Source organism: Kiloniella sp., from assembly GCF_965205715.1.
Classification (GTDB): Bacteria; Pseudomonadota; Alphaproteobacteria; order Kiloniellales; family Kiloniellaceae; genus Kiloniella.
This window is the reverse complement of the sequence record NZ_CBDBHW010000014.1, coordinates 168,981-399,666: the sequence shown is the minus strand read 5'-3', so window position 1 is coordinate 399,666 and position 230,686 is coordinate 168,981. Positions and strand designations below refer to the sequence as shown.

The window sequence follows — 230,686 nt, the reverse complement described above, 5'->3', positions numbered from 1 at the left end:
AGAGACGTCTTCATCCATACAAATTCCTACGCCTGCGATCGTTTCAAACCAAAGGGCCTGTGTGAGAGCTTTCGTATCTATTAGCGATCCTTGAGAGAGGTTGATCAAGTACGCATCTGATTTCATAAGATTGAGACGATGGGCATCTATTAAATATTGGTTGTTAAAATTGGTAGCAGAATTTTCGATTGCGTCATGGGGGGCGCTTAACAATACATAATCCGCTTGGGGTAACAACTCATCTATGGAAGTCGTTGTTTTAATATCATTTGAATTGTTGATTTCGTTGAGGACGGGGGAAATACCATAGGCAAGTATGTGCATACCAAGCTCTTTAGAAGCTTTACAAGCAACGTCTTGACCAACGCTTCCAAAGCCGATTATTCCGAGCGTTTTTCCTTTTAGCTCATCCTCATATGCACGACAAGGAAGGCATTCTGACCATATGTCAAAAGTACTATCGGACTGGATTACTCTGGATCCTTTTTGTGAGCGCTGGGCCACCATACATATAAGTGAAATAGCCAGATCTGACAGTTCATCACTCTGTTCTTGAAAATCATCTGGTGTACGGGTGACTGTAAAGCCATATCGTTCAGCAGTGTTAACATCAATGTGGCTGTGATTAGAGCCCAACTGGGCGATAATTTTGGTCCGGGGCTGTGGGATATCAATAATGTTGAGATCTATTGTATCGGTACCTGACAGCATCACAGCGTCAGCATTTTGAAGAGCTGTGGACATATCTAAAGAAGTCATGGCGCGATCACTGCGGTTCAATATCACGTTGAACTTTTCACACAGAGCATTTTCAACAGTTTCGGGCCAACGTTGGGCAACCCAAATTGTCGGTTTTTCTGTGTGAAGTTGTTTGCCTGTGGAATTGTTGTTAAGCATGATCACTTCCTTATGAAGCCTGGACTTAATAAAAGCCCAGGCTTCTTATATATGTATCCGTCTTTACGAAGCCTTGGCTAAGGATTGAGCGACAGTTTCACCGATCATGGATGGATCAGGAGCAATAGATGCACCCACTTCTCGTAAGATCCCAACCTTTTCATCGGCACTTTCACCAAAGGCTGTAATAATCGCGCCAGCGTGTCCCATTGTCCGTCCTTTTGGAGCACTCAACCCGGCAACATAAGCCACGACAGGTTTGGTCATGTGATCACGAATGAAATCAGCAGCTTCAGATTCCTGTGGTCCACCGATTTCACCAATCATAACAACAGCGTCTGTTTTAGGATCTTCTTCGAACAATTCAAGAATATCCTTAAACGAACTTCCGTTGATAGGGTCTCCGCCGATACCAACTGATGTGGATACACCAATACCCAGTGCTTTCATTTGCGAAGCCGCTTCGTACCCAAGTGTTCCAGAGCGACCAACAATGCCAACGTTACCAGGTAAATAGATATGTCCTGGCATAATACCTAGAAGTGCTTCACCTGGCGTAATAGTTCCCGCACAGTTTGGTCCCGTCAGGCGCATCCGCTCGGCTTTTGGGTATCTGCGCATGTAACGTTTAACGCTCATCATATCCTGAGCAGGAATTCCGTCGGTTACGGATACACAAAATTTGATACCTGCATCAGCGGCTTCCATAATAGAATCTGCTGCGAAGGGAGGAGGGACAAAAACAATACTGGCTGAAGCGCCAGTTTGCTCCACAGCTTCCTTAACGGTGTCAAATACGGGAACGCCATTGACGATTTCGCCACCTTTACCAGGAACAACTCCGCCAACAATGTTGGTACCGTATTCACTCATTTCCTGACTATGGAAACGGGCGATCTTTCCACTGATACCGTGTACTAAAACTCTGGTGTCGCGATCTAACAAAATGCTCATGATGCCATTTCCTGTAAAGTCTTTGGCTTAGTTTCTGTTTTGGTACTGTTTTTCCATGCCTCAACCGAACGCTCAGCTGCTTCGGCCAGAGTGCTTGCACGAATAATCGGAAGTCCGCTACTGGCCAAAATCTTCCGGCCTTCTTCGACCTTTGTGCCCGCAAGACGTACAATGACAGGAACATCGACAGGGTTATTTTCAAGTGCCTGAACGATACCTTCGGCTACCCAGTCACAGCGATTGATGCCTGCAAAAATGTTAACCAGAATAGCTTTGACGTTTTTGTCAGCCATGACGAGGTTAAAGGCTTTTGCCACGCGTTCTGGAGATGCACCGCCACCAATATCGAGGAAGTTTGCAGGCTGTCCACCGGCAACTTCAATGATATCCATCGTTGCCATGGCTAGGCCTGCACCATTAACGATACAGCCAATTTCACCATCGAGAGCAACATAACTAAGGCCGCGATCTGCTGCATTAGACTCTCTCTGATCTTCTTGTGACTTGTCACGAAGCTCAGAAATGTCGGGATGGCGGAACAGGGCGTTATCGTCAAACGTCATCTTTGCATCAAGTGCGATAATGGCACCTTCGCCCGTTACGACGAGTGGGTTGATTTCAACCATTGTTGCATCAAGTTCGCGGAACGCGTTGTAACAACCTTTGATCGTTTCAACGGTTTCTGGGATCTGCGCAGCCTCGATATTCAACTGAAAAGCAATTTCACGAGCCTGGAAATCAAGCATACCGGCTGCAGGCTCCACGATTGAGCGAACGATACTTTCCGGGTGGCTTTCAGAAATCTCCTCGATTTCCATACCACCAGAAGCTGATGCAACAACCATGATGCGTTCTGTTTTGCGATCTAGTACGAAAGCAAGATAGATTTCGCGCTCGATGTTTACCGCTCCTTCGACATAAACCCGGTAGATAAACTTGCCATCCGGGCCAGTCTGTTCAGTCACCAAGCGCTTACCAAACATTTGGTTTGCGGCTTCAAACACCTGTTCTTCATTTTCGCAAACCTTGACGCCACCAGCTTTACCGCGGCCACCAGTGTGTACTTGGGCTTTTACCACCCATTTGCTGCCACCAATTTCTCTTGCCCGGTAAGCTGCCTGTTCAGGACCGTAGGCTAATCCGCCGCGGGGAACAGCGACACCGAAGTTCGCTAGGATACTTTTAGCCTGATACTCATGGATATCCATGAAGATTCCTTCTCCGAAAAATCTTAAACTCTGTTCAACTTGCCTGTGTTCTACGTGGCTGGTGTTTTTTAAATCGGCCTAATGTTCTAAGCTTGGGGCATTGTTTGCCCTGGAACTTGAAACCCTCGATCCGTTATTTTTTACTATGAGACGACGAAAGTGATTTTGATACAACACCCCTAATTACTGCTTTTGAGTAACCTGATGGGTAGGTAAAAACCCATTCCTAAAGGTTGCTTATTGAGTTAGGTAAGCGTATCATACTGCTCATAGGGGTAGGTATTTGCTTTTTGAGAAGATATTATGGCGGTTTTGAATAAGGCGTCGTCGGTCGCGGGACAACCGATAAATGTGGCGCTAGCGGATAGTAATCCCTTGATGCTTTCTGCATTGTCTGAGTTTTTTGATCGGGATCCTCGTTTCAGCCTCGTAGCATCGGTGGGGTCTGCTGAAAGCTTTCTTGAAATCACTTTGCTATCCACTTTTACCGTTGGGGTTGTTGATTGGACATTGCCAATGTTGGGCGGAGAACGTTTGATTGAAATCATACGTACTCAAGAAGCTCCGCCCCGGATTGTTGTTTATGCCCAAGGGGATAACCTGGATGTTCCCCGCCAGGCCATGGCTGCTGGCGCTGCTGGTTATTGCTCGCGAAGTGAACCTCCGGAGTATTTGCTTGATACCGTCGCAAGGGTTGCCAAAGGGGGGATGGTGTTCCCATTTGTTGATGTGCGAGATTTACGTCAGGATCCGATGCATTCTCTCACCAAGCGTGAACGCGCCTTGCTGATTTCTCTGGCTCAAGGCCGCACAAACAAAGAACTTTCCCGCGATCACGGCATATCGCTTAACACAGTCAAATTTCATCTTCGAAACCTGTTTGGCAAGCTATCTGTCAGCAACCGGGCGCAAGCAATAGCCTATTATTATTCGACCCAATCGGGTCAACGTTTGTCGTTTTCAAGCGATGACGAAGAAGCATAATTCTTCGTAAATTTGTCAAAACTCATATCCGAATTTTCAATCCGTATTCATCCGATTCGAGAGTGAAAAAAATATTCACTACGTGAAATAAATCCACTTGACAGACATCCTGTTTTTAATTGCTAATGCCTTTCCTATACGAACCCTCTCGGAATAGGATGTCCCAAAAAATGAGTTTTCAAACAATTGAACAAGCCCCAGCACGGCTGAACAGAAGCGAACTGGCTGTTCCCGGAAGTCAGCCTCAACTATTTGAAAAAGCTGCACAATCATCAGCAGATGTGATCTTTCTCGATCTGGAAGATGCCGTAGCACCTGATGAAAAAGAGCAAGCCCGGAAAAATATTATTCAAGCTCTGAATGATATCGATTGGGGAAATAAATCCATGTCCGTTCGTATCAACGGACTTGATACCCACTACATGTATCGTGACGTGGTTGACGTGGTTGAACAGGCTGGCCAACGCCTTGATTTGATCATGATTCCAAAAGTAGGAACAGCTGCTGACGTCTATGCAATCGACATGTTGGTCACGCAAATTGAAGATGCAAAAGGTTTGAAAAAACGGATCGGTTTTGAACATATCATCGAGACAGCCTTGGGAATGCAAAACGTGACTGAAATCGCGGCGGCAAGTCGAAGAAACGAATCGTTGCACTTTGGTGTTGCTGATTACGCGGCATCGACGAGAGCACGCACCACTATGATAGGTGGAGTTAATCGTGATTACGCTGTTCTGACAGACGCCGATGGTGATGGTAACCGTGATGTCCATTGGGGTGATATGTGGCACTACGCAATCAGTCGTATGGTTGTTGCTGCTCGGGCCAATGGCCTCCGCCCTGTAGATGGTCCTTTTGGTGATTTTTCTGATGCTGCTGGCTTCAGTGCAGCTGCCAAACGCGCTGCCGTTTTGGGTTGTGAAGGTAAATGGGCAATCCATCCATCACAAGTTGATTTGGCAAATGAAGTAATGAGCCCAAGCGAAGAAGAAGTCTCACGTGCACGGAGAATCTTGGAAGCTATGGCCGAAGCTGAAAAAGCCGGAAAAGGCGCTGTTTCTTTGGATGGTCGTTTGATTGATTACGCTTCAATTCGACAAGCTGAAGTTCTGGTTGGGAAAGCGGAACAAATCTCCCAAGGATAGATAGTTATATGCTGAGGCGGTGTTCACGACGGTTTATTTGTGGGCATCGTCTTTTCACAAAAACAATTAAATATGTCAAAACAAGCAATACACCCTTAGGTAGTTGTTCTGGATTTCTTTGTTTTCGATAATATCCACTTTCTAAAAGTTTCTACTTTTTTTGTATTTGATTTTGTATTTGGTGAAATCAGGTGATAGCCGCTCGACGGGCGTGCTATGTGAGGGGGTGCCAGTGTTAATCTTCCACTTGCGAGTTCCCGTTGAATTAAAATTATCGGCAGCATTGAAATACCATGGCCGGCAATAGTTGCTTCAATAATCATTTCGAACTGTGAAAAAAATAATCCGCTCTGCATTTCTGGCTTTTTTATCCCAGCACTTTCAAACCAGATATCCCAACTCAGCGGGCGAGTTGTGTGCTGAAGAAGACGATGGGAAGCCAACATGTCTTCTTTGGGAGACGAATTTGTAATGAGTTCAGGTGAAATTATTGGGGCAAGCTCTTCAGGCATCAAATAGTCATGATGACACCCTGACCACGGAGGATCCCCCTGGACTATTCCAATATCGACAGTATTTAAATCTAACTGGTTATTGTCCTGGTAAGTAATTGTATTGGTGTTGATATCTGGAAACTCAGTTGCAAAAGACATGAGGTATTCGAGGAGCCATCTCGACCCCAGAGTAGGGTATGTGCCAATGTTCAATCCACCACTAATGTCTTCAAATGATGGCATCCTTATGGTCTCGACTTCCAACGTTTCCAGCAGAGGTTGGATTTGTAACAAGTAGTGCTGACCGGCAGTCGTTAATTTTACTCTTTGCCGGATCCGTTCAAACAGTTTTTGCTGGAGAAGTTCTTCTAAAATATGAATCTGTCGACTGACCGCACTTTGGGTCAGATTAACGTCGATAGCCGCTTGAGTGAAATTCTCATGTCTTGCAGCAGATTCAAAACAAATCAAAGACATTGTTGAGGGAAGAGTACGGCGCATTGCTCTCTACTTATAATCTAATAATCAACTTAACAGTGTTTAGATTATTTCAAAATTCTCTTGTTAGCTAGGGAGTTAATCAAATTTATTCATCAACTAATGAAAAAAAGGCGTTGTACTTCATAATCAGCTCTGTGCCATGGTTATATCTGATGATAATTCTATGTATAGGGTTTTGGGTATGTCTTTAGACCAAATAAATAACGATCCTGATGTTATCAGTATGAAATCCTGGATGGCCGAGGATCGGATAACAGACAGTGTTGCTTCTTTTGTTCCTGGAAATGGAATTGAAAAATTATCTCTAAACTTTGATATTCAACTCTTGGATGAAGCTTTGGACCAAGTCCTGGAGATCACTAATTTTCAAGGTGATATGCAGGACCAGGGCTTTGCAGCTATTCCATTAAACCGTCGTCCTGGCGAAGATGTTACAGCGGCGAATGATTTGTCTGGGCGTTATTGGTTAAGGGCAGATGATCGCTACATAGAAGAACCCCGCGAAGATATCGTTGATGAAATCGCTTTCTCAGAATTTAATCCGATGTTCAAGGGTACCTACTTTGAAAAGGTTCATGAGGAATTGTCAAAACGCTTTCCAATCGGTCGTATGCGTATTCTTTCCAAAGGGTTATATAACTGTAATTCTTGGCATAGAGATCCAGAACCCCGATTGCATATTCCCTTGGTGACGAACCCAGGTGCTTTGTTTATTGTCAATCACCATGTCACACATTTACCCGCTGATGGGTCAGTTTATTTCACAGATACCCGTGGGTATCACACGGCCTTAAATGGCGGTGAACATAATCGAATACATCTGGTTGCAGCCTTGGCCTATTAATGGTCTTAATTAACTAAAGTATTAAAAAATAAGAGTATTGGGAGTTTACACTAAATGTACGCAGGAATGACTGGAAAAGCCCGCAAGGGAAAACAAAGCACTGACCCTTTTTTGGATTTTCGTAGTGATACAGTGACCCTGCCATCGACCGAAATGCGTGCTGCTATGGCTGAAGCTGCTGTTGGTGATGATGTTTATGATGATGATCCTACCGTTAAAGCCCTAGAAGAAAAACTGGCAAAACTAGCCGGCATGGAAGCTGCTTTGTTCTTTTCCACCGGGACCCAGAGTAATCTTGCTGCGCTTTTGTGCTATTGTGGTCGCGGAGATGAATATATAGCAGGAGATGAATACCATATTTTTCGGGATGAAGCCGGAGGAGCCGCAGTCCTCGGAGGTATTTCTCCTTTTCCTTTACCGACAAATGAGACTGGTGGCATAACTGTCGGACAAGTTGCAGGGGCCGTTAAACCGGATGATCCCCATTGCCCTATAAGCAAATTGCTCTGTTTGGAAAACACCGTCTCTGGTCGCGTTCAAGACCAGGATTTAATTAAATCTCTCTCAAAGACAGCTAAAAGTAATGGTTTGTCCGTACACCTGGATGGGGCACGTATATTCAATGCCGCTGTAAAAACAGGCCTGTCACTGGAAGAGCTATGTGAACCCGTTGATAGTGTTTCGATTTGCTTGTCTAAGGGGCTCGGTGCCCCAGTTGGATCAGTTCTTTGTGGTAGTAAGGATTTGATCCGCCGGGCAAAAAGAATGCGTAAAATTCTTGGAGGAGGGATGCGGCAGGTCGGTGTTCTGGCCGCATGTGGTCTCTATGCCTTGGAACATAACATCTCACGCTTGTCCGATGACCATGATAACGCCGTGCGACTTGGCGAAGGATTAAGCGAGATCCCAGGGGTAGCCGTTAATCTATCTGCTGTAGAAACCAATATGGTTTTCCTAAACCCTGGTGAAGGTCACCATGAAGCATTAAGCGAATATCTGGCTGAAAATGGCATCCTGATTGGCATCCAAATCCCAGAGATCAGACTTGTTACACATTTGAATGTTAATCGTGAAGCCATCGATTATTTCATTCAAAAAACCAAGGATTATTTCGCATCTCGTTAAAAATGTTCCAACTTAATTGATTTTAGTAGGTCAAATACGGTTTTTGAGATAGAGGTCTGTTAATAGGTTTAACAGGCCTCTTTTTATGTGAAGCCCAAATTTTCGGGAAAGCGTATGAAATTATCTCCCTTACCTCCCTTAAAAAGTCTCGTTGCATTTGAAGCAGCAGCACGACATCTCAGCTTCACGGCTGCCGGGCTAGAACTAAACGTGACCCAAGGAGCGGTTAGCCGGCAAATCAGGCAACTGGAGAGGTATTTGGGTAAGACTTTATTCGCCCGAGTTAATCCGAATATCCACCTTACCCCAACAGGTGCCCAATACTATCAAACAGTGCGAAGTTCGTTGGAAGATGTTGCCTCAGCTACGGGTGAAATCATCCAATGGCAAGGTGGTCGCCAATTAACCGTTGCAACCACTTACGCGATGGCCTCACTGTGGCTACTTCCCAGAATATCCCGTTTTAAGAAAAGGTATGAAGATCTGGACATTCGTATTCTTGCGTCTGATGCCCAGCAGGATTTTAAATACCCTGAATTTGATGTCGGGTTGTTCTATGCACGCAGCTTTCCACCAAATCTCAAAATAACTCCTTTGTTTGATGAAGAGGTTTTCCCGGTATGTAGCCCGGATTATCTCGAGAGAAATCAGAGCATTAATAAAACGACAGAACTTTCAAAAAGCTCGCTCTTGTATCTGGATAATTTACCAAACGAATGGATCAACTGGCCAGAATGGTTTAGGCGCGTAGGCGTATCCCCTTCAGATCCGAAAACACGGATTAATATCAACAACTACCCTATGCTTATTCAAGCAGCCATTGGCGGGCAGGGGGTTGCACTTGCCTGGCGTCATCTCGTTGATGATTACATCGAAAGTGGCGAACTTGTGAGGCCAGTAGATACAGTCTTAAAAACGGAAGCTAAGTTTTGTTTGCTGGAACCCGAAGAAGGGCGACACACCAAAGGTAATGTCGCATTATTTCGCAGTTGGATTATGGAAGAGCTTAGCCAGAATCGAATAGGTGAGTGAGGTAAGGGGGCGAATTTAAGAAATTTTCGAACTTTCTTCATCTCATCATAATTCCTAACGGTTACGAGGCCGAAATATAAACACTAGAGATTTCCACGTTTTTCGCCAAACCTACTCGTACCTATGAGAAAACATCATGAGGTAAGAGCATTAAAATGATTTGGTGAAATCTCTAAAAACACTTCAAAATTCTCTCTAAAGAATAAAAAGGACGCCGTATTTTAAGGATGTCCCATTACGTTTTGGAGAATGAACATGGAACAGAATCCTCTGGTTTCACAAGAAAGCCTGAAGTCCGTCCTAAGGCCAATCGAGCAAGCACATGGCATGCCAAATGCGAGTTACACGGATAAGGACTTTTTCCCCATTGAACGGGATACAGTGTTTGGAAAAACCTGGGCCTGTATAGGCTTTGCAAGTGATCTCCCAGCTAAAGGTTATGCAAAACCTATCGACTTTATGGGGTTACCATTGGTCGTGCTTCGCAACCGTAAAGATGAGCTAAATGTTTATCACAACGTTTGCAGTCACCGTGGCCGTAAACTTGTCCAAGAAGAAGCGCCAATTAAAGGGATGATCCGGTGCCCTTACCATTCATGGACCTATGATTTAAATGGAGGGTTACGTAGTACGCCTCACATCGGTGGTGTCGGCGAACACACCGCTGAAGGTTTTTCATGTGAGGGTAATGGCCTGCGTGAAGTGCGTTCGGCCATTTGGATGGATATGATTTTTGTCAATCTATCAGGTGATGCGCCATCATTCGAAGAGCACATTGCGCCACTGGAACAGCGCTGGAAACCTTTTTGGGGAGAGAGCGGCCTCAGTGAACTTCGTCGGGTCCCCTCTGAAAGTGGCTTGGAAATAGAAGTAAAGTGCAATTGGAAACTTGCTGTCGAGAATTATTGCGAAAGTTACCATCTGCCCTTTGTGCACCCTGCCTTAAATACCTATTCTCGCCTGGAGGATCACTATAATATCGAGCAGGACGACCGGTTTGGAGGGCAGGGCAGCTTGGCCTATAATCTGGCAGATACAGCAGGTACAAAACTGCCAATTTTATCACAATGGCCCGAAGATAAGCTTAGGCATGCTGAATATATCGCCGTTTATCCAAATGTTTTACTCGGTATTCAAGCTGATCATGCCTTTGCAATGTTATTAGAGCCAGTAGCTCACGATAAAACAATTGAACACTTGCGGGTTTATTTTGTTGGGGATGATGCCACAGGGGATGACTGTGCAATCAGCCGATCAGCGATATTGGAATCTTGGCGCGTGGTGTTTGACGAAGACATTGCAGCTGTTGAAGGAATGCAACTCGGACGCAGCTCACCCGCCTTCCAGGGGGGTGTTTTTTCACCCGTAATGGATGGACCAACTCACCATTTTAACAAATGGGTCGCTCAATCCCTTTTTGAGGCACAAAAATAACTACAAGAAAGGGGAGCCAGATATTCATCTCCGGCTCCCCTTGTATAATAGGATCAATGAACTTGAGGGTTTCTATTAGAGAAACCGATCCCAAAATCCTTCAGGCTGCATCTCATGCTTTGGCATTAAGACATTAAAATGTTTGCGTAAATCATTATCTAATTCGTCTGATAATATCTTGGGCCAATGGTTTGTTAAATGTTCCTTTGCCTGCTCAATGGCCATTGCTCGCAGGTCATGTTCTCCAGAAGCTTCCCAGTCGTCTCTGGATGCTCGATCCATTAATTGCGGGTAGAGATATTCGCTATTCATGAGCTTTAGGGTTTGAGCATGACCAAGGAAATGATTGGGGCCCGTACAAACATCGTGAATGACATCGATAGAGAGGGTTTCCTCTGTCACCTCTATCCCACGCACCATACGCATAATGGCCCCGTTGATATCATTGTCGATGACATATTGCTCGTAGGCGACAGTCAACAAGCTTTCTAAGAAGCCTGCAGAGTGGTGAATATAGTTTGATCCTGCCAAGGCAGCAGCAAGACCAGTCAAACTTTTCTCTGCACCAGCCTGGGCGTCCGGTATTTTAGAATCAGATATTCCTGAAGAGTTATAAATAGGTATCCGAAGGTGCTGTGATATCTGAGCACAAGCCGCATTCAGCAGTGAAAATTCACCAGATCCTCCTGTGAAAGAGCCTGTTCGTAAATCTGCCTGAGCAGGAACACAGCCCATAATGAGAGGAAAGCCTGGTTTGATCAGGTTTACATAAACGATCCCGGAAAGCTGTTCTGCAAGCAACTGTACCAAAGTACCTGCCAGAGCAGCAGGGGAGGTTGCGCCTGCTTGCGGAGCAGAAGAGATAACGACAGGAATATTATGCTCAATCGCCTCATCCAGGATTTCTACCGTTTCCATGGCATAACGAAGAGGGCTAACCGTCCAGCAGGCGGTAAAGGAGATGATCGGTCTTTTATCAAAAGCCTCGGCACCCCCGGAAATCATGTTTGCCATCATCCGAAGATCCTTAACCTTTTCAGGTAGATAGGAATTGGCCATGACATGTTTGTTTGTCGCCGCAAGGCAGGTATAGAATTGGTTTACGTCAATATCTTCATTTTCAAGGTCACGGCAAACAACGGGACGCATGTAAAAGTGAATGTTATCAAGTTTATCGACCAGGCGACCAATGTGATAGTTATCACTGGTTATGGTCTCCCTCATTCTCCCGTTAAGATCGAGCAGCTTAACCGCCTGGCCTCCTGTACCCATGTAAACCCTGGCACTACCGAGATGTAGGTCATGTTCAGGAGTTCTGCCCGCCAGTAAAACTTCATTGGCCATGGTTTTCATGGCTTTTTCGACAAGACTGCGTGGTATAAAAACGCGGTTGATACTTGGATCAACACGGCATCCCGCATTTTCGAATGTCGTCCGACATGGACTTTCGGCAACCTCAATACCTGTACGTTCCAGAACGGTTATTGCGGCTTCAAAAATTCGTTCGACTTCACTTTCAAGAAGGGGTTTGTATCGCCCTCCCATTGCTCCGGAAGGTGCTACAGGAGCACTTATTTCTGTTTCTTTATGTCCGTCGCGGCCCCGGCGTCCAGGTCTTCGTGCCATTATCTCATCCTACGTGATCTCAATTGGTGAAAGTGACTGTTTTTCACTGTTCTCTTCATTGAGCCTAGGCCAAGTCTTTCTCACGAAAATGTCTGAGGCGACGTGGATTTGTCTTTTAACGACCAGAGGGTAACTCTATATTTTGATATGATTTTAACTGATATTATCAGCTCGGTTTGTTCTCAACTCTTTCGTGCTCCGGCGTTCTCTCTTCACTTGGAGAACGGCCAAATTGCTTACGATAACTTCTGGAGAAGTGCGAGAAGGAAATAAAACCACAAGCGACGGCGACTTCTGATACAGGCATTGCAGTTTGACGTAAAAAATAACTCGCCCGCTCCAGCCGGAGCTGAAGGTAAAATAGAGATGGTGAATTTTGCAGATGTTTGCCAAATAACCTTTCCAACTGTCTTACAGATACCTTTGCTGCATCTGCGAGCTCTTGGCGCGACATTGGCTCCTCCAGGTTATCCTCCATTAACTTGATAACATCCAGAAGCTTCGGATTGTGAATGCTATAACGCTCGACCCAGTCGTTTCTTTGCGGTTCTTCTGGGGACCGCCCCGTTCCATGTAAAAACTGATCTGCAACAGCCGTTTTAGCACTGTTTCCAAACTTTTTTGCAATCCAAACAAGGGCAAGATCAAAAGCTGCTGTACCGCCCGCACAGCTAAAGTGTTTATCGCTGACTTCATAAAGCCGGTTGGTTACTTCCAAAGTTGGGAATAACTCTCGAAAACTTTCTTGGTTTTCCCAATGCAGGGTACAAGGCGTGCCCTCTAACAGTCCTGCCTTTGCAAGGAAATATGTTCCTGTAGAAATAGCTCCCATCATACGCCCCTTGCGGGCTTCTTGCCTGAGCCAGGCTATGATGGCATCACTGGCATGGTAACTAACATCTATTCCGGTACAAACACATATAGCATCGCAATTAGTAAGCTGGTCTATAGATTGATCGACAATTATAGAAGCCCCATTGCTGGCCTGAACAGGTTTGCCACTTTCGGATAAAAATATCCATTTAAAGTATTCATGACCGACCAGCCTGTTCAAAGCACGTAACGGCTCTATCAAACTGGAAAAACACATCATGGAGAAGTCAGGAACAAGCAAGAAGGCGATAGTCATCTCATGCTCTTCAGCTTCTTCAAAACGTATTTGATTGTGGGACTCAGTCATTTCTTATCCGATGACGGTACTGTTAAGTATACTGGTAAATCAACAATGCCAAAAAATCACTCTACAGCAAGTAAAACTATCGTGGTGATTTTTATATTTTCCCGGGCCGAAAAATAACAAAATTAGGTCGTTCTGGGTCACTTGAACATCCGTCGTTCAATAAGAATATATTAGTTTGCGTTGAATTTTTAAGTATCAAAATGCCAAATAAAGTTGATCCTTTCGTCGGTACATTCGTTACTCCCCAGCCTTCGAGATCTATTCCGCATCATTTGGTTCGTGATTTCACACGTTAAATCTGAACTAATATCTGTACCCAAAAGGAACTGGCCACATGTCAGCCGACAACAACATTTTATCCTTTATTCATAACACTAAGTTTGAAGATTTACCCCAGGCTGTTGTCGCAATGGCTGAGCGCTGTTGTCTGGATCTAATAGGTGTCACGGTTGCTGGTCGACACACGGATTTGGCACAAATTATTACAGAACATGCATCATCTTTTTTTGCGGCGGGCAAAGAAATCTCTACGATCGCGTTTACAGGACAAACGGCTAGTCCTGTTGGGGCAGCACTTGCGACAGGAATGACCATAGATGCTTTTGATGCTCACGATGGTCACCGCCTTACAAAAGGTCATGCCGGTGCTGCTATATTGCCTGCGCTTCTTGCCTACTCCTATAGTCTGGACGAAGAGGGATATAGTATTGATGGGCGTGAATTTCTCACCGCTCTAACCATTGGTTACGAGGTCAGCTTACGCGCAGGTATTGCTTTACATGCCACCGCTTGTGATTACCACACGTCAGGGGCTTGGAATGCGATCGGGGCTGCTGCAATGGGGGCACGACTACTCAAGTTGAATGAAGAGAAAACCCGTCATGCCTTAGGTATCGCTGAATATCACGGTCCCCGTAGTCAAATGATGCGTTGTATCGATCATCCGACGATGTTGAAAGATGGTTCGGGGTGGGGCGCAATGGCAGGCGTAAGTGCAGCCTATCTCGCACGCTCTGGCTTTACGGGAGCCCCAGCGATAACCCTGGAAGGCGACGATATCGCGCCTTATTGGGAAGGACTTACCCAGGATTGGGAGATACTGGCGCAATATTTTAAACCCTACCCCGTTTGCAGATGGGCTCAACCCGCAATACAGGCGATGTCGGATTTGATGGAAAAGAAATCCTTGGACCATCGTTCAATTGAAAAAATTGAAATTAGAACTTTCCATGAAGGACTTTGTCTCGCTGGACACAATCCAAAGACCACTGAAGAAGCCCAATATGCAATTGCTTTTCCTGTCGCGGCTCTCATTGTTCGAGGTAAAATTGGTGCAGAGGAAATCGCTTCCGAAGCTTTGAAAGATCCAGATATTTTGAAACTCAGCAACAAAATACACCTAAGCGAAACTGATGAGTATAATGCTCGTTTTCCTGGGGAACGTTGGGCGGATGTCACCATTTCATTTAGTTCGGGAGATGAAATTACAACCCCAGCAGCCTGTCCAGTCGGAGATCCAGAAAATCCATTAACGGATGAGCAAATCCTGACGAAATTCCATGCCTTGTGTCATGGTTCACTCCACCAAAAAACAGCGAATGATATCGTCTCCTCGGTTACACATCTTAAAGATGATCCAAGGGCTTTATCAAACCTGCTGGCATTACTAAAGCATCCGGTAACATCAGATGGTTGTTCTCATAAAAAAGAAAAGTAACAGTTCATAATTCACGTCTGGCCCGCCACTCTTTCCAGCACAAAATAGTATTTGACCAAATATTCCTTAAGGGTGCTGGAGGAAGATTTTTCGGTGTAATTTTTTCGGCGTAATTAAGGATATGAATAGTTAGGACAAATTTAAACCCCGTTCTACTTCTATATTCAGCGGTTGAAGAGAGATGCTTACTACGTTCAATCTGGAAACTGCAAACTAACGGATCTGTGTTTCCATTGGGAGATAGAAAAGACGGCTCTTCTCCGCTTTGTTGAGTAGAAAAAGATGCCGACCGCCAAGTAACCTGTTGATATGTATGGTTTCTGATAACTTTACATAGAGCAGGTATATGACAATCAACATCTCGCAGCATATTTTAGGCCTCAAAGGGCAACGTGTAAATGAAATTAAACTGGATGACGGCGGTGTTAAGATTGTCATTCACTGCAGCCGAGACGCGCGTAGGAGGGCTATAGACCCTGCTACAGGCCAGAAGGGAAGCATCAACCAGCATGTCCGCCGACAAGTAAACGACATCCCCCTTTTTGGGTATCCTTGTGTGGTCGAGATTGAGCTGGCGCAGGTTTATATTAACAAGGGCGAACGCCGCATTGAGGGGTGTGATTTTGTTGATAAAGGGTGCCGTTTCACTCACCGATTTTGCCGACTGATCAGTGGATTATGTCGGCATATGTCTATTCAAGCGGTTTCCAGACATTTGGATATACGATGGGAAACGGTCAAGAATATCGACAGGGCATACCTTATTGAAACTCTCCCTACGCTTGATCCTGCAGAGCTAACTGGCTTGGAATATATTGGTGTAGATGAAGTTGCCCGGGCGAAAGGTCATGACTACATGACGGTGGTCTACGATATGGTTGGCGGTCATCTGATCTGGGTTGAAGCAGGCCGAACTGCCGAGGTTTTTTCAAGGTTTTTGAAACAACTGCAACCAGATACAGCCTGCAAAATAAAGGCCGTAGCGATGGATATGGGGCCTGCCTACCAAAAGGCTGTCAGAGAGTCCTTGCCGTTGGCCGACATAGTATTTGACCGTTTCCACGTCATGAAAAACTACAGCAAATCTATCCATAATCAGCGTCGACTTGAGTTCAGAAAGGCCGATCCAAGTGGTAAAGAGTTGATGAAAGGGACACATTATCTGTTGCTCAAAAATGCGGATAAGTTGAGTGAAAAACAAAGTGACAAGCTGCAAAGGTTGCTGGAGAGCAATAGCAACCTGAATGCACTTTACGTCTTGAAAGAACAGCTTCAGCTGCTGTGGAGTGCCGCTTCATTTGAGGCGATGGCGGAGCAACTGGAACGTTGGTGCCTGATAGCAGATCAGTCACAGATGCTCTATCTAAAAAAGTTCGCGAAATCCCTACGGAAACATTGTGTGGGCATCTGCAACTACGCCAAACACAAGCTCACAAGCGCCAGGATAGAGGCTGGTAATGTCAGTATAGGAATGATCCGTAAGCGAGCCAGAGGCATCAAGGATACCGAATACTTCAAACTCAAAATTAGACAATCATCCATTCCAGATAATCAATCTATGCTCTATTTGAAATCCTAAATCTACTCAACAAAGCGGAGAAGTGCCGAAAAGACATTCTAATTTGTTAACCAAATAATGTTATGATGAAAAAGTTATAGGCAGCAACAAGGCGATATTGGTCATGATAAACCTAGTGAAATCACCATTGTCTATTTTCTTTATATTAATCTGTATGACGAGCATAACGCGGGCCCAAGAAAACGTGTTGACAATACATGCAGTAAACTACCCACCCTATGAAATTGAAAATCCAGATGTCGACAGCCTGCTCGGTTTTGATGTCGAGGTGGCTGTTGAAGCCTTTAAAAGGGTCGGGCGACGAGCCAGAGTCGAATTTCGACCTTGGAAGCGTATCGTGGCCATGGCCAAAGCTGGTACAACAATGGCGATACTGTCATGCGGGAAATCAGCTGGTCGCGAAGAATATATTTATTATTCAGAGCCCATTAGTACCGCAACAAGAACCTATGCCGCATCGATCGATTATTCTAAGGATGTTCCCAGTTCAATAGAAGAAGCTCAAGGCCAGAAAATTTTAGTTGTAAGTGGATATGTTTCAGAGAAAGAGTTAGCGGCTGCGGGTGTAGATTTTGAACCCATCATTGATGACGACTCAGCTTTGCGTGTTTTAATAAATCGTGATTTTGATCTCTTTTTTACCACAAAAGAATTCATCCAATATGTTGCAGGCGGGCTTGGTCTTTCAAAAAAACTTCAATATTTTGATACTGGAAAACAGATTCCTTATCATCTTTGTTTTAGTAAAGGATGGCCCGGTTCCAATACCTTGCGGGATATATTTAACAAAGGGCTAGCTGAAATTCGGGCCGACGGCACCTATGATGCCATCCACGCCAGATATCAATAGCAGAGACAAATAAGTACGGTTATGTAAATCTCATTTTATCCATGAGTTACTCTAGCCTGTAAGGGCTAACCTTTCTGGAAAAATTCAAAGACGAGATAGTCTCTACAATTTCTATGGTAATATGAAATATTCGTATTTGGTTGAGCAGTGGTAAGGCAGTATCACTCATGAGAAACTTTATATTATCAATATCATCGATCTTTTTCGCCTTTGCCTGCATAGCGAAATTATCGCAGGCCCAAGAGCCTATTCTTACCATACATGCTGTTGATTTTCCACCATATGAGATTGAAAACCCTGGTATAGACAGTCTGCTTGGTTTCGATGTTGAGGTCGTAGTTGAGGCTTTTAGCAGGGTAGGGCGACAAGCAGTTGTCGATTATCGGCCTTGGAAGCGTATCGTTGCGATGGCAAAATCTGGCACGACAGTTGCCATGTTGTCTTGTGAAAAATCCCCTGGCCGGGGTGAATATATTAATTTTTCAGATCCAATTAGCAAAGCGACCAGAACCTATGTTGCATCCGCTGATTTTGAGGGCAAAGTACCTCGCACAATGGAAGATGCCAAAGGTATGAAAATCCTGGTCATTAGTGGATACGCAGCCGAGAAAGAGCTTAAGGCAGCAAATATAAATTATGATCCTATTATCGATGACACATCAGCATTACGCATTCTTTTAAATCGTGACTACGATTTATTTTATACAGCGCGAGAGTTTGTTGAGTATATTGCTGATGGGTTGAAGATATCAGATAAAATTCAATATTTTGATACTGGAAAGCAGGTATATTTTCACCTTTGTTTTAGTCGAAAGTGGGTAAATTCTTTAGCTTTACGGGATTTATTTAACCAGGGATTAGCAGAAATCAGGGCGGATGGTACTTATGATGCTATCCATGCCAAATATAAATAAGAAATGAAAACCAAATAAGAAAAGGGAGCCTAACGTAGCTCCCCCTTCCTGTATTTATCTCACAAACTCTAGATTAGCTCCATGGGAAGGGGCTATTGCTTACGGGGTGTAGCTTGCCTTCGGTATAACGGCTTAAGCGGAATGGCTCGAGAAGAGCGGATTTTTCACCCAGAACTTCCTGAGCAATAAGGGCGCCAACACCGATCATCTTATAGCCATGGTTAGAGTCTGCGATGATTGTAACGTTTTCACGAAAATGATCGAAGACCGGGAAACTGTCGGGCGTGAAGCAGCCAAGGCCACCTGAAGGTTCGTTCCGGTATTTGACAACCTGTCCCTCAAAACGTTTTTGGCAAAATGCCAGAGCAGACGTCCACATATGGGCAAAATTATCGTCTACGATAAACTCTGGAGACTTTGGTCCATAAGGATCGATGTTCACGTCGCTAGCATCTTTATCAATTTTGTACGGCATAGCACCGCCTTGAACACCATTGAAATGGAAATCAGGTTTATAATAGATCCCCCACATTTCATCCGTAATCAAGGAGCCGTCAACATCTGAATAAAGAGGTTCGTCAGTATCGACATGGATCACCGGGGGCATATTGCCGTTGTTATCCATCAAGAAGTCAGGTTCTACACCCAATACGCCTTCTTCCAGGGCCCAATAACGCCACATTGGGATGTCTTTGTGGGTTTGGCCATCACGACCTTTTATATCCACGGTATTTGGAAGTTCGAGCATATCCCAAATGGTTTTAACCCAAGGGCCGACACCAACGATCACGTGGTCGCACTCTACTTTACCTTTATTCGTCTCAACACCAGTTACTGCCGAAGACCAATTGCAAAAAGTAAAGCCTTTAACTTCAACACCGGACAAAATACGAACACCAAGATCCTCAGCTTTTTTGGCCAGACCGTAGATTGCTTTGGTGTTGTTGGCATAGCCCCCACGCTTTTCATGGAGGATGTTTGTTATACCCTTAGCCTGCCAATCATGGAAAATGTTTTTCATATAAGACATGCACTTATCGCTGCCTTCTATGAAATCAGATGAATATCCAATCTCTGCCTGCTGGCGATGAATTTCAGCACAATCTTCATGCATGGATTCAGGACTGATTTGCAAATACCCAACCGGATTATAACTGAAAGCTTCTTTATCACTTTCCCAAACATCAACCGAATGAGCCATAAGTTCGCGCATTGCAGGTTGGAAGTAGTTGTTGCGAACAACACCGCAAGCGATGCCACTTGCTCCTGAAGCAATACCATCCTTGTCGATGACAAGAATGTCCTTTCCGCCACCCTGGCCTTTAGCTTCTAATTTTTCTGCTAAATTCCATGCGGTGGATAGGCCGTGAATACCAGCCCCGATGATGATGTATTTCGCTTTCGTTGGAAAAGCCATTTGTCCTAAACCTTTAGCTACAGAGACATGTTGTTATTTAAATTCTCAAGCAGTTTAGGTTTATGTGCATTCTTAAAAACACAACAATTAAGACTCTATAGAGCACAATATGACAAAAGGTAATTTAATATGCTGGAATAGGTAAAGTTAGTTGCCCGGGATTAAAGTGTTCGATATTGCCGGGGAGACATTCTCCAGACCCTATGGAAATGTTTTGATAGATGGGATGTTGACGCAAATCCACAAGCAACGGCAATCTCACTAATTGATAAACTTGTCTGCCGTAAAAGATAAGCCGCTCTTCTTACTCGAAGGCCCACATAAAAACGACTTGGACTTTCCCCTACATACTGTTGAAAGAGACGATCCATTTGTCTTGGAGTGATACCTACATGTTCTGCCAGTTTGGGGAGAGGGAGAGGTTCTTCAAGGTTTTGTTCCATATATTCAATGATGCCGCTTAACCGAGGGCTTGATGCGGCGAATTTGAATGAAGGATTAAGCCGTTGTGGGCTGACCTGTGGACGAATATCACTATGCACAAAGTTCTCAGCGATTGCCAAGCTCAAGTGCCTTCCATAATCACGTTCGACCAATTGCAAGAACAGGTCAAAAGCTGCAGCCCCACCCGCACAGGAAAAACGATCTCTATCTATTTCATAAATCTGCCGCGTTATATCCAGGTCAGGGTTTTGCTCGACATAGCCATCGTGACATTGCCAATGGATTGTTGATCGGTAACCGTCAAAAATACCAGCACGAGCAGCCAAATACGATCCATCAGAGATCGCTCCTGATAATTGGGCTCGGCGCGCTTGTTCTCTGACAAAAGAAAGAGTTCTGGGATCCGTAAGATTATCAGAACCATCACCGCCACAGATCACAAGATGTGTAATCTCTTTGTTGGCGGCTTCAAGAGGGGCAGTCGGAAGGGCAAGCCCGCCCGAAGATGGATAAAGTCCACTATCAGCTGATACGAGTTGCCACGAATAGATTTCGGATCTCGACAAACGGTTTGCAGCTCGTAAAACCTCAACTGCTGAGCTAAGGGCGAGTAAGGAGTAGTTCGGAAGTAACAGGAATACAAAGTGACCTGTTATTGGAGTTTCCTGACTTTCGATTATCTTCTGCATGTGGTGCTTCTAATCAATTCAACTTTTCTCATAAATAGAATTGTTGACGGTAATTTTAAAAAAAGTCTAGGACACTTCTTGCTGGAGCGTCTTAAAGTTCCCCTCCATAGACGTCTCAATTTCTGTAACTCTATTTTTTATAAGATTTATCAGAGCGATAGCCGCCGGGGATAAGGTGTTATTTTTCAGTTTAACAAGCCCCACCTGTCGCATCTGCGGTGTATCTAAGGGAATGAATTGTAGAAAAGGATCTGCGCTTGGCACCGATAGACGAGGTAAAATAGTAACCCCTGTTCCTGCTTTAACGAGAGCGAGCACTGAAGTCACATTATGGACCGTAATACTACTTGTTCCCATATTCGAGATGAGATCTTGGGCCTTTAAAGACTGTGTAATGCTGTTGGCGAGCAGTTTCTTCTTCTTAAGTAATTTTGTTGAGAGGGTTTTATTTTTTTTTGCAGATAGATCTTCGTTCGAACATACCACCCCCAGGCTATCTTCAAAAAGAGGAATAAACTCCATACCGGGCAATGACTTGGCCAAACTAGAGATACCGAACTGAACCCTTCCGCTGTGGACTGCGTTGATAACACTTCTTGAATCGGCATCCCGAATTTCAATTTCCACTTTCGGAGATTGTTTGTGAAATTCTTTAATAACGGATGGCAGGATTTGCTCAGCCACAGATGGAACGCACGAAAGAGACAGATAGCCTATTTCGTTCCTGGCAAAGGAAGTGATTGAAGAGAAAATCTCATCACAATGGTCGATAAGGTTTCGGGTCTGCTCGAGTGCGAACAACCCCGTAGGGGTAAGGTTTCCTTTGCGTTCTCCCTGGAACAATGGCGTACCGATTTCTATTTCCAACTGCTTTAATGCCATGGATACGGCTGAAGGTGTCCTTCCCAGTTGTTCAGCTGCCAACATGATAGAACCATTCTCTGCGACAGATACAAATGTTCGGACCATAGCGAGAGTTACAGACAAGGCAAAAATCCAAATTACAATAAAATTGAAGTATACGTAAAAAATTTGAATTTGACGATAATTGAAATATCTGCGGAAATAAACATCAAATATTCCTGCGCTTATATAACAGGCGTAATCTACTATGATCATGAGAAGGTTGGTATGCAGAATTTTTCAAACTATATCGCGGGCGAATGGGTCTCATCGGATAAATTTACAGAGAACCTGAACCCTTCTGATCTTTCAGATATCATCGGTAATTATGCCCAGGCTGATAAGGCGCAGCTAGATCGTGCTATTGATGCTGCCAGACAGGCTCAAAAAATATGGGCCGCAACAGGTTTGGAAAAACGCTACACAGTTTTGATGGCTATCGGCGAAGAAATGAAAGCGCGTTCGGCTGAACTCGGCGAGCTTCTTTCACGTGAAGAAGGCAAACCATTGGCTGAAGGTAAGGGAGAAATCTTCCGTGCAGGACAGTTCTTTACCTATTACGCCGCCGAAGTCCTTCGTCAGATGGGAGATACTGCAGATTCAGTGCGCGATGGCATAGAAATTGATGTTCGCCGTGAAGCGGTTGGTGTTGTCGCGATTATTTCGCCGTGGAATTTCCCAACAGCTACCGCTACTTGGAAAATCGCTCCTGCCTTGGCTTATGGTAACGCTGTGGTATGGAAGCCCGCGAACCTCACACCCGCAAGTGCCTGGGCGCTTGCAGAAATTTTCTCTCGTCATGATCTTCCCAAAGGTCTCTTCAACCTCGTTATGGGTGGTGGCTCTACCATCGGGCAACAGTTGGTAGAGAGCTCAGGTATTGATGCGATATCTTTCACAGGCTCTGTCGATGTCGGTCGGGGTATCGCGGCTTCTGCAATCGCGAACATGACCAAAATACAGATGGAAATGGGTTCTAAAAATCCTTTGGTTGTCATGGATGATGCAGATCTGGATTTAGCTGTGGCTTGTGCTGTTGGTGGCGCTTATGGCGGAACAGGACAGAAATGTACGGCATCTTCTCGCCTAATCGTTCATGAAAAAATCCACGATGCATTTGTTGAAAAGGCTGCCGCTGCCGTTAAGGCGATGAAAGTAGGGCATGCCCTGACGGAAGGGACACAACTTGGTCCTGTGGTGAGTGAAACACAGCTCAATTCCAATCTGGAGTACATGAAACTGGCAAAAGATGAAGGTTGTGAACTCGTTTGTGGGGGTGACCGTTTGGATATGCCGACCGAAGGCTATTACATGTCACCAGCTTTATTCATTAACGGCAACAATGCTATGCGGGTTAACCGCGAAGAACTTTTTGCGCCAATCGCCTGTGTGATCAAGGTTGGTACTTACGACGAAGCCTTGTCGATCTCTAATGATACTGGTTTTGGTCTGACATCTGGTATCATGACAGGCTCTCTGGCACGCGCTAACCACTATCGCCGCAATAGCCGTACAGGTTGCGTGATGATTAACCTGCCAACTGCAGGTACCGATTACCATGTTCCATTTGGTGGTCGTGGTAATTCAAGCTACGGCGCACGCGAGCAGGGGAGTTACGCAGCTGAATTCTATACCCAGGTGAAAACCTCTTATATCAGTTCCGGATCTCCAGAGTAGGAACCAACAATGACTGCTCAGAAAAACTACGTTATCGATTGTCTCCAGTATTGTAACTGGTCAGAGGAAATCTTTCGTCAGATGCGTGAAGGTGGGGTGGACGCAGTCCACGTCACCATCTGTTACCACGAGATGTTTCGTGAGACCGTAGGTAATATTGAACATTGGAACAGGCTGTTTGAAAAGCACAGTGATCTGATCCTTCATGGGCGTACTGCTGATGATATTCGTAGAGCGCATGAAAGTGGTCGCACGGCTATATTTTTCGGATTTCAAAATTGCGCGCCAATCGAAGATGATATCGGTTTGGTCGAAATCTGCCACACACTTGGTGCGCGCTTTATGCAGCTTTCCTATAACAATCAGTCACTTCTCGCGACGGGCTGTTATGAAACGGAAGACCCCGGCATCACCCGTATGGGTCGCCAGGTGATCAAGGAAATGAACCGGGTTGGCTTGGTCGTTGACATGTCTCATTCGGCTGAACGCTCAACCCTTGAAGCTATCGAGATATCTGAACGTCCCATAGCTATAACCCATGCAAATCCAAGCTTTTGGCATCCTGCACTTCGCAATAAATCAGATGATGTTCTCAAAGCACTTGCTCAATCAGGTGGCATGGTCGGGTTCTCTCTCTATCCGCACCATTTGAAGGGTAAGAGCGATTGTACCCAGTCTGAATTCTGCGACATGATCGCAAAGACGGCAGACATGATCGGGGTGGATCACATCGGAATAGGTAGTGATCTTTGCCAGGACCAACCCGACACTGTTGTTGACTGGATGCGTGTTGGCCGTTGGACCAAGTCGGTGGATTATGGTGAAGGTTCCGCTGCTAATCCCGGGTTCCCTGATATGCCGAGCTGGTTTCGAGATAACCGAGATTTTCCAAATCTAGCCTCAGGGTTACGTGATGTTGGTTTCTCCAATGAAGAAACTGCAAAAATTATGGGCATGAACTGGCTGTCTTTCTACGAAAGCTCATTCTGTCCGCAATAACAGGACAAAACCTCTGTTCAAATGAAACGCCTGGCAACCTTAATCGATGGAAACAACGTCGAGGGTTGCAGGGTGACTATACAAGTAAGCTATGCGCTTAGGGAGTAATGAAGTTATGAGTAATGTATCAACGGCTGGAAACGGTCTTTTAAGAGGGGTTAATATCCCCCTCTTTGCGCTGACCGGTGGCTTTATTGTCGCCTTTTGCGGGCTGGCTTTGATTGATATCGACCTGCTTAAGGAGTTGGTAAACGCTGGCTTTGGATGGTCTGTTAAGGTTTTTGGAGCCTATTGGCAGGTATTGTTGCTACTGACCTTTATTATTGGTTTGTTCATGGCTTTTTCCTCGAGAGGGTCCGTTGTTCTCGGTAATCTGGAAAAACCTGAGTTTTCCACATTTCAATGGGGCTCCATGATCATGTGTACCCTATTGGCAGGCGGTGGCGTCTTTTGGGCCGCTGGTGAGCCGATGGCACACTTCCTATCGCCACCTCCAATATTCAGTGTAGAAGCAAAAACTGCAGAGGCTGCTTATCCCGCTCTCGCTCAAGCTTTCATGCACTGGGGGTTCCTTGCCTGGGCCATCCTTGGGGCGCTGACGACCGTCGTTTTGATGCATTATCATTACAACAAAGGCCTGCCACTGGCTCCACGTACTTTGCTCTATCCTGTCTTTAAGGAACGGGCCTTAAAAGGACCTATCGGTTTAATCGCGGATGCTTCTTGTATCATAGCAGTTGTTGCAGGCACCGTAGGACCGATTGGCTTTCTTGGGCTTCAGGTGAGCTATGGCTTGCAAGATCTTTTCGGTATTCCCGATACTTTTGCTACTCAAGCCACGGTAATCGCTGTTCTTGTCGGTATCTATACTATTTCGGCGGTTTCAGGGGTTAATAAAGGGATCAAGCTTGTCAGTACCTTTAATGTAATCCTCGCATGCGGCTTGTTGGTTTTCATGTTCTTCTTTGGCCCAACTGCCTTTATCGTTGATAGCTTCGTTCATAGCTTTGGACTTTATATCGATAAATTTATCCCAATGGCGATGTTCCGTGCAGAAAGCGGATGGCTGGGTTGGTGGACAGTTTTCTTCTGGGGATGGTTCCTGGGTTACGGTCCGCTTATGGCAATGTTTATTGCCCGGGTATCCCGTGGTCGTTCTATCCGTGAAATCGTGGTCATGTTGTCTATTGTGGCGCCAATTGTCACCTGCTTCTGGTTTACGATTGTTGGCGGATCAGGGATTGCGTTTGAACTGGAGACACCAGGATCTGTTTCTGCTGCCTTCGAAGGTTTTAATCTTCCTGCTGCTTTATTGGCGATCACGAAACAATTACCTGCCGGTTTTATTGTTTCTGTTCTTTTTCTGATTTTGACAACAGTGTTTGTGGCAACAACGGGTGATTCCATGACCTATTGCATCTCTCGGGTAATGTCTGAAAGTGATGAAACAAGCACTCCAATTCGTGTATTCTGGGGTGTGGCTATGGGTGTTATCGCCATAATATTAGTTTCGTTGGGTTCTGGCGGTGTAAGTGCATTGCAGTCGTTTATCGTGGTTACGGCCGTGCCGGTTTCGCTGGTCCTTTTACCATCCCTGTGGTCAGCACCACAGATCGCCGGAGAATTGGCAAAACGTAACAAGCTAGAAGAAACACCTGCCCCTGTAGAGGCACAGGCCTAGGTGTAAACGAATTAGGGGAGGGAAGTCGTTTCCTTCCCTAAACACTACCCAGGTATAATTGGAGGTTTGTGTGAAACAGAACGTTGATAGCTTGAAGTCCTTTCCACTTCGTCCCGCACATCAGGTAATGAAACTTGATCGTCTGGGGGCATTTCATCAAACACGCCTAAGTTTTATGCGTGCCGTGATGAGACGTCTAAAACGCGATAGTTGGACTTTTGAATGCCCTATATGGCGGATCAATGAAAAAGGCGAAGGCGTTGCTGTCTATCTCGCCAAAGGCCCCGAGCGTACCTATAGCTTGGTTTGTTTTGCCCATGATCTAGATCCTGCGAAACGTTCGGATCGGGTTATTGCCGAGGCCTGGGATACCACCTTTGCTTTACATGATGGAATAATAACAGAAGAAGATATTGAACGACTTTCCAACAATGTTCCCAAGCAAGAAGCAGGACGTTGTTTGGATAGCGAACTCGTTCTCTCAAGAGCCAATAAAAGTGTTCGCCTTTTCGAATACGTCGTAGACCAACTTGCAAAGGGTGAACAACCTGATCAGGACACCCTGGATAAGGTTGGATACCTGATGAGAACGACGGCCGTTTATGGAAACGGCAAACTTGGCATGGCCGACCGTGACCGCATTTCTGATCGCGATGAAATGCTTGGTCCCTTTAGGGCTGAGATGTTGGCTGTTTGGCTGATCAGAACGTTTGTTTCTGATTACGTAGAACAGATGGCAAGTTATCGCTCTCCACAAACTGCGGTTAAATTGGATCCGGAAATTCGCCGAAGTCTTGGTGTGGGCAACTCAACCGGACTTGGAATGGCACCATTTCTGGTAAACCATCCTATTTTGCTTCACAGCTGGATACATGCCAGAGAAACGGCACTAACGAGAGTGCGTGCACTTCCGAACATGAACGCAGCCAGCCGTACTCACTTTGAAGACTACCTTGAGTGCGCTTTCCAATCTTTAGACCGTTGGCATACTGATGATGAAAGACAAGCGCATAAGGTTGAAAAGCTAAAGCAAGATCTTGAAAAGTTACGATCCAAATCCGTTGATGACTTTCAGCAAGACCATTATCCATGGGATGCAATTTATCGATGGGGGGAGGTTGAACTTTCTTTAGAAGGGCAAGAAATTCTCGTGAGTTTCCTTCTTGAGCCTCATGGACAAGAGATCGATGATCTTGCCTCTGTAATGTATGCTGAAGAGAACGATAATTTTCGCATTGATGGTTCTCTCAGTGTGCAAGACATGCTCTTTGCGTTAGAGCAGCACTATGGCTGGGCTCTTGATGTTGACTACGATACACACCCAAATTCTGTATACTTTTGGTATGTCTCAGAAGAAAAGCTCGAACCACGCTTGGGCTCTCGGGCTAACGAGCCCGGTTCTGAACTGGAACAGCCCCTATCAATCGGACGAGATGCCACCCAGTTATACCGTGATCTCGTAAGTTCTGAGCCGGATGAAGTCCTGGGTTCATTTCTTTTACGTCATCCCGAGCACCGACTGCTAGCCCGCCGTGTGCAATTAACACAGCGATATCCTTATGCGGAAATTCACGACAACCTTATTGGTGAAGACCTCCTACCGGTTGATCTCTTACGCTGTAAGCTTTCATTTTTCGGTGCGACACGGTTTGACCCGCGTTCCGATCGCTGGGTACGCATTACCATGTTCCAGAATGCCCCGTATCCACACGAACTGTCGAACATGAACGAAGATGAATGGGCTTATCCACAGGTAATTAAGTCAAAGAACGAGGGAAAAGGCTAATGGCTCATTATTCCTTGAATGAAATAGAAGCCTCTGCGCGTAAAGCTGCGCGTGGTGCTGGCATGACCTGGGGGCTGGCGGAAGAGGCGGGTAAGGCAACCCGTTGGTTAGCTGCACGTGGCTTACCCAATGTAACGACCTTACTCACGTTATTAAAAGAGAACGATGGTAAGGACTACCAAAGCCTGTGCCCCCAGAACATGTCAAATAGTTGGTCAGCTTCGGGTGGTGTCCTATGTCCCATAATCGCAGGTAGCACGTTAAACGATTTGGCTCACAACATCATTTTGGGGCAGGAGATCAATCTGGAATCTGTCCAGTGTCCTGCCTTGATATTACCGATACTCGGACGGGCTTCAAAAGCCCTCGCACAGGGCTTTATCGTTTGTTGGGATGACGTTGTTATCAAGATATTACCGGATATGCTCTATCTGGAAAAAGGTAAGGTCGTGGATGTTGGCATAACATTCGCCGCAAAAGTTATGGTTGCGGGACTATTGTCTGACGACATCAATACTAAAGGCCAAAAAATAGACCGTGTCGTACAGGGGGTTCCCCTCGGTAATCAGGATTGGTCTGATCTTCAAGTCTTAGCCGCGCGTACCTATGTCCCTGCGAGTGAAGAATCTCGGCGACTAGGTGCTGGTGCAGGCCTGACCGACAACGATTAATTTTCATTATAAAACAAATAGTAAGTTAAGAGGAACAGTACATGGTTGAAACTGTAACAATGAGTGTTTCCGAAATTGAGGACCTTGCTCTTAAAGCATTGCTCGCAGCGGGAACCAATGAAAAAAATGCGGCATCTCTGGCCCGTTCCGTGGCTGTAACCGAAAGTGACGGGATTGCTTCACACGGCCTGGCTTATGTTCCAACCTATTGTCTTCATGTTGAATGTGGCAAAGTGGATGGCAATGCTGTACCTGCACTTGATGTCGTTCGACCAGGTCTCGCTATTGCGGATGCAAAAACCGGTTTTGCCCATACAGCAATAGACCTCGGTTTTGATTGGTTAGTTACAACAGCACGTGAACAAGGCATTGCAGCTTTAGGCCTGCGAAATTCTTATAACTGTGGAATTCTGGGATATCATACAGACCGTTTAGCTTCTCATGGGCTTCTCGGAATTGGCTTTACCAATGCGCCAGCTTCTGTGGCACCAGTCGGGGGCAAGAAAGCGGTACTTGGAACAAATCCTTTTTCTGTTGCTGTTCCGGGAGCGAACGGAGAGACACGTATTCTCATTGATCAGAGCGCTTCAGTGATCGCGAAAAGTGAAGTCATGAAGCATGCTCGCGAAGGCAAAGCCATTCCAGAGGGCTGGGCACTCGGCCCAGATGGTCAACCAACGACTGATCCTGATGTGGCTCTGAAAGGGACAATGATCCCGAGCGGTAGTTATAAAGGGTTTGGTTCTGCCTTGATGGTGGAACTGATGGCTGCGGCTTTAACTGGCGCTACACTTGGTATTCACTCCAGCCCATTTTCTGGACCTGTTGGTGGTCCGCCTAAAACGGGACAGTTTTTTATGGCTATAGATCCTGAAATTTCTTCAGGGGGTGCCTTTACGGGGAAAGTCGACCATCTTATCGAAGCAATCGTTGGTCAGGAAGGAACCCATCTTCATGGATCAGAGCGATATGCTGCTCGAGAAAAAGCTGCCGTTGATGGGGTCGCCGTTAATGCTGCAGTCGTCGATAAAGTGAACGAATGGGCATCTAAAATATAATAATTTTAGACATTAAGAAATACTGGTATTAGCTTGATATTAAAGTGTATTTCTATGTGATTTGGAGATTTGTAACACTGAGAATGTGTACAGATCTCCAACTACCCTCGAATCGATGAAGGGGGAGAACTATATTTGTCGTGAAAAGCTTTTGAAAAATGTGCAGAGCTTGAAAAGCCAGTCGCAAATGCAACTTCAGTAATCGAAAGTGTAGTTTGCATCAAAAGGTTATGCGACTTTTCCAACCGTAAATTACGGTACACGGACATGGTACTTTCACCTAATTTATCCACAAATAGCCTGTTGAGTTGGCGAGAACTGACACAAGCGAGAAGTGCAAGTTGGCCAAGATCCAAAGGATCTGCAATGTGATTTTCCATGGCCTCTATAGTTTGAATTATTGCTGGATTATGAGTGCTGTATCGCTCAACTACTCCTGAGCGTTGTGGACCTCCAGAGGGCCTAACATCAGTATGAATAAACCAATCGCTTACTTTTCTGGCAAATTCAGATCCATGAATTTCGCTTTGAACCGCATACATCATATCCAATGGCGCGATCCCACCCGCACAGGTAATACGATCTCGATCCATAACGTACAGACTACGTTCTATCAAAAGTGTAGGGGATATTTCCGATAAAGCCTCTGCATGTTCCCAGTGAACCGTCATGCGACGACCTTCCATTAAACCCGCCGCCGCCAGGATAACCGGCCCACCCGATACCCCACCAAGACGAACACCATAACGTGCGATATGACGTAGCCATTGAAAGATTTGCTCATCTACAAAACCCGTTGGGTCTCCACCAGCAACAACAAGAACAAGGTCATAGTCATTCTCGTCCGTAATTTTGGCTGTCGCTTTAACAATAGCACCGCTTGAGCTGGTTGCCTGATCACCTGTTGCAGTGATGTGCTCAACTTTATTAAGTTCTTCACCAGCCAAAAGGTTGGCCGCCCTTAAGGGCTCGATGACCGATGAGTATGACATGAGGGAAAAACCATCGATCAGCAGAATGCCAATTTTGTAGATACGCGAGTGAAATAATGGTGTGGCCATAATTTATAAATTTCAGTCTTTTTTATGAAATCTCATTCCTTATAACACTGCTGTTGTATGTTCAGGCAACAAATTTGAGAACATATAATGAAATACTCTGGCTTTAAGGTAATAAAAGAAGCGCTTACCGGTCATAAAGGTTGGAAACCAGTCTGGCGGACACCAACCCCTAAAAGTGAATACGATATCATTATCGTTGGTGGAGGAGGGCATGGCTTAGCCACAGCCTACTACCTGGCAAAAGAATTTGGCATGACCAACATTGCAGTACTTGAAAAGGGTTGGATCGGATCAGGTAACGTTGGACGAAATACCACCATTGTGCGTTCAAACTATTTATTACCCGGCAATGAGCCGTTTTATGAGTTTTCCATGAAATTGTGGGAAAACCTGGAACAGGACTTCAACTACAATGCCATGGTTTCTCAACGTGGTATTTTGAACCTTTTCCACAATGATGCTGGGCGCGACGCCTATGCACGTCGTGGTAACTCCATGATGCTCGCTGGTGCTGATGCGGTACTACTGGATCAAGAAGGCGTTCGGAAGATGTATCCTTGTCTGGATTTTGAAAACGCACGCTTTCCAATCAAGGGCGGCTTGTTACAACCGCGCGGTGGAACTGTCCGTCATGACGCCGTGGCCTGGGGTTATGCCCGTGGCGCAGATAGTCGTGGCGTTGATATTATCCAAAACTGTGAAGTCACAGGGATGAATATCGAAAACGGTATTTGTACCGGGGTTGAAACCAGCATGGGGACAATAAAAGCCAAGAAGGTGGCAGTTTGTGTCGCCGGGTCATCTAGCCGGGTTATGTCGATGGCAGGAATGCGTCTGCCTATAGAAAGCCACGTATTACAGGCTTTTGTCTCTGAAGGTTTAAAGCCGATTTTACCTGGTGTTGTCACCTTTGGTGCGGGACATTTTTATGTATCGCAATCTGACAAGGGCGGCCTGGTGTTCGGTGGAGATATCGATGGCTATAACACCTATGCCCAACGCGGTAACCTGCCTGTAGTTGAAGATGTTTGTGAAGGCGGTATGGCATTAATGCCAATGATCGGTCGCGCCCGACTTCTACGCATGTGGGGCGGTGTGATGGATATGTCCATGGATGGCTCCCCCTTTATCGATAAAACCCATATCAATGGCCTCTATTTCAATGGCGGCTGGTGTTATGGAGGCTTCAAGGCAACACCTGCAAGTGGTTGGTGTTATGCACACCTGTTGGCAAAAGATGAACCACATCCTGTTGCTACTGAATATCGTCTCGATCGCTTCCGTCGCGGAGCAATGCTTGATGAAAAGGGCGTTGGCGCCCAACCGAACTTGCATTAAGGAAAACAGAATATGATCATCAATCATCCTCTTCTGGGTCCACGAGATGCAGCTGAGTTCGTTTACAAAGGCGATGCATCCCTCATCAACCGACCTGATTGGCAGGCCGATGACGCGGCTGAACTCTTCCACGAATATTTGTATCTTCGCGACAATCCCGCAGGGGAACATCGTGAGCTCTGGTATCATGAGCAGGGCGATCGGTCCTGGCTTGTAGTTACCAGAAATACACTGACCCATGATATCACCAAAGTTGAACTCGCCAGAGATGTGGCACTAGTAGAGCGACGTAAAAAATGAGCCAGATAAACCGAATTGATGGCGGACTGATTAACCGTAGCAAAAAGCTAAGCTTTAATTTTAATGGTCAATCCCTTGAAGGCTATGAAGGCGATACTCTTGCTTCAGCTCTTCTCGCCAATGGGCATAGAATGGTCGGCCGCTCTTTTAAATATCACCGCCCGCGGGGTATTTTCTCAGCTGGATCAGAAGAGCCTAACGCTTTGGTTCAACTTCGTGCCGGGGCCTATCAGGAACCCAATACCCGGGCGACAGTAACCGAGCTATTTCATGGATTGGAAGCCACCAGTCAAAATCACCGCGGATCTTTGAAATATGATCTCATGGCGGTGAACGATCTCTTTTCATCGTTCTTATCGGCAGGCTTTTACTACAAGACATTTATGTGGCCAAAGGCATTTTGGGAAAAATTCTATGAGCCGGTAATCCGTGCGGCGGCAGGACTTGGCCGTTTATCCGGTGAAGATGATCCTGATCTCTATGACAAGGGTTTCTTGCACTGTGACGTGCTTGTTGTCGGCGCAGGAGCTGCTGGTTTATCCGCAGCTTTGTCTGCTGGCCGGGCAGGGGCACGTGTTATCATTATGGATGAAGACTTCTGCATGGGTGGACGCCTAAATGTGGAAACTCTTTCTGTGGATGATCAAAGCGGTAGCGAATGGACCACGCAGGCCTTAGCCGAACTTTCCGCCATGGATAACGTGCGTTTAATGACGCGAACAACGGCTTATGGAGCTTATGATCACGGTATAATTGGTGCGTTAGAGCGTGTAACAGACCATTTGATTTCCGGGGAAAACAAACCGCGCCAAATACTTTGGCGGGTTTATACCAAACGCACAATCCTTTGCGCTGGTGCAACTGAAAGGCCAATTGCCTTTGGCAATAACGACAGACCAGGAGTAATGTTGGCTGGTGCCGTACGCGCCTATGTCAATCGCTGGGGCGCTCTTCCTGGTAAAAGGGTTGCTGTCTTCACCAATAATGATGATGGCTGGCGCACTGCGACTGATCTTGCTGCTAAGGGTGTTGAAATTACCGCTGTCATTGATAGCCGAGATGGCCAACCTCCCGTTAATGTTCCCAAGGGAGCAGCCATTGTTATGGGCGGGCGTATAGTCGACACCAAAGGCCGTCATGGTATTCGTTCCATCACACTTTCTAACGGCCAGAAAATACCAGCAGATTGCTTGGCTGTTTCTGGCGGTTGGAGCCCTAACGTGCAACTTACCTGCCATCAACGCGGACGCCCGACATGGCGCGAAGATATCGCAGCTTTTGTTCCCGGCGGAGAGTTACCACAGGGAATGGTCGTTGCGGGTGCGGCTAGCGGTAATTTATCTTTGTCCTCTGTGTTACAAGACGGACATGATATCGGTAATTCTGCAGTAAGTGACCTTGGCTTTACAGCGTCAAAGGCAAAAGCTTCAAAATCTGAAGATGAAACTGTTGGAATTTCAGCTTTCTGGCACGTTAAAGAAAGCAAGGCACGTGCCTGGTTGGACCTTCAAAATGACGTTACCGTAAAAGATGTTAAACTGTCCCATCAGGAAGGTTTTCGGTCTGTCGAACACCTCAAACGCTATACAACGCTTGGGATGGCGACAGATCAGGGCAAGACTGCGAATATCCCGGCACTGGCTGTTATGGCCGAATGTACGGGAAAGTCACTTCCAGAAACCGGCACCACTATTTTCCGACCTCCTTATACACCCGTTGCAATTGGTGCCTTGGCAGGCAGAGCAAGAGGTAAAGACTTTAGGCCGTCTCGTCTAAGCCCAAGCCACAACTGGGCAGAAGAGCAGGGCGCAGTCTTTGTCGAAGCCGGTATGTGGTATCGCGCTCAATGGTTCCCAAGAACAGGTGAAACCCACTGGCGTCACTCTGTGGACCGTGAAGTTACTCAAACACGAGAATCAGTTGGTGTCTGTGATGTCACCACGCTTGGGAAAATAGATATCCAGGGCAGGGATGCGGCGGAATTTTTAAATAAAGTTTATGCCAACGCTTTCGCTAAATTACCTGTTGGTAAGGTCCGTTATGGCATCATGTTACGTGAAGATGGCATCATGATGGACGATGGAACTTCTGCCCGGTTCGCAGAAAACCACTTTGTCATGACAACAACGACGGCCAATGCTGTCGGTGTTTTCCGTCATATGGAATTCTGTCGTCAGTGTCTCTGGCCTGAATTGGATGTACACCTGATATCGAGCACAGAACAGTATGCACAGTTTGCTGTTGCCGGACCAAATGCAAGAAAGCTCCTGCAAAAGGTTGTTGATAGTGAATATGACATTTCCAACGAAGCCTTTCCTTTTATGGCTTGCGGTGAAATCACTGTGTGCGGTGGCGTGCCAGCGCGGTTGTTCAGGATCTCATTCTCAGGCGAACTGGCCTACGAAATTGCCGTACCGACAAGATACGGGGACTCTCTTGTACGCACCCTGATGGCTGCTGGTGAAGAATTTGATGTCACGCCTTACGGTACCGAAGCTTTGGGGGTGATGCGAATAGAAAAAGGCCATGCCGCAGGTAATGAATTAAACGGTCAAACCACCGCTCAGGATCTTGGTATGGGACGCATGGTCTCCAAGAAAAAAGACTCTATCGGTAATACCCTGTCTGAACGGGAGGGACTTAATTTGGAAACCGGATTGAGTTTGGTTGGATTCAGACCGGTTAATCGGAGTGAGGAGCTTAAAGCCGGATCCCATTTCATTACCAAAGGAAACACTGCCAATATGGCAAATGACGAAGGCTGGATGTCATCTGTGGCTTTTTCTCCAAACCTTGGCCATTCCATTGGTCTTGGTTTTATAAAACGAGGAAGCGAGCGTATGGGAGAAGTTGTGCGTGCAACTGATCCGCTTCGTGGCGGTGAAATGGATGTCGAAATCGTCTCAGCACACTTTATTGACCCTGAAGGGGAGCGTCTCCGTGGCTAAATATACACTTGAAGCAAATACTCCACTGGATGGTTTTAGTCATGATTTCAATGGCGTATCGGTTACAGAGGTAAACGGGCGATCTATCGTGTCTATCGCCACGCCTTTGGACGGCGAAGAGGCCTTATCTAAAGCGTTGGCTAAGGCTTACAAACTGGATAACCCAAAACCAGGACAGTCAACGGCCTCCACTGTTGATAATGCAGTCTTATTGGGAATGGCGCAGGATCAAACTTTCCTTGTGTTTGACCACATGGAAGACAAGCCTGTTGAAGTCGTATCCCAGCACCTCAAAGACACGGCTTATCTAACAGACCAGTCTGATAGCTATGTGATGCTTCGGGTTTCTGGGGAAAATAGTCGTTCCGTCCTAGAGCGAATTTGCCCTATTGATCTCCATCCCTCAGCTTTTCCTGAAGGGAGCGTTTCTCGAACAATAATGGAGCATCTTGGAACAGTTATTGTTCATGAAAAAGCTGATACTTTTCTTTTGATGTCGGCTCGATCTTCTGCAAAATCGTTTCTCGAAGCCGTTGAAGTATCGGCATTAAATATTGCTTAAAAACAAGATTGTATGTGGATTTAAAACAACGTTTTAGTCACACGTAAATACAGCAAAATCACCTAACTTCGGTGCTGTTTTAAACAGTAGAATAATTTTGAATACGTCCTTCAATTTGGGGGATGTATTCGTGTGTCCTAAAATTGGAAGACATAATGAGCAAATCCCAGCAGGAAATGAACGATTTTGTCACCTCACAAAGGAATACTGAATGTTTTAAAGGCCAACCCCTAGCGGGTAAAAGAGTTCTAGATATCTCCACTGTCGTAGCAGGTCCCTATGCTGCGGCTTTATTAGGCGATGCAGGAGCTGAAGTCATTAAGATCGAAAACCCTGCGGTACCTGATGCCCTGCGAACCTGGGGGACTATTTCTGAAACAGGAATAGAGCCTTATTACGCAGTCGTAGGCAGGAACAAACTACCCGTTTCAATTAATCTAAAGTCGGAAAAAGGAAAAGAGCTTTTCCTGGAACTGGTCAAACAGGCAGATGTCCTGATTGAAAATGTCAGGGTCGGCGTCATGACAAAACTTGGTATTTCTCATGCAACCTTACTCGAGATAAATCCGGGTCTGGTAATTGGTAAAATATCTGGATATGGCATGAACGGTCCTCACGCGAGACAACCCGGGTTTGGCACTCTGGCAGAGGCCTACAGCGGTTATACTTATCTCAATGGCCATCCAAATGGCAGTCCGACAAGCCCCCCGATCGCGCTTGCTGATATGACAGCGGGTGTACATCTTGCCTATGCCGTTGGCTTAGCGCTTCCCCAGGCAGAAAGAGGCGTAAAAGGGGGAACCGTCGTTGATGTTTCTCTCTATGAGCCTCTCTTTGGTTATCATGGTGGCGAGTTTGTAAGTTATCACCAAACCGGAGAAGTTCCTCAGCCCATTGGCAATGAACTTCGCGCTGCAGCCCCACGCAATAACTTCAAAACGAAGGATGGCAAGTGGATTGCACTTTCATGTTCATCACAAAAACCGTGGGAAGCTCTTGCCATACAAATGGACCAGGAGCATTTAATTCAAGAACCCAGGTTTCTGACCAATAACGACCGAATAAAACCTGAAAATAGAATGATCCTTAATGAAATCATTCAAGGGTGGTTATTGGGCAAAACCGAAGAGGAAGCGCTTGAGCTCTTCCGGCGCGAAGGGATCACCGCAGGCCCCATCATGTCGATGCAAGATATCGATGAAGATGAGCACTATAAAGAACGGGGTAGTTTTGTCAGTGTTGAAGACCCTGCAACAGGTATCGACCTAAAGATGCCAAATGTATCCTTTCGAATTGGTGAGGATACAACGAAGGTTCGTTTCCCAGGACTTCCCCATAGCTCTGCCAATGAGGTGATATTCAAGGATATGCTTGGTCTTGACTGTGAAGAAATAAAAGAACTTCACGAACTTAAGGTTGTTTAGTAAGTCTAATTAAGATGCATAAAAGAAAAGAGCTTGTTCAATTTAATATGAACAAGCTCTTTTTGTTTACTTAACACCAGACTACCGCTAGGCAGAGGCAACTTCGTGTAGGAAGTGATCCACCGTTTCACGAAGCTTTTGAGCTCGTTCAGATGCTTCACTTGAAGTGCTCTGTACTTTGTTTGCAGAGTTGCTGGTCTCGGTCACAGATTCTGAAACGGTTGCCATATTTGAAGCCGCGTCTTGTGTTGCATTTGCAGCAAGACTTACATTCTGGGAGATTTCAGCTGTAGCTGCTCCTTGTTCTTCAACTGCTGAAGCAATGGCCGTCGTATAGCTGTTAACCCCATCCATTGTTTCTACAATGTCTTGGATCGCCACAACGGCTTCTTCAGTAGAGCCTTGGATTTCAGAAATTTGACTGGCTATTTCCTCTGTCGCTTTTGCGGTTTGTGTCGCCAAGGATTTAACCTCAGAGGCAACTACAGCAAACCCTTTACCCATTTCGCCAGCCCGTGCGGCTTCAATCGTCGCATTTAGAGCAAGTAAATTGGTTTGTTCTGCAATATCTTGAATTAGAGTGACAACATCACCAATTTTTTGTGCCGCTTCAGCTAAACTTGAGATTTTTTCGTTGGTTTCACGAGTATTTTCCGTCGCATTACTAACGACTTCAGTAGTTTTACTCACTTGCCGCGAAATTTCTGTAATTGAAGCTGATAGCTCTTCAGCAGCTGCTGCAACGGTTTGAACAGACATAGAAGCGTTATCAGTTGCTTTTACTGCTGAGCCGGCTTGTTCAGAAGTATCCGTTGCAATTGTATTCATGTGTTTGGCGGTCACTTGCATTTGTTCCATGTCGTTTGTGACCGCGCTGAGAATACTTTGTGCTGTTGTACGGAACTGTGCAATTAAGTCTTCAATCTGACCAGCACGTGCTATGCGGGATGCCTGTTCGGCTTCTGATTTGGCCGCCAATTCCTGTCGTTCTGTTTCCTTATCCTGAAAAGCCTGAATAGCACGGGCCATTTCACCTATTTCATCATTGCGTTCGGTTTGTCCACTTTCAGCGCTGCTTTCCAAATCACCCTGCGCCAAGCGACGAATACCCCTGGTCAGAGTATGCAACAGTCTTCCTGCATAAAGGAAAAGCAGAACAGAAAATGCCGTCACAGCAATGGTGACAATAAGAATGATATTGGCCGCAGTCGTGCCTGAACTGATAACACTATCGACACGATCTCGTCCTATCGCACTAACCAGTTCAGTTAGCGTTTTTGCTGAAGTTTTCATCTCCACGCGGGCAGCCTGAGCTTTATTTTGCGTTTGTACAAAAGCTGCATGGCTATCACTAAAGCCTGCGACAATTGTATTAACTTTACTGCCTGCCTCTTCTGAAACGCGTTCGGCGTATTTCTGGGCATTTAACTCAAGTGAGTTCAGCTGTTTTGAAATATTTTGACTATTTTCGTTAGTTGGGCTGTTCACATAAACCGAAAAATCATTGAGAAGAGAGAAGGCATTGGCTTGCAAGCTTAGAGCCGTATCAAAAACCCCTTGGAAACGCGTTTTCTCTTTTCGATTAGAAATCACAGTATTCCGTGCTTCTTCCATTTTCTTATTTTGGATTTCCATAACACCGGTTGCAATTTTCACAGCCTTACGCGCTGTAATCTTTGCTTTTATGAGCCCGAGTTTATCCTTTTTTGTTAATTCACCAGCCTCGGCCAATTTTTTAGTAATTTCGTCAGTAGCAGTTTGAATTTTTTCAATGAAGGGCGGGAAAGCAGAAACAACTGAGCGGGTATTGGTGTCGAGCTCTCTTTTGAGAAGAATGTCAACGATGCCTTTTGCCGTTTCAACTGAAGCCAAAAGCTTTTTCTGATTAGATTTACTTTGACGACCATCAAATAAAACCATCGCAAGCTCTACGTTGTTCATGGCTATTATAAGGCGGTGGGCTTCATCAATGATACCTTGTGCGGCATCCAACTCGGTTCTTGCTTTAAAGACGGCTTGATCTGCAGCTGCTAGGGATTTGTTAGATTGGTTGGCAGTCGAAACAGTCTCAGCGATCAGATCTGATATTTTAGACTGAACATCATCATTTTGACTGTTTTTCTGGATAAATGCCCCTGAATAGGATTCAGCAGCAAGGCGAAATTGCTCGACCAGATTTGCCGCTTCTACGCTCTGAGCTTGGTCGGATACCAAAGCTTCAGTATCCGAGCCAACTCTATCCAATAATTCGACAGTCGCCTTAAGGTTATCCTGGTTACCATCACTCAATAAGTCACTTGTTGAAACAGAGAGAGTTTGTAATTCAGAAATTAATACGGTCGCATGATCAGCATCTTCAACATCAGAAACAATTGATGTCGTTGTACTCACACTGAAACCGCCTTCGATCATTACCAAAAGGAGTGTCAAACCAAACCCCGCAAAAATGCGGGCTTTGATTGACAACTCACTGAACTTGAAAGCCATTGTCAGGTTTCCTTTGTCCTTAACGGAACTAACCAGATAAATCCAAAGCCCACATCATCTTTACTAGGCGGCAGTAGGATCTTCTTCTTTTGCCTCAAAGCTAATGACAGGCTCCATTCGGGCCAGAATATCGTCAGCCAAATGACATTTTACTTGGTGACCACCTTCTAAATCCCTAACAGGAGGAACCTCTTTCGAACATTGGTCTCCTGGAACTTCAGATACGTGTGGGCAACGGGTGTGGAAAGGACACCCTGACGGAGGATCCATTGCAGATGGAATATCACCATCAAGAACAATATGTTTCTTCTCAACAGAGGTATCTGCAATAGGAATTGCGGACAGTAGAGCCTCTGTATAAGGGTGATAAGGAGGAGCAAAGATTTGATCCGTTGTTCCTTGTTCAACAATATGGCCGAGATACATAACGATCACACGATCAGCTATATAACGAACGACAGACAAATCATGCGAGATAAACAACATTGTTGTTTTGGCTTCACGTTGAATATCCATCAGCAGTTCGGTTACAGCAGCTTGAACCGATACATCCAATGCAGAAACGGGTTCATCCGCCACAACAATTTTTGGATGGCCAGCAAAACAACGTGCGACACCGATACGCTGTTTCTGACCACCAGAAAGCTGACGAGGCATCCGTGACGCAAAGGCTCTCGGTAATTTCACCAGATCCAAGAGCTCAAGCATACGCTCTTCACGCTCTTTCTGGTTCGCGCCAATGTTGAATTTCTCAAGGGTCCGAACAATTTGCGATCCGATTGAATGACTTGGATTCAATGTATCAAATGGATTTTGGAAAACCATCTGAAGGGATGCAATTGTCTCAGGGGTTCTGTTGTCGACCTCTACACCTTCTATGTTTACACCATCAAGGGAAACGGTACCATCTGTCGCGGTTTCCAAGCCGAGCAATACTTTTGCCAGGGTTGATTTACCACAACCAGACTCTCCAACAATAGCTGTTGTTTCTGATTCTCGTGCGGTAAAGCTCAGTGTTTCATTGGCTTTAACCGTTCTTGTTTCAGCTCCGCCAAATATCGCATTTGCAGCCACATGATAGTGTTTTTTCAAATTATCTACTTTGAGGATTTCCCGGCCTGCTTCAACTGCTTCATGTTGTGTCAAATTTTCAGGCAGTGCAGTCCAATCAACTTCTTGAAAACGTAAACAGCGACTTGTATGGCCTTCTTCGCCTGTCACAGGGATCATGTTTATTTGACCCTTATTACAGATTTCCTCTACGTAATGCTGACAACGCGGTCCAAAGTTACACCCCCGAGGCCTTTGATTTGGAAGAGGAAGTTGCCCAAGAATTGCAATAAGTGGGCGTGTGTTTTTATCTGCACCAGGCAAGGGAATGGATCTGAACAACCCCTGAGTATAAGGATGTTGCATTCTGTCAAAGACGTCATTGACAGTACCACTTTCAACGGCTTCCCCCGAATACATGATGGTTATTCTGTCACAAGTCTCAAGGATCAAGCCAAGATTATGAGAAATGAATAGTATTGAAGTTCCAAATCGTTCACCGAGATCTTTTACCAGATCAATAATTCCGGCTTCAACAGTCACATCAAGAGCAGTTGTCGGTTCATCAAGCAGCAATAACTTTGGCTTGGACAACAAAGCCATGGCAATGACGATACGCTGTTGCTGCCCACCAGAAAGTTGGTGAGGGTAAGAGCGCATCATACGTTCTGGATCAGGTAACTTAACAGCCTCAAGCATTTCTAAAGCCCGCGCATATGCGGCGTCTTTTGAAACTTTTTCATGGATAATAGGAACTTCCATAAGCTGTTTACCGACTTTCATTGCCGGGTTTAAACTAGCCATCGGTTCTTGATAAACCATGGAGATCTTAGAGCCACGAATGTCTTGAAGCTCAGCTTCAGACATCTCACCCATATCTTTGCCCATGAACTTGATCGTGCCTTCAGTGATCTTCCCGATGTTGGATAGATCACGCATGATACCAAGAGCAACTGTGGACTTACCACAACCTGACTCTCCGACAAGTCCCATGGCTTCACCAGGCATAACTTTACAGGAAAAGTCCATGACGGCAGGGATTTCACCTGCACGTACAAAGAAGGAAATGGAAAGGTTTTCTATTTCCAGAATTGGTGTTTGTTCTGATAATTTGTCAGACATCTTTATTCCTCCCTTAGTCCTTCATGGACTCTTCACGTAGTGAGTCAGCCAGCAAGTTTAATCCTAGAACGAAGGACATAAGTGCTGCAGCGGGGAATAGGGCAGGGTGTACATAGAGGCGTAACAACCGTGATCCTTCTTTGATCGCAGTTCCCCAATCAGGGCTCTCCGGTGCCATGCCAAGTCCAAAGTAACCAAGGGTTCCTAAGAGAATTGTTGTGTAACCAATCCGTAAGCAGGCATCTACGATTAGGGGGCCACGGGCATTCGGTAGAATTTCCCAAAGCATGATGTACCAAGGTGTTTCACCACGCGTTTGGGCAGCAGCAATATAATCACGGGTTTTGATATCCATAACCAATCCACGCACAATACGGAATACCGCGGGACTGGTTGCGAAAACAACAGCTACAAAGATGTTGAGTTCATTTGGATCAATAGAGATTATTCCCAACGGATCTGCATCAAAGACAAGACCTGCATAAATCCACCCGCCAATAACGAAGGTTATCAAAAGTTGGACCCAAAGTTTATCAGGGCGCTTTTTGAACCTGGTAAAGAAGAGAGTTGCAAAAAACACGATTGGAAAAAGGAAGAACAATCCTGCCATTGCATAAGGAATTGGTGTTTCTGTAATCCCAGGAGTGACCAAGAGATAGAACAGTAAAATAACCGGGAAAGCGAGGACTAGGTTAGCCAAGAAGGATAAAATCGTATCGGTTTTTCCACCGTAATATCCAGCAGGCAATCCCAAAGAAATACCCACCATCAAGGCAAAGGTTGTCGCCGCAGGGGCAATAATCAACACGATTTGGCTTCCGTATACCACACGACTGAATACGTCTCTGGCAAGTTTATCTCCGCCAAAGAGGAAAGCTTCGCCAGTTCCTGGTTCAATTGCTCCAGGTAGCTTGTTTTTCATAACAACGATTTGAGCAAGAGGATCAAATGGCGCGATGATATCCGCAAAAATTGCCGTAAAGATCCAAAAAGCCACGATTAAGACACCAACGATACCGACACCACTGTCAAAAAGGCGTCCGTAGAGGCCAAGTCGGTCCTGGAAGGTAAAGCTTAATGCAACCAGTATTGCCAGTGCTAACCACGTTGGCCAAAACTGTATAAACGTAGAGGTGATAACCTCAAATGTAGATAAATATTCCATTATCGCCCCCTTATTTCACACGAATTCGTGGGTTGAGGTAGGCATAACCCACATCAGATATGAGCTGGGTGACCAGCACAACCACGACAGAGACGAGAGAACAGGCTAACAACAGGTCGATATCATTGTTGCCTGCGGCTTGTACCAGCGTGTACCCGAAACCTTGGTATCGGAACATTATCTCCACAATGACAACACCTGTTAGCAACCAAGGAAATTGCAGCATGATGACTGTAAAAGGAGCGATAAGGGCATTCCGAAGGGCATGTTTAATAATGACAGCGTAAAAACTCATACCTTTTAATCGGGCAGTACGAATATATTGCGCGGTCATTACTTCGACCATGGATGCCCGTGTCATACGGGCGATATATCCCATGCCATAAAGTGCCATTGTCATGACGGGGAGGGCAAAGTTGTAGAAAGTAATACCTTTAGATGTCGCCGTTGCTGCTGAACCATTAAGCACGCCAAGCCAAGAGGCAAAAATAACCGTAAAGAAAATCCCGGAAACGTATTCTGGAGTGGCCGTAGAAGTAATGGATACAACAGACAAGCCTCTATCCAGTCTCGAACCTTCTCGCATACCAGCAAGAATTCCAATCAATAAGGCTGAGGGGATCATAACGACCATCACCCAAAACATTAGCCAACCGGTAGCTTGCAAAGCGGGAACCAGTTTATCTGAAACCTTTTTCTTGAACTTCGTTGAACATCCAAAATCACCTTGAATAACACCTGTGAAGGTTGGCTCTGTCGGATCGTCGCAATATTTAAATTTAGAGACAGCGAGCCCGGTTTCTTTATCGATGTTGGGTTGCTTCGGCCAAACGCCAAGCCAGGCACCATATCGTTCAATAAAAGGATCGCGATATCCATTAATCACAAGCCATGATTCAATTTGAGCGTCACTGGCTCTCATATTCGTTTGCGAAATAGAGAGTTTGCGTAAGTTTGGATCTAAATTAACAAGAAAAAACACAACGACCGTAAGGCACAACATGGTCAAAGCCATGACGCCTGTACGTCGTAAAATAAAGGTAAACATGATGGCCCCGTCGATCGTTCAGTTTACTTTGTATATAGAATAAGAGGGACCTCGAGCTTCGAGGCCCCTCCATATTATTCAGAAGGCGATCAGGCTTCGTCGAGCCAAACTTTTTCGAAGTGGAATTCGAAAGTTGGATGCATACCGTGATTTTTCACAGACTCAACAGAGTGATTATACAAAGAACGCCAGTAAGGCTGTACCAGATGACCAGAATCTTGAAGGATCTGTTCAATATCCTGCATCATCGCACGACGTTTATCCGTATCAGCAACAGCCAGAGCAGCTGTCAGTTTTTCATCAAACTCAGGGTTTGAATGTGCTGCTTCATTCCAGGCTTCACCTGAACGATATGCCAGCGCAAGTACCTGAACTCCAAGAGGACGCATATTCCAGTTGGTGATGGAATAAGGATATTTCGCCCAATCATTCCAGAAAGTAGATCCAGGAAGAACTGTACGTTTGATCTTAAAGCCAGCTTCACGTAACTGAGCCGCAACTGCATCAGCAGTATTTTTACGATAATCATCGTCAATGGACAGGAGCTCGTGCTCATGATCCATCATGCCAGCTTCCGTCATCAGCTTTTTAGCGCCTTCAATGTCACGCGTTTGCTTGGGAAGAGGGAAGTATTCTGGATGTAGCGGGGCGACGTGATGGTTTTCAGCAACTTTACCTGCACCACCATAGCCCAGTTGGAGCACTGTTGAGTTATCTACTGCAATTTGAAGAGCACGACGAACGCGCTGATCATCGTATGGCTTTGCATTCGCATTTGTACGAACACAGACGGTCGCAGCAGTAACTGCTTCGGATTTAACCAGACCGAGACTATCCATAATTTCAAGGAAATCGGCAGTTGTTTGATAGTTTGTATGGATTTCCTCTGACTCAAATGCTGAGACTTCAGCTGATGGATCAGTGCCATAGTCAACAAAATCGACACCATCGAGATAAACTTCACCATCCCACCATGTGCCATTTGTACGGCGGCGGACTGAAGCCATTGTACCAACTTCAACTGATTCAAGTTCAAATGGACCAGTACCGATTGGATTTTTAGCAAGATCACTACCCATTTTTTCATAATCGCGGTGAACGATCAGAGCAGGGTAATCAGACATACCTGGAATAATTGTAATATCAGCGGTATTTAAGTTGATCGTAACAGTATGATCGTCAACTTTACTGAGTACACCTTCACCAAGCTTTTCTGTTGCAGGGTCAATCAAGCTTGCCATGCGGCCTGCCATTGAATTCCCTTCGACAGCCTTGTCGCACCAACGTGTAATATTGAAAATAACATCGTCAGCGTTGAAATCGTCACCGTTGTTCCACTTTATACCCTTGCGTACTTTCAGAGTATATTGTGTGGCATCATCATTAATTTCCCAGCCTTCGATCAGACGGCCTTCAAATGTGAAATCACGATTATACCTAACCAATGGCTCAAGGAACTGACGAGCAAGGTTACCCATTTCAGACCAGTCAAAAGTACGCGGATCTTTAAGTTCACGAACATTCGTTGATACTTTCAGAATGCCGCCTTTTTTTCCCTCAGCAGCCATAGCATCAGTAGGAGCGACCATACCGATCATACCGTAAGCAGTTGCTGCTGTTGCACCGAACGCACTTGCAATTGCAAGAAACTCGCGACGATCCATTTTTCCAGATTTAGTTTCCTCAGCCATTTCCATGGTGTGAGACGGCATTGGTGAACCGTTGCGTTTAAAGAATTTCATTTAATAGTGCCTCCCGGTTGTGTGTGTTCTTTTTTTTCGTGTTTTTTGTATTATTAAGTGTTTATTGTATCGTTTTTTTTGTCAAACAGTTGATGCAAAAAAAATTAGATAATTAATTTCTTTTTGTGATTATGTGAAAGTGACGCGGACATTTATTTTATTATAGTTATTTAGCGCCCAAGTCTTGTATAAGTATGCATCACAAATATTACTAAGCCACCCCTAAGCATTATTGCTGTTGTTTATTTTTACTATTAACTGCTAGGTGCTTTGGTCTCCCTCTATTTTTCATAAAGGTACAGAAAACGTTGTTCGTGACTTCAGACGACATTTTGTTGCCAGTATGCGACCAAGCGATTTTGTCGTTATTAGGATATACAAACACATTACAATGATTGTATTTCCCAAAAGCAACCTTCCATCCTAACCCATAATTTTCTTAATTACTTTTACAACAGCAGTGTTGCCAGTAATGAGATTTCATAAAGTAGACTAATTGTTATATATTACAGACATTTTCTCATTAAGTTTATGAATTACTGTATATTCGTATTAATTACATAACTTCCATGTGCTGACTGAGGTTACATTATAACTGATTGTTTTAATTAGTATATGGTAAATTTTCTCATGATATATACCAACCCTAGGTATGGTAAAAAAATCACCACAGCCATAGCGATTGTAACAAAGGCTATTCGGAATAGAGAGTTGACGATAATGCGTGTTTAAAAAATACTTACATTATGAATTAGCCTTAGATTATTATTGACCTCAAAATTTGGGTCTATCTTACTTCATCCAAAAATTCTCTAATCTTATATTCGGCCCGATCTGGCCCGACTATAGCCAATCTGATAAGTCGATCAAAATGTTGTGTTAGGGCTTTTATATGATCAACTGAATTGACGAGTAGGTACATGTTTCCTAGGTATACTGCCGCTCGCATAGGTCCAAAAAGAGTGTATGGTGCAGAATAGGCCGCTTGCTGATCAAAGAAAAAAAGGCGGAATGTTGGGTAAAATTCACCAACTAATTTCAACATGTGTTCAAGTTGCTTTTTCCTTACATTCTTTGGAAGTTCTTGCCAGACACCTTCTCCTTTTGAAAAAAGTTCAAGTGTCTGTAGAGGCATACAAACTTCCATATCAGTATCGGGGAGGGCGGTTTTACTAAGCTGTTTTTTTGCCTGTTGATTTTGAGCTTTACGAATAAACAGATGATTGTATTTAAATTCAAATTCGCTGACTTCATCAATTCTCATCATATCCGGAAGCGTATTGGGAACATACCTAATTTTATAACCTATAGCCTCACGGTGCCATTCTTCGATCTTCAGGGTGGCTTCTTCTTCGTTCATACGCATGATTTCAATAGACGGGACGATATCATCGCTGTTCCCATCGTTTGCTATCAAACCCATCAACCAGTCAAGAGAGACACCGCAAGCTCTTGAAATAGCACACAGTGTTTCAGCTCTGGGAAGCCTAGTAGAATCAGGTGCGAGAAACTGACTAAGCGCTGATCGGTCAATCCCTATCGATTTAGAAAACTGGCTAAGGTTACTACCACTTTGAGCTATCAGCATACCCATGCGCTCACGGAATATATACGCCACATCTCTTTTATCAGAGCTATCTGAGGGGAATTGGTGTGAATTCACATCATTATCCAATTAAAGTTACAATTAGAACGATAAGCATCGAATTATTATTATTATGATTGAATTATATGATTGTCGATAGTGTTTTTCTCACGCATCGTAAATAAATATAAAAATGGAGGAACTAAAGTGTGGTTGCGTGATAAAGCAGAATGGCGAACATTAGCTCTCATAATTGTTTGCTATCTATCTCTTGGACTACTACTTGTAGCACCATTAGAATTACCGATACTTCTGCAAATACTTCTCGTGATACCTCTTATTACACTTCATTCTTCTCTACAGCATGAATGTATCCACGGGCATCCCTTTACTTCTCAAAAACTAAATGACGCTATTGTTTTTATGCCGATAGGGGTACTTCTTCCTTATTTTAGGTTTAAAGCCTCGCATATTAAACACCACCAAAATGCCAGTATTAGCGATCCCTACGAAGACCCAGAGAGTGGTTATCAGGATATGAAAATCTGGGAAAAACGCCCCAATTGGGTGCAAAAGATTTTTGAGTTCAACAATACTCTCTCAGGAAGAATGTTGATAGGTCCCGCCCTTAGTTTTGTTGGGTTTTCAATTGCTGAGATGGGCAGCGGAGATCGAAGAGTCATTGGGACTTGGTTAATCCATTTTGTTATCTCTGGATTAGTACTGCTCTCAGTGTTTTACTGGAGCACTATGCCAATTTGGGCCTATCTCATCTGCTGTTACTTTGCCTATTCTCTTTTAATGGTACGCACTTTCCTTGAGCATCAAGCCCATGAAAGCATGCGTGCTAGAACAGTCATAATAGAAGACAAAGGTTTTTTCAGTTTTCTGTTTTTAAACAATAACCTGCATGTCGTACATCATGCTTACCCCACAGTTGCCTGGTACAAATTACCATCAATTTTTTCAAACAATCGGCAACGTTTTCTCGAAATGAACCGGGGATATTGTTTTAAAAATTATGCCGAGATTTTTAGACGCTTTGCGTTTAAGCGCAAAGAGCCTGTTGCTTACCCCTTCATTCCCAAAAAGTACGACACCAATAAGTTTAGCCAGTAATATCTAGTCAGGGTTTATGAAGATGAGTGAATGTGTTGTGTCCTTGCCAATGTATGATTGGCCAGAACTTCAGACTTATAATAATAAGTTTTTTAAAGTACTTAGTCAGAGCTTCTCACATCAAGGCTATAAAGCTCCAAATGCGTTGGATCGCACCAGAGATAGAATGGACGTTTGGTTAGATAAGAACTTATTATTATCTCAGACGTGCGGCCTCCCGTTTAAGACGTTGCTCAAAAATAAAGTCTCTTTGGTTGGCACGCCAGCTTACGGATTAAATTGCGGAGCGGGATCTTATTACAGTGTCATTATTGTCCATCAAGATTCACAGCTAAAAAAACTGGAAGATCTGAAAAACAAGACTTTTGCCTATAACGAAAAAGGATCACAGTCTGGTTATGCGGCACTCCTTTACACTCTGAGTGTAATAAAGGACGCGCCTCAATTTTTCACATCTTCTTTTCAAAGTGGAAGTCACCGCCAATCCATACAGGCCGTAGCCGAAGGTAAAGCCGACTTTGCTGCAATTGATGCACTCAGCTGGGAATTGGCATTACGACACGAACCCACAGCTCAAAAATTACGAATAATTGCTGTAAGTGAACCGACACCAACTCTTCCATTTATAACGGCTCTCCGTTCTCCACGAGAGCTTGATAAACTACATATGGCTGTCGTTGATGCCATGGTGGCTTTGGATGAAGAAACACGTGAAGCCTTACTCTTTATAGGTTTCGCCCCAATGCAAGTAAGTGATTATCAGGTTATCGAAGATCGTTTGTACGCGATCCAAGAAACTTACGGTCTTGATTACTAACAAAAATACGTAGGAGACGCCTTTTATGACACAAAGATCAGGGCGAAGACGGCCGAAAAAATCCCCCACATCAGAAGCACCTTTAAACCAATTACCGTGGTCTCAGGTTGAAAATACCTACAAACCTTTTGAATTGCTCCATGAGGGGCAGATTGATGCCATATGCGATACGGCATACCGTATCCTAGAGGAAGTAGGAATAGACGTCCTGCACGTTGAAGCAAAAGAGATCTTCAAAAAAGCTGGCGCGCAGGTCGACAGTGACAGCGACCGTGTTCGCATTGATCGTGATCTTATCAAGGAAGCAATGTCACACGCTCCATCCACTCTCACGCTTCATGCACGAAATCCTGCCCACAACCTGGATTTATCACCAGGTAAGATTTCTTTTGGTTCCGTCGCTTCTGCCCCAAATGTCAGTGATATCGAACGCGGACGTCGGCCTGGTAATAAAGAAGATTATCAAAACCTTCTGAAACTATGTCAGTCTTTGAATACAATACACTTCATTGCAGGTTATCCTGTGGAACCTATTGATATTCCTCCACGGACCCGCCATCTCGAATGTGTAGCTGACATGGCAGTTCTAACGGATAAAGTCTTCCATGCGTATGCTTTGGGTAAAGAGCGCATTACAGATGCGTTGGAAATCACTCGTATTGCACATGGCTGCAAGAACTGGGATGAATTTAAAGCAAAGACCCGCCTTTTCACCATTATTAATACCTCATCCCCCCTCCGTCTTGATGGCGTGATGATCGATGGTGCTATGGAAATGGCGCGTCATAATCAGCTCTGTATCATTACTCCCTTTACGTTATCAGGTGCGATGGCTCCCATTACGGTGTCTGGTGCTTTGGCACAACAACACGCTGAAGCCCTTGCTGGCATGACCTTATTACAACTTGTATCGCCTGGTTGTCCGGTTGCCTATGGCGGTTTTACCTCCAACGTTGATATGAAATCAGGATCACCTGCTTTTGGGACGCCGGAAAATGCCCAGGCAGCAATGATTGGCGGACAGTTAGCCAGACGGGTCGGGGTTCCTTATCGATCTTCAAATGCAAATGCCTCAAACTGTGTTGACGCACAGGCCACCTATGAAAGCCAGATGTCAATTTGGTCCGCGGTAATGGGACAAGCCAATATGCTCATGCACGGTGCAGGTTGGATCGAAGGAGGGCTATGCGCCTCATTTGAAAAAGTAATCATCGACGCTGAAATGTTGCAGATGATGACAAAATTCCTGCAGCCACCAGAAGTGAGTGAGGCGAGCATGGGACTGGATGCCATTAAAGATGTTGGACCCGGAGGGCATTTCTTTGGAACATCTCACACGCTTGAACGATATGAAACTGCTTTTTATTCGCCAATTCTATCCGACTGGAGCAATTTCGAAAGCTGGGAAGAGAACGGCTCCAAGACAACAACAGAGCGTGCACATCAGATCTATAAAAACCTATTAGATGAATACCAGCAACCAGAGCTTGATAGCTCCAGTAAAGAAGAAATAGACGAGTTTGTTGCACGAAGGACTTTGGAAGGGGGCGCTTCCGGAGAGTTCTAAAGAGAACCCTTTGGGATCAAACTGCAATTTCAATCTATCAAGCAACTGATAAACATAGAACAACTCCATTTATCTCCAAATATCAATGGATGAACAGGGACGAGAAATATGAGTAAATCCTACGATGCAATTATTATTGGTGCAGGTGTAATTGGTGCCTGTACTGCTTTTGAAATGGCCAAAAAGGGATGGAAAACGCTATCCATAGATAAACTTCCTGAATCTGGATACGGCTCAACATCTGGGTCCTGTGCAATCATTCGAACCTATTATTCTGCGCTGGAAACCTGTGCGCTTGCATACGAAGGTTGGCACTATTGGAAAGACTGGGACAATTATATGGGCGTTCAGGACGACCACGGTATGATTGACTACAAAGAAACCGGATGTCTTGTGATCAAAACTCCCCACAATCATTCCCTGACAAAAGTCTGTTCAACCATGGATGAAATCGGCTGTCCTTACGAAGATATCGCCACGTCAGATATAAAAAAGTATCTGCCAATCGTCGATACGCAACAGTTTGAGCCTGCAAAACGTCCAGAAGATCCCGAATTCGGCCTTCCAACAGGACCAGCTGTAGAAGGGGCTGTCTTCTTTCCCCACGGCGGTTATGTGAACGATCCCAAACTATCTGCTCATAACGCACAACGAGCTGCCGAAGCTCATGGTGCGGAATTTATCTTCAATACAGAAGTCAGCGAAATCCTGAAAACGGATGGCAAGGTAAGTGGCGTTAAACTATCCAACGGAACCGAAATTCCTGCTCCCGTTGTTATTAATATCGCAGGGCCTCATTCCTCAAAAATCAATGAAATGGCGGGCGTTGACGGCGAAATGAAAATGAGTACCCGTGCTCTTCGGCACGAAGTTGCCCATGTACCATCACCTGCCGGATTTGATTTTGAAAAAGAAGGTATGGTTTATTCAGATAGCGATATTCACACTTACTGTCGTCCAGAAACCGGGAACAATATCCTCATCGGTTCAGAAGATCCTGCCTGTGATGAAAAAGAATGGGTTGAGGATCCTGATAACTACGATGAGAACTTTTCTGAGCAGTGGAAAGTCTTGGTAATGCGTATGGCACAAAGGTTCCCGGAACTTGGTATTCCGTCAAAAACACGCGGCGTAGTTGCTCTCTATGATGTGACAGAAGACTGGATGCCAATTTACGACAAAAGTAACCTGCCAGGTTTCTATATGGCAGTTGGAACCAGCGGTAATCAGTATAAAAACGCTCCCGTAGCCGGTAAGATGATGACGGCGATTGTTGAGGCCTGTGAAAAAGGCCATGATCACGATGCCGAACCATTGCAGTTCCATCTCGAGAACATCGATAAATCCATTTCTCTCGGCGTGTTCTCACGTAACCGCGAAATCAATCAGAATTCCAGTTTCTCTGTAATCGGATAAGTCATATGAAATCACATACTCGTGTAGCCGTTATTGGTGGCGGCGTTGTTGGTTGCTCAGTTCTCTATCACCTGACCAAACTTGGTTGGAATGATGTGATGTTGATTGAGCGTTCAGAGCTGACTTCCGGCTCGACCTGGCATGCTGCCGGTGGCTTTCATACTTTGAATGCCGACACTAATATGGCGGCTTTACAAGGCTATACCATTCGCCTCTATAAGGAACTCGAAGAGATCACGGGCATGTCCTGTGGTCTCCACCATGTCGGGGGGGTGACGCTTGCATCTACGCCAGAGCGTATGGATTTCCTCAAGGCTGAACGTGCCAAGCACCGTTACATGGGCCTTGATACAGAAATCGTTACCCCTGAAGAAATCAAGAAGCTCTCTCCGATCACAAATGTAGAAGGTGTTCTCGGCGCGCTTTATGATCCTCTGGATGGCCACCTGGATCCATCGGGAACCACACACGCTTATGCCAAAGCAGCTAAGATGGCCGGTGCTGAGATTATCCTTCGCAACCCTGTGCTTGAACTTAATCCCCAGGCGGATGGTTCGTGGGAAATCGTGACTAAGGAAGGCACCGTTATCGCCGAGCATGTGGTTAACGCAGGTGGTCTATGGGCGCGTGAAGTTGGCGAAATGGCTGGTGTTTATATGCCGCTCCACCCTATGGAGCACCAGTATCTTGTAACAGAAGATGCACCAGAGGTTTACGAACTCGATCGTGAACTACCACACGTGATGGACCCAGAGGGTGAAAGTTATCTTCGTCAGGAAGGTCGCGGGCTCTGCATTGGTTTTTACGAGCAGTCCTGTGATGCTTGGGCTGAACGCGGAACGCCAATGGATTTTGGCCACGAACTCCTCAACAACAATCTAGACCGTATTGGTGACTCTCTCGAGTTTGCTTTTAAACGTTTTCCAGTATTGGAAAAGGTTGGTGTTAAGACCGTTATCAATGGGCCGTTTACTTTTGCCCCAGATGGGAACCCGCTCGTTGGCCCTGTACCTGGTTTACGCAATTACTGGTCTGCCTGTGGGGTTATGGCTGGTTTCTCCCAAGGGGGAGGCGTTGGCCTAACCTTGGCTGAGTGGATGATCGAGGGTGAACCTTCTCGCGACGTATTTGCCATGGATGTAGCACGATTTGGTGACTGGATTACACCGGGCTATACCCGTGCAAAGGTACGTGAAAACTATCAACGTCGCTTTTCAGTCTCCTATCCAAACGAAGAACTTCCCGTTGCGCGGCCTCATCAAACCACACCAGCTTATGGCGTGTGGAAAGATCAACGCGCTGTCTTCGGCGCTGCATACGGTATGGAAGCGGTAAATTACTTTGCCCCTGAAGGTGAACCCTTGGAGGAAACGCCCAGTTTCCGTCGTAGTAACGCCTTTGACGCTGTGGGTGCAGAGTGCCGTGCGGTACGCGAAGCCGTTGGCATCAATGAAGTTCATAACTTTGGTAAGTACCTGGTAACAGGTTCAGGCGCCCGCGCTTGGTTGGACGTGATCATGGCGGGTAGTATACCAAAACCTGGTCGCCTCGCGCTAAACCCAATGCTCAGTCACAAAGGCAAGTTAATTGGTGACTTCACCGTTTCCTGTCTCTCTGAGCAGGAATTTATGGTTACGGCCTCTTTCGGGATGCAGGCGGCGCACCTACGCTGGTTCGAAACAAACCTGCCATCAGGTGGTTCTGTTGAAATAGAAAATATTTCAACCAAACGTATCGGTTTCCAAATTGCAGGTCCAAAGGCTCGGGAACTTCTTAGTCGTGTCGCTTTCGAAGATGTCTCAGCTGAAAATTTCAAGTTCCTAGATATTAAGAAAACGGATATTGGAACCTGTCGTGCTTTTATTCAAAGAGTTTCTTATACCGGGGATCTCGGTTATGAGATTTACGTACGGGCTGAAGAACAGGTTGCGCTTTATAATATCCTAGCTGAAGCAGGTAAGGACCTTGGGCTTAAACCGTTTGGTATGCGGGCGATGATGTCATTGCGTCTTGAAAAGTCCTTCGGGTCGTGGGCCAGAGAATTCCGGCCGGATTATATGCCCGTTGAAACTGGTATGGACCGCTTTACTTCCTATAACAAAGCCGCAGACTTTATTGGTAAGGCAGCAGCGCTTAAGGAAAAAGAAGAGGGAGCATCACGCAAGCTCTGTACCTTCGTTGTTGACGCCATTGATGCTGATGTTTGGGGCGACGAGCCAATCTGGCACGAGGGTAAAGTCGTTGGTTTTGTTACATCTGGTGGTTATGCCCACTATACACAAAAATCAGTGGCGAATGGTTTTCTTCCGACCGAAATTGCACTGGATGGTGTCGAAGTCGAAATCGAAGTTCTGGGCGTTATGTTAAAGGCCAGGATGTTTACAGAAACTCTGTTTGATCCAAAAGCAGAAAGAATGCTTGGATAAATCCGTTACACATAGTTTCTAATAAAAATAGTGGCCGCGAATTATAAAAAATTCCCGGCCACTTTTTTTATAAGTACTTTTCTAAATCTACGAGAAAAGAGTTAGATCTTTCCCATCAAGCGCTCATCCAGTGGATAACTAGAAAGCTGTTCATATCCTGTATCGGTGATCAGGATCTGGTCTTCCAATTTAACACCTTCGTGTCCACCGTGACGACCCACGTAGCTTTCCACACAAACGACCATGCCAGGCTCTAGTTCACCTTCATACCCAACAGATTCCCAATCTGAAGGATAACGCACGGCAGGATACTCATCGCAAAGGCCCACGCCATGGAATAGAACAGAATACCTATTCGGTAAATATTCTTCCGGTAGGCTTTTGCCCTGGTGGGAGAGTTCTTTAAAACTCACACCTGGTGCTAACATTTCACGGTTGTGATCAATTTGCTCTAGAGCCATTTGATAAAGTGCCCGCTGCTCATTACTCGGTTTCCCATCTCCGGCAAGCCATGTTCTCGAAATGTCGCAACAAAATCCATAAGAGCCAATGAGATCGGTGTCAAAAGCAACGAGATCCCCAGCTTCAATGACCCGGGCTGAAGATTCCTGGAACCAGGGATTTGTCCTAGGCCCCGATGCCAGTAGACGGGTTTCAATCCATTCTCCCCCACGGCGAATATTCTCAGCGTGTAAGATAGACCAAAGGTCGTTTTCGCTCATACCAGGTCGAAGAGCTTTTTCCATTTCACTCATTGCGGCTTCACAGGCAACAACGGCACGACGCATGCAGAGGATTTCATCCGGAGATTTAATCTTTCGGGCCTCTTCCATGACATCTTCGCCATAGATGACCTCTATGCCTTCACGGTTGAGGTGGGGAATGCCATGGGAATCAACCTGATCAAAGGCCAGACGTTTGTTTCCTCCGCCGTGCTGATGTACCAGATCGGCCGTTATCTTGGCCCATTTGGCAGCCTGTTCTTCAACGCGGTTACCTGCCTCAAAATAGAACCAGGCAATACCAGCATGCACTTCATCTACGACTTCTGAGTGGTCAGAAAGATGTTCACAATTATGAAAATCATAGAGAATAACAGGGCCATCTGTAGCGACAAAACAAGCTCGAACCGGGTTGTGTAGGGTCCAAAGTTGCATATTACTGGCATCAGTCGCATAGCGCACATTCAGGGGATCATAAAGGTATATTCCCGCAAGATCCCTTGCTCGTAGCTGTTCCCGGATGCGCTCAAGTCTGTAACGACGCATCGTGCCGAGGTCAGGTTCTGGAATTTTTGCGGCTTTCCATTCACCTTCTGCTAAGGCGCCGTAGCCAATTACATGTTGGTTAAAGTTTGCAGCTTTGGACCGTGCCCAAGCTTCAAGCTCTGCATGACTGGCATTTGGGCCTGGATGTTCTGGAATTTCGAAGGGGGCGATTTTTCGGCGATGGCGGCCAAACAATTGGCCTGAACCAGAGGGGGTGTTCTTCATGTCCATGACGCACTCCTGACAAGTACAGCTTGTAGCTGTCAAATGTTGTATTGTTGTTCGAATTTTCCTGCTGTATATGAAATTTTAAAGTTATTTTATTGATGACCTATACATTTTAAGCCTAAGCATATCTGTTTATTTTATTTTTAATATACTAAAAATATTCATGGTACATACCAACCTTAGCTTAGGTTAACGGTTAGAAAAATCATGTGTGAAAGTATGAATATCAACAATCATACAATTCAATCATGTAAGTAATAATGCGATACAAATTGTATAATTATTCTATTTATTTTGTTTTTGTTGTGAGTTCACACAGATAAAATTGATGACTTTTGAGTATAAAGCTTTAATAAACGATATAAATTACACTTAATATTAAGCAGTAAGTTCCTGTAATTGTTTTATTAATGACGTCTCAACCAAGAGGCCGCTCTTTTTTGTATCAGATAATTGCTGTTGTCTTTTCTTACCTGGTATACGTGCCCCTTCTTGATCTTCTATTGAAGTGCAAAGGTGTTTAATGCTTTCTGCAAACCCTGGGTTAAATTTACCTGGATCAATCGCAATTATACTTTGCCCGGTTCGAGAAGGTCCTCCCTGATCTCCAAAAAAGGGACTGGCTTCTGAACTGAGTTGGGCACCGGAAAGGGCAGCGGCCAAGACCTCTACAATTAGGGCAATACCGAAACCCTTGTGACCCCCGCTTGGGGTCATACTTCCCGCCAATCCTTTCTCAGGATCAGTTGTTGGCTTCCCTTCTAAATCCAGAGCCCAACCTTCGGGAATGGTTTCCCCTCTATCACGGCGGATAATAAGCTCTGTCATGGCAACAGCACTGGTGCTTTGATCAATTACGATCATAGGAGCTTCTTCGCCAGGGATTGCCATAGCGATTGGATTTGTACCCAGTATTGGTGTTTTCCCGCCTGGTGGAGCCATGACTGCTGGGCAATTGGCAAAACCCAACCCAATTAGGCCTTCATGAGCCAGTGGTAATACAAAATGAGAAAGTGCCAGACAGTTGGTGGAATTTTTTACTGTCATCGCTGCAATGCCGAGATTTTTTGCAGCCTCAACTAAATAGGGTGAACCCAGTTCAATGGCCGGATGGGCTAAGCCATCAGCTGCATCTATAATTATGGAACCCGGTGCCGAGGTTTCAATTTTTGCCTGTGCCTGCCCATCTATTTTGCCAAACTTTAATTGTTCACAAAGCAGGGGGATATAGAGCACACCACAAATTTTATTACCTTCACTCTCTGCCCGAACCACTGCACGTGACACAGATTGCGCAGAACTATCTGATGCGCCTGAAGCAATCAAAGCGGATTGCGCTAACTTTTCCAGATCAGCAATAGAATAAGTTACGAGTGACATATCTTTTCCTAATTATATAGATACTTTAAAACGTATCTTTCTAATTTGTAAAAATGATGGCTCTTCTCCGCTTTGTTGAGTAGAAAAAGATGCCGACCGCCAAGTAACCTGTTGATATGTATGGTTTCTGATAACTTTACATAGAGCAGGTATATGACAATCAACATCTCGCAGCATATTTTAGGCCTCAAAGGGCAACGTGTAAATGAAATTAAACTGGATGACGGCGGTGTTAAGATTGTCATTCACTGCAGCCGAGACGCGCGTAGGAGGGCTATAGACCCTGCTACAGGCCAGAAGGGAAGCATCAACCAGCATGTCCGCCGACAAGTAAACGACATCCCCCTTTTTGGGTATCCTTGTGTGGTCGAGATTGAGCTGGCGCAGGTTTATATTAACAAGGGCGAACGCCGCATTGAGGGGTGTGATTTTGTTGATAAAGGGTGCCGTTTCACTCACCGATTTTGCCGACTGATCAGTGGATTATGTCGGCATATGTCTATTCAAGCGGTTTCCAGACATTTGGATATACGATGGGAAACGGTCAAGAATATCGACAGGGCATACCTTATTGAAACTCTCCCTACGCTTGATCCTGCAGAGCTAACTGGCTTGGAATATATTGGTGTAGATGAAGTTGCCCGGGCGAAAGGTCATGACTACATGACGGTGGTCTACGATATGGTTGGCGGTCATCTGATCTGGGTTGAAGCAGGCCGAACTGCCGAGGTTTTTTCAAGGTTTTTGAAACAACTGCAACCAGATACAGCCTGCAAAATAAAGGCCGTAGCGATGGATATGGGGCCTGCCTACCAAAAGGCTGTCAGAGAGTCCTTGCCGTTGGCCGACATAGTATTTGACCGTTTCCACGTCATGAAAAACTACAGCAAAGCTATCCATAATCAGCGTCGACTTGAGTTCAGAAAGGCCGATCCAAGTGGTAAAGAGTTGATGAAAGGGACGCATTATCTGTTGCTCAAAAATGCGGATAAGTTGAGTGAAAAACAAAGTGACAAGCTGCAAAGGTTGCTGGAGAGCAATAGCAACCTGAATGCACTTTACGTCTTGAAAGAACAGCTTCAGCTGCTGTGGAGTGCCGCTTCATTTGAGGCGATGGCGGAGCAACTGGAACGTTGGTGCCTGATAGCAGATCAGTCACAGATGCTCTATCTAAAAAAGTTCGCGAAATCCCTACGGAAACATTGTGTGGGCATCTGCAACTACGCCAAACACAAGCTCACAAGCGCCAGGATAGAGGCTGGTAATGTCAGTATAGGAATGATCCGTAAGCGAGCCAGAGGCATCAAGGATACCGAATACTTCAAACTCAAAATTAGACAATCATCCATTCCAGATAATCAATCTATGCTCTATTTGAAATCCTAAATCTACTCAACAAAGCGGAGAAGAGCCAACTTTTTGGTTTGTGGCAACAAGTTTTCAGTAAGAATTTTCTTACTTTCGTTTGTTTGGCCCCAACCTGTTGCAGAACATCTGTTAAATACTGGAACACGCATAAGTTCACGCATGGAGGGCAGACCAAGTATACGTAATTCGCCAGCCTGTCCAGAAGACCAAAAGCCATAGTATTCATCCAGTTGACCTGGTTCTACGGCCGCTGGGTTCCCGGCACCAGCTGCGTGTGCTGATGAAACACTTCCCAAACCAGCCATACTTGATGCGGCACCCACACTGGCAATTGTTGCCAATTTTGCAGATCCGCCAAGTAAGTCACGCCGGGACAATCCTTTATCTTTAGACATTTCTATGCTCCTCTTTAAGTACCGGGCCTGTCTCTTGTCTCACCATTAAACAGGAACGGTGTGCTATCACCTTAAGGTGACGGTTTGGCTGCTTTGGGTGTCTCTATACCCAAAGCAGTTCCATCTTTTTTGCTCTTGGCGTTTTTGCCTTTGGCAGTTGGGATGGGATTGTTAATATCATCGCCAATAAAATCGGGTACTTTAGCTGCGGGGCAGCCCGGATTGTTAATGGCTGAACTCTTATTTCGCAGATCGTTTAAACGCTCTTTTCTTTTGCGTTTTTGCACCATGGGTGGGCAGCGGTGATCGTCGTGATATACGACTTGGCAATGCAAGCAATACAGGCACTCATTGGGGTTAATTTCACCTGTAGGATGGATTGCCTGAACCATGCATTCCTTGGCGCAGGTGTTACAGGGATTCCCGCAATCATTTGGGTGACGTTTTAGCCATTCAAACATCCGTATACGACCGGGGATTGCCAAAGCAGCACCGAGCGGGCAGATGTATCTGCAATAAAAACGTTCGATGAAAAGGCCAAGGGATAACAAGGTAACTGCATAAAGCACCCAAGGCCATTCTCTTGCGAACTTGAGAATTATAGAGGTTTTAAAGGGTTCTATCTCTGCCCAGTGCTCAGCATCTTGAAGAGAGTAGAGGGATAACCCAAACAATCCGAGAAAGAGGATATATTTAACAGGCCATAGCCTTTCATGCAGACCCCATGGTAGTTCAACTTGTGGAACCTTAAACTTCTTGGCAATTTGGCTGAGTAATTCTTGTAATGCGCCAAATGGGCAAAGCCATCCGCAATAAGCACCACGTCCCCAGAAGATAAGTGCGCCAGCTACTGATAACCACAACAGGAATATCATTGGCTCCATCAGGAAATAATTCCAACTGAAGTCAGTCAGTAGAGCATTAAAAAATGTCAGGACGTTAACGACTGAAAGTTGGGCCTGGGCATAAAAGCCAACAAATACCAGCGTAAACCCTAGGAATAGATTTCTTGTCCAGATTAAGAGACGGGGCCTTAGTACCAACCATTCCTGGAAGAAGAAAATCACAGTGAGAACGGCAAGGGCGATCGAAAGTATAACTATTTCTACCTTCTTCAGATCCCACATCCGTTTCCAAAGGGCTACCCTGGCGGCATTATCGGCTTCATCTATCTCAGAGACACTTTGTGTTATCAGTTTTGTTACTGATGGTTTAGGAGCGATTTTCTCGATTTTGACGTAGGATTTTGGGAGGTCATAATTGACGTCAAATGCGAGAAATATTTTTTTGATCGCCCCAATTGGCCGATTGGCGAGCAGTTCTATTCTAAAGTTGTCAGCAGGATTAAAATCAATATCAGCCGGGATCCGAAACAGGCCGATTTCTTTGAAGTAAGGAGCCCCCTCTGCGCCAATATCTCCGATACGTTTGTGAAGGTTGTCTCTGAAACGAACACTGTTTTCACCCTGTATCAGGTGAAACCGATCGAATATCCCCCCCCGTACATACCCGGAACCCTTAAAAGAATATCGTCCATTGGCAAATACCATGATGGCTTCTTGCCCAGGCTCTAAGTCATTCAAAAGGTTTTGGTACTCAGCCTCGCCTAATAGACTATGTCCGATTGAAGGTACTGAAACAGGGGCCAAATAAAGATCGATGTAAATGTCTTCTGACTTGCCTTTTTCAGGGCGGGCCGCTGCCTTTTCATTACCTGATTGTAAAAAGGCATCATTGATTTCTTGAACAGTAATGACCCGGTGCCTGACAGCACCATTCCCAAGTAGGGTCTGCCAATCATCAACATTATTGTAAGTGGTATCAACAGAGCGAATTTCAGTCGGTTGGGCTGCAACTTCATTACTCAAGACAGCTAAACCGATATATCTGGCGAACTTAATGGCAGACCGGAGGATGGAATCCTCTATCACCATAATGGTGACAGTGGCTCCGCTTATCATATCAACTTCGCCAGCATCCCTGTCTTGTCCGCTATGCTCAATCGTGTTGATACCGGTATAACCCGACATGAAATTAGTGATTTCTTTTTCTGGAATACCAACTAAGACAATAGGCTCACTGTGTTTAACCAGTTTTGTGCCAGTAATTATGCCGTTGGGATCAATACCTACAATGACGTGAATAGGTTTTCCTGAATAGCCAGTCGCATTGACGAAGTCAGTATTGAGATAGGCATAACCAACAAGATCGCCCTCTTTATGTATTTCAGCGTAAGAGGGCGCGCCCTTTACAATCCGTAAATCCGTCGCACCGTTATAAAGCTCAGTTGCTGTTACTTTCGTAATGTACTTTTCAAAGGCACCATTTGCGGAATAGGCCTGGGTTGAGAGGAAAATGAAATAACTGAGAATTAAAACGGTTACAAAAGAGAGATTTAAGACAAATGAAGTTAGCCTACTTTGGCGTAATGCCAGAGTATTATTGGCTATATTACCAATATTGGTACTTTCTATCGCCCATGCCTTCTGGTTTGGCACGAAGCATCTCCCTTCGTTACAACATAATAAGTCCTAATAGGCCTTATCTTCTGCTAGTTAACGAGGTTTGCCTTTGATTTAGGTCAAAAGATGCACGTAATCTGTATGTTAATTTTTATATACTTCAAATAGTACGAAATCTGGGCACTATAAATGATGTTTTGGTAATAATTCCATCCACACTGTCCAGGTTTCTTCAGGCTCTAGAATACGAATACCTGTTTCTTGTTGTGGTCTTCCTTGAAAGGCAAAGTTGAATGCATCTGTGATATGTGACGTCGGCTCGATACAGAAGAACTCTTCATCACGTGGAGCGTAGACAACAAGGCGATTCAAATCTTCGCTTGAAGTAAGAGTAACGGAGGCACTTTTATCAGGCCAATTAATAAGGGCTGTTCCAGTCCAAGGATCGAATTGGTTATCACAATGAAGTTCATCCACCATGGCGCCAGAAGTTAAATTCCAATTTGGTGGGCAGGAGATCTTTTCTAACGGAAGGCAAGTATCGTCAGTTTTCCATACTTCGCCCACGTCAGCCGTAAGTATTGCGGTTCCGTGACGCGGAAAATAGGGATGCATACCCAACCCAGCCGGCATTGACGTTGTAGACAGATTTGTCAGTTGAATTTCATTATATAAATCTGCACCTGATAATTTTACGGTTTGTGTCGCCTTAAAAGGGAAGGGCCAGACTGTACCATCGTGTGTCAGTTCCAATGTGATACTGTCTTCTTCGTGATTTTTGACTGACCACTCCTCTTGCCACCCAACACCGTGAATAGAGTGAGGATGATCACCAAAATTCAGAGGGAGTTGATACTTTTTCCCCTCAAAAACAAAGCAGCCATTTTTAATGCGATTAGAATAGGGAATAAGGGGGAAAGACGCCTTATTTCTTTGTCCAAAGGACTTCAAAACATCAAAAAATCCATCGTTCGTTTTGAGTCGATAAGACGTTATGCAGCCACCTTTTGTTATTACACCAACTGTAGCTTGCTCGTTATCAATAGTGAGAGATTGGTTCACTTTTAATATTCACCTTCAAATAATTCTGCGACTGGTCCTTGGCGATTGCCCAAAACGGCCTCTGTAACTTCTTGCAAACGAAGTCGCCGAGTTAAAGCCACACCTTATGGCAATATCCAGAATGGAAAAATCAGTTTGTTTAAGTAACCTTTGTGCCACATCCAGGCGAAGGTTTCTGTAATAGGTTGCAGGTGATGTCTTTAGATATTTTTTAAAAAGTCTTTCCAGTTCCCGAACCGTAGACCCGATCTCCTGGGCAAGTTCGGGGATAAGATATGGGGTTTCCACATTCTCTTCCATCGTCTCTATCGCAGTGGTAAGTATTTTATTTTTTCTAATCTGTGGATTGTCCGATGCCAAGCGCTGCGGGTTATTTCCCTCCCGAAACCGTTGGTAAATAAAGACATCAGCAACATCAGTAGATAATTTCAACCCATGCTGAACTCTTATGAGTTGCAACATCATATCCAAACTGGTGGTGCCCCCACCACAGGTAAACCGATTACGATCGACAACGTAGAGATCGAGTTCTGTTTGAATATTGGGATAAGTTTCAGTGAAACCTTCGAAATTCTCCCAATGAACTGTTGCTTTATATCCATCAAGAAGGCCAACTTTTGCCAAGACCTCACTACCTGCATCCATGCCCCCAAACTCTGTCCCTTTAGATCGCAATTTCCTTAGGATGGAAGCGAGTTTTTCGGTGTAACTTTTATCAACATCATAGCTGGCGCAAACGATCAGAGTAGGAATGGTTTCATCATCCCCAAGTTCGGCATCAACGTTGAGTTCCATCTCATTACTGGCTTTAACCGTTTTGCCGGTAATTGAATAGAGCTTCCATTCATATAACTTTTCTCCAACTTTCATATTTGCTGCGCGTAACGGCTCAAGAGCTGAAGAAAAGCAAAGCATTGAAAAGCCTGGAATCAACAGGAATGCTATTTTTTGAGGTTTTTTGTCTGCTGCTGTTCCAAAAAGATACATTTTTAAGTCTCAATTACTACAGATCACTTAGGGGAAAATGTTTCATAACTTGCGCAAAATGTAAAATAAATATCATGAATCGACCTACACTTATTCGAAAGAAACGATGCACTCCAATTAGGTGCGACACCATTTATCGAATGAGTATGAGCCATGAACAACGAAGTTATTATTACCTGCCCAGTCACAGGCGCTGGTGTAAAGAAAGACAAACACACCAACGTTCCTGTAACACCTGAAGAAATTTCGGATGCTGCTATTGAAGCGGCATTAGCTGGTGCAGCAATTGCTCATTTGCACGTTCGTAATCCTGAAACCGGACAAGCCAGCAATGATATTAATCTATATCAAGAAACTGTTGGGTTGCTACGCCAGAAAATGGATCAAAAAGGTGTAGATGTTGTCATCAACATTACTGCGGGTATGGGTGGTGAATTTGTACCGGACGCGACCAATCCTAATAACGGTGGTCCAGGCACAGACATGCTCAACCCTGTTGATCGCCTTAAACACATCGACCTTATCCGTCCAGAGATCTGTACACTAGATTGTGGATCCCTGAATTTTAGTGATTACGCCTATGTTTCTACACCGGATATGCTGCGTGAAATGACTGCAATAATCCAGAAGATGGGTGTAAAGCCAGAAATTGAAGCCTTTGAGCTCGGTCATATCTGGATGGCAAAGCAGCTAATGGCTGAAGGCCTGATCGATGCACCACCATTGTTCCAGCTTTGCCTTGGCATTCCTTTCGCCGCTGAAGCAAACGGAGAAACAATGCTTGCCATGCGTAACATGCTTCCAGAAGGAGCAAACTGGGGCTCATTTGGTGTCGGTCCAGCACAAATGGCCATGGCTGCTCAATCCGTTATCTTTGGCGGACATGTACGTGTGGGCCTTGAAGATAACCTTTATATGGAACGCGGTGTTCTTGCGACCAACGGTATGCTGGTTACGCGCGCAAAAGAAATCGTGGAGCGTATGGGTGCTCGTACGCTTACTGCTGAAGAAGCACGTAAAAAATTCAACGCCAATAAGCAAGTTTAAGTTCTGCGGTAGCTTATAATAAGGTTCAAGAAAATGACGTATGAAATTAAAACGATCGCCATCGTTGGCGCCGGTGTGATTGGTGCAGGTTGGGCGGCGCGCTGTCTCCACCGTGGTATCAATGTTATCGTTACCGATCTATCTGCTGATGCAGAACGCGGGATGCGTGAAGTAGTTGCTAATGCAGAGGTTTCCTTAAATAATCTCAGCCTCGCGCCAAGAAGGGAAAAAGGCACGCTTACCTTTACGACAAACTTGGCTGAAGCTGTTTCCCAGGCCGATTTTGTTCAAGAAAACGCCCCGGAACGCGAAGATTTAAAGCGTAATTTGCTTGCAGAAATCAGTAAGCACGTCGGTCCTGAAGTGATTATTGCTTCTAGCTCCTCAGGTCTACTGCCATCAAGAATTCAAGTTGATTGTATCAATCCAGAGCGTGTTATCATTGGGCACCCTTTTAACCCTGTTTACCTTTTGCCGTTGGTTGAGGTATTGGGTGGTGAGCTAACTGACAACAAATTTGTTGAACAGGCCATGGAGTTCTATACTTCCATCGGCATGCACGCCCTAAAAGTTCGTAAGGAAATCGAAGGCTATATCTCTGACCGCCTTCAAGAAGCACTGTGGCGTGAGTCCCTTCACATGGTTGCCGATGGCGTAGCAACGACTGACGAAATTGATCAGGCCGTTATCTATGGCCCCGGCCTACGTTGGGCCTTTATGGGGACTTGCTTGACCTTCCACCTTGCTGGAGGAGAGCAGGGCATGCGTCATATGCTGGAACAATTCGGTCCGGCACTTGAGCTCCCGTGGACAAAACTGAAAGCACCAGAGCTTACTGATCAACTAATTGACCGCATGGTCGAAGGAACTCAGGAACAAGCCGAGGGTTATTCAATTCGGGATCTTGAAAAGTTACGTGATAATTGTCTGGTTTCCATCATGCAATCTCTGCGGAGCTATGACTACGCATCCGGTAGCACGTTGAAAAAAGATGAAGAGCGTCAATACGCGGATACATCTGGCTCTACGTCCTGGTCTGCGAGCGATGATCTCTCACAACCGCTAGAGCTTCATACAGACAAAGTTCATCCAGAGTGGGTGGATTATAACGGCCACATGACTGAGTCCCGTTACCTTCAGGTCTTTGGCGATGCTTCTGATGCGCTGTACCAATACGTTGGTGTTGACGCTGAGTATCATGCCAATGGTAATTCTTACTATACGGTTGAGACCCATATAAATAATATCTTGGAAATTGGTGCTCACGAGCCTTTGAAGGTGACAACACAACTTCTTGGTTTGGATAACAAACGGTTGCACTTTATCCACAACATGTACAACGCAAAAGATGACAGCCTGCTAGCAACTGCAGAGCAGATGGTTCTCCACGTTGATACAAATGCTGCTAAAGCGTGTTCAGCAAAGCCAGAAGTTTTGGAAATCCTGCAAAAGATTATGGATGCCCACACTTCTTTGCCGAAGCCAGAGCGTCGCAGCCGTGAAATGGCTGTCCCGGCACCCAAGGGTTAGTCGAACATATGAGACCAGAGACACCTATTAAAAGTATAAGGTAAATCTCTGGTCTCAATTATTGGTTTTTAGACTAAGTCAAAATCCTGCGTTTATCTAAGTGCTGGATAAGGTCGTCTATTATTTTATTCAAACTTATGTTCACCAGTAGAGTTCTGGTTTTATAGGAGCATGTTATGGACTTTGGTCTTTCTCAAGAACAGCAAATGGTTGTTGATACCGTACGTGATTTTGTAGAAAAAGAACTCTACCCTCACGAAAACAAAGTCGAAGAACTTGGTTATGTTCCCGCTGAGATAACCAAAGAAATTCGGGACAAGGTCCTTGGTCTCGGTTTTTATGCCGCTAACATTCCCGAAGAGTTTGGCGGCGGCGGTCTCGATCATGTGACAATGTCACTGATGGAACGTGAACTGGGTCGTGCTTCTCAAGCCTTGAGCGTCATCTTTGGCCGTCCATCCAATATTCTTTGTGGTTGCACCGGGGATCAGGTTGAAAAATACCTGTTACCAGCCATTCGTGGTGAAAAGACCGACTGCATCGCCCTAACCGAGCCAGATGCCGGTTCAGACGTAAGATCGATGAAAGCCTCAGCACGTAAAGATGGTGATGATTGGATCCTCAATGGAACCAAACACTTCATTACCCATGCGGACGAGTCAGATTTTGCCATTGTTTTTATCGCAACTGGCGAAGAAGAAACGCCCCGTGGAACCAAGAAAAAAATAACGTGCTTCCTTGTTGATCGCGATACGCCAGGTTTTGAAATAACGGACGGATACAACTGCGTATCTCACCGAGGCTACAACAACTCTATCCTTAACTTTGATAATTGCCGTGTTCCTTCGTCTCAAATCCTGGGGGAAGAGGGTACAGGCTTTGATGAAGCGAACACTTGGCTCGGCGCTACGCGTTTGACCGTGGCTGCCATGTCGGTTGGTCGTGCACAGAGATGTTTCGATATGGGCGTTGAATGGGCCGCGGAAAGAAAACAGTTTGGACAGTCTATCGGCAAGTTCCAGGGTGTATCTTTCAAACTCGCTGATATGGCGACAGAAATCCAAGCTGCAGAATACCTGACCCTGGGTGCTGCCTGGAAACTCGACCAAGGTATTCCAGCTGATCAAGACATCGCAATGGCTAAACTCTTTGCAACTGAAATGTTGGGAAAAGTAACAGACGAGACCTTACAGATTTACGGCGGTATGGGACTTATGACGGAATTGCCAATAGAACGCTTCTGGCGTGATGCCCGAGTTGAGCGTATCTGGGATGGAACAAGCGAAATCCAACGCCACATTATATCTCGGGGTCTGCTCCGGCCGCTCGGGAGTTAAATCAATATGGCACCAATTTCTAATATTAAGCGCCTGTTAAGCCCGAAATCCATCGCCGTTATCGGTGGAAGAGAAGCGGCAGAAGTCATCCGACAGTGCCGGAAAACGGGTTATGAAGGTGATATTTGGCCCGTAAATCCCAAGCGGGACACCGTTGAGGGTTTGGCTTGCTACGCCTCCATACAGGATTTACCATCCGTCCCTGATGCTTCTTTTGTCGCAATCCCAAGAGGCCCAGCCGTCGACGTTATTGGCGAATTGGCACAAATGGGAGCAGGGGGCGCTGTCTGTTATGCCTCCGGATTTTCTGAAACGAAAGATGGTGCGCCGTTTCATGAAGCATTGATATCAAATACTGGTGATCTCGCCGTTGCTGGCCCCAACTGTTATGGCGTGTTGAATTACCTTGACGGTGCCGCACTTTGGCCGGACCAGCACGGTGGAGAAAAAGTCGACAGTGGTGTTGCCATCATCACTCAAAGCGGAAATATTGGTATTAGTTTGAGCATGCAAGAAAGGTCTTTGCCCCTTGCTTACATGATCTCGGTTGGTAATCAGACCATACTCTCTATCCCCGACTACATAGAAGCCCTATGTGAAGATGACCGTATCACTGCCATTGGCCTCCACATGGAGGGAGTTGATGACATACCTGCTTTTTGTCGAGCAGTAGAGAAAGCCCGGAACAAAGGAGTTCCTGTTGTTGCTTTAAAAGCGGGTGGTTCGGAAATAGGGGCTCAGTTGGCGATGAGCCACACCTCTACTTTGGCGGGGTCTGATACTCTTTACAGCGCTTTATTTAATCGCATCGGAGTGGCCAGAGTTCATTCATTATCTGAGCTTATTGAGACATTAAAATTCTTGCACGTAGCAGGACCTCTCTCAGGCAACAACATCTCTTCCCTTAGTTGTTCTGGTGGTGATGCTGCGCTGGTCGCAGATATGGGGAGCAAGCTCGACTTGCAGTTTGGAGCGATACCCGAGCAACAGACCCTCGAATTACAAGAACAAATGGGAGAAAAGGTTACTGTCTCAAACCCGTTTGATTATCACACCTACATCTGGGGAAACCTGGCAGAGAAGACGGCTTGTTTTACCCGGTTAATGCAGGGTGGATACGACGCAACCCTTTTGGTTCTAGATTATCCCAAAGAACAGTTGGGTGACGCCCCAGACTGGGATTTCGCCGTTCAAGCAATGATTTCAGCTCAACAGACTTCACGGCGACAGGCGGTTGTCATTTCAACCTTGCCCGAAAACTTGCCAGCACATGCGCGTAAGAATTTGATTGAACATAATGTAGTGCCTCTTCAGGGCCTTGATAATGGTTTGAAAGCGATCAACTCTGCAGCATGGATTGGAAGGCGCTGGAACGAGATCAAAGAGAGTGGTGTCATTACGGTTTTGAATGAGCGACACGATCTCGTTGGTGATGTTGAAATATTGGATGAGGTCGAAGCTAAGGCTCTCTTGAGCCAATACGGACTGCGCGTTCCGCAAAACAAAACTGTTCCTATAGAGCAAGCCGCTAAAGTAGCTGAGGAAATTGGCTATCCAGTTGTTGTTAAGGCTGTAAGCGCAGAGCTAGCGCACAAAACCGAAGTTGGTGGTGTATCCCTTAATTTACAAAATAAAGATATGGTAGAGAGTGCCGCACAAAGTATGCGCCCTCTAACGGATACGGTTCTCGTCGAAGAAATGATTACTGACGTGGTATCCGAAATCATTATCGGTGTTAGCCGTGATCCTCAATTTGGTTTGTCCGTTGTGGTCGGAAGTGGCGGTGTGTTTGTCGAACTGCTTAAAGATTCCGCTCCCTTACTCCTTCCATCTTCTAAAAAAGACATTCAGTCAGCCTTAAAGAGCTTAAAGCTATACCCAATGATGGACGGCTATAGGGGCTTGGCTAAAGGGGATATTCCTGCGCTTACAGATACCATTGAGAAGCTTATTCATTTTGTTGAAGAAAATGATACCCGGCTTATGGAATTAGATATAAATCCGGTTATGGTATTACCTGAAGGCCGGGGCGTTATAATCGCAGATGCTATGATTAGAATGGTCAAGTAAGGCAGCATTTATCCAGAAAGAAATAATCCAGGAACAAATAATGAGTGATGTAATTAAAGTCGAACAACGTGGCGCTATTCTGGAAGTAACTCTCGATCGCCCCAAGGCTAATGCAATTGATGCCAAAACCAGTTTTGCTTTGGGAGAGGTGTTTTGTCAATTCAGGGATAATCCGGACCTACGTGTTGCCATTTTAACCGGTGCTGGAGAGCGGTTTTTCTCGGCCGGCTGGGATCTCGTAGCCAGTAGTGAAGGGGAAGCTCCTGACACTGATTACGGGCCAGGCGGGTTTGCTGGAATTACGGAACTTCATGATTGTTACAAGCCTATAATCGCCGCCGTTAACGGTATGGCAGTGGGCGGCGGGTTTGAGCTCGCTTTATCTGCGGACCTCATTGTTGCAGCGGATCATGCTCAGTTCTTCCTTCCAGAAGTTAAGGTTGGTTTGATTGCTGATGCAGCTTCTTTCCGTTTACCAAAACTCCTGCCAAAGGCATTGGCTATGGAAATGCTCTTAACTGGCCGTCGGATGTCAGCGGAAGAGGCGTTGAAATGGGGTCTCGTCAATAAAGTTGTTCCTGCTGAAAATCTTTTAGATGCAGCCCGCGAACTTGCGGATCAAATTTTAGAAGCTGCGCCTTTATCTGTAAAAGCCGTTAAAGAAGTTATTCAAATAACTCAAACCCTCGATATCGAAGACTGTTACCGAGATATGCGCAGTGGTGCCTGGGAAAACTACGAACGCCTTCTTGTCAGCGATGATGCGAAGGAAGGATCATTGGCTTTTGTTGAAAAGCGTTCTCCCGTATGGACAGGGAAATAAGATCATAGAGCTTTAACCTACGAACAAAGACTGTGTTCAGGATGATTTAATGCGCTAACGCGGCATCAAAATATAAACTTAGTTATGGAAGCACAGTAAGGCGGTCCATCTGATGTTTATGTAAAATGTTTTGATACGTACCGTCGGCCATTATTTTAGCAAGTCCGGCATTAAATGTTTTGATCATTTCTATGTGATCTGAACGACTTCTGGATGCCATAAAATATAGCTTGTTTGTAACAATGGGTTTCGCGACAAAATCTACCAGCTCTAACCCTTCTGGTAGGTTTTTCTTCATCGTTTCCATGATGTTAATTTCATCATCGCCAAAAAGGTCAACGCGTCCGGAAACCAGCAGTTTAAGTGCTGTTGTTACCGATGGAACTTGATGTTTTTTTAAATAATCTGCTTTTTCGAACTCCTCAGATACGACTGCCTGGTTCACTTGGGCAATGGTATAGGGGCTTAAATCTTCATAAGTATTCCAAGTAATATCCTTATCGCGTCTTTTCAAAAACGAAAGCCGATTTATTAAAAATGGATTGCTAAATAAGAAGTCCTTGTTTCTTTCTTCACTATACCATGCTGTAGCGATGCCGTTTACTTTGCCTTTTCGTGCAAGGAATAGAGCCCTTGCCCAAGGATAGAAGAGCCATTTCACGTCATGTCCTTCACGTAGAAAGGCTGTATTTACGATTTCATAAACCACCCCACCAACTTCTGGCTTTTCAACAAGGTAGGGAGACCACTCGTCACCTGAGAGGGTTATCGTATCGGCTCGCGTTCTTTCTGATAAAAAGTGAGCGTGACGTTAACCGCATCTGTTTGAGCTAATGAATAATGGTTATGCTTCATTTTTCTTTTGAATGGAGCGTTTAATGTCAGCAATTGAGAACGATTTATCGCGAACAGAATTCCATTGGCTTGAGCATGCGCGTTCGTGTGAGTTAAACGGGGTGGGCATGAAAGCTTATGCCGAGGCACACGATCTTGACCTGAAGGATTTTTATCATCAAAAGGGGGAGCTTGTTAAGCGGGGTCTTTTTGTTGTTTCTAGTCGAGATGAAAATTTACACAAGATTGTAAATGGTTCAGCTGATGGCCCAGGCTTATTGTATTGTCAGGTTTGCCTTCGTAACGGGCTAGAAGTCAAATGGCCTGTTTCGGGGAGAACATCGGATTTAACATCTATTGTAGATGCACTTGAAGGTCTGTGATGCGGCGGCCTTCAGATGCTTTGCCCGTCATTTATCTTTGCGCAAATCCCGTTGATTTTCGTCGCGGCATAAATGGTTTGTCGATGCTTGTTGACGACATCCTCAGCCTTGATCCATTCTCTGGCTACCTCTTTGTTTTTTCTAATCGTCTAAGCAACAAGGTCAAGTTACTTTACTGGGAGAAAAACGGATTTTGTTTGTGGCAAAAGAGCCTTGAAAAAGATCGGTTTCATTGGCCACGACACTTGAGCAAAGGAGCCCGTATAGAGCTCAGTGGTCGCCAATTGAACTGGTTGCTGGATGGTGTTGACCTCCGTCATGTGAAAGAGCATAAGCCTGTAAATTATTCGGAGATATATTAAATATTTACAGCACTTTATACTGTTTTGAAGAGTATAAATTTGGTATACTTCGGCTATGTCAAAAGCGCCCATTTCTTTCCCTGAAAGCCTTGAAGAATCACGTATTTTAATAGGTGGTCTTCATGCGCGTATTGATATTCTTGAAGAGCAAAACAGATTATTGCGTCATCAGCAGTTTGCCGCTTCCAGTGAGAAGACATCCCCGCAAGAGCAAGGTCTCTTGTTTGATGAAGCAGAGGAAGCGGCTGAGGACGACACAGGGGCAGAAGACGATGATAAAGAGATCAAAGTTCCAGCTCATACCCGTAAAAGGGGTGGACGCCGCTCTTTGTCAAAAGACTTGCCCCGTGTGCGGATTGAACACGATATCCCCGAAGAAGAAAAGATTTGCGCTTGCGGATGTGGTCTTATGGCCAGAATTGGGGAAGAAGTCACCGAACAATTGGATATAATTCCGGCTAAAATGCAGGTTCTTCAGCATGTGCGTTTCAAATACGCCTGTAAATCATGCGAAGAAGGCGTAACAATCGCGCCCTTGCCACCACAGCCCATCCCCAAAAGCATCGCTTCTGCTGGACTTCTTGCTTATGTGGTAACGGGAAAGTATGTGGATGGCCTGCCTCTCTATCGTATGGTACCTGTTCTGAACCGCTCCGGTGTGGAGTTTAACCGTACATTACTCTCGCGGTGGGTGATCAAATGTGGTGATCTTGTTCAGCCCCTGATTAATCTGTTTACCGACCATCTCCTAAACTACGATATCATTGCCATGGATGAGACTGGCGTTCAGGTCTTGAAAGAACCTGGGAAAAAACCTCAAAGCAAATCCTACATGTGGGGGCAAAAAGGAGGCCCTCCGGACCAGCCAGTGATCCTGTTCCACTACGATCCCTCCAGGGCGGAGGATGTGGCAAGGCGATTGTTGGAAGGTTACACTGGGTATCTTGTTAGTGATGGATATCAGGTCTATCTGAATGTGACATCCGACAGCACAATCATCGGCGTCGGATGCATGGCTCACGCCCGGCGTAAGTTCAATGATGTCATCAAGGCACGGAAGAAGTCCAAAAGGCGAAAACCCGGCCTTGCCGATCATGCCATGGAGGCCATCAGAGCTTTGTACCGCATTGAAAAGCTCGCAAAAAACATGAGCGATAACGAACGTCGGCTATTACGCAAGGAAAAGGCCAAACCAATCCTTAAAGACTTGAGAGAGTGGATTACCAAGGTCAAATCGTCGGTGCCGCCGACATCGTTACTTGGCAAGGCTTTGCACTACATTGATAAGCAGTGGCCTCGGCTCATTCGCTACCTTGATGATGGCCGCTTGCCAATTGATAACAATGAAATGGAGCGCGTAATTAAGCCGTTTGTAATAGGAAGGAAAAATTGGCTGTTCTCAAAATCCCAAAATGGTGCCAAGGCCAGTGCAAATCTTTACTCTATCGTCGAGACCGCCAAGGCTAACGGGATCGAGCCATATTCATATCTTCGACACATTTTTACCCAATTACCTAAAGCAAAAACCGTCGAAGACTTTGAAGCTCTGCTGCCCTGGAACGTCAACAGAAACAACGTAACACCTTACATCATGCAAAAATAGGTGCGGTTAACGTCACGCTCACGATAAAAATAGGGCTCTTCTCCGCTTTGTTGAGTAGATTTAGGATTTCAAATAGAGCATAGATTGATTATCTGGAATGGATGATTGTCTAATTTTGAGTTTGAAGTATTCGGTATCCTTGATGCCTCTGGCTCGCTTACGGATCATTCCTATACTGACATTACCAGCCTCTATCCTGGCGCTTGTGAGCTTGTGTTTGGCGTAGTTGCAGATGCCCACACAATGTTTCCGTAGGGATTTCGCGAACTTTTTTAGATAGAGCATCTGTGACTGATCTGCTATCAGGCACCAACGTTCCAGTTGCTCCGCCATCGCCTCAAATGAAGCGGCACTCCACAGCAGCTGAAGCTGTTCTTTCAAGACGTAAAGTGCATTCAGGTTGCTATTGCTCTCCAGCAACCTTTGCAGCTTGTCACTTTGTTTTTCACTCAACTTATCCGCATTTTTGAGCAACAGATAATGCGTCCCTTTCATCAACTCTTTACCACTTGGATCGGCCTTTCTGAACTCAAGTCGACGCTGATTATGGATAGCTTTGCTGTAGTTTTTCATGACGTGGAAACGGTCAAATACTATGTCGGCCAACGGCAAGGACTCTCTGACAGCCTTTTGGTAGGCAGGCCCCATATCCATCGCTACGGCCTTTATTTTGCAGGCTGTATCTGGTTGCAGTTGTTTCAAAAACCTTGAAAAAACCTCGGCAGTTCGGCCTGCTTCAACCCAGATCAGATGACCGCCAACCATATCGTAGACCACCGTCATGTAGTCATGACCTTTCGCCCGGGCAACTTCATCTACACCAATATATTCCAAGCCAGTTAGCTCTGCAGGATCAAGCGTAGGGAGAGTTTCAATAAGGTATGCCCTGTCGATATTCTTGACCGTTTCCCATCGTATATCCAAATGTCTGGAAACCGCTTGAATAGACATATGCCGACATAATCCACTGATCAGTCGGCAAAATCGGTGAGTGAAACGGCACCCTTTATCAACAAAATCACACCCCTCAATGCGGCGTTCGCCCTTGTTAATATAAACCTGCGCCAGCTCAATCTCGACCACACAAGGATACCCAAAAAGGGGGATGTCGTTTACTTGTCGGCGGACATGCTGGTTGATGCTTCCCTTCTGGCCTGTAGCAGGGTCTATAGCCCTCCTACGCGCGTCTCGGCTGCAGTGAATGACAATCTTAACACCGCCGTCATCCAGTTTAATTTCATTTACACGTTGCCCTTTGAGGCCTAAAATATGCTGCGAGATGTTGATTGTCATATACCTGCTCTATGTAAAGTTATCAGAAACCATACATATCAACAGGTTACTTGGCGGTCGGCATCTTTTTCTACTCAACAAAGCGGAGAAGAGCCAAAAATAGAGCTACAATGACGAGTAAAACTTTACAAAACATATTTGTTTTTACTTGTAGCATTTTTTAACTCAAATTCTGTTTGGGGTCATGACCTTATAGACAACAACAAACTTCGACCCTTTGTTGTTGTCTATAAGGAAATACGTTTAATTTCCCCTTAAACAAGGTGGCTGATGTATTTTAGTTGTGGAAAACGGACACGATACAAAATATACCAGCTCTATCTACAAATGAAACCACCCCTTAATGTAATTAGATTAAATATTGTTTGAAATTGATTGTTTTTTCCAACTATATTTTGCACTAACAATTCACCCTTACGTGAATTCATTTTTTCGGCACTTCTCCGCTTTGTTGAGTAGATTTAGGATTTCAAATAGAGCATAGATTGATTATCTGGAATGGATGATTGTCTAATTTTGAGTTTGAAGTATTCGGTATCCTTGATGCCTCTGGCTCGCTTACGGATCATTCCTATACTGACATTACCAGCCTCTATCCTGGCGCTTGTGAGCTTGTGTTTGGCGTAGTTGCAGATGCCCACACAATGTTTCCGTAGGGATTTCGCGAACTTTTTTAGATAGAGCATCTGTGACTGATCTGCTATCAGGCACCAACGTTCCAGTTGCTCCGCCATCGCCTCAAATGAAGCGGCACTCCACAGCAGCTGAAGCTGTTCTTTCAAGACGTAAAGTGCATTCAGGTTGCTATTGCTCTCCAGCAACCTTTGCAGCTTGTCACTTTGTTTTTCACTCAACTTATCCGCATTTTTGAGCAACAGATAATGCGTCCCTTTCATCAACTCTTTACCACTTGGATCGGCCTTTCTGAACTCAAGTCGACGCTGATTATGGATAGCTTTGCTGTAGTTTTTCATGACGTGGAAACGGTCAAATACTATGTCGGCCAACGGCAAGGACTCTCTGACAGCCTTTTGGTAGGCAGGCCCCATATCCATCGCTACGGCCTTTATTTTGCAGGCTGTATCTGGTTGCAGTTGTTTCAAAAACCTTGAAAAAACCTCGGCAGTTCGGCCTGCTTCAACCCAGATCAGATGACCGCCAACCATATCGTAGACCACCGTCATGTAGTCATGACCTTTCGCCCGGGCAACTTCATCTACACCAATATATTCCAAGCCAGTTAGCTCTGCAGGATCAAGCGTAGGGAGAGTTTCAATAAGGTATGCCCTGTCGATATTCTTGACCGTTTCCCATCGTATATCCAAATGTCTGGAAACCGCTTGAATAGACATATGCCGACATAATCCACTGATCAGTCGGCAAAATCGGTGAGTGAAACGGCACCCTTTATCAACAAAATCACACCCCTCAATGCGGCGTTCGCCCTTGTTAATATAAACCTGCGCCAGCTCAATCTCGACCACACAAGGATACCCAAAAAGGGGGATGTCGTTTACTTGTCGGCGGACATGCTGGTTGATGCTTCCCTTCTGGCCTGTAGCAGGGTCTATAGCCCTCCTACGCGCGTCTCGGCTGCAGTGAATGACAATCTTAACACCGCCGTCATCCAGTTTAATTTCATTTACACGTTGCCCTTTGAGGCCTAAAATATGCTGCGAGATGTTGATTGTCATATACCTGCTCTATGTAAAGTTATCAGAAACCATACATATCAACAGGTTACTTGGCGGTCGGCATCTTTTTCTACTCAACAAAGCGGAGAAGAGCCTCAAAATCTATATTTGAGAAAAAAATTTCAAGTGATCCTGAAGCTTCTTTACACCTTTTAAGCGCACTTATTCAAAGGCAACAGTTTCTCGTTAGTGAAATAAAAATTTTAAAAAGCCTGTCACCCTGCCAACGGGTTGCATCAAAATTACTCGCCTTATTTGAGAGCCAGGAATGGAAGGGACACGGAAACCTGCCCCGATGTAAACAAACAATAGCTAGTAACATTGGTATTGATCCTGCCAGTTTTTCCCGCGTTCTTCGGCGTCTCGATGATGCGGGGATTATTTGCGAGGGACAGGAAGTTATCATTGAGGATCCCGGTAAATTAAGGCGTTACTGTGCAGGTTTTGGTTATGTCTTTGATCAAGACAAGTTGTTGATGTCTGCCTAGGTAGTTCGTTTGCGACGTAAAATGCTGGTCTTAAAAATATTATAGATGTTGAATTTTTAAATATGGAACGGCAAATGCCATCACACAAAATTTCATCTGAAAAAAAACGTGGCTGTTGTGAGTTGAGTGTCGAAACTCTCCTTTCTAGAGGAGAAGTCCCGGTTGATGCTGTAATTGACGCCTTATTTAGTGAAAATTCTTATTCAGAAGTAAAATTGACATCAAATTTTGACCCCATTCCTCTACGCCTTAACTTAAAGAAACTTGGGTGTAAGATCATTCGGGAAAAATCAAAGGAAGGATGGATAATTTTCATTATTCGCGATGATAAATCGAAACCATTACCCGAGCAGGTGATTAGCCCGAATAAGCCAAAGTTCAATTTCGATGGCGAAATGCTAAATATGGATGTGATGGGGTATGAATTCCCGGATAACTTTCTTGAAGTTCTTCGATTTATCGATCGTTCATTAGAAGAGGAAAGGTTTCGGGTGAAAATGAAAAGCTTTCCAAAAAGATTACAGGAGCTTCTTAAGGAGCGAGACTGGTCCTACTTTGTTGAAAGTAACCAAAACGACCATGTCATTCTCCTGTTAGAGAAAAATTAAGTTCGTTGTCGAACTTAATTAAGTGATCTCATCGGTAACAATCCGAAATCCAAGATTATTGGGGGGGGATCCAACTGAACATCCGCCAATTTTTGCATCCCGGATGAGTTCTGACTGGTAAGACCGATGTTCACCCTGCATTATACGTACGCCTCCGCAGGCTGTAATTCTTTCTTCAGAAGTTTCTAAGGTACTGTAATCAGAGTTCCAGCAAGTTTGTGTCCACTCCCAAACATTACCCTTTAGATCTACCAAACCGTGTTTATTAATACCATAGCCACCAATTGGTTTGGTTTTGCTCGTGCTTGGGCGTTCTAAAAAGGTTACATATTCAGCTGCCCAGGCCAATCTTGGGTCATCGAATAGTTTTTTGGGCGGGCTTATGACATCACTGGAAAAGTAGTTCCACTCAGATTCCAGGGGGAGCCTAAAATCCTGCCCCGTTTTTGCTGATATCCAGGTTAAAAATTGTTCAACATCAAAGTAACTAACTTTTGTTACCGGGTGATGTATTGTCTCGTTTGACCGCATTTTTGGGTTGTGATCACAGCCGCCATCTTCGTAACAACTTTGCCATTGGCCTATCGTAACTTCTGAATAGGCGACATAAATGGTCTTGGTTTCATTGCTTTGTTGAGAATTGGTTGGCTCTAACTCAATACTGACAAGTTTGGGATGAAACTGAGGGCTTTCAGATAAGACAGCATTTATACGCGCTGTTTTTTCAGCATTTTGGGATACAACGACTGCACCCGCTCCCAGTACTATTCCAGTTAAAGCTATAAATGATAAATTTATCATTTTGACATCCTGTCTACGTCACAAAATTAGAGCCAAACCATTCAACGAGTTCTTTAAGGAGATGTTTTAGGAAACATCACCTTTTTTAATCTGCTTCATCAAATCATCATTCCATTCACCGTCGACAATAACGTGTGCTACGGCACCTAGTTCTGTGGCTTCGATAAGATTGTGGTTTACATAGGCATAAACACCAGGTTGCTTGAAGGTATAGAGGAATGCGCCAGCTGAACCACCACGGACAAGAGAAGTCTCGTGTCCTCGACCTGGAATGTCATCAAATGATCCAAACTCCCAAGAGTAATTCCAGTGTCCACCAATCAAGTGTGGGCGACAGTCTCTATTGGCCTGAGAGTGCACAAACAGAACTGTTTCTCCGACTTTGGATTTAAGGGCACCTTCACCAGTTAATGCACCAACTTTACCGTTAAAGACTTCGTGTGTTGGTATAAGTTTACGAGCAACTTCCATCACATCGTCAAAATCTTCGCCGGCATCTTCATATTTAATGTAGTTGCCTTCTTTGTCCTTTGGCACATAGAAGTCTTGCTCGCCGATGTAATACATTTTGTCGTATGAAAGAGCGTTACCTCTGCCATCGGTGATACCATCGCGAGGCAGGACAACCACTGCACCATTCATCCCCTTGATGACGTGGTAAGGGATCATGGAACCGCCTGGTGCACAGTGATAAACAAATGTCCCAGGTTTGGTCGCTTTCCAACGCAGAACTGTGGTTTCGCCAGGGAGAACGTGTGTGGCTCTTCTCCGCTTTGTTGAGTAGAAAAAGATGCCGACCGCCAAGTAACCTGTTGATATGTATGGTTTCTGATAACTTTACATAGAGCAGGTATATGACAATCAACATCTCGCAGCATATTTTAGGCCTCAAAGGGCAACGTGTAAATGAAATTAAACTGGATGACGGCGGTGTTAAGATTGTCATTCACTGCAGCCGAGACGCGCGTAGGAGGGCTATAGACCCTGCTACAGGCCAGAAGGGAAGCATCAACCAGCATGTCCGCCGACAAGTAAACGACATCCCCCTTTTTGGGTATCCTTGTGTGGTCGAGATTGAGCTGGCGCAGGTTTATATTAACAAGGGCGAACGCCGCATTGAGGGGTGTGATTTTGTTGATAAAGGGTGCCGTTTCACTCACCGATTTTGCCGACTGATCAGTGGATTATGTCGGCATATGTCTATTCAAGCGGTTTCCAGACATTTGGATATACGATGGGAAACGGTCAAGAATATCGACAGGGCATACCTTATTGAAACTCTCCCTACGCTTGATCCTGCAGAGCTAACTGGCTTGGAATATATTGGTGTAGATGAAGTTGCCCGGGCGAAAGGTCATGACTACATGACGGTGGTCTACGATATGGTTGGCGGTCATCTGATCTGGGTTGAAGCAGGCCGAACTGCCGAGGTTTTTTCAAGGTTTTTGAAACAACTGCAACCAGATACAGCCTGCAAAATAAAGGCCGTAGCGATGGATATGGGGCCTGCCTACCAAAAGGCTGTCAGAGAGTCCTTGCCGTTGGCCGACATAGTATTTGACCGTTTCCACGTCATGAAAAACTACAGCAAAACTATCCATAATCAGCGTCGACTTGAGTTCAGAAAGGCCGATCCAAGTGGTAAAGAGTTGATGAAAGGGACACATTATCTGTTGCTCAAAAATGCGGATAAGTTGAGTGAAAAACAAAGTGACAAGCTGCAAAGGTTGCTGGAGAGCAATAGCAACCTGAATGCACTTTACGTCTTGAAAGAACAGCTTCAGCTGCTGTGGAGTGCCGCTTCATTTGAGGCGATGGCGGAGCAACTGGAACGTTGGTGCCTGATAGCAGATCAGTCACAGATGCTCTATCTAAAAAAGTTCGCGAAATCCCTACGGAAACATTGTGTGGGCATCTGCAACTACGCCAAACACAAGCTCACAAGCGCCAGGATAGAGGCTGGTAATGTCAGTATAGGAATGATCCGTAAGCGAGCCAGAGGCATCAAGGATACCGAATACTTCAAACTCAAAATTAGACAATCATCCATTCCAGATAATCAATCTATGCTCTATTTGAAATCCTAAATCTACTCAACAAAGCGGAGAAGTGCCCTTGTGGCTCTTCTCCGCTTTGTTGAGTAGAAAAAGATGCCGACCGCCAAGTAACCTGTTGATATGTATGGTTTCTGATAACTTTACATAGAGCAGGTATATGACAATCAACATCTCGCAGCATATTTTAGGCCTCAAAGGGCAACGTGTAAATGAAATTAAACTGGATGACGGCGGTGTTAAGATTGTCATTCACTGCAGCCGAGACGCGCGTAGGAGGGCTATAGACCCTGCTACAGGCCAGAAGGGAAGCATCAACCAGCATGTCCGCCGACAAGTAAACGACATCCCCCTTTTTGGGTATCCTTGTGTGGTCGAGATTGAGCTGGCGCAGGTTTATATTAACAAGGGCGAACGCCGCATTGAGGGGTGTGATTTTGTTGATAAAGGGTGCCGTTTCACTCACCGATTTTGCCGACTGATCAGTGGATTATGTCGGCATATGTCTATTCAAGCGGTTTCCAGACATTTGGATATACGATGGGAAACGGTCAAGAATATCGACAGGGCATACCTTATTGAAACTCTCCCTACGCTTGATCCTGCAGAGCTAACTGGCTTGGAATATATTGGTGTAGATGAAGTTGCCCGGGCGAAAGGTCATGACTACATGACGGTGGTCTACGATATGGTTGGCGGTCATCTGATCTGGGTTGAAGCAGGCCGAACTGCCGAGGTTTTTTCAAGGTTTTTGAAACAACTGCAACCAGATACAGCCTGCAAAATAAAGGCCGTAGCGATGGATATGGGGCCTGCCTACCAAAAGGCTGTCAGAGAGTCCTTGCCGTTGGCCGACATAGTATTTGACCGTTTCCACGTCATGAAAAACTACAGCAAAGCTATCCATAATCAGCGTCGACTTGAGTTCAGAAAGGCCGATCCAAGTGGTAAAGAGTTGATGAAAGGGACACATTATCTGTTGCTCAAAAATGCGGATAAGTTGAGTGAAAAACAAAGTGACAAGCTGCAAAGGTTGCTGGAGAGCAATAGCAACCTGAATGCACTTTACGTCTTGAAAGAACAGCTTCAGCTGCTGTGGAGTGCCGCTTCATTTGAGGCGATGGCGGAGCAACTGGAACGTTGGTGCCTGATAGCAGATCAGTCACAGATGCTCTATCTAAAAAAGTTCGCGAAATCCCTACGGAAACATTGTGTGGGCATCTGCAACTACGCCAAACACAAGCTCACAAGCGCCAGGATAGAGGCTGGTAATGTCAGTATAGGAATGATCCGTAAGCGAGCCAGAGGCATCAAGGATACCGAATACTTCAAACTCAAAATTAGACAATCATCCATTCCAGATAATCAATCTATGCTCTATTTGAAATCCTAAATCTACTCAACAAAGCGGAGAAGTGCCATGATTTTCTATATGGTGATGCTGGTGATGACACCTTAGTAGGTGGTCTGGATGATGATATCCTCGAAGGTGGTGCTGGCGTAGATACCTATGTTTGGGCAGTGGGTGACGGTTTTGATACCGTCAAAGCCAACAATGATGATACGGGTGCAGATATCATTCAAATCCAGGGTTCTGGTTTCTATGATCTAAACTGGACCTGGGATGATGATCATCTCTATGTTGGTGTTTCCCTTGATACAAATTATGATTTCAACGATGTTGGCGGTAACGTCAAAATTGATAATTTCCGCCATGGCTCCGACACCGTTGCATACATCGAAGCCAATCTCCAAGCTGACAATACAGAATGGTACACAGGTTCTACAGCCGGCCCTGTTCGTTTCTATACAACTTCTGGGCTAAATGGAATTGATCAAGGAGCTTACACTGAGCTCTTGATCGGTACCTCCGGCAACGATGTAATGACAGGTAATGGTGGTTTCTTTGATTATATCTTTGGTCAAGGAGGAGATGATCATCTGATCGGTAGTGATGTCACACGTGATGAACTTCGCGGTGGATCAGATAATTATCACCTTGAGGGGATGTCTGGAAATGACCGTCTTGCTGGTGAGCAGGGTACGGATATTCTGGACGGTGGTGATGGTATCGATCTGGCGCGATACGACCGCAACTCTGGTGCTAACGGGGCTTATGTAAATCTGTCTTCATCCACACGAGATGGTGTTGCCTCCAACACTGCTACAGATACACATGGTGATACGGATACCTTGATCTCTATTGAGAATATCCGCGGTAGTAACAACAACGACACTTTAATCGGTAGCGATGGCGATAACTATCTTCGCGGTAAAGACGGCGATGATATCCTCGAAGGCGGTCTGGGAGATGACCTTCTGCAAGGGGATGATGGAACTGATACGGCTGTCTTCACGGGTAATTTTGCCGACTATACGATCACTGACGATAATGGCGATGTTATTGTTACAGCCAATAACGGCACTGATGGTACCGACCGCTTGAAAGGGGTCGAACGCCTTCGCTTTGATGATGGCCTTTATGATGCCGTTACACGCGCCCCAATAGCAGATGATCAGATCCTCACAGGTGATGAAACAGCAAACAACCTCATTGGTAGTGCTGGTAATGACACCATCACTGGTAATGGAGGAGACGACACTCTAACTGGTAATGGCGGTGTTGATACTCTCGACGGTGGTACGGGCGCAGACACCTATGTCCACGGTATTGGGGATGGTCACGATATTGTCGTCAGCAGCAATGATGATGGCAGCGTTGATACCGTTCGCTTTAAGGATGGTGCTTACGATCTCGATTGGTGGCGTGATGGCAATGACCTCGTTCTTTCGTCTGCCAGCGACGATACCTATAACTCTTCTGTTGAAGGGACCATCACTCTCAAAGATCATTTTGTAACAGGTAAGGATGCACTCGATTATTTCGAAGCTGACCTTGATGGTACAGATAACGATGGCTTCTATACAGATCAGTCCGTTAACCCAGGCGGTATTGCGCGGGTCTATACAGCCGGCGGATTGAACGGGATTGACCAAGGTGGCTATACCGAACTTGTACTCGGTACTGATGGTAACGATACCATTACAGGCGGTGGTGGTTTCCGCGACTACCTCAATGGTGGTGCTGGTGATGACATCATTACGGCTGGAGGTGGTGATGACCGTCTCTATGGTGGCACAGGCAATGATACGATGTCTGGCGGTGACGGGAACGACCGTTTCCGTGGTCATGACGGAACAGACAGCTTTGATGGTGGTGCCGGGCTTGATGAAGTTGATTACAGGCGCGATGCAGGCCAGGGTGGAACGGCGAATGTTTATGTCGATCTTGAAGCCGGTTTTGCAAAAGACGGATTTAACGACCTTGATACCTTCACAAGTATTGAGGAAGCACGCGGCACCTCACAGGGAGATACTCTAAAAGGATCTTCTGTTGCCAACCGTCTGCGTGGTCATGATGGCGACGATATATTTGAGGGCCGCGGAGGCGATGACCGCCTGGAAGGTGGCTCCGGTAATGATACCGCGATCTATTCAGGCCTCTTCTCGGAATACACGATTACCGATGACAACGGTGATGTGATTGTTGACGGTCCTGATGGCATCGACAGACTGACGGATATAGAGGTTCTTCAATTTGATGATGGTTTGTACGACGCTTTCACTCGTTTGAAACTGGCGGCTGATCAAGTACTTACAGGTGATGAAAATTCAAATTCTCTCACTGGTGATGCTGGAAATGACACTCTCCGCGGTCTGGGTAACACCGACTTCCTTGATGGTGGTCTCGGCAACCACGACGTCGTTGATTATAGCCAGGATGAGGCTGAAGGTGGTGTCTTTGGTGTTCAGGTTAATATGCATCTGGGGACAGCAGTCGACGGTTTTGGTAGTACTGATCAAATCAGGAACATTGAAGATGCTATTGGTACTTCCCATAGTGATACTCTAAATGGCTCTTCTTCGGATAACAATTTAACCGGTCTAGACGGCCACGATACTTTTGCCGGTAATGGTGGAAATGACAATATCGATGGTGGCACAGGTAGAGATACGGCAATTTTCGCTGGAAACTTTGCTGAATACGTATTCGCTGATGACAATGGTGATGTCCTGGTCACAGGGCCTGCTGGAATATTCAGTAGTACAACAAAGTTAACAGACGTCGAGCGCTTACTTTTTGATGACGGCTATTATGACGCCTTCACACGCGCTCCAATCTCTGTCGATGCTGATCAGCTTTTTATTGGTGATGCTAATGCAAACACCCTTGTTGGTGGAACAGGGTATGACACTTTCTTTGGACAAGGTGGTGACGATACTCTCGAAGGTGGCGTTGGGGCAGATACCTATGTTTGGGCCGTAGGCGATGGTTTTGATACAATAAAAGCCAATAATGACGACGCCGGAGAAGATGTAATTCAAATTCAAGGTACAGGGTTTTATGATCTAAACTGGACTTGGGATGATGATCATCTCTACGTTGGGGTATCTAATGATACGAATTATGACTTCAACGATGTAGGCGGTAGTGTCAAAATAGAAAACTTCCGACATGGTTCAGATAGTGTAGCCTATTTGGAAGCTTATCTGCAGGCTGACAATACGGAATGGTACACTGGCTCCACAACCGGTGCTGTGCGTTTCTATACCACTTCGGGCCTGATCGGGATTGATCAAGGTGCTTATACAGAACTGCTTATTGGTACTTCCGGTAACGATGAGATGCGTGGTAATGGTGGTTTCTTCGATTATATCTTTGGACAAGGTGGCGATGATCACCTGATCGGCAGTGATGGCACCCGTGATGAACTTCGCGGTGGATCAGATAATGATCACCTTGAGGGGATGTCTGGAAATGACCGTCTTGCCGGTGAGCAGGGTACGGATATTCTCGATGGCGGTGATGGTGTCGATCTGGCGCGTTATGATCGGAATTCTGGCGGTAACGGGGCTTATGTAAATCTGTCTTCATCTACACGAGATGGTGTTGCCTCCAACACTGCTACAGATACCCATGGTGACACGGATACCTTGATCTCTATTGAGAATGTTCGCGGTAGTAACAACAACGATACTTTGATCGGTAGCGATGGCGATAACTATCTTCGCGGTAAAGACGGCGATGATATCCTCGAAGGCGGTCTCGGAGATGACCTTCTGCAAGGGGATGGTGGAACCGATACGGCTGTCTTCACTGGTAATTTTGCGGACTACACGATCACTGACGATAATGGCGATGTCATTGTTACAGCCAATAACGGTACAGATGGCGAAGATCGCTTGAAGGATGTCGAGCGACTTCAGTTCGATGATGGCCTTTATGATGCCTTCACGCGCCTTCCAATAACTGGCGGTCAGGTCATCGTTGGCGATGCAAACGCGAACAATCTCGTAGGTGGGGCTGAGAACGATACCATTACTGCTAATGGCGGAGATGACATTCTCACAGGTAATGGCGGCGATGATATCCTAATCGGTGGTGCCGGGGCGGATACCTATATCTGGGCTCAGGGTGATGGTTTCGATACTGTCAAAGCAGACGATGATGATACTGGTGCGGATACAATTCTAATCCAGGGTACAGGTTTCTATGACCTGAACTGGACCTGGGATGATGATCATCTTTATGTCGGTGTTGCCGCAGATGATAACTTTGACTTCAACGATGTCGGTGGAAATATCAAACTTGAAAACTTCCGTCATGGTTCTGATAGTGTTGCTTATGTAGAAGCTAACCTTCAGGCCGATAATGCTGAATGGTATACAGGGTCAACCGAAGGGACTGTGCGTCTCTATACGACTTCTGGTTTGAATGGGGTTGATCAAGGTGCTTATACCGAGTTGCTCATTGGTACCTCTGGCAACGACGAGATGCGTGGCAATGGTGGTTTCTTTGACTACATCTTTGGTCAGGGTGGGGATGATCATCTGATCGGAACTGATGGTACCCGTGACGAACTTCGTGGCGGCACTGAAAATGATCACCTGGAAGGTATGTCAGGCAATGACCGTCTTGCCGGTGAGCAGGGTAATGACATCCTGGACGGTGGTGATGGTGTCGATCTGGCTCGTTACGATCGTAACTCTGGTGCTAACGGCGCTTATGTAAACCTATCGTCCGTTACCCGTGATGGCGTTCTTGCGAACACAGCAACAGATACCCACGGGGATACAGATACTCTGATTTCCATTGAAGATGTCCGCGGTAGTAATAACAACGATACCGTAATCGGTAGCGATGGTAATAACTACATACGTGGTAAGAATGGTGATGATATCCTTGAAGGTGGGGCGGGTAATGACCGTCTTCACGGAGAGGGTGACAATGATACTCTTCGCGGTGGCGAAGGGGATGATGAACTCAAAGGTGGCAGCGGTAACGATATCATCTTTACCGGAAATTCAAATTACTATGAGGGTGATACCGTTATTGCTGGTTCGGGTAATGACATCATCGATTTTGAAACCGGCCAAGGTTACTACACACTTTATTATGGTGATCTAGGCGGTCCGGTTATCTTTAATTTGTCGAATTCAGTAAACGCAACCATACCAGCCTTTACTATCGATAAAGGTGCTGATGGAGCCGATACTCTGTTTAATCTCGATAATATTAACTCTGATGACGGCGGGTTGGGTGTTATTGGTACAGGTGGAGATGATACCTATATCGGTCAGAATAATGCCAATAGCTGGACTCAGATACGACTGGGCGCGGGTAACGACACGATCACCGGTGGTGTAGGCCAGGAACGCCTGGATTATAGCGATGCGCTTGTCGGGGTGACCGTTGACTTTACTTCAGGTCAAACCTCAGAAGACGGGTTTGGAACATTCGATATTTTCTCTGCGATTGAGGAAGTTCGAGGCTCTGATTATGCAGATAGACTTACAGGCAGTGAAGGTGACGAGCGTTTCATTGGTCGGAACGGCGATGATATCATCGACGGTCAAGGAGGCTTTGATACTGCACGTTATGATCGCAGTTCAGTTGACAGTGTTGATGTTGATCTCGAAGCCGGGACGGCAACTGGAACGTGGAATGGCAGTGCCTTTACCCATACTCTGATTAACATTGAAGCAATCCGTGGGTCTAATAACGCTGATACAATCCGTGGTGACTCTCTGGATAACTATCTGCGTGGCAAGTCAGGCGACGATATTCTGATTGGTCGCGCCGGTAGTGATGATTTCCGCGGTGATGGTGGGGCTGATACATTTGATTTCACGGGCCAAAATGTCGGCACTGATATCGATGCTGTTGAAGACTATAACTATGGCGATGGCGATATTCTCAATATCAGTGATCTCATCACCTTTACGGATGGAACCGGAGATGTCGTTGGTGATTTTGTCAGAGCAACGGTAAGTGGGTCAGATTTATCCCTCGAAGTATCTACGGATAATGGGGTGAGCTTTACACAAGTTGCCGTTCTCGATGGTATCTCAGCAGTTGATACTCTTCGGGTTATTCTGGACAATGATGAAATGGATCTAATCGTTAGCTAACTGACTTCCAAAAGAAGACTAAAAACGGTAACAATAGGCAGCCCCTCGGATTATTTCGCGGGGCTGTCTGATTTTTAACGCATTAATGAGGTTAAGCCTTTGCAATTTAAATTATCCCATTCAGAAGGATTTACAGAATGGTTGGCAAAGGAAGGAGTTACCTTGGGGGTCAGTAGTCATCAGGCAAATGCTTTAATGACGATTGGAACTGATGAGAAACACAACTTATCTATCAACACTATGGCGATTGAGCGTTGTACTGGATTATCTCTGTCAGGTTCTTCCTTGGCAGTGGGCAGCTTCTCAGAGGTAATCTGTTACGAAAAAATGCCCCGCCCTGTTTCGCGTGAGCGGGAGATAAGTAACAGGGAAGTATATGCTCCACAAAAAACACTCCATACCGGGGTCTTTGACCTCCACGAGCTTGCCCGAGAAAACAGCGGCCGCCTAGTCGGGGTCAACACACTCTTTAACTGTATCGTCAGCCTGGAAGATGAGTTTAGCTTCTCACCTCTCTGGACGCCGCCATTTTTAAAAGGGCCGATCGCGGGTGATAGATGCCATCTTAACGGTCTTGCGCTTCATAATGGCAAGGCCCGTTGGTGTTCAATGGTCGGCGTATCCGGCGAAGTCGAAGGCTGGCGTGAGTTCCGCAGTGATGGTGGATCAATCTGGGATATGTCAGCAAATGAAATGATTGCCCAAGGCCTTTCCATGCCACATTCTCCCTGCCTTTGGAATAATCAACTGCTTGTTTTAAACGCTGGTACCGGGGAACTTGGGGCTATATCACTCAAAACAGGTGATTTTGAGCGTATTGCTTGGTATCCAGGTTTTTTAAGGGGCATGTACATTCATAATGACCTTGCCTTCATTGGCTTATCCTTACCCCGAGATGGCAAAACCTACCAAGGACTGCCTATCCAGGAACGTTGTGAAAAAACAGGGCAAAACCCAATGTGTGGCCTTGTTGTTTGTGATTTGAAATCGGGAAAAACTGAGCATTGGCTGCAGTTCAAAAGTAATGTCACTGAAATTTTTGATCTTGTTGTGATGCCAGAAAGCCCATTACCAAAAATGGTAAGTCTGCATTCGGAAGATAGGTACAAGCACTACTCGATTGGCCCAAGACAAGCATAATAAATAAGTAATATCGAATTGGTTGATATGCCTTATACCTAGTAAGGGAGAGTTTTCAGCCTGATATTTTGGGGCGAACAAAAGAAAAGCGCCACAAAGGCGCTTTGTCTTTAAGATAACCCCGAGGGGTAATGGCGGAAGGACAGGGATTCGAACCCTGGAAGGGCTTGCACCCTTGCTGGTTTTCAAGACCAGTGCATTCAACCGCTCTGCCATCCTTCCACATACCGTAAACGAAAAAACTAACGAGGTTTTTGAAAACCTTATGTAGGGTTTATCGTTCCGACGGGCTCTGAAATATCTCCATTTGAGCGTACTGTCAAATGGTTAGATAAGAAAAAATGAGTTTTTTTATTTTATTGCTTAAAAAAATAAAAAGGAGCCACGTGGCTCCTTTGAAAATTGGGGTTAGAATGAAGAAAGGTGAGTTCGAATCAGTCTCCGGTACGCTTGATCATTTCAATGATTTCAACGCACAAACGATCTTCTTTAATCATGACTTCACCACGGGCAATCATCTGGTCATTGATACTGATATCAATGGTGTCGCCAATATACTTGTCTAACTCGACAACCGCACCACGCCCCATTTTCAGCAGCTGGCTTACGGGCATTTGTGCCGTCCCGAGGATAGCGGAGACCTCAAGGCCAACGCCATGAACCGCAGGCACGATTGGATCAGAACTACTTTGTCCTTCAGTAGAAGCTTCAGGTGTGTCTTCGATTTTTTCTTCAGGAGGTGAAGCGGGTGCCTGATCGAACATATCGTCGACATCGTCGTTGTTCATGGATTCTTCGTCAGACATGAAAGCTACTTTCTGTACTTAATACTAAATAGTTGAATAAGAATACGCCTGCTTTGCTCGCTTAGCTATCAAAATAATTGGCAATTATAACCCGTGTATCCAAATCCATTTCGACAAAGACACCAGCTAATATCCTTCTGGTTTCATCTACACGTACAATAATAGATTTACAATCAAACTCAATTACACCTTCTTCTAGTTGAAGTTGGAATTCCACGTCTACGTGATCACCCCGTATAAGAGGGCCTTCATAGTCTGACACAGCAAAGCCACTGGAGCTCCAGTTATCTATTTTATAATGGGTGCCATTGATAGCAATTTCACCGGTGACGCCGAATTCACGACCTTCACGACGAATCTCTTTTTTGCCAAATAGCTTGTCCAACAAATTCTTGATCATGATCAAGTACTGTCCCAAACAATGTTAAGCCTATGGTTTTACTTCTGATAAAGTCTCACAAAAGTGGAAAGAAGATATTAACCGATTGTTTTTCTTTTAAACATACAATAAGTGCCTTGATATAGATAATGAGTAACTAGCGCGATGTTTTTTCAGTTTGGTAAAATTTTCATCATTTTGGGTGGTTGTTTGTTATTGTTGCCAATTAACCATGTTGTCGCACAACAAAATGGTTATCTTACTCCAAAGAGTTCTTCCAATACGAACACGCTAAAACCGGGAGTTCAATCCAATAAACGTGCAAAAAAAGAACACTATCTGGGTAGCCGGATCATTTATAAAACGACCAGTCCTGTAAAAGAACTATTCACCAAAGAGGCTAAGTTAAGCGTGGCATGCCAACGCGGCAGGTTTATTCAAGTTAAGGAAATGCAGTACATCGCTATTGTTGGTGGTAGGAAGTATGGTGCAGCCCTATACAAGAATAATATGATTCACGATCCTAAGGGGCTTGGGAATAAGGATAAAATTTATCTTTTCAAAGGGCAGGGCACATCTAACTGCAAAGTTTTTCAGAATAAATTTAATTTGTCGACGATATTTAAAGATTTATCTCTCTAATCGTGTGGTGTTTACCTGACTTTATCGGCTAAAGTTCTTCGAATGACCAATTTTTCTTTATTTTGCGATTCGGAGCGATCTTTGTTTCCTTTTATTCGTCGTGTTACCAAATCTAGCCTTTCATGCTGCTTATTCGTAACAGCTGTGTTGTCTTCTAACGGATTTGCTGAAGGGGTTTCCTCAACAGCAAGTGAAGCTCAAATTCCCTTCGAACAATGGCTAAAAGACTTTAAAGTAGAAGCACGCAGCAAAGGAATTTCAGACCATACTCTGGAAACGAGTTTTAAGGGCGTAAAGCCCATCCCTAAAATTATAGAATACGATAGACGGCAACCAGAATTTACTCATACATTCTGGAGCTATCTAGACAGAGCGATAAGTGCACAACGAATTAAAAAAGCTCAAGAACTCCAGATTACGCACGCGTCATTACTCAACAAAATCAGTGAAAAATACGGCGTACAGAGTAGGTTTTTACTCGCGTTTTGGGGACTTGAAAGTAACTTTGGTCAACACACGGGAGGCTTCTCTGTTATCGCAGCAGATGCAACCCTGGCCTATGATACACGCCGGAGTGATTTCTTTAGAACCCAGTTGCTTGAAGCTTTGCGTATAATACAAGCAGGACATATTACTCCTGAGAATATGCAAGGTTCCTGGGCAGGAGCTATGGGGCATCTTCAGTTTATTCCGTCCACTTATAACCTTTACGCTGTGGATGAAAATGGCGATGGCCGCCAGGATATTTGGAATACCTTACCTGATGTTTTTGGTTCTGCAGCAAACTACCTTGGCCAAATCGGTTGGGATGATGAATACACTTGGGGACGTGAAGTTGTCTTGCCAAAAGATATTGATTGGAAGCTTGCTGGTCTGGGAACAAAAAAATCTCTTAAAGAGTGGCATATGCTAGGTGTGAAGAAGATATCAGGGAACACTTTGCCCGACGTTGATCTTGAAGCATCACTAATACTGCCTTCAGGTCATAAAGGACCTGCTTTCCTGGTCTATAATAACTTTAGAAAAATTCTTAATTGGAACCGGTCTATTAATTATGCATTGGCGGTTGGGCATCTCTCTGATCGAATTGCAGGTAAAGCACCTCTTCAAACCAAACGTCCGCTTAATGAGCGTCCTCTCCACCGGACTGAGATCGAAGAAATACAAAGTCTTCTTTCAAAGCAAGGTTATGATGTCGGAAAGGCGGATGGTATTGTTGGTAAAAGAACCCGCGATGGTATTCGTGAATTTCAGATAAAAGTAGGTCTTCCTGGCGATGGTTATCCAGATGAAGAATTATTACTTAAACTGAGACAATCATAGAATACGCGATTAGGTTTTTCGAATTTTAATACGGAAAACAAAACATTATCAGTACAGATTGATCGATCTTCTTTTGAAGCTTACAATCTATTGATATTTTTAACTGGGGGGTACGATGCGCTTAAAAAAATCACATATCATGCCAGCATGTTTTGCCGCTCTTGCGATTGGCTTGAGTGGCTGCGCAGAGATTGAACTTGCTTCTCATGCAACTAAGCAAATCGTTAAAACGAGTGAAACAAAGTCCAAAGGGCGTTTTAAAGTTGGATCTCCTTATCAGGTGAAAAATATCTGGTATTACCCTGCTGTAGATTATGGGTATAACGAAACCGGTATAGCCTCATGGTATGGGCCAGGTTTTGATGGCAAAAAAACGGCGAATGGTGAAATTTACGATCAATACGCTCTTACCGCTGCTCACAGAACATTGCCAATGCCATCTCTTGTTAGGGTGACTAATCTGGGCAATGGCAGATCTATTAAGTTACGTGTTAATGATCGGGGACCATTTTCTAATAATCGAATAATCGATGTTTCTCGCCGGTCAGCCCAATTACTTGGCTTTGAAGTACAAGGGACCGCTAAAGTAAAAGTAGAAATCCTCGAGGCTGAGAGCCGACAATTAGCTGCTCAAGCGCAAAGTGGAAATTATACACCTCAGGTGGCGTCCACTGACAATTCTACTCTGGCGGCACCGACGGAAGAAGTCACAGCAGAACCATTGGGTGCAACTCAAAGTTCAACTGTTGAGCCTGTTCAGTCAGCTAATCTTGCTCCTGTATCCTATGAACCTGTTGTAAACTATACAGATGGTGTCGTAACGCAAACACCACTGGCTCCTAGTGGGATATATGTCCAGGCAGGATCTTTTTTACAAGTTCATAATGCCGACCGACTCAGAGCCCGCCTTGCCTCTTTAGGCTCGTCTCAGGTTGCAGATGCAACCATTGGAGAACGTACTTTTTATCGGGTACGCCTTGGACCGCTTTCTAATGTTCAAGAAGCAGACAAACTTTTACAAATACTTCACGATAACGGCTACAACGATGCGCGGGTAATTGTCGACTGACTTCTTGTTAACGATAAGCCTTATTGCTGGCTCATTATTCCCTTAAACAAGGTACTCATCAGTATCCTTATCACAATTTAATCAGACTATCGGGTCAAAATTTTGCTAAATAAAAAGATGCCATCTATTCGCCATGCTATGAAATCCCTTCTCTTGGGGGGCGCCTGTTTACTGGCTTTTGCACAGTCAAGCCAGGCGATTGAGACATCTGCCCGCGAAGCTTATTTGATTGATTATACGACAAAAACTGTTCTGCTAAATAAAGACGCAGATAAATCTATGCCGCCAGCTTCCATGAGTAAAATCATGACTGCATATATGGTGTTTGAGCGGTTAAAAGATGGCCGACTATCTTTGGATGATAAACTACCCGTTAGCGAAAAGGCCTGGCGTAAGGGCGGATCAAAGATGTTTGTTGAAGTCGGGACAGAGATTTCGATTTATGATTTGCTGCGAGGAATTATCGTCCAATCTGGAAATGACGCTTGTATTGTCGTGGCCGAAGGTCTTGGGGGGTCGGAAGAAAATTTTGCTCTAGAAATGACTGAAAAGGCACGGGAAATAGGCCTAGAGAACAGTAGCTTTGCGAACGCAACAGGTTGGCCGGATCCGGGCCAGCGTATGACACCAAAAGATCTTGGAACACTCGCAGATAGGATTATTACTGACTTCCCTGAATATTATGGGGTCTATTCTGAAAAATCCTTCACTTGGTCTGGAATTAAGCAAGATAATAGAAATCCACTGTTATACAAAAACCTTGGTGCTGATGGCCTTAAAACTGGCCATACTGAAGAAGCTGGATACGGATTGACATCATCAGCAAAACAGGGTGATCGTCGCATTATTCTTGTCTTAAACGGCATGAAGAGTGCGAAAGAACGATCTGAAGAGTCTGCTCGACTTGTATCCTGGGCATTCAGGGAATTTGATAACTTTGAACTATTCAAGGCGGGTGAAACTGTTGAGACTGCCGATGTTTGGCTCGGGACTGAAAAAACAATCAATTTGGTCCCGGAAAATGATCTTCTTCTTACCTTACCCCGGAACGCTAAGAATAAGATGACTGCGACAGTTAGCTATGTTGGGCCCATACAAACGCCGATAGAGCAGGGCGAGCGGTTGGCGACTTTGAAGATCGAGGCGCCTGACATAGATACTGTAGAAATACCTTTAGTTGCGGCAAATTCCGTTGAAAGAGAAGGCGGGTTTAGCCGGATTGTGTCAGCCCTCAATTATTTAATTTTTGGTAAGTCTTAACAGTATGTCACGCGGTATATTTATTTCGCTTGAGGGCGGTGAAGGTGCTGGAAAAAGCACACAGATCAAAAGCTTATCTAAGAATCTTTTGAGTAATGGATTAAGAAATATTCTGACCAGAGAGCCTGGTGGAACGCCTGGCGCGGAAGAAATCAGAGACTTAATCGTAAGGGGGGATGTTTCTCGTTGGACACCTAAAACAGAAGCATTATTAGTTTTTGCCTCCCGACAAGAACATGTTGAAAAGGTTATAAAACCTGCCCTTAGCTCTGGTGATTGGGTGATATGTGATCGATTTGCCGATTCATCCGTGGCCTATCAAGGTATCGGTCATGGATTAGGGGCAGAGAGTATTGAAAATTTACATCAATGGGTGCTTGGTGACTTTAAACCAGACTTAACGCTTATATTGGACTTACCCGTATCCATTGGTTTAGAACGAACTCAAGGACATTCGCTTGGGGAAAATCGTTTCGAGGATATGGATACTTCTTTTCATGAAAGAATGCGTGAGGGATTCTTGTCCATAGCTCGCGATAATCCCGATAGGTGTACAGTTATTGACGCCACCAAATCGCAAGACGAAGTTGCAAGTGATATTTGGGATGTCGTGATGGCCCAGTTTGGAAAGATTATTAATGGCCAAAGCAGTTAAAAAACAGGATGTAGAGGCCAATTCGAGAGTTCATCCTCGCGTTACTCATACCTTGTATGATCATAGTGATGCTGAGAGCACTCTAATCAAGGCCTATAATTCAGGTAAACTCCCCCATGCATGGATGTTTACTGGGCCAAAAGGCATTGGAAAGGCAACACTAGCCTATAGATTTGCCCGTTTCTTGATGAATGAGGGCGAGGGTGGAGGTGTAGAAAGTCTGTTTGGTGATCAAACTGACCCGACCTCACTTGATATAGGCATAGATAATCCTGTTGCTAAACGTATTGCTGCTCGGGGACATGGGGACCTTGTAACCCTAGAGTTAAGTCCTGATGAAAAAGGGAAGATGCGGACCTCCATTCCTGTGGATGAAGTTCGAAAGATCGTCAAATTCTCTCATAAAACATCTATTGAAGGTGGGTGGCGTGTCGTCATTGTCGACGCTGTTGAGGAGATGAACCGAAATGCTGCAAATGCCTTGCTCAAGGTATTAGAAGAACCACCTGAAAAAACAGTTTTACTCTTAATTTGCCATCTTCCAGGACAGATTTTGCAAACTATTCATTCTAGGTGCTGCCATCTTCCACTTGCAGCGCTGAATGAAGACACGGTCATTGAACTTTTGAGGGAACAAGCACCAGAAGTCGCAGATAGTGATGCAATTCAGCTTGCAAGGTTGTCAGAGGGTTCTATTGGGAAGGCATTGGATCTGTGGGCAGGAGGGGTCCTCGACTTATATCGAGAGATGATTTCGTTATTAGGAACTCTACCGAACCTTGATATGGTGAAATTGTATGCCTTTGCGGATAAACTAAGTGTGTCTGATCCCCTTGCTTTTAAAACGGGCATGGAGTTATTTCTATGGTGGCTTGCTCGATTGACCAAGGTTTCAGGGCAGGGAACGTTCCCTGAATTGGTCATTCCCGAAGAACATAAGCTGATCTCTCTATTAATTGAAAGACATGGTCTTGCGCAATGGCTCGGCCTGTGGGAGAAGTGCTCGACTAATTATGCCCGTGCAACACATGCAAATTTGGACAAAAAACAAGTGGTTGTGACAACCTTTATGGAGCTCCAAACACTTCAGTCTTGATGCATACTTGCTTTTTGGCGCGCTTTGTTATCAGGAGTTCATCATGAGCGGATCAGAAAACCGGTCCTTCTATATCACGACACCCATTTATTATGTAAATGATAAGCCCCATATTGGCCATGCATACTGCACGCTTGCATGCGATGTCTTGGCGCGTTTTAAAAGACTTGATGGGTATAATGTCAAGTTTTTGACCGGAACTGATGAGCATGGTCAAAAGGTTGAAGCTTCTGCGGAAAAAGCTGGTATTGATCCGCAGGCTTTTACAGATCAGGTTTCACAAAAATTTCGCGATTTGACAGAAGTTTGCAATTTTTCAAATGATGACTTTATCCGTACTACTGAAGAGCGCCATAAAAAAGCCTGTCAGAAAATTTGGCAGGTTCTTGAAGATAAAGGATATATTTATCTTGGCAGTTATGCTGGTTGGTACGCCGTTCGTGATGAAGCTTTTTATACCGAAACTGAGCTAACCAAAGGTCCTAACGGTGAAAAGATTGCGCCCACAGGTGCGGAAGTTGAATGGGTCGAAGAGCCATCCTATTTCTTCAAACTATCTGCGTTCGAAGACAAACTTTTAGAGCTTTATGAGAATGACCCTAGCTTCGTCGGTCCTGATAGTCGGCGGAATGAGGTTATAAGTTTCGTTAAAGGTGGTCTTCGGGATCTGTCTGTCAGTCGGACGACTTTCAAATGGGGCGTACAAGTTCCAGGCAATGATGAGCATATCATGTATGTCTGGCTTGATGCTCTAACCAACTACTTAACTGCCGTAGGCTATCCTGACGAAGAGAGCGAAGACTACAAGGAGTTCTGGCCTGCGAACGTACACATGGTGGGCAAAGATATTCTCCGCTTTCATGCCATTTATTGGCCAGCTTTCCTTATGGCTGCTGATCTACCACTTCCCAAGCGTATCTATGCAACTGGATGGTGGACCATTGAAGGTCAGAAGATCTCAAAATCTGTTGGTAATGTCATAGATCCGCTCTCTATCATAGAAGAGTATGGATTGGATCAGGTTCGTTATTTTCTGTTACGTGAAGTTCCGTTCGGTAAGGATGGTGATTATTCAAAACGCGCTATCATATCCCGCATGAACGGTGATCTTGCTAATGATATCGGTAATCTATCTCAGCGCGTTCTTTCCATGGTTTTCAAAAACTGTGAAGGTAAAATACCTGAACATGGTGAATTTACCGATGCAGATAAAGTACTGTTAGATAGTGTATCTTCTCTGCATCAAAAGTTGCGTAATGAATTTGATAAACAAAGCTTCCACAAAGGCTTAGAATCTGTTTGGGAAGTTATATCTGCAGCTAATAAATATGTCGACGAGCAAGCCCCATGGGCTCTCCGTAAGACCGATCTTCCCCGAATGGGAACTGTTCTTTATGTACTTAGTGAAAGTATCCGACAGATAGCGATTTTACTGCAACCAGTTATGCCGCAATCTATGGAAAGAATGCTGGATCAGTTAAATCTTCCTGCTGATGTCCGTCAATTCAGTGATTTGACGACACCTTTGGCATCTGGTCTTCCAATCGATAAGCCTCAAGGAATCTTCCCTCGTTATGTGGAAGAAGAGGGGGCCTAATGATTGTCGATTCTCATTGTCACCTTGATTACTTTTTAAAAGATGGTGATTTAGAGGATGCTTTGGGTCGTGCTCGAGATGTTGGTATCGGCTGCATGGTGACAATTGGCACCAAGCTATCCACTTTTGAGACCGTATTGGGCATTGCTGAAGCCAATAGCGATATCTATTGCACTGTTGGCGTGCATCCTCATGAAGCTGGGGCAGAAGGTTTGTCTTCACCAGATCTTTTAATCGAGAAATCTCAGCATTCAAAGGTTATTGGCCTTGGGGAAAGCGGTCTTGATTATTACTATGATCACGCACCGCGAGATCGCCAAGTTGAAAGCTTTCGTGCTCATATAGCTGCAGCGAGAGAGACTGGGCTTCCCTTGGTTGTACATACTCGTGATGCGGATGATGATACGGTTAAAATCATGCGTGAAGAGTACAAAAAAGGTGCCTATCCTGCCTTGATACATTGCTTTACGGCAGGTCCTGAGTTGGCTAAGGCCTCTTTGGATATGGGGTTTTATATATCACTGTCAGGTATCATTACTTATAAATCGGCAGAAGATATTCGTCAGACAGTTTCAAATGCTCCCCTCGATCGGCTTTTAATAGAAACTGATAGTCCTTATCTTGCACCGGTACCAATGCGTGGAAAAAAGAATGAACCAGCATTTGTCCGTCATACTGCAGAAGCTCTGGCAAATGTAAAAAAAATTAGCGTTGAGGAAATACACTCTGTGACAACAGATAATTTCTATCGCCTGTTTTCCAAGGCTCAACGACCTGTAGCGAGTTAATTCTATGAAGATCACAATGTTAGGGTGCGGTGGTTCTGGTGGCGTTCCTATATGTTCTGGTACTCCGGGTGGTAATTGGGGGAATTGTAATCCTGACAATCCCAAAAACCGACGTCGTCGAGTGTCGATATTAGTTGAGCACGAAGATACATGTCTTCTTGTTGATACAGGTCCTGATCTGCGTAATCAGATACTTGATGCTAAAGTCGAGTATATTGATGCAGTTCTCTACACCCATGATCATGCAGATCATACTCATGGTCTAGATGAACTTCGGTACCTTGCCTATAAGGCTGGGGGGCCAATAGAGGCCTATATGGATGAATCTGATCGTAAGATCATTACCTCTCGCTTTCCCTACGCTTTCACCTCAACGTGTGATCCTGAAAGCAGTTACACGCCGATGATGAATGATCAGACTATCGACGGCCCTTTAAACATTGGATCGATTGAAATTATTCCATTCTATCAGGATCACGGCAGTGCTAAGTCGTTAGGGTTTCGTTTCGGTGATTTTGCTTATTCAACGGATGTGTTTGATTTGGATGAGCGAGCTTTTGAAACCTTGGCTGGGGTAAAATACTGGATTGTCGATTGCCTTCGCTATGAACCGCATCCGTCTCATGCCCATTTTGAAAAAACCCTGGAGTGGATTGACCGTCTCAAGCCCGAGCGGGCTGTGTTAACACATATGAATCAGCAAATAGATTATGATGATCTGCTGTCAAACTGTCCTGCAGGAGTTGAGCCGGGGTATGACGGTTTAACCATCGATATTCCTTAGGTTGGGAAATGACCCTTAAAATATAAAAATGGCGGTGAGAATTATCACCGCCATTTTATTAATCTTCAAACCAGAAACCGTCTGGTTTATATACCCCCATGAGAGCACCGGGTTCCCAGTTGTAAAAACCATCTTCTGGTACGTTCTTGAGATTGCTGGAAAGAACTATTGGCTGAGGTATTTCGGCGACCAGGCCAATGGAAAAAGTTTCCTCTGCATTAATCAGTAAGATTCTGTTCCAAATAGCTCTTTTTTCTTCTGTTGAATTTGCCTTTAGCCACATCGTGTAGAGTTCGTTCAATTGCTGTGCGACTTCAATATCCACAGCCTCACCCGCATTTCCTTTCGTCTCAATAAACTGCCCCCATTTAGGCCACTGAAAAGATTGTTGCATACGAGGTGCGAATTCTTCAGGTGAGGAGTGTGGGGTTAACAGCGCATTCAAATTGCCATACCAAAGTGAAATATTGGTTTCTCCTGAGAAAATTCGGTTTCTTAAAACTTCTCGTTGGGATGGTTTGGGGTAGAGTTTAATACCTAATTTTAGCCACGAATCACTAATTAGTTCAAGAGTATCAACTTCTTCGCTACTTTCCCCTGCGGTCTCAACGATGATTCTCATCGGCCGGCCATCGCTAAGTAATCGCAATCCATCATCATCACGTTCTGTTAGGCCAATATCATCCAAAAGTTCATTGGCTTTAACAAGGTCATATTGTGTCCAGCGTTTAAAGAAATCTTCGGTATAGAGATTGCTATCAGGGAGGACATTATTATTCCCTTCCAGCCCGAGGCCATAATAGAGAACCTGGTTCAACTCATGCCGATTAATACCAAGGGAAAGGGCATGTCTAAATCGTTTGTCTCTATTAAGCTTACGCCACACCGGGTCGTTCGCGTTTAAATTGGGATAGAGAGCAAAGTTTGAGCCGCGAACTGTTTTCCATAGACGAACAAGATAACCATTCTGTTCATCATTGCCTTTCAGGAAGGTGTAGTCTGAGAAACTCAACCCCCTTGATTGCATATCTGAATCACCTGACCCGACTTTTGCAGGGATCAAGCCTCCACCTGCAACTGCGAGCACCATTTCATCGGCGTATGGCAGTTGTAAGCCGAACTCATCTACACGATGATAAAAGGGATTTCTCTTTCCAACAAACCGTGTAGATGGTGGCTTTACTGTATTAACCCAAGGCTGAAGCGTGGGGAGTTTGGGGTTGGTAAATTTGTATTGTCTTGCACGTCGGTTATGTAACTGAACCCAGTTTCGTGCATCTGCCTTTTCAACTCTTGTATCGAGTTCGTCAGAATTCACATATTTTGCATGGAATTGCTTCATATAATGGGCGGGTTGGAAAAGATACAGAGGTCTCGTCGCTGCAAGTCTGGGCAGGAAAAAGGGGTTTGGAACAGGCCAACTATACCTGATAGTGATTTCATCTAGGATTTCAACAGTTGGGGTTTGGCCTTCTATAATGAGTTCTGCCGGAGGGCCGAAAGGTCTGAGATTGCTGTCGTTTGCGACATCCTCCCAGAAATATCTGAAATCCTCAGAAGTGAAAGGATGGCCATCAGACCACTTATGTCCTTTGCGTAGGGTGAGGGTGAAAATGCGACCTTCTTCGACCTCGAGTTTGTCAAGAATATCAACTGTAAATCCCAGATCAGGCGAATACCCAATAAGTCGCGCGTACCCATAGACAGAAAACAACCGAACATCTTTTGATTTCGCAATTAAACTACGAATGCTGCCGCCGTGTTTCCCTGGCTCCCAATCGTGTGTTTGTTTAACAATGAAGGGGGATAGCGGTAGACGTTCAGCGACAGGCGGGAGTTCTCCGTTTGATATTTTTGAGGAAAGAACTGGAGTTTCCTGTAGAGCTTCTCTCGTTAACTTTCCTGATGGAGAGGAATAAATCTCTGCCAAAGCGTTTTGGGTACAGAGGAGTACAACTGCAATGGACAGAGATCTTATCAATACACTAAGGAAGTTTTCAGTTAATGCGAGCCTCATGTTTTTCGTCATCTCTTTTGTGATTTATTATATTATAGCAAATGCTTACACACTTTACTTCAAGTCATTTATTAATCGATAAAGTGGGTCGAGGCTACTTGCCCCTAATTTTACCGAGCGATCGGGGGACCATCCTTCAAATTCATTTGGATTGTCATCGGTGTCTTTAAATGGCATTTCCAATGTCATGGCGAGGCAGTCATGGGTCTCTGCTGTGTTGTTGCCACACATGGTTAAATTACCCTTTCCTGGTGCATTTTGGGGGTAACCGTGAGTGATTTGGAAGTCGGGATTTGCTTCCATATAATAAGCTTTAAAACGATCAATTAGGCTTAAGAGGCGATCATCAAAAGAGGGAATACCGTGGGTGCCAGCTATAAAGTTATGTGGAATGGCTTCATCGCCATGGATATCGAACATAAAGTCGACACCTGTTTCCATCATCTTGTTACGAACATGAAAAACTTCGGGGCTTTTCTCTAATGAAGGCGCCTGCCATTCGCGATTGAGGTTCGCGCCAATTGCGTTTACACGGAGATTGCCACGCTTACTCCCATCTGGGTTCATGTTTGGTACGACATAAAATACGGCTTTTTTGAGGAGTTCTCTTGCAATGGGGTCGTTTTCGTCAAGAAGTCTTTCCAAAAAGCCTTCCATCCAGAACTCGGTCATACTTTCACCAGGGTGTTGGCGACCAATGATCCAGCATGATTTTTTGTTGTTATCAGGCTCTCCTATGGTCAGTAGGTCGATATCTTGACCATCCAATGTTTTACCCAAAACCTCTAAGTCAACGTAAGAGGCATGCTGTACTTCCGCAATAAGGTCGGCATGGCGTTCCATAGAGTAGGGAGCAAAGTAGGCGAAATAGATAGAATTATATCCTGGCGTAATATCAATTGTGAGAGTTTCCCCGTCATATGACGTGGTTGGAACTCTAAACCAGTTTTCCCGATCATAAGAAGCTACGGCTTGATAGCCTTCCCAACCAGAAGGATAAGCTGCGCCACCAGCGTTGAGTATCTTCAGTGAGCAGGGTTGATCACGTGCCCCTGTCATTCTGAAGTAGAACCATTGATAAAAGTGAGAATTCGTGTCTTTTTCAATTTCCAACCGGATGTCAGAAGCATTATCAGAAGACAGGCAGCTAATGTTACCTGCGTCAAAATTACTAGAAATACGGATCATGGAAAATTTCGCTCTTTAAAGGTCCAAAACTGTTGTGCAATAGCATACCTGAAGAGGGTCTAGCGGCAAGGGAAGTCTTGATAATTACGCTTTAAAATTATCAATGTTGGGAGGATTCTTTAAGCCAGCACTTCGGAATCGAAGCAATATTTATATAAATATGAGATAATGTTTCTTTTTTGTCTCCTCCATTTTTATCGAAAATTTTGGTTGAAGAATTAAGCTTCTAAGCTTCTGGGAAAATAGGGCTGTTACGGGTTTTATGTCGAACATAACCAGAGCTTTGCTGCTCAAATATTTAGTGTCTTAACTAGGGTGAGCTGTAGATAGCTGTGGCAAATTTGCGCACCGGATTGAAAAATATTTCTACAAAGGGTAGTGTAAGCATCCTTACTACAGAGAAAGGTAGTTGTATCATGCGTAAGTTACCCCCCTATTTACCAGTGATACTTAAGTCTTCTGGTTGGGTGTTGAGCCGAATTGGAACTCTGCTGGCTACAATTTTTGCAGCAAGTGCATTGGCAAGCCTCTTTCCCGTTCTGGGAAATAATAGTCAGTTGCTTTTGGAACCATTGATTTATTCATCTCTTGTTGCTGCAGTTGTTGCAATTGGAGGTGTCATTCTTGTAAAGTGGACTGATCATACTTTCGGTGATCCGCTTCAGGATTTCCCTTCTGTCCTCTAAAATAATTCGTTTTTTGTTTTGTGTTTATAATTAAGATCAGGAAATAACTACTTGTTATTTCCTGATCTTTTTTCGTGTAAAATGTTCTTGTTTTATTAGAAGGTCCAACCTGATTATGAATGCAAACGGGCTCTTCTCCGCTTTGTTGAGTAGAAAAAGATGCCGACCGCCAAGTAACCTGTTGATATGTATGGTTTCTGATAACTTTACATAGAGCAGGTATATGACAATCAACATCTCGCAGCATATTTTAGGCCTCAAAGGGCAACGTGTAAATGAAATTAAACTGGATGACGGCGGTGTTAAGATTGTCATTCACTGCAGCCGAGACGCGCGTAGGAGGGCTATAGACCCTGCTACAGGCCAGAAGGGAAGCATCAACCAGCATGTCCGCCGACAAGTAAACGACATCCCCCTTTTTGGGTATCCTTGTGTGGTCGAGATTGAGCTGGCGCAGGTTTATATTAACAAGGGCGAACGCCGCATTGAGGGGTGTGATTTTGTTGATAAAGGGTGCCGTTTCACTCACCGATTTTGCCGACTGATCAGTGGATTATGTCGGCATATGTCTATTCAAGCGGTTTCCAGACATTTGGATATACGATGGGAAACGGTCAAGAATATCGACAGGGCATACCTTATTGAAACTCTCCCTACGCTTGATCCTGCAGAGCTAACTGGCTTGGAATATATTGGTGTAGATGAAGTTGCCCGGGCGAAAGGTCATGACTACATGACGGTGGTCTACGATATGGTTGGCGGTCATCTGATCTGGGTTGAAGCAGGCCGAACTGCCGAGGTTTTTTCAAGGTTTTTGAAACAACTGCAACCAGATACAGCCTGCAAAATAAAGGCCGTAGCGATGGATATGGGGCCTGCCTACCAAAAGGCTGTCAGAGAGTCCTTGCCGTTGGCCGACATAGTATTTGACCGTTTCCACGTCATGAAAAACTACAGCAAAGCTATCCATAATCAGCGTCGACTTGAGTTCAGAAAGGCCGATCCAAGTGGTAAAGAGTTGATGAAAGGGACACATTATCTGTTGCTCAAAAATGCGGATAAGTTGAGTGAAAAACAAAGTGACAAGCTGCAAAGGTTGCTGGAGAGCAATAGCAACCTGAATGCACTTTACGTCTTGAAAGAACAGCTTCAGCTGCTGTGGAGTGCCGCTTCATTTGAGGCGATGGCGGAGCAACTGGAACGTTGGTGCCTGATAGCAGATCAGTCACAGATGCTCTATCTAAAAAAGTTCGCGAAATCCCTACGGAAACATTGTGTGGGCATCTGCAACTACGCCAAACACAAGCTCACAAGCGCCAGGATAGAGGCTGGTAATGTCAGTATAGGAATGATCCGTAAGCGAGCCAGAGGCATCAAGGATACCGAATACTTCAAACTCAAAATTAGACAATCATCCATTCCAGATAATCAATCTATGCTCTATTTGAAATCCTAAATCTACTCAACAAAGCGGAGAAGTGCCTGCAAACGTTGTCTCTCTTGATAGGGAAAAGCATTATCGTTCCTTAGGCTCTTCCGGTTTGTCAGTCTCAAATATATGTTTAGGCACCATGATGTTTGGTGGAAGAACGAGCCCTGTAAATTCAGAAGAAATCATTAGGTATGCAAAAGATGCGGGCTTGAACTTTATTGATACTGCTGATGTGTATAACGATGGGCGATCATAGGAAATTGTCGGTCAGGCGATAGCAGGTGATCGAGAGCATTGGGTTTTAGCGACAAAAGTGGCAAACCAGATGCAATCGGATCCCCAGAAGAAGGGTCTTAGTAGGAGGTGGATTATGCAGGCTGTGGAGGCATCTCTTGCAAGACTAAAAACTGACTATATCGATATTTACTATTTGCATCATGAAGATCATGACACGCCTTTAATCGAAACTGTGCAGGCAATTGGCGACCTCATCAGGTCGGGAAAGATCCGATATTTTGGTCTCAGTAATTATCGAGGCTGGCGCATTGCTGAAATCTGTCGCTTGTGTGACCAGCTTTCTATTCCAAGACCTGTCGTTTGTCAGCCCTATTACAATGCACTGAACCGTCAGCCTGAGGTTGAAGTATTACCGTGCTCGAGCTTCTATGGTCTAGGTGTTGTGCCCTATAGTCCTCTGGCGCGGGGTGTGCTCACCGGAAAGTATTTACCGGATGTTGCTCCAGACAAAGAGAGTAGAGCCGGTGCTGCTGACAGCCGTATGATGGAAACAGAATGGCGTCCGGAATCTCTTGAGATCGTTCGTAAAATCAAGGTCCATTGCGAGAAGAGGGGACATAATTCTATTGATTATGCGGTTGGGTGGCTCCTGGCCAATAAGTGTGTCAGCTCCATTCTAGCTGGACCAAGAACACTTGAACAGTTTAAGGGATATCTTAGAGCATTGGCTTATCCATATGATTCAAAAGATGAAAATCTACTGAATAGCTTAGTCGCTCCAGGGCACGCTTCTACACCAGGGTACAGCGATCCGCGTTATCCTTTGGAAGGGCGGAAGGTTGATTTTTAACTGAATTTTGGTGCGTTTTGTAATAAAAAGTCCTGCAGGCGCTTGATCGCGCCTTGTGGCTGTTTTCCTACGGGTGAAGCGACATAATAACCCTTTGAGCTTTGCATGGTCAAAGAGCCAATTTTTACCAACTTTCCTGATTTTAATTCGTCTTCAATCAGGCTTAAGCTTCCCAGGGCAATGCCTTCTCCCTCAATAGCCCGTCCGATTGTATGGGTGTAGGTTTTACACATGACCTGGGGCCAATCTGAAATGTGGGGAACGTTCATTTTGTTCCCCCATACTTCCCAGTTTATCCAGTCAGGCCCAATTCGGGTGTAGTTTAGGATTTTTGGACGCTCATCCTCGGGGAGGGTAAATAGATCACCTGTTGATTCACTTTGGATTTTGTTCACAATTTCTGGCGCTGCAACCGGTGCAAGTTCTTCGGAGAATAATAGGGTACAGTCAAAATCCGAAAGTGTGCCGTCGCCATAAATTATCGTCAGATCATTTTCGCTGGTAACGAGATCATTTGTTATATCCGATGTCATCAAATTGACTGCACAGGCGTTATCGGACAGGCCAAATTGTTTAAGCCGTGGTGAAAGCCAAAACATTGAAACGGCACTGTTGGCCGCAATTCTGACCGCTTCACTCCTGCGGGCAGATATACTCAGAACCGCACTTTCGAGATACTCCAGTGCCATCGCAGACTTATCTCTCAACTGCCGGCCTTCATCACTCAGGCTGAGTGCTCTGCCGTTTCGAATAAATAACTGCACACCCAAATAGTCTTCTAGCTGGTGAATACGTTTACTGACGGCTGTTTGCGATACAAACAATTCTGATGCCGCAGCCGTAAAGCTCATCCGTCGAGCCGCAGCTTCGAAAAACATCAGGCTGTCGAGTGGAGGGAGATTTTTTCGATAATTTAATCCGGTAAACCCCCGGCTATGCCGGGGGACTCTCAATGGTTTGACCGTTCCCACGGTCTTACATTTCTTTGTTTATTGACCAAAATAACAAAGGAATTAGCCGATGAGAGATTACAAAAGCCTTGCACATACGAGATGGGATTGTAAATACCACGTGGTTTTCATCCCTAAACGCAGGCAAAAAGTTATCTATGGCAACCTACGTCAGTATCTTGGTGAAATTTTCCATGAACTGGCCGGGCATCGCGAAAGTAAGATTGAGGAGGGCCATTTGATGCCGGATCACATTCACATGTGTATCAGCATACCGCCCAAACATGCTGTTTCAAAAGTCGTTGGATACCTAAAAGGAAAAAGCGCGATTGCCATAGCTCGAAAATTCAAAAATAAAGCACGGAATTTCAAGGGTGAAAATTTTTGGGCCCGTGGATATTTCGTCTCAACTGTAGGGCTCGATGAACAGATGGTGAGGGAGTATATCAGAACGCAAGAAGAGCGTGATAAGTACTTTGACCAAATGGATATATTCAATCCATAACCGCTTTAGCGGTTCCCAATTTGCCCCTTTAAGGGGCTCACCCGCTTAAGCCCCCGGCTTTGCCGGGGGTCATTTAACTTTTCATAACCTTGGGTTGGCCTGTTGCAAGATATTTTCTGACATATACACAGTAAAACTGTGAGTTATATACTTTTTCAAAATAACAATTGGTTTTGGAAAAGCAAATGGCTAATTTTGACTGGCATGCAGAACGCAGTGATCTCTCAGGGATAACGCTTTTGGATAGATCTCCTGAAAGCGAAGGTATCGATCTAAAAGCTGTGCGACAGTACCGCCAAGCTCGTGTTCGGAGTGAAATGGCCAAACGAGGCGTTGATGCCGTGATCTTGTCTGATCCTATCAACATACGTTACGCCACGGGAGCCCGTAATATGCAGGTGTTTTCGATGCGTAATGCCCCATCACGCTATTTGCTGATGACGGCGACCCGTACGATCCTGTTTGAGTTTACGGGTTGCCTTCATTTGGGGGAGGGGTACGAAACCATTGATGAGGTGCGTCCGTCTTCCACGGCAAGTTTTGTTGCTGCTGGGCCCGATATCTACGGCCGGGAACGTAAGTGGGCGGCTGAGATGGGTGACCTGATTACTGAACTGACCTGCAAAGGTGCCACCGTCGGTCTCGAACGGTTAAACGCTGGTACAGCGATTGCGCTGAAAGAAATTGGTTTCCGTATTACCGATGCGCAAGAGCCTGTTGAAATGGCCCGCGCAATCAAATCACCCGAAGAGATGAAGTGCATTAATGCTTCGCTGCGGGCAACAGAAGTTGGTGTGGGTAAGTTGCGAGAAGCATTGCGGCCAAGGTTGACTGAAAACGAATTGTGGTCGGTGCTGCATAAATCCATCATTGAGCAAAATGGGGATTATTGCGAAACCCGATTGATGAGCGCGGGTGAGAGAACAAATCCATGGTTCCAAGAAACTACCCATCATGTAATTGGAGAGAACGAGTTAGTGGCCCTGGATACGGATGTTGTGGGGTGCCATGGGTATTACTCTGATTTTTCCCGTACTTTCCTTTCCGGCCCAGGTAACCCAACTGAGACACAAAAGACGCTTTATAAAACGGCCTTTGAGCAGGTCCACCACAATATGGATATCCTGAAAGCGGGCATGAGTTTTCGCGATTATGCGGATAGAGCTTGGGATATTCCGGATAAATACTACGCCAACCGCTATTACCTATCCTCTCATGGTGTTGGAATGACGGGGGAATATCCATATTTGTATCACCACGGGGATTTCCCAGATGCAGGTTACGACGGTATCATTGAAGTTGGCATGACGATCTGTGTGGAAAGCTATATTGGTGAAGAGGGCGGGGCTGAAGGTGTTAAGCTTGAGCAGCAGGTTCTTATTACCGAAACTGGTGTGGAATTACTATCCCGCTTTCCATTTGAAGAGGATTTAATGAAGTAGATCACTTGCTTGGGTGAGGGGGGGGTACCTTAAAGCTCAGGTCATAGATCTTGACAAAGAAAAATAGACTTAATTGATCCGGATCAAGCTTGGAACCATTTATAAACGGTATTCCTTATAGAATGGTGCTCTAAGTTTCCTGACGTTAAAGGAAACAACTTGATCAAGCTAAAGATATATAACCGGATTGCCCAATTCTATGACATTCTGGATTGGCCATTCGAGTATTTTCGTTATCAAGCTGTACGTCGGAAGGTATTTGATGGTTTGGAGGGGAGGTTGCTCGACGCAGGTGTTGGAACTGGTCGAAATTTCCCTTTCTATCCCAAAGATAGCGATGTAACTGGCATTGATCATAGCGATGTAACTGGCATTGATCTAAGTGCGGCAATGCTACAGCGTGCGCAATGGCGTAAAGAAAAGCTCAAGGCCGAGGTTGAGTTGCATGAAATGAACGTGACCCAACTGACATTTTCCGACGATAATTTCGATTGCGTCGTCTCTACGTTCCTTTTCTGCGTGCTTGATAGTGAACACCAATTACCAGCGTTAAAAGAACTGGGGCGGATATGTCGACCAGATGGCGCAATCTACATAGTGGATTACACGTTTTCTAAAAATCCTTTCCGGCGTTTTGTTATGAGACTCTGGGCGCCCTTTATCTCTCTGGCTTATGGTGCCGCCTTCAATCGCAATACAGAGCAGTATCTGGATGCCGCAGGGCTGAAGATTGAGAAAAAGAAGTTTCTTTATAAAGACATTATAAGGCTGTTGGTCCTACGCCCTAAAGGTACTGGTTGAAATGAGTATTATGGATAAATAACAATGGTTTGTGTTGGTATTTTCGCTTGAACTTAAAGTTTAAGGCGATCTCTGTGTTTTTGTGTTGTCCTCAGAAATTAGCTTCGACCAAATCATGATTATTGACATAAACGCGTGACCTGAAGTACTTGGTAATTTCTTATTTTACAGGAGTTGCGGTTCATGGACTGGGAAAACGTATTTGCTACGCGATCATCGCGGATGAAAGCTTCTGAAATCCGAGAGTTGCTTAAGCTATTGGATCAGCCTGATATCATCTCCTTTGCCGGCGGTATTCCCGACCCAGCCCTGTTCCCCGCAGAAGAGTTTCAGCAGGCCTTTACGGATACTCTGACAGGCGAAAAGCGGACAGATGCGTTGCAATACTCTGTCAGTGAAGGTTATGCACCTCTTCGCGAGTGGATTGCAGAGGAAATGGAGAAGTTGGGCATACCCTGTTCAATCGATAACATCCTCATTACTTCCGGATCGCAACAGGCTCTGGATTATCTTGGCAAGTTGCTGTTGTCTCCCAATGATACCGCGCTCGTGACCTGGCCAACCTACATGGGGGCTCTTGGGGCATTTAATGCGTATGAACCTATCTATGATCGCTTGATCCCCAACGGTAATCGCTCTGCAGCTGAATATCGGGATACTGCCGAAGAAAATAATAGCCAGGTTAAATTCGCGTATATGTCTGTGGACTTCGCCAATCCAACGGGTGAAACATTGGACCGTCCAGGTCGTGAGCGCCTACTCGATCTGGCTGAAGATATGGACATCCCTGTGATCGAGGATGCGGCATACCAGTCCCTTCGGTACGACGGTGATCCCATTCCCCCGATCCTGGCCTTGGATATTGATCGCAATGGTCACATTGATAACACCAGAACACTTTATTGCGGTAGCTTTTCTAAAACTCTGGCGCCGGGTTTGCGAGTAGGGTGGATATGTGCGGCTCAAACCGCGATTAGCAAGCTTGTTTTGATGAAGCAAGCTGCTGACTTACATTCTTCGAGCATTAATCAGATCGCGATCCACGATGTAGCCTCCAAAGGTTTTGATCAGCAGGTTGCTAAGATCTCTACCGCTTATTCTGCACGACGTGATTGTATGCTTGCGGCATTGGAAGAGCATATGCCTGAAGATGTTAGCTGGACCAAGCCGGAAGGTGGTATGTTTGTCTGGTTGACGTTACCCCAGAACTTAGACGGGGCGGATTTGTTAGCCAGTTCCATTAAAACCCAACGGGTCGCCTTTGTGCCTGGCCATGCCTTCTATGCTGACGGCTCAAACCGTAACACGATACGTCTGAGTTTTTCTCAAGCGGATGAGAAAACCATCAATGAAGGTATTGATCGGCTGGGTAGGTTATTGAAATCTGTCTAATCCCTCTGAGTGTCAAAGGCTCTGGATTTTTTATAGTAGGGAGGGCCGTTAGGTCCTCCTGAAGCTATTGTTGTCATAAGCTCGATGTTTTTTTCGCTTTCCTATTCTCGTATTTAATACCTTTCAGTTTTGCATAGTTGCATGACCTCAGAAGGCCGGATAGACTTCGGTTTCTGATGTCGTTATCACGCAAATTATCCCGTATATTTATTCCTTATACTTAATTTAAAAACTGAAATGAACACCTCCATCCTATGGAAACAATTATAAATTTCCTTGTGCCTCCCGCTTTATCTGTTGAAGCTTCGTTACTGCTCATAATGGCCAGTTTTTTTACTTCGGGAATTACCACTGCAGTGGGAATAGGGGGTGGTTTGGTGATGCTGGCGATCATGGCAAATGTCATGCCTGTTGCTGCTATCGTACCCATTCACGGTGCGGTACAAACGGCCAATAACACCAGCCGCACCTACTTGTTACGCAAGAACATAAGCCTGTCGATTTTATTTTGGTTCACACTCGGTGGCATCATCGGTATTGCTTTGGTAAGTCAGGTGGTACTCACACTCCCTGTGTATCTTTTGCAATTGATAATGTCGGGTTTTATTCTCTTTAGCGTATGGGGACCAAAGCTGAAAAACTTCAGCAACGGTAAGAAATCGCTTGTTCTGGGAGGGATCGTATCGTCTGCGACTTCAATGTTTATCGGGGCTTCCGGGCCGATAACGGCAGCATTTCTCCCGAAATCAAAACTTGATCGACAGCAACTGGTTGCGACCCATGCAGGCACAATGGTTTTACAGCACGGTTTCAAAATATTTGCGCTCGGTCTCTTGGGGTTTGTCTATTCACCGTGGATAGGTCTTTTGATCGCGATGTTGATTTCCGGGTTTTTGGGGTCTTTGGCCGGGCGGGCGATTTTGTGGCGTATTCCAGAACAGAGATTTAAGCTCGTCTTTAATATTGTTCTTACGCTTTTGGCACTAAGGATGCTTTACCAGGCAGTCGGTTGAATTCTGAAGTGACAGTTTTAAGCTGCGTGATGCCTTAAAATTCAGAAATATAGCCAAACCTATCTTCTCTTTGCAGCAGATCTGAAAAACGTTTCATAAAAGGGGTGAATTCCTGTCCCAGATAATGGTATAGAGGGGCAGAGATGACGGTTTGTTTCTGGATGGGACGCGGGATGATTTCGCCGTTTTCTACCTGAATTTTTACCGTTATATCAGCGGACAGAAAACCGGATAACTCTCCGGAGTTATAGGCTCGAAACAACTCTTGAGCATTACTGAACTTCCGACCCCTTTTGTTTTTGATATAATTTTCCTGCCAGATAATACCAAGGGTATATCCTATGGGCAGATCTGCTTTCGCTAGACTATCCGGGTGTTGCCAAAGCGATGAATTCAACATCATGAGGGGTACAGACGATCTCACAAAATCACGTTTATAAGCCCTCTCTACCTTTTCGATGCGCATGACTTCTCCGTTCACCTGTTTATTGTTGAAGGAGGCAATGCCCCGGCGTCCGGGGTAGGGCATAAACCTTACCCGGCAACCCAGTTCTTGATAAATTTCGCCAAGGGTTTTAACGACGAGGAGGGATAGTGACCCCTTGTCTATGGTCGCAAGCGTAGCTGGGCAATCAGCAGGAGTTTGCCCAAACACTTTATACGAAGGCCCGACAACTAAAGCTACGGCTGATAAAAGACAAAATCCTGTAAGTGGTGTTATACAGTTCATAATCTACCCTGATTTTTCAGGTTATTGACCGTGTTTTAAGACTGCTTCCTAGTTGATGTGATATTGTTTGAGGATGCTATCTAGTGTGTTGTTATCTTGAAGGGCTTTAATCGCATTATTAAACAGAGTTATTGTTTCAATGTTCACGGATGTTTTTGAAAACATAAAATGCATGGGATCTGCTTGCAATACAATCCCAGTATCTCTGATCCTATTGGAGAGGCCAGCTGTATTAGCCAAGTGGTTGAAAACCAAGCGTTCTTCAACGGTACCCTCTACTCTGCCTTTCGCTAATTTTCGTAAATTTATTACAGATTCCGAGGCGTATTCTATATTCTCACTATTCAACAAGTTTACGATATTACTCATTTGTGAGTAATCATAGCCACGAACAAGACTTAACTTATTTCCCTGTTCAAGAAACTGCTCAACACTCTGTGGAGGCTCCACATCTTGGTTAATAAAGAGTGTTTTCTCTGCATGCCGATAAGGAATAGAGAAGAGGGCAAATTGAACGCGTTCAGTGGTTAAGAAAGTAGAAGAGGCCATGTCAATATAGCCATTTTCAATCCCGATAAGATGACGTTTCCACGGGCGGGCCAACCAGATGATCTCGCATCCTGTATATTTAGCCAACGCATCGACAATTTTCAAATCAACGCCACCTATCAACTCGCCATCTTTGACAATCAAGAAAGGGGGGTAATGCTCATACCCAATTGTTAGTGGGCGATCACATTCGGCGAGTGCTGGGAAAGCATATGCAATTAAACTAATGAATACCCCAACTTTGACGAAAACTAGCCTTAGCCTTAATTGTATCAAGAACAAGATTTTCATTGATTTATCCTATTTCTCTCCCCCTGATTGCCTCTATTTAAATTCTCTGAAAAACAATATAAATAAACAATTTTGCTATCACTATTCGGGCAAAATTCGCCTTACCCCATAATACAGTAATAAGCACTGGCTGTCTGTAGTCAGAAAATACTGAGTTATAGAGCGATCAGGACTAAACATTCCAAAGTTCGAAACGTGAAAATATTAAAACCCTTTCCGCGGATACTATTGATACAGGGATTTTGGTCATACAAGAGCATTGAAAATAATAGTGATTTGGTGAGGAGGTTGCCTTTGCTGTACACTCGCTGTGCTCCGGTCTTCTGCCGGACGCCCTGATACTTGGGAGGATGAATAAGATGTCTATGAAGCAAAACGCCCATGATTTCTTTGATGCATGCGAGACAGGCAAAGGATGGGAAGTTTGTCAGCAATGGTGCCATGATGGGGCGACTTTTTCTGTCCAAGCGGATGCGCTTGCCGATATGACGACGATTGAGGGTTATACCGAATGGGTGAAAAGTTTGTCTGTCCCGATACCGGACGGTCATTACAAGTTGAAGTCTTTCGCAGTAGATGATGAGCGCAAAAACGTAACCGCTGCTTCTGTTTTCCACGGTACGCACACCGTCGATGCCGGAAACGGAGCGCCAACAGGAAAGTCGATTGCTACAGATTATGTCTATGTGATGGATTTTGACGGTGACAAGATCAGGCACATGACCAAAATCTGGAACGATGGTCATGCGTTAAAACAACTCGGCTGGGCATAGTAGAGTATTTTTCGAGCTGATATGTGAGCGCGACCGCTAAACACTAACCAAACTTTCACTGACAAAATGATCTGGTGGAAGTTCCGTATTTTGTACGCTTGTTGACAACCAATGTTCTTGTTATGTTCTCATTTCATAAAAAATACATGAGGGGATAGAGAATGATCAAGGGAAGCTGTCTTTGCGGGAAAGTACAATTTCAAATCACAGGTGAACCACATTCATTAAGTTATTGCCATTGTTCAAGATGTCGAAAAGCTGCGGGCGTATTTTCTGCAGTATTGATCGGGAAGGGGGATGATCTTTCAATAACAGAAGGGCATGATGATATAGCCAAGTTCGTACCAGATTCTGAATGGAAGCTTGAACGGTGTTTTTGCAAAAATTGCGGAACTTCTCTGGGAGATATGGCGACGGGAGATATATATGTGGTCGCGGCCTCAGCCTTGGATGATGAACCCAAAATACGGCCAACACTTCATATCCATACCGCATCAAAGCCTGACTGGTATGACATCGTCGATGATTTGAAGAAATTTGAAGGCGATTACCTTCCAGAGAAATAAGGGACCTCTGAACCGGCTGTTTATCCTGGGAAATGGTAATTAGCCGGAGAAGTATAAAAACGTGGCATTTTATGTATGATTATTTTTGAAAATGTGGGACGTTACAATGATCCAACGTTTATAAATCATAAAAAGTCAAATGCGTGTCTCACTCAATTATCAAATTATGCAGCCTGATTTTCCTTCTTTTGTTTGGCGTGACAACTGGGAGTATTGCAGCTGAAAGAACCTATGTAATTGGCTATAGTGAGGGCAGTCCATTCTGTTCAGCGACAATAACCTTGGCCGGTTGCGACAACCACCTTGGCCGGTGGATCTGATCATTAAAAAGGGCGTGCCCGTTTGATAATCAGATCCACCGGCCAAGGCTTAATTTGGTGTTAGTTACAAGCTGCTGTGAGTTGATAAATTAGGAACCTCTAGATGTAATTGGAGGAACCTGTTTGCCGTATAAATTTATCACAGATGAACAACTGAGACTTTACATGACAGATAGAAAAACTCATGGTCAACGAACCGCCGCTGCCCGCGCAGGGTTTAGCGAACGCACGGCCCGCCGATTTGACGTTGATGCGACTTTACCGTCACAACGCAATATAAAGCGAGGGCGAACAGTTTCTGATCCGCTTGAAGATATCTGGGATAAGGACATCCTTCCCATTTTGGATAAAGACAACTCGGTCAAACCCATTACTTTGTTGCGCCACATACAGAGCCTCTATCCGCTCCGTTTTCCCGATGACCGTGTCAAGCGCACGTTAGAGCGCCGAGTTCGGGGATGGCGGGCTCTGAATGGCCCTGAAAAGGATATCATTTTCAGGCAAACACCTGAGCCGGGTTACATGGGCCAATCAGATTTCACGGATGCAGCCGACTTAAGTATTACCATTGCAGGAGATCCTTTGGTGCATCGGCTCTATCATTTTGTTCTGGTATATAGCCGATGGGAACATGTTGGGGTCGTACTTGGCGGTGAGAGTTTTACAGCCCTTGCGGAGAACTTACAAAATGCGCTTTGGTCCTTGGGGGGCGCTCCTGAAAACCACCGGACCGACAGCCTGTCTGCGGCCTTTCGGAATTTGAGCGTTGAGGAAAAGGAGGACATTACCAAACGTTATTCTGCTTTTGTTGAGCACTACGGTATGGAGGCCAGTCGAAATAACAGAGGGGAATCACACGAGAACGGTGCCATTGAATCTCACCACGGTCACCTTAAGACTGCGATAAAGCAGGCCCTGATTTTGCGTGGCAGTAATGACTTTGACACTTTGGATGAGTATCGGCGATTTTTGGACGAGCTGATTGCTAGACGGAACAAACATCGTGACCAAGATATCCAAACAGAGTTGAAATCTCTCAAGGCGTTACCTCCTCGGCGAACAACAGATTACACTGAAGTCGTGTCGAGAGTTACCAAAACAAGTGGTTTTTTAGTTAAGCAGGTTTTTTATAGCGCCCCTTCTCGCCTAATTGGTCAACGCTTGCGTGTCCATATTTACGATAACCGGATAGAAGCCTATCTAGGCAGCACTCATGTCGTCAGCCATTCTCGTGAGCGGGGGCACGGCAAAGGCCCCCGCATTCATGTTATCAATTATCATCACGTCATTCATGCTCTCAAACGTAAACCTCAGGCACTCGCCAATTCTATTTATCGTGACAGTATTTTTCCAAGAACCGAGTACTCCCTGGCCTGGACATTGTTTCAGAAAAAGTTGTCCCGCAGAGATGCGTGTCGTCAGATGGTTGGGATACTTTTCCTTGCGCACGAAGAGGCTTGTGAGGCCGAAGTCGCGCACCTGATTTCGAGAGAAATCAATGCAGGAAGGCTACCTTGCGCAAAAAAACTTAAGCTGAATATCACAAAAAAGAACACGGATTTACCTCCTGATATTCCCGTGGTTCAACCTTCATTATCAGTCTTTGATACTCTGTTGGAGGATCGGGCATGACAAACATTGAAGTGGATCAGCACAAGCTGCCTCTTATGCTAACTGACTTACGATTACCCAGCTTTCACAAACACTGGCAAGATATCGCAATCCAATCCGACAAGGAGGGCTGGTCAGCAGCCAGGTTCCTTGCCGTTTTGGCCGAATATGAATTGGCCGAAAGGGACACGCGACGCATTCAACGCCATCTCAACGCATCAAACCTGCTGGGCGGAAAAACTCTGGCCACTTTTAACTTCAAGCGGCTGCCTAACGTGAAAAAGGCGCAGGTCGAAGCCTTGTCTGCCGGTGACTGGATTGACGCAAGAGCAAATCTGATTGCCATTGGAAATTCAGGGGGAGGAAAAACTCATCTCCTATGCGCCGTAGGTTATGCTCTTATAGAGGCTGGATACCGTGTGCTCTATACGCAAACCAGTGATCTGGTGCAAAAACTCCAGGCTGCCAGACGTGAACTTATGCTCGAAAACGCCCTCGCAAAACTCGATAAATTTGATCTCATCATTCTCGATGATATTACCTATGCACAAAGGGATATATCTGAAACATCCGTGCTCTTTGAATTGATCGCCAGACGATATGAGTACCGAAGTATTGCAATTGCTGCCAATCAACCTTTTAGCGGATGGGACAATATTTTTCAAGATAAGGCCATGACCGTTGCAGCAATCGATCGTCTTGTTCACCACTCAACCATTCTTGAGATGAATATCGACAGCTACAGACAATGGGAAGCCGCCCAAAATCTCAAAAAAATGTTGCGGAAAACCACAAACAAAAAGGTGAAAAATATGCCTGAAGCATCGTAAATAAACGTCAGATCACAGCCGCATCAAAAGCGGCCAAGGTGGTTGACGCAACCGGACAAAGTGGTTGACGCTCTACACCATTCCACCTTCAGGCATTGGAACGTGTTCGCTTGGTCTATAGTCGAGCTGGATTGAATGTGGAATTTAGAGCTCTGCCGCATCAACGTACTCTGGCCTTAGCAAACAAAGGAGAAATTGACGGAGATGTTGCGCGTGTCCCATCGATTGTAAACAAATATCAAAATCTAAGAAAAATTGATGAAAAACTTATTGCTCTTCGCGGCGTTGCATATACTTCATTAAAGGAAGTAACTTCATATAATGATGCGCTATTAGATAATAATGTCATTGGGCGAGTGCGTGGCATATATTGGTCTGAAGAAAAGTTGAACACATATAGCTCGGTAGGCGTAAACACTTATCCTCAAATGTTCAAAATGCTTGCAAATAAGCGCTTGGGCATAGTATTGGCAACGGAAGCGAGTGGCGATGATGTTGTGAAGGAAATGGGTGAAAGCGCTTCTGGCATTGTTAAGCTAGAACCACCGATCTTTTCTACCGACTTGCATCATTACGTGCATAAGAAAAACATTTCTATAATCCCAAAACTTGAAACAGCTATAAAGTCCATCCGCCGTGAAGGGTTTTGGACGAAATAGGTGGGATAATTTTGATGTACGAGGCTTTATCTTTGGGAATAGTTAATTCGCATAATCTATATTATGGAAAATATTGGAATTGTTGTTTTAACATTTATAAGCCGAGAGAGCCTTACTGAATAAGTTTGGGTTTCGGACACGATGGCCACTGCTTTAAGACAACGAATAAATTAGTTCTGAACACATATCTGGAGATATCTCTCCTTCTAATGCTGGATTTGCGAGTTGAAAGATTGTCTTGTCAAGTTCTTCAGCTTTATTCTCTTCAAACTTAACATCCTCTCGGCATTCTATTAAGTTTGCCCAGTTTTCTATTTCTTTAGCGCAAATATCTCCTGAAATATAACGTTGAAGCACGTTAATAATTTGAACTGATTTTATGGCGAATGCTTCGCCTTCGAAATCCCAGTTTAATTTAGACAAGTTATTAGATATTTCTTCTATTGGTTTGGAGAAAGTAACCAAACTTTCTAATGTTACCATTCTGTTGTCCATTATCGCATATCTCCTACGAAATAAGCCGTTGGCGTCTTGCCCAGGGTGCGTTTGAACATGGCGATAAATGCGCTGGGGCTGTCGTAACCCAGATCAATCGCGACAGTTGTGACGGGCTCGCCGAGCGCTAGGCGCTCCATTGAAGCCATCAGGCGGCATTGGCTGCGCCATTGGCGGAAGGTCATGCCGAGTTCCTTGGAAAACAGCCGTGCGAGAGTGCGGCTGCTGGCCCCCGCCTCGCCTGCCAGTTCTTCTAGACCGCGGGGCTCTGACGGATCGTTGATCAGACATTCGGTGATCCGGCGCAATCTTTGGTCTTGCGGCATAGGTAGATGCAAGGGCACGGTTCTGGCGGATCGGATTTGATCCATCAATACCTGCATCAACCGTCCATCCGCGCCCTCTTCATCATATTCCACCGGCATGGTCGCGGCGTGGATCAGCATTTCCTTGAGCAAGGCAGATACCGAGATCACACAGCAGGTGTCGGGCATGCTATGGGCAAAGTCGTTGTCCAGATGCACCGCGCGCCATTTTGAGCCGTGAGGAGAATAAACCTCGTGCGTGGTTCCTTGCGGGATCCAGACCGCGCGCTGCGGCGGCACCACCCAACTGCCTTGGTCGGTATAGATCGCCAACACCCCCTCCGAAGCATAGGCCAACTGGCACCATTCGTGGCTGTGCGGCAGCACACGGCGACCTGGCCGCATGTTAGCAGCGCGTACCATTACTGGGCGTATAAGGTGTTCTGGCGTATCGCGTGGTAAGGAGATCAGTGGTTGGTTGGGACCAGGTTCAACCCGCATGGCACCCTCTTCTTGTTAGGTTTTGTCCGTTTGTCGATATCTTATGGCATGGTAGCGCAAGACAGTCGATAAAACTAATCCTATTGTGGGCGCAATCAAAAAACCTAAAGGGAATTTACACTGTAATGAAGCCGATCAGCCATTATCTCAAGCCTGAAGTCTGGCGTACGCCGGAAGGCTGTCTCATCATTCTCTCTGCCGCGATGCCACTGGCTTTTGCGACATGGATGAGCCTTTTGAATAACTTCGTCGTGGAGAAGGCTGATTTTGGTCTGGCCGAGATCGGTATTTTGCAGTCAGTACGTGAAATTCCCGGCCTGCTTGTTGTGAGCGCACTTTTGTTCCTGCTCTTCATCAAAGAACGCACCTTTGGCCTAATGGCCCTGATCCTGCTGGGAGTTGGGGTTGCCGTAACAGGATTTTATCCCAGTGCTTTTGGGCTTTATGTCACCACGGTGATCATGTCGTTCGGGTTTCACTATTACGAAACCGTGCAAATGTCCCTCACCCTGCAATGGGTCGATAAATCACGCGCCCCCGTATCCATGGGGCGTCAGCTCTCCGCGCGTTCCATCGCATCGATCATTGCTTATGGCATGATATGGGTGATCTTCACGTTCTTTGGCCTCGATTATAAATGGGTATATTTGGCCGGTGGCACCATGACCATCATAATGGTGTTGTTTGTTGTGGTTGCCTTCCCGTCCTATCAGCCAAAAGAAGTGCAGCATAAGAAGATGCTGTTACGCAAACGCTATTGGCTATTTTATGCTCTGACATTCATGGGTGGCGCTCGTCGACAGATCTTTGTAGCCTTTGCCAGTTTTATGATGGTTGTGAAATTTGATTTCTCAGTGGCCGAGATCACCATGCTCTATCTTGTCAACCAGGCGATCAATTTCTGGTTGGCACCCAAAATCGGCAAATTCATTGCCACCTGGGGTGAACGACGGGCATTGATTTGTGAATATATAGGTTTGATCCTGGTGTTTTCCGGTTATGCATTGGTGGCGGATGCTTCGATTGCTGCAGTACTCTATGTGCTCGACCATCTGTTCTTTTCCTTTGCTATTGCTCAGAAAAGCTATCTACAGAAAATTGCCGATCCAAAGGATATTGCTTCCACGTCCGGGGTTAGTTTTTCGATCAACCACATCCCTGCGGTATTCATACCAGTTCTATTCGGCCATGCCTTCCCAGATGAAAACATGTGGATGGTGTTTGCGGCTGGTGCCATTATGGCCGTGATATCACTGATCCTGGCTTTTAATGTACCAAGGGATCCAAGGCCTGGTAACGAAGTGGTCTTTGGGGCAAAAGCGGTGCCTCAACCTGCGGAATAGCTCAATATATCAAAGCAAAGAAAAAGCCGTTACTGGTTACAGTAGCGGCTTTTTCTTTGCCTATGGAAGGGCGTTCGTGATCTGCTGATAACATTGCGTTTTTAAATTGTTATAATCGCCTGTCTGGCAATATCAAAAGACTTAAGTCGGTTCTCTGCGTTGTGAATTGGACTGTTGAAAATCACCTCATCCGGCTTGTGCTTGGCGATTAGTTTTGAAAGTTCTGTGTGGATACGCTCAGGGCCGCCTGTCGCGGCAAAACGCAAGGCATGGTTGACCGAAGCAAGTAACCCGGGTTCGAGCTTGGCCGTAATATCTTCAACAGGTTTCGGCAGGAAGTTAGGTTTGCCTGTGATAACATTGGCAAAACCCTGTTGATGCGACGTCTTGATGAATGTTGCTTCCTCATCTGTATCAGACGCGAAAATATTGATGGAACACGCAAAATACGGTTTATCAAGCTGCCTTGAGGGCTTGAATGTTGTTTGATAAATTTCTACCGCCTGCTCAAGACTGTCAGGAGCGAAATGAGAGGCAAACGCGAAAGGCAGGCCCAAATAGGCCGCCAGTTGTGCCCCATAGAGGCTGGATCCCAAAATCCAGATAGGCACCTCTGTACCTTCGCCGGGAACGGCCCGAACCGAATTACCAGAAGCTTGAGCAAGATAGCCCATCAACTCGACCACATCATCGGGGAAGTGCTCGCCTTGATTGTTCATACTACGTCGCAAAGCCCGGGCGGTGAGTGGATCCGTACCGGGCGCTCGCCCGAGACCCAAATCGATCCGACCGTTATATATTGTTTCCAAGGTGCCGAACTGCTCGGCTACGACCAAGGGTGCATGATTTGGCAGCATGACCCCGCCGGATCCAACCCGAATTCTATTGGTGGCCGCAGCTATGTGACCAATCAAAACTGCCGTCGCTGAACTGGCGACCCCTGGCATGTTGTGGTGTTCGGCCAGCCAGTAACGGGTAAACCCTGATTGATCAGCGTATTGAGCAAGTCTAACAGAGTTTTTGATTGCCGTTTTCGCGGTTGAGCCTTCAGAGATTGGAATAAGGTCTAGGATCGAATAATGGGTCACTTTTTCCTCTTTGAGTCTACAGGCCAGTTAGGTGTTGGGGGCTTGGATGCTGGGGAATTGGCTCAAACTTGAAACCAATTCCCTCTCTATTATTATCGACAAACTTACATTATGCCCAGTTGCTTGTAGAAGCTCAGTGCATCGTAATAATCTGATTGGCTCACAACACTGTTTCCTTCAATCGTGAACGCCGACATACCGAAAATACGAAAGGTTTCACCCGTTGCCGGAGTTCCATCTGCCCATGCGCCGGTATTGGTGCCGCCTAAGACCCATTCAAAGGTAACTTGCTGTCTAGATACAACGGGGGATCCAACGAGATTCCAATAAATATCCGGAACAGCATTCATGAAAGAGTCAATAACCTGAGCCTTTGCTTCTACTCGGCCTTTGACCGTTGCGCCAAGGGCTGAGTCATAATATCGGGCATCTTCGGCAAGAAAGTTGGCGGCAGCGGTTGCATCTTGTGCATTCCAAGCAACGAGGTAGTTATCAACAACAGTCATAGCATCTTGTGCGAATGCAGCAGTGCTACTCAAAGTCATAACCACGATCGCCGCGATAAATCGGGTCGTTCTCATTCCAGATGTAAACATATCTTTATTTCCTTAAATCCAATGCACACGTTCAGTTGCCCTCGCATGTCCTAATTTTCTAATGACCTCAGGCAGACAACCTTCTGGCTGAGAGTGTTCTGTGAAGTTAGGCAGCGTGAGATACCAATGGAAACAGGAGTTACTTGTTTGTGATACAAGTGAGTATAGGGAAGCCTAGTGATCTTGGTGTCCGCATAAGCATGAATTTTTAATCTGCATAATAGTTGCGACAATTACTCTCAGTGCTTTTCAGGCTTGAAAAGGATAATATTTTGGCTCTGATATTTTTAATAATTTTGTTAAATATTCTCGCGCAAACCCAAGGATATATTCAATGAAAGTTATCATCGCTGGTTCCCGTACAATTGATGATTATGACGCCTTAGTAACCTTTGTTGAAAGCATTGGCTGGCCAATTGAGGAAGTTGTTTCTGGCGGCTGTCGAGGTGTGGATGAACTTGGTGAGCGTTGGGCGGAGAGTAAAAGTATTCCTAAAAAGGTATTGCACGCTGATTGGGCTAAATATGGCCGTGAAGCTGGTGAACTTAGGAACCGAGACATGGCCGCCTATGCCGAAGGATTAATCCTGTTGTGGGATGGGAAGAGCCCAGGTGCCAGCTGTATGTTGAGAGAATCAGCCAAGGCCGGAATTATAATCCATCACCAAATTTACAGTCTGGATTGGAAAGAAATCGAACAGTCTGAGAAGGCCATTCTGGATTATTACTGGGCCGGTAAAGGCCGCCTCGTCTATCAACATAACCACTGGGAATGGGAAGTTGTCGATCCTGAAGCACCGGTAATCCCTCAAGAAGCCATCCACGGTCTGATCGAACGCGGATTCTTAGAAGAGGAAACCATTACGATCTTACGTTCCACCCGTGAAGGCCATCACAGTAAATTTGCCTAAAGTACGCCCCTTTCTGACTACTGCGATCTCAATATCAGCCTGTCGCCGTTAAATTCGAAGCTTTTGAATTGCTCTAGGAATGACATGCCTAGAAGTGACGTGGACATTGGTGCCTGATTGATCGAAACGCGGATGTCCCGGAATTCTCTCTCTCCCACCACTAGGCTGTAGAGTTGTGATTTGGCGCCTCGCCCGGTGCCATTGGCGGTTTCAAAAATTTGCGTAAAGCTCAGTTTATTGAAATCGAAACCCAGTCTTTTTGCGTCTCCTGGGCTTAGGACAATAGAGCTTGCCCCGGTATCAACCAGGAATTTTATTCGTTGGTTATCGGCAAGGGCTTCAACATAAAAGTGTCCGTCATTTGACCGGGAAAATACAATGGCACCAGTTGGAGATGTAGTTGCTTGGGTTGGTAAAAGGTTGCTAGATACCCGTTGTCTGAGGTCTTCAAACACATCCCGATAGCTGTAGCCTATAAACATAACAGCGAATATTGCGACCCAAATCCCAATGTCACGGAGATGTCTGGGAAGGGTTGATTTGTTTATCCTGCGTATCCCAAAGGCTGAAGACATCACCAAAAGGAGTATTGCAAGCAGGCGAACAAGATGGATTTGGTCGTCGTCGTCAGAAAGAGCACCGGGAAAGCGATCCGCCAGGAAATAAACGCCCAGAGCAGTCAGGATTAGGAGTATGATTAAAAGCCAAAAGGCTGAAATTCCGCCGCCTTCTGGTGGTTGCTCTTCGTTGTTACGTTTATTTTGGTTATGGTCAAAAGGATTTGGCGTATTCTCTGACATGGCTGATTAAAGCCCTTTTTTATTTCACAACTATAACGACACACTAATATAAGTGGGAATAGGAGCGAAAGAAATAAAGACCAACGGTTACTACTTCTAATGTTAGCTGCTTGATGTCATTAGCTTTAGCCCAAGGGCTCCCATTAGCCCGCCTGCAATACGGTCGATCCAGCTTTTAGATTTTAGATACACATTTCTGGATGCCTTAACGGATAAGGCACAAGCAACCAGTACGTACCAGCCAGTTTCGACGATAAGTAAGGCAGGAAGCAGCAGTGCAGGAAACCAAACAGAAGTTTCTGTAGGGAGAAATACAGCAAAAACGCCGCTGTAAATTAATGCAGCTTTTGGGTTGCTGATTTGGGTCATAAAAGCGTAGGAGAACGAACGGAAAAGGGTCTGTTGCCCTTTGGTGTTATCGTTTGTGGCTTCTTCTGATGAAACCAGGGGCGTCTTTGCACTGCGCCATATCTTTATGCCTAGATACACAAGATAAAGACCGCCGATAATTTTGAAGGCCGCAAAAAGCCAAACAACCTTGGTAAAAATCAGATGTAAACCAAGCAAGGCCAAACAAGCAAAAACAAGGGCGCCGAGACCCATGCCAACCGCCGCAGATATGCCATGAGTTCGTGAATTTGAGAGAGAAATTTGAGCGACAACAATAAAGCTAGGCCCTGGGGTCATTGCACCAATAATTATAACGCCGACAATTGATGCGATAGCTATAAGCTCTTCCATGCCCCCTACTCCTCAAAAAAATTGGTTGCGATAAGTTATAACTCAGACTTTAGATAGTGTTAAAGTCAATATTTGAGATCATCCAGATCACAATATTTGATGACTAGTTATGAAAAACGAAAAGGGGCCGCAGATGCGACCCCTTTAATTTCCCCCCTGGCACGCAACAGTAAATTTAGATTGCTAGATACTCCTGACGAAGTTCTTCGTTATCAAGGACTTCTTGCGCTGTACCATCAAAAACAACCTGCCCCATATCGAGGATAACCGCACGATCAGCTAGGTGAAGGGCAGCAATAGCATTTTGCTCCACGATAATCGTTGTAATACCATGGGTTTTGATTTCAACGAGGATACGCTCAATCTCATGAACAATGACAGGTGCCAAGCCTTCGTATGGTTCATCTAAAAGTAAAAGCTTCACATCCCGGGCAAGAGCACGTGCAACGGCGAGCATTTGTTGTTCTCCACCCGACATTGTGATGCCTTCTTGATTCCGGCGTTCAGCCAGTCTTGGAAAATGCTCGTATAGACGCTCAATAGACCATCCTGTTGGCTCGGTAATTTGAGCGAGCTGAAGATTTTCTTCAACGGTAAGGCCTGGAATGATCCGACGATCTTCTTGCACCAAAGCTATGCCATTTTGGGCGGCTTCAAAATCCTGCATTTTGTGAATGGGCTTGTGATCAAGCCAGATTTCACCTCGGGTAAGCTGGGGATCAGCTGCTCTGGCAATGGCACGAAGGGTGGAGGTTTTGCCCGCACCATTTCGACCAAGAAGAGCCAAAATTTCGCCTTCTCGAATATCGATACTTACTCCTTGAACGATGTAACTCTCGCCATAGAAAGCATGTAGGTCATAAGCAGAAAAATACGCAGGTGACGTACCTTCACTTTTAATAGGTTTTGTACGGCTCATAGATGTGCCCCCCCGAGATATGCTTCTTGAACACGAGGATCGCCCTTAATACCTTCTGGCGTACCCTCAGCAATGACGGTTCCCTGAGCCATAACACTGACTTTATCGGCAAGGGAAAAGACCACGTGCATATCGTGCTCAATTATGACCTTGGTAATTCCTTTACCCCCAATACTTTTAAGGGCACTTCTCCGCTTTGTTGAGTAGATTTAGGATTTCAAATAGAGCATAGATTGATTATCTGGAATGGATGATTGTCTAATTTTGAGTTTGAAGTATTCGGTATCCTTGATGCCTCTGGCTCGCTTACGGATCATTCCTATACTGACATTACCAGCCTCTATCCTGGCGCTTGTGAGCTTGTGTTTGGCGTAGTTGCAGATGCCCACACAATGTTTCCGTAGGGATTTCGCGAACTTTTTTAGATAGAGCATCTGTGACTGATCTGCTATCAGGCACCAACGTTCCAGTTGCTCCGCCATCGCCTCAAATGAAGCGGCACTCCACAGCAGCTGAAGCTGTTCTTTCAAGACGTAAAGTGCATTCAGGTTGCTATTGCTCTCCAGCAACCTTTGCAGCTTGTCACTTTGTTTTTCACTCAACTTATCCGCATTTTTGAGCAACAGATAATGTGTCCCTTTCATCAACTCTTTACCACTTGGATCGGCCTTTCTGAACTCAAGTCGACGCTGATTATGGATAGCTTTGCTGTAGTTTTTCATGACGTGGAAACGGTCAAATACTATGTCGGCCAACGGCAAGGACTCTCTGACAGCCTTTTGGTAGGCAGGCCCCATATCCATCGCTACGGCCTTTATTTTGCAGGCTGTATCTGGTTGCAGTTGTTTCAAAAACCTTGAAAAAACCTCGGCAGTTCGGCCTGCTTCAACCCAGATCAGATGACCGCCAACCATATCGTAGACCACCGTCATGTAGTCATGACCTTTCGCCCGGGCAACTTCATCTACACCAATATATTCCAAGCCAGTTAGCTCTGCAGGATCAAGCGTAGGGAGAGTTTCAATAAGGTATGCCCTGTCGATATTCTTGACCGTTTCCCATCGTATATCCAAATGTCTGGAAACCGCTTGAATAGACATATGCCGACATAATCCACTGATCAGTCGGCAAAATCGGTGAGTGAAACGGCACCCTTTATCAACAAAATCACACCCCTCAATGCGGCGTTCGCCCTTGTTAATATAAACCTGCGCCAGCTCAATCTTGACCACACAAGGATACCCAAAAAGGGGGATGTCGTTTACTTGTCGGCGGACATGCTGGTTGATGCTTCCCTTCTGGCCTGTAGCAGGGTCTATAGCCCTCCTACGCGCGTCTCGGCTGCAGTGAATGACAATCTTAACACCGCCGTCATCCAGTTTAATTTCATTTACACGTTGCCCTTTGAGGCCTAAAATATGCTGCGAGATGTTGATTGTCATATACCTGCTCTATGTAAAGTTATCAGAAACCATACATATCAACAGGTTACTTGGCGGTCGGCATCTTTTTCTACTCAACAAAGCGGAGAAGAGCCCTTTTAAGCAACTCAATCGTATTGTTGGTATCAGCACGGGACATACCAGCAGTTGGTTCGTCTAATAGCAGAAGTTTAGGATTTTGGACCAGACACATGGCCAATTCCAATCGACGTTTATCACCGCGGGATAGACTGCCCGCGATAACATCTTTCTTTGCAATCAAACCAATGTCTTCGAGCATGTGTTCCGCTTTATCCCGGACTTCATTATCGTTATCTACGCGTTTCCAGGCGTTGAAGGAAAAAGCACCATCCCGGGCCGCAAAGGTTGGAATGATGACATTGTCGAGCAAGCTTAAATCAGCAAAAATTTCTGGTGTTTGAAACACTCTGGAAACGCCTGCTTGATTGATCTCATGTGGCTTTATGCCCAGAAGTGACTGGCCATCAAAATTTACCGCTCCGGAATCAGGGATTAACAATCCCACCAAACAGTTCAAAAAAGTTGACTTTCCTGCTCCATTGGGACCAATGATTGCGTGGACGGATCCCTCTTCAACGTCAAGCTCAACCTTATTCAACGCTTTAAGGCCGCCAAAGTTTTTGTTCACATCGCGAACTTCAAGAATACCCATTATTTTATCTCTCTATTCACCGGGTTGAACTTCAGTTGAGGTCATCGGATTTATCTTTTTTTTAGTGATAATTCTTTCATAAATCCGGGTTATGCCTTCGATGATGCCGCCAGGTAGAAAAACAACGACGATCACAAACAGGGCCCCCAGAGTAAGATGCCAGCCATCACCAACAAATAACCCAGCAACTGCTACTACAGCATCTTGTAAGAATTCAGGGAGGAAACTGAAGATGCTGTGCAAAGCGCTGTCATTAAAGGCAGAGAAGATGTTTTCAAAGTACTTGATAACCCCTGCCCCGATAACTGACCTAATGACATCATAGCTGCCCAAATACGACATCTCAACGAACATAAAGAGAACAAATAGCCTGCATACGGTATAAACATTGATCATTATACTTCATCTTTTTTCATTTCAGACAAGGGATGTTGGTATGGCACACGACTGGACCGAAGCAGATGTGGGAACTCAATGGAGCTTAGGATATGACGACTTAACCCGGATCGAGGGTAAATCGTCAGGTTTCAGACTTGGTTTTGCGGCACAATTAAAGTTTTATAGTCTTGTAGGCCGTTTTCCAAAAACATGGAAAGAAATCCCTGAATTTGCACTGCCTTTCCTTGCCGACCAAGTTGGTCGGGAGGTTACTGACGTTGATTTATATGAATTTTCCAGCCGCAACAGCCAACGTCATCGTTTGGAAATTTTATCTCTCCTCAATGTGCGAAAGATGAAAGCTGATGATCGTAGGAATTTACAACTATGGTTGACCCATGAGCTTTGCTCCACCTGTACGTTAACAGGAGAGATGTTGGATCACCTGTATTTATGGTGCCTAGAACGACAACTACAGGGACCAGCTCTTAAAGAGGCCACTCGGTTGGTTAGAACGGCACGGCAACAATATGAGGATGATCTCTTGGCTCGTATTGTTATGAGGCTCGGGTATGAGACTATATGCCGCCTTGAAAATTCTCTTGACCCAACTCCACCTTCCTATGGGTTTTCGGATTTCAAAGAAGAGCCCGGGCGTGTAGCGCTCGAGAGTGTGCTTAAGGTCTCTGGACGATTGTCTTTTATACGCTCACTTGCCCTGCCACGCTCAATGATATCCAAAATTGGGCCTTACTGGCGGGAGAAATACAGGCGTCGGGTGGCACAGGAAGCCGCATGGGAAATGCGCCGGCACACAATAAACCGCCGACTTGGAATGTATGTGATTTTCTTGATTGAACGCGAAGCTGAGCTGGCGGATGGCCTAACCGATCTCTTGCTGGAAACGACTCATAAAATATCAAAAAAGGCTGAAAGCACAATTATTGCTGAAGTTTCCCGGAATGCCTCCAAGATACATGGTAAGGAAAAACTTCTTGTCGACATGGCCTTTGCTGCCCTTAGAAACCCGGACGGAGTAATTAGGGACGTTATTTTTCCGGTTGCAGGGGAAGAGAAGCTTGCTGCAATAATTAAAGGCCATAAGACGCGAGGAACATGGAACCAGCTTGTATTTCAGGTCATGAGAAGTTCCTACGCTCATCATTATCGTCCAATGTTACCTGATACTCTCAAGGTCCTGGATTTTAAATCTAACAACGTCATACATCGCCCAGTACTTAAGGCTCTTGCCTGGATTGAGAGTATGAAAAACGATACCCGCCGAATTGTCCGTCTGAAAGATGGTATCCCAATCGACGGGGTGATCGCACCGAAATGGTATAATTGCGTTGTTGAAGCCGACAGTTCGGGTTGTCTCCGAATAAATAGGATAAATTACGAACTTTGTGTTCTGCTTGCTCTACGGGACCGGATACGTTGCAAGGAAATTTGGGTTGTTGGCTCTGATCGTTATCGTAATCCGGACGATGATTTGCCTAAAGATTTTGATACTAAACGCAAGACTTACTATGAGGATCTTGGCCTTAGCCAGGATGCAAAGACCTTCACTGCAGGTATACGGGCTGAACTTGAAGCCGAATTGCTATTACTGAACAATGAACTCCCGAATAACAACCTTGTCCGGATCAAGGAGCGTGGTAAAAATAGTATATCCATTTCGCCCTATATTCCTTTACCTGAACCAACAGGATTGGCATCAGTCAAAACCGAGATCGAACGCAGATGGCCGATGACAGGGTTATTGGATCTTCTTAAAGAAAGCGCCCTTGATACTGGGTTTCTCAGTGCTTTCCAAACTTCAGGGGACAGGGTAGTTCTGGACGAAGAAACCCTCCAGCAAAGACTCCTGTTGTGTCTTTATGGTCTGGGGACGAATGCGGGACTAAAACGTATAAGTGCTGGATCTCCAGGTGTATCCTATAAAGAACTTCTTCATGTCCGGCGTAAATTCATCCACCGGGGAGCTCTCCAGGAAGCAATCAGGCAAATTGTCAATGCGACGCTTGCTATTCGTGACCCATCTATCTGGGGAGAAGTTGGCACGGCTTGCGCCTCAGATTCCAAGAAATTTGGCGCCTGGGACCGTAACCTTATGACGGAATGGCATGTCCGGTATAAGGGGCGTGGCGTCATGATTTACTGGCATGTGGCCAAGCGTTCTACCTGTATTTTTTCTCAATTGAAACGATGTTCTTCATCTGAAGTAGCTTCCATGATTGAGGGAGTGTTACGCCATTGTACTGATATGGATATTCAACGACAGTATGTAGATAGTCATGGCCAGAGCGAAGTGGCTTTTGCCTTTTGTCGTATGCTCAGTTTCGAACTGGCTCCAAGATTGAAGGCGATTGCACGTCAAAAACTATGTCTACCGTCATCAGACTTCAAAGGCCGGTTGCAAAATCTTACTCCTATCCTGAGCTCTGTCATTGACTGGGATCTGATTGAACGACAATACGATGAAATGGTTAAGTATACTGCAGCGCTGAAACATCGAACGGCAGATCCTGAAGCTATTCTACGTCGTTTTTCTCGTGGAGAAACTATGCATCCGACGTACAAGGGATTGGCGGAATTGGGGAGAGCAATCAAAACCATTTTCCTATGCAAGTATCTACGTTTGGAATCCCTGCGTCGGGAAATCCATGAGGGCCTGAATGTGGTGGAAAACTGGAATAGTGCCAACGGCTTTGTATTTTTTGGTAATGGCGGTGAGATTGCGACAAACCGTATCGATGATCAGGAGATATCCGTTTTGGCGCTACATCTTCTGCAGAGCTGTCTTGTTTACGTAAATACCAGGATGTTACAAACTGTATTATCAGAACAGGCATGGGCCGCGCGGATGACACTGGAAGATTTTCGGGGTCTTAATCCTGCTATTTACGGCCATATCAACCCGTATGGCTTCTTTGATGTCAATCTGCTGAAACGAATTGATTATCAGAGATTGGCTGCCTAAAATCAGGGGGCTAAATTTCTCTAATCGATTTTGAGTAACAAGCGGGCTGATCCAGGAACAAAGGAAGATCTTGTGTCCAAAAAACTGTTAAATACCTGTCTCGACTTTATTCAAACGTATGGTTTTGATTCGAGTGTATTTTATGAATATTTTTTATCCGTAAAATCGGACCTGTTAAGTGATGACAAGATAGCAAAAACTTTGATTCTAGGCATATCTAAAGAGGGAAAATCCGAAGAAACGAGGTTCAGTGATTTATTCACCCGCCTTCTAGATGAAGCCCGGATGGACGTTGAGAATGATGGTCTTTACGGTAAAACTTTCCTGGAAAGCTCTGAGGTCGCTCTTAAGTCCCTGCAGGCAAAAAAGAGCTTTGAGTATCACACTCATATGAACTTGGTCGAATGTTATGGAAGGGCAAGCCTAAAAGTACCTGAAGTCCTGATTTTTGATTTAAATTCGGACTTTGATACACCTGAATTTCCAACTCCATTGCCCGCCGACCTGGAACAGATGTTGACCTCTCTCCAGGAAGAGGGTGGGACATCGTATGATTTCTATCTTGCTTTGAATAATGCCTCCTCGGCTTTCCCGAGCGATGCACAAGCTGGGTTTGCCCGTTATGTTTCAACAATGGAAAATCCTGCATTTGAACGACTAGCATTGTATTGGTTGCTGGACCGAACACCTTTAATACGTGAATCTGCGGCTATGGGGTTGGCTGACAACGCGGCATTAGCCAAACTTCATCCCGAAACTCTTCAATATATGCCTATGCTACGCAGTTGGATGGGTTCTGGCCGGGCGCGGAATATAATAGATAACGCATTAAAAAATGCACGGCGCAAAGAAATTTCAGGGGCTATTGAAAATCAGGTTGCTATACAAATCCATGAGAGGAGGGCCAGTGTCGTTGACGGGGTAGGATCGCAAAGCCTTTCTATTCTGGCACAGAACGGACAAAACGTGACAGTTTCCATGTTACTTACAAAAATGGGGCATGGAATTAAAGATGCATTTGTCATTCCCTGCGACAGTCTCAAAGAAGCTCATGGAATTTTGGAGAAAGTAAGTTCGCACTCTCCAGGCTTTCTAATAGACCAACAAACACTTGAATTAATTTTACAGTCAGCATTGGCAGATGGGCTTGAACATAAGGCCCTACCAGCACCTGGCTTATTGGACGTTGTGGAACAGTGCGGACTTTTCTCTTTAAAACCTCAAGCCACATCAGTACAGGCATGGATGGAATATGTAGACCCACAAGGTGAAATAAGTGACGCGTCTCCGCAAAAACGGGGTCGCCTGGTTAATGGCGAAGACACCTGGTACAGACTCTTTCCTTTGACTGATTGCTGGTTTGAAGACAATGAAACCACCAGAGCTATTGTCTCATCAACCGGTTCAGAGCGCACAATTGAAACCAAACTCTGGAAATATCTGGAAACACGCCGGGAAATCTGGGCGCAACGAATGTTACAAACCGCAGCAATGCTGAAAGACGATCAACAAAATCCTGACTGGAAATGTTTGGCTGCCGCTGCATTCCAACTCATCAATCAGAAGGCTCTCCGTAAAATTCCTGTAATGCGAGAGATCCTCTACACAACAATTGATGCTGCAGAAGAAAAATTGCTTCAGCAACCGAGATCAACATTGTTGTATCACGATGACGATAGTCCAGAACTGTATAGCCCCTTAGGGGATGCTTTAGTGAATAATTTATCCTTTATTACAGATGGTGAATATTCCGACCAAGATGCTTCCACAATTTCAGACTGGTTTGATGTCGCGTTTGACGAGTTCGAAAAAGACCTGTTATTTGAGGAGCTTAATGACTGTGAGAAACAAAATGGATATTTCATGATCAGCTGTTTCTACGATTTTTGTTATGGTTACCATTTGGCAGGACCTGCAGATATCGATGAATATATAATAGATGACGTGTGTTTGGATATCATGCCGCGGAAAGTATCGGCGAGTGCTGAAATGTTTGCAACTTTCGCTCCGACGATAACTCGGTTTTTTACATGGAGCGAACAGCAAGGTTTTTTATCAAAGACAAAAGCTTTGCAAAAACATATTGCAAAAATTTCTCCAAAAATGATTAAGAAATCTGAAGATCCTGGAAACTGGGGAATGGCGAAATCCATGGTGTTTGGAAATTCCCCAGATGGTGAGCTAACCGAAGGTGATTTACTTGAACACCTTACAAATATGATCCCTCATGATCCTGACCTTTTCGCTGAAGACACCATCCCGCTTGAGAGAACAAGTCCTAAAGTTGGACGCAATGACCCTTGCCCATGCGGTAGTGGCAAGAAATACAAAAAATGCTGTTTGAACTGAGCAGATTTAGAAGTGTGGGTTTTGGGTATACTCCAGCCTGACGTCAGGTACATAATCTGATACTTGTCAGTATAGGGTCAATTGTTCTATCTGTTGACACAAAGTGTTCAGGGTCATAGATTCTTTCCTGACAGTTTTGAGGAAATAATAAATGATTGGTCAGCGTATCGGCTACATTCGGGTAAGCACCTATGAACAGAACCCGGAACGACAACTTGAAAAGCTCAAACTTGATCGTGTTTTTACAGATAGTGCATCTGGCAAGGATGTTAATCGCCCTCAATTAGATGAACTCTTAAAATTTGTCAGGATCGGTGACACTGTCGTTGTTCACAGTATGGATCGCCTGGCACGAAATCTTGATGACCTGCGTCAGATTGTACAGTCTCTGACAATCCGTGATGTTCGTATAGAGTTTATCAAGGAAGGCTTGACCTTCACGGGCGAGGACTTACCAATGGCGACCTTGATGTTATCAGTTATGGGAGCATTTGCAGAGTTTGAACGGTCGCTGATCCGGGAACGACAGCGTGAAGGCATCGAGTTGGCTAAAAAACGAGGCGCGTATAGAGGAAGAAAGAAGGCGCTCTCATCGGATCAGGTCTGTGATCTGAAAAAACAGGTGGCATCCGGCGTAACAAAATCACAGGTTGCACGAGACTTTTGTATCAGTCGAGAAACTTTGTATCAATACCTTCGGTTGGAAGACGGATAAGCAGCAGTGCTGAATCTTTGTTCTCTATATGTTCGTTGAGATGTCGTTTTTGGGCAGCTATGATGTCATTAGGCCTATATGGTGGATTTAATGAGTCCTGAGCCTAAAAACATCATTTTTCTATAGACTATCAGATCGAAAACACAATGCATTTCTTTTATGATTAACGTCACATGAAACGATCATTTTTAATGGTGATATATGGATGAACTCGAAGTGCTTGCTTCGATGATTTCCGGAAAAATCAAATCAACTCGATAAAGTCAAATAATGTGAGAATTACCCACGGATAAAATCACTTATTGTGGGCAGGCTAATAGATAGCGTCATTTATTGTGGGCAAGTTTGGTTTTATACGGTCACTTAATGTGAGACGGGAAAACCGGATAAGTGCAAGAATTCAGGTTTGTTCAGCGACAATAACCTTGGCCGGTTGCGACAACCACCTTGGCCGGTGGATCTGATCATTAAAAAGGGCGTGCCCGTTTGATAATCAGATCCACCGGCCAAGGCTTAATTTGGTGTTAGTTACAAGCTGCTGTGAGTTGATAAATTAGGAACCTCTAGATGTAATTGGAGGAACCTGTTTGCCGTATAAATTTATCACAGATGAACAACTGAGACTTTACATGACAGATAGAAAAACTCATGGTCAACGAACCGCCGCTGCCCGCGCAGGGTTTAGCGAACGCACGGCCCGCCGATTTGACGTTGATGCGACTTTACCGTCACAACGCAATATAAAGCGAGGGCGAACAGTTTCTGATCCGCTTGAAGATATCTGGGATAAGGACATCCTTCCCATTTTGGATAAAGACAACTCGGTCAAACCCATTACTTTGTTGCGCCACATACAGAGCCTCTATCCGCTCCGTTTTCCCGATGACCGTGTCAAGCGCACGTTAGAGCGCCGAGTTCGGGGATGGCGGGCTCTGAATGGCCCTGAAAAGGATATCATTTTCAGGCAAACACCTGAGCCGGGTTACATGGGCCAATCAGATTTCACGGATGCAGCCGACTTAAGTATTACCATTGCAGGAGATCCTTTGGTGCATCGGCTCTATCATTTTGTTCTGGTATATAGCCGATGGGAACATGTTGGGGTCGTACTTGGCGGTGAGAGTTTTACAGCCCTTGCGGAGAACTTACAAAATGCGCTTTGGTCCTTGGGGGGCGCTCCTGAAAACCACCGGACCGACAGCCTGTCTGCGGCCTTTCGGAATTTGAGCGTTGAGGAAAAGGAGGACATTACCAAACGTTATTCTGCTTTTGTTGAGCACTACGGTATGGAGGCCAGTCGAAATAACAGAGGGGAATCACACGAGAACGGTGCCATTGAATCTCACCACGGTCACCTTAAGACTGCGATAAAGCAGGCCCTGATTTTGCGTGGCAGTAATGACTTTGACACTTTGGATGAGTATCGGCGATTTTTGGACGAGCTGATTGCTAGACGGAACAAACATCGTGACCAAGATATCCAAACAGAGTTGAAATCTCTCAAGGCGTTACCTCCTCGGCGAACAACAGATTACACTGAAGTCGTGTCGAGAGTTACCAAAACAAGTGGTTTTTTAGTTAAGCAGGTTTTTTATAGCGCCCCTTCTCGCCTAATTGGTCAACGCTTGCGTGTCCATATTTACGATAACCGGATAGAAGCCTATCTAGGCAGCACTCATGTCGTCAGCCATTCTCGTGAGCGGGGGCACGGCAAAGGCCCCCGCATTCATGTTATCAATTATCATCACGTCATTCATGCTCTCAAACGTAAACCTCAGGCACTCGCCAATTCTATTTATCGTGACAGTATTTTTCCAAGAACCGAGTACTCCCTGGCCTGGACATTGTTTCAGAAAAAGTTGTCCCGCAGAGATGCGTGTCGTCAGATGGTTGGGATACTTTTCCTTGCGCACGAAGAGGCTTGTGAGGCCGAAGTCGCGCACCTGATTTCGAGAGAAATCAATGCAGGAAGGCTACCTTGCGCAAAAAAACTTAAGCTGAATATCACAAAAAAGAACACGGATTTACCTCCTGATATTCCCGTGGTTCAACCTTCATTATCAGTCTTTGATACTCTGTTGGAGGATCGGGCATGACAAACATTGAAGTGGATCAGCACAAGCTGCCTCTTATGCTAACTGACTTACGATTACCCAGCTTTCACAAACACTGGCAAGATATCGCAATCCAATCCGACAAGGAGGGCTGGTCAGCAGCCAGGTTCCTTGCCGTTTTGGCCGAATATGAATTGGCCGAAAGGGACACGCGACGCATTCAACGCCATCTCAACGCATCAAACCTGCTGGGCGGAAAAACTCTGGCCACTTTTAACTTCAAGCGGCTGCCTAACGTGAAAAAGGCGCAGGTCGAAGCCTTGTCTGCCGGTGACTGGATTGACGCAAGAGCAAATCTGATTGCCATTGGAAATTCAGGGGGAGGAAAAACTCATCTCCTATGCGCCGTAGGTTATGCTCTTATAGAGGCTGGATACCGTGTGCTCTATACGCAAACCAGTGATCTGGTGCAAAAACTCCAGGCTGCCAGACGTGAACTTATGCTCGAAAACGCCCTCGCAAAACTCGATAAATTTGATCTCATCATTCTCGATGATATTACCTATGCACAAAGGGATATATCTGAAACATCCGTGCTCTTTGAATTGATCGCCAGACGATATGAGTACCGAAGTATTGCAATTGCTGCCAATCAACCTTTTAGCGGATGGGACAATATTTTTCAAGATAAGGCCATGACCGTTGCAGCAATCGATCGTCTTGTTCACCACTCAACCATTCTTGAGATGAATATCGACAGCTACAGACAATGGGAAGCCGCCCAAAATCTCAAAAAAATGTTGCGGAAAACCACAAACAAAAAGGTGAAAAATATGCCTGAAGCATCGTAAATAAACGTCAGATCACAGCCGCATCAAAAGCGGCCAAGGTGGTTGACGCAACCGGACAAAGTGGTTGACGCTCTACAACCGTAGGCGTTTTGTTTTTTATTTGCCTTTGTGCGAAAAATATCCGTCCGTTTGCTTGTACAGGCAACAAGGGTTTGGGCTTGTCAGGAAATTATGTAAATTAATTAACTTGTGATTACTTTTTTTTGATAATGTGTAAAATATTATATAAGTTACTGAATTTACATGTTATTATTTAAGTTTTGAAAAGTAACCGAAATCGAACACATCCCAAATAGTTCATTGGATTAGTCGGTTTTTCGAAGATATTGAAAAGAACGAAACGAATACCCATGGCTAATGGGCGCCCCCAAAGTAAGTGCTCCAGGGCGGGCTAAAATAGGAGTTGGCGTTTAAATTCTATTAGAATAACGCTCAAAAGCCGTTATACGTTTTACCGGAATAAAGGTATCGGAGTTCGTGTAAATTTCTGTCTTGAGATAAGCTAGCTCTGCTTCCTGGTCATCTTCTGAGCAATCAATATACCAGGCTTTGGGTTGCCCATTCGCCCCATCGTTCCATCTATAGCCTCGCCCTTTTAATATATCCTTGCTCTGAAATGGCGCCTTCTCTGCGCATATTCTAAATACGGGTTTTCGGGCACTTTCCAAAAGAGCTTTTAATGCTTTTTCACCAGATTTGGGGAGGTCTCTGGATAAGATTTCAAGGCCCGCGCGACAGTCAGTTTCAGCCCGGTGTGCATCGTAGAAAAATCCGTAGTGAACGGCGATATATTCGAGTTTTGATCCTGCAACCCCTTCTTTGCTCCAGGAAATGTCTTTCTGAGAACACCCCCAGGATTTTTTTTCAAAGACAGGCCAGGTCATCTCAACGAACTTACGGTCAAACCCGGCATTGTGGGCAATCACGATATCAACATCAGAAACAATTCTATGCACCAGATCATGATCTATCTTCTTGCCCTGAACCATCTCATTGCTAATACCTGTTAATGTAGTAATCTCGGCAGATATCGCTTTTTTAGGTTCCTGAAGTTGATCAAAAGCGCTCCCAAGATCGAGAAGCTGCCCATCCCGAGTAAAACGAAACGGGATCATCGCTAATTCGATGATTTCATCCTGTTCGTGATTTAGCCCTGTGGTTTCCACATCAATATAAAGCCCCTTACGGATGTTCGTCAGATCCGGTTGAAAATCATGATATTGATTTTTAATCTGTAAACGTTGCAGAACACGGAAGTCTTCTGTGGCATCAAGTTCTTCTGCTAATTGATTGTAACGATACATTAATTGATCTTTATAGGTCTGTGTTTACGCGTAATGTGTTGTTAAGTAATCGAGTAACCAAACTCTGTCTTCAGGCCGTAAGTCCGGTGCAAGTTCTAGATCTTTTCCCTTATGAACTATAGTTAGATAAGTACCATCTTTTTCTTTACCAAGGTTCAACTTCAAAAGTTCTGAAGGGGAAATCTCAAATCGCTTACTTCTACCTAGTAGATCAAACAACGTGAGGTTTTTTAATATCATGGCTAAAAGCATATTAAACGGTCTAGCTCTTCTTAATCCGCTATCTATATAGCAATTTTTATTTTTAAGTAACAGGATTTGAGGGCGAGAAAATCTAAGTATTCGAAATGTTATTAATGAAGTTAGAGCAAGCATGGCAAAAGAAATAACTCCTATAACTCTAGGATTTAAATTTGTTTCAGGCTTGTAAAAATTAAATATGTAAAAGGTGATGGCCTAGCCATATAAGTGTCCATATCAAACACCAAATACCGATTAGATAGTTGAAAATCCCATTTTTCTTGTGCGGAATAACCAGCCTTGGATAGCCCTCATTCCAGTCGATTTTTATCTTTGAACCTGCGGGAGGGCTCATAGAAATTCTTTGCCGAAGTTTGAGTTCGGAGCTGATTTTTGATGTCTTTATATTCTCTGTCATAAACTGCGCTATTACTTTCAAACTCTAACAATAATGAACTTCTGAGAAATAACCGAGCCTTGACTACATACTTGAGATCTATATGTCAGCCAAATGCTAACTTATCAAGGTTTCCAAAAAATCTATTGATGATGAACCTCATCACAGGCATTGTTACATGATCTCAATATATTAGCTTCCTTTGGTTTTGTGGTAATGAGCGAAGAAAATATAACATCACAACCTATTTCCTTTCTTGTGGACAAGGCTCTGCCAAGTCTTAAGCGGGGGTTTAAGTGGTGGGAACTTTCTGACGGTATCATTGGGAATGATCAGGAAACATCAGCCATTTTAGAGAACATACAGGCTCTTCTCCGCTTTGTTGAGTAGAAAAAGATGCCGACCGCCAAGTAACCTGTTGATATGTATGGTTTCTGATAACTTTACATAGAGCAGGTATATGACAATCAACATCTCGCAGCATATTTTAGGCCTCAAAGGGCAACGTGTAAATGAAATTAAACTGGATGACGGCGGTGTTAAGATTGTCATTCACTGCAGCCGAGACGCGCGTAGGAGGGCTATAGACCCTGCTACAGGCCAGAAGGGAAGCATCAACCAGCATGTCCGCCGACAAGTAAACGACATCCCCCTTTTTGGGTATCCTTGTGTGGTCGAGATTGAGCTGGCGCAGGTTTATATTAACAAGGGCGAACGCCGCATTGAGGGGTGTGATTTTGTTGATAAAGGGTGCCGTTTCACTCACCGATTTTGCCGACTGATCAGTGGATTATGTCGGCATATGTCTATTCAAGCGGTTTCCAGACATTTGGATATACGATGGGAAACGGTCAAGAATATCGACAGGGCATACCTTATTGAAACTCTCCCTACGCTTGATCCTGCAGAGCTAACTGGCTTGGAATATATTGGTGTAGATGAAGTTGCCCGGGCGAAAGGTCATGACTACATGACGGTGGTCTACGATATGGTTGGCGGTCATCTGATCTGGGTTGAAGCAGGCCGAACTGCCGAGGTTTTTTCAAGGTTTTTGAAACAACTGCAACCAGATACAGCCTGCAAAATAAAGGCCGTAGCGATGGATATGGGGCCTGCCTACCAAAAGGCTGTCAGAGAGTCCTTGCCGTTGGCCGACATAGTATTTGACCGTTTCCACGTCATGAAAAACTACAGCAAAGCTATCCATAATCAGCGTCGACTTGAGTTCAGAAAGGCCGATCCAAGTGGTAAAGAGTTGATGAAAGGGACGCATTATCTGTTGCTCAAAAATGCGGATAAGTTGAGTGAAAAACAAAGTGACAAGCTGCAAAGGTTGCTGGAGAGCAATAGCAACCTGAATGCACTTTACGTCTTGAAAGAACAGCTTCAGCTGCTGTGGAGTGCCGCTTCATTTGAGGCGATGGCGGAGCAACTGGAACGTTGGTGCCTGATAGCAGATCAGTCACAGATGCTCTATCTAAAAAAGTTCGCGAAATCCCTACGGAAACATTGTGTGGGCATCTGCAACTACGCCAAACACAAGCTCACAAGCGCCAGGATAGAGGCTGGTAATGTCAGTATAGGAATGATCCGTAAGCGAGCCAGAGGCATCAAGGATACCGAATACTTCAAACTCAAAATTAGACAATCATCCATTCCAGATAATCAATCTATGCTCTATTTGAAATCCTAAATCTACTCAACAAAGCGGAGAAGAGCCAACATACAAATATCGATTATCCAGCAAGAAGATAAAATCCCTCCTCTAATTCATGCGGGTTCGACGTCGGTGACTGCTATCGTCTTCGGACAAAATTGGGCACAAAGTTGCAATGGATCAACCCTACCCGATGAAGAATTCGATCTAACCGTTACTGAACAATATGTAAAAGTACTTGAAGAGAACACGCCGATGGTACACGAAATTATTGCCCCTCTATATCACCCTGACAAAGGCAATTGTATTGTTAGTTATGAGCGTCTTTTGTTGCCTTGTCGTTTTCGAAGTGGGGGGAATGTAATTGGGAGCGTGACGGGTTTGAAATCATTCGCTGTTCTGCCAAATACTCCAAATCACGACGCGCCATCCAAACCAACCAATCGTTCGGATTAATATCTCGTGGTTGCTCTGCCCAATGAGAACCTATGGGTTCACAATGGAAGTAGCCTTCTTTCAGGGCAAAACCTGAAAGACATAATCTCTCATCCATAAAGCCATATACATAATCAGGCTCCCATTTCAAAAGTGCAGTAGGCAGAGCAATGCGGGACATTAAGCCAGCAAGGTTCATCCGCGCACAAGACCGATCAACCCAAACATCACCATGATAAACCACCCGGCCCTTAATCTGTTGTGCTGCAGGACTAGAGCTTTCTTTGAGTTTGCCACCATGGAGACGTTTCAGGTGTTGTTGCCAATAGGACGCCAGGGTGGTCGCACCAAGTTCTGATAACCGCATGACCTGGGTGCCGACCGTTTCTCCCTTTGTATTGAAGCCCCTCACCCAAAATCCATTTCTCGGCATGATGTCATAATATTTTGAACTGAAGGGTTCAGAGATATTTTTTCGACCTTCTATGGATTTGCATACACGTTCAAGTTCATGGAAGTCTTCACTGACCTCAATCCCAACCCCTTTACCCTCAAGTTCCATTTCCAAGCTGGATATCAACCGTGTCACGGCATGTATGACAGAAGCTTTTTGCATTGTTACACCCCTATAAAGTACTGTTTGAAAAGAAGAAAGGAACATATAGGAATGATTATGAACTTCTTGTTAGCCTAAATAATTTGGCTCGGGATTAACACAGGAGCTATTTGACTGAGGGTCAACTGGCGGTTGCTTATTGGCACGTTCGCTTCATAATTTCCTGCTTGTACGTCGTAGGTCGTTGGAACCTGAAACCCTTCAGATTTCGGCAACGAGAATGCAGACGTAGGGGATAACGCAAGAAATAAAGCCATCACATAATCATAATTTTTCTACCATAGAGATTAAATATCTCTGGACACTCAGCGAGTCCTATTGTGAATATTCGTATAGTGAGGGAGTGAAGATGTTTGAACCAAATCAAAGTACCAATGATATCGCTCATAAAAAAACATACACCAAAAAAAATGTAGGAATTGCCCTCGCCCTTTTGGCTACTTTTGGAGCTCTTGGGTTTCATCGGCATTACCTTGGGAGGCACTTTAGTGGAAGTCTTATGGCTATTCTTTTTAGTGCAGTGATTACGGCTTACTATCATGGGGAAATTGAGCTGCAGTACGGCTTCATCGTAATACTGGTATTGTGGATAGCTATGGATGGAATCTGGGCTTATAAAGCTGTTGAAGACAATAATCTCTTTGTATCCAATCCAAATAGAGGCACTTCTCCGCTTTGTTGAGTAGATTTAGGATTTCAAATAGAGCATAGATTGATTATCTGGAATGGATGATTGTCTAATTTTGAGTTTGAAGTATTCGGTATCCTTGATGCCTCTGGCTCGCTTACGGATCATTCCTATACTGACATTACCAGCCTCTATCCTGGCGCTTGTGAGCTTGTGTTTGGCGTAGTTGCAGATGCCCACACAATGTTTCCGTAGGGATTTCGCGAACTTTTTTAGATAGAGCATCTGTGACTGATCTGCTATCAGGCACCAACGTTCCAGTTGCTCCGCCATCGCCTCAAATGAAGCGGCACTCCACAGCAGCTGAAGCTGTTCTTTCAAGACGTAAAGTGCATTCAGGTTGCTATTGCTCTCCAGCAACCTTTGCAGCTTGTCACTTTGTTTTTCACTCAACTTATCCGCATTTTTGAGCAACAGATAATGTGTCCCTTTCATCAACTCTTTACCACTTGGATCGGCCTTTCTGAACTCAAGTCGACGCTGATTATGGATAGCTTTGCTGTAGTTTTTCATGACGTGGAAACGGTCAAATACTATGTCGGCCAACGGCAAGGACTCTCTGACAGCCTTTTGGTAGGCAGGCCCCATATCCATCGCTACGGCCTTTATTTTGCAGGCTGTATCTGGTTGCAGTTGTTTCAAAAACCTTGAAAAAACCTCGGCAGTTCGGCCTGCTTCAACCCAGATCAGATGACCGCCAACCATATCGTAGACCACCGTCATGTAGTCATGACCTTTCGCCCGGGCAACTTCATCTACACCAATATATTCCAAGCCAGTTAGCTCTGCAGGATCAAGCGTAGGGAGAGTTTCAATAAGGTATGCCCTGTCGATATTCTTGACCGTTTCCCATCGTATATCCAAATGTCTGGAAACCGCTTGAATAGACATATGCCGACATAATCCACTGATCAGTCGGCAAAATCGGTGAGTGAAACGGCACCCTTTATCAACAAAATCACACCCCTCAATGCGGCGTTCGCCCTTGTTAATATAAACCTGCGCCAGCTCAATCTCGACCACACAAGGATACCCAAAAAGGGGGATGTCGTTTACTTGTCGGCGGACATGCTGGTTGATGCTTCCCTTCTGGCCTGTAGCAGGGTCTATAGCCCTCCTACGCGCGTCTCGGCTGCAGTGAATGACAATCTTAACACCGCCGTCATCCAGTTTAATTTCATTTACACGTTGCCCTTTGAGGCCTAAAATATGCTGCGAGATGTTGATTGTCATATACCTGCTCTATGTAAAGTTATCAGAAACCATACATATCAACAGGTTACTTGGCGGTCGGCATCTTTTTCTACTCAACAAAGCGGAGAAGAGCCCAAATAGAGAACTTATGAAAAGCATGTCAAAGACTTGTCCTGATTGCGCTGAAACCGTCAAAAAGGAAGCGAGAGTGTGCCGCTATTGTAGGTTTGAATTTTTGCCCAAGAATAATAAGCCAGTTACCGATAGTTAAATCCATCACGCAGCCTCCCTCTTCAGGACTTCACCATGAACATTAAAGACCCGTTTAAAATTCCAGGGATACTGCTGGTTATCATTGGAGCTTTGTTTTTTGGAGCGCTACTGTACCTAGTCTCTGCAAACAGTTCGATAACCTCGACTGTTAACCCATCTGCTAGTGATGTTGCATTCTGGAGCCTTCAGTATTGGGGAGGTGAAAATGCCGGCCTTGCTGAAACACTCCGCAACATCATGCTTAGCTTTGGTGTCATCGGGGCAGGTATTGGGCTTTGGTTGGCTTGGAGGAGAACTGGCGTATTGGAGGCTCAAAGAGATCTTGAAATTAAGAAACATGATGCTGAGCAGTTCAATAAAGCTTTTGAACAACTTGGAAACAGTAGCCCTCATGTGAGAATGGCGTCTCTTATTCAATTGTGGAAAGGTGTTGAACAGAAAATCTTTGAACAGTCATCTTTTTTCTTGATATTTGATGAATATTTGGTGTCCACAAGTAGCAAAATGGGACCACTTAAGGGTGATGAAGTTGATGAGAGCACTCGTCAAATCAGAAGAGAAGCTAAGACTGAAACAAGGTCCATTGTTCAATTTTACAAAAACGAAATGGGTACCAAAGACAAATCTAAAAGGGTTGTTGAAATCGGCCTACAATCTAGCTATTTGCACAGGTGGACCTATATAAATTTGTACGATATGAATTTGGCTGATGTTGATCTTGAGTACGTGGATTTTGAAGGAAGCAATCTCAAGAGGATTAATTTCTATAAAGCAAAATTGAATAGCGCTAATTTTGTTCAAACTAAACTGAACAATGCCAACTTTTATCGTGAGCGTGACGTTAACCCCATCTTTTTGAGTTAAGTCGCAGCAAGTATGCTTCATTTTTTCCTTATGAATGGAGTAGCTTAATGTCCTCAGTTGATCAAAAATTATCGCCTACAGAAATTCAGTGGCTGTCTCATACGCGTATCTGTGATCAGAGTGGACTTGGGATGAAAGCTTATGCCGAGGCCCACGATCTTGATCTGAAGGATTTTTACCACCATAAAGGTGAACTGGTTAAGAAAGGTCTTTTTGCTGTTACAGGTGTGGATGAAAATTTGCATCGGGTTTTATCTGGTTCAGAAGATATCCCAGTACGACTGCATTGCCTGGTTATCTTGCGCAACGGGCTTGAAGTTAACTGGCCTGTGTCGGGCCGGACATCAGATCTGACATCCATTGTTAATGCCCTTGAAGGTGTCTGATGCGCCGACCTTCGGATGCTTTGCCTGTTATTTATCTTTGCGCGAAGCCTGTGGATTTTCGCAAAGGGATAAATGGCTTGTCCATTCTTGTAGATGATATCCTGAGCCTTGACCCATTTTCAGGTCATCTCTTTGTTTTCAGCAATCGCCTAAGCAACAAGATAAAAATGTTGTATTGGGAAAAGAACGGATTTTGTATGTGGCAGAAGAGCCTTGAAAAGGATCTATTTTCATGGCCTGTTCATTTGAGCAAAGGAGCCCTGATTGAGCTCAATGGCAGGCAACTGAACTGGCTTCTGGATGGTGTTGATCTTCGCCATGTGAACGAGCATAAATCTGTGAATTACTCGGCAATATATTAAATATTTATAGTACTTTATACTATTTTGGTGAGTATAAATTTGCTATACTCCGGCTATGTCAAAAGCGCACTCCAACCTCCTGGAAAGTAATGAAGAATTGCGGGTATTAAACCGTGGGCTTCATGCGCGTATTGATATTCTTGAAGAGCAAAACAGGTTGTTGCGGCATCAACAGTTTGCCCCCTCCAGTGAGAAGTCAGTCCCTGAACAACAGGGCCATTTGTTTGATGAAGCTGAGGAAACGGCTGAGGATGGCACCGAGACAGAAGACGACATTGGGGAAATTGCAGTTCCAGCTCACACTCGTAAAAAAGGTGGGCGCCGTTCTTTGTCTGAAGACTTGCCTCGTGTCCGGATTGAGCACGATATCCCAGAAGAACAAAAGCTTTGCGCCTGCGGGTGCGGCCTCATGTCCAGGATCGGGGAAGAAGTCACCGAGCAGCTTGATATAATTCCCGCTAAAATACAGGTGTTACAGCATGTGCGCTTCAAGTACGCCTGTAAATCATGCGAAGAAGGCGTAACAATTGCACCTCTGCCGCCACAACCCATACCAAAAAGCATCGCATCCCCAGGGTTGCTGGCTTACATCGTAACGGGAAAGTATGTGGATGGCCTGCCCCTCTACCGTATGGTACCTGTTCTGAACCGCTCCGGGATTGAGTTTAACCGGACATTACTCTCCCGGTGGGTGATCAAATGTGGCGATCTGGTTCAGCCCCTGATCAATCTGTTTACTGATCACCTTTTAAACTACGATATCATTGCTATGGATGAGACCGGGGTTCAGGTGCTGAAAGAACCAGGGAAAAAGCCTCAAAGCAAATCCTACATGTGGGGACAAAAAGGTGGGCCTCCGGATCAGCCGGTCATTCTATTCCACTACGATCCATCCAGGGGAGAGCACGTGGCAAAGGGATTGCTGGAAGATTACACCGGTTATCTTGTCAGTGACGGGTATCAGGTCTATCTGAATGTGACATCCGACAGCACAATCGTTGGGGTTGGCTGCATGGCTCACGTTAGACGCAAGTTCAATGATGTCATCAAGGCACTAGAGAAATCCAAAAAGCGAAAACCTGGTCTCGCCGACCATGCTATGAAAGCGATCAGGAGCTTATACCGTATAGAGAAACTGGCCAAAGACATGAGCAATCACGAACGTCAGAGATTGCGTGAGGAAAAGGCCAAACCAATCCTTGAAGACTTGAGAGAGTGGATCACCAAAGTTATATCGACGACCCCGCCGACATCGTTACTTGGTAAGGCTTTGCACTATATCGACAAGCAGTGGCCGAGGCTCATTCGCTACCTTGATGATGGCCGTCTACCAATTGATAACAATGAAATGGAGCGCGTAATCAAACCATTTGTTATAGGAAGAAAAAATTGGTTGTTTTCAAACTCCCAGAACGGGGCAAAGGCCAGTGCAAATCTCTACGGCATAGTGGAGACGGCTAAGGCTAACGGCATCGAGCCATATTCTTACCTACGACATATTTTTACTGAGTTACCAAAGGCTCAAACCGTCGAAGACTTCGAAGCTTTGCTACCCTGGAACGTCGACAGAAACAACGTAACACCTTTCATCAGGCAAAAGAACCTGTAGTTAACGTCACGCTCACCTTTTATCTAGCCCAACTTGTTGGGGTAAATTTTGCACAAGCCGATCTTAGGGATACTAATTTTGTTCAAGCTAATCTGTTTAATGCTCACTTTGTGCAAGCCGATTTGAGTGAAGCAAACTTCTTGGGAGCAGATTTGCTTAACACGGACCTATTCAGAGCAAATTTGAGTGGAGCCTCCTTTGAAAACGTAGAAAATCTTACTCAATATCAACTTGATGAAGCGTGGGCGTACAGAGATTGTCCGCCTATTCAACTTCCAGAAGGACTTGTGATGAATCGGTTGATGCCTAGAGATCCTGAAGAGTTTGCTTCAATGGAAGCGCTTGAACGGCTTGACGATGAAGATGCCGCGGAATAGCTAATTTTTTTCAACTGCATTTTCAAACCCTCTAGCAGTCTCAACATCCGGCTTTATATCCCTGATTACCTTCATCAAATCATTGAGCTCACTGGTCGCGATTGAGCTGTTCTTAAAAGAGACCTTTTCCTCCCTCATAAAACGAAAAACCCCCGACACTCATTTTCTCAAAGAGTATCAGGGGTTTATATGGTGCGCCCGGCAGGATTCGAACCTGCGACCTACTGATTAGAAGTCAGTTGCTCTATCCAGCTGAGCTACGGGCGCTTTATTGTTTTAGGAGAAGAACTTAGTGCGTCCAGCGACCCAGGCGGGTGGTGCTGAAATTATCACCATAGCCTTTGGCTTTGTACTTGCGCTCTTTCGGTTCTTCAACGCTATACATTACGCCTTCACGCTGAGCGTAAGATATAGCTTCTTCTTTGGTGTCAAACCACATACGGAGCTGTCCGCGCGTATCGCGACTGGATGTCCACCCCATAAGAGATTCAATTTCTCTAGCTGTATCCGGCTCATACTCTACAAGCCACCGCTTTGTATTGGCGCGGCCAGATTGCATAGCATTTTTGGGAGGCTGATAGATACGAACTTGCATGTTAGATCCCCAAGAATTCGGTTGTAACGAAACCGACGTAAGAATTTTGGTGGTCGGGGAGAGAGGATTCGAACCTCCGACCCTCTGGTCCCAAACCAGATGCGCTACCAGGCTGCGCTACTCCCCGTGACCACGGTCATCGTATAAGACAGAGTAACACGCAAGGCAACTAACTTTTTATAAAATTGACGTCTTTTTTATAATCGGCTGATTTTTTATAAAGGTGTTGTATTTTTTACGATAAAAGACACATTGCCCTGGATTGTTTAAAAATCTTATAAGGTCCATTCAATCTGTATTATTTGATCGTGACCGCACAGAAGAAAGAAGTACTAAAGTAATGATGTCCTCATCTCTTGGATCCGATTTTTGGATAATGGCTCAGGTACGGCAATCCAACCAGGAAGGCACCCCTGCGATGGTTATCCATAAAGGAGATCCGGATAGAGGCAGCTTACTTCTGAAAATCAACCTTTTAGGCCCGGGATGTCAGGTTTTAAGTCAAACCCGTGATATCGACGGTAACCTCGCTTGGCTTGCAGCGAACAAGGGCGAGTTAATGGAAGAACGGGATGCAGACGAGTACATAGGTCGCGCGATCAAACGCGACCCGGATGTATGGGTCATCGAGTTTGAAGATAAAAGCGGCACCAACCCCTTTGGTGGCGAAATCCTTTAAGGGATTGCGCTTAAAAGTTAGCGTTCACGTGTGGCTGTAAAGTTTAACTTCGGGTTGTCTTCCTGGATACGGCCCATGTCCCAGTGGTTACGCGCCATGTAAACCGGACATCCATCGCGATCTTCAGCAAGAGACCCTTTGTTACGATCCAGGAAGTGTTTCATCGCGGCGTCATCATCTGAAGTCACCCAACGTGCTGTCACAAAAGGTGCGGCTTCAAAACCAACGTTAATGCCATATTCCTGTTCAATACGTGAAAGCAAAACTTCCAACTGGAGTTGACCAACGACACCGACGACATACATGGCGCCGACAACAGGACGGAATACCTGGGTAACCCCCTCCTCTGCCAAGCTTTCCAAAGCTTTAGAGAGATGCTTTGCTTTTAGAGGATCATCAAGACGAACACGTTGAAGGATTTCCGGGGCAAAACTCGGAATACCAGAGAAGCGGATATCTTCGCCCTCTGTCATACTATCGCCGACCCGCAAAGTGCCGTGGTTAGGAATGCCAATGATATCCCCAGGCCAGGCTTCTTGGGCCAATTCACGGTTTTGGGCAAAGAACATAATCGGGTTGTGGACACTCATTGATTTGCCGGTGCCGATTTGATGAAGTTTCATGCCACGGGTGAATTTACCGGAACAGATACGCATAAAGGCAATACGGTCCCGATGTTTCGGGTCCATGTTGGCCTGAACCTTGAAAACAAAACCTGTAACTTTGGCGTCGGAAGGCTTGATCTCACGAGGAGTGGCTGGTTGAACCTTTGGAGCCGGCGCAAATTCTAGCACGGCATCAAGTAGCTGTTTAACACCAAAACTTTTTAGGGCTGATCCAAAATAAACAGGCGTTAAGTGCCCTTCTCGGTAACTTTCCAAGTTGAACTCAGGGCAAGCTTCTGTGGCCAGATCTGCCTCTTCGAGAAGGGTTTCGTATTGATCTTCCGGGATTAAGTCTGGAAGATTATCACCGAGTAAAGGCGCAGAAATAGGTGTTCCGTAACTGTCTTCACCGGTAAAGGGGATCATCTCTTCTTTGACGAGATCATAACATCCTTTAAAGGTACCGCCGCCACCTACTGGCCAGACCATGGGGACTGTGTCTAAAGCCAATGCTTCAGCCACTTCATCCAAGATCTCGAAAACATCGCGACCTTCTCTGTCCATTTTATTGACAAAAGTGATGATCGGAATGTCACGCAGTCGGCAAACTTCAAACAGCTTCCGTGTCTGGGCCTCAATACCTTTCGCAGCATCGATAACCATAATGGCTGAATCAACGGCGGTCAGTGTTCGGTAGGTATCTTCACTGAAGTCTTCGTGCCCAGGTGTATCAAGGAGGTTAAAGGTCGCCCCTTCATATTCAAACGTCATGACAGAGGTGGTCACTGAAATCCCACGCGCTTGCTCGATTTTCATCCAGTCAGAGTGCGCACGCCGATTATCGCCTTTGGCTTTGACTTGACCCGCCATACGAATAGCGCCACCAAGAAGGAGTAACTTTTCCGTCAGGGTGGTTTTACCTGCATCGGGGTGCGAGATGATAGCAAAAGTGCGGCGGGCTGCTGCTTGCTTGGAAATTTCAGAGGACATGATCTTTGTTTCTTTTAATGTATACACAGATATGTACTTATATTTTGGCGATTTTAATAACACATATCTAAAAACTTGGCAGACAATCTCGCTTCTGACGCTTCTCGTCAAGAGTAAAGAGTTTGCCACCTAAAGGCTTTGTCTAAAATAACCCGTTCGATCTCCTATTTTCCATTTATCGTAACTTAATGTTTTTGCATTTCATATCGGTCTCTTGAGCCCAGAAAATTTAAGCATAATCTCAATAAATTTATTTTTTTGTCGATCACAAAACACCACACCTTTGTAACATGTTTGTGTATGAGTGATTGATTGTTACGATTTAAGTAGTTGATATTATATATCATTTATGGTTCTTTTGGCGGAATTAGGGTGCGCAATTATAGGTAGAATAATATTAGCTTAATTGAAATTTAAGATACATAGGGCAAAATATATAAATACAGGGAGTGCTCGCAATATAACTAGCACCTTTAAAAGGAGGCCCAATATGTTGAAGTATATCACACTTGCAGTGATCGCTTTTACGGGCTTCGTAGCGACAGTCCCGGCTTATGCCCAAAATCAATGTGATAAAAGGGCCAGCATTCTTGAAATGCTCTCAAGCCGATACAGCGAAAAGACACAAGCTATCGGAGTTACCAATAAAGGCGGATTGATAGAAGTTCTTACCAATAAAGATGGTGGAACCTGGACAATTATCGTCACGACCCCTCATGGAATTAGCTGCCTTGTTGCTGCTGGTGAAGGATGGCGTCAACTAGAGAAAGCAGAATTAGAGCCAAAAGCTTAAATTTTGTATCGATAGGTTAATAACTTAACTATTTCTGTAGGAAGTGGTGGTTGGCAATGTCACCTACCTTAATACCAAGTCGGAGTACGGTACCGGCGTTAAGTTCCAAGACCCCAATAACGTTTTGCCCGGAAGAAATTGTCCGTGTAGAAAGCGGGGTTGTGTATTCTTCTATATATACGATTTCCCCTTTGGAATTTATAAAAAGCATATCCAGGGGCAAATAAGTATTTTTCATCCACATCATCACATCGTTTTCATCCTCATAGATAAAAAGCATGCCTGATTCTGGTGGCATCTCTCTCCGGTTCATCAGTCCTTGGGATTTTTGTTCTGAAGATATTGCGAGCTCTACATCAAATTTATGGGCTTCGCCTTTGAGAGTGAAAATCGTCAAAGTATCTTTTTTAAACTGATCCTGCGAGTAACCATAAGGCGGCACGATAACGATCGATAAAATTAGAATTATTAAACTCATTAAATACGAATTTAATTTATTTACATACATCCGTAATGGTCCTTTAAGTCTCTAGTCTTATCTAGTCGTAGTCTTAGTGTGAAAATCACTAACGTTTAGGGGATCTACGCTAATGTTAGTTGCCAAATACAGCAACAAACTTCTCTCGAGATGACATTAGTTTGATTAATCGATAGAAAAATCTTGTGCTCGGCATGACTGCGTATGTTAATATCTATTTGAAATATCAATCTGTTGCTACCGGAGAATACAATGAGTCACAAGAGCATTCTTGTTCATCTTGCTAATGACGAAGAGCATACAACCCGACTGGAAGTTGCATTACGTCTTGCCAAGCAAAACGATGCCCATGTTTCAGCGTTATTCATTACAACACCTATTGGTATGCCTGCAGAAATTTATGGCCGTGGAGCTTCTGTTCAGTTCCTTCTCGATGCAACGAAGTCTTCTGAAGACCGGGCTGAAGAATTAGAAAAAGAGTTCAGGGAAACCTGCGAAAGAGAAAACATTTCTCATAGCTGGGTTGTCCAGGAAGGTGATCACATCAGCCTGTTGGCCGACCATGCTCATGCTGCAGATGTCATTATTGTAAGTCAGCCTAACTATGAACACTTCGAGGACCGTTTCAGAATCCGTCTGGTTGACGAAATTACAATGTTGTGCGGATTGCCATGTCTGATGGTGCCAAGAGAATTCGATAGCTCTAAGGACATTGGGAAACGAATTATGGTTGCATGGAAAAGCACGAGAGAATCTTTACGGGCGGTTCGGGATAACATGAGTGCTATTTCTAAAGCAGATAAGGTCTTCTTGCTCTCAATACAGCCGGATACTCAGGATGCATTATCTCTGAATGAAGTTCATAATTACCTTAAACGCCATGGCGTAGAAGCCGAGACTTTGAAGATAGCACAAACAGAAACCTCAATTGGGCAGACAATTCATGATGCCGCTGAAAATCATCGATGTGATGTAATTGTTTGTGGGGCTTATGGTCATAACCGACTGAGGGAAATGCTCATGGGTGGTGTAACCAAACACCTGGTCAGGGAAGCAACCATTCCTGTGGTGATGTCACACTAAGAGATTAAGGGGGCGGAAGGCCCCTTTTTCATGAATAAAGACACCAACAGCCACAACAGCCCTAGAGATCTATACTTAAATCTGTGGGCATTGAAACTTTAGAGTCATGACAAGTGAAACAAATAGTATCGACCTCATTATCTTTGATATGGATGGTGTGCTCTATCATTTGGATTTGAACAAACGGCTCACTTTAATGGCAGAATGCACAGGTAGAAGTGAAGCCGAAATCAATCACAAAATTTGGCATAGCGAATTTGAGTTAAAAGCTGAACAGGGTTTCTATAAAACAGGATCTGATTATCTTGCTGAATTTAATGAAATCCTGGGAACCAACCTGACCTCAGATCGTTGGTTAGAGCTACGTGCCTCTTCGATGTCACCAATTCCAGCAATGCTTGAACTGTGTCGTCTACTTAGTAATAAATATAAAGTTGCCCTACTCACCAATAACGGGATGTTGGTTGAAGAAGGGATTAAACAGAGGAAAATCGCCCCTCAATTAAAAGAAATTTTTACCGTAGATATCTTTGCCTCTGCAGAACTAAACGCGCGAAAACCTGATAAAGATGTTTATCTGAACCTTTGTCGCAAAATGAAGGTCCCTCCCCATCATGCCCTGATGGTCGATGATAAACTAGAAAATGTTACCGGCGCTCAAAAAGCGGGGCTAAAAGGGCATCATTACCAAAACACCGGAAACCTTGTCGCATACCTTCAAAGCCTGAAAATAGTCTGTTAATTACCCTAATTGCCAATAATCTCGAACACACCAGGGTGAACAACAATTGGTGCAGGAAAACCTTTTCCAAGCACTTTCATACCATCTTCGTTTAGGCCATCTGGGTTGTCATAACCTTTATTGACCACAGTATCGTAGTCGGCTTGAGTTTCCCAAACGACTATATTGATAAAGTTAATATTATCATTCTGGGTAGAAGCCCGATAAAAAGTTGACGATACGAACCCAGGCTGCTTTCGAAAATAATTTATGTAAATCTCGCGTACCTCAATAGCTTTGTCCTCTGAACCTGGTGGCACTTCAATACAATTTATTGCATTTACCAGTGGCATGTGTGTCTCCAAAATTTTATCTAAAGATTTGAAAATAATAGATAACTAAGAAATTAAATACTATTGATATCTAAGGGGCAGAAAGAAAAAACGCTCCGAAAAGGAGCGTTTTTTTTATCATCGTCTCTATCAATTAGATAAAGAAAATAAAGGTCAATAAAACAAAGCAAGGTATTAATATGGCGCCAGACCAAAGCATGTAACCAAAGAAGCTTGGCATTGGAACGCCGCTTTCTTCAGCAATGGATCGAACCATAAAGTTCGGGGCATTACCAACGTAGGTGTTGGCCCCCATAAAGACAGCACCTGCAGATATTGCTAATAACGTGCTCGACATTTCACCAGTTAAGACACTAACATCTTGTCCCGTTGTATTGAAGAAAACCAAATAAGTCGGGGCGTTGTCCAAGAAGCTGGAAAGAATACCAGTGGCCCAGAAATACATATAGTTTACGGGTTCGCCATTTGAGGTACTCACAGATTCAACTATGACGCCCAATGCGCCATCAGTCCCAGCTTTTAAGATCGCGATAGCTGGAATGATTGTAAGGAAAATACCTATAAACAGTTTTCCAACTTCCATAATTGGGAACCAGCTAAACCCATTTTCTATGCGGCTTTGATCATTGGTCAAACGCATGGATAAGTAGGCAATTACAAGAAGTATTCCGTCACGAACCAGGTTTTGAAGCTCAATATGGACATAATAGACTTCAAAAGAAATTCCTGGTTTCCAAATACCTGACATCAATACAGCACCAATCACCCCAAGTAGAAGAAGAAGATTGATCTTCCCATCCAAGGCAAAAACGACGTCGTCATCAACTTTTGTGGTCTCGGTTTCTGCTAATGGTCCCTCTTTGTTATAGAGATAACTGTCCAGCAGATAATAGAGACACAATAGAATGACAGACAGCACGATCATCGGCAGGAACATGTGCGTGGTCGGCCAAAAGAAATCAACGCCCTTCAGGAAGCCCAGAAATAAAGGAGGATCTCCCAAGGGAGTGAGTGAACCACCAATGTTAGCAACCAGGAAAATAAAGAAAACAACGGTATGCGTTTTGTACTTTCTTCCTTCCAGAGCTCTAATAAGTGGCCTGATCAGCAACATTGCAGCACCCGTTGTCCCCATGAAACTGGCAAGAGCTGTCCCGATGAGAAGGATGATCGTGTTTAAACCAGGTTTACCCTGTAATTGGCCCCGCACTCGAACACCACCAGCGACAGTGAACAGAGAAAACAACAGGATAATAAAGGGAAAATATTCTAACAGGCTTACATGAAGTGTTTCATACAAGGCCAGTTCAAATCCAAATAAAGCCGTAAAGGGGATAAGAAAAGCAGCAGCCCAAAACCCAGAAATTTTACCGAAATTATCGTGCCAAAAATGCGGAAAGACCAAAGGGAAAATTGCGATAGAGAGCAACATTCCTGCAAAGGGGACGACCCAGATTAAACCTAAGTTTTGCCCGTCTAAATGAGGAGCTCCTCCGCCCGCGGCCATTGCCAATGCAGGAGAAATCAAGATCATCACAGCCGAAAGGCACAATGTGAATAGTCGACTCAATTTTGTTGTTAGAGTCATATTTTCCTCTTACCCGTTCGTATCTTGTTGTTTTGCTATAAACTGAAAACAGCATATAAATTTTATAAATTGTGCCTTTTTCTTACCGATATTACTCGACAAAGACAAGGCAAGCTTGGAGCCTAACTATAAAGCCTTGCATCACCAATAAGTTTATTGTTGGTATAACGAACCGTTCTCTTACTATACTTTCACGTAATCAATTGAATGTAGATCACATACTGGTAGCCAAAATCAGAATAATCCTATCGAGTACAGATTGAATATCCCATCAATGATTAACAACACGAGACAGTTTTCTTCCAAGACAATACTTGGCTGGCTATTTTTGCTTATTACTGGAATCGTCATAATATGGCTGATGACACGATGGGTGGGGATGAATACAGCTCAAGAAATTAGAGAAACGGCTAGAGAAAGGCTTAGTCTGTATCAGGGGACTTTAGTGGGAGCGTTGGAGAAGTATCGATACCTGCCTTTTGTCCTTTCTGAAAATGAAGATATTAAACAACTTCTAACCACATCCCAAAATGATCCCTACTTTTCAGATACAGTGAGTAGATCTTTAGCCGCGACGAATAATAAAGCGGAATCAAACGTTCTGTTCGTTATGAATAGTAAGGGGAATACACTTGCCTCATCTAATTGGAGGGATGAGAGAAGCTTTGTTGGACATAATTATTCGTTCCGCCCTTATTTTAAGGATGCGATGGAAGGAAAAGAAGGCCGATTTTTTGCCATGGGGACTGTGTCGGGTATTCCCGGTTTTTTTATGTCTCATCCCGTTTATGGAAAATCAGGGGTAATTGGAGTTGTAATTGTTAAAGTAAACCTTGCCCCCCTTCAAAGGCAGTGGAGAGATGGCGGCGAAACTGTTTTTATTTCAGATGAAAATAGTATTGTTTTTTTATCAAGTCGCGATGACTGGTTATATAAGGCCCTTAAGCCAATATCTCCTGAGAGAATGAGCCATATTCAAGCTGTTAAACAGTATGGAAACTCTGGTCTGGAATTGTTGGACTTTAAATCAAAAAATTTCGTTGGTGAAATTGTTACGGAGATCGATAAGAAACGATATCTGGAAACAACCTGGGAAATTGACAATCAGAATTGGAAGTTACATTACCTCTTTCCTATCGATCTAATTAAGGAGAGACAAGGAACGACAACAACAATAGGATCCGTTATTCTCATTACTATCTTAGTTGCAGCGCTCTTTGTCAGGGAGCGCAGGCAAAAGCATATATCAACCAGAAGAGCCCTCGAAGCTGAGAAAATACAAATTATAAATCAACAGCTTGAAGTCGAAATCGATGAGAGAAGACGAACCGAAAAGGAGTTAAGGTCTGCGCAAGATGGATTGGTTCAGGCTGGTAAACTTGCGGCTTTGGGGCAGATGTCTGCTGCGATTGCACACGAGATTAATCAACCTATTTCTGCTATGCGAACCTTTATCGCCAGTGCCAGATTGCTTTTGCAAAGAGGCAGAATAGAAGAGCTAGATAGTTCTCTCCAAAATGTTTCTTCTTTGACTGAAAGAATGGGATCCATCACTGGACAACTTAAAACGTTTGCCAGAAAAGCTCCGGTTAAATTAGAGCCCGTAGAAATAAAAAAACCTATTTCCAGAGCGATCTCTCTTGTGCAACCTTTATTGGATGAAGAAAACGTCGAGTTAATTGCCGACCTTCCTAAAACATTGCTTTATGTCGAGGGGGATGAAATCAGGTTGGAGCAGGTCTTTGTAAATTTACTGCGCAACGCTATAGATGCAATGGAAAAAACCGAGAAAAAAAGACTTGAAGTTCGTGCTGAACAACAAGGCTCTACCCTCACAATAAGCGTTAGTGATAATGGTACGGGATTGGACAGTACTATTATTGATCAACTTTATGATCCATTCTTCACAACAAAAACCAACAGTGAGGGTTTAGGGTTAGGTTTGTCGATTACTTATGGCATTGTAAAAGACCTTAAGGGAAGTATTGAAGCCTCCAACCATTCATCAGGCGGGGCTGAATTCCTGATAACATTTCCTTCATCTGAATAATCAGCGGGCTAATATACTATGAAAGATACCGACCCTAAAATTGATGGTCCTGTTTATCTTATAGATGATGAAAGAGCGATTAGAGTTTCAACGCGGCAATGGTTAGAACTTGCTGGTCACGAAGCCGTTGAGGATTTTCAAGATGCACGTTCTGCACTGGAGAAGCTAGATTGGCATTATGAAGGTATTGTTATCTCAGATGTGAAAATGCCTGGGATGGATGGCCTTTCTCTCCTGAAGGAAGTGAAAAATATAGATGCTAACATCCCCGTGGTACTGGTGACCGGACATGGGGATGTGTCTATGGCCGTTGAAGCAATGCGTATTGGGGCTTACGATTTTATTGAAAAGCCATTTGAACCAGAACATCTATTGGACATTGTCCGTCGGGCTCTTGAAAAACGCGCTTTGGTTTTGGATAACCGCGCCCTAAAGCGTGATCTTTTTGCAGCTCAAGGGTTAGATGCCAGACTTGTTGGTGCTAATCCAGTTAAATGACCCCCGGCAAAGCCGGGGGCTTAAGCGGGTGAGCCCCTTAAAGGGGCAAATTGGGAACCGCTAAAGCGGTTATGGATTGAATATATCCATTTGGTCAAAGTACTTATCACGCTCTTCTTGCGTTCTGATATACTCCCTCACCATCTGTTCATCGAGCCCTACAGTTGAGACGAAATATCCACGGGCCCAAAAATTTTCACCCTTGAAATTCCGTGCTTTATTTTTGAATTTTCGAGCTATGGCAATCGCGCTTTTTCCTTTTAGGTATCCAACGACTTTTGAAACAGCATGTTTGGGCGGTATGCTGATACACATGTGAATGTGATCCGGCATCAAATGGCCCTCCTCAATCTTACTTTCGCGATGCCCGGCCAGTTCATGGAAAATTTCACCAAGATACTGACGTAGGTTGCCATAGATAACTTTTTGCCTGCGTTTAGGGATGAAAACCACGTGGTATTTACAATCCCATCTCGTATGTGCAAGGCTTTTGTAATCTCTCATCGGCTAATTCCTTTGTTATTTTGGTCAATAAACAAAGAAATGTAAGACCGTGGGAACGGTCAAACCATTGAGAGTCCCCCGGCATAGCCGGGGGTTTACCGGATTAAATTATGCGTTCTTTAAAAAGAGACATAATGGACATTGCCCCTACCAATGCTTCTGTTCTCATCCAAGGGGAAACTGGAAGTGGTAAAGAGGTGGTTGCAAGTTGTCTCCACGAGTTTGGGCCAAACCCAACAGGGAATTTTGTCGCCGTTAACTGTGCTGCTATTCCAGAGCAAATGGCAGAAAGTGAATTTTTTGGACATGAAAAAGGGGCCTTTACCGGGGCACAAACACGAAGAACGGGGAAGCTTGAGGCCGCAAATGATGGGACTCTTTTTCTGGATGAGCTTTCTTCAATGCCAATGGAGTTACAAGCCAAACTCCTAAGAGCCCTTGAAGAGCGTAGAGTTGTTCCCCTTGGCGCGAATACATCGAAATCTGTCCAGTTTCGTTTGATCGCCGCACTTCAAGAGCCACCTGAAGAAGCAATAGCGGCAGGTCGTCTACGTGAAGATCTATATTACAGGATTGCAACATTTGTTATGGCGATCCCCCCTCTTCGCGCTCGTAAAGACGATCTACCTATTTTGTTCCGTCTTCTCGCTAAGCGAGCTGCGGAAACTTTTGGACGTGAGATTGAGATGCCCGGTCCTGAAGGAATTGCCAGTTTAATGGCTCACAACTGGCCGGGGAATGTTCGAGAACTTAGAAATGCTGCTGAACGCTATGCTCTCTCTACAAGACCATCAGAAGAGAAACTCTCGATTATTTTAAATAACGAAAAAGACATACAGGCCAAGACGTCCCTTGCTCTATTGGAACAAGTTCGTTTGTTTGAAAGAAATGTTATTCTAGCATCGCTGGACCGTCACAAAGGAAATGTCGCAGCTGTGATGGAGGAACTATCTATCCCACGGAGAACTCTGAACGAAAAAATGGCTAAATATAACCTTAAGAGAGCTGATCACGAATAATTAGAGCTAGTAGGCGGAAATCCGCTTATGATACGTGAGGCCATCGGCAAACAATTGCCAGCCATTTTTCGATATATAATTTTTCCCGTTATAAAACAGTAAGTTACATATTTATTAAACTGGCACAGCCTTTGCTATTATAAAGGTAGGTAAATAACACTCGTTACCTACAGAATTTTGTACTTGTTAGTTTAACGAATAATAAAACAAATCCTTTGGGAGGATAATCATGCGTAAATTTACTCTGCTATTGGCAGCTGCTGGTGTAGCTCTGACTGCTTTTGCTGCTCAGGCTGAGCCAATTGTTATTAAACTTAGCCACGTAACAAAAGAAACAGGCCACCCTAAAGGGGAAGCTGCAGCTTTGTTTGCCAAAAGAGTTAACGAAGAAATGGCTGGCAAAGTTGTTGTTGAAGTTTATCCAAACTCAACACTCTATAATGATGACAAAGCTCTTGAAGCACTGCTTCTTGGTGATCTTCAGATGGCTGCGCCTTCTCTTTCAAAATTTGAGAAGTTCACAAAGAAATATCGCATCTACGATCTGCCATTCTTGTTTAATGACATCAATGCTGTCGATCGCTTTCAAAACAGCGAAAAGGGCCTAGAGCTTCTTGGTGCTATGGAAGATCGTGGTCTTCGTGCTCTTGGGTATTGGCACAATGGTATGAAGCAGATTTCTGCAAACAAACCGCTTGTAAATCCAAGTGATGCCGAAGGTCTTAAGTTCCGAGTACAAACATCTGACGTTTTGGTTGCTAACTTTAAAACGCTTGGTGCTAACCCACAGAAAATGGCTTTCAGTGAAGTTTATGGTGCGCTTCAACAAGGCGTTGTTGATGGTCAGGAAAACACTTGGTCTAATATCTACACCAAAAAATTCTATGAAGTTCAAGACGGTGTAACTGAAAGTAACCACGGTATCCTAGATTATCTTATCGTGACTTCTTCTGAGTTTTGGGATGGCCTTCCTGCCGATATCCGTAGTGATCTCGAGCGTATTCTTGCTGAAGTTTCCCAGGAACGTAATTCAATTTCAGCTAAAATCAACCAAGATAACAAGCAAAAGGTTATCGACGCTGGTGGTGTCGTTCGCACTCTAACTGCTGATCAAAAAGCAGCCTGGCGTGAGAAACTCTCTCCAGTATGGAAAGAGTTCACAGGTGATATCGGTCAGGACATGATTGATGCGGCTTTGGCTGCAAACTAATAAGGCTTTCGGCCTTTTCATTCTGATCTGTTAATATAAGGAGGGCTTGCTGGGTCCAGTACAGCCCTCCTTTTTGATATCCGGAAGCATTATCCCATGAGCAAAATAATCACGCACATAGAGGAAAGCTTCATCGCCCTACTTATGACCTCTATGGTGCTGGTCACCTTTTCGCAGGTCGTTGCCCGATACGTTTTTAATACCGGGTTTCTTTGGGCGCTGGAACTCACCACCTATCTTTTCGCCTGGCTCGTTATCTTTGGTATTTCCTACGGCGTTAAAACACATATCCACATTGGTGTTGACGCTTTCGTCAAAATCTTTAGCACACCTATGCAGAGATTATTTGGGCTGTTAGCCGTCATCGCCTCCATCATTTACGGGAGCATTATGTTCTACGGTGGGTGGATTTATGTTGGGAAGCTGAAAAAAATACGTATCGAAACCCACGATATGCCGATCGAAAAATGGCTGTTCCTCAGTATTCTTGTCATTGGTATGGGGCTTTTGATTTTCCGTTTGTTACAAGCTTTTTGGACAATTTTGACAAACAAAGAGCAAGTTTCAATTTTGGGTGATGAGAGTAAAGACGCGATTGAGCAATTCATGGACGATGACACCAATAACGATCAGAAAGAGGGCAAATAATCATGGCTATCGCTGTCCTCTTTATCTTGTTGTTCTTACTTCTGATGATAGGTACGCCTATTGCCTTTTCTTTGGGGCTTGCCAGTCTGACAACAATTATCTTCTTTTCTAATGATTCACTGGGCTCGATTTCACTCAAGTTCTTTGAAACTATGGAACACTATACACTTTTAGCCATTCCGTTTTTCATTTTATCTTCTGCCTTTCTCTCGACAGGGGGTGTGGCGCGAAGGTTGATACGCTTTGCAATGGATTGTGTTGGTCACCTTCGCGGTGGCATGGCAATGGCTTCTGTCTTAGCCTGCATGTTGTTTGCTGCGGTTTCCGGATCTTCTCCTGCAACTGTTGTTGCTATTGGCTCTATTGTGATTGCGGGGATGCAGAAAGCTGGCTATTCAAAGGAATTTGCAGCAGGTGTTATCTGTAACGCGGGTACGCTTGGTATCCTGATTCCACCTTCCATTGTTATGGTCGTCTATGCCGCGGCAACAGATGTTTCCGTTGGCCGTATGTTCATGGCGGGTGTGATCCCTGGTCTTATTGCCGGTGTCATGTTGATGATCGGGATTTATGTCGCTGCTCGGGTTAAAAAGCTTCCGCAATTGCCAAAAGCATCGGCTTCAGAGGTCTTCAGTGCATTTGGTGAAGCAATCTGGGGTCTTTTACTTATCGTTATTATCATGGGTGGTATCTATGGCGGTATCTTTACGCCTACAGAAGCAGCCGCTGTAGCATCGGTCTACGCCTATATCATTGCCGTTTTTGTCTATAAAGATATGGGACCTTTAAAAGGCAAGGATTCATCTTCTCTGGGTATTGCCGATTATGTGTTGGCATTTCCAAAGAGCTTTTTCGATCCTGAAGTCAAGAAAACGGTTCTTGAGGCTTCTAAAGTAACAATTATGCTTTTGTTCATTGTGGCAAATGCAATGCTGTTCGCGCATGTGTTGACGACAGAACGTATCCCACAAACCATAACCGCGGCAATCCTGGAAGCTGGACTAGAGCCTTGGATGTTCCTGGTTGTTGTTAATATCTTGTTGCTGATTGCCGGTAACTTTATGGAGCCATCTGCAATCTTGCTGATTATGGCACCAATACTGTTTCCAATTGCCATTCAATTTGGCATCGATCCCATTCATTTAGGTATTATTATGGTAGTGAATATGGAGATCGGCATGATTACGCCACCGGTGGGGCTTAATCTCTTTGTTACAGCGGGTATAACGGGTATGCCGATACTCTCTGTCGTAAGAGCTGCTCTCCCCTGGCTGATGATTTTACTGGTCTTCCTGATATTGATTACCTATGTACCAATAATCTCGACTTTCTTGCCGGATCTCGTTTACGGGGTACAGAAGTAAATTAAAGGGGAGCATTGCTCCCCTTTTTCTTGAGTATTGATTTTAGTATTGGGGGAATTCGTACGGTGGAAATGACTGGCAGCTATATTATCAACTCTCCTAGACAACAGGTTTGGGAGGCAATGAACGATCCCCAAATCTTAAAGCAAGCCATTCCTCGTTGTGATGAAGCCATTCGCCACAGTGATACTGAATTTACCGCCGTATTTTCATTTAAATTGGGCTTCATAAAACCACAACTTAAAAGCCTCATTACAATTTCTGATATCAATGCACCGAGTTCTTACGTCATGACGGCAGAAGGACAAGGTAAAATAGCTGGATTGGCAAAGGGCAAAGCAAACGTCGTCTTGATTGAAAAAGATGAATGCACAACGGTATTGGAATTCCAAGCATCAGGTGATATGCAGGGAACCATAGCCGATATGGCTTCTAAACTTGTAACCAAAACGGCTCAAAAATTAGCGGATGATTTTTTTGAAAAATTTGATGAGGTCGTAAGCAACCAAAAATAAAACGGTATCAAAGGCAATATTCAATTATTACCCTTTTGAGCTTTTAAAGGTTCTGATTGACCAAGCTTGTTGAGAACGTACTCATTCACGAACTCGCGGACATTCTTTTCAGCACCATGATCATATAAATCCATGTGGTACCCGTCCTCAAAATAGATAGCTTGTTTTTCATTCTTGATTAGCTCGAATAGCTTCCGCGAAAAAGCGATCGGGATAACCTCGTCATTTTCTCCGTGAAATATGAATACAGGTGCTTTCACATCAAGGATAGATAGGTCGGAGCGCCATTTATCTCTCAATAAATACTTAACCGGCAGAAACCAGTATTTTGCCTGTGCGACATCTGCAATCGAGCTGTAAGGCGCTTCAAGGATTACTGCTTTTACTGGGAATTGGGCGGCCAACCAAACAGCCATGCCAGTCCCGAGTGATTCACCGTACATTATCAGGTTATTTTTTGAATACCCCTGGGTATCAAGCCACTTTAAAGCTGTTAATCCATCGGCTTTAAAGGCCTCTTCAGAAGGAGTGCCGTCATGTCCCGCATAACCTCTATACTCCACTTGGAATAAGCCAAAGCCCATTTCGGTAAAATATTTGAGCTTAGACAGCCGATCGCCTGTATGTCCGGCATTTCCATGAAAAGCGACAACAACGGGTAAATTTTTATTCGTTGGTGGAATGAACCAATGGGTAAGAAGCACTCCATCGTCCATTTCTAATTGGATTTCTTGAACCCCTACCCCACCATAGATTTCTGGATTTCCGCGTGGTTCACCACCTGGATATACCAGTTTGGTCTGAAGCAGATACATTCCAACCAAAACTGCGAGATAAAAGGTCGCGAAGAATAGAATCCAATTCATAAACAGGCTCCTGAAACTCATGATTTATATATTCACCTGAAAAAGGATTAGATACCAGCTTAACACCTTCCCCCGCTTGAAAGCAGGGGATTTTCGGGGCGGTTAGCCCGTCAGGTTGACGCTTCACAGGGGAGCCAGTGCTACCCTCCACGTCCAGCAACGGTGTGTTCCACCGCCGTTTGGGTAAAAGCGAAACAGCTTGGTTATCACTGTTTCAAACGCAATCTACCACCAATCGGTGGCAACGTAAAGAAAGGCCGCGCTTCCTCCCCGACCTAAAGGACGGGGTATCCGCGCGAGATTTTAGATGATATAGCATTTGTACGACAAAACTTTGTCGGAAAAAGGCATGAAATAGTTTCTTATATATTTCATACATCCAAATTGATTAATACACTGTTGCCCTAGCGGTAATAAGTTGAAACAATAAACCAAAATCAAGTTAATTTATTTTTGGATTATCAGGGAGTATCAAATTATGGATGTTCGTGCTGCAGTCGCTTGGGGCGCTGGCAAACCACTGACAATAGAAACTGTTCAGCTGGAAGGCCCTCGTCATGGCGAGGTTCTTGTCGAAATGAAAGCAACAGGTATTTGCCATACAGACTCTTTTACGCTTTCGGGGGATGATCCGGAAGGCCTCTTTCCAACCATTTTAGGTCATGAAGGTGCAGGTGTCGTTGTTGACGTTGGTCCTGGAGTTTCTTCGCTTAAAAAAGGTGATCATGTCATTCCTTTGTATACGCCGGAATGTCGTGAGTGTGATTACTGTCTCAATCCAAAAACCAACCTTTGCCAAGCAATCCGTACGACACAAGGGCAAGGCCTTATGCCTGATGGCACAAGTCGTTTCTCTATGGATGGTAAGATGCTGCGCCACTATATGGGGTGTTCTACCTTTGCCAATTATAGTGTATTGCCTGAAATTGCCTTGGCGAAGATCCGTGAAGATGCCCCGTTTGACAAGGTTTGTTACATCGGTTGTGGCGTAACCACAGGCGTTGGCGCTGTAATCAATACTGCGAAGGTTGAGCCAGGATCTAACGTTGTCGTCTTTGGCCTTGGCGGTATTGGCTTAAATGTTCTCCAAGGCGCAAGAATGGTTGGTGCCAATAAAATTATTGGTATTGATCTTAATAACGATCGTAAAGCACTCGGTGAAAAGTTCGGTATGACCGATTTCATCAACCCGAGTGAAATCGATGGAAATGTTGTTGAAGCTATCCTGGATCTGACCAACGGTGGAGCTGATTATTCTTTCGAATGTATTGGTAACGTCAACACCATGCGTCAGGCACTTGAATGCTGTCATAAAGGCTGGGGTGTTTCTGTTATCGTTGGTGTCGCCGGCGCTGGCCAGGAAATCTCAACCCGACCATTCCAATTGGTAACGGGCCGTGTTTGGAAAGGTACTGCCTTTGGTGGTGCACGTGGTCGTACCGATGTTCCTCAGATTGTTGACTGGTATATGGATGGTAAGATCAATATTGATGATCTCATTACCCATACAATGCCATTGGATGACATCAACAAAGGTTTTGATCTGATGCACAGTGGTGAATCCATCCGTTCTGTGGTTCTGTACTAAAATAATTGGGGCATCTTTTGTAGGTGCCCCTCTCCCTTCTTTTTATGATTATCAATTAGGCCCCTTCAAATGAGTGATATAAAAGTTACCGATCTTGAGCTGATCAGCGAAAATAAGATGTTTGGGGGGCTACAGCGTGTCTACTGTCACGTTTCCAGCGTTTGTAATGGTGCAATGCGTTTTGCCATTTATCTCCCACCCGCTGCGCTTGAAGGGAAAAAAGTACCTGTCCTAACATATCTTTCCGGCCTGACTTGTACGGAAGACAATGTAACTGTCAAAGCGGGTGCTCAACGGATAGCTAGCGAACTCGGAATGATTTTTATCGCACCTGATACTTCCCCGCGTGGGCAGAATATCGAAGGCGAGGACGACAGTTACGATTTCGGTTCTGCAGCCGGGTTTTATCTCGATGCAACCCAGGAACCCTGGGCCAAGTCATACAATATGTATAGCTACATAACCAAAGAGCTTCAGGAAGTAATTTCTGCAAATTTTGAGAGTGCAGACATGAGCCGCCAAGGCATAACAGGTCATTCCATGGGCGGGCATGGCGCATTGACCATCCATTTGAAAAATCCCGACCTGTTTAAATCCTGTTCTGCTTTCGCCCCTATCTGTGCACCGATGAGTTGCCCATGGGGTGAAAAAGCCCTTACTGGTTATCTCGGTTCAAATCAGGATAGCTGGAGGGATTACGATGCTACGGAGTTGGTTCGGAGATCTCCAAGTAAAGCGACCTTATTAGTTGATCAGGGTACATCAGATAACTTCCTGAAAGAACAACTGAAACCAGAGCTACTGGAAGAGGCATGTAAAGAAACTGGCCAGTCTTTAAATCTACGACTTCAAGACGGATATGATCATAGTTATTTCTTTATGGCGACTTTCATTGAAGACCATTTAAAACACCATTTTGAAGCCTTAAAATCATAGCGGAAATGAGAATATTAACCTTTTCTATGTCCCGTTAAGGTTTTAGTTACGACTAAATGGCATGATCTCTTCATCGCCGCAGGTAGCGGCTTTTTAGTGAAAGAGGCAATGTATGTCTAATATGCTCGTATCCAGTGATAGTCTTACACCGCAAGACATTGGTCTTATCCAGGCTTTCTACCAAAAAAATGTAGAGAGTGGGGACATAGGTGAAGTATTACCCCTCGCAACTCAAGACGGCGAACAAGTTGTCGCTGTTCTTACTCCAGATAACAGCAATTTACTTTGTGCATTTGGCAAAGTAGCTGATTGGTATTGCGCTATAGATACCCATTCGAACGTTCTTGCAAAAGCGCAAGTCCTCGGAGACCTTGTATCTGGCCTCCCCCCAGCGTCATTAATTTAGATATTTATTCTAATAAGGGGTAACTGGCCCGAAGCTGCGATTTAGGCCATCTAAAAGAACATATCTAGAACAAAATTATAGATAATTGCAGTATTCCTTTCGTCAGCGCTGTGTTCGTCGCCGATTTATTGATCTTAAGTTGCTGAATTTAAATGGTAATATAAGTTAAATGACCCCCGGCAAAGCCGGGGGCTTAAGCGGGTGAGCCCCTTAAAGGGGCAAATTGGGAACCGCTAAAGCGGTTATGGATTGAATATATCCATTTGGTCAAAGTACTTATCACGCTCTTCTTGCGTTCTGATATACTCCCTCACCATCTGTTCATCGAGCCCTACAGTTGAGACGAAATATCCACGGGCCCAAAAATTTTCACCCTTGAAATTCCGTGCTTTATTTTTGAATTTTCGAGCTATGGCAATCGCGCTTTTTCCTTTTAGGTATCCAACGACTTTTGAAACAGCATGTTTGGGCGGTATGCTGATACACATGTGAATGTGATCCGGCATCAAATGGCCCTCCTCAATCTTACTTTCGCGATGCCCGGCCAGTTCATGGAAAATTTCACCAAGATACTGACGTAGGTTGCCATAGATAACTTTTTGCCTGCGTTTAGGGATGAAAACCACGTGGTATTTACAATCCCATCTCGTATGTGCAAGGCTTTTGTAATCTCTCATCGGCTAATTCCTTTGTTATTTTGGTCAATAAACAAAGAAATGTAAGACCGTGGGAACGGTCAAACCATTGAGAGTCCCCCGGCATAGCCGGGGGTTTACCGGATTAAATTATGAGATATTTCGAAATTAGGGTACAGAACTGACATTCATTTTTTTTGATCTGGTTCGTTTGTCACGGATTTTTTAGTTGAAGACATTTCATAGGCCATCGTTGCCATACTCTGGCCAGCGGAGGAGACAGCGGTGGTCGCAATGTCTTGCACTTTTTCATAGGCTGCTTCGTATTTTCTTGAAAAATCAGCCAATTGTTTTTCTTGAGTTGTAAGTACCGTTTCTAATGAGTCAATTTTTCCCTGTAATACGTTACGTTCCCCAGTAAACGTGGCTTTGAGGAGCTGCTCCTGTTTCTCAAAATCTGAAATTAGCCGCTCGCGTAGGTCTTCAACAGCTGCTTCAATTTGATTTTTAAGCTCTTCAGGGAATACAGATATTTTTTCTCTCATAGACGTCAGTTCGTCTTCTTGTTCGGCAATAGCGGCTTCCCGTTTAGTTAATTCAGCTTGTTTTGTGGTGCTTTCCTGAGCAAAAGTCTCTCTTTTTTGAGCAATATCCCTTTCAAGAATATTGAGCTCGTCTTCTAATCTATTTTTCTCCTGTTCACGGTGACGCTGTAAAGTGTATTTGTATTCTTCGTCTTCACGTTTTTCTTGTTTTTTGGTGGCTTCCTGTAATTCTTTTTGTTGTAAGGTATGTCGTTGTTTTTCTTTTTCAAATGAGGCCCGTTGTTCTCTCATTTCCGCTTGAAAGGAGTCTTTTTCTTCTTGCATCTCTTTGATAAATTGTTCTTTTTTCTCTGAATGTATTTGTAGTAACGCGGCAAGATCAATCGCTGCAGCTTCAACCGCGTAGGCTGTTTTTAAGTCTTTTTCTTTTTCCTCAACCGCCACATGTGTTTTTTGATAAATAGCGACTTCATGCTCTATTTTCTCTGATAGTGTCGATAACTCTTTGTTCAGGTCTGTTCTTAAAGTCAGAAGACGTTGAATGGGATTTTCTTCGACTTGCTTTTCCGCTGCTGAAAAGAGTAATTTTTTATCGAGCTGTGCTTTTTCTTGTTCTACCGTCGTAAGTTGCTTTTCTTTTTCCGTCAGACTTTTTTTCATAAATTCATAGGCATCAATCATTTCTTTTTTGGTGTTTGACATGCCTATCTGGGGTTGTTTGGTGGTCGATGTATTGCTCATATAACAAGTTTCCTTGTGATTATAAGTCTCTGCAGTTTGCTGCGGTATAGGCTTGGTGCCACATAGCTGTTTATTGGCGGAGCATCATGGGACAGTTATTGATTAGAGTTTGCTTTCAATAATACCGAGACATTCTCTGGCGTGAATTTGAAACTTCGTCGATCAGGAATGCGCTCAACAGAAATAGGATACTTAGGTCGGCGAGTATCTATTCCTGTAATTTTAAACCTCTCTCTTCCTGTATTGAACTCTCGCCCAAAATCGTCCGGCGCAAGACCATAACTCTCTGCCAACATTTCAAATATTATTTTTTCAGGCTCAAACACACTGCCGTCAGGCAGAGGGATTGCAATACGTAGCCCTAACTCAAACCCATGGCGCAAATTCACTTTTTTCAAGCCACCATCTTCTACAACAAGGCCGTACTCTGCAGCTACCTTTTGACAGGCTTTCAGCATTTTTCTCTGTAGGGCATCGCATAATTCCGGGGTCAGGTTTCGTGGTGGCTTAATTGCATTCATTGAACTTGTTCCGTGGTGATTTTTTGAGTTTTATAAATAGTCCCCCGGGAGATACCAAGCTCGCGAGCAATCTGGGTGGGGCCTTGGCCCTGGGATAATCGACGGGTGATTTCAGCTCGATCTATTTTAGGAGCCCTTCCTTTATAAGCACCTCGGATTTTTGCGGAGGCAATACCTTCAGCTTGACGCTCACGGCGCAGATTAGTCTCAAACTCTGCAAAAACACCCAGCATGTCAAAAAATGCCTTACCGGTTGCTGTTGATGTATCCACGGGTTGCTCGGTGGCGTAAAGATTTGCCCCTTTTGATCTCAACATCTCTACTATTATTTGAAGATCCTGTAATGATCGCGCCAATCGATCAATTCTCGTCACGACAAGAGTTTCACCCTCGTGGATGAAATCAAGAATGGTTTTCAGTTCTGGGCGACTTTCAAGTGATGCACCACTTTTGCGCTCTTCTCGAATAATATTACAACCCGCATGTTTCAACGCCGAAATCTGAGCATCCAGTCGCTGATCGGTTGTGGATATGCGTGCATATCCAATGCGGGTTGTATTTTCGTTCATTTAGGGTATGCCACAGTGCAAAATTGTATATTAACTAAAAAGGGACCCAAAATACACAGGCTTTTCCAACAAAATACTGTTCATTGAAATTGTGTATTTTGGGTATACCCAAAGTGACGATAATAATTTTACGCTGCCTGTGAATTTGGGAAGAAATTTATCCGGGTATTCAAATCCAGGTCAAAACTCCCATATGGATTTGTGTTTCCATAAATTAGCGGATTGAGCCCTCGATAATCTTCCGGTGTCATTCGAGCCGCCCATTCGGGTTCAGAAAGAATGGACTGTATCATCTGTGTATTCACATAAACCATCGATGCCTGCAGAAGGTGTAATGCCAGAACAGAAACTTCCTGACCTTTGAGGTTATTCGAATTGATTTCTCCACCTTTGCCGAAGAATACAAAGCCGTTCGCACTATTCCAATTCTCAACGACATTCAAGCCATCATTGATCTCACGACGAAACTGCTCATGACGTAAATACCGACACAGAAAAATAGTCTTGATGGCCCGGCCAAGTTCACTCAATGCCTTGTAGGTTGGGTGCATAACATCGGAACGGGTGAACCTTCGCAGGATGGCCTCCGGATCTGCAATACGCTCTTTCATTGCGGTAGCATATTTGACCATTTCATCATATTGCTGCTCGATTTCCTTCCAGTTAATGACTTTGGAAAGAATTGGCTGGATGTTTTGTAATTCCGTTTGTATCAAAGCGTTCGGGAGCGCCAGTTTCTGGCGGGCAATCGCCTTCAGGCGGGGAGCCAGATCAAAGCCGAGAAGATAGCAAAAGGCAAATCCGACAACACTTTGTCCATGACTATCAACATACTGGCGTTGTATTTCTTTATCTGTGCAATGACGAAGGACACCCTCGATCATTGAACCAACTTCAGATGAAGAGCATCGCTTGAGTTGGGAATAGATACACGTAGAGCCCTTATCAACGTGCCAGTAGATCATCACACCCCGGCCACCATAACGAACATGCCATTCGGTCATTAAATTGGCACTTCTCCGCTTTGTTGAGTAGATTTAGGATTTCAAATAGAGCATAGATTGATTATCTGGAATGGATGATTGTCTAATTTTGAGTTTGAAGTATTCGGTATCCTTGATGCCTCTGGCTCGCTTACGGATCATTCCTATACTGACATTACCAGCCTCTATCCTGGCGCTTGTGAGCTTGTGTTTGGCGTAGTTGCAGATGCCCACACAATGTTTCCGTAGGGATTTCGCGAACTTTTTTAGATAGAGCATCTGTGACTGATCTGCTATCAGGCACCAACGTTCCAGTTGCTCCGCCATCGCCTCAAATGAAGCGGCACTCCACAGCAGCTGAAGCTGTTCTTTCAAGACGTAAAGTGCATTCAGGTTGCTATTGCTCTCCAGCAACCTTTGCAGCTTGTCACTTTGTTTTTCACTCAACTTATCCGCATTTTTGAGCAACAGATAATGTGTCCCTTTCATCAACTCTTTACCACTTGGATCGGCCTTTCTGAACTCAAGTCGACGCTGATTATGGATAGCTTTGCTGTAGTTTTTCATGACGTGGAAACGGTCAAATACTATGTCGGCCAACGGCAAGGACTCTCTGACAGCCTTTTGGTAGGCAGGCCCCATATCCATCGCTACGGCCTTTATTTTGCAGGCTGTATCTGGTTGCAGTTGTTTCAAAAACCTTGAAAAAACCTCGGCAGTTCGGCCTGCTTCAACCCAGATCAGATGACCGCCAACCATATCGTAGACCACCGTCATGTAGTCATGACCTTTCGCCCGGGCAACTTCATCTACACCAATATATTCCAAGCCAGTTAGCTCTGCAGGATCAAGCGTAGGGAGAGTTTCAATAAGGTATGCCCTGTCGATATTCTTGACCGTTTCCCATCGTATATCCAAATGTCTGGAAACCGCTTGAATAGACATATGCCGACATAATCCACTGATCAGTCGGCAAAATCGGTGAGTGAAACGGCACCCTTTATCAACAAAATCACACCCCTCAATGCGGCGTTCGCCCTTGTTAATATAAACCTGCGCCAGCTCAATCTCGACCACACAAGGATACCCAAAAAGGGGGATGTCGTTTACTTGTCGGCGGACATGCTGGTTGATGCTTCCCTTCTGGCCTGTAGCAGGGTCTATAGCCCTCCTACGCGCGTCTCGGCTGCAGTGAATGACAATCTTAACACCGCCGTCATCCAGTTTAATTTCATTTACACGTTGCCCTTTGAGGCCTAAAATATGCTGCGAGATGTTGATTGTCATATACCTGCTCTATGTAAAGTTATCAGAAACCATACATATCAACAGGTTACTTGGCGGTCGGCATCTTTTTCTACTCAACAAAGCGGAGAAGAGCCATTAAATTTTGGTCCCAGGCGCCAATCTTCTTGGAATCTGAAGCACAGGCCGTCCCTGTCTCTCCCCAAACCATTTTGCTTCGAATACCAAGTGTCGCATTTGCAACCCGGGCACATGCCTCCCTTAATGATTCTGCATTGATAAATTTTTTATAGATATGGAGCAGTTCGTCATAACTAACACCATCACACCCGGCGGCAATTCGTTTAAGACCAGCATTCGTACCAAGCCCATAAAGGGATAAAATTAGCCTGTAATCCAGGGTCTCAGGAGAAAGTGCTACCCGAGAAGCCGATGTTTCAAACGCTCTTAGAAAGTTCGTATCAAGAGCGGTTTCCTTTAATATATCAAGCAGGCTAAGCATCGGCCAACGTCTTCCAAGCTCTGCCTTGACCCCAACCAAACCGCTTGGTTCCGGTAGAGCCTCGAATGGAGTAATAGAAATCCTGTTTTTGCCCTTCCAATGGATACGAACCTTTTTATTGCCAGGTATTTCTGTATTAAGAAGGCGTAATTCGCGCTCTAGATCAGCCTTGATAGAGGTAATAAAGGTATGGGCATCGCGCGTCAGATTCAAATTTTTATAATAGGAATCTCGTTGGGATTCAAAGTCCTGAGGAAGGTCTTCATCGGGGTTTCGATGGCGGTTAGCACCGACAATCCAGATCTCTTTTGATCTAATACGATCGCGTAACTGGCCAAGAATACAGAGTTCATAGCTGATGCGATTGACACGCCCGTCCTCCCCGATAACTGCACTGCGCCACTTTTTGGGTATAACATCCTCAATGGGTACCTCATGGACAGGAACAAATCGGCTATTATTATTAACTTCTCGTTGTATCCATTCCAGAGCCTGCAGGACAGGACGCCAGGTCGTGTTATTTGAACGAAACTCCAACACAGCCAGCAGTTGTGGTAACATTCGGCGGTAGTGGTTGGCATAGGACCGGCGCATCACTTCATATATACGAAGATCAAGAGTTCCCTTTGCTCGATGCTCTTTGATGATTGCGGCTAATTTCTCTTCGCTAACGACAGGAAAAATTACATCGGAAACACTACCCGACGAATTTTGAATAGCGGCGCCTGCTATATCAACAAGAAGTCGCTCCTTACCATACACTTTTTCAATATCCCGGGTGATTTCAGAGATAACTTTGCGCCTTGAACGAACACTTATTTTATGAATCGTTTCAATCAGGAGATCAACCAAACCATCAATAATTTGTGCTTCCCTGGTCATGAGATATACAGAATAGAGTCCTAACCGGCGCTCTATGGAATGTCTCTGCATATCCGATGCTGTTTCATTCCCAACACGCCGGACAATGATTTCAATCCAGTTGGTGCCTGGTTTGGATAGTAAGTCTCTCGGAAGGTTTAGCTTTTGGATAAAGGCAAGCCGTTCAGTAACAGAAATGATATTATCAAGTGTTGGTTGCCCAGGATCACTTTTGATTGCATGAAAACCAGCTTCGTTTTCCGGAGAGAGTAGAGATTGATCCATCAACTCATTTGCTTCAGGGGAAATCCGAGCGAATATTTCGGCAAAATAGTCGTCCAAAAACCGTTTACGTTCAGAACGAACAAGTCGGCCCGCTTCTTTTGTGGATGACCAATAAATTTTTTGATCCCGGCACCATATGAAGACCTGGTCAATCATCTCGGAGACAGAAGAATTTCCAGGGCAAAGCTGAGTAAATATCCAACTTTTTAGAGCACGACGATCAGACTTTCTCATGCGCCGGAAACCAAGAAATTTAATGATTTCTGTGCGATGTCGTCGCCCAGAGCGCCCTGAAAAATCATACACATTTAGATTTGTGCCATCAGAACCAAGCTGTTCGGCCAAATATGCTATAGCCTCTTTTGGTAGATCCGCCGTGGTTTCAGCAAAGTAGCCAAAACTAGCGAAAAACTTTAACTGACATGAAAATCCGAGCTGCGCTGAGACGGACTTTATATTCACTAAATCAAACTCTGAAAAAGAAAGGCTCCAGTTTTGAACTAATCCACTGTCTGTAATATGCAAATTCATGTTTTAACTCCTGAAATAAAGGAGAGAAAACACAACATGCTTGAAGGAATGAAGTCAATTACACTGGGGTTTGTTCACAAAATGTTCTTTTAGATGGCCGTTTTCGCAGCTTCGGGCCAGTTACCCCTAACGGGCTTGAAATTAAATGGCCTGTCTCGGGCCGAACATCAGATTTAACCTCAATTGTTGATGCTCTTGAGGGTCTCTAATGGGCGTAGGTGCATAATACGTGTAATCTGTCCCACTTTTCTACGTAACTATCTGTAAATATGTTGTATTTCTAAAATTTAATACCCCGGTGTCGCAAATATCTGTAGAGCGTAGCCTTACAAATTCCGAGATTTTTTGCGATACTATTTACTGATAATTCACCTTCTTTATAGAGGGTTTCCGCTGCAATCGCCTTGAATTCGGCTTCATCGGATAATCCTTTTGGTCGACCACCCATACGTCCTCGCGCCCGAGCAGCTTTCAACCCCGCCTGCGTGCGCTCACTGATAAGATCCCGTTCGAATTCTGCCAGTGAGGCGAATATGTTAAAAACAAGCCTTCCTTGAGGATTTGTTGTATCAATAGGATCGTTGAGGCTTTTTAACCCCACTCCTTCGCTTACCAGATCATTCACCAGCATAACGAGATGCTTTAAGGAGCGGCCAAGTCGATCCAGTTTCCAAATAACGATTACATCATCAGCGCGAACCTGGCTTAAAAGCTTATCAAGTTCTTTTCGTTCCGTTTTGGCACCGCTGACAACTTCAGAGAATATTTCCTCACAACCGGCTTTTTTCAATGCATCAATTTGCAAATCCAAATTTTGCTCACTGGTAGAAATACGTGCATAGCCAAATTTCATGATTTAGTTTTATGATCTCATATGAATTGATGAATAATGTACTTTGTTTGTAAAGACCAGTTTTTTATACTACTTGTCCTTGGCACAGGCAACTACTGCCCACTAAGTTTTTAAGTTCACTTTAACGATCCTTTAAATAAACTCACACATAATTTTTAAAATATTCTATTTTTTACAGCAGCTTATATCCAAAATTGGTACAGATTACATGTATTATGCACCTACGCCTATCTGGTGATCTTTGGCTGTTTTGTTCGATATAAGGTTGTTTACCCGGTCGTGTGACAACCGCATCTCGGATTTGAGCGTGTTCCTGCTGATTTCCAGATCCGAAACATCGAGGGAATTCTGATCAAGAGTGATCTTGAATGTCAAAACCTGACGGTCGACGTTTGGTAACAGGCTTAGAGTGTCCTCTGAAAGCTCGGGTGGGATCATGGGGATATTGCGGAAGGCACCATACCTTGTGAAGGCGGCTTTACGGGCTTTTAGGTCCAGTTTACTACCTGGTGTAATGGCAGATGATACATCGGAAATACTGACGGTCAGGATGATTTTTTCTTCTACGATGTCTAGCCAGAAAGCATCGTCGAGATCTTTTGATGTAACCCCATCAACGGTTACACCTTTTACGTAAGAGCGCATGTTTATACCTGGTAGTTTCTGGGTGTTTTTATCGGATCATCTTTTGTAAGCGCAGGTCGTAATAGAAATCTGTTTCGTTTACGATCTTCATTGTTTCTGCGTCAGAATGCTTCGGATTAATTAATAAATTATATTCATCTCTAACGATTGCAGACGGCACTTGCAATCCTGCTTCCGTACCTTCCTGGAGCCACTTACTGCCAAAATTCCTGGAAGCATCAGTATCTGGGAGTTGATCCCAACCCTTGGGTAGTTGTTTCTCTGTGTAACGTACAATTGTAAAGTTGTCCGGCACCCAAATTGTTAAGATCTTTAATTTAGGCAGTGTAGATGCTGATTCATGCACGAACCGTTCTAACGCTGCCAGTGAACGGGATGAAGCTGTGTATAGTATAGGGTGGCCTTGATTATGCCATCGACCAGAACCGTACATTCCACCTGCTCCCGATAAGTCTGCAAAATTTGCATGTGCTAATCGGTAAAGTTCCACGCTATGCCGTCATCCCATATTTCATCCGGGTAATTACATCGTTTACAAAATCAATTCCCGTCATTGTATCCAAGTACATGAAAGCACTTTTATTTCCGAATATTACCTGTGGTGTTTTCATCCATTTTAAAGCAGTTTTCTTGTCATTAAAATACTCAGTGGCGCTCGTTAATACACGAAGAATAGCCAATGTGTGTTCGCTTTGCTGTGGTGTTAAATGATCGGCTTCTTTTTTGCGTTGCAGGCTACGTAAATTTACACCTATCAAAGGCACTAAATCTCCCTTTGCCAAGTGCAAAACAGTTACAGCTTGATCAATCATGCGTACTGGCAGTCCTTCTCTGATCACATTAAGGGAACTCTCTGTTGTTCTCATCGCTTTAGCGTCACCCCCAAGTAGGGCATATTCAGTTGCATACATCACTATCTCCTTTCATAGGTATTATAGTAGCGACAATTGGCGCGATTGCAATAGCCAAATGTCGCTATAGTGACTTGTCCTCTTGCCGATCATCGTATGACTAGGTGAGTATGGCTTGATATTTGGGGCATGTATCTGAAACTGGTTTTCAGCGGGAACCATTGAGTATACTTGGTTTTTGGGCTTCAGAATAGAATGATCAAGAGGCTTTCTTTGATATTAACTGCAAACGTTCTGATTTTATTATAATAAAAAACATTGTAGCTATTGACTACATAGTAGCTTATAGCTACAATTCAATATGAAGTTGATAACCTACAAACCTGCCGCGCGAAAAGCTCTCCGCAAGATGCCGTCAAAAACGGCGAAACGGATTGTAGGCAAGATTGAATCCTTTGCAATTAGCCCGGATTCACAAGCTAACAATGTCACTAGCTTACAAGGTCGTAACGGTATACGCCTCCGTGTTGGAGATTGGCGTGTGATTATGGAAGACGGCGAAGTTCTCGACGTTCTTTCGGTTGGACCCCGTGGTGACATTTATAATTAAGGATGACATTATGGAAACGATAACCTTACCCTTGACTGACTACAATGCCCTCATCACTGCGAAGGAAGACCTTGAAGATATCCTAGCATTTGATAAGGCTGTAAGTGACGATAGCGATGGCCTTCCTCATGAATTTATGTTGCGCCTAATTGATCTAGAAAGTCCCCTCACCGTATTTCGTGAGTGGCGTGGATATAGCCAGACAACCCTAGCAAAAACATCTGGCGTAAACCGTGTACAAATTATTGATATTGAAGCAGGACGTAAAACAGGTTCCGTCCAAACATTAAGGAAATTGTCCGAAACTCTCGGCATTACTATCGATGAACTGGTTTGCGATTAGAGGGGGGAGCATGAAAATGCTACCCCCTCTAACTACCTGTTGTTGCTCGCATTCATAATCATCAATTCTCGCATTTATCCGGTTTTTTCGTCTCACATTAATGGACTGCTTTCTGGCTTCCGTGCATAATACGCGTAATAGGTAGTCACTTTGTCGGTAAGTTATTATAAACACACTATTATTTAGATCGTATTTTTTGTACTTTAGCTGAATTCGATCCCTCTGTGTCGCAAATACCTATAGAGTGTAGCCTTACAAATCCCTAGATTTTTAGCGATACTATTTACGGATAGTTCGCCTTCTTTATAGAGAGTTTCTGCTGCAATTGCCTTGAACTGAGCTTCATCAGAGAGCCCTTTGGGGCGGCCACCTGTGCGACCTCGCGCCCGAGCAGCTTTTTGGGGTCCGCTCCGGTAGGGGGCGGGGGCGGCCTAACTGGCCCGAAGCTGTGATTTAGGCCAAGCTCTGAAACCAAGGGTTTCTCTCAGTTTTAGCGGATTGTTATTATGGGTGTACCCAAAAATCACAAATGGAATATACAGTTTTAAGCTCGATATTGTGTATATTTAGGGTCGATATTTTAAAAATAAACAATATCTGGCCCAAGCATACCCAAAATGTACAGTTTTTGACTCGTTTGTACTAATTTTGTTCTTTTAGATGGCCATTTTCGCACGTTCGGGCCAGTTACCCCAATAAAAAAGCCCTCCAGTATAACTGGGGGGCTTTTTTAAATTCAACTCAACTCATAAAATGAATTAGCTCACATCTCTTAGCTTCAGGTTTTTGGGATCGTATAAAGGTTCTTTTGATACGACAGCTGGATAGCGCTGCCCCAAAATACTGACTTCCAGTTTTGAACCTTCAACGGCTAAATCTGTTCTGACAAAGCTTAAGGCAATATTTTTATCAATATGGAAACCATAGCCACCAGATGATGTTATCCCGACGATCTCATCACCTTGATAGATCGGAGAACAATACGGAGCCTCAGCGACATTCGTATCGATAATCAGGGGAACAAAGCGTTCTTTGATGCCATTCTCTTTATGAATTTTGAGGGCCTCACGGCCCATGAACGGGCCTTTTTCCACGTCGATGAAACGATCAAGAGATAATTCATATGGCGTGTATTCGTGAATAATATCCACCTTCCAGGAGCGATAGCATTTTTCTAAACGTAGTGAGTCCATGGCATACAATCCAAAATCGGAAACACCGAACTCTTCCCCGGCTGACATAACCTCGTCATAAACATGACCAAGGAACTCCATGGGCACGTGTAGTTCCCATCCGAGTTCACCAACGTAGTTAACCCGCATGGCCAGGATATCTGGAGAGAACCCAATTTCAATTGCCTGGGTTGTCAGCCAGGGAAAAGCTTTGTTGGAAAGATCTGATTTGGTGATTTTCGACAGGAGATCGCGAGAGCGTGGTCCTGCGACAACCAGCGTGCCATAACTGTCAGTTATATTTTCGAATTCAACGGAACCATCCCCAGGCATGTTGGAAAGTAGCCAGTCTTCATCGTGCCATTCCCCCGCGCCAGCTGAAATCAACCAGTACTGATCTTCCCCAAGGCGGGTGATGGTCATCTCTGTCATGACATGCCCTTTGCGGGAGAGGAAATAAGAAAGTGACATTCCTCCGATCTTTGGCATTTTCCCGGCAATCATATAGTCGAGCCATTCTGTTGCCCCTGGGCCGGAAACTTCATATTTGGTGAAACCCCCGAGATCCAACACCCCTACTCTTTCACGAACTGCCTTACATTCTGAGCGAACGGCATTGTTCCAATTACGTCGATCATCAAGGAACGATACTGTTTGTTCTTCAGGGCGCGGCTCGCCTTCTAGCGGGATCCATACAGCGCGTTCCCAACCACCACGGGCACCGAAGAAAGCTCCTTTTTGTTTTAGCTTATCATAGACCGGTGTCATCTTAGCGGGGCGGCCTGCAGGACGTTCTTCATGTGGAAAAGGAATAGCATATTCGTTTTGATAAACTTCGATTGCTTTATCGACGACGTATTTTTGCGTGCCATAATCGGTGTAACGACGCGGGTCAAACATCCACATATCCCACTCGGATTCTCCTTCGAGAACCTGTTCGGCGATAATTTTACCAGCGCCACCCGATTGGGTGATGCCAAAGCTAAAGCCACAACAGTGGTAGAAGTTATCAAGGCCGTAAGCCGGACCAATATATGGAAGACCATCTGGTGTATAGGGAATGGGTCCGTTGATAACCCGGGCGACACCACCTTTCTCCAGGATCGGCACACGGGCCATGGCCTGTTCGATGTACCATTCGATCCGCTCTAAGTCATCGTTCCACAATTGAGACGCAAAATCTTCTGGCAGACCGTCAAGCCAGTGTGGCGTTGCCTTCCACTCATAAGGACCAAGGATTAACCCATCGCGTTCCTGACGCAGGTAATAACTGTCATCAGGATCTCTTAGAAGAGGCAGTTTCTTATCCAGAGCTTCTAGGTCAGGAATGGCGTCTGTCACAAGATATTGGTGAGAGAGAGAAACGATCGGAATATATTGGCCAACCATAGCTGCGATTTCACCGCCGCGATACCCGGCTGCATTAATTACCTTTTCACAGGTAATAGAACCTTTTTCGCAATCAACGCGCCACTCACCATTGGGGGTCTGCTCTATTGCCGTCACACGATTGAATCGTAAAATTTTCACGCCGAGGTCGCGGGCGCCTTTTGCATAGGCCTGGGTTAGCTGGCTTGGATCAATGTCACCATCCAACGGGTCCCAAAGTCCGCCTTCTAATTTGTGGGTCTCAAGAAAGGGATATATGTCCTGCATTTCTTTAGGGGTCATGATTTCATAATCAAGCCCCTGGGCTTTTGCCATGGATTTGACGTGTTCAAACTCGAACATACGCTCGTCAGATTGTGCCAATCTGATAGACCCGGTCCGAGTGTAGTTCATTGGGTAGTCAACTTCTTCTGACAGCTCACCATACAACTCTACGCCGTATTTTTGCATCTTCATGATGTTAACGCTGCCGGAATAGGTTGGGCAATTACCCGCTGCATGCCAGGTTGAACCCGAGGTCAGTTCATCCATTTCCAGCAAAACGACATCAGTACACCCCATTTTTGCGAGATGATAGGCCGCACTACAACCAACAGCGCCGCCACCGATAACAACAATTCTTGCATGACTTTTCATTATTTTTATCCTGTTCAACTTTATTGTTTTGCTGTCATCAGCCTTTTGTCATCAAAGATCTGGGCAACTTAATATCGAATTCCGCTCGAATTTCTTTATCCATCTTGTCACTGATATGCCTTGGGTGATGGTTGGCCATGGTATCTTTAACCATTTCAGTCGCGATAGATAGGGCTGTTGGCTTACCTTTTTCATCCCATTCGTTCGGGCTGCTTCGCTCGCCTGTATCTGGGTAAAAATATTCGGATTGCATGACTGATAGGGTTTGGTCTGAGCCCAGGTAATGTCCAGGCCCCTCTTCACACACGCTCCGGATGGCATCTAGTGACAATGTGTCCTCGTTTACTTCAATACCTCTAACTGTTCTCAGTACCGATCCGATTGTGTCGTTATCAAGAACGAGGCTTTCCATACAAAAGCCGAGTAGGCTCGCGTGCATACCTGCGGATTCATAAACAAGGTTGGTTCCGGAGTTACCCGTTACTGCATGATTGTACCCTTTTTCGGCCCCCGCCTGATAATCAGGAACTTTAGAATCACACATACCGCTTGGTACGCCAGTTGGCAGGTCATAAAACCGTCCCATCTGAGCACAGGCAGCAACCAACAAGGCTTGTTCGCCACTGCCACCACTCATCGCACCAGTCCGAAGGTCAGAAACGAAAGGCCAGGTACCGAAAATAGCAGGTGCTCCAGGTTGAATAGCATTTACATAACATAAGCCAGCCAGAACCTCGGCGGTTTCCTGAACGACTGCTCCTGCCAATGAAGCAGGAGATGTCGCTCCTGCTTGTCCTGCAGCTAATAAAAGAACGGGCATGCCGCCACGTACTGATACTTCCAGGCAGCGACAGGCATCTTCGGCAAATTTCAGGGGGGGAACCACAAAACAGTTGGACATGCTGACAAAAGGACGCTCACGCCACTTTTTCTCGCCCCCAGCAATCATGTGGAGCATTTCTAATGACTTTTCGACATGGTGTGGCTCTACCCAACTAGAACCAACGTGTTTAGTTGTACCGGAGACTGCTGCATAGCATGTGTTGAAATCCATATCGAAGGGATCTGGTAAATCACGACAAACAACAGAGCGCTGGAAGAAATGGATATTATCCAGCTTATCAACTTGTCGTGCGATATCATAGAGATCCTGTGTCGTGGATTCTCGGTACTCCCCCGTATGGGCGTCGACCATATGAACAGCAGCGCCCGCAGTACCAAAGTATGTTTTACTGCCAGTTAACTCCATATCGTGTTTTGGATCTTGACCATACAGGACGACGTTACGATTTACTTTAGTCAGCATGTCCTCAACAAGGGCACGTGGGAAAGTGAGCCGGCCATTATCTTTGAGAACACCGCCGGCAGCTGTGATGATCTCAATACAGCTGGGGATGGCATCCGCTAGACCGATGTTTTCCAGCACATCGAGCACGGCGGTATGAATTCGTTTTACCTGCAGGTCACTCAGAACTTTGAAGTTACCACTTTCTAACCCGGGGCGTACGGCTCTTGCCTCCTCGGCTAAAGGTGCAGACCTTATTGCTTGTCTTGCAACGCGCCCCCCACGGCGGCGGTTCTGTGTAACTGCTTCACTCATTTTTTACTCTCCAGAAAAACCTTTGTTTGATTGTGGAGAATTGTGAATTTTTGAACAATTGATGCTTTTTCACCTATTGGTTACTTTTACTCACCATTTAAATTTAAAAAGTGTATATTAATAGTTGTTACACCATAGGTTATTCTAAGATTTTACTTACAAGCTTGAGGAATATTAAGTGTTACAGAGACGGCAACTTCCAAATTTAAACGCTCTTCGTGCGTTCGAATCAGCAGCACGGCTTCTAAATTTCCGGATGGCCTCTGAAGAACTTAATATAACACATTCTGCAATTAGCCATCATATCCGTAATCTGGAAGACCAACTCGGGGTCAAACTATTCAACCGCGCAGGTAGAAATGTTGTTTTGACCGAATCAGGTATATTATATTTGCCAATTCTAAGTGATTGTTTTGATCGTATTGCAGAAGGTACACGTCTTGTTCAATCACGAGAGCGTCCAAAAACTCTCATTGTTCAGGTGTATATTACCGTAGCGATGTACTGGCTCTTACCGCGCATCCATGATTTTTTTCAAGCCAGCAAGGGAATCCAGGCCCAACTGAATACTTCTTATCTGGATTGGGACTTTGATAGAAGTGGTACAGATGTTGGTATAATCTGGGCCACAAAAAAGGATCCAGATCTCGTTTACCTTCACCTGGCAGAAGCACGGCTTTCGCCTATGTGCCATAAAGATATTGTAATGGGAGAGCATCCCCTTCAAGAGCCAAAGGATTTGTTAAACCATCATATCTTACAATTGTTTAATCATAATCGAGATTGGGCGATGTGGTTTAAAGAGGCAGGTGTTGAGGATTGGGCACCTGACCAAGCGATTACATACGATAATTATCTCTTGGCTTTAGAGGCTGCGAGTAAGGGCCATGGTGTAGCTATGACAAACTCTCCTTTTGCGACCCCGAGAGACACCAATGAAAATTTAGTCAGACCCTTTGGCTCTCATAGTTGTCACAGTGGTGACTGGTACCTTGTCTGTAAAAAGGAACTGGCTGATAGCCCGAAAGTGAAAGCATTTTATAAGTGGATAATGGGTGAGTTGGGTAATGAAGAAGGTGGTGACTGAAGCTGCTATTTTAGGGGTCTAATCTTGAGGAGCCCAGATATCAAAAAAGCCGCTGAAAAGCGGCTTTGAAACGATGGCGACCCCTACGGGATTCGAACCCGTGTTGCCGCCGTGAAAGGGCGGTGTCCTAGGCCTCTAGACGAAGGGGTCATCTATCGGTGAGCAAGTAATTACCTATTTAGCTGACCCAATGCAAGCCCCTTTTATCAACAAATACGATTTTTTTTATTTTTCTCAAAAAATAGTAAGCATTTATCGATTCATAGTTATAAATCAGTAATCTAGGCGAGAATATCTTTATTAGTAGCTCACGTTTTTAACATAATTTCCTCGAGGAGAACTCGAATCGATCCTTTAAATAAAATAGGGCTACTCTATTGCTTTTGGGTAAGCACCCTCCCCAGTTGATTCGCTCCTCTTATGCGTATAATGAGATAATTAAATCTCCTAAAAGTGAAATTGCCTTTATACCCAATATATTATCGACTGCGACCATTGAGGGAAGTCTGAGCTAATATTATATTTATGGTAATAAATTTCATTTAAGATAACTCGGAATAACAAGTTTCTTAAAAAAATTGTAATACTCAAAGACAAGAAGCCTTACCAAGCTGAGCTCGCCGGAGACAGAATATGAAAATTCTTGCCGGTAATTTATACATAAAAGTAATACTAATCCTATTTGGATGCTTTATCTCTCTTACTGCCAGAGGAGATGAAAAACCTCTAAAACTTCTGGCTGTAGATTTTCCCCCCTATGAGTTCGAAACGCCAGTAAATGGCCTAAAGGGTTTTGACGTTGAGGTTGTTGAAGAAGTTTTTCGGCGTATCGGGAAAAGTATAGAAGTTGAGTTTTTGCCATGGTCCCGCGCCGTAAAGATGGTGTATGCGGGTAAGGAGAAAGCTCTGTTAACATGCGGACACAATACAGAGCGTGATAAGAATTTGTATTTTTCCGATCCCATTAGCGTTGGCACACATGGTTACTTCATACGCACAGATTATCCCGGTCCGGAATTGAAATCTCTTGAAGAGTTACGCGGTCTCAATGTAGCAGCAGTTCAGGGGTATTCTACGCAAAAGGCTCTTGAGGAGCTTGGTATTGAACATGCAATCGTTCGGACGGATACAATCGCCCTTAATATTCTACTCGCCAAGCGAATTGATTTTTACTACGCGGCAATTGAAGGAAATCTTTTTATCGCGAATCAAATGGATATAACCGATGAAGTAATGTAGAGCGTCAACCACTTTGTCCGGTTGCGTCAACCACCTTGGCCGCTTTTGATGCGGCTGTGATCTGACGTTTATTTACGATGCTTCAGGCATATTTTTCACCTTTTTGTTTGTGGTTTTCCGCAACATTTTTTTGAGATTTTGGGCGGCTTCCCATTGTCTGTAGCTGTCGATATTCATCTCAAGAATGGTTGAGTGGTGAACAAGACGATCGATTGCTGCAACGGTCATGGCCTTATCTTGAAAAATATTGTCCCATCCGCTAAAAGGTTGATTGGCAGCAATTGCAATACTTCGGTACTCATATCGTCTGGCGATCAATTCAAAGAGCACGGATGTTTCAGATATATCCCTTTGTGCATAGGTAATATCATCGAGAATGATGAGATCAAATTTATCGAGTTTTGCGAGGGCGTTTTCGAGCATAAGTTCACGTCTGGCAGCCTGGAGTTTTTGCACCAGATCACTGGTTTGCGTATAGAGCACACGGTATCCAGCCTCTATAAGAGCATAACCTACGGCGCATAGGAGATGAGTTTTTCCTCCCCCTGAATTTCCAATGGCAATCAGATTTGCTCTTGCGTCAATCCAGTCACCGGCAGACAAGGCTTCGACCTGCGCCTTTTTCACGTTAGGCAGCCGCTTGAAGTTAAAAGTGGCCAGAGTTTTTCCGCCCAGCAGGTTTGATGCGTTGAGATGGCGTTGAATGCGTCGCGTGTCCCTTTCGGCCAATTCATATTCGGCCAAAACGGCAAGGAACCTGGCTGCTGACCAGCCCTCCTTGTCGGATTGGATTGCGATATCTTGCCAGTGTTTGTGAAAGCTGGGTAATCGTAAGTCAGTTAGCATAAGAGGCAGCTTGTGCTGATCCACTTCAATGTTTGTCATGCCCGATCCTCCAACAGAGTATCAAAGACTGATAATGAAGGTTGAACCACGGGAATATCAGGAGGTAAATCCGTGTTCTTTTTTGTGATATTCAGCTTAAGTTTTTTTGCGCAAGGTAGCCTTCCTGCATTGATTTCTCTCGAAATCAGGTGCGCGACTTCGGCCTCACAAGCCTCTTCGTGCGCAAGGAAAAGTATCCCAACCATCTGACGACACGCATCTCTGCGGGACAACTTTTTCTGAAACAATGTCCAGGCCAGGGAGTACTCGGTTCTTGGAAAAATACTGTCACGATAAATAGAATTGGCGAGTGCCTGAGGTTTACGTTTGAGAGCATGAATGACGTGATGATAATTGATAACATGAATGCGGGGGCCTTTGCCGTGCCCCCGCTCACGAGAATGGCTGACGACATGAGTGCTGCCTAGATAGGCTTCTATCCGGTTATCGTAAATATGGACACGCAAGCGTTGACCAATTAGGCGAGAAGGGGCGCTATAAAAAACCTGCTTAACTAAAAAACCACTTGTTTTGGTAACTCTCGACACGACTTCAGTGTAATCTGTTGTTCGCCGAGGAGGTAACGCCTTGAGAGATTTCAACTCTGTTTGGATATCTTGGTCACGATGTTTGTTCCGTCTAGCAATCAGCTCGTCCAAAAATCGCCGATACTCATCCAAAGTGTCAAAGTCATTACTGCCACGCAAAATCAGGGCCTGCTTTATCGCAGTCTTAAGGTGACCGTGGTGAGATTCAATGGCACCGTTCTCGTGTGATTCCCCTCTGTTATTTCGACTGGCCTCCATACCGTAGTGCTCAACAAAAGCAGAATAACGTTTGGTAATGTCCTCCTTTTCCTCAACGCTCAAATTCCGAAAGGCCGCAGACAGGCTGTCGGTCCGGTGGTTTTCAGGAGCGCCCCCCAAGGACCAAAGCGCATTTTGTAAGTTCTCCGCAAGGGCTGTAAAACTCTCACCGCCAAGTACGACCCCAACATGTTCCCATCGGCTATATACCAGAACAAAATGATAGAGCCGATGCACCAAAGGATCTCCTGCAATGGTAATACTTAAGTCGGCTGCATCCGTGAAATCTGATTGGCCCATGTAACCCGGCTCAGGTGTTTGCCTGAAAATGATATCCTTTTCAGGGCCATTCAGAGCCCGCCATCCCCGAACTCGGCGCTCTAACGTGCGCTTGACACGGTCATCGGGAAAACGGAGCGGATAGAGGCTCTGTATGTGGCGCAACAAAGTAATGGGTTTGACCGAGTTGTCTTTATCCAAAATGGGAAGGATGTCCTTATCCCAGATATCTTCAAGCGGATCAGAAACTGTTCGCCCTCGCTTTATATTGCGTTGTGACGGTAAAGTCGCATCAACGTCAAATCGGCGGGCCGTGCGTTCGCTAAACCCTGCGCGGGCAGCGGCGGTTCGTTGACCATGAGTTTTTCTATCTGTCATGTAAAGTCTCAGTTGTTCATCTGTGATAAATTTATACGGCAAACAGGTTCCTCCAATTACATCTAGAGGTTCCTAATTTATCAACTCACAGCAGCTTGTAACTAACACCAAATTAAGCCTTGGCCGGTGGATCTGATTATCAAACGGGCACGCCCTTTTTAATGATCAGATCCACCGGCCAAGGTGGTTGTCGCAACCGGCCAAGGTTATTGTCGCTGAACAAAGTAAAACATTACCCGTTTTATTTCAAAAACTACCATCTTTGTTTTAGTAAAAAATGGTCTGGTGCAAGGGAACTTATTATTAAGTTTAACCACAGTCTTGCCCAAGTAAGGGCCGATGGCACCTACGATGCCATTCACGATAAATACCGTTAAAAACGACTGAGCTAGTTACCAATACGGAGTTAAAGTCATGAGACAAGTACTCAAGATACTATCAACAGTCTTCCTCGCGTTTTTTCTTCTGTTTCCTTTATCTGGGTCGCTAAGAGCAGAAATAGTTGTTTTTTCTGCTACAGATTTTCCTCCCTATGAATTCGAGAAGCCAGAGGAAGGATTGCGTGGTTTTGATCTGGAAGTCATAGAAGCTGCTTTTGCCAGAATGAAAACCTCAACAAGTTTTGAGTTTTTACCATGGAAGCGTGCGGTTGAACAAACAAAACGAGGACTGTTTGCAGGTACACTTTCTTGCTCACATAAAGTAGATAGAGAAGAATTCTTCATTTTCTCTGATCCAATAAGTTATTCTTCTCATGCTTACTTTGTACGCCAAGATTTTAAAGGCTTTCAACCCACAAATACTGTTGAAGCCAAGGGGTTAAAGGTGGGCGCTGTCTTGGGATGGGCGCAGGCTGAGATCATGGTGGAAGCTGGAGCGGACGTTATGACTTATCGATCTGAAGAGTTGTTATTTCGAGATCTTTTAAAAGGCGTGATCGACTATGCTTATTTGTCTTTGGAAGCATCTAACTATAGAGCTAAACAACTGGGGCACTCAAATAAATTCCGTACAACTCAAACTAAGACAAAAGAGCTATTCCTTTGTTTTAGTAAAAATTGGCCGAACGTAGAAGATGTTGTTCTGAAATTCAATGAAGGGCTGGCAGCAATTAAGGCTGATGGTACTTATGATGCTATCCATGCGAAGTACAAATAAATTGAGGTAAAACTCATGCCTGATAAAAATGGTGAAGCCCTCCCCCTTAGGAACCGAATTGCCTATAAACAGACCCAGTTTGTCGTGCTGTTGGCTTTTGGGTTGGGCCTATTGTTCAGTTTATCGCAAATATATGTGGATTATCTGAAACAAAACAGTGCACTACCAGATACGATCCTCCAAGTGGTGAGCACCGTCAAGCAATCAGCGGCCGAGGCTGCTTTTCACCTTGATCCGGAGTTAGCTAGACAGGTTGGGAACGGTCTATTCGAATATACCCCTATATTTAAAGTACAAATTGTTGGTGATTTGGGGAACGACCAGGTTTCAGATGATTTGGTGCTCATGGAACGCCCGCTCCATTCTGGGCCCTATCATTGGTTTTCGTCTTTGCTTTTTGGTGATCAACAAACTCATGAAGTCTCGTTGTTTATGGAAGATAACCCCTTGGACAAGGTTGGGGTTCTAACTGTGGTCGCGGAACCATATTTGGTGGCAAGCGCTTTTATCGATCGCTCGATCAATGTCCTTCTTTTCGGTATACTTCGAACAGGAATATTTGCCCTGTTTGTCCTGTTTTTCTTTTATTATACAGTTACAAAGCCGCTGACAAAATTGAGTAACAGTTTGTCAGATATCAATCCTGAAAAACCTTCACAGGAACGACTATCGCTGCCTAAGCACCATGAACAAGATGAATTTGGCGTCTTAACGAGGAGCGCAAACCGGTATTTGAGAGCCGTGGAACGCCATCTAGCCCGGCGTACTGAGGCAGAAGGTGCCCTATATGAAGCAAATGAGGAACTTGAGAACAGGGTTGCTGAAAGAACAGCTGAGTTGGAAACAAAGTCAGAAGATTTGGCAATCGTTGCCGATAATTTAATGTCTGCTCGGGATGAACTAGAAGAACTGAATGCACAAAAGGATAAATTCTTTTCCATCATTGCACATGATTTAAAAGGGCCATTTAATGCTCTACTTGGTTATGCCAGCCTATTGTCTGATAAGGAGCGTGAACTCGATCGTACAAAAATGGCTGAGTATGGAGGAGCTGTTCATAAATCTGCTGTATGTGTGTTCCGGTTGCTAGAGAATTTACTTGAGTGGTCTCGCCTACAAATGGGGCATATGGAATTTCATCCAAAATTGGTCGATCTTCAGGAAATTATCGATTCAAACTTGGAACTATTCGCCCCAATTGCCGAGAAAAAGGCGATCGAATTATCCGGAAACGGTGACCCAGCAGTTGGTGTATTTGCTGATAAGCACATGGTCAGTGCAGTTGTTCGGAACCTTATAAATAATGCCATTAAATTCACGCCGGTTCAGGGCAAGGTTACCATAAGTGTCCGACGTAATGATAAGTGGGCTGAGGTGGATATTACTGATACTGGCGTTGGTATACCTGAAAGCAAGGGAATGGGATTGTTCCGCGTAGATAAAAAGACATCAACTACGGGTACAGGGGGTGAAACCGGTACCGGTCTTGGTCTTCCCCTTTGTAAGGATTTAGTTGAAAGGCAAGGAGGCGAAATTCAAGTGGAAAGCAATCTTGGCGAAGGATCAACTTTCAGTTTCACTTTGCCTCTGCATAACCCATAAATTCAAGCTTTGAGCTTAGACCTTGCAAAAGTAACCTTTTAAATATGCTAGGAATCAAAAAAGCCGCTAAAAAGCGGCTTTGAAACGATGGCGACCCCTACGGGATTCGAACCCGTGTTGCCGCCGTGAAAGGGCGGTGTCCTAGGCCTCTAGACGAAGGGGTCATCTATCGGTGAGCAAGGATTTACCTATTTAGCAGACCCAATGCAAGCCTTGAATTTCGATTCTGTTATTTTTTTTATTTTTCTGTGCTGGCAAGGTTTAAAACAGGCCCTTTTTGAGCCACTGGTACGCCACCAATTTCCTTTACCAGCTTTTCCATCATGGCAACGCCGAAGTCTTCGTAAGTCGTTGCTGTTTGTACAAAAGCCCCTGTTCCCCCAATCACAAACTTCTCATAATACCGATCGATAAAGGGGTCTTCATTTACGATGGCAAGGCCATTAATCGTTATCCCTTGTGCTGTGGATTGGTTTCTAACCAATTCAGGAGGGGCACCCTGGTTTGATCGACCATCCCCTGATATATCAATTACTTTACGGGCTCCGATATATTTATTTGTTTCCATTTGCCGTGTTGAATAAGTAATGGCTCCCCCAATTGATGTCCCTCCCCCAAAAATAAATCTAGGAGTCTCATCAACCAAATCGGCAAAAGCCAGGGAACCTTTTTCATCTGTGATCAAATACCAATCTACAGCAACTTTTTGTAGGAGATTATTTGCCCACTGTACGACTGATACCGCGACGCCTCGATCTCCGGATACCGCGATAGCCTGTATTACCTGAGGTTCTCGAAAAGCCTGGGCTATACCGCGCATCTGTAGATCAAATTCTTGCGCAGAGACACTGGTGGAGGCATCAACTGCAAGAACGAGCTCTAGATCAACATTAAGCTTATCCTGAGCGTATACTGGGGAAATGTGTGCCAACGCGGTTGAGCAGATAGATAACATAAAAAGGGCAGAAAAAATTCTGCCCAAAAACTGTGTTATGAAACGTTCAAATAAGTGATCCATAAAGATACCTTAGCGGTTAATTATTGCGGCGTCTTCAATTATCATTTGAACACCGTCCGGTCCTGACCACGTATCTTTTTTTAACTTTCCGCAAACATGGAGAGGTAAGCCGCCAGTATTTAGTAAGACCTGTCCCAATTCATTGTCCAATGATCTAAATGCTATTCCTTTGATGGTTTTGCCGTCAGAACCGCTTAATATGCAGCGAACATGGTTTTCACCGACGATGCCGGGACGCAAAACGCGAACAGATGGCATAACAAAGCGTGGTTGGGGGTTGCCCATTCCAAAAGGACCACAGGATTCCAAAAGATCAATTAGATCTCCAGTTGCACTACCCGGTTGCAGGGCGCCATCAACACCGAGCCCAGGCACAAATGAAGCTTGATCCATTGCAGCAGATAGTCGCTCATTTAAAAACTCACAAAGCTCACTATAACGTTCTTTTTTTACGGTGAGACCTGCTGCCATAGAGTGTCCACCACCATTTTCCAATATTCCTGCCTGACGCGCGGCTATTATCGCAGCCCCGAGATCTACCCCAGGAACTGAGCGCCCAGACCCCTTCCCTATTCCTTGGTCATCAAAGGCAATGACAAAGGAAGGCAAGTTGTAACGATCTTTAAGTCTGCTCGCGACAATACCAATAACACCAGGGTGCCAACTTTCGCCTGCGACAAGAACACAGCCGCTTAATCCTTCTTCATCCCCAATTGAACCCAAGGCCTGATCGAGGACTTCACTTTCAATGGTTCTTCGGTCTGTGTTGTATTCTTCCAGCTGTTTGGCAATGCTTACGGCTTCGTCAGGGTTATCCGTCGAGAGAAGTTTTGCTCCGAGCCATGATTGCCCAACACGGCCTCCTGCATTGACCCTTGGCCCCAAAGTGTATCCTAGATGCCCACTATCAGGACGTTCAGATAATTTAGCCACATCTGACAAGGCAACAATTCCAGGGTTTTGTCTTTTGGCGAGAACTTTAACTCCTTGGCTTACATAAGCCCGGTTCAGTCCTGCAAGCGGTACGACATCGCAAACGGTACCTAGGGCGACAAGGTCTAATAAATTCATGAGATTGGGTTCTGGCATTCCGTGCTTAGAGAACCATTTGGCTTCTCTGAGGCACCGATTTAAAGCAACAAGAACAATAAATACCACCCCGACAGCAGCAAGTGATGAGAACTCTCGACTTTCATCTTGCCTATTTGGGTTTACAACGGCGACAGCTGGAGGAAGATTTGCTTCTGCTTCATGGTGATCTATCACTAACACATCGAGGTTGGCATCTCTGGCACCTTCGAGGGCTTCAAAAGCGGATGTTCCACAATCGACCGTAATAACCAGAGAGCAACCTTCTTTTTGTAACTTGAGCAATGCTGGAAGATTTGGCCCGTAACCTTCACTCACTCGATCAGGAATATGAACGGCTAAATTAATACCAATATTTTTAAAGTATCGTATAAGCAATGCACTGGAAGTGGCTCCATCTACATCATAATCTCCGAATACGGCTATTTTTTCGCCCGTGTTTATAGCACTAAGAATTCGGGCTGTGGCATCGTCCATGCCCTTCATAACTGATGGGTTTGGAAGCCAATCTCGAAGGGTTGGCTTTAAATAGGCTTCTGCATCCTCAAAGCCGACGCCACGTGCTGCAAGAAGGCGTCCAATGATTTCAGGAAGACCTAATCGCTGGCTCAAAGCCAGTGCGGTTCTTTGATCCTGAAGGCGTTCTTCCCAACGCTTTCCTGTGACGGAACTATCAACACCAAGGAACACTTCACGTTTGTTGTCGGGCATGTATGCATTACCATTTTTCAAATATCTTTGAGAACAGCCTACTGTTCTAGCCTCAAAAAACAAGAGGCGCCATATAGGCGCCTCTGTCACATTTTATTGAGCTTGGTATTTTAAACACCCAAATTGTCGTACCAGGTTTTACGGTAGAAGTTATGGGTTGCATCAACCAGACGAGATGTACCGGTTTTGGAACGCATAACAACGGACTGTGTTGTCGCACCACCTTTGTAACGACGCACGCCACGGAGAAGGCTACCATCAGTTACGCCGGTGGCTACAAACATCACATCGCCTTTGGCAAGCTCATTGATTTCGTATTTACGATCGAGGTCTTCAATTCCCCAGCGTTTGGCACGGGCAACTTCATCATCGTTTCTAAATAACAAGCGGCCTTGGAACTGTCCGCCAGTACAACGAAGAGCAGCTGCCGCCAGAACACCCTCAGGAGCACCACCGGCACCCATATAAAGGTCAATACCGCTATCAAAGCTACTGGTTGCCATTGCACCAGCTACATCGCCATCACCGATGAGAACGATGCGCGCTCCACATTCACGAACCTGAGTGATTTTCTCTTCGTGGCGTGGACGGTCCATGATGCAGACCACAAGGTCGCTAATGTCAGTTTTTTTTGCTTTGGCAAGATTGCTCAAATTATTGAAAACGGTGTCGTCCAGATCCACGACGCCCTCAGGCAAACCACCACCAACGGCAATCTTATCCATATAAGTGTCTGGCGCATTCAGGAAGTTACCTGATTCAGCCATCGCGATAACGCACATGGCGTTCGGGCCGCCTTTGGCTGTCAAAGTGGTGCCTTCAAGTGGATCAAGCGCAATGTCTACACCTGGTCCACCCAAACCAACTTTTTCACCGATATAAAGCATTGGGGCTTCATCGCGCTCGCCTTCGCCAATGACGACAGTACCGTCGATGTCCATGCCGTTAAGGGCATCACGCATAGCATTAACAGCAGCCTGATCAGCAGCTTTTTCATCTCCGCGCCCCATTAAACGGGAAGAAGCCAGCGCTGCAGCTTCAGTGACACGTACGGTCTCTAGGGCCAGGTTGCGTTCCATATCTTTGTCCTCTGACTTTGATATTGTTCAAGGTTGAACAAGTTATAATTTTCAGACGCTCTCTTAAAGAGAGACGATCCGGATCATATTTGGGGTTTCAAGTACACAGTCGAGCTGTGATATTTTCTCCAGTGATCTGGTCATTGCGGTTTCTACAGTTGCCTGGGTTGTTATGACAAGTGGTACCGCTTTACCAGGATTTGATTCGTGTTGTAGGAGGGATTTTACTGAAATATTTTCATCCTTAAGGATGTGAGATATATCAGCAATTACACCCGGACGATCTTCAACATTCAGTCTTAGGTAATAAGAACCTTCGCGTTTCTCAACGGGTTGAGCTATGGGTTTTTCAAGTCCAGATGCTGGAACGCCAAATGTCGGAAGAATAGTTCCGCGTGCGATATCAACCAAATCTGCAACAACAGCAGAAGCGGTTGGTCCGCCCCCCGCTCCAGGGCCTTCGAATACAGTTGTTCCGACATGATTGCCATTACATACCACAGCATTAAGTACACCTTCAACAGAGGCAATTGGCTGCCCCTTCTCGACCATGCAGGGATGTACACGTTGATCAATGCCGTGTTCTGTTTTTCGAGCAATGCCGAGAAGCTTGATACGATAACCAAGCTCATCCGCGTTTATAATGTCTTGGGCAGATATTTTTCTAATGCCTTCGATATAAACCGCATCGAAATCGACTTCGGTACCAAAAGCAACAGAACTTAAAAGAGACAATTTGTGTGCAGCATCGACCCCATCCACATCAAAGCTTGGATCAGCTTCGGCATAACCAAGTTCTTGAGCTTCAAAGAGGACTTCTTCGAAGTCTCTCCCGGTTTCGCGCATATTGGTTAGGATGAAATTACAGGTTCCGTTGAGAATTCCGTAAACCAGATCAAAGGAATTTGCAGACAAACCTTCACGAAGGCCTTTAATTACAGGTATTCCACCAGCGACAGCTGCTTCATAACATAGGGCTACGCCAGCTTCTTCGGCTTGAAGAGCAAGCTCGGTCCCATGATGAGCGAGCAACGCCTTATTTGCAGTAATAACGTGGCGGCCTTTTGCGATGGCAACTTCAACAACTTCTTTGGCAATTCCTTCAGAACCACCAATAAGTTCCATGACAACGTCTGCATCGCACTCCGTCACCATTTTGACTGCGTCGTCATAATAGCTCATATCGCTCATATCAAAGTCGCGATTTTTTTTGCTACGAGCAGAAACCGCAACAATAGACATTGTGCGCCCCGTTCGTTGAGAAAGAACTTTAAGGTTTTCCTGAATAAGTTTTACAGTTCCAGTACCAACAGTACCTAAACCAGCGATTGCTATCTTAAGAGGTTCACTCACGTTTTATTTCCGCTTACTTATCTGTTCGAGGATACTATCTTTTTTCTGCATCATTGCTTTAATGTTTTTCACAGCTTGACGGGTACGTTGTTCGTTCTCAACCAAACCAAGACGAACAAACCCTTCTCCATATTCCCCAAAGCCAACTCCTGGAGCGACAGCTACATTAGCATGCTCTAGCAGTAATTTGGAGAATTCCATTGATCCAAGATGTGAAAATTCTTTTGGTAATGGCGCCCAGGCAAACATCGTAGCCGGCGGACTTGGAATATCCCAGCCAGCAGATGAAAGACCTTTTATCAGTACATCACGTCTGCCGCGGTATCTATCGCGCATTTCGTCGATGCATTCCTGAGGACCATTTAAGGCGGCCACTGCTGCAACTTGTATTGGGGTAAAAGCACCGTAGTCAACGTAGGATTTAACACGGGTAAGCGCAGCAATTAGCTTTTTATTTCCAGAGCAAAATCCTACACGCCACCCAGCCATTGAATAGGTCTTGCTCATTGAAAGAAATTCAACGGCAATGTCTTTGGCTCCGGGCACCTGTAAAATAGAGGGTGGAGGGCTATCCCCGAAATAAACCTCTGCATAGGCTAAATCGGAAATGATATAAATTTCATGTTTGCGGCAAAAATCAACAATTTCCGCGTAAAAATCGAGATCTACAACTTCTGCAGTTGGGTTTGAGGGGTAATTAAGAATAATTGCGAGCGGTTTTGGAACGGAATGCCGGACGGCGATTTCCAACTGTTCCATAATACTGCCCTGTGAACCCATTGGCATTGACCGGATAGCTGCACCAGCAATGATAAAACCAAAAGCATGTATAGGATAACTTGGGTTAGGCGCCAGGATAATGTCGCCAGGACTTGTGATCGCTTGTGCCAGGTTCGCGAGCCCTTCTTTTGACCCAAGTGTAACGATTGTTTCTGATTCCGGGTCAATTTCAACGCCAAAGCGTCGATCATAATAGGCGGATACAGCTTTCCGAAGTCCAGGGATGCCACGCGATGTTGAATATCCATGGACCCGCGGGTTTTGTACAACTTCAGTTAGTTTGTCGATAACATGTTTCGGTGGCGGCTGATCCGGGTTGCCCATACCGAAATCGATTATGTCCTCTTTCGCCGCTCGCGCCGCTGCTTTTAATGCATTAACTTCAGCAAATACATAAGGCGGCAAACGTTTTATACGGTGAAATTCCTGGTCCATTCTCAACTCGTTATTGATGGGTTTTACTGTTATCTGTACGAAGAAAGTTGACGTAACTCAGCCTTTTTCTTACAGCCGATCAGCCTCAAAAAAAAAGGCCACGAAGCAGATAGCAGAATACCAGCTCCGTGACCAATGTTTTATATGCTTTTTTGCATGTAAATTTCTAAGAATATTCCTCAGAAAACTCCGAGGAATGGGTCTCTTAATTTACATAAATTTCTACGCGACGGTTTCCAGCTTCACCGGTCGGCATAAATTCGTGGAATACCGGCTTACTGTCAGACTGAGCATCGGTGATAACCTGGCCACCAGGTACTCCTGAATTAAGCAGGGCACGGGTTACGGCTTCGGCTCTTTTTCCAGATATTTCATAGTTGACCTGTTGATGGCGTAAAGCGTCGGTCAACTTGGTACGAGAGCTTGAATGCCCAAGAACAGTAATAGAGCCACCTCTTTGTCCATAAAGAGCCGCTACATCACGGATTACCTGAATGTCTTGATTGTTCAGATGGGATGATCCATGTGCGAAATAAATGACTGCTACCAATTGTCCAGAAGCCTGTGCAGCATAAGGAGAACCGTAGGGGTTTTGCTGCCCATAACCTGGCTGTTGAGCGTAGGGAGAACCCCAACTCGGCGTGTTATACGTTGGGCCGCTATATTGCTGTTGGCCGTAAGACGGAGCACCATTTGGGAAGGCTGGTGGTAATGCAGCGCCTTGGGACGATATTACTGTCGTCTGTTGTGGGGCTTGCTGAGGCACTGAGTTCACAGACTGAGGAACAGCCGGAATAGTACTCTGAGGAGCTGCCGGAACTTGAGGAGACACCGTCGTTGTCGCTGAAGGCGCTTGTGGAACTGTTGGAGGTGGTGCCGCAGGAACCAAAGTAGAACGTGCTGTCAAAGGCTGATTGCTGTACTCGGCATTGTTGCGATCAGCAACGAGACCTTCCGTAACCTGATTTTTATAATCCCCAGGATTGGTTTGTGGAGATTCGCCAGGAACACTAGAAAGGTTTGGAAAACCTTCTGCAGGAACAACATTTTCTGCAGGGGTAACCTGCGTTGGTTGTTCTGGCTCATCACTGTCAAACCATGCGACTGGGTTTGCCCAATCAGGTGTAGAAGAACAAGCTGCCAGAATTAAGGGCAGTGCAAGCACTCCCGCAAACCGACCTTTTCCCCCAATACGATACAAACTACTTTTTTTCTGCTCAGGCATACGTCTGTCCTTGGTCATAACTAAGACCGTTCCCCCATGTAAACGTCAAATAAATCGGGGCATATACATCAGGATTACAACTGATTTGATGTATACGCGAACGATATTGACCTCACTTGTTGTTCTTTTATGCTTCCAGCTGTAACAATGGGTGTATAACATTGAAAGAGCAACAAGGCGATATACGATTCAACAAAAAGACCAAACAGATCATAGGGAAGGCTGAATGGCCGATCAACACCCAGAGGGAATAAATATGCCTGAACCCACAGAAATTGCCGAAACAATGGCCGCGATTTCTGAAAAGTCTCAGGAAATGATGCAAAGCTTTCTTAAGAAACAAAGTGAGCAAAGCCTAGACAAAGACCCGGATCCTATGCGTATAGGCCAGGCATTTTGGGAAATGTCACAACGGTTTTGGTCTGATCCAGAGAAAGCGATCAAACTTCAAGCGGATTTATGGCAAGGCTATAGTGCTCTTTGGCAAGAATCTGCTGATAAGTTTTTTTCTTCCCAAGAAAAGAACAAGTCCGAGAGAGAATCGTCTTCTGTTTCTAAAAAGAAAGATCGGCGATTTAAAGATGAAGCCTGGGAAGACAATCCATTTTTCAACTTTATCAAGCAATCCTATTTATTGACCGCAGATTCAATTCATAAATCCGTTATGGATGTCGAAGGTTTAGATGAAACCCACGCTCTGAAAGTTGACTTTTATACCAAACAATTTCTCGACGCCTTGTCACCCAGTAATTTTGTTATGACAAATCCGGAAATTTTAAAAGCGACAGCAGAATCTGGAGGAAAAAACCTATTACAAGGTCTGGAAAACTTAATTGCGGATCTTGAAAAAGGCCGCATCAAAATGACCGATGAAGATGCCTTTACCTTAGGGGAAAATATCGCAACCTCTCCAGGTGAAGTAATTTTTCAAAATGAATTGATGCAACTCATTCAATATGCACCCACAACAGAACAAGTGCATACCCGGCCTCTTATGATTATTCCGCCCTGGATCAACAAGTTTTATATTCTCGACCTGAAAGAAAAAAATTCTTTTGTAAAATGGGCCGTTGAGCAGGGTTTCACTGTTTTCATGATTTCCTGGATCAATCCAAATGCGGAACTGGCAGAGAAGTCGTTTGAAGACTATATGATTAATGGCTCCCTCGCCGCTCTTGATGCGATTGAAGAGGCAACCGGGGTCAAGGAAGTCAATGCGATTGGCTACTGCCTTGGTGGAACACTTCTGGCATCGACTTTGGCTTACATGGCAGAGAAAAAAGATAAACGTATTAAAAGCGGTACCTTTTTTGTCACCATGACTGATTTTGAAGAAGCAGGTGAACTCAGGGTATTCATCGATGAAGAACAGATGGCTGTTCTTGAGCAACGAATGACTGATCAAGGTTATCTCGATGGTTCGGAAATGGGAACAACCTTTAATATGCTACGGTCTAATGACCTTATCTGGTCGTTTGTCGTAAATAATTATATGCTTGGGAAAACTCCATTCCCGTTTGATCTGCTTTATTGGAATTCTGATACCACCCGCATGCCTGCGAAAATGCATAGTTTCTATCTACGAAACATGTATCTGGAAAACAAACTGGCAAAGCCTGGAGCGATTGAGTTAAACGGGATTCCTATTGATCTCGGTAAGGTTTCTGTACCAACCTTTATGATTTCCGCAAAAGAAGATCATATCGCTCCTTGGAAATCTACATATGCAAACACTCAACATTTTTCTGGCCAAAAAGAGTTTGTCTTAGCCGCTTCTGGTCATATTGCAGGAATAATAAACCCGCCAAGTGCTGGCAAATATTCGCATTGGATCAACAAAGAAACTCCGGAAAATCCAGATCAATGGCTTGAAAATGCAATCGAACATCCCGGATCTTGGTGGTCACATTGGGCCGATTGGGCCAAGAACAAAAGCGGTAAACTTGTGCCTGCTCGAACACCAGGTTCTGGAAAGTTAAAATCTATAGAACCTGCACCGGGAAGCTACGTAAAAGTTAAATGACCCCCGGCAAAGCCGGGGGCTTAAGCGGGTGAGCCCCTTAAAGGGGCAAATTGGGAACCGCTAAAGCGGTTATGGATTGAATATATCCATTTGGTCAAAGTACTTATCACGCTCTTCTTGCGTTCTGATATACTCCCTCACCATCTGTTCATCGAGCCCTACAGTTGAGACGAAATATCCACGGGCCCAAAAATTTTCACCCTTGAAATTCCGTGCTTTATTTTTGAATTTTCGAGCTATGGCAATCGCGCTTTTTCCTTTTAGGTATCCAACGACTTTTGAAACAGCATGTTTGGGCGGTATGCTGATACACATGTGAATGTGATCCGGCATCAAATGGCCCTCCTCAATCTTACTTTCGCGATGCCCGGCCAGTTCATGGAAAATTTCACCAAGATACTGACGTAGGTTGCCATAGATAACTTTTTGGGCTCTTCTCCGCTTTGTTGAGTAGAAAAAGATGCCGACCGCCAAGTAACCTGTTGATATGTATGGTTTCTGATAACTTTACATAGAGCAGGTATATGACAATCAACATCTCGCAGCATATTTTAGGCCTCAAAGGGCAACGTGTAAATGAAATTAAACTGGATGACGGCGGTGTTAAGATTGTCATTCACTGCAGCCGAGACGCGCGTAGGAGGGCTATAGACCCTGCTACAGGCCAGAAGGGAAGCATCAACCAGCATGTCCGCCGACAAGTAAACGACATCCCCCTTTTTGGGTATCCTTGTGTGGTCGAGATTGAGCTGGCGCAGGTTTATATTAACAAGGGCGAACGCCGCATTGAGGGGTGTGATTTTGTTGATAAAGGGTGCCGTTTCACTCACCGATTTTGCCGACTGATCAGTGGATTATGTCGGCATATGTCTATTCAAGCGGTTTCCAGACATTTGGATATACGATGGGAAACGGTCAAGAATATCGACAGGGCATACCTTATTGAAACTCTCCCTACGCTTGATCCTGCAGAGCTAACTGGCTTGGAATATATTGGTGTAGATGAAGTTGCCCGGGCGAAAGGTCATGACTACATGACGGTGGTCTACGATATGGTTGGCGGTCATCTGATCTGGGTTGAAGCAGGCCGAACTGCCGAGGTTTTTTCAAGGTTTTTGAAACAACTGCAACCAGATACAGCCTGCAAAATAAAGGCCGTAGCGATGGATATGGGGCCTGCCTACCAAAAGGCTGTCAGAGAGTCCTTGCCGTTGGCCGACATAGTATTTGACCGTTTCCACGTCATGAAAAACTACAGCAAAGCTATCCATAATCAGCGTCGACTTGAGTTCAGAAAGGCCGATCCAAGTGGTAAAGAGTTGATGAAAGGGACGCATTATCTGTTGCTCAAAAATGCGGATAAGTTGAGTGAAAAACAAAGTGACAAGCTGCAAAGGTTGCTGGAGAGCAATAGCAACCTGAATGCACTTTACGTCTTGAAAGAACAGCTTCAGCTGCTGTGGAGTGCCGCTTCATTTGAGGCGATGGCGGAGCAACTGGAACGTTGGTGCCTGATAGCAGATCAGTCACAGATGCTCTATCTAAAAAAGTTCGCGAAATCCCTACGGAAACATTGTGTGGGCATCTGCAACTACGCCAAACACAAGCTCACAAGCGCCAGGATAGAGGCTGGTAATGTCAGTATAGGAATGATCCGTAAGCGAGCCAGAGGCATCAAGGATACCGAATACTTCAAACTCAAAATTAGACAATCATCCATTCCAGATAATCAATCTATGCTCTATTTGAAATCCTAAATCTACTCAACAAAGCGGAGAAGTGCCACTTTTTGCCTGCGTTTAGGGATGAAAACCACGTGGTATTTACAATCCCATCTCGTATGTGCAAGGCTTTTGTAATCTCTCATCGGCTAATTCCTTTGTTATTTTGGTCAATAAACAAAGAAATGTAAGACCGTGGGAACGGTCAAACCATTGAGAGTCCCCCGGCATAGCCGGGGGTTTACCGGATTAAGTTAAATGACCCCCGGCAAAGCCGGGGGCTTAAGCGGGTGAGCCCCTTAAAGGGGCAAATTGGGAACCGCTAAAGCGGTTATGGATTGAATATATCCATTTGGTCAAAGTACTTATCACGCTCTTCTTGCGTTCTGATATACTCCCTCACCATCTGTTCATCGAGCCCTACAGTTGAGACGAAATATCCACGGGCCCAAAAATTTTCACCCTTGAAATTCCGTGCTTTATTTTTGAATTTTCGAGCTATGGCAATCGCGCTTTTTCCTTTTAGGTATCCAACGACTTTTGAAACAGCATGTTTGGGCGGTATGCTGATACACATGTGAATGTGATCCGGCATCAAATGGCCCTCCTCAATCTTACTTTCGCGATGCCCGGCCAGTTCATGGAAAATTTCACCAAGATACTGACGTAGGTTGCCATAGATAACTTTTTGCCTGCGTTTAGGGATGAAAACCACGTGGTATTTACAATCCCATCTCGTATGTGCAAGGCTTTTGTAATCTCTCATCGGCTAATTCCTTTGTTATTTTGGTCAATAAACAAAGAAATGTAAGACCGTGGGAACGGTCAAACCATTGAGAGTCCCCCGGCATAGCCGGGGGTTTACCGGATTAAATTAAAACATCCTCTGTTGACCTTCCCGCAGGATCTATTGGCTATATAGGAAACCAATTGAATATAAGGGGCAATAATAGAGCTTTCACACCAACTCAATACGAAGATATACCAATTATCAGCAAAACCAGTGGTGAAAAACTATTACTGGGTGAAATTGCTACAATCAAATTGGCCCGAAAGGAAGAAAAGTTTACCAGCCGGTTTAATGGTCAAAATTCAAGTGGTTTAGAAGTATTTATCGATGATAGTCAGGATATGTTGACTGTTATTTCCGAATTGAAGGAAAAGGTTCGGGAAATTCAAGCAACACTTCCGGAGGGGATCACCATAACTCTCTGGTTAGATGATAGTGAAGATATTGCTCAACGATTATCGATGTTGGTTGATAATGGTATTGCAGGTCTTGGCCTGGTTTTTATCATTCTGGCTTTGTTTCTCAGATTAAGTCTCGCATTTTGGGTTTGTAGTGGGATTGTAATATCCTTTACAGGGGCATTTTGGCTTCTGCCTTTGTTTGGCGTATCCCTAAATCATATATCAACGTTTGCTTTCCTCTTAATACTCGGCATTGTAGTCGATGATGCTATTGTTGTTGGCGAGAGCATTCACAACCAACAATCCAAGTTTGGAAAAAGTTCCAAAACGGCTTATTGTTCAGCGACAATAACCTTGGCCGGTTGCGACAACCACCTTGGCCGGTGGATCTGATCATTAAAAAGGGCGTGCCCGTTTGATAATCAGATCCACCGGCCAAGGCTTAATTTGGTGTTAGTTACAAGCTGCTGTGAGTTGATAAATTAGGAACCTCTAGATGTAATTGGAGGAACCTGTTTGCCGTATAAATTTATCACAGATGAACAACTGAGACTTTACATGACAGATAGAAAAACTCATGGTCAACGAACCGCCGCTGCCCGCGCAGGGTTTAGCGAACGCACGGCCCGCCGATTTGACGTTGATGCGACTTTACCGTCACAACGCAATATAAAGCGAGGGCGAACAGTTTCTGATCCGCTTGAAGATATCTGGGATAAGGACATCCTTCCCATTTTGGATAAAGACAACTCGGTCAAACCCATTACTTTGTTGCGCCACATACAGAGCCTCTATCCGCTCCGTTTTCCCGATGACCGTGTCAAGCGCACGTTAGAGCGCCGAGTTCGGGGATGGCGGGCTCTGAATGGCCCTGAAAAGGATATCATTTTCAGGCAAACACCTGAGCCGGGTTACATGGGCCAATCAGATTTCACGGATGCAGCCGACTTAAGTATTACCATTGCAGGAGATCCTTTGGTGCATCGGCTCTATCATTTTGTTCTGGTATATAGCCGATGGGAACATGTTGGGGTCGTACTTGGCGGTGAGAGTTTTACAGCCCTTGCGGAGAACTTACAAAATGCGCTTTGGTCCTTGGGGGGCGCTCCTGAAAACCACCGGACCGACAGCCTGTCTGCGGCCTTTCGGAATTTGAGCGTTGAGGAAAAGGAGGACATTACCAAACGTTATTCTGCTTTTGTTGAGCACTACGGTATGGAGGCCAGTCGAAATAACAGAGGGGAATCACACGAGAACGGTGCCATTGAATCTCACCACGGTCACCTTAAGACTGCGATAAAGCAGGCCCTGATTTTGCGTGGCAGTAATGACTTTGACACTTTGGATGAGTATCGGCGATTTTTGGACGAGCTGATTGCTAGACGGAACAAACATCGTGACCAAGATATCCAAACAGAGTTGAAATCTCTCAAGGCGTTACCTCCTCGGCGAACAACAGATTACACTGAAGTCGTGTCGAGAGTTACCAAAACAAGTGGTTTTTTAGTTAAGCAGGTTTTTTATAGCGCCCCTTCTCGCCTAATTGGTCAACGCTTGCGTGTCCATATTTACGATAACCGGATAGAAGCCTATCTAGGCAGCACTCATGTCGTCAGCCATTCTCGTGAGCGGGGGCACGGCAAAGGCCCCCGCATTCATGTTATCAATTATCATCACGTCATTCATGCTCTCAAACGTAAACCTCAGGCACTCGCCAATTCTATTTATCGTGACAGTATTTTTCCAAGAACCGAGTACTCCCTGGCCTGGACATTGTTTCAGAAAAAGTTGTCCCGCAGAGATGCGTGTCGTCAGATGGTTGGGATACTTTTCCTTGCGCACGAAGAGGCTTGTGAGGCCGAAGTCGCGCACCTGATTTCGAGAGAAATCAATGCAGGAAGGCTACCTTGCGCAAAAAAACTTAAGCTGAATATCACAAAAAAGAACACGGATTTACCTCCTGATATTCCCGTGGTTCAACCTTCATTATCAGTCTTTGATACTCTGTTGGAGGATCGGGCATGACAAACATTGAAGTGGATCAGCACAAGCTGCCTCTTATGCTAACTGACTTACGATTACCCAGCTTTCACAAACACTGGCAAGATATCGCAATCCAATCCGACAAGGAGGGCTGGTCAGCAGCCAGGTTCCTTGCCGTTTTGGCCGAATATGAATTGGCCGAAAGGGACACGCGACGCATTCAACGCCATCTCAACGCATCAAACCTGCTGGGCGGAAAAACTCTGGCCACTTTTAACTTCAAGCGGCTGCCTAACGTGAAAAAGGCGCAGGTCGAAGCCTTGTCTGCCGGTGACTGGATTGACGCAAGAGCAAATCTGATTGCCATTGGAAATTCAGGGGGAGGAAAAACTCATCTCCTATGCGCCGTAGGTTATGCTCTTATAGAGGCTGGATACCGTGTGCTCTATACGCAAACCAGTGATCTGGTGCAAAAACTCCAGGCTGCCAGACGTGAACTTATGCTCGAAAACGCCCTCGCAAAACTCGATAAATTTGATCTCATCATTCTCGATGATATTACCTATGCACAAAGGGATATATCTGAAACATCCGTGCTCTTTGAATTGATCGCCAGACGATATGAGTACCGAAGTATTGCAATTGCTGCCAATCAACCTTTTAGCGGATGGGACAATATTTTTCAAGATAAGGCCATGACCGTTGCAGCAATCGATCGTCTTGTTCACCACTCAACCATTCTTGAGATGAATATCGACAGCTACAGACAATGGGAAGCCGCCCAAAATCTCAAAAAAATGTTGCGGAAAACCACAAACAAAAAGGTGAAAAATATGCCTGAAGCATCGTAAATAAACGTCAGATCACAGCCGCATCAAAAGCGGCCAAGGTGGTTGACGCAACCGGACAAAGTGGTTGACGCTCTACAGCTTATCTCGGTATTAAGCAAGTTTGGAAACCTGTTTTTCTCGGAGTAATTACGACAATCATCGCAGCGACGCCGGGGCTTCTTTTTATAAGCATCATTGGAAGTTTTCTCTATGATATTTCTGTTATTATTGTCATCGTTCTTAGCTTTTCCCTTATTGAGTCATTCTTTATTCTTCCTGCTCACCTTTCTTCTTCGCATCACTGGGTTACGATACCCGGCTTTATAACCAAGCCATTTTCTTTGGTTCGGCAAGCATTCCAACAACAATTACGAAGGTTTATATTTACGACCTATAGAAAGTTTTTGAATACGGCCCTCATTTGGCGATATTCTACATTATCTATTTTTATGGTTGTTGCCATTTTGTCTGGAAAACTTGTTTCATCTGATGCAGTACCTGTGCAAATTTTTCCAAATATGTCCGAAGCCCAAATCGTCGCCCAGATTTCCATGAATAAAAATAGCTCAGACGATCATTTAACGGGAATTATGGAACGTCTGGAGGCATCCTTTAATACAGTTAGGGACGGTATAAAGCTCCCCCTTGATGAAATGGGTAAGCCCGTAAAAATCATTAAAAACTATGCCTCTTTTATCACAGGGCAAGATGTTTTCATGATCGTTGAGCTTGAAACCGAAGTGTTATCTCTTATTCCAGTGGATGTAATGATTGCACGATGGCAAGAAGTATTAGGGCCAATGCCATCTGCGAAAAAAATTAAATTTTCCGCAAGTGAAAATGGAGACCCAAATATATTATCTCTTAAAATTTTTGGCCATAATGATCAGGCAATCAGAACGAATATTGAAAAATTAAAACAAGAAGTTCTCAGTTTAAGCGGTATTTTTAATTATACAATTACGGCAGGAACAATCCAATCAGAGTATTTAATAAAGTTGTTACCCGAAGGTCAGCGTTTGGGGCTAACGATGTCTGAGGTTACTCAGCAGGTGGCTGCTGCTTTTCAAGGAGAAAGGTTAGATCGTCTCCCAGGGAGGTTTCAAACAACAGATGTCATCTTACGACTTCCAAAATCCGAACGGCTTCAAATTGAAGATATCGATCAATTCCCTATTGGTATAAGTGGTAATAACCGAGTGCCTTTCTCAACGGTGGCAGAGTTAATTTCAGTTCCTGTATCAAGTTACATAGAGCGGATAAATGCCAAACAAACCGCCTCGGTTGATATTCATTTTAACAAAGAAATTTGGAACCGATTTGATTTGTTAAATGAAGTTGAGAACTCTGTCATACCAGCGATAAAGGAAACCAATCCAAGTTTTGATTATCAGCTTTCTGGTGATGCTGAAGAAGAGGATGAGTTCACAGCGGAAGCATTGCGACTTTATATTCTTTGCTCTTTTATTATCTATGCGTTGCTGGCAATTGGGAGTAATTCCTATTTTGTCCCCTTTATCATCCTGACTGCTGCGCCTTTCGGGTTCGTTGGTGCGATTTATGGACATTACTGGTTTTCATTGGAAATCAGTGCGTTTTCAATTATGGGAGTTATCGCAGCTGCAGGGGTGGTCATTAACGACAATTTGGTGCTGGTCGATCGAATTAATCAACTGAAAGCGACTGCCATGAGGACAAGAACAGCGGTCAGGCACGCTTGTATAAGTCGATTTCGACCTATTATATTGACTTCACTGACGACCTTTTTGGGGTTATTGCCTATTTTATTTGAGGGAAGCTATCAGGCGCAGTTTGTGATTCCCATGGCAATATCCTTAGCTTTTGGGGTTTTAATTGCCACTTTTGTCACACTGTTGCTTGTACCTGTACTCTACGAGATAAGCTTGGATATCAATGCATTGTTTAAGTCAGGAGATAACCTTAAAATCCGATCAGACAGAAATGCTCCTGAATATTTTACAGAGGAAACAAACTGATGAAAATTCTTCTTGTTGAAGATGATCCTCAACTCGGGGCAACTCTTGAGCGGGCATTTCATCACGATGGGAGTGTTTGCGAATGGGTCAAGTCAGCTGAGGATGCTGAGCTTGCTCTTGAGGTGAGTTTTTTTGACCTGATTGTTTTGGATTGGATGTTACCCGATCAGCAAGGCATTGATTTTCTCAAAGAGGCCCGGAAAAAAGGGGTTACCATTCCTGTCTTGATGCTCACGGCAAGAACGGCGACATCAGAAAAGATTGAGGGTCTAGATGGTGGCGCGGATGATTACCTAACCAAACCATTTGATTTGGATGAACTGTTCGCCAGATTACGCTCGCTTGGAAGACGGCGAGAAGTAAAAGCATCTAGTGAACTGGTTATTGGTAATTTAAGGCTTTGCCCAGATCGTCATGAAGTCAGGCTAAGAGATGAAGAGATTCAATTATCCAAAACTGAGTTTCTTATTCTTCAAAAGTTAATGGAGAGTTCAGGCCGGTATATATCCAAATCCCAGTTGGAGGAATACGCATACAGTTGGGATAATTGTGTTACACCAAATGCTATTGAAGCTCAGATATCACGGCTTCGTAAACGTTTGGGCACTGGGGTGATTACGACCCTGCGCGGCGTTGGATACAAGGTAGAGAAAATATGAAGTTCTTTTCCCTAAAGAACAGGTTTTACATTTTTACTCTGTCGATAACTCTCGTTTCATGGATACTAATTTTAGCCGTTGTTATGTTTGGTTTACGGAATTTGATCCTTTCCTTAACCGAAGATTTTCTTGAAGTTCGCAGTGAACTATTAGCAAGTTCTCTGCCTTTAAATTATCTTAAAGAAGACAATCCCGCTTTGGAAAAATGGCTTGAATCTGTTCGCCAAAACCCGCCAAATTTTCTCGACACAGGTATAGATTCCGATAGTAGTTATCAAGTTTGGTATAAGGACGAACTCATAGCCAGTTCTTATATCAGCCCGGTTATGCCTGCCCCTACCAAAGAAGGGATCAGTTTCTTTTTCGATGAAGAGCAAGATGATGAAATTGTCTGGCAGACCTATGCAAAAAAGATTGAAGGTGTCGATGCCTGGGTTGTTGCAACTGAAGATATGGAATTTGCATTTGAGGGAACAATTTCTTTCGTTGTTGTTGCTTTTTTCTTCATCGGTGAAAATTTTCCACTAATTTATTTGGCTCTTCTCCGCTTTGTTGAGTAGATTTAGGATTTCAAATAGAGCATAGATTGATTATCTGGAATGGATGATTGTCTAATTTTGAGTTTGAAGTATTCGGTATCCTTGATGCCTCTGGCTCGCTTACGGATCATTCCTATACTGACATTACCAGCCTCTATCCTGGCGCTTGTGAGCTTGTGTTTGGCGTAGTTGCAGATGCCCACACAATGTTTCCGTAGGGATTTCGCGAACTTTTTTAGATAGAGCATCTGTGACTGATCTGCTATCAGGCACCAACGTTCCAGTTGCTCCGCCATCGCCTCAAATGAAGCGGCACTCCACAGCAGCTGAAGCTGTTCTTTCAAGACGTAAAGTGCATTCAGGTTGCTATTGCTCTCCAGCAACCTTTGCAGCTTGTCACTTTGTTTTTCACTCAACTTATCCGCATTTTTGAGCAACAGATAATGCGTCCCTTTCATCAACTCTTTACCACTTGGATCGGCCTTTCTGAACTCAAGTCGACGCTGATTATGGATAGCTTTGCTGTAGTTTTTCATGACGTGGAAACGGTCAAATACTATGTCGGCCAACGGCAAGGACTCTCTGACAGCCTTTTGGTAGGCAGGCCCCATATCCATCGCTACGGCCTTTATTTTGCAGGCTGTATCTGGTTGCAGTTGTTTCAAAAACCTTGAAAAAACCTCGGCAGTTCGGCCTGCTTCAACCCAGATCAGATGACCGCCAACCATATCGTAGACCACCGTCATGTAGTCATGACCTTTCGCCCGGGCAACTTCATCTACACCAATATATTCCAAGCCAGTTAGCTCTGCAGGATCAAGCGTAGGGAGAGTTTCAATAAGGTATGCCCTGTCGATATTCTTGACCGTTTCCCATCGTATATCCAAATGTCTGGAAACCGCTTGAATAGACATATGCCGACATAATCCACTGATCAGTCGGCAAAATCGGTGAGTGAAACGGCACCCTTTATCAACAAAATCACACCCCTCAATGCGGCGTTCGCCCTTGTTAATATAAACCTGCGCCAGCTCAATCTCGACCACACAAGGATACCCAAAAAGGGGGATGTCGTTTACTTGTCGGCGGACATGCTGGTTGATGCTTCCCTTCTGGCCTGTAGCAGGGTCTATAGCCCTCCTACGCGCGTCTCGGCTGCAGTGAATGACAATCTTAACACCGCCGTCATCCAGTTTAATTTCATTTACACGTTGCCCTTTGAGGCCTAAAATATGCTGCGAGATGTTGATTGTCATATACCTGCTCTATGTAAAGTTATCAGAAACCATACATATCAACAGGTTACTTGGCGGTCGGCATCTTTTTCTACTCAACAAAGCGGAGAAGAGCCAAAAATAGAGCTACAATGACGAGTAAAACTTTACAAAACATATTTGTTTTTACTTGTAGCATTTTTTAACTCAAATTCTGTTTGGGGTCATGACCTTATAGACAACAACAAACTTCGACCCTTTGTTGTTGTCTATAAGGAAATACGTTTAATTTCCCCTTAAACAAGGTGGCTGATGTATTTTAGTTGTGGAAAACGGACACGATACAAAATATACCAGCTCTATCTACAAATGAAACCACCCCTTAATGTAATTAGATTAAATATTGTTTGAAATTGATTGTTTTTTCCAACTATATTTTGCACTAACAATTCACCCTTACGTGAATTCATTTTTTCGGCACTTCTCCGCTTTGTTGAGTAGATTTAGGATTTCAAATAGAGCATAGATTGATTATCTGGAATGGATGATTGTCTAATTTTGAGTTTGAAGTATTCGGTATCCTTGATGCCTCTGGCTCGCTTACGGATCATTCCTATACTGACATTACCAGCCTCTATCCTGGCGCTTGTGAGCTTGTGTTTGGCGTAGTTGCAGATGCCCACACAATGTTTCCGTAGGGATTTCGCGAACTTTTTTAGATAGAGCATCTGTGACTGATCTGCTATCAGGCACCAACGTTCCAGTTGCTCCGCCATCGCCTCAAATGAAGCGGCACTCCACAGCAGCTGAAGCTGTTCTTTCAAGACGTAAAGTGCATTCAGGTTGCTATTGCTCTCCAGCAACCTTTGCAGCTTGTCACTTTGTTTTTCACTCAACTTATCCGCATTTTTGAGCAACAGATAATGCGTCCCTTTCATCAACTCTTTACCACTTGGATCGGCCTTTCTGAACTCAAGTCGACGCTGATTATGGATAGCTTTGCTGTAGTTTTTCATGACGTGGAAACGGTCAAATACTATGTCGGCCAACGGCAAGGACTCTCTGACAGCCTTTTGGTAGGCAGGCCCCATATCCATCGCTACGGCCTTTATTTTGCAGGCTGTATCTGGTTGCAGTTGTTTCAAAAACCTTGAAAAAACCTCGGCAGTTCGGCCTGCTTCAACCCAGATCAGATGACCGCCAACCATATCGTAGACCACCGTCATGTAGTCATGACCTTTCGCCCGGGCAACTTCATCTACACCAATATATTCCAAGCCAGTTAGCTCTGCAGGATCAAGCGTAGGGAGAGTTTCAATAAGGTATGCCCTGTCGATATTCTTGACCGTTTCCCATCGTATATCCAAATGTCTGGAAACCGCTTGAATAGACATATGCCGACATAATCCACTGATCAGTCGGCAAAATCGGTGAGTGAAACGGCACCCTTTATCAACAAAATCACACCCCTCAATGCGGCGTTCGCCCTTGTTAATATAAACCTGCGCCAGCTCAATCTCGACCACACAAGGATACCCAAAAAGGGGGATGTCGTTTACTTGTCGGCGGACATGCTGGTTGATGCTTCCCTTCTGGCCTGTAGCAGGGTCTATAGCCCTCCTACGCGCGTCTCGGCTGCAGTGAATGACAATCTTAACACCGCCGTCATCCAGTTTAATTTCATTTACACGTTGCCCTTTGAGGCCTAAAATATGCTGCGAGATGTTGATTGTCATATACCTGCTCTATGTAAAGTTATCAGAAACCATACATATCAACAGGTTACTTGGCGGTCGGCATCTTTTTCTACTCAACAAAGCGGAGAAGAGCCATTTATTTGGTAATACCGTTAAGTTTCCTAGCTTTGTTATGGGGGATAAATAAAAGCCTCGAACCTCTGACCAAGGTATCCAATCAATTTGCCGAAAGACCTAAAAATGATCTTTTGCCCTATTCGGCTAAAGCTATATCCAATGAAATCAGGCCATTAATCGATGCTTTTAATTATAAGTTGGAAGTCATTCAGCGTAACCAAGATGAGCTTGATGCGTCCCTTGAAAGCGAAAAACGTTTTACCGCAAACGCTGCACATGAACTTTTAACGCCTCTAGCTGCGATAAAAACAGAAGCTCAATTACGAGAACGACAAACCTCAGACTCTGAGCAAAAGGAAGGTCTTAGAGCCATTTCCCAAAGGGTAGACAGGGCAACACATACCGTAGAACAACTCGTGACCTTGGCAAGATTAGACCCCAAAACACTTCAGGAAAAAGCCAAGGAAATAGATTTACTTAAAATCGTGCAAAATGTATCTGCAGATTTGGGGAATAAGATAAAAGAAAAATCTATTGATTTTGATATCTCAGCGTTAAATACGAACCGGATAAACGGGTTGCCCTCTGCCCTGACATTCCTTTGTCGGAACCTGGTTGATAATGCTGTTCGGTATTGTTCAGTGGATGGAATTGTACGAATAACAATTTCTCAAGACGACGATAAATTTATTTTATCGATTAAAAATACCGGGCGGCCTCTTCCTGATTATATGAAAGATTACATCTTTGAACGTTTTGTGAGAGGTGCAGGAGAGCAAGAGACAGGTTCAGGCCTTGGTATGTCGATTGTGAAGAGAGTAGCAGACATACACAAGGCAGAGATAGTACTGAGCGATCCAGAAGACATAGTCGGTGTACAGGTTGATGTGATTTTTGCTCTTGAAGAGAAAGTTTAAGAATAACTCCTACCCAGATCCGCATAATTTCTAGCTGAATATCTTATTCCCTCAAGCTCTTTTGGATTGAGATCTCTGAATTTTTTGGCGGGTGATCCTGACCATAGTTCCCCAGAAAGGACAATCTTACCAGGGGTAACAAGTGCTCCAGCAGCAACCATGGCATCAGCTTGAACGACAGCAGCATCCATAACGACTGACCGCATACCGATAAAGGCATTATCTTCGATAGTACAGGCATGTAAAAGCGCCATATGACCAACTGTTACACCATTACCAATAGAGGTGGGCATACCGCCCCCCGTCTCACGATAATCTTCTCCGTTGCGATCATGATTTACATGGATCACAGTACCGTCTTGAATATTGGTGTCTGAGCCAATTCGGATTGAATTTACATCGCCTCTGATAACACAATTATACCATATTGAGGATCCCGGTCCGATCTCAACATCGCCAATTATGACCGCATTTTCAGCAATAAAGGCCTCTGGGGAGATTTTTGGGGTAATGCCTCTATAAGGCAAAATTATTCCAGACAAGGGGCTATCCTCTTAAATAAATTATACATTTTGGTGTAACAATTATAGAGATTATTAATTTAACAGAATTAAATTATAAAAAAATACTTTGTCTCATCTTTACCATTTTTCAACCACCTAGATTCCATATATAAGACTATCAACGTGTTTTTACTTTGCTGGAGAGCAGAAAATATGCCTAGTGGCAACAATCGTATCGCTATCTTTGCCCTGACAGCCTTGATTGGCTTTGGTACCCTTACTTTTTCTGCTCCGAGCCAGGCTCAGGGCAATGAACCGCTCTTTTATCAGCAGCAGGTATGCCTCGCCAAGGCCTATACCAAGGTTAATGATGCTCAAAAATCAGCAAATCATAAAGCAAAAGCAATTAAATCGAGATCCAAGCTCAGTAGATCTGGTGTTCCCGAATCTCATATCAGGGAATTGGCAAATCGTACCTTGAAGATGCTTCAGTTTGGTATCCAAGGGAACAAGGAAGCCAGAGGTCCTCGGCTTTGTCAGCAATGGTATCCAATCGGATAATCGATCGCGATCATATATAATTAAAAAAGAGGGCTAGGCCCTCTTTTTTAATGTGCAGTTTCAGCCTGAAAGATATTGGGGTCAGAGACCTGCATCTTCCGGTAATCCAAGCATTAGGTTCAAGTTCTGTACTGCAGCGCCAGATGCGCCTTTACCCAGATTATCTAATCTGGCGATAAGTACAGCCTGACCAGCAGCATCATTTGCATAAACAAACAATTCCAGTTCATTTGTGCCATTCAGAGCATCTGGCCGTAAAAAAAGATTGCGCTCTAATTTATCAGTGTTGTCTATATCTCTCACTTTGACGAAGCGTGAGTTTTCATAGTGCTCACTTAAGGCTTGGTGAATGGCTTGACCATTGATGTCACTCTTCATCTGGGCATAGTGCAAAGGAATAGATACAAGCATTCCCTGTGCATAATCACCCACTGAAGGAACAAAGATGGGTTTGTAATCCAATCCGTTATGCTCTTTCATTTCAGGAACATGTTTATGGTCAAGGTTGAGGCCATAAGTGCCAAATGGTTCGGCTTCCCCGCTTTCATGAATAGCAATTAGAGCTTTACCACCGCCAGTGTAACCCGATACTCCCTGTACGTTTACGTGGGTATCTGTGGGTAAAATGTTGCGTTCAAGCAGGGGTCTAAGAAGAGCGATGGCTCCGGTAGGATAACAGCCGGGATTGCTAACTCTTTTAGAATTAGCCACTTTCTCCCGCTGGCCTTCTGTCATCTCGGGAAAACCGTATGTCCACTCAGGATCTACCCGATAAGCCGTTGATGCATCAATAATACGAACGTCAGGGTTTTCAACCAAAGCAACCGCTTCTATCGCAGCAGCATCCGGTAAGCATAAAATCACAAGATCCGCAGTATTCAATAATTCTTTTCGTGCATTGAGGTCTTTACGGAGTTCAGGTGCAATAGAAAGTATTTCAAGATCCTGCCGATTTTCAAGGCGTTGACGGACCTGCAAGCCCGTAGTGCCAGCTTCGCCATCAATGAATATTTTTTTGCCATTCGACATTGGATCATACCTTTTATTAAAACGTTTGATTGATATGTAAAACACCCGGTAATGATTTACAATTCAAATACGTAATGACGGTCAGAGAAATCAAAAGTTTACTCTTTCGAAATCTCTGGTTGTTATGCTTCATCTCGCCGAGAGGGGGTCAAATGCTTAGGGAAACAGCAGATGGCCATTCTAAAAAATTTATCCATAAAATTCCAGATCCTGGCGATCTGCGGGTTAGCTTTAATTGGCTTTATTGCTATTGGATCTGTATATCTGATCGGCAGTTCAGTCCTTAGTGATGTCCGGCATAATCATAATTCAACTATTCATTTATTTGAGCTCGAAGAAGAGCTTAGATTTGAGCTATTAAATGCACGACGTCGCGAGAAAGATTTCATTATCCGTCTTGATGAGAAGTATGTCGGCCAGCATGCCGGAGTTATTTCTACTCAAAAGGAGCTCCTTGCTGAGCTGAACCAGGTTGCACAAACCGACGAGGAGCTCAAGAATTTGGCTACTCTTGGTACCTTAATTACAAATTATGAAGCTCAATTCGCCGAGGTTGTAAAAGACCGTTTAGCCATTGGTTTAAACGAAGAAAGTGGCTTACGAGGAGAATTAAGAACGGCCGTCAAAAACGCTGAGGAGAAACTTAAAAGTTTCAAAGCCGATGACTTAACAGTTTTAATGCTGATGATGCGTCGGCATGAAAAAGACTTCCTTTTGCGTCTTGATGAAAAATATATAAAGAGATTGGACCAACGCATTACTGAATTTGATGCTTTAATGGCAAAAGCAGACTTTCCTGCCTCCAATAAGACTGAAATCGCAGGCCTTCTGGATACCTATAAAATAGCATTTCATAATCTTGCTGAACTCCGTCTCGGTTTAATCCCTAAAGAAAAAGCCCTCAGTCAACTTTATGCAGATGGTCAGCCTGCATTGGATGCGCTTCATGAAGAAGTACAGGTTCTCTTTCGAGAGGCGACAATAGCTACAGAAACCACCTCAAATTTCATTCAGAATGTTATTGCAGGTGTTATTGTCGGTACTACCATTATCGTTGTCGGATTTGGTTTATGGATTAGCGGGCTACTGTCAAAACCGATCAAGGGCCTAACTGATGCTATGGAAGAGCTATCCAATGGTAATATGGATGTAACCATTCCTGGAACGTCTTATAAAAATGAAATTGGACAGATGTCTCAATCAGTATCTTTCTTTAGAGATCGATTGGTAGAGAATCAAAAATTAACAGCAGAACAACAAGCAGAACAAGCTCGACAAATTGAACAGGCAAACACCCTACGTGAGTTAATTGTCAGTTTTGAAGGCGAGATTTCAAAAGTCATGGATGAAGTTAATGGTGCGGTTGAAAATATGGCTGAAACTTCTCCGGTAATGCGGGATGCAGCAATACAGGTAAAAGACCAATGTACAACTTCTGCAAATTCTGCATCGCAGGCTACAGATAATGTACAAACGGTTGCAACGGCCTCTGAAGAATTATCTGCATCAATCAAAGAAATTGGTCGCCAAGTGGAACAATCCACTTCCGTTACCCAAGAAGCTGTGCATCAGGCCGATAACACCCGATCCATCATGGATGACCTTGCAACTTCGACGACTAAGATTGGCGAGGTCGTCGGTTTAATTACTGATATTGCTGAACAAACTAATTTACTGGCTCTGAATGCGACTATCGAAGCTGCACGTGCCGGTGAAGCTGGTAAAGGCTTTGCAGTTGTGGCTAGTGAGGTAAAACATCTTGCCAGCCAAACAGCCCAAGCAACGGATGAAATAACCTTGCAAATATCCGGTGTTCAAGATGCCTCGGCTCAAGCTGCAGAAGCAATTGGAGGAATTGCAACAACGATCCAGAAAGTGCATGAAATTGCTTCTGCTATTGCAGCTGCTGTTCAGCAGCAAGCTGCTGCAACTTCTGAGATTGCAAGATCAGTTGAAGAAACAGCCAATATTGCGCAGACGATGAGAAAGGATCTATCGAAAACAAGTGATACGGCTTTTGAAACAGAGAAAGCTGCTGGCAGTGTGCTTACAACAGCTGATAACCTTTCTTCTCAATCCAGTAATTTGAGTAGCTCAATTAAAACATTCCTGAACGATATCAGGGCTGCATAACTTAATACTGAGGGGTTGGTTATTTTAATTCCAGCCCTTCAGAATTACCATTTTTTCGCCCCAGTACGACCGTTACCACCTGGCCCATTGTTTGTTGGCGTGTTGATATGAAATAGTGCTTTTCATTCAGGCCATAGACGACAAAACAGTGGCTCTTCTCCGCTTTGTTGAGTAGAAAAAGATGCCGACCGCCAAGTAACCTGTTGATATGTATGGTTTCTGATAACTTTACATAGAGCAGGTATATGACAATCAACATCTCGCAGCATATTTTAGGCCTCAAAGGGCAACGTGTAAATGAAATTAAACTGGATGACGGCGGTGTTAAGATTGTCATTCACTGCAGCCGAGACGCGCGTAGGAGGGCTATAGACCCTGCTACAGGCCAGAAGGGAAGCATCAACCAGCATGTCCGCCGACAAGTAAACGACATCCCCCTTTTTGGGTATCCTTGTGTGGTCGAGATTGAGCTGGCGCAGGTTTATATTAACAAGGGCGAACGCCGCATTGAGGGGTGTGATTTTGTTGATAAAGGGTGCCGTTTCACTCACCGATTTTGCCGACTGATCAGTGGATTATGTCGGCATATGTCTATTCAAGCGGTTTCCAGACATTTGGATATACGATGGGAAACGGTCAAGAATATCGACAGGGCATACCTTATTGAAACTCTCCCTACGCTTGATCCTGCAGAGCTAACTGGCTTGGAATATATTGGTGTAGATGAAGTTGCCCGGGCGAAAGGTCATGACTACATGACGGTGGTCTACGATATGGTTGGCGGTCATCTGATCTGGGTTGAAGCAGGCCGAACTGCCGAGGTTTTTTCAAGGTTTTTGAAACAACTGCAACCAGATACAGCCTGCAAAATAAAGGCCGTAGCGATGGATATGGGGCCTGCCTACCAAAAGGCTGTCAGAGAGTCCTTGCCGTTGGCCGACATAGTATTTGACCGTTTCCACGTCATGAAAAACTACAGCAAAGCTATCCATAATCAGCGTCGACTTGAGTTCAGAAAGGCCGATCCAAGTGGTAAAGAGTTGATGAAAGGGACACATTATCTGTTGCTCAAAAATGCGGATAAGTTGAGTGAAAAACAAAGTGACAAGCTGCAAAGGTTGCTGGAGAGCAATAGCAACCTGAATGCACTTTACGTCTTGAAAGAACAGCTTCAGCTGCTGTGGAGTGCCGCTTCATTTGAGGCGATGGCGGAGCAACTGGAACGTTGGTGCCTGATAGCAGATCAGTCACAGATGCTCTATCTAAAAAAGTTCGCGAAATCCCTACGGAAACATTGTGTGGGCATCTGCAACTACGCCAAACACAAGCTCACAAGCGCCAGGATAGAGGCTGGTAATGTCAGTATAGGAATGATCCGTAAGCGAGCCAGAGGCATCAAGGATACCGAATACTTCAAACTCAAAATTAGACAATCATCCATTCCAGATAATCAATCTATGCTCTATTTGAAATCCTAAATCTACTCAACAAAGCGGAGAAGTGCCAAAACAGTTCTCTGGCTGTGGTATTTCCATTTTATAACTAAAACAGATCAGGTCAGTTTTGAGCTGCCAGTTACCCTGTATTAAACGATCAAAATTGTAATAGGCTACGCGCCCATCGTTTGAGATGAATTCAACCCATCTACGTTCGACACCGTTATCAATACCTTGGACGGCATCTTGACTGATCGGCTGGTTCAGGTATCGACCAAAAAGAGTATTTCCTGAAACAATCCCAACAATATCGCTACTTCTTAGTTGGGTCGCTCCTGCGGAAAGAAGCTCTCGGTCTGTATAGTATTCGTCATTGCTGACTGGTGTGGTTACGCACCCGGCTAATATTAGGGCAATTGCCAAGGAAAAGAGTGTAATTTTCAACGTGCTATTCCCTTTCATAATTTGTTTTGATGTCCGGTAGGGGCAGACAAAATAACTGTATATAAAGCCATGCATATTGTGCGCCAAAACAGAAGAGTTTTATTATATCTCTGAAAATTGTTTGCGCTCTGAAAACCAGGTTTTGGTGTAATCAACAAACTTTCTAACTTTAAGTGGTAAGTTCTTCTGATAGGGAAAAACTACAAAAATTGGATATTGCTCAACCAGATAATCTGGTAGTAAGCGAACAAGTCTTCCTGTTTTTATCTCATCTTCGGCAAGATAAGATGGTAATTTGGCAACCCCTGCCCCTTTTAAAAGCGCATTCTTGAGCATGGGGAAATGATGAACAGATAGCTTACCATCAATAGGAATGGCATAGCTCCCCTCTTCATTGCTAAACCGCCAAATAGTTGTTTCAAGATTACGGGTGTTTAACAAGCAGTCATGGGATGACAGGTCCGTGGGGAATACAACGGGTTTCTTATTAGACAAATATTCTGGTGCCGCACAGATGTATTCCTTCCACTCACCGACTTTAATGGCAACGAGATCGTCGTCCAGTTGGGTTGTTGCTCTTAAGGCGACATCAATTTTATCAGCCTGAAGATCCTTTATTCTGTTATCCAGTTCCAACTCAAATCGTACTTCAGGAAACAACTTCGCAAATCCAAGAGTAATGTCACCCAGAAATACTTCACCAAATGAAATCGGTGCAGATAAGCGAATTGTGCCTGATACTGTGCCATTTAACGCCACAAGAGCTTTTGCTGCACGTTCAGAGATTTGCACAACATCTTGGCAATATTCCAAATAAACTTTTCCTGCCTCGGTCAGGTCTAATCGACGTGTCGTCCTGAACAAGAGTTGTGTTGCAATATGCAGTTCAAGCCGAGAAATTAATTGACTGACGTGTGCTTTAGAGCATCCCAGACGACTTGCAGCCTTGGTAAAGCTCGCCTCTTCTACTACAGTGGCAAAGACAGCCATGGCTTCGAGATGGTTATAATTATCACTCATACAAAAACAATCTGTTTAGAAAATACTATATTATCATTATAAATAAAAACAATTATCTTTCCAGAATACAATATGAAAATCAAATTTAGGGTGAATAAAATGAAGATCGTTTTGGTAGGTTCTAGTGGCATAATTGGTAAAGCTGTTAATAAAGAATTATCACAACGCCATGAAATCATTACTGCTTCTCGGAACTCTGGTGACATCAAAATGGATATTACTGACAAGGTATCTATCCGGGATGGCTTGGCAGCTATCGGATCTTTTGATGCTTTGATCTCCACTACAGGATCAGTTCATTTTGGAGCGTTTTCAGAAATGAACGAAGAGGAATATTTGATAGGCATAAATAATAAACTGATGGGACAGGTAAATCTTGTTCTTATTGGCCGTGAATTTATCGCTCCATCGGGGTCTTTTACACTTACAACAGGTATCCTCAATAGAGATCCAATTCGTTACGGTAGTTCTGCTGCTATGGTCAATGGTGCAATCGATAGTTTTGTCTTGGCTGCGGCACTGGAAATGAATAATGGTGTCCGTATCAACTCTGTAAGCCCGACAGTCATTACGGAAGCTTTAGGGAGTTATGCTCCTTATTTTAGAGGGTATAAGCCTGTAGATGCAGCAGATGCTGCCCTGGCCTATAGTAAATCTGTTGAAGGTCTTCAAACGGGTAAAATTTACGAAGTAAATTAATTCTTTAACCTAAAATAAAAGGGCATATGAAGCCATTTTATTTTATTTTAATTATTCAAATAAACAGAACAGTAAATGCTAAATGCACCAACTACTGCCTTTAAACGGAAGGTGCTAGTTTCTCTGCCATAGGAGAAATAACGAATATGTCTATTATTATTGCTATGTGTACTTATGCCCTTATGTTCAGCGACAATAACCTTGGCCGGTTGCGACAACCACCTTGGCCGGTGGATCTGATCATTAAAAAGGGCGTGCCCGTTTGATAATCAGATCCACCGGCCAAGGCTTAATTTGGTGTTAGTTACAAGCTGCTGTGAGTTGATAAATTAGGAACCTCTAGATGTAATTGGAGGAACCTGTTTGCCGTATAAATTTATCACAGATGAACAACTGAGACTTTACATGACAGATAGAAAAACTCATGGTCAACGAACCGCCGCTGCCCGCGCAGGGTTTAGCGAACGCACGGCCCGCCGATTTGACGTTGATGCGACTTTACCGTCACAACGCAATATAAAGCGAGGGCGAACAGTTTCTGATCCGCTTGAAGATATCTGGGATAAGGACATCCTTCCCATTTTGGATAAAGACAACTCGGTCAAACCCATTACTTTGTTGCGCCACATACAGAGCCTCTATCCGCTCCGTTTTCCCGATGACCGTGTCAAGCGCACGTTAGAGCGCCGAGTTCGGGGATGGCGGGCTCTGAATGGCCCTGAAAAGGATATCATTTTCAGGCAAACACCTGAGCCGGGTTACATGGGCCAATCAGATTTCACGGATGCAGCCGACTTAAGTATTACCATTGCAGGAGATCCTTTGGTGCATCGGCTCTATCATTTTGTTCTGGTATATAGCCGATGGGAACATGTTGGGGTCGTACTTGGCGGTGAGAGTTTTACAGCCCTTGCGGAGAACTTACAAAATGCGCTTTGGTCCTTGGGGGGCGCTCCTGAAAACCACCGGACCGACAGCCTGTCTGCGGCCTTTCGGAATTTGAGCGTTGAGGAAAAGGAGGACATTACCAAACGTTATTCTGCTTTTGTTGAGCACTACGGTATGGAGGCCAGTCGAAATAACAGAGGGGAATCACACGAGAACGGTGCCATTGAATCTCACCACGGTCACCTTAAGACTGCGATAAAGCAGGCCCTGATTTTGCGTGGCAGTAATGACTTTGACACTTTGGATGAGTATCGGCGATTTTTGGACGAGCTGATTGCTAGACGGAACAAACATCGTGACCAAGATATCCAAACAGAGTTGAAATCTCTCAAGGCGTTACCTCCTCGGCGAACAACAGATTACACTGAAGTCGTGTCGAGAGTTACCAAAACAAGTGGTTTTTTAGTTAAGCAGGTTTTTTATAGCGCCCCTTCTCGCCTAATTGGTCAACGCTTGCGTGTCCATATTTACGATAACCGGATAGAAGCCTATCTAGGCAGCACTCATGTCGTCAGCCATTCTCGTGAGCGGGGGCACGGCAAAGGCCCCCGCATTCATGTTATCAATTATCATCACGTCATTCATGCTCTCAAACGTAAACCTCAGGCACTCGCCAATTCTATTTATCGTGACAGTATTTTTCCAAGAACCGAGTACTCCCTGGCCTGGACATTGTTTCAGAAAAAGTTGTCCCGCAGAGATGCGTGTCGTCAGATGGTTGGGATACTTTTCCTTGCGCACGAAGAGGCTTGTGAGGCCGAAGTCGCGCACCTGATTTCGAGAGAAATCAATGCAGGAAGGCTACCTTGCGCAAAAAAACTTAAGCTGAATATCACAAAAAAGAACACGGATTTACCTCCTGATATTCCCGTGGTTCAACCTTCATTATCAGTCTTTGATACTCTGTTGGAGGATCGGGCATGACAAACATTGAAGTGGATCAGCACAAGCTGCCTCTTATGCTAACTGACTTACGATTACCCAGCTTTCACAAACACTGGCAAGATATCGCAATCCAATCCGACAAGGAGGGCTGGTCAGCAGCCAGGTTCCTTGCCGTTTTGGCCGAATATGAATTGGCCGAAAGGGACACGCGACGCATTCAACGCCATCTCAACGCATCAAACCTGCTGGGCGGAAAAACTCTGGCCACTTTTAACTTCAAGCGGCTGCCTAACGTGAAAAAGGCGCAGGTCGAAGCCTTGTCTGCCGGTGACTGGATTGACGCAAGAGCAAATCTGATTGCCATTGGAAATTCAGGGGGAGGAAAAACTCATCTCCTATGCGCCGTAGGTTATGCTCTTATAGAGGCTGGATACCGTGTGCTCTATACGCAAACCAGTGATCTGGTGCAAAAACTCCAGGCTGCCAGACGTGAACTTATGCTCGAAAACGCCCTCGCAAAACTCGATAAATTTGATCTCATCATTCTCGATGATATTACCTATGCACAAAGGGATATATCTGAAACATCCGTGCTCTTTGAATTGATCGCCAGACGATATGAGTACCGAAGTATTGCAATTGCTGCCAATCAACCTTTTAGCGGATGGGACAATATTTTTCAAGATAAGGCCATGACCGTTGCAGCAATCGATCGTCTTGTTCACCACTCAACCATTCTTGAGATGAATATCGACAGCTACAGACAATGGGAAGCCGCCCAAAATCTCAAAAAAATGTTGCGGAAAACCACAAACAAAAAGGTGAAAAATATGCCTGAAGCATCGTAAATAAACGTCAGATCACAGCCGCATCAAAAGCGGCCAAGGTGGTTGACGCAACCGGACAAAGTGGTTGACGCTCTACACCCTTACGATGTCGATTTCACCGGGGCCCGTTAATATCATCACAATGACATCTGGGCTCAATCACGGTGTGTACAGGACGGTTCCTTTTGTGGCAGGTGCAACTATTGGGTTTACCTCCCTTCTTTTCTGTATTGGCATTGGCGCTGCTGAACTAATCGCGCTGTTCCCAGATTTCATGCAGCTAATCGGCTACTTTGGTGCGGCTTTTATGTTGTACATGTCCTATAAGATCACATTTTCCAAAGGGACAATCGCTCTTGAGGAAGGAAATCAGCCTGGGTTCTTCCAGGGTGTTTTACTTAATGTCCTTAACCCTAAAGCTTGGATTGCCAGCATCTCAGGTGTAACCGCTTTCACAGCCAAGGGTGATGTCTCAAACCTGGTCTTGTTTTGCAGCCTTTATTTCTTTATTTGCTTTATTGGTGTTGGATCCTGGGCGGTCGTTGGCCAGCAGGCAAAACGATTGGTCCAAACAGAGAGGCACCTGCGTTTTTTCAATATCTTAATGGGAATGGGATTGGCTTCAGTCGCTCTGTATTTATTACTGACCTGATTAATAAATTACGAGCATGTGTCTTTAATGTCATTATTAATGGATATAACTGATATTAAAGACACAATTAATCTTCTTCTATGTGATTATTCCTGAGCAGATCCATAGATGGCATTATATTTGTCATGAATTTTTTTATAAGTTCCATCCTCGATCATTTGTTTAAGTATGCTATCAAATCTGGTGACGAACTCTTTGTCTACGGATAGTTTTGAAAACAAAAAATAGGTCGGCCATACCAAGACCTTCAACTTCTCATCACTACCCGATACTTTTACCAACTCAATTTTATTGGTTAGGTCGTTGTTGATTATATAGTGCATTACAGGCAGATAATCGCCAACAAACATGTCTATCCTGTTGCCTAATAATAAGCGGACACTGTTCTCGGTTGATTCGCTTAGCGCAACTCTCTGGAATGCGTTATCTGTCGTAATCGCCCTTTTGAAAGGGCCTGAGCCGTATAGGTAACCTCGACGCACAGCGATATTTTTGTCAGCAACATTATCAAAATTCATGGTGGTAGCTATATTTTCCCCCCGGCGGGTAAACAGAAAATACTCCTGCATAATCAGGGTGTGTTTAGAGTAAAGGCCCCATTTTTTACGGGCTTCGTTTACACCGGCGTTAAACAAGACATCCATTTTTCCAGTTTCTGTCGCAAAAACCGCTCTTTTCCATGGGAAAAATGTAATATCAACACCACTCAACCCAACCCGACGGGTGGCTTCTTGTAATATATCCACGGCAATACCTGCGGGAATTCCGTTAAATTCGAATTCATAGGGTGGATAATGAAGAGTTGTCGCTTTTAAATTCTCCTTCTCATCAAGTGCAAAGCCTTGATTTACACCGGTGCCAATAATTGTAAGAAGGGCTAGAACAGGAATACGAGAGAACCAGTTAAGAAACATCATATACTCCAGTAATTTAGTTAAATGACCCCCGGCAAAGCCGGGGGCTTAAGCGGGTGAGCCCCTTAAAGGGGCAAATTGGGAACCGCTAAAGCGGTTATGGATTGAATATATCCATTTGGTCAAAGTACTTATCACGCTCTTCTTGCGTTCTGATATACTCCCTCACCATCTGTTCATCGAGCCCTACAGTTGAGACGAAATATGGCTCTTCTCCGCTTTGTTGAGTAGATTTAGGATTTCAAATAGAGCATAGATTGATTATCTGGAATGGATGATTGTCTAATTTTGAGTTTGAAGTATTCGGTATCCTTGATGCCTCTGGCTCGCTTACGGATCATTCCTATACTGACATTACCAGCCTCTATCCTGGCGCTTGTGAGCTTGTGTTTGGCGTAGTTGCAGATGCCCACACAATGTTTCCGTAGGGATTTCGCGAACTTTTTTAGATAGAGCATCTGTGACTGATCTGCTATCAGGCACCAACGTTCCAGTTGCTCCGCCATCGCCTCAAATGAAGCGGCACTCCACAGCAGCTGAAGCTGTTCTTTCAAGACGTAAAGTGCATTCAGGTTGCTATTGCTCTCCAGCAACCTTTGCAGCTTGTCACTTTGTTTTTCACTCAACTTATCCGCATTTTTGAGCAACAGATAATGCGTCCCTTTCATCAACTCTTTACCACTTGGATCGGCCTTTCTGAACTCAAGTCGACGCTGATTATGGATAGCTTTGCTGTAGTTTTTCATGACGTGGAAACGGTCAAATACTATGTCGGCCAACGGCAAGGACTCTCTGACAGCCTTTTGGTAGGCAGGCCCCATATCCATCGCTACGGCCTTTATTTTGCAGGCTGTATCTGGTTGCAGTTGTTTCAAAAACCTTGAAAAAACCTCGGCAGTTCGGCCTGCTTCAACCCAGATCAGATGACCGCCAACCATATCGTAGACCACCGTCATGTAGTCATGACCTTTCGCCCGGGCAACTTCATCTACACCAATATATTCCAAGCCAGTTAGCTCTGCAGGATCAAGCGTAGGGAGAGTTTCAATAAGGTATGCCCTGTCGATATTCTTGACCGTTTCCCATCGTATATCCAAATGTCTGGAAACCGCTTGAATAGACATATGCCGACATAATCCACTGATCAGTCGGCAAAATCGGTGAGTGAAACGGCACCCTTTATCAACAAAATCACACCCCTCAATGCGGCGTTCGCCCTTGTTAATATAAACCTGCGCCAGCTCAATCTCGACCACACAAGGATACCCAAAAAGGGGGATGTCGTTTACTTGTCGGCGGACATGCTGGTTGATGCTTCCCTTCTGGCCTGTAGCAGGGTCTATAGCCCTCCTACGCGCGTCTCGGCTGCAGTGAATGACAATCTTAACACCGCCGTCATCCAGTTTAATTTCATTTACACGTTGCCCTTTGAGGCCTAAAATATGCTGCGAGATGTTGATTGTCATATACCTGCTCTATGTAAAGTTATCAGAAACCATACATATCAACAGGTTACTTGGCGGTCGGCATCTTTTTCTACTCAACAAAGCGGAGAAGAGCCCGAAATATCCACGGGCCCAAAAATTTTCACCCTTGAAATTCCGTGCTTTATTTTTGAATTTTCGAGCTATGGCAATCGCGCTTTTTCCTTTTAGGTATCCAACGACTTTTGAAACAGCATGTTTGGGCGGTATGCTGATACACATGTGAATGTGATCCGGCATCAAATGGCCCTCCTCAATCTTACTTTCGCGATGCCCGGCCAGTTCATGGAAAATTTCACCAAGATACTGACGTAGGTTGCCATAGATAACTTTTTGCCTGCGTTTAGGGATGAAAACCACGTGGTATTTACAATCCCATCTCGTATGTGCAAGGCTTTTGTAATCTCTCATCGGCTAATTCCTTTGTTATTTTGGTCAATAAACAAAGAAATGTAAGACCGTGGGAACGGTCAAACCATTGAGAGTCCCCCGGCATAGCCGGGGGTTTACCGGATTAAATTAGACCATGAATTTTATCACAGATGGGATGTTGGCCCTAGAACGAAGAGGTCGTCGAATGCCATTGCAGGCCTTATTTGTTCCCAGTTTCATGTTGTAATAAGTCTCTATATTCTTTCCACCAACGGAGTGTTTCTTCAACGGTACTATCCAACTCGGATATAAGTTGTCCTACTTTTTCAAGGTCATAAGCACAGCGTTCTATTTCTTGTGCAATATTAGATAACCGTTGCCCAAACATTGCACTGCTTGTTCCCTTAATTCCATGAGCAGCTTTATAGATCAACTCTGGTTCGCTCTTCTCCAAGCCGTTGTGCATATCAGTAGCTAATTGTTGGATGGCATGTTGCGTTTTATCCAGTAATTTACAGGCAACTTCATGACTTAATGTCTGTTCGAAAGCTTTTAGACCTTTTACATTTCCGATTGGAAGATTTGAAATTTCACCCGTATCAGGGGAAAGTTTCGTTTGGAGCAACTCTGCAACATTTTTCTTTTGAGCTAACTTATCATGATTATAGGCGGAGGCGTATTTTTTGAGCGTGTTAATCAGCTGTTTTTCTGTGTAGGGCTTCGTGAGAACTTCGTTCATCCCTACCTCTTTAAATTCAGTGTGTCGTTCGGTAAATGCCTCAGCCGTCAATCCAATAATGGGTAATTTGTCTTTATCGGCTGTTTTGCGGATGATTTTTGTTGCTTCAACTCCATCCATCTCTGGCATATGAATATCCATGAACACAACATCAAAAGCATTATATTCAATAGCTTCAACAGCTTTTAATCCATTGCTAACAAGAGTAACAATATGACCGTTTTTTTGTAAAAATTCTTGAGCAATCGTCGCGTTTACCTCGTTATCTTCAGCAACCAATATAAATTGCTGAGAGATATCTTGTGCTGCTTTCAATTGCGTGTCGTCGGTAAAGTTGTTGCTAATTGACCCTGGTTCGGATTTATCAAGAGGGATATAGAGAGAGAAATGGGTCCCTCGCCCAAGCTGACTTTCAGCTTCAATTGTCCCGCCCATTGTCTCTACGAGTTTTTTGACGATGGCTAGACCCAAGCCCGTCCCAACAAAATCTTTTGTCGTTGAAACGTCAACTTGTATAAATGGTTTGAAAATGTCAGATAAATTCTGGGGAGAGATCCCTATGCCATTATCAATGATATCAAGTCTTATAACATAATCACTAATTACGGTTACTTTTTCACAGGGAAGCGAAATTTTTTCCATGGAAACGATTACCCGTCCTCTAGCAGAAAATTTCATTGCATTACTGACCAGATTCCACAGGATTTGCCGTATTCTTGTCGGATCCCCAGTTAAAGGACCTAATACGTTAATATTTGATTGGACCAGAAATTCAATACCTTGATCACTTGCCTTGTGACGAAATGGAGACATAACACTTGATAATAACGAATTTAGATCAAAGTTAACTCTCTCAAGGCTAACTTTTCCTGCTTCAATCTTGCTCATATCCAGAACGTCATTGATAATCGCCTGTAGGGATTGACCTGAAGTAATTACCGTTTCTGCTCTCATTCTTTGATTTTGATCCAAATCTGAACTGAGAAGTAATTGTGTCATTCCCAAAATGCCATTAAGGGGAGTTCTAATTTCGTGGCTCATCATTGCAAGAAACTCTGATTTAGCCTGATTTGCTCTGTTCGCTTCTTTGGCAAACCCTTGTGCTCTGACGCGCTCTTTTTTCAGGTTACGCATTACCATTCCTAGAATTAGGATCTGAAACAGAGTTACACTTCCCATAAGTAGAGCAGTGTGTCCTATACTCGTTTGTCCTTCAGATATAGGGGTTCTTAAAGAGCTCGTTACTTCGAGAACACCTCTCAGGTCACCAACTTTCCAGTCATTTTTGGGAGTATCTGTTCGCGTGTTATGGCAATTAACACAAGCGGGCCGCATCAGATCTGCAATTGCATACCGAAGTACGGGGATCCCGTTAGTATTATCAAATTGATAGAAGGGTTTTTCGGGATTTTTAGAGAGTGCTTTCCAAGCATCTTTGGCAAATTGATCCTTTAACCCTCCCTCTTCGGCTCTCCATGGAAATGGGTAAGGGCTATACAGACTTGTTGAAAGTCCCTCGTTTTGTTCTCTAAAACGATTACCAAGAATCATGCTAAGTGTTGCAGGTAGTGGTATGGCTCCTTCTTGTTTTAAGAAATTATGTGTAACAATAATTCCACTATTTCTAACTCGTTCAACGACATCTATTGTATAGAGCGTACGGAATTCTGTGAGGGTTTTACTTAAGAGGTTCGCATTTTGAATAGCTTGGCTCTTAATAATATCGGATTGAAGCCTGTTGACCTGCCACCCGATAATACCTAGGGCAATCAATAAAATAGTAACAAGAACAATACCTGGGTTTTTTAAAAAAAGTCGAGAAAGGGACCGCCGATTTTCGAAGGGACTTTTTTGCGCTTCATTTTGGGCCTTGTCTTGCATGTCTGCTCCAAGATTGGAACTTATCATACGGTGGCACTAGAGATTATTTTTGGACGTCGCCGTAACCATTCTAACAATATGGGTATATATTTTGCGCTAAAGGTATTGATTCATTCTTAAATTTTTATTTTTTTATACTTGATAATAATCAGGCAAAGTCAGCCAAAAGCTGGATTTTTCATATTCAGTTTATAAAACAAAAAGGGCTGCCAAACGGCAGCCCTTTCCATATATTTCGAACTTCTGTTCTTTGAAGCTTAACGCTTGGAGAACTGGAAGCTACGACGGGCTTTCGCCTTACCGTATTTTTTACGTTCAACAACACGGGCATCACGTGTAAGGAAGCCGCGAGCTTTCAGAGCAGGACGAAGGCCTGGCTCGAAATAAGTCAAAGCTTTAGAGATACCGTGACGAACAGCACCAGCCTGACCAGAAAGACCACCACCTTTAACGGTGCAAACGATGTCGAACTGACCTGTACGCTCAACTGTCTCAAATGGCTGAGCAAGCATCATACGAAGAACTGGACGTGCGAAGTAAACTGCTTCTTCACGACCGTTAACCGTAATAACGCCAGTACCAGGCTTGAGCCAAACGCGTGCAATAGCACCTTTACGTTTACCAGTTGCGTAAGCACGACCTTGTGCGTCGAGTTTAGGTTCAGCAACAATTGCGC

207 protein-coding genes, 5 tRNA genes and 9 pseudogenes (2 of these 221 only partly in view) are annotated in these 230,686 nt (G+C 44.7%); 117 read left to right on the top strand and 104 right to left on the bottom strand.

Going from position 1 to position 230,686, the window contains the following annotated elements; translation table 11 throughout:
* The 3 genes from ACOGW3_RS18845 to ACOGW3_RS18835 all read right to left on the bottom strand — a co-directional run.
* Positions 1-897, bottom strand: the 5' portion of a protein-coding gene (locus ACOGW3_RS18845) for an NAD(P)-dependent oxidoreductase (protein ID WP_419904378.1). The gene continues 186 nt to the left of window position 1, outside the view; 897 of the gene's 1,083 nt are visible here — the first part of the coding sequence; it begins with the start codon at positions 895-897; its stop codon lies beyond the left edge, outside the window.
* Positions 898-960: 63 nt separating this feature from the next.
* Positions 961-1,851, bottom strand: a complete 891-nt coding sequence (gene sucD / locus ACOGW3_RS18840) for a succinate--CoA ligase subunit alpha (protein ID WP_419904377.1) — start codon at positions 1,849-1,851, stop codon at positions 961-963.
* Positions 1,848-3,059 carry a malate--CoA ligase subunit beta gene (locus tag ACOGW3_RS18835; RefSeq protein ID WP_419904376.1) on the bottom strand — a complete coding sequence of 404 codons (1,212 nt, stop codon included), beginning with the start codon at positions 3,057-3,059 and terminating at the stop codon, positions 1,848-1,850. The genes sucD and ACOGW3_RS18835 overlap by 4 nt, the downstream gene beginning before the upstream one ends.
* Positions 3,060-3,362: 303 nt before the next feature.
* Between ACOGW3_RS18835 and ACOGW3_RS18830 the strand changes: the two genes are divergently transcribed.
* The gene (locus ACOGW3_RS18830; protein ID WP_419904375.1) at positions 3,363-4,043 is read left to right on the top strand and encodes a LuxR C-terminal-related transcriptional regulator; all 681 of its coding nucleotides are present in this window, start codon (positions 3,363-3,365) and stop codon (positions 4,041-4,043) included.
* Positions 4,044-4,213: 170 nt separating this feature from the next.
* Positions 4,214-5,191, top strand: coding sequence for an HpcH/HpaI aldolase/citrate lyase family protein (locus tag ACOGW3_RS18825; RefSeq protein ID WP_419904374.1), 978 nt, complete (start codon positions 4,214-4,216; stop codon positions 5,189-5,191).
* Between the two features lie 95 nt (positions 5,192-5,286).
* Here the strand turns inward: ACOGW3_RS18825 and ACOGW3_RS18820 are convergent, their stop codons facing one another.
* Positions 5,287-6,186: a LysR substrate-binding domain-containing protein gene (locus tag ACOGW3_RS18820; RefSeq protein ID WP_419904373.1), complete on the bottom strand. Its 900-nt coding sequence runs from the start codon at positions 6,184-6,186 to the stop codon at positions 5,287-5,289.
* Between the two features lie 181 nt (positions 6,187-6,367).
* On the opposite strand from ACOGW3_RS18820, the gene ACOGW3_RS18815 reads away from it, so the two are divergent.
* The 4 genes from ACOGW3_RS18815 (at position 6,368) to ACOGW3_RS18800 (ending at position 10,621) form a co-directional block, all read left to right on the top strand.
* Positions 6,368-7,030: a hypothetical protein gene (locus tag ACOGW3_RS18815; RefSeq protein ID WP_419904372.1), complete on the top strand. Its 663-nt coding sequence runs from the start codon at positions 6,368-6,370 to the stop codon at positions 7,028-7,030.
* A gap of 66 nt (positions 7,031-7,096) precedes the next feature.
* Complete coding sequence (gene ltaE / locus ACOGW3_RS18810) at positions 7,097-8,155, top strand: low-specificity L-threonine aldolase (RefSeq protein ID WP_419904371.1); 1,059 nt, start codon at positions 7,097-7,099, stop codon at positions 8,153-8,155.
* Between the two features lie 114 nt (positions 8,156-8,269).
* A complete protein-coding gene (gcvA, locus tag ACOGW3_RS18805) occupies positions 8,270-9,187 on the top strand; it encodes a transcriptional regulator GcvA (RefSeq protein ID WP_419904370.1) in 918 nt (305 codons plus the stop codon).
* A gap of 255 nt (positions 9,188-9,442) precedes the next feature.
* The gene (locus ACOGW3_RS18800; protein ID WP_419904369.1) at positions 9,443-10,621 is read left to right on the top strand and encodes an aromatic ring-hydroxylating oxygenase subunit alpha; all 1,179 of its coding nucleotides are present in this window, start codon (positions 9,443-9,445) and stop codon (positions 10,619-10,621) included.
* A 75-nt stretch (positions 10,622-10,696) separates the two neighbouring features.
* On the opposite strand, the gene ACOGW3_RS18795 is transcribed toward ACOGW3_RS18800, so the two are convergent.
* The gene (locus ACOGW3_RS18795; protein ID WP_419904368.1) at positions 10,697-12,247 is read right to left on the bottom strand and encodes a trimethylamine methyltransferase family protein; all 1,551 of its coding nucleotides are present in this window, start codon (positions 12,245-12,247) and stop codon (positions 10,697-10,699) included.
* A gap of 166 nt (positions 12,248-12,413) precedes the next feature.
* Entirely contained in the window at positions 12,414-13,427 is a 1,014-nt protein-coding gene (locus ACOGW3_RS18790; RefSeq protein ID WP_419904367.1) for a GlxA family transcriptional regulator, read from the bottom strand.
* 334 nt (positions 13,428-13,761) lie between these two features.
* Between ACOGW3_RS18790 and ACOGW3_RS18785 the strand changes: the two genes are divergently transcribed.
* Positions 13,762-15,144: an MmgE/PrpD family protein gene (locus tag ACOGW3_RS18785; RefSeq protein WP_419904366.1), complete on the top strand. Its 1,383-nt coding sequence runs from the start codon at positions 13,762-13,764 to the stop codon at positions 15,142-15,144.
* A gap of 213 nt (positions 15,145-15,357) precedes the next feature.
* Here the strand turns inward: ACOGW3_RS18785 and ACOGW3_RS18780 are convergent, their stop codons facing one another.
* Positions 15,358-15,504, bottom strand: coding sequence for a hypothetical protein (locus ACOGW3_RS18780; protein WP_419904365.1), 147 nt, complete (start codon positions 15,502-15,504; stop codon positions 15,358-15,360).
* On the opposite strand from ACOGW3_RS18780, the gene ACOGW3_RS18775 reads away from it, so the two are divergent.
* The 3 genes from ACOGW3_RS18775 (at position 15,491) to ACOGW3_RS18765 (ending at position 18,487) form a co-directional block, all read left to right on the top strand.
* A complete protein-coding gene (locus ACOGW3_RS18775; protein WP_419904364.1) occupies positions 15,491-16,723 on the top strand; it encodes an ISL3 family transposase in 1,233 nt (410 codons plus the stop codon). The two genes, ACOGW3_RS18780 and ACOGW3_RS18775, sit on opposite strands and share 14 nt — an antisense overlap.
* Before the next feature lie 115 nt (positions 16,724-16,838).
* Positions 16,839-17,573, top strand: coding sequence for a substrate-binding periplasmic protein (locus tag ACOGW3_RS18770; protein ID WP_419904363.1), 735 nt, complete (start codon positions 16,839-16,841; stop codon positions 17,571-17,573).
* Between the two features lie 167 nt (positions 17,574-17,740).
* Entirely contained in the window at positions 17,741-18,487 is a 747-nt protein-coding gene (locus tag ACOGW3_RS18765) for a substrate-binding periplasmic protein (protein WP_419904362.1), read from the top strand.
* A gap of 73 nt (positions 18,488-18,560) precedes the next feature.
* Here the strand turns inward: ACOGW3_RS18765 and ACOGW3_RS18760 are convergent, their stop codons facing one another.
* The 3 genes from ACOGW3_RS18760 to ACOGW3_RS18750 form a co-directional block, all read right to left on the bottom strand.
* A complete protein-coding gene (locus ACOGW3_RS18760; protein ID WP_419904361.1) occupies positions 18,561-19,904 on the bottom strand; it encodes an NAD(P)/FAD-dependent oxidoreductase in 1,344 nt (447 codons plus the stop codon).
* 161 nt (positions 19,905-20,065) lie between these two features.
* Positions 20,066-21,037, bottom strand: coding sequence for a GlxA family transcriptional regulator (locus tag ACOGW3_RS18755; RefSeq protein ID WP_419904360.1), 972 nt, complete (start codon positions 21,035-21,037; stop codon positions 20,066-20,068).
* Positions 21,038-21,103: 66 nt separating this feature from the next.
* Positions 21,104-22,006, bottom strand: coding sequence for a LysR family transcriptional regulator (locus tag ACOGW3_RS18750; RefSeq protein ID WP_419905958.1), 903 nt, complete (start codon positions 22,004-22,006; stop codon positions 21,104-21,106).
* 162 nt (positions 22,007-22,168) lie between these two features.
* On the opposite strand from ACOGW3_RS18750, the gene ACOGW3_RS18745 reads away from it, so the two are divergent.
* From ACOGW3_RS18745 to ACOGW3_RS18720, 6 genes are all read left to right on the top strand, one after another.
* Positions 22,169-23,617: an aldehyde dehydrogenase family protein gene (locus tag ACOGW3_RS18745; protein ID WP_419904359.1), complete on the top strand. Its 1,449-nt coding sequence runs from the start codon at positions 22,169-22,171 to the stop codon at positions 23,615-23,617.
* 9 nt (positions 23,618-23,626) lie between these two features.
* Positions 23,627-24,616 (top strand): membrane dipeptidase, encoded by a 990-nt coding sequence (locus ACOGW3_RS18740; RefSeq protein WP_419904358.1) that lies wholly within the window; start codon positions 23,627-23,629, stop codon positions 24,614-24,616.
* Between the two features lie 115 nt (positions 24,617-24,731).
* Positions 24,732-26,297: a BCCT family transporter gene (locus ACOGW3_RS18735; RefSeq protein ID WP_419904357.1), complete on the top strand. Its 1,566-nt coding sequence runs from the start codon at positions 24,732-24,734 to the stop codon at positions 26,295-26,297.
* A 70-nt stretch (positions 26,298-26,367) separates the two neighbouring features.
* Positions 26,368-28,083, top strand: coding sequence for a hypothetical protein (locus ACOGW3_RS18730; protein WP_419904356.1), 1,716 nt, complete (start codon positions 26,368-26,370; stop codon positions 28,081-28,083).
* A complete protein-coding gene (locus ACOGW3_RS18725; protein ID WP_419904355.1) occupies positions 28,083-28,754 on the top strand; it encodes a DUF3726 domain-containing protein in 672 nt (223 codons plus the stop codon). The genes ACOGW3_RS18730 and ACOGW3_RS18725 overlap by 1 nt, the downstream gene beginning before the upstream one ends.
* Before the next feature lie 41 nt (positions 28,755-28,795).
* On the top strand, positions 28,796-29,812 hold the full coding sequence (locus ACOGW3_RS18720; protein ID WP_419904354.1) for an Ldh family oxidoreductase: 1,017 nt from the start codon (positions 28,796-28,798) through the stop codon (positions 29,810-29,812).
* Positions 29,813-29,913: 101 nt separating this feature from the next.
* On the opposite strand, the gene ACOGW3_RS18715 is transcribed toward ACOGW3_RS18720, so the two are convergent.
* Entirely contained in the window at positions 29,914-30,873 is a 960-nt protein-coding gene (locus tag ACOGW3_RS18715) for a GlxA family transcriptional regulator (RefSeq protein WP_419904353.1), read from the bottom strand.
* A gap of 84 nt (positions 30,874-30,957) precedes the next feature.
* Between ACOGW3_RS18715 and ACOGW3_RS18710 the strand changes: the two genes are divergently transcribed.
* The 5 genes from ACOGW3_RS18710 (at position 30,958) to ACOGW3_RS18690 (ending at position 37,445) form a co-directional block, all read left to right on the top strand.
* Complete coding sequence (locus ACOGW3_RS18710; protein ID WP_419905957.1) at positions 30,958-32,211, top strand: sarcosine oxidase subunit beta family protein; 1,254 nt, start codon at positions 30,958-30,960, stop codon at positions 32,209-32,211.
* 12 nt (positions 32,212-32,223) lie between these two features.
* The gene (locus ACOGW3_RS18705; RefSeq protein ID WP_419904352.1) at positions 32,224-32,511 is read left to right on the top strand and encodes a sarcosine oxidase subunit delta; all 288 of its coding nucleotides are present in this window, start codon (positions 32,224-32,226) and stop codon (positions 32,509-32,511) included.
* The gene (locus ACOGW3_RS18700; protein ID WP_419904351.1) at positions 32,508-35,459 is read left to right on the top strand and encodes a sarcosine oxidase subunit alpha family protein; all 2,952 of its coding nucleotides are present in this window, start codon (positions 32,508-32,510) and stop codon (positions 35,457-35,459) included. The genes ACOGW3_RS18705 and ACOGW3_RS18700 overlap by 4 nt, the downstream gene beginning before the upstream one ends.
* Positions 35,452-36,021: a sarcosine oxidase subunit gamma gene (locus ACOGW3_RS18695; protein ID WP_419904350.1), complete on the top strand. Its 570-nt coding sequence runs from the start codon at positions 35,452-35,454 to the stop codon at positions 36,019-36,021. The genes ACOGW3_RS18700 and ACOGW3_RS18695 overlap by 8 nt, the downstream gene beginning before the upstream one ends.
* Positions 36,022-36,176: 155 nt before the next feature.
* Complete coding sequence (locus ACOGW3_RS18690; RefSeq protein ID WP_419904349.1) at positions 36,177-37,445, top strand: CaiB/BaiF CoA transferase family protein; 1,269 nt, start codon at positions 36,177-36,179, stop codon at positions 37,443-37,445.
* A gap of 87 nt (positions 37,446-37,532) precedes the next feature.
* Here ACOGW3_RS18690 and ACOGW3_RS18685 read toward each other — a convergent pair whose 3' ends face one another.
* The 6 genes from ACOGW3_RS18685 to ACOGW3_RS18660 form a co-directional block, all read right to left on the bottom strand.
* Positions 37,533-39,932, bottom strand: coding sequence for a methyl-accepting chemotaxis protein (locus tag ACOGW3_RS18685; RefSeq protein WP_419904348.1), 2,400 nt, complete (start codon positions 39,930-39,932; stop codon positions 37,533-37,535).
* Positions 39,933-39,995: 63 nt separating this feature from the next.
* Positions 39,996-42,104, bottom strand: coding sequence for a dipeptide ABC transporter ATP-binding protein (locus ACOGW3_RS18680; RefSeq protein ID WP_419904347.1), 2,109 nt, complete (start codon positions 42,102-42,104; stop codon positions 39,996-39,998).
* A 13-nt stretch (positions 42,105-42,117) separates the two neighbouring features.
* Positions 42,118-43,269, bottom strand: a complete 1,152-nt coding sequence (locus ACOGW3_RS18675; RefSeq protein ID WP_419904346.1) for an ABC transporter permease — start codon at positions 43,267-43,269, stop codon at positions 42,118-42,120.
* Between the two features lie 10 nt (positions 43,270-43,279).
* The gene (locus ACOGW3_RS18670) at positions 43,280-44,317 is read right to left on the bottom strand and encodes an ABC transporter permease (protein WP_419904345.1); all 1,038 of its coding nucleotides are present in this window, start codon (positions 44,315-44,317) and stop codon (positions 43,280-43,282) included.
* Positions 44,318-44,406: 89 nt separating this feature from the next.
* A complete protein-coding gene (locus ACOGW3_RS18665) occupies positions 44,407-46,059 on the bottom strand; it encodes an ABC transporter substrate-binding protein (RefSeq protein ID WP_419904344.1) in 1,653 nt (550 codons plus the stop codon).
* Between the two features lie 787 nt (positions 46,060-46,846).
* Positions 46,847-47,722, bottom strand: coding sequence for a helix-turn-helix domain-containing protein (locus ACOGW3_RS18660; protein ID WP_419904343.1), 876 nt, complete (start codon positions 47,720-47,722; stop codon positions 46,847-46,849).
* A gap of 135 nt (positions 47,723-47,857) precedes the next feature.
* Here ACOGW3_RS18660 and ACOGW3_RS18655 point away from each other — a divergent pair, with 135 nt between their 5' ends.
* From ACOGW3_RS18655 to ACOGW3_RS18635, 5 genes are all read left to right on the top strand, one after another.
* Positions 47,858-48,763, top strand: a complete 906-nt coding sequence (locus ACOGW3_RS18655; RefSeq protein ID WP_419904342.1) for a fatty acid desaturase — start codon at positions 47,858-47,860, stop codon at positions 48,761-48,763.
* Between the two features lie 22 nt (positions 48,764-48,785).
* Positions 48,786-49,580, top strand: a complete 795-nt coding sequence (locus ACOGW3_RS18650; RefSeq protein ID WP_419904341.1) for a phosphate/phosphite/phosphonate ABC transporter substrate-binding protein — start codon at positions 48,786-48,788, stop codon at positions 49,578-49,580.
* A 25-nt stretch (positions 49,581-49,605) separates the two neighbouring features.
* Entirely contained in the window at positions 49,606-51,147 is a 1,542-nt protein-coding gene (locus ACOGW3_RS18645; RefSeq protein ID WP_419904340.1) for a trimethylamine methyltransferase family protein, read from the top strand.
* A 108-nt stretch (positions 51,148-51,255) separates the two neighbouring features.
* Positions 51,256-52,563 carry an NAD(P)/FAD-dependent oxidoreductase gene (locus tag ACOGW3_RS18640; RefSeq protein WP_419904339.1) on the top strand — a complete coding sequence of 436 codons (1,308 nt, stop codon included), beginning with the start codon at positions 51,256-51,258 and terminating at the stop codon, positions 52,561-52,563.
* A 5-nt stretch (positions 52,564-52,568) separates the two neighbouring features.
* A complete protein-coding gene (locus tag ACOGW3_RS18635; RefSeq protein WP_419904338.1) occupies positions 52,569-54,989 on the top strand; it encodes a GcvT family protein in 2,421 nt (806 codons plus the stop codon).
* 101 nt (positions 54,990-55,090) lie between these two features.
* Here the strand turns inward: ACOGW3_RS18635 and ACOGW3_RS18630 are convergent, their stop codons facing one another.
* From ACOGW3_RS18630 to ACOGW3_RS18620, 3 genes are all read right to left on the bottom strand, one after another.
* Positions 55,091-56,488: a M24 family metallopeptidase gene (locus ACOGW3_RS18630; RefSeq protein ID WP_419904337.1), complete on the bottom strand. Its 1,398-nt coding sequence runs from the start codon at positions 56,486-56,488 to the stop codon at positions 55,091-55,093.
* 375 nt (positions 56,489-56,863) lie between these two features.
* A complete protein-coding gene (locus ACOGW3_RS18625) occupies positions 56,864-57,865 on the bottom strand; it encodes an Ldh family oxidoreductase (RefSeq protein WP_419904336.1) in 1,002 nt (333 codons plus the stop codon).
* Positions 57,866-57,873: 8 nt separating this feature from the next.
* Complete coding sequence (locus ACOGW3_RS18620) at positions 57,874-58,032, bottom strand: hypothetical protein (RefSeq protein ID WP_419904335.1); 159 nt, start codon at positions 58,030-58,032, stop codon at positions 57,874-57,876.
* Here ACOGW3_RS18620 and ACOGW3_RS18615 point away from each other — a divergent pair.
* The gene (locus tag ACOGW3_RS18615) at positions 58,019-59,251 is read left to right on the top strand and encodes an ISL3 family transposase (protein ID WP_419901077.1); all 1,233 of its coding nucleotides are present in this window, start codon (positions 58,019-58,021) and stop codon (positions 59,249-59,251) included. The two genes, ACOGW3_RS18620 and ACOGW3_RS18615, sit on opposite strands and share 14 nt — an antisense overlap.
* A 2-nt stretch (positions 59,252-59,253) precedes the next feature.
* Here the strand turns inward: ACOGW3_RS18615 and ACOGW3_RS18610 are convergent, their stop codons facing one another.
* From ACOGW3_RS18610 to ACOGW3_RS18595, 4 genes are all read right to left on the bottom strand, one after another.
* Positions 59,254-59,628 (bottom strand): hypothetical protein, encoded by a 375-nt coding sequence (locus tag ACOGW3_RS18610; protein WP_419904334.1) that lies wholly within the window; start codon positions 59,626-59,628, stop codon positions 59,254-59,256.
* A 71-nt stretch (positions 59,629-59,699) separates the two neighbouring features.
* Entirely contained in the window at positions 59,700-62,126 is a 2,427-nt protein-coding gene (locus ACOGW3_RS18605; protein WP_419904333.1) for a 4Fe-4S binding protein, read from the bottom strand.
* Positions 62,127-62,273: 147 nt separating this feature from the next.
* The gene (locus ACOGW3_RS18600; RefSeq protein WP_419904332.1) at positions 62,274-63,152 is read right to left on the bottom strand and encodes an aldose 1-epimerase; all 879 of its coding nucleotides are present in this window, start codon (positions 63,150-63,152) and stop codon (positions 62,274-62,276) included.
* A 15-nt stretch (positions 63,153-63,167) separates the two neighbouring features.
* Positions 63,168-64,139: a GlxA family transcriptional regulator gene (locus tag ACOGW3_RS18595; protein ID WP_419904331.1), complete on the bottom strand. Its 972-nt coding sequence runs from the start codon at positions 64,137-64,139 to the stop codon at positions 63,168-63,170.
* Positions 64,140-64,292: 153 nt separating this feature from the next.
* Between ACOGW3_RS18595 and ACOGW3_RS18590 the strand changes: the two genes are divergently transcribed.
* From ACOGW3_RS18590 to ACOGW3_RS18570, 5 genes are all read left to right on the top strand, one after another.
* Entirely contained in the window at positions 64,293-65,186 is an 894-nt protein-coding gene (locus ACOGW3_RS18590; protein WP_419904330.1) for a 3-keto-5-aminohexanoate cleavage protein, read from the top strand.
* Between the two features lie 33 nt (positions 65,187-65,219).
* Positions 65,220-66,716, top strand: a complete 1,497-nt coding sequence (locus ACOGW3_RS18585) for an L-carnitine dehydrogenase (RefSeq protein WP_419904329.1) — start codon at positions 65,220-65,222, stop codon at positions 66,714-66,716.
* 176 nt (positions 66,717-66,892) lie between these two features.
* On the top strand, positions 66,893-68,053 hold the full coding sequence (locus ACOGW3_RS18580; RefSeq protein ID WP_419904328.1) for an acyl-CoA dehydrogenase family protein: 1,161 nt from the start codon (positions 66,893-66,895) through the stop codon (positions 68,051-68,053).
* Between the two features lie 6 nt (positions 68,054-68,059).
* Positions 68,060-70,123, top strand: coding sequence for an acetate--CoA ligase family protein (locus tag ACOGW3_RS18575; protein ID WP_419904327.1), 2,064 nt, complete (start codon positions 68,060-68,062; stop codon positions 70,121-70,123).
* A 40-nt stretch (positions 70,124-70,163) separates the two neighbouring features.
* A complete protein-coding gene (locus ACOGW3_RS18570) occupies positions 70,164-70,946 on the top strand; it encodes a carnitinyl-CoA dehydratase (protein WP_419904326.1) in 783 nt (260 codons plus the stop codon).
* 82 nt (positions 70,947-71,028) lie between these two features.
* Here ACOGW3_RS18570 and ACOGW3_RS18565 read toward each other — a convergent pair whose 3' ends face one another.
* Positions 71,029-71,715 (bottom strand): substrate-binding periplasmic protein, encoded by a 687-nt coding sequence (locus ACOGW3_RS18565; RefSeq protein WP_419905956.1) that lies wholly within the window; start codon positions 71,713-71,715, stop codon positions 71,029-71,031.
* A gap of 109 nt (positions 71,716-71,824) precedes the next feature.
* Between ACOGW3_RS18565 and ACOGW3_RS18560 the strand changes: the two genes are divergently transcribed.
* The 3 genes from ACOGW3_RS18560 to tnpC (ACOGW3_RS18550) are packed head-to-tail and all read left to right on the top strand — an operon-like array spanning position 71,825 to position 74,128.
* A complete protein-coding gene (locus tag ACOGW3_RS18560) occupies positions 71,825-72,163 on the top strand; it encodes a hypothetical protein (protein WP_419901112.1) in 339 nt (112 codons plus the stop codon).
* A complete protein-coding gene (gene tnpB, locus ACOGW3_RS18555; RefSeq protein WP_419901111.1) occupies positions 72,163-72,525 on the top strand; it encodes an IS66 family insertion sequence element accessory protein TnpB in 363 nt (120 codons plus the stop codon). Before ACOGW3_RS18560 ends, tnpB (ACOGW3_RS18555) begins: the two co-directional genes overlap by 1 nt.
* A 55-nt stretch (positions 72,526-72,580) precedes the next feature.
* Complete coding sequence (gene tnpC / locus ACOGW3_RS18550; RefSeq protein ID WP_419901110.1) at positions 72,581-74,128, top strand: IS66 family transposase; 1,548 nt, start codon at positions 72,581-72,583, stop codon at positions 74,126-74,128.
* A 60-nt stretch (positions 74,129-74,188) separates the two neighbouring features.
* Here the strand turns inward: tnpC (ACOGW3_RS18550) and ACOGW3_RS18545 are convergent, their stop codons facing one another.
* Complete coding sequence (locus ACOGW3_RS18545; RefSeq protein ID WP_419901077.1) at positions 74,189-75,421, bottom strand: ISL3 family transposase; 1,233 nt, start codon at positions 75,419-75,421, stop codon at positions 74,189-74,191.
* Positions 75,422-75,882: 461 nt separating this feature from the next.
* Complete coding sequence (locus ACOGW3_RS18540; RefSeq protein WP_419901077.1) at positions 75,883-77,115, bottom strand: ISL3 family transposase; 1,233 nt, start codon at positions 77,113-77,115, stop codon at positions 75,883-75,885.
* Between ACOGW3_RS18540 and ACOGW3_RS18535 the strand changes: the two genes are divergently transcribed.
* From ACOGW3_RS18535 to ACOGW3_RS18525, 3 genes are all read left to right on the top strand, one after another.
* Positions 77,102-77,227, top strand: a complete 126-nt coding sequence (locus ACOGW3_RS18535) for a hypothetical protein (RefSeq protein WP_419904325.1) — start codon at positions 77,102-77,104, stop codon at positions 77,225-77,227. The genes ACOGW3_RS18540 and ACOGW3_RS18535 overlap by 14 nt on opposite strands.
* Positions 77,178-77,603 (top strand): Crp/Fnr family transcriptional regulator, encoded by a 426-nt coding sequence (locus ACOGW3_RS18530; protein WP_419905955.1) that lies wholly within the window; start codon positions 77,178-77,180, stop codon positions 77,601-77,603. Before ACOGW3_RS18535 ends, ACOGW3_RS18530 begins: the two co-directional genes overlap by 50 nt.
* A 74-nt stretch (positions 77,604-77,677) precedes the next feature.
* The gene (locus ACOGW3_RS18525; RefSeq protein ID WP_419904324.1) at positions 77,678-78,211 is read left to right on the top strand and encodes a hypothetical protein; all 534 of its coding nucleotides are present in this window, start codon (positions 77,678-77,680) and stop codon (positions 78,209-78,211) included.
* Positions 78,212-78,229: 18 nt separating this feature from the next.
* Here the strand turns inward: ACOGW3_RS18525 and ACOGW3_RS18520 are convergent, their stop codons facing one another.
* Both ACOGW3_RS18520 and nirK read right to left on the bottom strand, forming a co-directional pair.
* Positions 78,230-79,012 (bottom strand): formylglycine-generating enzyme family protein, encoded by a 783-nt coding sequence (locus ACOGW3_RS18520; RefSeq protein WP_419904323.1) that lies wholly within the window; start codon positions 79,010-79,012, stop codon positions 78,230-78,232.
* Positions 79,013-79,078: 66 nt separating this feature from the next.
* The gene (gene nirK / locus ACOGW3_RS18515; RefSeq protein ID WP_419904322.1) at positions 79,079-79,816 is read right to left on the bottom strand and encodes a copper-containing nitrite reductase; all 738 of its coding nucleotides are present in this window, start codon (positions 79,814-79,816) and stop codon (positions 79,079-79,081) included.
* Between the two features lie 50 nt (positions 79,817-79,866).
* On the opposite strand from nirK, the gene ACOGW3_RS18510 reads away from it, so the two are divergent.
* Positions 79,867-81,099 (top strand): ISL3 family transposase, encoded by a 1,233-nt coding sequence (locus tag ACOGW3_RS18510; RefSeq protein WP_419904321.1) that lies wholly within the window; start codon positions 79,867-79,869, stop codon positions 81,097-81,099.
* 6 nt (positions 81,100-81,105) lie between these two features.
* Here the strand turns inward: ACOGW3_RS18510 and ACOGW3_RS18505 are convergent, their stop codons facing one another.
* The gene (locus ACOGW3_RS18505) at positions 81,106-81,240 is read right to left on the bottom strand and encodes a hypothetical protein (protein ID WP_419904320.1); all 135 of its coding nucleotides are present in this window, start codon (positions 81,238-81,240) and stop codon (positions 81,106-81,108) included.
* On the opposite strand from ACOGW3_RS18505, the gene ACOGW3_RS18500 reads away from it, so the two are divergent.
* From ACOGW3_RS18500 to ACOGW3_RS18485, 4 genes and pseudogenes are all read left to right on the top strand, one after another.
* Complete coding sequence (locus ACOGW3_RS18500; protein ID WP_419901077.1) at positions 81,227-82,459, top strand: ISL3 family transposase; 1,233 nt, start codon at positions 81,227-81,229, stop codon at positions 82,457-82,459. The two genes, ACOGW3_RS18505 and ACOGW3_RS18500, sit on opposite strands and share 14 nt — an antisense overlap.
* Positions 82,435-82,563, top strand: a pseudogene (locus tag ACOGW3_RS18495) (hypothetical protein); the annotation flags it as partial. The gene ACOGW3_RS18500 and the pseudogene ACOGW3_RS18495, both read left to right, overlap by 25 nt.
* Positions 82,564-82,587: 24 nt before the next feature.
* Positions 82,588-88,539, top strand: coding sequence for a type I secretion C-terminal target domain-containing protein (locus ACOGW3_RS18490; RefSeq protein ID WP_419904319.1), 5,952 nt, complete (start codon positions 82,588-82,590; stop codon positions 88,537-88,539).
* 99 nt (positions 88,540-88,638) lie between these two features.
* Positions 88,639-89,679: a TIGR03032 family protein gene (locus tag ACOGW3_RS18485; RefSeq protein ID WP_419904318.1), complete on the top strand. Its 1,041-nt coding sequence runs from the start codon at positions 88,639-88,641 to the stop codon at positions 89,677-89,679.
* Between the two features lie 132 nt (positions 89,680-89,811).
* Here the strand turns inward: ACOGW3_RS18485 and ACOGW3_RS18480 are convergent.
* From ACOGW3_RS18480 to ACOGW3_RS18470, 3 genes are all read right to left on the bottom strand, one after another.
* Positions 89,812-89,901, bottom strand: a tRNA-Ser gene (locus tag ACOGW3_RS18480).
* Positions 89,902-90,113: 212 nt separating this feature from the next.
* Positions 90,114-90,485 (bottom strand): FliM/FliN family flagellar motor switch protein, encoded by a 372-nt coding sequence (locus tag ACOGW3_RS18475; protein ID WP_419904317.1) that lies wholly within the window; start codon positions 90,483-90,485, stop codon positions 90,114-90,116.
* Between the two features lie 61 nt (positions 90,486-90,546).
* Positions 90,547-90,885, bottom strand: a complete 339-nt coding sequence (locus ACOGW3_RS18470; RefSeq protein ID WP_419904316.1) for a hypothetical protein — start codon at positions 90,883-90,885, stop codon at positions 90,547-90,549.
* Between the two features lie 144 nt (positions 90,886-91,029).
* Here ACOGW3_RS18470 and ACOGW3_RS18465 point away from each other — a divergent pair, with 144 nt between their 5' ends.
* The 9 genes from ACOGW3_RS18465 (at position 91,030) to ACOGW3_RS18425 (ending at position 100,078) form a co-directional block, all read left to right on the top strand.
* Entirely contained in the window at positions 91,030-91,506 is a 477-nt protein-coding gene (locus ACOGW3_RS18465; protein WP_419904315.1) for a hypothetical protein, read from the top strand.
* A gap of 42 nt (positions 91,507-91,548) precedes the next feature.
* Complete coding sequence (locus ACOGW3_RS18460) at positions 91,549-92,829, top strand: lytic murein transglycosylase (protein WP_419904314.1); 1,281 nt, start codon at positions 91,549-91,551, stop codon at positions 92,827-92,829.
* Positions 92,830-92,944: 115 nt separating this feature from the next.
* A complete protein-coding gene (locus ACOGW3_RS18455; protein ID WP_419904313.1) occupies positions 92,945-93,898 on the top strand; it encodes a septal ring lytic transglycosylase RlpA family protein in 954 nt (317 codons plus the stop codon).
* 102 nt (positions 93,899-94,000) lie between these two features.
* Positions 94,001-95,158: a D-alanyl-D-alanine carboxypeptidase family protein gene (locus ACOGW3_RS18450; RefSeq protein WP_419904312.1), complete on the top strand. Its 1,158-nt coding sequence runs from the start codon at positions 94,001-94,003 to the stop codon at positions 95,156-95,158.
* 4 nt (positions 95,159-95,162) lie between these two features.
* Positions 95,163-95,813: a dTMP kinase gene (tmk, locus tag ACOGW3_RS18445; RefSeq protein ID WP_419904311.1), complete on the top strand. Its 651-nt coding sequence runs from the start codon at positions 95,163-95,165 to the stop codon at positions 95,811-95,813.
* Positions 95,797-96,909 carry a DNA polymerase III subunit delta' gene (locus tag ACOGW3_RS18440; RefSeq protein ID WP_419904310.1) on the top strand — a complete coding sequence of 371 codons (1,113 nt, stop codon included), beginning with the start codon at positions 95,797-95,799 and terminating at the stop codon, positions 96,907-96,909. The genes tmk and ACOGW3_RS18440 overlap by 17 nt, the downstream gene beginning before the upstream one ends.
* A gap of 7 nt (positions 96,910-96,916) precedes the next feature.
* Positions 96,917-98,506, top strand: a complete 1,590-nt coding sequence (metG, locus tag ACOGW3_RS18435) for a methionine--tRNA ligase (RefSeq protein ID WP_419904309.1) — start codon at positions 96,917-96,919, stop codon at positions 98,504-98,506.
* Positions 98,506-99,294 carry a TatD family hydrolase gene (locus ACOGW3_RS18430; protein WP_419904308.1) on the top strand — a complete coding sequence of 263 codons (789 nt, stop codon included), beginning with the start codon at positions 98,506-98,508 and terminating at the stop codon, positions 99,292-99,294. The genes metG and ACOGW3_RS18430 overlap by 1 nt, the downstream gene beginning before the upstream one ends.
* Before the next feature lie 4 nt (positions 99,295-99,298).
* Positions 99,299-100,078, top strand: coding sequence for an MBL fold metallo-hydrolase (locus ACOGW3_RS18425; RefSeq protein ID WP_419904307.1), 780 nt, complete (start codon positions 99,299-99,301; stop codon positions 100,076-100,078).
* A gap of 58 nt (positions 100,079-100,136) precedes the next feature.
* On the opposite strand, the gene ACOGW3_RS18420 is transcribed toward ACOGW3_RS18425, so the two are convergent.
* Positions 100,137-102,107 (bottom strand): ABC transporter substrate-binding protein, encoded by a 1,971-nt coding sequence (locus ACOGW3_RS18420; RefSeq protein WP_419904306.1) that lies wholly within the window; start codon positions 102,105-102,107, stop codon positions 100,137-100,139.
* A 42-nt stretch (positions 102,108-102,149) separates the two neighbouring features.
* Positions 102,150-103,283: a M14 family metallopeptidase gene (locus tag ACOGW3_RS18415; RefSeq protein WP_419904305.1), complete on the bottom strand. Its 1,134-nt coding sequence runs from the start codon at positions 103,281-103,283 to the stop codon at positions 102,150-102,152.
* Between the two features lie 416 nt (positions 103,284-103,699).
* Here ACOGW3_RS18415 and ACOGW3_RS18410 point away from each other — a divergent pair, with 416 nt between their 5' ends.
* On the top strand, positions 103,700-103,969 hold the full coding sequence (locus ACOGW3_RS18410) for a hypothetical protein (protein WP_419904304.1): 270 nt from the start codon (positions 103,700-103,702) through the stop codon (positions 103,967-103,969).
* Between the two features lie 54 nt (positions 103,970-104,023).
* On the opposite strand, the gene ACOGW3_RS18405 is transcribed toward ACOGW3_RS18410, so the two are convergent.
* Positions 104,024-104,206, bottom strand: coding sequence for a hypothetical protein (locus ACOGW3_RS18405; protein ID WP_419904303.1), 183 nt, complete (start codon positions 104,204-104,206; stop codon positions 104,024-104,026).
* On the opposite strand from ACOGW3_RS18405, the gene ACOGW3_RS18400 reads away from it, so the two are divergent.
* A complete protein-coding gene (locus ACOGW3_RS18400; RefSeq protein WP_419901077.1) occupies positions 104,193-105,425 on the top strand; it encodes an ISL3 family transposase in 1,233 nt (410 codons plus the stop codon). The genes ACOGW3_RS18405 and ACOGW3_RS18400 overlap by 14 nt on opposite strands.
* 22 nt (positions 105,426-105,447) lie before the next feature.
* Positions 105,448-106,488, top strand: a pseudogene (locus ACOGW3_RS18395) (aldo/keto reductase).
* On the opposite strand, the gene ACOGW3_RS18390 reads toward ACOGW3_RS18395, so the two are convergent.
* Positions 106,485-107,366, bottom strand: coding sequence for a LysR family transcriptional regulator (locus tag ACOGW3_RS18390; protein ID WP_419904302.1), 882 nt, complete (start codon positions 107,364-107,366; stop codon positions 106,485-106,487). The pseudogene ACOGW3_RS18395 and the gene ACOGW3_RS18390 overlap by 4 nt on opposite strands.
* 142 nt (positions 107,367-107,508) lie before the next feature.
* Between ACOGW3_RS18390 and tnpA (ACOGW3_RS18385) the strand changes: the two genes are divergently transcribed.
* From tnpA (ACOGW3_RS18385) to ACOGW3_RS18365, 5 genes are all read left to right on the top strand, one after another.
* Positions 107,509-107,943: an IS200/IS605 family transposase gene (tnpA, locus tag ACOGW3_RS18385; RefSeq protein WP_419901154.1), complete on the top strand. Its 435-nt coding sequence runs from the start codon at positions 107,509-107,511 to the stop codon at positions 107,941-107,943.
* A gap of 185 nt (positions 107,944-108,128) precedes the next feature.
* Positions 108,129-109,385 (top strand): M24 family metallopeptidase, encoded by a 1,257-nt coding sequence (locus ACOGW3_RS18380; protein ID WP_419904301.1) that lies wholly within the window; start codon positions 108,129-108,131, stop codon positions 109,383-109,385.
* Positions 109,386-109,544: 159 nt separating this feature from the next.
* Positions 109,545-110,186 (top strand): class I SAM-dependent methyltransferase, encoded by a 642-nt coding sequence (locus tag ACOGW3_RS18375; RefSeq protein WP_419904300.1) that lies wholly within the window; start codon positions 109,545-109,547, stop codon positions 110,184-110,186.
* Positions 110,187-110,369: 183 nt separating this feature from the next.
* A complete protein-coding gene (locus tag ACOGW3_RS18370; RefSeq protein WP_419904299.1) occupies positions 110,370-111,578 on the top strand; it encodes a PLP-dependent aminotransferase family protein in 1,209 nt (402 codons plus the stop codon).
* A gap of 254 nt (positions 111,579-111,832) precedes the next feature.
* A complete protein-coding gene (locus tag ACOGW3_RS18365; RefSeq protein WP_419904298.1) occupies positions 111,833-112,591 on the top strand; it encodes a sulfite exporter TauE/SafE family protein in 759 nt (252 codons plus the stop codon).
* A gap of 34 nt (positions 112,592-112,625) precedes the next feature.
* Here ACOGW3_RS18365 and ACOGW3_RS18360 read toward each other — a convergent pair whose 3' ends face one another.
* A complete protein-coding gene (locus ACOGW3_RS18360) occupies positions 112,626-113,246 on the bottom strand; it encodes a hypothetical protein (RefSeq protein WP_419904297.1) in 621 nt (206 codons plus the stop codon).
* 123 nt (positions 113,247-113,369) lie between these two features.
* On the bottom strand, positions 113,370-114,161 hold the full coding sequence (locus ACOGW3_RS18355) for a substrate-binding periplasmic protein (protein WP_419904296.1): 792 nt from the start codon (positions 114,159-114,161) through the stop codon (positions 113,370-113,372).
* A 359-nt stretch (positions 114,162-114,520) separates the two neighbouring features.
* On the opposite strand from ACOGW3_RS18355, the gene ACOGW3_RS18350 reads away from it, so the two are divergent.
* From ACOGW3_RS18350 to ACOGW3_RS18330, 5 genes are all read left to right on the top strand, one after another.
* Positions 114,521-114,934 carry an ester cyclase gene (locus ACOGW3_RS18350; protein WP_419904295.1) on the top strand — a complete coding sequence of 138 codons (414 nt, stop codon included), beginning with the start codon at positions 114,521-114,523 and terminating at the stop codon, positions 114,932-114,934.
* Between the two features lie 161 nt (positions 114,935-115,095).
* Positions 115,096-115,500, top strand: coding sequence for a GFA family protein (locus tag ACOGW3_RS18345; protein ID WP_419904294.1), 405 nt, complete (start codon positions 115,096-115,098; stop codon positions 115,498-115,500).
* A 443-nt stretch (positions 115,501-115,943) separates the two neighbouring features.
* The gene (gene istA / locus ACOGW3_RS18340) at positions 115,944-117,452 is read left to right on the top strand and encodes an IS21 family transposase (protein WP_419901087.1); all 1,509 of its coding nucleotides are present in this window, start codon (positions 115,944-115,946) and stop codon (positions 117,450-117,452) included.
* The gene (istB, locus tag ACOGW3_RS18335; protein WP_419901088.1) at positions 117,449-118,261 is read left to right on the top strand and encodes an IS21-like element helper ATPase IstB; all 813 of its coding nucleotides are present in this window, start codon (positions 117,449-117,451) and stop codon (positions 118,259-118,261) included. The genes istA (ACOGW3_RS18340) and istB (ACOGW3_RS18335) overlap by 4 nt, the downstream gene beginning before the upstream one ends.
* 137 nt (positions 118,262-118,398) lie before the next feature.
* Entirely contained in the window at positions 118,399-118,920 is a 522-nt protein-coding gene (locus ACOGW3_RS18330) for a hypothetical protein (RefSeq protein ID WP_419904293.1), read from the top strand.
* Between the two features lie 153 nt (positions 118,921-119,073).
* Here the strand turns inward: ACOGW3_RS18330 and ACOGW3_RS18325 are convergent, their stop codons facing one another.
* Entirely contained in the window at positions 119,074-119,403 is a 330-nt protein-coding gene (locus ACOGW3_RS18325) for a hypothetical protein (RefSeq protein ID WP_419904292.1), read from the bottom strand.
* A gap of 11 nt (positions 119,404-119,414) precedes the next feature.
* Positions 119,415-120,143, bottom strand: a complete 729-nt coding sequence (locus ACOGW3_RS18320) for an AraC family transcriptional regulator (RefSeq protein WP_419905954.1) — start codon at positions 120,141-120,143, stop codon at positions 119,415-119,417.
* A 203-nt stretch (positions 120,144-120,346) separates the two neighbouring features.
* Between ACOGW3_RS18320 and ACOGW3_RS18315 the strand changes: the two genes are divergently transcribed.
* Complete coding sequence (locus ACOGW3_RS18315) at positions 120,347-121,564, top strand: MFS transporter (RefSeq protein WP_419904291.1); 1,218 nt, start codon at positions 120,347-120,349, stop codon at positions 121,562-121,564.
* 101 nt (positions 121,565-121,665) lie between these two features.
* On the opposite strand, the gene ACOGW3_RS18310 is transcribed toward ACOGW3_RS18315, so the two are convergent.
* Together ACOGW3_RS18310 and ACOGW3_RS18305 are read right to left on the bottom strand one after the other, a co-directional pair.
* The gene (locus tag ACOGW3_RS18310; protein WP_419904290.1) at positions 121,666-122,652 is read right to left on the bottom strand and encodes an LLM class flavin-dependent oxidoreductase; all 987 of its coding nucleotides are present in this window, start codon (positions 122,650-122,652) and stop codon (positions 121,666-121,668) included.
* A 104-nt stretch (positions 122,653-122,756) separates the two neighbouring features.
* Entirely contained in the window at positions 122,757-123,248 is a 492-nt protein-coding gene (locus ACOGW3_RS18305) for an ester cyclase (protein ID WP_419904289.1), read from the bottom strand.
* A 334-nt stretch (positions 123,249-123,582) separates the two neighbouring features.
* On the opposite strand from ACOGW3_RS18305, the gene ACOGW3_RS18300 reads away from it, so the two are divergent.
* The gene (locus tag ACOGW3_RS18300; protein WP_419904288.1) at positions 123,583-124,158 is read left to right on the top strand and encodes an SLOG family protein; all 576 of its coding nucleotides are present in this window, start codon (positions 123,583-123,585) and stop codon (positions 124,156-124,158) included.
* Between the two features lie 17 nt (positions 124,159-124,175).
* On the opposite strand, the gene ACOGW3_RS18295 is transcribed toward ACOGW3_RS18300, so the two are convergent.
* The 7 genes from ACOGW3_RS18295 to ACOGW3_RS18265 all read right to left on the bottom strand — a co-directional run bounded on the left by ACOGW3_RS18295 (position 124,176) and on the right by ACOGW3_RS18265 (position 129,129).
* Positions 124,176-124,958: a retropepsin-like aspartic protease family protein gene (locus tag ACOGW3_RS18295; RefSeq protein WP_419904287.1), complete on the bottom strand. Its 783-nt coding sequence runs from the start codon at positions 124,956-124,958 to the stop codon at positions 124,176-124,178.
* Between the two features lie 102 nt (positions 124,959-125,060).
* Positions 125,061-125,699 (bottom strand): LysE family translocator, encoded by a 639-nt coding sequence (locus tag ACOGW3_RS18290; RefSeq protein WP_419904286.1) that lies wholly within the window; start codon positions 125,697-125,699, stop codon positions 125,061-125,063.
* Between the two features lie 175 nt (positions 125,700-125,874).
* Positions 125,875-126,618, bottom strand: a complete 744-nt coding sequence (locus tag ACOGW3_RS18285) for an ABC transporter ATP-binding protein (protein WP_419904285.1) — start codon at positions 126,616-126,618, stop codon at positions 125,875-125,877.
* Positions 126,615-126,749 (bottom strand): hypothetical protein, encoded by a 135-nt coding sequence (locus ACOGW3_RS18280; RefSeq protein ID WP_419904284.1) that lies wholly within the window; start codon positions 126,747-126,749, stop codon positions 126,615-126,617. Before ACOGW3_RS18280 ends, ACOGW3_RS18285 begins: the two co-directional genes overlap by 4 nt.
* Before the next feature lie 78 nt (positions 126,750-126,827).
* On the bottom strand, positions 126,828-128,060 hold the full coding sequence (locus ACOGW3_RS18275; protein ID WP_419901356.1) for an ISL3 family transposase: 1,233 nt from the start codon (positions 128,058-128,060) through the stop codon (positions 126,828-126,830).
* 70 nt (positions 128,061-128,130) lie between these two features.
* Positions 128,131-128,733, bottom strand: coding sequence for an ABC transporter ATP-binding protein (locus ACOGW3_RS18270; protein WP_419904283.1), 603 nt, complete (start codon positions 128,731-128,733; stop codon positions 128,131-128,133).
* A gap of 12 nt (positions 128,734-128,745) precedes the next feature.
* Positions 128,746-129,129 (bottom strand): hypothetical protein, encoded by a 384-nt coding sequence (locus ACOGW3_RS18265; protein WP_419904282.1) that lies wholly within the window; start codon positions 129,127-129,129, stop codon positions 128,746-128,748.
* Between the two features lie 40 nt (positions 129,130-129,169).
* On the opposite strand from ACOGW3_RS18265, the gene ACOGW3_RS18260 reads away from it, so the two are divergent.
* From ACOGW3_RS18260 to istB (ACOGW3_RS18240), 5 genes are all read left to right on the top strand, one after another.
* Positions 129,170-132,094 carry a Tn3 family transposase gene (locus ACOGW3_RS18260; protein WP_419903826.1) on the top strand — a complete coding sequence of 975 codons (2,925 nt, stop codon included), beginning with the start codon at positions 129,170-129,172 and terminating at the stop codon, positions 132,092-132,094.
* Positions 132,095-132,166: 72 nt separating this feature from the next.
* Positions 132,167-134,443, top strand: coding sequence for a YecA family protein (locus tag ACOGW3_RS18255; protein ID WP_419904281.1), 2,277 nt, complete (start codon positions 132,167-132,169; stop codon positions 134,441-134,443).
* A 151-nt stretch (positions 134,444-134,594) separates the two neighbouring features.
* Positions 134,595-135,158, top strand: coding sequence for a recombinase family protein (locus tag ACOGW3_RS18250; protein ID WP_419904280.1), 564 nt, complete (start codon positions 134,595-134,597; stop codon positions 135,156-135,158).
* Positions 135,159-135,745: 587 nt separating this feature from the next.
* Positions 135,746-137,254, top strand: coding sequence for an IS21 family transposase (gene istA / locus ACOGW3_RS18245; RefSeq protein WP_419901087.1), 1,509 nt, complete (start codon positions 135,746-135,748; stop codon positions 137,252-137,254).
* Positions 137,251-138,063, top strand: a complete 813-nt coding sequence (gene istB, locus ACOGW3_RS18240; protein ID WP_419901088.1) for an IS21-like element helper ATPase IstB — start codon at positions 137,251-137,253, stop codon at positions 138,061-138,063. Before istA (ACOGW3_RS18245) ends, istB (ACOGW3_RS18240) begins: the two co-directional genes overlap by 4 nt.
* A gap of 410 nt (positions 138,064-138,473) precedes the next feature.
* On the opposite strand, the gene ACOGW3_RS18235 is transcribed toward istB (ACOGW3_RS18240), so the two are convergent.
* The 3 genes from ACOGW3_RS18235 to ACOGW3_RS18225 form a co-directional block, all read right to left on the bottom strand.
* Entirely contained in the window at positions 138,474-139,367 is an 894-nt protein-coding gene (locus ACOGW3_RS18235; protein WP_419904279.1) for a 3'-5' exonuclease, read from the bottom strand.
* A 24-nt stretch (positions 139,368-139,391) separates the two neighbouring features.
* Complete coding sequence (locus ACOGW3_RS18230) at positions 139,392-139,742, bottom strand: hypothetical protein (protein ID WP_419904278.1); 351 nt, start codon at positions 139,740-139,742, stop codon at positions 139,392-139,394.
* Positions 139,743-140,355: 613 nt separating this feature from the next.
* The gene (locus ACOGW3_RS18225) at positions 140,356-140,478 is read right to left on the bottom strand and encodes a hypothetical protein (RefSeq protein ID WP_419904277.1); all 123 of its coding nucleotides are present in this window, start codon (positions 140,476-140,478) and stop codon (positions 140,356-140,358) included.
* Here ACOGW3_RS18225 and ACOGW3_RS18220 point away from each other — a divergent pair.
* Positions 140,465-141,697, top strand: a complete 1,233-nt coding sequence (locus ACOGW3_RS18220; protein ID WP_419901077.1) for an ISL3 family transposase — start codon at positions 140,465-140,467, stop codon at positions 141,695-141,697. The genes ACOGW3_RS18225 and ACOGW3_RS18220 overlap by 14 nt on opposite strands.
* Before the next feature lie 274 nt (positions 141,698-141,971).
* Here ACOGW3_RS18220 and ACOGW3_RS18215 read toward each other — a convergent pair whose 3' ends face one another.
* On the bottom strand, positions 141,972-142,712 hold the full coding sequence (locus tag ACOGW3_RS18215) for a hypothetical protein (protein ID WP_419904276.1): 741 nt from the start codon (positions 142,710-142,712) through the stop codon (positions 141,972-141,974).
* 349 nt (positions 142,713-143,061) lie between these two features.
* On the opposite strand from ACOGW3_RS18215, the gene ACOGW3_RS18210 reads away from it, so the two are divergent.
* Complete coding sequence (locus ACOGW3_RS18210; RefSeq protein ID WP_419904275.1) at positions 143,062-143,394, top strand: hypothetical protein; 333 nt, start codon at positions 143,062-143,064, stop codon at positions 143,392-143,394.
* Between the two features lie 6 nt (positions 143,395-143,400).
* Here ACOGW3_RS18210 and ACOGW3_RS18205 read toward each other — a convergent pair whose 3' ends face one another.
* A complete protein-coding gene (locus ACOGW3_RS18205; RefSeq protein ID WP_419901077.1) occupies positions 143,401-144,633 on the bottom strand; it encodes an ISL3 family transposase in 1,233 nt (410 codons plus the stop codon).
* On the opposite strand from ACOGW3_RS18205, the gene ACOGW3_RS18200 reads away from it, so the two are divergent.
* From ACOGW3_RS18200 to ACOGW3_RS18175, 6 genes are read left to right on the top strand one after another with little or no spacing between them, the layout of a single operon-like run.
* Positions 144,620-144,865: a hypothetical protein gene (locus tag ACOGW3_RS18200; RefSeq protein ID WP_419904274.1), complete on the top strand. Its 246-nt coding sequence runs from the start codon at positions 144,620-144,622 to the stop codon at positions 144,863-144,865. The genes ACOGW3_RS18205 and ACOGW3_RS18200 overlap by 14 nt on opposite strands.
* A 35-nt stretch (positions 144,866-144,900) precedes the next feature.
* Complete coding sequence (locus ACOGW3_RS18195; RefSeq protein ID WP_419904273.1) at positions 144,901-145,731, top strand: pentapeptide repeat-containing protein; 831 nt, start codon at positions 144,901-144,903, stop codon at positions 145,729-145,731.
* 47 nt (positions 145,732-145,778) lie between these two features.
* Positions 145,779-146,117, top strand: coding sequence for a hypothetical protein (locus ACOGW3_RS18190; RefSeq protein WP_419902248.1), 339 nt, complete (start codon positions 145,779-145,781; stop codon positions 146,115-146,117).
* A complete protein-coding gene (gene tnpB / locus ACOGW3_RS18185) occupies positions 146,117-146,479 on the top strand; it encodes an IS66 family insertion sequence element accessory protein TnpB (RefSeq protein ID WP_419901186.1) in 363 nt (120 codons plus the stop codon). The genes ACOGW3_RS18190 and tnpB (ACOGW3_RS18185) overlap by 1 nt, the downstream gene beginning before the upstream one ends.
* A gap of 55 nt (positions 146,480-146,534) precedes the next feature.
* Entirely contained in the window at positions 146,535-148,088 is a 1,554-nt protein-coding gene (gene tnpC / locus ACOGW3_RS18180) for an IS66 family transposase (protein WP_419902249.1), read from the top strand.
* On the top strand, positions 148,034-148,465 hold the full coding sequence (locus ACOGW3_RS18175) for a pentapeptide repeat-containing protein (RefSeq protein WP_419905953.1): 432 nt from the start codon (positions 148,034-148,036) through the stop codon (positions 148,463-148,465). The genes tnpC (ACOGW3_RS18180) and ACOGW3_RS18175 overlap by 55 nt, the downstream gene beginning before the upstream one ends.
* 190 nt (positions 148,466-148,655) lie before the next feature.
* Here the strand turns inward: ACOGW3_RS18175 and ACOGW3_RS18170 are convergent.
* From ACOGW3_RS18170 to ACOGW3_RS18160, 3 genes are all read right to left on the bottom strand, one after another.
* A tRNA-Arg gene (locus ACOGW3_RS18170) sits at positions 148,656-148,732 on the bottom strand.
* Between the two features lie 22 nt (positions 148,733-148,754).
* Positions 148,755-149,060, bottom strand: a complete 306-nt coding sequence (locus tag ACOGW3_RS18165) for an ETC complex I subunit (protein WP_419904272.1) — start codon at positions 149,058-149,060, stop codon at positions 148,755-148,757.
* Between the two features lie 50 nt (positions 149,061-149,110).
* Positions 149,111-149,187, bottom strand: a tRNA-Pro gene (locus ACOGW3_RS18160).
* Between the two features lie 213 nt (positions 149,188-149,400).
* Between ACOGW3_RS18160 and ACOGW3_RS18155 the strand changes: the two genes are divergently transcribed.
* The gene (locus tag ACOGW3_RS18155; protein WP_419904271.1) at positions 149,401-149,739 is read left to right on the top strand and encodes a DUF1491 family protein; all 339 of its coding nucleotides are present in this window, start codon (positions 149,401-149,403) and stop codon (positions 149,737-149,739) included.
* Positions 149,740-149,756: 17 nt separating this feature from the next.
* On the opposite strand, the gene ACOGW3_RS18150 is transcribed toward ACOGW3_RS18155, so the two are convergent.
* Entirely contained in the window at positions 149,757-151,334 is a 1,578-nt protein-coding gene (locus ACOGW3_RS18150) for a peptide chain release factor 3 (RefSeq protein WP_419904270.1), read from the bottom strand.
* A gap of 490 nt (positions 151,335-151,824) precedes the next feature.
* Between ACOGW3_RS18150 and ACOGW3_RS18145 the strand changes: the two genes are divergently transcribed.
* Complete coding sequence (locus ACOGW3_RS18145; RefSeq protein WP_419904269.1) at positions 151,825-152,127, top strand: hypothetical protein; 303 nt, start codon at positions 151,825-151,827, stop codon at positions 152,125-152,127.
* Between the two features lie 28 nt (positions 152,128-152,155).
* Here the strand turns inward: ACOGW3_RS18145 and ACOGW3_RS18140 are convergent, their stop codons facing one another.
* A complete protein-coding gene (locus ACOGW3_RS18140; RefSeq protein ID WP_419904268.1) occupies positions 152,156-152,635 on the bottom strand; it encodes a DUF192 domain-containing protein in 480 nt (159 codons plus the stop codon).
* A gap of 222 nt (positions 152,636-152,857) precedes the next feature.
* Here ACOGW3_RS18140 and ACOGW3_RS18135 point away from each other — a divergent pair, with 222 nt between their 5' ends.
* Complete coding sequence (locus ACOGW3_RS18135) at positions 152,858-153,688, top strand: universal stress protein (protein WP_419904267.1); 831 nt, start codon at positions 152,858-152,860, stop codon at positions 153,686-153,688.
* Positions 153,689-153,794: 106 nt separating this feature from the next.
* Positions 153,795-154,430: an HAD family hydrolase gene (locus tag ACOGW3_RS18130; protein WP_419904266.1), complete on the top strand. Its 636-nt coding sequence runs from the start codon at positions 153,795-153,797 to the stop codon at positions 154,428-154,430.
* A gap of 5 nt (positions 154,431-154,435) precedes the next feature.
* Here ACOGW3_RS18130 and ACOGW3_RS18125 read toward each other — a convergent pair whose 3' ends face one another.
* Complete coding sequence (locus tag ACOGW3_RS18125; RefSeq protein WP_419904265.1) at positions 154,436-154,762, bottom strand: antibiotic biosynthesis monooxygenase family protein; 327 nt, start codon at positions 154,760-154,762, stop codon at positions 154,436-154,438.
* 133 nt (positions 154,763-154,895) lie between these two features.
* A complete protein-coding gene (locus tag ACOGW3_RS18120; RefSeq protein WP_419904264.1) occupies positions 154,896-156,350 on the bottom strand; it encodes a sodium:proton antiporter in 1,455 nt (484 codons plus the stop codon).
* 274 nt (positions 156,351-156,624) lie between these two features.
* Between ACOGW3_RS18120 and ACOGW3_RS18115 the strand changes: the two genes are divergently transcribed.
* Positions 156,625-158,400: an ATP-binding protein gene (locus tag ACOGW3_RS18115; RefSeq protein WP_419904263.1), complete on the top strand. Its 1,776-nt coding sequence runs from the start codon at positions 156,625-156,627 to the stop codon at positions 158,398-158,400.
* Positions 158,401-158,418: 18 nt separating this feature from the next.
* The gene (locus ACOGW3_RS18110; protein WP_419904262.1) at positions 158,419-158,898 is read left to right on the top strand and encodes a sigma-54-dependent Fis family transcriptional regulator; all 480 of its coding nucleotides are present in this window, start codon (positions 158,419-158,421) and stop codon (positions 158,896-158,898) included.
* Positions 158,899-158,967: 69 nt separating this feature from the next.
* Here ACOGW3_RS18110 and tnpA (ACOGW3_RS18105) read toward each other — a convergent pair whose 3' ends face one another.
* On the bottom strand, positions 158,968-159,402 hold the full coding sequence (gene tnpA / locus ACOGW3_RS18105) for an IS200/IS605 family transposase (RefSeq protein WP_419901154.1): 435 nt from the start codon (positions 159,400-159,402) through the stop codon (positions 158,968-158,970).
* Between the two features lie 110 nt (positions 159,403-159,512).
* Between tnpA (ACOGW3_RS18105) and ACOGW3_RS18100 the strand changes: the two genes are divergently transcribed.
* The 5 genes from ACOGW3_RS18100 (at position 159,513) to ACOGW3_RS18080 (ending at position 164,158) form a co-directional block, all read left to right on the top strand.
* A complete protein-coding gene (locus ACOGW3_RS18100) occupies positions 159,513-160,421 on the top strand; it encodes a sigma 54-interacting transcriptional regulator (RefSeq protein WP_419904261.1) in 909 nt (302 codons plus the stop codon).
* Between the two features lie 229 nt (positions 160,422-160,650).
* Complete coding sequence (locus tag ACOGW3_RS18095) at positions 160,651-161,631, top strand: TRAP transporter substrate-binding protein (RefSeq protein WP_419904260.1); 981 nt, start codon at positions 160,651-160,653, stop codon at positions 161,629-161,631.
* A 96-nt stretch (positions 161,632-161,727) separates the two neighbouring features.
* Entirely contained in the window at positions 161,728-162,279 is a 552-nt protein-coding gene (locus ACOGW3_RS18090; RefSeq protein WP_419904259.1) for a TRAP transporter small permease, read from the top strand.
* A gap of 2 nt (positions 162,280-162,281) precedes the next feature.
* Positions 162,282-163,643 (top strand): TRAP transporter large permease, encoded by a 1,362-nt coding sequence (locus ACOGW3_RS18085; protein WP_419904258.1) that lies wholly within the window; start codon positions 162,282-162,284, stop codon positions 163,641-163,643.
* Between the two features lie 71 nt (positions 163,644-163,714).
* The gene (locus ACOGW3_RS18080) at positions 163,715-164,158 is read left to right on the top strand and encodes a CoxG family protein (RefSeq protein WP_419905952.1); all 444 of its coding nucleotides are present in this window, start codon (positions 163,715-163,717) and stop codon (positions 164,156-164,158) included.
* A gap of 20 nt (positions 164,159-164,178) precedes the next feature.
* Here the strand turns inward: ACOGW3_RS18080 and ACOGW3_RS18075 are convergent, their stop codons facing one another.
* Positions 164,179-165,024: an alpha/beta hydrolase gene (locus tag ACOGW3_RS18075; RefSeq protein ID WP_419904257.1), complete on the bottom strand. Its 846-nt coding sequence runs from the start codon at positions 165,022-165,024 to the stop codon at positions 164,179-164,181.
* Between the two features lie 478 nt (positions 165,025-165,502).
* Here ACOGW3_RS18075 and ACOGW3_RS18070 point away from each other — a divergent pair, with 478 nt between their 5' ends.
* From ACOGW3_RS18070 to ACOGW3_RS18060, 3 genes are all read left to right on the top strand, one after another.
* Positions 165,503-166,612, top strand: a complete 1,110-nt coding sequence (locus ACOGW3_RS18070; protein WP_419904256.1) for an S-(hydroxymethyl)glutathione dehydrogenase/class III alcohol dehydrogenase — start codon at positions 165,503-165,505, stop codon at positions 166,610-166,612.
* A gap of 69 nt (positions 166,613-166,681) precedes the next feature.
* A complete protein-coding gene (gene fghA / locus ACOGW3_RS18065; protein WP_419904255.1) occupies positions 166,682-167,548 on the top strand; it encodes an S-formylglutathione hydrolase in 867 nt (288 codons plus the stop codon).
* 112 nt (positions 167,549-167,660) lie between these two features.
* Positions 167,661-167,954: a hypothetical protein gene (locus tag ACOGW3_RS18060; RefSeq protein ID WP_419904254.1), complete on the top strand. Its 294-nt coding sequence runs from the start codon at positions 167,661-167,663 to the stop codon at positions 167,952-167,954.
* Positions 167,955-168,196: 242 nt separating this feature from the next.
* On the opposite strand, the gene tnpA (ACOGW3_RS18055) is transcribed toward ACOGW3_RS18060, so the two are convergent.
* The 11 genes and pseudogenes from tnpA (ACOGW3_RS18055) to ACOGW3_RS18005 form a co-directional block, all read right to left on the bottom strand.
* A complete protein-coding gene (gene tnpA / locus ACOGW3_RS18055; RefSeq protein WP_419901154.1) occupies positions 168,197-168,631 on the bottom strand; it encodes an IS200/IS605 family transposase in 435 nt (144 codons plus the stop codon).
* 146 nt (positions 168,632-168,777) lie between these two features.
* Positions 168,778-169,875 (bottom strand): hypothetical protein, encoded by a 1,098-nt coding sequence (locus ACOGW3_RS18050; RefSeq protein WP_419904253.1) that lies wholly within the window; start codon positions 169,873-169,875, stop codon positions 168,778-168,780.
* 95 nt (positions 169,876-169,970) lie between these two features.
* The gene (locus tag ACOGW3_RS18045; protein ID WP_419904252.1) at positions 169,971-170,396 is read right to left on the bottom strand and encodes a hypothetical protein; all 426 of its coding nucleotides are present in this window, start codon (positions 170,394-170,396) and stop codon (positions 169,971-169,973) included.
* Positions 170,393-170,965: a recombinase family protein gene (locus ACOGW3_RS18040; protein ID WP_419904251.1), complete on the bottom strand. Its 573-nt coding sequence runs from the start codon at positions 170,963-170,965 to the stop codon at positions 170,393-170,395. The genes ACOGW3_RS18045 and ACOGW3_RS18040 overlap by 4 nt, the downstream gene beginning before the upstream one ends.
* A 128-nt stretch (positions 170,966-171,093) precedes the next feature.
* Positions 171,094-171,975: pseudogene (locus tag ACOGW3_RS18035) on the bottom strand (Tn3 family transposase); the annotation flags it as partial.
* A 27-nt stretch (positions 171,976-172,002) separates the two neighbouring features.
* Positions 172,003-173,235 carry an ISL3 family transposase gene (locus ACOGW3_RS18030; RefSeq protein ID WP_419901077.1) on the bottom strand — a complete coding sequence of 411 codons (1,233 nt, stop codon included), beginning with the start codon at positions 173,233-173,235 and terminating at the stop codon, positions 172,003-172,005.
* 70 nt (positions 173,236-173,305) lie between these two features.
* On the bottom strand, positions 173,306-175,372 hold the full coding sequence (locus tag ACOGW3_RS18025) for a Tn3 family transposase (protein ID WP_419904250.1): 2,067 nt from the start codon (positions 175,370-175,372) through the stop codon (positions 173,306-173,308).
* Between the two features lie 286 nt (positions 175,373-175,658).
* Positions 175,659-176,225, bottom strand: a pseudogene (locus tag ACOGW3_RS18020) (recombinase family protein); the annotation flags it as partial.
* Positions 176,226-176,438: 213 nt separating this feature from the next.
* A complete protein-coding gene (locus tag ACOGW3_RS18015) occupies positions 176,439-176,870 on the bottom strand; it encodes an RNB domain-containing ribonuclease (RefSeq protein WP_419904249.1) in 432 nt (143 codons plus the stop codon).
* 28 nt (positions 176,871-176,898) lie between these two features.
* Positions 176,899-177,360, bottom strand: a complete 462-nt coding sequence (locus ACOGW3_RS18010; RefSeq protein WP_419904248.1) for an RES family NAD+ phosphorylase — start codon at positions 177,358-177,360, stop codon at positions 176,899-176,901.
* A 1-nt stretch (position 177,361) separates the two neighbouring features.
* The gene (locus ACOGW3_RS18005; protein ID WP_419904247.1) at positions 177,362-177,781 is read right to left on the bottom strand and encodes an antitoxin Xre/MbcA/ParS toxin-binding domain-containing protein; all 420 of its coding nucleotides are present in this window, start codon (positions 177,779-177,781) and stop codon (positions 177,362-177,364) included.
* A gap of 301 nt (positions 177,782-178,082) precedes the next feature.
* Here ACOGW3_RS18005 and ACOGW3_RS18000 point away from each other — a divergent pair, with 301 nt between their 5' ends.
* Both ACOGW3_RS18000 and ACOGW3_RS17995 read left to right on the top strand, forming a co-directional pair.
* The gene (locus ACOGW3_RS18000; RefSeq protein ID WP_419904246.1) at positions 178,083-178,331 is read left to right on the top strand and encodes a type II toxin-antitoxin system RelE family toxin; all 249 of its coding nucleotides are present in this window, start codon (positions 178,083-178,085) and stop codon (positions 178,329-178,331) included.
* Positions 178,332-178,341: 10 nt separating this feature from the next.
* Complete coding sequence (locus tag ACOGW3_RS17995) at positions 178,342-178,674, top strand: helix-turn-helix transcriptional regulator (RefSeq protein ID WP_419904245.1); 333 nt, start codon at positions 178,342-178,344, stop codon at positions 178,672-178,674.
* 212 nt (positions 178,675-178,886) lie between these two features.
* Here the strand turns inward: ACOGW3_RS17995 and ACOGW3_RS17990 are convergent.
* The 3 genes and pseudogenes from ACOGW3_RS17990 to ACOGW3_RS17980 form a co-directional block, all read right to left on the bottom strand.
* Positions 178,887-179,069: pseudogene (locus ACOGW3_RS17990) on the bottom strand (helix-turn-helix domain-containing protein); the annotation flags it as partial.
* Between the two features lie 363 nt (positions 179,070-179,432).
* Positions 179,433-181,871, bottom strand: coding sequence for a GcvT family protein (locus tag ACOGW3_RS17985; protein WP_419904244.1), 2,439 nt, complete (start codon positions 181,869-181,871; stop codon positions 179,433-179,435).
* A 37-nt stretch (positions 181,872-181,908) separates the two neighbouring features.
* Entirely contained in the window at positions 181,909-183,471 is a 1,563-nt protein-coding gene (locus ACOGW3_RS17980) for a trimethylamine methyltransferase family protein (RefSeq protein WP_419904243.1), read from the bottom strand.
* Between the two features lie 178 nt (positions 183,472-183,649).
* Between ACOGW3_RS17980 and ACOGW3_RS17975 the strand changes: the two genes are divergently transcribed.
* Positions 183,650-184,558 carry a LysR substrate-binding domain-containing protein gene (locus tag ACOGW3_RS17975; RefSeq protein WP_419904242.1) on the top strand — a complete coding sequence of 303 codons (909 nt, stop codon included), beginning with the start codon at positions 183,650-183,652 and terminating at the stop codon, positions 184,556-184,558.
* Positions 184,559-184,632: 74 nt separating this feature from the next.
* Here the strand turns inward: ACOGW3_RS17975 and ACOGW3_RS17970 are convergent.
* A tRNA-Glu gene (locus tag ACOGW3_RS17970) sits at positions 184,633-184,708 on the bottom strand.
* 483 nt (positions 184,709-185,191) lie between these two features.
* On the opposite strand from ACOGW3_RS17970, the gene ACOGW3_RS17965 reads away from it, so the two are divergent.
* Positions 185,192-185,797: a substrate-binding periplasmic protein gene (locus ACOGW3_RS17965; RefSeq protein WP_419904241.1), complete on the top strand. Its 606-nt coding sequence runs from the start codon at positions 185,192-185,194 to the stop codon at positions 185,795-185,797.
* Positions 185,798-185,869: 72 nt separating this feature from the next.
* Here ACOGW3_RS17965 and istB (ACOGW3_RS17960) read toward each other — a convergent pair whose 3' ends face one another.
* On the bottom strand, positions 185,870-186,682 hold the full coding sequence (gene istB, locus ACOGW3_RS17960) for an IS21-like element helper ATPase IstB (protein ID WP_419901088.1): 813 nt from the start codon (positions 186,680-186,682) through the stop codon (positions 185,870-185,872).
* Positions 186,679-188,187: an IS21 family transposase gene (gene istA, locus ACOGW3_RS17955; protein ID WP_419901087.1), complete on the bottom strand. Its 1,509-nt coding sequence runs from the start codon at positions 188,185-188,187 to the stop codon at positions 186,679-186,681. The genes istB (ACOGW3_RS17960) and istA (ACOGW3_RS17955) overlap by 4 nt, the downstream gene beginning before the upstream one ends.
* Positions 188,188-188,559: 372 nt before the next feature.
* On the opposite strand from istA (ACOGW3_RS17955), the gene ACOGW3_RS17950 reads away from it, so the two are divergent.
* A complete protein-coding gene (locus tag ACOGW3_RS17950) occupies positions 188,560-189,303 on the top strand; it encodes a substrate-binding periplasmic protein (RefSeq protein ID WP_419904240.1) in 744 nt (247 codons plus the stop codon).
* 15 nt (positions 189,304-189,318) lie between these two features.
* A complete protein-coding gene (locus tag ACOGW3_RS17945) occupies positions 189,319-190,905 on the top strand; it encodes an ATP-binding protein (RefSeq protein WP_419904239.1) in 1,587 nt (528 codons plus the stop codon).
* A gap of 88 nt (positions 190,906-190,993) precedes the next feature.
* On the opposite strand, the gene ACOGW3_RS17940 is transcribed toward ACOGW3_RS17945, so the two are convergent.
* From ACOGW3_RS17940 to ACOGW3_RS17910, 7 genes are all read right to left on the bottom strand, one after another.
* A tRNA-Glu gene (locus ACOGW3_RS17940) sits at positions 190,994-191,069 on the bottom strand.
* Positions 191,070-191,143: 74 nt separating this feature from the next.
* Positions 191,144-191,923 (bottom strand): DUF1194 domain-containing protein, encoded by a 780-nt coding sequence (locus tag ACOGW3_RS17935; protein WP_419904238.1) that lies wholly within the window; start codon positions 191,921-191,923, stop codon positions 191,144-191,146.
* A 9-nt stretch (positions 191,924-191,932) separates the two neighbouring features.
* Complete coding sequence (recJ, locus tag ACOGW3_RS17930; protein WP_419904237.1) at positions 191,933-193,723, bottom strand: single-stranded-DNA-specific exonuclease RecJ; 1,791 nt, start codon at positions 193,721-193,723, stop codon at positions 191,933-191,935.
* 110 nt (positions 193,724-193,833) lie between these two features.
* A complete protein-coding gene (gene glpX, locus ACOGW3_RS17925) occupies positions 193,834-194,802 on the bottom strand; it encodes a class II fructose-bisphosphatase (protein ID WP_419904236.1) in 969 nt (322 codons plus the stop codon).
* A 63-nt stretch (positions 194,803-194,865) separates the two neighbouring features.
* Entirely contained in the window at positions 194,866-196,155 is a 1,290-nt protein-coding gene (locus ACOGW3_RS17920; RefSeq protein ID WP_419904235.1) for a homoserine dehydrogenase, read from the bottom strand.
* 3 nt (positions 196,156-196,158) lie between these two features.
* On the bottom strand, positions 196,159-197,370 hold the full coding sequence (locus ACOGW3_RS17915) for an LL-diaminopimelate aminotransferase (protein WP_419904234.1): 1,212 nt from the start codon (positions 197,368-197,370) through the stop codon (positions 196,159-196,161).
* Between the two features lie 205 nt (positions 197,371-197,575).
* Positions 197,576-198,595, bottom strand: coding sequence for an OmpA family protein (locus ACOGW3_RS17910; protein ID WP_419904233.1), 1,020 nt, complete (start codon positions 198,593-198,595; stop codon positions 197,576-197,578).
* 226 nt (positions 198,596-198,821) lie between these two features.
* Here ACOGW3_RS17910 and ACOGW3_RS17905 point away from each other — a divergent pair, with 226 nt between their 5' ends.
* A complete protein-coding gene (locus ACOGW3_RS17905; RefSeq protein ID WP_419904232.1) occupies positions 198,822-200,618 on the top strand; it encodes a PHA/PHB synthase family protein in 1,797 nt (598 codons plus the stop codon).
* 69 nt (positions 200,619-200,687) lie between these two features.
* Here the strand turns inward: ACOGW3_RS17905 and tnpA (ACOGW3_RS17900) are convergent, their stop codons facing one another.
* Complete coding sequence (gene tnpA, locus ACOGW3_RS17900) at positions 200,688-201,107, bottom strand: IS200/IS605 family transposase (RefSeq protein ID WP_419905951.1); 420 nt, start codon at positions 201,105-201,107, stop codon at positions 200,688-200,690.
* 35 nt (positions 201,108-201,142) lie between these two features.
* On the opposite strand from tnpA (ACOGW3_RS17900), the gene ACOGW3_RS17895 reads away from it, so the two are divergent.
* Positions 201,143-202,375, top strand: coding sequence for an ISL3 family transposase (locus ACOGW3_RS17895; RefSeq protein ID WP_419901077.1), 1,233 nt, complete (start codon positions 201,143-201,145; stop codon positions 202,373-202,375).
* A 29-nt stretch (positions 202,376-202,404) separates the two neighbouring features.
* Here ACOGW3_RS17895 and ACOGW3_RS17890 read toward each other — a convergent pair.
* Together ACOGW3_RS17890 and tnpA (ACOGW3_RS17885) are read right to left on the bottom strand one after the other, a co-directional pair.
* Positions 202,405-202,485 (bottom strand): annotated as a pseudogene (locus ACOGW3_RS17890) (IS200/IS605 family transposase); the annotation flags it as partial.
* Between the two features lie 185 nt (positions 202,486-202,670).
* Positions 202,671-203,105 (bottom strand): IS200/IS605 family transposase, encoded by a 435-nt coding sequence (gene tnpA / locus ACOGW3_RS17885; protein WP_419901154.1) that lies wholly within the window; start codon positions 203,103-203,105, stop codon positions 202,671-202,673.
* A 107-nt stretch (positions 203,106-203,212) separates the two neighbouring features.
* On the opposite strand from tnpA (ACOGW3_RS17885), the gene ACOGW3_RS17880 reads away from it, so the two are divergent.
* The 6 genes and pseudogenes from ACOGW3_RS17880 to ACOGW3_RS17855 all read left to right on the top strand — a co-directional run bounded on the left by ACOGW3_RS17880 (position 203,213) and on the right by ACOGW3_RS17855 (position 209,559).
* On the top strand, positions 203,213-203,923 hold the full coding sequence (locus ACOGW3_RS17880) for an efflux RND transporter permease subunit (RefSeq protein WP_419905950.1): 711 nt from the start codon (positions 203,213-203,215) through the stop codon (positions 203,921-203,923).
* Positions 203,924-204,046: 123 nt separating this feature from the next.
* On the top strand, positions 204,047-205,555 hold the full coding sequence (istA, locus tag ACOGW3_RS17875; RefSeq protein WP_419901087.1) for an IS21 family transposase: 1,509 nt from the start codon (positions 204,047-204,049) through the stop codon (positions 205,553-205,555).
* Positions 205,552-206,364, top strand: a complete 813-nt coding sequence (istB, locus tag ACOGW3_RS17870; protein ID WP_419901088.1) for an IS21-like element helper ATPase IstB — start codon at positions 205,552-205,554, stop codon at positions 206,362-206,364. The genes istA (ACOGW3_RS17875) and istB (ACOGW3_RS17870) overlap by 4 nt, the downstream gene beginning before the upstream one ends.
* Positions 206,365-206,450: 86 nt before the next feature.
* Positions 206,451-208,340, top strand: a pseudogene (locus ACOGW3_RS17865) (efflux RND transporter permease subunit); the annotation flags it as partial.
* Positions 208,340-208,999 carry a response regulator gene (locus ACOGW3_RS17860; RefSeq protein ID WP_419904231.1) on the top strand — a complete coding sequence of 220 codons (660 nt, stop codon included), beginning with the start codon at positions 208,340-208,342 and terminating at the stop codon, positions 208,997-208,999. The pseudogene ACOGW3_RS17865 and the gene ACOGW3_RS17860, both read left to right, overlap by 1 nt.
* A gap of 83 nt (positions 209,000-209,082) precedes the next feature.
* Positions 209,083-209,559 carry a hypothetical protein gene (locus tag ACOGW3_RS17855; RefSeq protein WP_419904230.1) on the top strand — a complete coding sequence of 159 codons (477 nt, stop codon included), beginning with the start codon at positions 209,083-209,085 and terminating at the stop codon, positions 209,557-209,559.
* 2 nt (positions 209,560-209,561) lie between these two features.
* Here ACOGW3_RS17855 and ACOGW3_RS17850 read toward each other — a convergent pair whose 3' ends face one another.
* A complete protein-coding gene (locus ACOGW3_RS17850; protein ID WP_419901077.1) occupies positions 209,562-210,794 on the bottom strand; it encodes an ISL3 family transposase in 1,233 nt (410 codons plus the stop codon).
* 461 nt (positions 210,795-211,255) lie between these two features.
* Positions 211,256-212,488, bottom strand: coding sequence for an ISL3 family transposase (locus tag ACOGW3_RS17845; RefSeq protein WP_419901077.1), 1,233 nt, complete (start codon positions 212,486-212,488; stop codon positions 211,256-211,258).
* On the opposite strand from ACOGW3_RS17845, the gene ACOGW3_RS17840 reads away from it, so the two are divergent.
* Positions 212,475-212,636: a hypothetical protein gene (locus ACOGW3_RS17840; protein WP_419904229.1), complete on the top strand. Its 162-nt coding sequence runs from the start codon at positions 212,475-212,477 to the stop codon at positions 212,634-212,636. The genes ACOGW3_RS17845 and ACOGW3_RS17840 overlap by 14 nt on opposite strands.
* Positions 212,590-213,483, top strand: coding sequence for an ATP-binding protein (locus tag ACOGW3_RS17835; protein ID WP_419904228.1), 894 nt, complete (start codon positions 212,590-212,592; stop codon positions 213,481-213,483). The genes ACOGW3_RS17840 and ACOGW3_RS17835 overlap by 47 nt, the downstream gene beginning before the upstream one ends.
* Here ACOGW3_RS17835 and ACOGW3_RS17830 read toward each other — a convergent pair.
* Entirely contained in the window at positions 213,480-214,025 is a 546-nt protein-coding gene (locus tag ACOGW3_RS17830) for a gamma carbonic anhydrase family protein (protein WP_419904227.1), read from the bottom strand. The two genes, ACOGW3_RS17835 and ACOGW3_RS17830, sit on opposite strands and share 4 nt — an antisense overlap.
* Positions 214,026-214,199: 174 nt before the next feature.
* On the opposite strand from ACOGW3_RS17830, the gene ACOGW3_RS17825 reads away from it, so the two are divergent.
* Entirely contained in the window at positions 214,200-214,547 is a 348-nt protein-coding gene (locus ACOGW3_RS17825; protein ID WP_419904226.1) for a hypothetical protein, read from the top strand.
* Between the two features lie 81 nt (positions 214,548-214,628).
* Here ACOGW3_RS17825 and argC read toward each other — a convergent pair whose 3' ends face one another.
* Positions 214,629-215,576, bottom strand: coding sequence for an N-acetyl-gamma-glutamyl-phosphate reductase (gene argC, locus ACOGW3_RS17820; RefSeq protein WP_419904225.1), 948 nt, complete (start codon positions 215,574-215,576; stop codon positions 214,629-214,631).
* Between the two features lie 171 nt (positions 215,577-215,747).
* On the opposite strand from argC, the gene ACOGW3_RS17815 reads away from it, so the two are divergent.
* Positions 215,748-217,709 carry a methyl-accepting chemotaxis protein gene (locus tag ACOGW3_RS17815; RefSeq protein WP_419904224.1) on the top strand — a complete coding sequence of 654 codons (1,962 nt, stop codon included), beginning with the start codon at positions 215,748-215,750 and terminating at the stop codon, positions 217,707-217,709.
* Positions 217,710-217,728: 19 nt separating this feature from the next.
* On the opposite strand, the gene ACOGW3_RS17810 is transcribed toward ACOGW3_RS17815, so the two are convergent.
* On the bottom strand, positions 217,729-217,968 hold the full coding sequence (locus tag ACOGW3_RS17810; RefSeq protein WP_419904223.1) for a hypothetical protein: 240 nt from the start codon (positions 217,966-217,968) through the stop codon (positions 217,729-217,731).
* Here ACOGW3_RS17810 and ACOGW3_RS17805 point away from each other — a divergent pair.
* On the top strand, positions 217,955-219,187 hold the full coding sequence (locus ACOGW3_RS17805; RefSeq protein WP_419901077.1) for an ISL3 family transposase: 1,233 nt from the start codon (positions 217,955-217,957) through the stop codon (positions 219,185-219,187). The genes ACOGW3_RS17810 and ACOGW3_RS17805 overlap by 14 nt on opposite strands.
* Before the next feature lie 6 nt (positions 219,188-219,193).
* Here ACOGW3_RS17805 and ACOGW3_RS17800 read toward each other — a convergent pair whose 3' ends face one another.
* Complete coding sequence (locus tag ACOGW3_RS17800) at positions 219,194-219,589, bottom strand: hypothetical protein (protein ID WP_419904222.1); 396 nt, start codon at positions 219,587-219,589, stop codon at positions 219,194-219,196.
* 102 nt (positions 219,590-219,691) lie between these two features.
* Complete coding sequence (locus tag ACOGW3_RS17795) at positions 219,692-220,609, bottom strand: LysR family transcriptional regulator (protein WP_419904221.1); 918 nt, start codon at positions 220,607-220,609, stop codon at positions 219,692-219,694.
* Between the two features lie 72 nt (positions 220,610-220,681).
* Between ACOGW3_RS17795 and ACOGW3_RS17790 the strand changes: the two genes are divergently transcribed.
* The 4 genes from ACOGW3_RS17790 to ACOGW3_RS17775 all read left to right on the top strand — a co-directional run bounded on the left by ACOGW3_RS17790 (position 220,682) and on the right by ACOGW3_RS17775 (position 224,620).
* Positions 220,682-221,308: a short chain dehydrogenase gene (locus ACOGW3_RS17790; RefSeq protein WP_419904220.1), complete on the top strand. Its 627-nt coding sequence runs from the start codon at positions 220,682-220,684 to the stop codon at positions 221,306-221,308.
* Positions 221,309-221,671: 363 nt separating this feature from the next.
* The gene (gene istA, locus ACOGW3_RS17785) at positions 221,672-223,180 is read left to right on the top strand and encodes an IS21 family transposase (protein ID WP_419901087.1); all 1,509 of its coding nucleotides are present in this window, start codon (positions 221,672-221,674) and stop codon (positions 223,178-223,180) included.
* The gene (istB, locus tag ACOGW3_RS17780) at positions 223,177-223,989 is read left to right on the top strand and encodes an IS21-like element helper ATPase IstB (RefSeq protein ID WP_419901088.1); all 813 of its coding nucleotides are present in this window, start codon (positions 223,177-223,179) and stop codon (positions 223,987-223,989) included. Before istA (ACOGW3_RS17785) ends, istB (ACOGW3_RS17780) begins: the two co-directional genes overlap by 4 nt.
* An 85-nt stretch (positions 223,990-224,074) precedes the next feature.
* Positions 224,075-224,620 carry a LysE family translocator gene (locus ACOGW3_RS17775; protein ID WP_419905949.1) on the top strand — a complete coding sequence of 182 codons (546 nt, stop codon included), beginning with the start codon at positions 224,075-224,077 and terminating at the stop codon, positions 224,618-224,620.
* 86 nt (positions 224,621-224,706) lie between these two features.
* Here the strand turns inward: ACOGW3_RS17775 and ACOGW3_RS17770 are convergent, their stop codons facing one another.
* The 6 genes and pseudogenes from ACOGW3_RS17770 to rpsI all read right to left on the bottom strand — a co-directional run.
* Entirely contained in the window at positions 224,707-225,534 is an 828-nt protein-coding gene (locus ACOGW3_RS17770; RefSeq protein WP_419904219.1) for a substrate-binding periplasmic protein, read from the bottom strand.
* Positions 225,535-225,631: 97 nt separating this feature from the next.
* A pseudogene (locus ACOGW3_RS17765) lies at positions 225,632-225,739 on the bottom strand (IS200/IS605 family transposase); the annotation flags it as partial.
* A gap of 28 nt (positions 225,740-225,767) precedes the next feature.
* The gene (locus ACOGW3_RS17760; protein WP_419901077.1) at positions 225,768-227,000 is read right to left on the bottom strand and encodes an ISL3 family transposase; all 1,233 of its coding nucleotides are present in this window, start codon (positions 226,998-227,000) and stop codon (positions 225,768-225,770) included.
* A gap of 96 nt (positions 227,001-227,096) precedes the next feature.
* A pseudogene (gene tnpA, locus ACOGW3_RS17755) lies at positions 227,097-227,429 on the bottom strand (IS200/IS605 family transposase); the annotation flags it as partial.
* Positions 227,430-227,610: 181 nt separating this feature from the next.
* Positions 227,611-230,010 carry an ATP-binding protein gene (locus ACOGW3_RS17750; protein WP_419904218.1) on the bottom strand — a complete coding sequence of 800 codons (2,400 nt, stop codon included), beginning with the start codon at positions 230,008-230,010 and terminating at the stop codon, positions 227,611-227,613.
* 257 nt (positions 230,011-230,267) lie between these two features.
* Positions 230,268-230,686 carry the 3' portion of a 30S ribosomal protein S9 gene (rpsI, locus tag ACOGW3_RS17745; RefSeq protein WP_419904217.1) on the bottom strand. 64 nt of this gene lie beyond the right edge of the window, so the window shows 419 of its 483 coding nt (coding positions 65-483); its start codon lies beyond the right edge, outside the window; it ends in the stop codon at positions 230,268-230,270.

Bases quoted from the DNA above. Each gene is read 5' to 3' on its own strand.
- sucD (WP_419904377.1), bottom strand. From the start codon at position 1,851: ATGAGCATTTTGTTAGATCGCGACACCAGAGTTTTAGTACACGGTATC.
- ACOGW3_RS18835 (WP_419904376.1), bottom strand. From the start codon at position 3,059: ATGGATATCCATGAGTATCAGGCTAAAAGTATCCTAGCGAACTTCGGT.
- ACOGW3_RS18830 (WP_419904375.1), top strand. From the start codon at position 3,363: ATGGCGGTTTTGAATAAGGCGTCGTCGGTCGCGGGACAACCGATAAAT.
- ACOGW3_RS18825 (WP_419904374.1), top strand. From the start codon at position 4,214: ATGAGTTTTCAAACAATTGAACAAGCCCCAGCACGGCTGAACAGAAGC.
- ACOGW3_RS18820 (WP_419904373.1), bottom strand. From the start codon at position 6,186: ATGCGCCGTACTCTTCCCTCAACAATGTCTTTGATTTGTTTTGAATCT.
- ACOGW3_RS18815 (WP_419904372.1), top strand. From the start codon at position 6,368: ATGTCTTTAGACCAAATAAATAACGATCCTGATGTTATCAGTATGAAA.
- ltaE (WP_419904371.1), top strand. From the start codon at position 7,097: ATGACTGGAAAAGCCCGCAAGGGAAAACAAAGCACTGACCCTTTTTTG.
- gcvA (WP_419904370.1), top strand. From the start codon at position 8,270: ATGAAATTATCTCCCTTACCTCCCTTAAAAAGTCTCGTTGCATTTGAA.
- ACOGW3_RS18800 (WP_419904369.1), top strand. From the start codon at position 9,443: ATGGAACAGAATCCTCTGGTTTCACAAGAAAGCCTGAAGTCCGTCCTA.
- ACOGW3_RS18795 (WP_419904368.1), bottom strand. From the start codon at position 12,247: ATGGCACGAAGACCTGGACGCCGGGGCCGCGACGGACATAAAGAAACA.
- ACOGW3_RS18790 (WP_419904367.1), bottom strand. From the start codon at position 13,427: ATGACTGAGTCCCACAATCAAATACGTTTTGAAGAAGCTGAAGAGCAT.
- ACOGW3_RS18785 (WP_419904366.1), top strand. From the start codon at position 13,762: ATGTCAGCCGACAACAACATTTTATCCTTTATTCATAACACTAAGTTT.
- ACOGW3_RS18775 (WP_419904364.1), top strand. From the start codon at position 15,491: ATGACAATCAACATCTCGCAGCATATTTTAGGCCTCAAAGGGCAACGT.
- ACOGW3_RS18780 (WP_419904365.1), bottom strand. From the start codon at position 15,504: ATGTTGATTGTCATATACCTGCTCTATGTAAAGTTATCAGAAACCATA.
- ACOGW3_RS18765 (WP_419904362.1), top strand. From the start codon at position 17,741: ATGAGAAACTTTATATTATCAATATCATCGATCTTTTTCGCCTTTGCC.
- ACOGW3_RS18760 (WP_419904361.1), bottom strand. From the start codon at position 19,904: ATGGCTTTTCCAACGAAAGCGAAATACATCATCATCGGGGCTGGTATT.
- ACOGW3_RS18755 (WP_419904360.1), bottom strand. From the start codon at position 21,037: ATGCAGAAGATAATCGAAAGTCAGGAAACTCCAATAACAGGTCACTTT.
- ACOGW3_RS18750 (WP_419905958.1), bottom strand. From the start codon at position 22,006: ATGGTCCGAACATTTGTATCTGTCGCAGAGAATGGTTCTATCATGTTG.
- ACOGW3_RS18745 (WP_419904359.1), top strand. From the start codon at position 22,169: ATGCAGAATTTTTCAAACTATATCGCGGGCGAATGGGTCTCATCGGAT.
- ACOGW3_RS18740 (WP_419904358.1), top strand. From the start codon at position 23,627: ATGACTGCTCAGAAAAACTACGTTATCGATTGTCTCCAGTATTGTAAC.
- ACOGW3_RS18735 (WP_419904357.1), top strand. From the start codon at position 24,732: ATGAGTAATGTATCAACGGCTGGAAACGGTCTTTTAAGAGGGGTTAAT.
- ACOGW3_RS18725 (WP_419904355.1), top strand. From the start codon at position 28,083: ATGGCTCATTATTCCTTGAATGAAATAGAAGCCTCTGCGCGTAAAGCT.
- ACOGW3_RS18720 (WP_419904354.1), top strand. From the start codon at position 28,796: ATGGTTGAAACTGTAACAATGAGTGTTTCCGAAATTGAGGACCTTGCT.
- ACOGW3_RS18715 (WP_419904353.1), bottom strand. From the start codon at position 30,873: ATGGCCACACCATTATTTCACTCGCGTATCTACAAAATTGGCATTCTG.
- ACOGW3_RS18705 (WP_419904352.1), top strand. From the start codon at position 32,224: ATGATCATCAATCATCCTCTTCTGGGTCCACGAGATGCAGCTGAGTTC.
- ACOGW3_RS18700 (WP_419904351.1), top strand. From the start codon at position 32,508: ATGAGCCAGATAAACCGAATTGATGGCGGACTGATTAACCGTAGCAAA.
- ACOGW3_RS18690 (WP_419904349.1), top strand. From the start codon at position 36,177: ATGAGCAAATCCCAGCAGGAAATGAACGATTTTGTCACCTCACAAAGG.
- ACOGW3_RS18685 (WP_419904348.1), bottom strand. From the start codon at position 39,932: ATGGCTTTCAAGTTCAGTGAGTTGTCAATCAAAGCCCGCATTTTTGCG.
- ACOGW3_RS18680 (WP_419904347.1), bottom strand. From the start codon at position 42,104: ATGTCTGACAAATTATCAGAACAAACACCAATTCTGGAAATAGAAAAC.
- ACOGW3_RS18675 (WP_419904346.1), bottom strand. From the start codon at position 43,269: ATGGAATATTTATCTACATTTGAGGTTATCACCTCTACGTTTATACAG.
- ACOGW3_RS18670 (WP_419904345.1), bottom strand. From the start codon at position 44,317: ATGTTTACCTTTATTTTACGACGTACAGGCGTCATGGCTTTGACCATG.
- ACOGW3_RS18665 (WP_419904344.1), bottom strand. From the start codon at position 46,059: ATGAAATTCTTTAAACGCAACGGTTCACCAATGCCGTCTCACACCATG.
- ACOGW3_RS18650 (WP_419904341.1), top strand. From the start codon at position 48,786: ATGAGTGAATGTGTTGTGTCCTTGCCAATGTATGATTGGCCAGAACTT.
- ACOGW3_RS18645 (WP_419904340.1), top strand. From the start codon at position 49,606: ATGACACAAAGATCAGGGCGAAGACGGCCGAAAAAATCCCCCACATCA.
- ACOGW3_RS18640 (WP_419904339.1), top strand. From the start codon at position 51,256: ATGAGTAAATCCTACGATGCAATTATTATTGGTGCAGGTGTAATTGGT.
- ACOGW3_RS18635 (WP_419904338.1), top strand. From the start codon at position 52,569: ATGAAATCACATACTCGTGTAGCCGTTATTGGTGGCGGCGTTGTTGGT.
- ACOGW3_RS18630 (WP_419904337.1), bottom strand. From the start codon at position 56,488: ATGGACATGAAGAACACCCCCTCTGGTTCAGGCCAATTGTTTGGCCGC.
- ACOGW3_RS18625 (WP_419904336.1), bottom strand. From the start codon at position 57,865: ATGTCACTCGTAACTTATTCTATTGCTGATCTGGAAAAGTTAGCGCAA.
- ACOGW3_RS18615 (WP_419901077.1), top strand. From the start codon at position 58,019: ATGACAATCAACATCTCGCAGCATATTTTAGGCCTCAAAGGGCAACGT.
- ACOGW3_RS18620 (WP_419904335.1), bottom strand. From the start codon at position 58,032: ATGTTGATTGTCATATACCTGCTCTATGTAAAGTTATCAGAAACCATA.
- ACOGW3_RS18610 (WP_419904334.1), bottom strand. From the start codon at position 59,628: ATGTCTAAAGATAAAGGATTGTCCCGGCGTGACTTACTTGGCGGATCT.
- ACOGW3_RS18595 (WP_419904331.1), bottom strand. From the start codon at position 64,139: ATGTATCTTTTTGGAACAGCAGCAGACAAAAAACCTCAAAAAATAGCA.
- ACOGW3_RS18590 (WP_419904330.1), top strand. From the start codon at position 64,293: ATGAACAACGAAGTTATTATTACCTGCCCAGTCACAGGCGCTGGTGTA.
- ACOGW3_RS18585 (WP_419904329.1), top strand. From the start codon at position 65,220: ATGACGTATGAAATTAAAACGATCGCCATCGTTGGCGCCGGTGTGATT.
- ACOGW3_RS18580 (WP_419904328.1), top strand. From the start codon at position 66,893: ATGGACTTTGGTCTTTCTCAAGAACAGCAAATGGTTGTTGATACCGTA.
- ACOGW3_RS18575 (WP_419904327.1), top strand. From the start codon at position 68,060: ATGGCACCAATTTCTAATATTAAGCGCCTGTTAAGCCCGAAATCCATC.
- ACOGW3_RS18570 (WP_419904326.1), top strand. From the start codon at position 70,164: ATGAGTGATGTAATTAAAGTCGAACAACGTGGCGCTATTCTGGAAGTA.
- ACOGW3_RS18560 (WP_419901112.1), top strand. From the start codon at position 71,825: ATGTCAGCAATTGAGAACGATTTATCGCGAACAGAATTCCATTGGCTT.
- tnpB (WP_419901111.1), top strand. From the start codon at position 72,163: ATGCGGCGGCCTTCAGATGCTTTGCCCGTCATTTATCTTTGCGCAAAT.
- tnpC (WP_419901110.1), top strand. From the start codon at position 72,581: ATGTCAAAAGCGCCCATTTCTTTCCCTGAAAGCCTTGAAGAATCACGT.
- ACOGW3_RS18545 (WP_419901077.1), bottom strand. From the start codon at position 75,421: ATGACAATCAACATCTCGCAGCATATTTTAGGCCTCAAAGGGCAACGT.
- ACOGW3_RS18535 (WP_419904325.1), top strand. From the start codon at position 77,102: ATGTTGATTGTCATATACCTGCTCTATGTAAAGTTATCAGAAACCATA.
- ACOGW3_RS18540 (WP_419901077.1), bottom strand. From the start codon at position 77,115: ATGACAATCAACATCTCGCAGCATATTTTAGGCCTCAAAGGGCAACGT.
- ACOGW3_RS18525 (WP_419904324.1), top strand. From the start codon at position 77,678: ATGCCATCACACAAAATTTCATCTGAAAAAAAACGTGGCTGTTGTGAG.
- ACOGW3_RS18520 (WP_419904323.1), bottom strand. From the start codon at position 79,012: ATGATAAATTTATCATTTATAGCTTTAACTGGAATAGTACTGGGAGCG.
- ACOGW3_RS18510 (WP_419904321.1), top strand. From the start codon at position 79,867: ATGACAATCAACATCTCGCAGCATATTTTAGGCCTCAAAGGGCAACGT.
- ACOGW3_RS18500 (WP_419901077.1), top strand. From the start codon at position 81,227: ATGACAATCAACATCTCGCAGCATATTTTAGGCCTCAAAGGGCAACGT.
- ACOGW3_RS18505 (WP_419904320.1), bottom strand. From the start codon at position 81,240: ATGTTGATTGTCATATACCTGCTCTATGTAAAGTTATCAGAAACCATA.
- ACOGW3_RS18475 (WP_419904317.1), bottom strand. From the start codon at position 90,485: ATGTCTGACGAAGAATCCATGAACAACGACGATGTCGACGATATGTTC.
- ACOGW3_RS18470 (WP_419904316.1), bottom strand. From the start codon at position 90,885: ATGATCAAGAATTTGTTGGACAAGCTATTTGGCAAAAAAGAGATTCGT.
- ACOGW3_RS18465 (WP_419904315.1), top strand. From the start codon at position 91,030: ATGTTTTTTCAGTTTGGTAAAATTTTCATCATTTTGGGTGGTTGTTTG.
- ACOGW3_RS18460 (WP_419904314.1), top strand. From the start codon at position 91,549: ATGACCAATTTTTCTTTATTTTGCGATTCGGAGCGATCTTTGTTTCCT.
- ACOGW3_RS18455 (WP_419904313.1), top strand. From the start codon at position 92,945: ATGCGCTTAAAAAAATCACATATCATGCCAGCATGTTTTGCCGCTCTT.
- tmk (WP_419904311.1), top strand. From the start codon at position 95,163: ATGTCACGCGGTATATTTATTTCGCTTGAGGGCGGTGAAGGTGCTGGA.
- ACOGW3_RS18440 (WP_419904310.1), top strand. From the start codon at position 95,797: ATGGCCAAAGCAGTTAAAAAACAGGATGTAGAGGCCAATTCGAGAGTT.
- ACOGW3_RS18430 (WP_419904308.1), top strand. From the start codon at position 98,506: ATGATTGTCGATTCTCATTGTCACCTTGATTACTTTTTAAAAGATGGT.
- ACOGW3_RS18425 (WP_419904307.1), top strand. From the start codon at position 99,299: ATGAAGATCACAATGTTAGGGTGCGGTGGTTCTGGTGGCGTTCCTATA.
- ACOGW3_RS18420 (WP_419904306.1), bottom strand. From the start codon at position 102,107: ATGACGAAAAACATGAGGCTCGCATTAACTGAAAACTTCCTTAGTGTA.
- ACOGW3_RS18415 (WP_419904305.1), bottom strand. From the start codon at position 103,283: ATGATCCGTATTTCTAGTAATTTTGACGCAGGTAACATTAGCTGCCTG.
- ACOGW3_RS18410 (WP_419904304.1), top strand. From the start codon at position 103,700: ATGCGTAAGTTACCCCCCTATTTACCAGTGATACTTAAGTCTTCTGGT.
- ACOGW3_RS18400 (WP_419901077.1), top strand. From the start codon at position 104,193: ATGACAATCAACATCTCGCAGCATATTTTAGGCCTCAAAGGGCAACGT.
- ACOGW3_RS18405 (WP_419904303.1), bottom strand. From the start codon at position 104,206: ATGTTGATTGTCATATACCTGCTCTATGTAAAGTTATCAGAAACCATA.
- ACOGW3_RS18390 (WP_419904302.1), bottom strand. From the start codon at position 107,366: ATGTTTTTCGAAGCTGCGGCTCGACGGATGAGCTTTACGGCTGCGGCA.
- tnpA (WP_419901154.1), top strand. From the start codon at position 107,509: ATGAGAGATTACAAAAGCCTTGCACATACGAGATGGGATTGTAAATAC.
- ACOGW3_RS18380 (WP_419904301.1), top strand. From the start codon at position 108,129: ATGGCTAATTTTGACTGGCATGCAGAACGCAGTGATCTCTCAGGGATA.
- ACOGW3_RS18370 (WP_419904299.1), top strand. From the start codon at position 110,370: ATGGACTGGGAAAACGTATTTGCTACGCGATCATCGCGGATGAAAGCT.
- ACOGW3_RS18365 (WP_419904298.1), top strand. From the start codon at position 111,833: ATGGAAACAATTATAAATTTCCTTGTGCCTCCCGCTTTATCTGTTGAA.
- ACOGW3_RS18355 (WP_419904296.1), bottom strand. From the start codon at position 114,161: ATGAAAATCTTGTTCTTGATACAATTAAGGCTAAGGCTAGTTTTCGTC.
- ACOGW3_RS18350 (WP_419904295.1), top strand. From the start codon at position 114,521: ATGTCTATGAAGCAAAACGCCCATGATTTCTTTGATGCATGCGAGACA.
- ACOGW3_RS18345 (WP_419904294.1), top strand. From the start codon at position 115,096: ATGATCAAGGGAAGCTGTCTTTGCGGGAAAGTACAATTTCAAATCACA.
- istB (WP_419901088.1), top strand. From the start codon at position 117,449: ATGACAAACATTGAAGTGGATCAGCACAAGCTGCCTCTTATGCTAACT.
- ACOGW3_RS18325 (WP_419904292.1), bottom strand. From the start codon at position 119,403: ATGGTAACATTAGAAAGTTTGGTTACTTTCTCCAAACCAATAGAAGAA.
- ACOGW3_RS18320 (WP_419905954.1), bottom strand. From the start codon at position 120,143: ATGGTACGCGCTGCTAACATGCGGCCAGGTCGCCGTGTGCTGCCGCAC.
- ACOGW3_RS18315 (WP_419904291.1), top strand. From the start codon at position 120,347: ATGAAGCCGATCAGCCATTATCTCAAGCCTGAAGTCTGGCGTACGCCG.
- ACOGW3_RS18305 (WP_419904289.1), bottom strand. From the start codon at position 123,248: ATGTTTACATCTGGAATGAGAACGACCCGATTTATCGCGGCGATCGTG.
- ACOGW3_RS18300 (WP_419904288.1), top strand. From the start codon at position 123,583: ATGAAAGTTATCATCGCTGGTTCCCGTACAATTGATGATTATGACGCC.
- ACOGW3_RS18295 (WP_419904287.1), bottom strand. From the start codon at position 124,958: ATGTCAGAGAATACGCCAAATCCTTTTGACCATAACCAAAATAAACGT.
- ACOGW3_RS18290 (WP_419904286.1), bottom strand. From the start codon at position 125,699: ATGGAAGAGCTTATAGCTATCGCATCAATTGTCGGCGTTATAATTATT.
- ACOGW3_RS18285 (WP_419904285.1), bottom strand. From the start codon at position 126,618: ATGAGCCGTACAAAACCTATTAAAAGTGAAGGTACGTCACCTGCGTAT.
- ACOGW3_RS18280 (WP_419904284.1), bottom strand. From the start codon at position 126,749: ATGCACGTGGTCTTTTCCCTTGCCGATAAAGTCAGTGTTATGGCTCAG.
- ACOGW3_RS18275 (WP_419901356.1), bottom strand. From the start codon at position 128,060: ATGACAATCAACATCTCGCAGCATATTTTAGGCCTCAAAGGGCAACGT.
- ACOGW3_RS18270 (WP_419904283.1), bottom strand. From the start codon at position 128,733: ATGGGTATTCTTGAAGTTCGCGATGTGAACAAAAACTTTGGCGGCCTT.
- ACOGW3_RS18265 (WP_419904282.1), bottom strand. From the start codon at position 129,129: ATGATCAATGTTTATACCGTATGCAGGCTATTTGTTCTCTTTATGTTC.
- ACOGW3_RS18260 (WP_419903826.1), top strand. From the start codon at position 129,170: ATGGCACACGACTGGACCGAAGCAGATGTGGGAACTCAATGGAGCTTA.
- ACOGW3_RS18250 (WP_419904280.1), top strand. From the start codon at position 134,595: ATGATTGGTCAGCGTATCGGCTACATTCGGGTAAGCACCTATGAACAG.
- istB (WP_419901088.1), top strand. From the start codon at position 137,251: ATGACAAACATTGAAGTGGATCAGCACAAGCTGCCTCTTATGCTAACT.
- ACOGW3_RS18235 (WP_419904279.1), bottom strand. From the start codon at position 139,367: ATGTATCGTTACAATCAATTAGCAGAAGAACTTGATGCCACAGAAGAC.
- ACOGW3_RS18230 (WP_419904278.1), bottom strand. From the start codon at position 139,742: ATGCTTGCTCTAACTTCATTAATAACATTTCGAATACTTAGATTTTCT.
- ACOGW3_RS18220 (WP_419901077.1), top strand. From the start codon at position 140,465: ATGACAATCAACATCTCGCAGCATATTTTAGGCCTCAAAGGGCAACGT.
- ACOGW3_RS18225 (WP_419904277.1), bottom strand. From the start codon at position 140,478: ATGTTGATTGTCATATACCTGCTCTATGTAAAGTTATCAGAAACCATA.
- ACOGW3_RS18215 (WP_419904276.1), bottom strand. From the start codon at position 142,712: ATGCAAAAAGCTTCTGTCATACATGCCGTGACACGGTTGATATCCAGC.
- ACOGW3_RS18210 (WP_419904275.1), top strand. From the start codon at position 143,062: ATGTTTGAACCAAATCAAAGTACCAATGATATCGCTCATAAAAAAACA.
- ACOGW3_RS18200 (WP_419904274.1), top strand. From the start codon at position 144,620: ATGTTGATTGTCATATACCTGCTCTATGTAAAGTTATCAGAAACCATA.
- ACOGW3_RS18205 (WP_419901077.1), bottom strand. From the start codon at position 144,633: ATGACAATCAACATCTCGCAGCATATTTTAGGCCTCAAAGGGCAACGT.
- ACOGW3_RS18195 (WP_419904273.1), top strand. From the start codon at position 144,901: ATGAACATTAAAGACCCGTTTAAAATTCCAGGGATACTGCTGGTTATC.
- ACOGW3_RS18190 (WP_419902248.1), top strand. From the start codon at position 145,779: ATGTCCTCAGTTGATCAAAAATTATCGCCTACAGAAATTCAGTGGCTG.
- tnpB (WP_419901186.1), top strand. From the start codon at position 146,117: ATGCGCCGACCTTCGGATGCTTTGCCTGTTATTTATCTTTGCGCGAAG.
- tnpC (WP_419902249.1), top strand. From the start codon at position 146,535: ATGTCAAAAGCGCACTCCAACCTCCTGGAAAGTAATGAAGAATTGCGG.
- ACOGW3_RS18165 (WP_419904272.1), bottom strand. From the start codon at position 149,060: ATGCAAGTTCGTATCTATCAGCCTCCCAAAAATGCTATGCAATCTGGC.
- ACOGW3_RS18155 (WP_419904271.1), top strand. From the start codon at position 149,401: ATGATGTCCTCATCTCTTGGATCCGATTTTTGGATAATGGCTCAGGTA.
- ACOGW3_RS18150 (WP_419904270.1), bottom strand. From the start codon at position 151,334: ATGTCCTCTGAAATTTCCAAGCAAGCAGCAGCCCGCCGCACTTTTGCT.
- ACOGW3_RS18145 (WP_419904269.1), top strand. From the start codon at position 151,825: ATGTTGAAGTATATCACACTTGCAGTGATCGCTTTTACGGGCTTCGTA.
- ACOGW3_RS18140 (WP_419904268.1), bottom strand. From the start codon at position 152,635: ATGTATGTAAATAAATTAAATTCGTATTTAATGAGTTTAATAATTCTA.
- ACOGW3_RS18135 (WP_419904267.1), top strand. From the start codon at position 152,858: ATGAGTCACAAGAGCATTCTTGTTCATCTTGCTAATGACGAAGAGCAT.
- ACOGW3_RS18130 (WP_419904266.1), top strand. From the start codon at position 153,795: ATGACAAGTGAAACAAATAGTATCGACCTCATTATCTTTGATATGGAT.
- ACOGW3_RS18125 (WP_419904265.1), bottom strand. From the start codon at position 154,762: ATGCCACTGGTAAATGCAATAAATTGTATTGAAGTGCCACCAGGTTCA.
- ACOGW3_RS18120 (WP_419904264.1), bottom strand. From the start codon at position 156,350: ATGACTCTAACAACAAAATTGAGTCGACTATTCACATTGTGCCTTTCG.
- ACOGW3_RS18115 (WP_419904263.1), top strand. From the start codon at position 156,625: ATGATTAACAACACGAGACAGTTTTCTTCCAAGACAATACTTGGCTGG.
- ACOGW3_RS18110 (WP_419904262.1), top strand. From the start codon at position 158,419: ATGAAAGATACCGACCCTAAAATTGATGGTCCTGTTTATCTTATAGAT.
- tnpA (WP_419901154.1), bottom strand. From the start codon at position 159,402: ATGAGAGATTACAAAAGCCTTGCACATACGAGATGGGATTGTAAATAC.
- ACOGW3_RS18100 (WP_419904261.1), top strand. From the start codon at position 159,513: ATGCGTTCTTTAAAAAGAGACATAATGGACATTGCCCCTACCAATGCT.
- ACOGW3_RS18095 (WP_419904260.1), top strand. From the start codon at position 160,651: ATGCGTAAATTTACTCTGCTATTGGCAGCTGCTGGTGTAGCTCTGACT.
- ACOGW3_RS18090 (WP_419904259.1), top strand. From the start codon at position 161,728: ATGAGCAAAATAATCACGCACATAGAGGAAAGCTTCATCGCCCTACTT.
- ACOGW3_RS18085 (WP_419904258.1), top strand. From the start codon at position 162,282: ATGGCTATCGCTGTCCTCTTTATCTTGTTGTTCTTACTTCTGATGATA.
- ACOGW3_RS18080 (WP_419905952.1), top strand. From the start codon at position 163,715: ATGACTGGCAGCTATATTATCAACTCTCCTAGACAACAGGTTTGGGAG.
- ACOGW3_RS18075 (WP_419904257.1), bottom strand. From the start codon at position 165,024: ATGAATTGGATTCTATTCTTCGCGACCTTTTATCTCGCAGTTTTGGTT.
- ACOGW3_RS18070 (WP_419904256.1), top strand. From the start codon at position 165,503: ATGGATGTTCGTGCTGCAGTCGCTTGGGGCGCTGGCAAACCACTGACA.
- fghA (WP_419904255.1), top strand. From the start codon at position 166,682: ATGAGTGATATAAAAGTTACCGATCTTGAGCTGATCAGCGAAAATAAG.
- ACOGW3_RS18060 (WP_419904254.1), top strand. From the start codon at position 167,661: ATGTCTAATATGCTCGTATCCAGTGATAGTCTTACACCGCAAGACATT.
- tnpA (WP_419901154.1), bottom strand. From the start codon at position 168,631: ATGAGAGATTACAAAAGCCTTGCACATACGAGATGGGATTGTAAATAC.
- ACOGW3_RS18050 (WP_419904253.1), bottom strand. From the start codon at position 169,875: ATGAGCAATACATCGACCACCAAACAACCCCAGATAGGCATGTCAAAC.
- ACOGW3_RS18045 (WP_419904252.1), bottom strand. From the start codon at position 170,396: ATGAATGCAATTAAGCCACCACGAAACCTGACCCCGGAATTATGCGAT.
- ACOGW3_RS18040 (WP_419904251.1), bottom strand. From the start codon at position 170,965: ATGAACGAAAATACAACCCGCATTGGATATGCACGCATATCCACAACC.
- ACOGW3_RS18030 (WP_419901077.1), bottom strand. From the start codon at position 173,235: ATGACAATCAACATCTCGCAGCATATTTTAGGCCTCAAAGGGCAACGT.
- ACOGW3_RS18025 (WP_419904250.1), bottom strand. From the start codon at position 175,372: ATGAATTTGCATATTACAGACAGTGGATTAGTTCAAAACTGGAGCCTT.
- ACOGW3_RS18015 (WP_419904249.1), bottom strand. From the start codon at position 176,870: ATGCGCTCTTACGTAAAAGGTGTAACCGTTGATGGGGTTACATCAAAA.
- ACOGW3_RS18005 (WP_419904247.1), bottom strand. From the start codon at position 177,781: ATGTATGCAACTGAATATGCCCTACTTGGGGGTGACGCTAAAGCGATG.
- ACOGW3_RS18000 (WP_419904246.1), top strand. From the start codon at position 178,083: ATGAAGTTGATAACCTACAAACCTGCCGCGCGAAAAGCTCTCCGCAAG.
- ACOGW3_RS17995 (WP_419904245.1), top strand. From the start codon at position 178,342: ATGGAAACGATAACCTTACCCTTGACTGACTACAATGCCCTCATCACT.
- ACOGW3_RS17985 (WP_419904244.1), bottom strand. From the start codon at position 181,871: ATGAAAAGTCATGCAAGAATTGTTGTTATCGGTGGCGGCGCTGTTGGT.
- ACOGW3_RS17980 (WP_419904243.1), bottom strand. From the start codon at position 183,471: ATGAGTGAAGCAGTTACACAGAACCGCCGCCGTGGGGGGCGCGTTGCA.
- ACOGW3_RS17965 (WP_419904241.1), top strand. From the start codon at position 185,192: ATGAAAATTCTTGCCGGTAATTTATACATAAAAGTAATACTAATCCTA.
- istB (WP_419901088.1), bottom strand. From the start codon at position 186,682: ATGACAAACATTGAAGTGGATCAGCACAAGCTGCCTCTTATGCTAACT.
- ACOGW3_RS17950 (WP_419904240.1), top strand. From the start codon at position 188,560: ATGAGACAAGTACTCAAGATACTATCAACAGTCTTCCTCGCGTTTTTT.
- ACOGW3_RS17945 (WP_419904239.1), top strand. From the start codon at position 189,319: ATGCCTGATAAAAATGGTGAAGCCCTCCCCCTTAGGAACCGAATTGCC.
- ACOGW3_RS17935 (WP_419904238.1), bottom strand. From the start codon at position 191,923: ATGGATCACTTATTTGAACGTTTCATAACACAGTTTTTGGGCAGAATT.
- recJ (WP_419904237.1), bottom strand. From the start codon at position 193,723: ATGCCCGACAACAAACGTGAAGTGTTCCTTGGTGTTGATAGTTCCGTC.
- glpX (WP_419904236.1), bottom strand. From the start codon at position 194,802: ATGGAACGCAACCTGGCCCTAGAGACCGTACGTGTCACTGAAGCTGCA.
- ACOGW3_RS17915 (WP_419904234.1), bottom strand. From the start codon at position 197,370: ATGGACCAGGAATTTCACCGTATAAAACGTTTGCCGCCTTATGTATTT.
- ACOGW3_RS17910 (WP_419904233.1), bottom strand. From the start codon at position 198,595: ATGCCTGAGCAGAAAAAAAGTAGTTTGTATCGTATTGGGGGAAAAGGT.
- ACOGW3_RS17905 (WP_419904232.1), top strand. From the start codon at position 198,822: ATGGCCGATCAACACCCAGAGGGAATAAATATGCCTGAACCCACAGAA.
- ACOGW3_RS17895 (WP_419901077.1), top strand. From the start codon at position 201,143: ATGACAATCAACATCTCGCAGCATATTTTAGGCCTCAAAGGGCAACGT.
- tnpA (WP_419901154.1), bottom strand. From the start codon at position 203,105: ATGAGAGATTACAAAAGCCTTGCACATACGAGATGGGATTGTAAATAC.
- istB (WP_419901088.1), top strand. From the start codon at position 205,552: ATGACAAACATTGAAGTGGATCAGCACAAGCTGCCTCTTATGCTAACT.
- ACOGW3_RS17860 (WP_419904231.1), top strand. From the start codon at position 208,340: ATGAAAATTCTTCTTGTTGAAGATGATCCTCAACTCGGGGCAACTCTT.
- ACOGW3_RS17855 (WP_419904230.1), top strand. From the start codon at position 209,083: ATGTTTGGTTTACGGAATTTGATCCTTTCCTTAACCGAAGATTTTCTT.
- ACOGW3_RS17850 (WP_419901077.1), bottom strand. From the start codon at position 210,794: ATGACAATCAACATCTCGCAGCATATTTTAGGCCTCAAAGGGCAACGT.
- ACOGW3_RS17840 (WP_419904229.1), top strand. From the start codon at position 212,475: ATGTTGATTGTCATATACCTGCTCTATGTAAAGTTATCAGAAACCATA.
- ACOGW3_RS17845 (WP_419901077.1), bottom strand. From the start codon at position 212,488: ATGACAATCAACATCTCGCAGCATATTTTAGGCCTCAAAGGGCAACGT.
- ACOGW3_RS17825 (WP_419904226.1), top strand. From the start codon at position 214,200: ATGCCTAGTGGCAACAATCGTATCGCTATCTTTGCCCTGACAGCCTTG.
- argC (WP_419904225.1), bottom strand. From the start codon at position 215,576: ATGTCGAATGGCAAAAAAATATTCATTGATGGCGAAGCTGGCACTACG.
- ACOGW3_RS17815 (WP_419904224.1), top strand. From the start codon at position 215,748: ATGGCCATTCTAAAAAATTTATCCATAAAATTCCAGATCCTGGCGATC.
- ACOGW3_RS17805 (WP_419901077.1), top strand. From the start codon at position 217,955: ATGACAATCAACATCTCGCAGCATATTTTAGGCCTCAAAGGGCAACGT.
- ACOGW3_RS17810 (WP_419904223.1), bottom strand. From the start codon at position 217,968: ATGTTGATTGTCATATACCTGCTCTATGTAAAGTTATCAGAAACCATA.
- ACOGW3_RS17795 (WP_419904221.1), bottom strand. From the start codon at position 220,609: ATGAGTGATAATTATAACCATCTCGAAGCCATGGCTGTCTTTGCCACT.
- ACOGW3_RS17790 (WP_419904220.1), top strand. From the start codon at position 220,682: ATGAAAATCAAATTTAGGGTGAATAAAATGAAGATCGTTTTGGTAGGT.
- istB (WP_419901088.1), top strand. From the start codon at position 223,177: ATGACAAACATTGAAGTGGATCAGCACAAGCTGCCTCTTATGCTAACT.
- ACOGW3_RS17775 (WP_419905949.1), top strand. From the start codon at position 224,075: ATGTCGATTTCACCGGGGCCCGTTAATATCATCACAATGACATCTGGG.
- ACOGW3_RS17770 (WP_419904219.1), bottom strand. From the start codon at position 225,534: ATGTTTCTTAACTGGTTCTCTCGTATTCCTGTTCTAGCCCTTCTTACA.
- ACOGW3_RS17760 (WP_419901077.1), bottom strand. From the start codon at position 227,000: ATGACAATCAACATCTCGCAGCATATTTTAGGCCTCAAAGGGCAACGT.
- ACOGW3_RS17750 (WP_419904218.1), bottom strand. From the start codon at position 230,010: ATGCAAGACAAGGCCCAAAATGAAGCGCAAAAAAGTCCCTTCGAAAAT.